Raw genomic sequence first — 223,238 nt, 5'->3', positions numbered from 1 at the left:
GCTCGATGCCGACCACGTCCTTGCTGTCGGTACCATAGTCGGCCAGCGGCAGCTGCCCCGGATGGGTGGCCACGGTGAACGTACCAGGCGTGACAAAGCGATAGTCGGCCGGAATCAACGCCTGCGCCTTCGGATCGAGCGTGCCCTTCAGGATGGCGGTGTTCGCACCCGCCAGGCTGGTTGCGGCCACGGTGCCGGCATCCGGTGCCTGACGCACGCGCGAATAGACGATGCCGGCGATGCCGATGACCAGCACGCCCACGATCAACAGGGTGCTGCGTGAGGGGCGACGCGGTGCTGCAGGGCTCATGGTCTTCCTTCCGGGGTTACAGGGTCTTGGCCAGGAAATCGGCGGTGCGTTGCTGGCGCGGGCGCTCGAACAGCGCCTCGGGCGTGCCCTGCTCGATCACCCGGCCCTGGTCCATCATCACCACGTGGTCAGCCACGCGGCGGGCGAAGCTCAGTTCGTGGGTGACAATCACCAGCGTGGTGCCGGAGCTTGCCAGCTCCTCGATCACGCTGAGCACTTCGGCCACCAGCTCCGGGTCCAGTGCCGAGGTCGGTTCGTCGAACAGCAGCACCTTCGGTTGCAGGGCCAGCGCACGAGCAATCGCGATGCGCTGCTGCTGGCCGCCGGACAGCTGGCGCGGGAAGGCATCGGCCTTGTCGGCCAGGCCGACCCGTTCCAGCAGCGTGCGCGCCTGCTGCTCGGCCTGCGCACGCGGCACGCCGCGCACCGCGATCGGCGCCTCGATGATGTTCTCCAGTGCGGTCAGGTGCGGGAACAGGTTGAAGCCCTGGAACACCATGCCCACTTCCGCACGACGGCGGCGGATCTCGCGTTCGGGCAGCTCGTACAGGGTGTCGCCATCGCGGCGGTAGCCGATCAGCTGCCCGCCGACGGTCACGTAACCGCTGTCGGCACGTTCCAGGTGGTTGATCAGCCGCAGCAACGTGGACTTGCCAGCGCCGGACGGGCCGATCAGCACCGTCACGCTGCCAGCGCGCAGGTCCAGGTTCACGTCTTCCAGCACCGGCTGGTCGCCGAACACCTTGCCTACGCCATGCAGCGACACCGATGCCCCCTCGCCCGCTTCAACCTGCGCGGCGATGCGCGGGCGATTGACCACGCGCGGTGCAGCCTCACCTGTGGCGCGCCTCGGTGACGAGACACGCGATACCGAACGCTCGCGCTGCAGTTGGCCGCGCGCAAAGCGCTGCTCCACGCGCCGCTGCAGCAGCGACAGCACGGTCAGGATCACCAGGTACCAGACCGTGGCCACCATCAGCAGCGGCACCACTTCCAGGTTGCGCCGGTAGATCACCTGCACGGTGTAGAACAGCTCCGGCAGCGCCAGCACGTAGACCACCGAGGTGCTCTTTGCCAGGCCGATCACATCGTTGAACGCGGCCGGCAGGATCGAACGCATCGCCTGCGGCAGGATGATGCGGCGCACCTGGCGACCACGCGGCAGGCCAAGCGCGGCCGCAGCCTCGTACTGGCCGTGGTCGACCGACAGAATGCCGCCACGGATCACCTCGGCCGAGAACGCGGCCTGGTTCAAGGTGAGACCCAGCACTGCGGCGGTGAACACACCGATCAGCTGCGTGGTCGGGTACGAGAACAGGCTGATGCCGGTAAACGGCACGCCCAGCTCGATGGTGCTGTACAGGTAGCCCAGGTTGTTCAGCAGCAGCAACAGGACCAGCAGCGGGATCGAACGGAACAGCCACACATAGCCCCACGACACCGCCGACAGCAGCGGCGAGCCGGACACGCGGGCCAGCGCCAGCAGGGTGCCCAGCGCGAAACCGAGGCCGGTACCGAGTGCGGTCAGCAGCAGCGTACGGCCCAGGCCTTCCAGCACCGGACGTGCGAAGAACCACTCCGCAAAGGTGCCCCAGCCCCAACGCGGATTGCCCAACACTGATTGCAGCCCGATCAGGATCAGCGCCAACGCCAGAAGGGTTCCGACCACCTGTAGTGGATGCCGGGCCGGCACGATCTTCAACGCCGGGGTTGGCGCCGGGCGTGTGGCAATGCCATCCAGCGCGGTCGAAGGCGTGCTCATGCGTGGGCTCCGTGCAGCACGGTCTGTGATGGCACAACGGCGGGTGCCGATACGCCCAGGTGCTTCTCGAACGGCAAGTGGGCGATGGATTCCGGATCGGCCTCCAGATCGAACAACGCGGTGTAGCCGTGGCTGAGGTACAGGCCGACGGCTTCAGGCTGGCGGAAGCCGGTGGTCAGGAACACCCGTCGGTAACCCTGGCGCGCCGCCTGGTCCTCCAGTTCCTGCAGTACACGCCGCGCGATGCCCTGGCGGCGCAGGCCGGGCAGCGTCCAGATGCGCTTGAACTCGGCGGTGTCCGGATCGCGGTGCGGCATGAAGGCACCGCCGGAGATCGCCACACCATCGCGCAGCAGCAGCACGAACGCACCAACCGGTGCCGCGAACGCCTGTGCCGGGTAGCGCTGCAGTTCCTCGCGGGCGCTGCCGCCGATGCGTCGACGCACGTCGGCGTAGCGGCTGTCGTACTCCTGCTCCAGGCCATCGAACAGCGGCCGCGCCAGTGGATCATCCACCGAGGTGTAGAGGAAGCGTTCGTTGCTGCTCATGCCACGTCCTTCACCAGATAGTCTTCAGCCAGCCGCGCCCACAGGCTGGCAGCGGGCGCGATGGCGGCGTCGTTGAATACATAGCGCGGGCTGTGCAGCGGTGCGCTGTCGCCGTTGCCGACGAACACGAAGCTGCCGGGCCGCGCCTGCAGCAGGAAGGCGAAATCCTCGCTGGCCGTGCGTGGCGCGAATTCGGGCACCACGTGTTCGCTGCCGAAGCCCTGCACGGCCACCTCACGGATGTAGGCGGTCTGCACAGGGTGGTTGATCACGCTCGGGAAGCCACGCGGGAACTCGATCTCCGCGCGCGCGCCGAACGCGGCGGCGGTCTGCTCGGCAATCTCGGTAACCCTTCGCCGCAGCGTGTCGCGCACTTCCGGCAGGTAGGCGCGCACGGTCAGCTTCAGCTCGACGACGTCCGGGATCACATTGGCGGCCTGCCCGCCGTGGATCGAACCGACGGTGACCACGCCCATCTGCCGTGGATCCACATTGCGCGAGACAACGCTTTGCAGCGCCGTGACGATATGCGCTGCCGCCAGGATCGGGTCGACACTGCCCTGAGGCTCGGCGCCATGACCGCCCTTGCCGATCACCTTCAGCCGCGCCCAGTCCACCGACGCCATCGCCGGACCATCGACGAAGCCGAAGTGCCCCACCGGCACGCCCGGCCAGTTGTGCAGCCCATAGATCGCATCCACCGGGAAGCGTTCGAACAGGCCGTCGGCAATCATCTTCGAGGCCCCCGAACCGGTTTCCTCGGCCGGCTGGAACACCAGCTGCAGGGTGCCGTCGATGCGGCCGTGATGGGCCAGGTAGTGCGCCGCGGACAGCAGGATGGCGGTATGCCCATCGTGGCCGCAGGCATGCATCAGCCCCTCGTTCTGGCTGGCGTAGGCCAGGCCGGAATCCTCATGGATCGGCAGTGCATCGATGTCGGCACGCAGGCCGAGGCGTCGGCTGCCCTGCCCGCGCTGTAGCGTGCCGACCACGCCGGTGCCACCGAGACCGGTGGTGACCTCATAGCCCCACTGCTGCAGCAGCTCGGCCACGCGTGCGCTGGTGCGGTGTTCCTCGAAGGCCAGCTCCGGGTACCGGTGCAGGTCATGGCGGATCGCGATGGCCGCCTCGGCGCGTGCCGCGATTTCCGGCAGCACGCCAGTCGTTGGGGAATTCCGCTGGGCATGGCCCGGTGCTGCCGCGCTTTCTCCGCTCATCGCCTTACCCTGCCTTCCGCGCCGGCTCGGCGTCGATCGAATGACGGCTGGTCTTGTACGGCAGGCCCAGATGCGCGCGCAGGGTCTGCCCTTCCAGTTCACGCTGGTGGTAGCCGCGTGCCTGCAGGATCGGCAGCACCTGGGTCACGAAATCGTCCAGCCCTTCGCGCTGTGCCGCGAAACCAAGGATGAAGCCGTCGCTGGCACCGGCGTCGAACCAACGGATCAGCTCGTCGGCCACATGTTCCGGCGTACCGATGAAATTCGGTCGCGGGCTCACCGCTTCCAACGCCACCTGGCGCAGGCTCAGGCCCTTCTCACGTGCATCCTGCTTGATGCGGTCGGTGGTGGAACGGAACGAGTTGCTGCCGATTCCGCCAAGCTCCGGGAAGGGTGCGTCCGGGTCGTACTGGCTGAAATCATGGTGATCGAAGAAGCGGCCGAGATAGGCCAGCGCATCCTCCAGCGTGGCCAGTGCAGCGATCGCCTGGTACTTGGCTTCAGCCTCCTCGGCAGTGCGGCCGACGATGGGGCCGATACCCGGGAAGATCTTCACGTCATTGCCGCTGCGGCCGTGCGCGATCGCCGAGTTCTTCACCTTCTGGGTGAACGCGCGGGTCTCTTCCAGCGACGGCGAATGGGTGAACACCGCATCGGCGTACTTGCCGGCCAACGCAATGCCGTCATCAGACGAACCCGCCTGGAAGATCACTGGCTGTCCTTGTGGCGAACGCTGGATGTTGAGCGGCCCTTCCACCTGGAAGAAGCGGCCCTTGTGGTCGAGCCGGCGGAACTTCTCCGGCGCGAAAAACGTGCCGCTGTCGCGCTCGCGCACGAAGGCATCGTCATCCCACGAATCCCACAGCCCCTGCACCACCTCCAGATATTCGTCAGCGATCTGGTAGCGCAGCGCATGCTCCGGGTGCGGCCGGCCATAGTTGCGGCCTGAACCTTCCAACGGCGAGGTCACCACGTTCCAGCCGGCACGGCCGCCGCTGAGCAGGTCCAGCGAGGCGAACTGCCGGGCCACGGTGAACGGGTCGCTGTAGGAGGTCGACAGCGTGCCGGCCAGGCCGATCTTCTTCGTCGCCGTGGCCAGCGCCGACAGCAGCGAGATCGGCTCGAAGCGGTTGAGGAAGTGCGGGATCGACTTCTCGTTGATGTACAGGCCGTCGGCCACGAACCCAAAGGCGATGCCGTTGTCCTCGGCGGTGCGCGCAATGTCGATGTAGAACTGCAGGTTGACGCTGGCATCGGTCGGGTTGGACGGGTGCTTCCAGGCATGCATGTGGCTGCCAGGGCCCTGCAGCATGATGCCGAACGGAATGTGGCGCGGGGTCGTGCTCATGGGAATCGCTCCTGCAGGTCAGGCCACCGCCGCGCGCGGCGCGGGCGACAGCAGTTCAAGGGATGTCAGGCGTGCGTCGAGATCGGCCACCGGCGCGTCGAGGATGAACTCGCCCACGCCGAAGCGCCGGTGCAGCGCATCCAGTTCGTCACGCACGTGCTGCGCATCACCGGACAACACGCTGGGGCGCGTTTCCTCGATACGAAAGTCAGCCACGCCTACCTGGCGCGCGTACTCGGCAGCCGCATCGGGACTGGGCAGATTCACCGTCTGGCCGGGGCCGAGGTGCAGCTTGTAGACGCGCAGCGCACCGATATGACGTGCTGCGGCTTCGGCAGTTGGTGCGGCGAACGCCACCGTGGCCAGCAGTGGCGGCTGCGTAGAAACGGTGCGGTAGGCATCGAAGGCGGCCTCGATATGCTTCGGGTCACCATCGAAGTGCGCGGCGTAGACGAAGCGCCAGCCCAGCTCGGCCGCCTGCTGCGCGCTCTGCGGGCTGGCCCCGAGCAGGAAGCGCTCTGGTGCCTGCTGCGGAACCGGCCGAGCCTGTGCCTCGGTGTCGGCGCCGGACAGATAGCCTTCCAGGTCACGCAGTTGCTGGTCGAAGTCGGCGAACGCCGGACGCCCGGCCGCCAGCGCGGCGGTCGAAGCCGGCAGGCCACCGGGGGCCTTGCCCACGCCCAGATCGACACGCCCCGGCGCCAGCGCCGACAGCAGGTTGAAGTTCTCCGCCACCTTGTACGGCGCGTAGTGGCGCAGCATCACCCCGCCACTGCCGATGCGGATGCGCCGGGTCTGCGCCAGCACCCACGCAGCCAGCACTTCCGGTGCGGGGCTGGCCAGCGTCGGTGCAGCGTGGTGCTCGGCAAACCAGTAGCGGTGGTAGCCCAGCTGTTCGGCGCGCTGCGCCAGCTGCAGGCTGTTGCGCAGCGCCTGCTCCGGCGAGGCACCTTCGGCCACCGGACTCTTGTCCAGCACACTGATCTGATAGCTCATGGTCGTGTCCTCGCTCAGGGGTGGGCCACGGGAATGCCGAGCAACCCGTTCAGCGCGGCCAGGATCGGCTCTGCACCGGAGATGTACTGGCGGTCCTGGTGCGCGCCACTGGCCAGTTCGCTGCGCACGCCCTGCGGCAACACCAGCTTGGGTAGTGACTGGTCCTGCTCACCGATCTCGGCGATCACCTCGCGGCGCGGCCGCGCGAAGCCGATGCGGCGCACGTCCAGCTGCGCGTCCAAGCCGTCGATGCTCGACAGCGCGCCCTCCAGCAACAGACTGTGCCGGCAGAAAAAGCGCTGGCCGGGAATCTGGCCGTCCTCGAACTCACGGTCGAGCAGGAACAGGATGGGTTTGCTTGCTGCGTCGAAAGTCACAGGGGTCGTCCTCATCGGGGCCGGCAATGCGATGCCGCTTCGATATCGATGCTAGAGATGCCGGCAGCCGCAGCAGCGACGGCTGGCGACAATCGGCGGTCAGATCCGGCCACGCAGATGCGGCGTAGCCATAAGCAAAGCGCCGTCGGTTATGGCGTCAGGCAATACGTCGCAGCGGCGCCGCTACTGCCAGCGCCTGCGCAGCCAGATGGGCGGCCGCACGCTCGGTCGCCAGCGCGATGCGTGCCTGCAGGGCCGCGCTGCTGATGTGCTCGCCTTCGAAGTCGGCGGACGTGGCATACACCCCGATCGGCAGCGTGTGCGCCTGCAGGAAACTGAACAACGGCCGCAGCTGGTGATCGATCACCAGCGCATGTCGCTCGCTGCCGCCGGTGGCTGCCAGCAGTACCGGCGTATCCACCAGCGCCTCCAGCCCGATGAAGTCGACCAGGTGCTTGAACAAGCCAGGATACGAGCCGCGATACACCGGCGCGGCTACCACCAGCAGCTCCGCCGCCTCGATGGTCTGCAGTGCCTGTTCCACCGCCGGCTCCACCTCACCGCGCGACAGCGACTGACCCAGCGCGCGCGCGATCGGCGCCAGCTCCACCAGTTCAACGCTGGCGTGCACCCGCTGCTGCAGCGAGTCCAGCAGATGCCGGACCAGCAACAACGTGCGCGACGTCGCCGAGCTGGTCGGCGACCCCACCAATGCAACCACCCTCAATGCAGAAGACATGAACTGCTCCCGTGTAGAGCCGAGCCATGCTCGGCTGCCCTTCGCTTTTGTAGAGTCGAGCCATGCTCGACTGCTTCCCACCTCAGAACCGGTAACTGACCCGGCCAAACCAATACGCACCCACATTGCTCAGCACATCGCCGCTGTCCCAGGTGGTCTCGATGCTCGCCACATCGGTGGCACTGCGCGCGTACTCCGGCACCTTGCGGGTGCGCTTGTCGAACACGTTGTTGATGCCCAGCGCCGCACTCCAGCCCGCGCCCAGCTCCACGCCACCGGACAGGTTGGTCACCAGCACCGGCGGCTGCCTGTACTCCACGCCGTTGTTCAGGCGCTTGATCGGGCCGTAGTAGGTGAAGTCCAGATTCGAGCGCCAGCGCCCGTTCTGCCAGCCCAGCCCCGCCACCTGCGTGTAGCTGGGCGTGCGGAAGCGCAGCGCATACTCGCTGGATCTGGTCAGCAGGTTGATGTTCGGCAGGCCCTGCAGCGCCGTCGGAATGTCGCTGACCTTCTGGATCGTGGTACGGCCGACGTTGGCCGCGTAACTCCAGCGCAGCTTGCCCCACGCGGTTTCCTGGTTCGCCTCCAGGGTCAGCTCCACACCGCGTGTACGGGTATTGCCCACGTTGGTGAAGTAGCTGGCGTAGAACGCATCACCCGGCAGGATGCTGATGCCGGCCGAACCCAGCAGTGCGTCGATGGTGTTCTTCTGCGCCGCGCTCAGCACCGTGCCGCTGTTGTCGGTGACGCGCGCCGGATCCTGCGCGTTGTAGCCGATCTGGCTGGACTGGCCGAGCTGGCCGCGGATGTCGATCTGATAGGCATCCACCGCCAGATGGAACGCCGGGCTCGGGTCCCAGGTCACGCCCAGGCTGTAGTTGGTGGCCTTTTCCGGCTTCAGCGGTGTGGCACCCAACGCAATCGCCGCGGGCGAAGACACCTGCGCCACCAGCGTGGTCCCGCACGGGCAACTGCCGGTGGCCTGGTAGAACTGCGCGCCCAGGCTGGGCGCGTGGAAGCCATTGCTGACCGTGGCACGCACACCCAGCGCGTCGGTGAAGTCGAAGCGCGTGGTCAGGCGGCCGGTGGAGACACTGCCGAAGTCGGAGTGATCTTCCCAACGCGCGGCTGCATCCAGATACCAGCGCGAGGTGATGTTGGTGGCCGCACCCACGTACACCGCCTTGCTGTTGCGGGTAGCCTTCACCGCATCGGCGGTGGAATAGCCGACGAAGGCTGCAGCGCCGAAGCCGGTATACGACTCCCATTGCCCTGCGCCGCGCTCGTACTGCTCGTGCTGATACTCGGCGCCCGCGCTCACCTCCAGCGGCGAAGCAAACGCCGCCACCTCGAAGCCGCGGCGCAGGTCCAGGTTGGCGATGCCCTGCTGGTAGTCCAGCTTGCCGTCATAGAAGTCGGTGGGTGAACCGGGATATGGCAGCGAGTAGTTCACCGAGTTGCGCGTATAGGTGCGCACGGTGCTGCGGTTGCCGGTCAGGCTGGCGTCATAGTCCCAACCCGCGATCTGGCCTTTTACCCCAGCCGTACCGGTGTACTGCTTTTCCTTGGTTTCCAGCACCGGCAGGAAGCCGTCAGGAAACACGCTCAGCACGCCGGGAGCCCTGTAAGTGGTGAAGATGGTCGCCGGCAGACGGAAATTCTGGATCGCCTGCGCGGTGCGATCACTGGCCGTAGCATTGGCGTAGAACTGCGCGCTCTCGCCCAGGCCATGGCCCACGTTCACCGCGAAGGCCTTCAGCGCATACGAAGGCGAGCTGAGGATGGTGTTGGCCTCGGCATCGCGGTTGGCCTCGGCCGGATTCGGCGACGCGCCGGCCGGCAGTCGATTGTTCGGCCGCAGCGCCACCAGATTGCCGCTGCCATCCACTGCCGGATAACTCAGGTAGCCATCGATGTAGTGGCGGGTACGGATCGCATGATGCTGGCGGGTGGTCTCGCCAGACAGGTTGACGAAGCCATCCTGGCCCCACGGCAGGCCGACGTTGGCGCGCACGCTGGTTCGCGAACCATCACCATCGGTGCTCTGCCCGCTCTCCACCGACACATCACCACCGTGCGCCTGCGACTTCAGGATCACGTTGACCACGCCGGTGATCGCGTCCGAGCCGTAGATGGCGGAGGCACCATCACGCAGCACTTCCACATGGTCGATGGCCGAGACCGGAATCAACGCCAGGTCCGCCCACGCATGGCCGGGGAAGCCGCCCCCATTGGCACCGCTCACATAGGCGCTGGCGTTGCGGCGCTTGCCGTTGACCAGCACCAGGGTGTAACCCGGCGACAGATTGCGTAGCTGATAGCCGCGGATCAGGCTCTCCTGATCGCTCTGGTAACCGCCGATCTGGCTCAGCGACGGCAGGCTGCGCTGCAGGGCTTCCAGCAGATTGCCCTGACCGGTGGCGGCGAGGTCTTCAGCGGAAATCACATCGATGGGCGTGGAGCTGTTCTTCACCGTGCGCGTGCTGGTGCGAGAGCCGGTGACCACCACCGCATCCAGCGTGGAGGCTGCCACATTGGCGGTGGCTGCAGTAGTGGCAGGGTCTGCATCGGCTTCCGCTGCGTGGCTGGGTGATGCAGCAAGGACGGCCGCGATCAGGACGGCAAGAGTGCTCAAGGCTGGGGCGTAGGCGGCAGGCATGGGGGCTCGTGGGGGTGGGCCGGAAACACGCTTCCATTCAAGGGCCTGTTCACCCACGGCGACAGGCGGGATCGCGTCACCCAACCGTCATATCCGGCCACCCACATGACCGCTGGTAATGACGTTAGGCGGCCTGCACCGGCGCACTGCTCTCTGTAGAGCCGAGCCATGCTCGGCTCAATGCCAGACGAAGCCCATTCAATTGAGCCACAAAGAACAGCCGAGCATGGCTCGGCTCTACATGCTCCGCAGGCATCACCTCATGCCCTCGCACCACTCTGCGCCACGCACCGCCACCCGTAGCATCAAGCCATGCCCAGCCCACCCGCCGATCCCACCGCGCCACTCGTCGCCATCGTCGCCTGCCACGGCCAGGGGCTGTTCGAGTTCGGCTGTGCGGTCGGCCTGTTCGCACCGATACGGCCTGAACTGGGCGTGGCCTGGTACCGCACCCAGCTGTGCGCCGGGGAGCCCGGCGCACTGCGCATGCTCGGCAGCACCCAGATGCAGCTGCCCTACGATCTCAGCAGCGTCGATGACGCCGACATCATCGTCATCCCCGGTTGGCGCGAACCCAGCGAGCGTCCGCCGCAGGCACTGCTCGATGCACTGATCCGCGCCCATGCACGCGGCGCACGCATCGCGTCGATCTGCTCCGGTGCGTTCGTGCTGGCCTGGGCCGGGCTGCTCGATGGCCGCGAGGCCACCACCCACTGGCGCCTCACCGAAGCGCTCGCGCGCGAGTTCCCACGCATCGACGTACGCGAGGATGTGCTGTACGTGGACACCGGCAGCATCATCACCTCGGCCGGCTCGGCCACCGGCATGGACATGATGCTGCACATGGTGCGCAAGGATTACGGCGCGCGCGTGGCTAATCTGGTGGCCGAGCGATTGGTGCTGGCACCTTGGCGTGATGCCGGGCGCAGCCAGCGCGTCAGCCGGGCCATCCCCAACGGCGAGCCCACGCGGTTGGCGAAGCTGATGGAGTGGATGCGCCGTAACCTGCGCGAGCCGCACTCGCTAGGCAGCCTCGCCGAGCAGGCCGCGCTCAGCCAGCGCACCCTGCAGCGGCAGTTCCTGGAAGCCACCGGCCTGTCGCCCATCGATTGGCTGATCCGCGAGCGCGTGACCTTCGCGCGTGAGCTGCTGGAAACCACCGACCGGCCACTGCAGTGGATTGCCGAGCAGGCCGGCTTTGGTTCACAGGAGTCGTTCCGTCGGCACTTCCGTGGCCAGGTCGATGCCAGCCCCACCGAGTACCGCAGCCAGCATCGCAACGGCATCAGTGCGGACCGCCTGGTCGGCTGCTGAGCCCCGGCCCCCCTGTCCCCGCTCCCGGCCTTTCCACGCAGGCACCTGCGCTGCAAGATAGGGGCATGCCCCGCACTGCCGACGGACCGGTGATGACCGACAGCCCCTACAGGACCTACCGCGTCGGAATCGGCGTATCGCTGCTGTTGGCGGCACTGATCGCCACGCTCTCGTTGATTGCCGTGGCCACCCCCAACCTGGGTTGGGGCGTCGTGGCGCTGGCCACCATCGCGATCTGGGTCGCCGTCCCGTTGCTGCTGGTGCTCGTGCTGGCCTGGCTGCGCTACATGGTGCGCCAGCGCGGGCAGGTACCGGGCCGCATACACCTGCTGATGTTCGTGCCAACCGCCGCCGCCATGCTCATCATTCCACTGTGGCACGTCCTGCAAGGCAGTGTGGACAGCCTGGCCGGCGGCTCACGTGCGTCCATCGCCGAGCTGCACGTCAACCTCAGCGGGCAACCCCTTTGGCTGGACACCTCGCCGTATGCATCCACCGGTTCTGGCGCTGGCCCGGACCTGCCCATGCAGGACGACCTGCCCGAGCGGTTCATGGCCTTCCACCGCTACCCCAACCCGCAGTCCGATGCAGACAGGGGGTTCCCATATGAAGATGCGCGCCTGAAGCCCTCCGTCGACCACTACCGCTACACCACACCGTCTGGAGATCGCGCCGTCACCGATGTGCCGCTGGTCCGTCGGCCGTACCCCGAGCTTGCGTCATTCAATGCGGCCTGGCGACGCGCGGGTACACCCGAGCTCGTGCATATCTACTACCACTACAGCGATCACGTAGAGGTCGCGCCCGCACTCGCACGCCTCAGTGGCTTCACCACCGATGATCTGGAGCGTAGCCGCTTCGAAGGCCTGACGCTGTTCAAGATCCACAACTACAGCAGTGCGCCCATCCTTCGGGTGGAAATCAATGGCCTCACACTGGACATCGGCGACGGGGCCATCGCGAACATCCCGGAAGCGCCCCGGGATTGCACGGCCTACGGCTACCCGGTCAGCCCCGCGCTGTTGCCGCTCAACCTGCCCCTGCAGGTACGCTGGCAGACTGCAGACGCGCCGACGCGGTGGCACAGCGCGCGCGTGCAGGTGCCCGCGTTCCGGCAGCCGCAGCCACTGCACGGGCAGTCCACATTGCAGCGCGTCCTGCTGTACATGCTGCCCGATGACGCGCTGGCCGCCGAACGCTACGCCGAAGTGTTTGACGGCGATTCGCGGCGCGGCATCAAGGCCACTGGCCTGCCAGCCAGCGCTGCCACCTACGCGGTGTGTGGCAGCGCGAGGGCGACCTATGGCGAACGAGCGGGTACCGTGCTGGCAGACTGATCCGCGGTGTTGCCGGCGCGTTCCCCTCCACGCTGACGCACGCTCAGTCCTCCTGCACCAGCTTGAACTCGCGCAGCAGGCCACCAATCTGGGTCTTGTCCAGCTTGTTCATCAGCAGGTTGCGCAGGAACGCAGGCCCGGGAATATCCAGCGCCTTGCCATCGCGCAGGCGACCGGTCGCCGCCAACAGCGAGCGCACGTCATAGGTGGAATTGAACACCTCGGGCACACCGCGCTCGATACCTAACAGCGTGTACACCGCTTCCATCGGTGTACGCACCGAATACTCGGTGGTGAAGATACAGTCGCGCTGCTTCGATTCGGCGAACTGTCCGATGAAGGCGAAGTTCACCGCACCCTCCGGCACCACGTCCGGCCGATCACCGGCCTGGCGTGGCATGAAGAACGCGGTGATGTACGGCATCATCACCGGCACTGTCTTCGCGCCGGTCGCGGCCAATTCGTCGATCTCCTCCACCGGCACGCCCAGGTGGTACAGCCACTCGCGGGTGATCTCTTCGCCGGTGCAGTCCTGCATCGGCTTCTTCACGTAGTCTCCAGGCGTATCCACGAACAGCGAATACACCCAGACCACGATCTGATCCTTGGGCTGGTTCTTGAAATGCGGCTGGCGGTTCACCGTCCAGCTCATCAACCAGCGCGAGTCACGCACACTGACGATGCCGCCGGTCACTACCTTGCCACTGAACGGGTCGCGCTTGGCGATCTTCTGGATGTAGGCCGGAATGCGTGCATCCAGCGTGGTCACCGTCGCCGATTCCCACTTGGTCTGCGGGATATGCGCGCCGAACACGTCCGGGTGGCCAAAGGCCTCGTCCTTCGCGGCAATGCGGCGCCACAGGTCCCAGGCAGGCGCCGGCCCCTCATTCAATCGCGCAGCCGTGTGGTGGTCGCCGTTGTCCGAGTTCTCGGTCAACGAACCGATCGTCATGAACACAAGGTCATCCGCGCTCAGATCCACGCCACCGGCCACGCCCTCGCGCGTCCAGTGGATGCGCGTGGCCTGCTTGCGGCCGGCCGCCAGATCGAAGTCGACGTCGGTCACCTCGGTGCCGTACTGGAACACCACGCCCTGGTCCTGCAGCCACTTCACCAGCGGCAGCACCAGCGATTCGTACTGGTTGTACTTGGTGAACTTCAGCGCCGAGAAATCCGGCAGGCCGCCGATGTGGTGGATGAAGCGGTGCAGGTACAGCTTCATCTCCAGCGCCGAATGCCATTCCTCGAAGGCGAACATGGTGCGCCAGTACAGCCAGAAGTTGCTGTCCAGGAAGTCGCGACCCAGCACCTCGTCGATGCGCTTGTTCTCCATCTCCTGCCGGGTGGACAGGAACAGCGCGATGATGTCCTTCTGCGCCTGCTCGGTCAGGGTGAACAGGCCGTCGGTGTGCGCATCTTCGCCGCGATTGATCGTGGCACGCTGCAGCGAATAGTTCGGATCATCCTTGTTCAACCAGTAGAACTCGTCCAACACACTGGCATCCTCGATCTCCAGCGACGGAATCGAGCGGAACAGATCCCACAGGCACTCGAAGTGGTCTTCCATCTCGCGGCCGCCGCGGATCACGAAGCCCTTTTCAGGCACCTTCAGGCCATCCAGCGCGCCGCCGGGAATCTGCTGCTGCTCGAGAATGGTGATGCGCTCACCGGCCATGCGGCCGTCGCGCACCAGGAACGCGGCGCCGGCCAGCGAGGCCAGGCCCGAACCGACGAACCATGCGCGCTTGTCATCGACACCGGCGGGCTTGCGCGGGCGCGCAAAGGCTTCGTAGTTGCCACTGCTGTAGTACATGCGTTGCTCCTTCCTGGAGGGGGTCATCAGGAACCCGCAGTGGAATGACACAGCCATTCCATGCAGGTCATGCCCCTACTCTAGCGCCGAACCGATGTACCGTTTCCTGCACGCACGCTGCGACCGAATGACGCAGCCACGTCAGAGCTCTCGCCCCAGCAGCATGCCCGGCCAGCCATCCACATTGAACGGCGCGATGCGCGTGTAGCCGCAGGTCTCATAGAAGCGCACCAGATCACCGTTGCCACCGCCGTAGCAGTCCACACGCAGATGGTCGAGCCCGGCAGCGCGCGCCTGCTCATCGGCAAAGGCCATCAGGCGCCGGCCGATGCCACGCACGCGCGCATCACGCGATGCCACCAGTACCCGTACATACAGTTCCGGGCCGGTGGGCGCAGGCACATAGGGCATCGACTCGCCCAGCGCCAGGAACGCGCGCACGTCACCCTGCTCGTTCTGCGCCACCCATGCACCCGGCAGCGCGCACGCATCGGTCACCTGGGTGATCCGGCGCGGCATCGTGGACCATGGCTCACTGCCCCATTGCTGCAGGTTGCCGATGGACACGAACCATTCGATGACTTCGTCGAAGAGCGCCAGCACCGCAGGGGCATCGTCTACGTTGGCGCGGCGGATGTTCAAGATTTCCTTTCCAGCTTCAGTCATGTGCGCATTCCTTTCAACGCTTCAATCAATTGCGACGAGGATGCCGGCCAGCGGCCGGCACTACCAGGGCTGGAAGTCCGTGAGCCGGATTTGACATGCAGGCATTTACCTGCCTATAGTCCACCCAAGGACGGCGCCTGTCCGCCCACCGCGAGGAACCTGCAATGGTCGATATCGCACACAGGGTCGGCATCAAGGCCCATGCAAGCCAAGTGTACGAGGCCTTGGCAACCCCCGAAGGCGTCGCCGCCTGGTGGGCTGAAGACACCCATGGCGACCGCGTGGCCGGCGGGACGGTCAAGGTTCGCTTCACGAACAACGGCCAGGAAATCGGCGCCATGGAAATGAAACTTGAGCAGCTTGTTCCAGGCGAGCTCGTGCTTTGGTGGTTCCTCGCCGGCCCTGCTGAATGGATCGGCACCCACGCGCGCTTCGTGCTGAAACAGGAAGGTGACTACTGCATCGTCCTGTTCACCCATGAAGGCTGGAAGGAACGCGTCGAGTTCACCTCGCACTGCAGTACCAAGTGGGCGGTTTTCCTGCTCAGCCTCAAAGCGCTGGTGGAATCCGGCAAGGGCCAGCCCAACCCACACGACATCAGGATCGACAACTGGAATTGAAGACGCCCCGCATGAATGCAGACAAGGTGTTCAAGGCACTGGCCGACCCCACGCGCAGGACGCTGCTGGACCTGCTCTGCGAAGACAACGGGCAGACGCTCGGCCAGCTGTGCGAGCACCTGGACATGGCCCGGCAATCGGTCACCCAGCACCTGGGCCTGCTGGAAGACGCCAACCTGATCAGCACCGTGCGCCGTGGCCGCGAGAAGCTGCACTTCATCAACCCAGTGCCGCTGCACGAAGTCTACGAGCGCTGGGTACGCAAGTTCGAGCACCAGCGCCTGAGCCTGCTGCATGACCTGAAACGAGAACTGGAAGGAGAATGACGATGTCCGCAGAGTCCACCCGCTTCATCCACGTGATCTACATCGCCTCCACGCCGCAGAAGGTGTTCGAGGCCATCACCCGCCCCGAGATCGCCAGCCGCTACTGGGGCCACGAGAACGTCTCGGACTGGAAGCCCGGCTCGCGCTGGCAGCATGTGCGCGCCAACGAAACGCGCTCGGTCGAACTGGTGGGCGAAGTGGTGGAAAGCACCCCACCCTCGCGACTGGTCATCACCTGGGCCGCCGCCTCGCAGGCGGAGAACCCGGATGCCTACAGCCGCGTCACCTTCGACATCGTGCCCTACCAGGACATGGTGCGGCTGACCGTCACCCACGACGAACTGGAACCGGGCAGCGGCATGGATACCGGCATCCGCCAGGGCTGGCCGATCGTGCTGTCGAGCCTGAAGTCGTTGTTGGAGACCGGCAAGGGATTGGATGTGTTTGCCAAGCCGCAGTAAACGGCTGCGCCGGGACGACGCCGCAGGCGCCTTGGCCGCTGCGGCGTCGGCAACGCGGCCGATGCCGGTCCGCTAGCGGGCCGTCCAACCCCCATCCACCGGCAACGCCGTGCCGGTGATCTGCGCCGCCGCGTCCGAAGCCAGGAACACCACCACCTCGCCCAGCTGCTCGGGCGTCACGAACTGCAACGACGGCTGTTTTTCAGCCAGCAGCGCACGCGCAGCGGTCTCCTGATCCGTGCCTTCGCGCTCGGCCAACGCGGTGATCTGCTGCTCGACCAGCGCCGTCCGCACCCACCCCGGGCAGATCGCATTGGCGGTGATGCCGGTGCCCGCGTTCTCCAGCGCTGTCACCTTGGTGAAGCCGACCACGCCATGCTTGGCCGCCACATAGGCCGACTTGTTCACTGAGCCGACCAGTCCGTGCACCGATGCGATGTTGATGATGCGGCCGGCGCCCTGCTGCTTCATGTGGGGCAAAGCCGCCGCCGTCGCATGGAACACCGCCGAGAGATTCAGCGCGAGGATCGCATCCCACTTCTCGACCGGAAACTCCTCGATCGACGCGGTGTGCTGGATGCCGGCATTGTTCACCAGGATGTCGATGCGCCCCATCGTCGCCACGGCGTGGGCGATCAGTCCGCGCACTGCCTCGCCACGGGAAAGGTCCGCGCCATCGTGCGCTACCCGCACGCCGAACTCGGCTTCCAGTTTGGTGCGGATGCGTTCGATTTCCGCCGCATCGCCGAAGCCGTTCAGCACGATATCGGCGCCTTGCCGCGCCAGCGCGGTGGCGGTGCCAAGGCCGATACCACTGGTGGAGCCGGTAACCACCGCAACCTTTCCACTGAACATGGGCGAGCTTCCATTGGGCGTAGGTGGCGAGTGTAGCTTCACCGGCGCGCCCCTTTAAGCGAAGCTACCTTGGTCAATCAACGGTTAGAACGCGTTAGGTACCCGCCGAGGGAAGTGTCCAGCGTTCATTCAAAACGGACGGTACACCTCAGAGGGGGCACAGTCGTGGCCTCCTAGCGATACTGTCCGACTCCGACATAGGGCAATGCATCCATGCTTTGCCCGGCGGATCGAAATCGAACAGGTCCGAAAATAGCTTCTGCGGCCGTTCTACTCCCCCCACCGCCAACCGGGCGGGGCGCCTTTCATCCAGCAGATAAGGACGAGGACCAACACTACGGCCCACGTGTAGAGCTGAAACGCGATGGGCTCGCGAAATGGAGAGAACAGAAACGGACCTGCCAGCAGCAGGCCGAATGCGACTGCGTACACAAGCCAGCCCTGCCACGCGCACGGCATCCCCCAACCCCATCCGTACTTTTTCCTGGTAAACCAGTACTTCCTGCTGATCATTGCAATCTTCCTCGATGGCCGCCGGTCTCACGTACCTGATCCAAGCATGCTTTGAGCTGTTCGTGAAGACGTCGGTCCAGAATCAAGTCAGTATCCCCTCTGGCTGTGACGAGAACAGAGCTACGGTCCCTGCGCAGCACGAAGACGTTGCGACCGCTGTGCATGCGGAACTTGCCAAGCTCAACGCCACCGGTGCTCGTTCCAAGTTGCCGGTGAGGCAGCGTGATCCTTGAAGCATCTATGCCGAGAGGAAGCGCGTAGGCGTGAATCAGGGATACGTCCAGCGTCGATCGGCACATCATCAGGAACTACTCCGCAGAGATTGACCGCATGCCTTAAACGTAAATCGTCTCGACAATTGCCTCAAATGCGTCTTCGTCACAGGTGACAAGGCCCACGCTTCGCATCGCGCGCAGAAACGAGCGGGCCTCGTTCTATGTTGCGGGCTTTGCGTGTTCATCGCAGATCATACTTGCACTGCCACGCATGAGAATGCTTCAGTATCAGATAGCGCGCAACAAACGCCCATTTCTCATCGATCACATTGGCCGAACAGGAGCTGCGCGCTGTGATGCCATTGCAGTGACACTGTTCATACCGAACTTCAAACACGTTCTAGAAGAGAACGCTCGCTCGATCAACGGTCGCGAGCAGGTTGGCCTTCCGCACCGCCTCCAGAAAGAGCAGGAAGTCGCGGTTGAACAGCGACAGGTTGTTGGTGAACGTCACGCACTTTCTGCCCGATGCTTTGCTGAAGCACACCTGCCAGACATAGCGACCGTAGATGACATCGGACGTTCGCGTGACTGAGGTGATCTGCGAGAGCGGAACGGCCGTAGGCACCGGGCCACGCCGCAGGTAGAAGGACTCCGCATCAAAGAAGTAGTGCTCCCGATCCTCTTTTCCATCCACCATCACCAGGGTCATGGACTTACCAGAAATCCGGCGAGGGGGATCCAAACGCAGCCCTGATCCCAATGCAGAACGCGCGGTCGCCGACATTCGCCGAAGGGTGAACCAGAGGATCACCAACGGAAGTGCCGCGAGGACAATGAAGCCTACGGTCTTCAAAACAGTTTCCAGCGTGCTGGGCACACAGATCTCCAGGATGAACTTTCAGGCGATGCCCAAGTAGATCCACGCCACGCGTGGATGCTCTCCCTCAACGCCCCATCACTTCCAATGATCCGGCCCCAAAAACGGCAGGCTCAACACAAACACCGGAACCGCCACTGGAATCAACGCCGCGCCGAGCACCTTGCCCGCCGCCGAACCCACACCCGGCTTGTCCTCCCTTTCCGGCAGGATCCGCTGCGCCCGCGCATTGATCGGCTGTGCCAGCTTCCCCTTCTCCGCCAGCGCAGCGGCATCCGGCAACTTCACCCGCTCGCCGTCGCCCTCGAACAGCGCGCTGTAGTAGCTGCCGCCCTTCTTTGAAAGATTGCAGGCGCGATCAAACGCCAGCGCATAACGGCTCCGATCCTGCGGCAGGTAGTAGCGCGCACGCTCATCCACATACTTCGCCTCGCGCGGGAGCACCTCAATCCGCTCCAGCTTGAACTGCGCAGCCTGTTCCGGCGTCACCTGCTCCGACCGCAGCAGCAGCGCATAGCTGCCGTGCACCTTGGCCTTGTTAGCCGGGTCGCGCCAGTCTTCATGGAAATACATTTGCGCGCAGGCCACCGCCTCGCGCAGCGGGCTGTCCATCAGCGCGCGGTACTCGCGGAACGGTGCAGCATTGAAGCGCATCGGTTCTTCAAAGCGCGGCAGCAGGTACAACTGGCCGTCGTCGGCCACGAACGCACCCGTGATCTCGCGGCTTGAGGTGTGCTCCTCCGGGCCACTGGCACAGCCAGACAGCAGGCCAAGGCACAGGGCGGAGAGAATGAAAAGAGACGTTCGCATGTCGTGCTCGAGAGCTTCCTTGGGAAAACGGCCCCGCCCTGAAGGACGAGGCCAGCCCATCATGGTGCCATGGCAGCGCATGCGATGCAGAATCGCCCTACTTCAACCGCTCCACCAACCGCTGCCCCACCTCCAGCGCCGACGCCGGGTTCTGCCCGGTAATCAGCTCGCGGTCCACCACCACATGCCCCGTCCACGGCGTGGCATTGCTGCTGAACTTGGCCCCCGCCCGCTGCAACGCGGTCTGCGGGTAGAACTTCATCTCACCGCCGCCCAGCAGCGGCTTGGCCTGCTCTTCTTCCTGGTTGCTGATCACCGTCATCTGGTAGCCGCTGTAGATCCACTTCGGCGTGGTCGGCATCGCACCTGCTTCCAGCTTCGCCACGAACCCCGCCGCATCCGGCAGCGTGGACAGCAGCGCGATCGGCCCGTGGCAGACCAGCGCGGTGGTCTTGTTGCGCTGGTGGAAGTCGGCCAGCAAGCGGCCCAGCGCCGGGCTCTTCAGCAGGTCCTGCATCGGCGCGTGGCCACCGGGAATGTAGACCGCATCGAAACGCGCGTAGCCCTGCTGCTCGATGCGCGCCAGGCTCACCACCGGCGAGGCCGTCGGCGAGGTCAGCGCCAGTTTCTCCAGCAGCTCCTTGTGCAGCGCCAACTGCGCCGCATCGTTGCCGAAGTACGCCGGCGTCACCGAGGACGCATCCACCGTCGGCGCCCGCCCCTGCGGCGTGGCGAAGGTCACTTCGTGGCCCGCGTCCAGCAGCAGCTTGACCGGCTGCATCAGCTCGTTGAGATAGAAGCCGGTGGGCAGCACCTTGCCGTCCTTCAGGTCCAGGTGGTTTTCGTCGGACAGCACCACCAGCACGTTGGCGGCATGCGCGCCGCTGGCGGCCAGGGTCAGGGCGAGCGCTGCGGCCAGCCGGGTCATCAGGTTCATGGGGTCGCTCCTATCGGGGAATGGCGGCCACTTTATTCATCGCCCCAGCGACGATAAATTGCCCCCATCGCAAAACATCTGTTCCCCGGAGAGCCAAATGAGCCGCAAGTTCGACTACCTGGGCGATGTGGAGGTGTTCCTGGCGGTGGTCGAGCACGGCTCGTTCACGGCCGGCGCGGTGGCGCTGTCCACCACACCCTCGGTGCTGAGCCGCGCGGTCACCCGCCTTGAAGCGCGGCTGGGCCGGCAGCTGCTGCAGCGGACCACCCGCCGCGTGGGACTGACCGACGCCGGGCGGCTCTATCTGGAACAGGTGCGCACCGCCTTCGGGCTGCTGGACGACGCCGAGCGCGACGTACTGGCCCAGGACGGTGCGCTGGCCGGCCGCGTGCGCCTGAGCGTGCCCACCACCTATGGCCACTACCGGCTGCCGCCCGTGCTGGCGCGCTTTGCGCAGCAGTACCCACAGGTGCAGGTGGAACTGAACATCACCAACCGCAACGTGGACCTGGTGGCCGAAGGCTTCGACCTGGCCATCCGCCTGGGCCAGCTGCCGGACAGCGGGCTGGTGGGGCGAAAGCTGGAAGACGCCCCACTGCTGCTGGTGGCCGCGCCGGACTACCTGCAACGCCGCGGCACGCCGCAGACGCTGGACGACCTGCAGCAGCACCTGTGCCTGCCCTTTGTGATGCCGCGCACCGGGCGGTTGGCGCCGTGGGTGTTTCGGGAAGACGGGCGGGATGTGGATTGGCTGCCGCGTTCGTCCATCGAGACCTCCGACGATGTGCTGGGCGTGGTGTCGCTGGCCGAACAGGGCATTGGGATTTGCCAGAGCTATGCGTTCATCGTGCGCGAACGGTTGCAGCGTGGGCAGCTGGTGGAAGTGCTGCCGCAGCTGCGCGGGCGGTCGAGGCCGTTCTCGGTGATCTATGCGCCCCATCGGCGGCAGTCGGCGGCGGCACGGGCGATGATTGAGTTGTTGGTGGGGAATGCGGCTGAGGATGGCGCTGGTTGAAGCCGCTAGGCTCGCTGGCGGTGTCGGGTTTGAACCGTTTTTCGTGGTGTGCGGCTGATCGGGCGCCATTGCCCGCCGTGCTGAACTAAGAACTGTTGCAAAGAAGGCCGTCGCGCTATGCGCTTGTGGCGTGGGCGATTGCGCCACTTTGATTCGGAATCAACAGAGCAGCTGCGCGAATGCGTCTGCTGGCGTCGCGTGCTGCACGAATGGAGCGTGCAACAATAGTTCTTCGCTCTCGGATTCCGCGATTCCTTCGCGAATTTCTATTGGCATTCGAAGCTGCTGCGTAAACACCATGGCGCGCCACCGACAACGGGTGGCAGCGGGCGTCCAAACCCGAGACAGATAGTTGTTTACGCTTGCCCGTCGGCACCGTCCTTAACCGGTGCCGGCGGGCAATCCGTCGGCCTTTATGGCGGGCGGTGCGTGGGGGTCTTCGGACCCGCCGGTTATTGACAACTGTCTGTCCCGGTTTGGAACCCGCACCGTCCGCCACCTCTTCGCGGTGGCGCTGTTAAGCACAGCCTCGGAAGCCGACGCCATGAACGAATCCGACACCTTCTCCTCGTACACCGTTGTTGAGCCCATCAACGACGACACTGCCCTTCCCGACCTGAACTCCCTGCTCGGCATCCTCAAGCGCATGCGCGGCTGCGAAGGGGCGGATGGGCATCCTTGGCCAGAAACCGATGTGTCACCCGGCCGCCGTGTGAGCCTTGCCAGGAGCGAGCGCGCGATGGTGGGGGCACTCACGGTGCTGGAATTGCTGCACGCGGCAGACCGCTGCCGTGTGGCAGCGGAGCCGGAGCGGCATCTGGATGAGGGGGTGGTGGATGGGTTGTTTCTGGCTTGCCGGGGGTTGGTTGAGTGGGGTTGTCATGAGGTTAGGCCGGAGTGACGAACTCACAGCCCACCAGCAACCCCGCAGCACTCCAAGCCTCATCCCTCTACTTGACCTAATTGCCCCCAGACTATCGCCGTCCAGGCTCTTCCCTCTCTTGGGAATTGCCTTCGATCGTCTCTTCTGGCCGCGGCCCGTTGACAGAGGAGACAAAGCACACCGCGCAATGTTCTGCCTTCACTACCGACACGAACCAAAAGGGGTTGACAAACACCAATATCGAAACATACTGGCGATTACAAATCATCAGGATGGAACATTTATATGAGTGATCCGACAAGCCCTAGCGCCGCTTCACCTGATCTGTCCGACTCACGCTTGGAAGTAGTGGCCGGCCTCATGCTTGAAGTCCTCGCGAAGGCTGCAGAAGCTACCGGCACTGAGTTGGACTGCGCCTGGACCCGTGCCGTTCTCTCTTGGGGCTGGATCAAGAACGCGCTACTTCTCTTGGCCGGCTCTCGCACCCACGACTGGTTAACTATTCGCCATACCGGCAACGATCTGATCGTGGGTGTGGGCTCTGTGCCTGTGCGCTTCTTCATCATCGCAGATCACAGCAAGCCGTCGAAACGACGAATCTTGAGTCCGACCGAAGCGGAAGCAATCCAGTTGTCCGAGATGAGCCAGAGTTCATTCGCCGGCGAAGGCTTCTCCGTATCCGGGATGCCCACGCTGTGGCGCTTCATCGTGGAGCGCGCCAAGTCCGAAGATGATGAGAGCAAGGTCTTTTTCGTGGGCTATGACGGCTATGGGAACATCCTAGCCAAGTGGCAGTTCACCGAATCGGTTCGTGCTTTCCATTCCACCGATGCCGACATCCCTCGTGCTGCCGAGCTGGCTCCCATTGACTTGGATGCCATCTACGACTCGATGGAAGACCAGCTGGACACCGAGCAAGCCTCGGCCAACTATGAACTGATCCCAGAAGTACCTGCTCGAACGAACTTGAATGAACGCCCTGTTTCCTAATCGCCAGCAACTTGTGTTCAATGGCGCTCAGTTGCGCATTGCCCGCCACTTCTGGGGAATGACGTTACAGGAGATCGCAGACGCGATCTCCACCACCCGGCAGTTCGTCTCTCAGTTGGAAACTGGAAAGGCCAAGCCAGGCCGATCCGATGCCATCATCCAAGCCTTAGCCAACGTCGTTGAAGTACATCCAGATTTCTTGTTTCGCAGCGAGCGCGAGCAAGTCCACGAGGAACAAGCCCACTTTCGCAAGCTAGCCGCAACCAAAGCAAGTACGCGCCAAATGGTGCTGGCCAGAGGAAGCATTTTTGGCCAAGTCGTTGACTTTATTGCCAAGCGAGTTCGGCTTCCAGAGGTGAACATCCCCGATCATTTGGACTGCACGAGCGCCGAGCAGATCGAGCGTGCGGCCGAACTCACGCGTATGCACTGGGGGCTCGGGCTCGGTCCGATTTCTCACATGGTTCGGGTGGTCGAGCGCGCGGGGATCATTGTTGCATTCTTCAATGAAGCCTCCGCGCAGGTGGATGCTCTTTCGATTGCCTCGAAGCGGCCGATCATCGTTCGAAACGATGCGAAGAAGAGCCCCTTCAGGCAGCGATTTGACATTGCTCATGAGCTCGGTCATTTGGTTCTCCATGAGGGGCAGGTGACTGGTGACCGAAAGACTGAATCGGAGGCAAATCGCTTTGCGTCCGCGTTCCTCCTGCCCAGAACCACCTTTGCAAAAGCCTTTCCCAGGAGGGGAACACGCTTGGACTGGGCTGGCATTCGGCAACTGAAGCTGGCCTTTGGCGCAAGCAAGGCTGCGATCCTCTACCGGGCCCGTTCCTTAGATCTTATCGACGAAGATCAATATCGCAGCGCAATAATCACCTTGAAAAACCGAGGCGAAGCGATTGAAGAGGCGGAGGACGGCTTGGTCGCGAATGAACTCAGTGAGCTTATCCCTAAATCCCTAGAAGTACTGCGAAATGCCCACGGGATTGGTTTTTCGGATCTAGCCCAAGCTCTATCGATATCTCCCGATTTCCTCAAACAGATCGTCCCCCGTCCCGATGAAGAGATGGAGTCAAAGAGCTTTCCGTTCAAGCTCGTTCATTGATCCCTACAGCCGCCTTCCGAGCTAACATGGTAGGCTGTATGCCTCCGCAGGCATATCAGAAATCGCTCTGGCTGCTCGTCGAATTTCCACGACGCCAAACGAAATCAGCCACCGACATACAGCAGCTTTCCTCCATACCATTACAGGTATCTCACATTCTACTTTCCTCGACCAACGAGAGGACGATGTGAATGCGCCCCTCTTGACCGCACCGCACCGCGTCTAGACTGGTCCAACCTCGAAATTGGACCAGCCAATCCCGCAATTTTAGCAGCGTCCAAAAAATAGATTTAGTTAGCCAAGGTCCGCTTTACATTGAGTTAATCACGCCGAGTGCGCGCCCCTTCCAGCACCTTATGGGGCGCAAAACTAAACAGAAACCTTTCTGAAAGTTATCGAGAGACGCCGCCCTCGACGGATACCATGCTCCTTAATTCTCTGGGGTATTTCGTGCTGCCAGGAATTTCGAGATTCTCCGGCTAGAACCACAGCACTACAACGCAGAAGCGGCTGAATGAACTTAAGAGACTCGGAATTAATTTTCCGCGTAAATATCATGTCCCACGTCTCAAGCAGACTAACCGTGACAATAGGCCCTCTGAAGCAGCCTTTACAGTCAATGTGTTTCGATATTCCTTGATTGCCATAATAATTATTAACAATCACTTGATCCGGGGACTCTGTCAAAACTCCATACGCCAGCAAGCGCTCAGCCAATTCGGACGCCCAATCTGGGAGGGGCCCGAGAAAATTCTCAGGCCTGATCTGCCGAGCCTTATAATCGTAACGCCAACCATAGTGCTGAACCTGCCGCTTCATTGTTCGATCCCACTCGAGGGAGTCGATTATCGAGACTAATCGAGATTCTTCTTCATCAGTTATGAAATTTGGCAGCAAACTAAGCCCCTGCGGGCTTCTGCCCCCTTGACTTCAATACCCCCGACAGCTCGCACGCCACCAGCGTCGGACACCTTTCTAATAGAAGTGGTGGACCCTTGATCTACTTGGCTGCCTCGTTCGATATCAGGCATATGATCCACCGCAAGTATTCGCCTTGGACGCGCAAGACGCCGAGATATACTAGCGGTAGCTAACCACACCCTAAATCTATTAGTGTTAAGGCTAGCGGCAAGAGAAACACCCTGCCCAAAAACAAACTCAACTCGTCCGCGAGCGTTCAAAACTCGCCCATCCTCTTCTACATCAAGAACCCCGTCACCCACGACTTGAATACTTTTATTCTCGACCGACACTGAATGATCAAGTGATTCAGGGCATTCTTCGAGCGCAATTTGTTGCGCTACAGCTTGAAGCGTTGAATTATCTAAATCTGCCCTGTACCAACTTCCTCTTGTACCTAGGCGGTGCTCCGCCCACGTCATTCCATCTGCTGTCATTGAAATTAAGTCAGCATCCACATTCCAAGTCAGCTTTTTGGGCGTGACCGAGGCCCAACGCTCCGACCCGATTTCGCAGGCATTCTGCCAAGTCTTCAACGCGAGCAACTTTCTGCACTCTGGGCTTCCACGAAAATGTATTGGCAAAGAACGATAGCCCTGTATGTAGCCCGCAAGTGTCATTCCAGTCCACCAGACACCTGGTGGAATTGCGGGCCAATCCTCGCGCCAACCAAGGAATCGCTCAGGCGTCGGTCGGAGTAGAACCAATTGAAGGGTCAGCGCAAGAAAGTCATCATGCGCCCCTAGCTCCATAACTGTCCCTCGGTCGTCAAGCAGTGCCTTCGCACCTTCTGACAGCTTCTCAAGCCGAGAAGGATTTTCCCCCAAAAGAAGTGCGTGCTTGCAAATTTCGTCCAGAATGTTCTTTGCACGCCAATCTTTCAGCCGCTCGGGGTCTCCAAACCGCGCGACAATGGCGCGCCACAGCGCAGGAAGTTCACTTTGCTCTTGCCCGCGAGACCAAATCGCAGCTTCCCACCAAGGTACCCCCAGTTCTTTAATGGACTTGGGTCGTGCGCTGCCCACATCGACCAGGTCGCAGAACAATTCAATCCACGGATCAATCGCCGGGACAGCAAATGCGGCCATCGCCGCAGCACCTCGCAACGCGTTCCAGTTCCGGGGGGGGGGGCAGGACTTCATGGAAGGAACCTCACCCGGCGGAGCGCTTTGGGAGAATACACAGACGTTGAATGGCTGAATGGGTACCTCCATGTCAACGAAACTGTGAGCAAGAGCCAAGAGCTTCGCTTTAACAGCCTCTGAATTCACACAGAAGTGATCCACCGCGAATGCTGGCATCGGCCCATGCCACGACACGAACTCATCCTCGGGCAACAGGTCCTCCAGTCCGATATCCAGCCAGGTGCCGTTCCGCCAGACCATGACCTGCTGGTCAGACAGCAACTGCGTACTGAACCAAATGGCCACATCTGTTGAGCAGGCAGCTCTCGAGCCACATGGCTGCCGGACGCCTAGCACCAAGTGTCCCGAAGAAGGCTCGACCCATTCGCTGCTAAGGAAATACAGAAATTCTGCCTGATCAAGTACCAGCCCGAGCAGCCCCCCACCTTCAGCTCGAAGCCGGTCAGGCTCCCGGGTGGTTGCATCAAGAAGATTCAATTGGTCAGCGGTCATCGGACTAGGACTGGGGCAGGAGGAAGGTCGCCCAATTGTGCCATTGATAGTTGGTTCGGACCGTTGATCAAGATCAACATGTCTCGTGCACGCGCGCAAAGCATGTATAGGCGCCTCCGCTGTACAGGTTGATGCGCTGGCAATGACCGCTCAAGATCTTGCAGGTAAACGGTGTCAAACTCCAGCCCAATTGCAGACTCTCCAGAAATTATGGTTATTCCCTGCTCTCTCATCCGAATAGCGTCTTCGGCTCTAGGGGCGGCATCACTCGTGTAACGCTCAACTCGAGCAGAAGGCAGCTTTTCCGACAGCAATCTATAAATAGCTTCGACATCATCCTTTCTGTAAAGTATGACGCCAAACGCTCCACCACGGTTCATGAACCTAACGGATATTTGGTGGACTAGACTGATCCAGTTTTGTACGTCGATGAGCCTAGGCCGTTCGTTCGAGCGCCCGCGCTGGGCGGGAGCCGGTGGCAAATTTCGGTCGCGATGGAAATACTCAGCCAATTCTGCAATTTCGCGCGTATTGCGATGATTGAAGGTTAAAGGATGCACCTCTGTAAAACCCGCATCCACAAGATCAGAGATATGGCACCCGCCCACGTCAGTTGACTGATTCTCGTCCGCAAATACCGAAACAGCTACGGCTACAAACCGCCGGGCCCATACAAAGAAGCCCTTAGGCAAATTTTGCCCTTCATCCACAATCAGATGATCTACAACTGGCAAAACGCCAACCTCATCATACTTGCGAATAATTTCATTCCAGTCCGGGCAATAAGGAGCGACCTGTGGAAGGCAACCTCCAATATTTTCGCTGTAATGATTCCAGACAAAGGCGTGCATTGTCACACTGTTAACTGGCGCATTTCCGAGATCTTGTGATATCTGCGTCGATAGAGCAGCAAGCAACCTGTTCCTGGTGATGACCGTAACACGCCGCTCATAACCAGGCCCCGCAAGAACATTAGCCTTCCAAAGCGCAACGGATGTCTTTCCCGATCCCGGCGGCCCAACCACCAAAATCGAACAATCAGGGTCCGCCATAAAAGCAAGCCGCTGCTCCTCGTAAAGATCATTAAAGCTTGGCAACCTCATCGTGCGACATCCCCTAACGCGATCTTCATTGGCCCGCGCGTGAATAGCGCGTAGTGAATATGGCGATTTTTGTTTCCACCCTCAAGCATTTCGGTATCCACCACCTCGCACTTGAAGCCAGCATCTCGCATTCGAGTGTCAAACTCAGGAAATGATGCCCTACGGGCGGCGAACCCAGAATTTGTGTATAGCACCGCAACGGGGCCCGGTCCTATACGATTGCAAGCCTCGACGATCTGGCGCACGACAGTTGGAATATCGAGCGAATCGCTTGCCAAAAGATAAGACAAGACCACAACCGTCCAACCGAATCTTGCATTTCCGAAGTCAATGGCTTCTATTGAATCAGTGAATTGCACACTGACACCAGCACTCAATCCACCTTCCTCGCGCGCTAAAATTGCAAGATCCCCACCCAGAGCGCACATTTCCCGAGAGGTGTCGACTCCGAAATATCTAAAGTCGACATCGCCCCCTAGAACATTGGCAATTGCGAGACCCGCAGTAAAGGGACCGCAGCCAATATCGAGAATTGTCGCCCTATTTAGCTGCTCCGGAAAATTCAATAGATTCTGAAATGCGTGAATCAGCTCTAGAACGTGTCCCTTCTGATTGAAAAGCGCGTAAAGCAAAACTCGATCTTTGGCTGAAAAATTGCCGATGGGATCGTCAAATTGAGCCTGCCCACCAGCAATTGCCACTTTGAATATCCAATCGCTCGACATTCCAAGGCAAGTACCAGGCACCCCAGTATTTCTCGGGTCATTGTTAATCGGGTCAACGATGCGAGCTTTGCGCACTCGCTCATACCATGAGCAAACTGTAATCAAGAGGCCTTCCCTACCCTAAGTGACTGTAAAATACTAACACCAACTATCGGCCTGACCCGATCATTCTTAACCCTCCTAAAAAGAAGGGCGCCTCTCGGCGCCCTCGTTCTCTCAACTCACTCCCACTCTATTGTAAACAAGACATTTTTATCTTTTATATTCAATGGCTTATTTTCCTGCTAATTGGTAATACCATGAAAAATACCATGCTCAGAAAAGGCTTAACAATATTTTGAAAAATTGCCTACTGAGCGCTGCCGCACAGCTCCATAGGCCGCTTTCCTGGCTTTGCTTCCAGATGTATGCTCTTCTGCTCCTGCAGCTAATGGATCACCGCAAACAGGTTACTCGCCTGGGGATTCCCTTTCGACCCGAGCATCCGTATGAGACTCATGCTCGATTATTATTATTATAGAAGCCCCCATGAATAAATCGCTCATCATTTTCGGCATCGTCAACATAACCTCGGACAGTTTCTCCGATGGAGGCCGGTATCTGGCGCCAGACGCAGCCATTGCGCAGGCGCGTAAGCTGATGGCCGAGGGGGCAGATGTGATCGACCTCGGTCCGGCATCCAGCAATCCCGACGCCGCGCCTGTTTCGTCCGACACAGAAATCGCGCGTATCGCGCCGGTGCTGGACGCGCTCAAGGCAGATGGCATTCCCGTCTCGCTCGACAGTTATCAACCCGCGACGCAAGCCTATGCCTTGTCGCGTGGTGTGGCCTATCTCAATGATATTCGCGGTTTTCCAGACGCTGCGTTCTATCCGCAATTGGCGAAATCATCTGCCAAACTCGTCGTTATGCATTCGGTGCAAGACGGGCAGGCAGATCGGCGCGAGGCACCCGCTGGCGACATCATGGATCACATTGCGGCGTTCTTTGACGCGCGCATCGCGGCGCTGACGGGTGCCGGTATCAAACGCAACCGCCTTGTCCTTGATCCCGGCATGGGGTTTTTTCTGGGGGCTGCTCCCGAAACCTCGCTCTCGGTGCTGGCGCGGTTCGATGAATTGCGGCTGCGCTTCGATTTGCCGGTGCTTCTGTCTGTTTCGCGCAAATCCTTTCTGCGCGCGCTCACAGGCCGTGGTCCGGGGGATGTCGGGGCCGCGACACTCGCTGCAGAGCTTGCCGCCGCCGCAGGTGGAGCTGACTTCATCCGCACACACGAGCCGCGCCCCTTGCGCGACGGGCTGGCGGTATTGGCGGCGCTGAAAGAAACCGCAAGAATTCGTTAACTGCACATTCGGGATATTTCTCTATATTCGCGGTTCAGCAGGCATGTCCCCTTTGAGGGCGACCCGACGACAGGATAATCGACCTTATGGTGCGCAAATATTTCGGCACAGACGGTATTCGTGGCAAAGCCAACGAAGGCGCGATGACGGCGGAAACCGCCTTGCGCGTCGGCATGGCGGCTGGCCGTGTCTTTCGTCGCGGTGACCACCGCCATCGTGTCGTGATCGGCAAGGATACGCGCCTGTCGGGCTATATGCTTGAACCCGCGCTCACAGCCGGTTTCACCTCGATGGGCATGGACGTATTCCTTTTTGGCCCGCTGCCGACAACGTATAGGAAGAATAAACGCCCTTTTCACCCAAGTCCAACAGCTTTGGACCGCAGTTGACTCTTTCGACACCCCTGCGATGCAACCCAATCCGGCTGACGGGGAGCCAGCAACGCTGAAAATTTACCCTCCTCTTTCCCACTAGCGGCTCCTTTTCCGACAACCAGCACGGCGGATCCCTGCCGCGGCGCTGTGAACGCAGCATTTTGATTGGTATCGTTGGCCTTCAGGCTCGTCAGTCAAACAGACCCAGGAGCAGCTCAGCCGGTGGCGCCCGGCTTTCGGGTAACGCCCTGGTCCCGCTGGTTTCGGCTTTGTGCTTCAGGTGATCAAGGATCTGCTTGATCACTATAGGGTCTTCAATGCAGGCGATGACTTTCATGGCGCCGCCGCAGCCGCTGCAGGTCTCGATGTCGATATTGAAAACACGCTTGAGCCGTTGCGCCCATGTCATCGACGCTCGCCGTTGTGCTGGTGTTGCCGGTTCATCAGCCACCCTGACCTTGTTGCCCCTGCCCCGTTTTGCCGGCGTGACCAACGCCCGGTGCCGACTGTTGGGTGCGAACACCCCGTGGAAGCGGGTTAGGTTGACTCTGGGCTTCGGTACCAGGGCGGCCAGCCTTGCAATGAAATCCAATGGTTCGAAAATGACGTGCGTGGTGCCGTCCCGGTACGGCGTCTTGAGCTGGTAGCGCACGTTGCCGCCTCGTGTTAACGACAGCCGCTTCTCGGATACCGCCGGGCGGCTGATGTACCGGCACAGCCGTTCGAGCTTCTTGCGTTCATCGGCCCTGGCCGCCACGCCGGCGTGCAGGCTGGACCCGGCTACCTTGCCAATCCCGTCACCGAACGGATCACCACTGGTCGGCAGAGTTTGCAAAGTGAACACCTTTCGCCCCGCCTGTGAACCGACAGCGATACGGTAAGTGATCGAGTGCCCCAGCAGGGGTGTCATCGGGTCGTCATCCACCGCATCCGAGGCCAGATAGCTGTTTTCGACATCCCGTTCCAGCAGGCCTTGCCGTTCCAGATAGCGACCCACCCGGTGGGCGATGGTGTGCGTCAGCTGGGTGAGCTCTGGGCTGGTCGGCGCCTTGACCCAGCGGAAACGCGCTGAGCCGTGGGATTGCTCGACATACACACCGTCGAGAAACAGCATGTGGAAGTGAACATTCAGATTGAGCGCCGATCCAAAACGCTGGATCAGGGTGACCGCGCCCGTCTTGGCCACTTGGTGGGTATGGCCCGCTTTCTTGACCAGGTGCGTGGCAATGACGCGGTAAACGATGCCCAGCACCCACCCCATGATCTCGGGCCGGCTGGCAAACAGGAAACGCAGCTGAAACGGGAAGCTCAACACCCACTGACGCATGGGTTGTTCAGGCAGTACTTCATCAACCAGCAAGGCGGCACTTTCGGCCATCCGCCGCGCCCCACAGCTCGGGCAGAAACCGCGACGCTTACAGCTGAAAGCGACCAGGTGCTCGGCGTGGCAAGACTCGCAGCGAACCCGTAGAAAGCCATGCTCCAGCCGCCCGCATTGGAGAAATTCTTCAAATTCCCGTTGCACATAGCCCGGCAATTCCTTTCCCTGCTCTGCCATAAGCGCAGCGAATGCCGGGTAATACTCGTCAACGATCTGATAGAGAAGGGTTTGCTCGGGTCGGTGGCTCTGGTAACGACCAGTATCCCGATCCCGGCTGGCCGTCCTGGCCGCCACATGAGGCATGTTCCGCGTCCTTGCAATACTGTGTTTACATACAGTCTATCGCTTAGCGGAAAGTTCTTTTACCCTCAGCCGAAATGCCTGCCGTTGCTAGACATTGCCAGCCAGTGCCCGTCACTCCGCGGTCTTCACTGCGTGATCGAGTTGATCGACACCCGCCGTGACACGCTCCATGAAGTGCCTGCCTGCGTCTGTTAGCCGAACGCCCCGCGCATGGCGCTCAAATAGCAGGACACCAAGGTTATCCTCCAGCGCTTTCACACGCGCGCTGACGCTCGACTGGCTGATACCAAGTGCCTTGGCCGCATGCCGAAAATTCAGATGCTCGGCGACGGCGATGAACTGAACAAGGGAAATGAGCGGTATCCTGCCAGACAGGATACCGACATTCACGAGGTTTCGATGGTTAGTGCGCCGCATCGGAGCGGGCCTGCTACCAGTCGTCGGTTAGACGACTGGCGACTTCTCGGTGGCAGCCCCACGGAGCCGAAGGAGCACCAGCCCCAACGAAACCAGTACCGCCATCGCCGTGGCGTAACAGATCACGGGCCACGCTGTGTCACCGTTTAAAAGTGCCACCGCCAATGTCCCGACAATGCTGACTATCAGGCTTTGAACGCAGAAGTAGAACGCGACCGCTGATCCCGCGATGTCGTCGAACTCTGCCAAAGCGCCGTTCGCGGTAACGGACACCGTGAAGACAATACCGACCGCGACAACCCACATCGGTAGGATGAAGGTGAGGAATGACGGCGAGCCGTAAAGTTCGCCGATCCCCAACAGGACCGCTCCGCAAACAAGCAACGCCATCCCACGCGCCACGCATCCTGCGATGCCCCATCTGGCGACAAAGGACTTCGCGAAACGGGTTGTCACGATCATTACAAGCGCGACAGTGGCGAAGGCAAAGCTGAATCCGATCTCGGAATATTCCGCTTGGCCTATGAGCACACGGGGAGCCGTCGAGAAGAAGACGAAGAAGGTGCCCATACCGGCGCTAAAGCCGACAGTGTAAACCCAAAAAGCCGGACTCGCGAAGATCGGCAAGACAGATCGGCGCGTCTTGACTTGATCCAGAGGGCGGGTTTCGTGCCACCTGAAACCCGCATTTAGGAGTGCGAGCATCGCCAGTATAGCCAAAGTAATGAATATCGCCTGCCATCCCAAGAACTCGCCGATCAATGCTCCGGCGATAGGGCCGAGCGCAGGCACGAACGCCAGCATCGAACTGAAAAGGCCGTAGATGACGACACCCTCAGGACGGTTGGCATAAACGTCGCGAACCGTCGCGAACGTCGCCACCAGCATGGCCGACGCGCCCACTGCTTGAAGTAGACGGAAAGCGACAAAGGCCGGTGCAGTTGAAGACCAAGCTGCTCCCAGAGACGCAATGACGAAAGCCGTTGCGCCCGCAAGTAGAATTGGCCGTCGCCCGATTCTGTCTGAGAGCGGACCAAAAATCACCTGGCCCACGCCGAGCATCACCATATAGAGGCTCAACGTGAGTTGGATCATAGCGGGCGTCGTGTTCAGGATGCCGGGCATCGCTGGAACGACAGGGAGATAAATATCCATCGCCAGTGAAGCGAGGATGTCGAAAGGAGCCATCAGCAGCAGTGCTGCCGGCAGCGTATAGGCCCACGCGGGGCGTGTGGTGGTCATGACGAATCAACCCTCGATTAAGGAATACCGGGCGACGTCTGCTCGTCAGCAATCAGATGAGACTAGCCTTACAGAGCGCCGCAACAACAATACTGGTTGTTGCGGCTTACTTGTCTGCTGACTTGGAATTTCCCATCTGATTACTCCACGCTTACGAATATGAATTGCTACATTTTATCCGATTATCTTTTGCTTCGCAATGCGGCATGGGCGCACTCAGCGTTCCAGCCCCCTCTGCCGCCCTAACTGCCACGACACCGACCCGCCCTGCACGATGCCCATAACCTCGCGGCCGAGTTGGCGGTCGATGATCGGCCGCCACGGGACAAGGGTGAACTCATGGGATTTCTCGACCACGGCGAACTTGCCGCTCGATAGATGCACGGTTCCGGTAAACTTGCCGCTGACGCTCTCGCCGTCCGTGGCGGCGCGGAACGGCAGGCCCTTACTCAAAGCCATATCCGATCCGACGCCGGCTACCTCGCGCTCCCGCAGGATGGCGAGAAGGTTGCGCCGGTAGAAGACGCGGCTGTCCCGGCTGCGGGTGGCGTCGCCCTGTTCGATATGGTGCTCGCGGCGCTGGTCCATGGCTTCGCGGACTTGTTGCCCGAAGCCGGTTGGCGCAAGGTCGGCCGTCTCGCCGTGGATCAGCCGCCGGTCCAGCCAGGTCGCGCCGTCCGATCCGATCTGTTTGTTCAGATCGACCGGGGAAAGGACGCGAACGCTGGCCTGACTGTCTCGGCCGGCGTCATGGGCGGCGGCACGGCTGACCAGATCATCGGGGATGCGCCATTGGTCGGCGTCGATCCGCTCGACGATACCGGCCCGGCGTAGCGCCTCCAGCCGGCGCACATGGGCATCGACATAGCCCTCATAGTCGCCGCCTGGAACGCGGCACGTATAGGAAGAATAAACGCCCTTTTCACCCAAGTCCAACAGCTTTGGACCGCAGTTGACTCTTTCGACACCCCTGCGATGCAACCCAATCCGGCTGACGGGGAGCCAGCAACGCTGAAAATTTACCCTCCTCTTTCCCACTAGCGGCTCCTTTTCCGACAACCAGCACGGCGGATCCCTGCCGCGGCGCTGTGAACGCAGCATTTTGATTGGTATCGTTGGCCTTCAGGCTCGTCAGTCAAACAGACCCAGGAGCAGCTCAGCCGGTGGCGCCCGGCTTTCGGGTAACGCCCTGGTCCCGCTGGTTTCGGCTTTGTGCTTCAGGTGATCAAGGATCTGCTTGATCACTATAGGGTCTTCAATGCAGGCGATGACTTTCATGGCGCCGCCGCAGCCGCTGCAGGTCTCGATGTCGATATTGAAAACACGCTTGAGCCGTTGCGCCCATGTCATCGACGCTCGCCGTTGTGCTGGTGTTGCCGGTTCATCAGCCACCCTGACCTTGTTGCCCCTGCCCCGTTTTGCCGGCGTGACCAACGCCCGGTGCCGACTGTTGGGTGCGAACACCCCGTGGAAGCGGGTTAGGTTGACTCTGGGCTTCGGTACCAGGGCGGCCAGCCTTGCAATGAAATCCAATGGTTCGAAAATGACGTGCGTGGTGCCGTCCCGGTACGGCGTCTTGAGCTGGTAGCGCACGTTGCCGCCTCGTGTTAACGACAGCCGCTTCTCGGATACCGCCGGACGGCTGATGTACCGGCACAGCCGTTCGAGCTTCTTGCGTTCATCGGCCCTGGCCGCCACGCCGGCGTGCAGGCTGGACCCGGCTACCTTGCCAATCCCGTCACCGGGGTCGTTTGCGGGAGGGGGCGGAATCCTACGCTAAGGCTTTGGCCAGCGATATTCTCCGGTGAGATTGATGTGTTCCCATCCGAGCGGCGAAACATGGGCCAAGAGATCGGGCGATAGCAGCTTTCCATCGCGTTTCTGGTTTGCAACGACCTCGCCGAGCTTCATGGTGTTCCAGAAGATGATGATGGCGGCGAGCAGATTCATGCCGGCGATGCGGTAATGCTGGCCTTCGGCGGAACGGTCGCGGATTTCACCGCGGCGGTGGAAGCTGATTGCCCGCTTCAGCGCATGATGAGCTTCGCCTTTGTTGAGCCCGATCTGGGCACGCCGTTGGAGTTCGGCATCCAGAATCCAGTCGATCATGAACAGGGTGCGCTCGACGCGACCGACTTCCCGCAGGGCTGTCGCGAGCTCGTTCTGCCGCGGATAGGAGGCGAGTTTCCGCAGAATCTGGCTTGGCGCGACGGTCCCGGCAGCAATGGTGGCGGCGATGCGCAGGATGTCGGGCCAATTGCGCTCGATCATGGCTTGGTTGACCTTTCCGCCGATCAACGCTCGCAGGTGCGCCGGGGCGGCCGACGGATTGAACGCGTAGAGCCGTTTGGATGGCAGGTCGCGGATGCGCGGAGCGAACCGGTAGCCGAGAATGGCACATGCGGCAAAGACGTGATCGGTGAAGCCGCCCGTGTCGGTGAACTGCTCGCGGATATGGCGTCCAGCATCGTTCATCAGCAGGCCATCGAGGATGTAAGGCGCTTCGCTTGCCGTTGCAGGAATCACCTGGGTTGCGAACGGCGCATATTGGTCGGAGACGTGGCTATAGGCTTTCAGGCCCGGGGTATTGCCATATTTCGCGTTGACCAGGTTCATGGCCTCACCTTGCTCTGTAGCGACGAAGAACTGTCCGTCGCTCGAAGCCGACGTGCCCATGCCCCAGAACCGGGCCATGGGTAACGCTGCCTGTGCCTCGACCACCATGGCCAGCGCCCGGTCATAGGCTTCGCCCTCGACATGCCACCGTCCAATGCGGATCAATTCCCAGAAGGTGTGGGTGTTTGTCGCATCCGCCATTTTGCGCAAGCCGAGGTTGATCCCTTCCGCCAAGATAACGTTCATTAGCCCGATCCGGTCAGCGCAGGGTGCTCCTGTGCGCAGATGGGTGAACGCTTCGGTGAAGCCGGTCGCCGCATCCACCTCCAGCAGGAGATCGGTGATGCGCGTGGGCGGGATCTGCTTGTAGAGATCGAGCACCAGATCTTCGGCGCCTGTCGGCGCGGCGGCTTCGAGTTTCTCGATATGCAGAACGCCGTTTTCAATCGACCCGCCCGGGATCGTGCCTGCGCGAGCGGCACGGCCAAGCTCGCGCAACCGCATGTCGAGGCGAGCTTGCCGGTCTGCCAGCCATTCCTCCGGCCGCAATGGCACAGCGAGACGACCGCCTTCCGCGATGGATTGTGCCGGAACGAGTGCGTGTTTCAGATCGCCATAGCGCCGGGACCTAGGGCGTGTCATCAATCAATACCCGAGTAGTTGAAAGTCACAGCCCCAGCGCCACGTAGAGGCCATGAGTAAAAGATACGCCCTCCTTGATGCCCAATGGGAGCGCATCAAAGACCTGTTGCCCGGTCAGGCAGGACAGCCCGGAGCCACGGCAAAAGACAACCGGCTGTTCATCGATGCAGTGCTCTACCACTACCGCGCAGGCATCCCCTGGCGAGATCTGCCTGCGCGCTTTGGCGATTTTCGCGTCGTGCACACCCGCCACTCGCGCTGGAGCCAAAGCGGCGTATGGCAGCGCGTGTTTGAGACTTTGGCGCAGGACGCGGACAACGAATACGCCATGATTGACGCCACCATCGTGCGCGCCCACCAGCACAGCGCTGGTGCAAAAGGGGGGATCTCGACAAGCAAGCCCTCGGACGAGGCCGGGGCGGGCTGAGCACCAAGATCCACGCCACGGTCGATGCGCTGGGCAACCCGACAGGCTTTCACCTCACGCCAGGGCAGGCGCATGACCTCCAAGGCGCCGATGTGCTGCTCAAGGACACACCAGCGCAGACTGTCATTGCCGACAAGGCCTACGATGCTCAGGCCCGGCTGATCGAGCCTTTATTGAACAAGGGCAAGGCAGTGGTAATTCCCTCGCGGGTAACGAACAGGCAGCCACGCGAATATGACCGTGAGCTCTACAAGGCGCGCCATCTGATCGAGAACTTCTTCGCACGCTTGAAGCAATACCGCGCCATTGCCACACGCTACGACAAGACTGCTCGCAACTTTCTCGGAGCCATCCATCTGGCGGCATCCATGGTGTGGTTGGCATGAGCCCTGGCAGCCCGGCTACACACCCGGGTATTGATTGATGACACGCCCTAGTAAGCCAGACATCTCCGGAGCGGAACGCATCGCGCAGATGGAACAGCACCGCGATCTCCCATAGGCGAGCGTCGCCAGCCCTCTGGGCCCGAAGGTGGCGATGCCATTTCGAGCTGGGCCGCAAGAAGCTGGTCATCGCGGCATCGTTCAAACCGGTACGAAGGGCCGTCACCGCTTCCAGAAGCGGCAGTGCAACGGGCGCAGCTCGCAGATCGAGCAGGCGCAACATGCGTGGAGCGTATCGGCGGAAGCGGTGATAACCGTCGAGCACATGATTGAGCGGATCGTCGGCCATGGTGGCGGTCAGCCTGGTTGCCATTGCAACAAGGGTTTTTAAGCCGTCCCACCCTGACCCACTCGCGATGACATCGCCCAGCGGCTGGCCATCATCCTGTGCATCGACCAGGGCGCCCCCGATCTCGGCGAAGGATTTCAGGGTGTCACGCACCACCCCCGCTTCGTCTGCGACCTTTGCATGGCAAATACGCTCCGAAGCACGGTAGAGACGGCCGACGATCCGGTCGTGGGTTTCGACCACTGCGTCGGCCAACATCGCCTGCCATTCCGAGACGCAAACAGCCAAGATCGCAAGCCGCCTGTCCTCCGGGAGATCGCGCATGCCGTCGGCATAATACCGTTCACCCTGCCTGCGCAGACGAGTCACCCGATGGGCAGGAACGCCGGCAAGCAGATCCTCGGGGAGATCGATGCGTTGCAGATATTCGAGCCGGTCGAGCAGCCGGTTGGCCGACGAAGAGTTCGAGCCAGGCTCGAACTGGCGCAGCCACACAAAACGGGTCACCCGATCATCAGCCGTCTCCTCGAGCAATGCCAGCAACTGTTCTCGGATCGACATAGGCAGCCGACTGGCGATCCTCGTCTCGATGCGTCGCTCGGCATCGACGAGAGCCGCGGCACAAAGCCGCTCGATCGTGGATGTCGCGGGAAGGACAGTGCGGGTGCGTCGGCACTCGGCTACGAAGCGACGGGCGATATCCTCGTTCGACACCGCCATCTCGGCTTCTCGGAACAACCATTCCTTCAGCTCGCTCGCACCACGTCCGGAGAAGGTGCGGAAGCCGTAGAGCCCCCGTAACTCGGCAAGATGCTCGTGCCGTGTTTCCTCGCGGGCAGCATAGTCTACGAGATCGTCGGCACCCAGGCCAAGCTGCGCTCCGATAAATTCGATGACCTCTGCAGGGATCAGTTCGCCTGGAGCCAGCACCCGGCCGGGATAGCGCAGGACACACAATTGCAGGGCGAAGCCGAACCTGTTGTGAGCGCGCCGACGCAGCCTGATATGCCCAAGGTCTTCATCACTCAGCGTATAGTGCTTGAGCAAATCCGTCTGTGAAGTCGGCAAGCGCAACAGCGCGTCTTTCTGCCGATCGGTTAGAGTGACGCGACGCGGCATACATGTTCCTTTTTCAAAATCTGATAGCGTTCAAGACGCTTTGTTTATGAAGCTGGTTGAGATACATTTCCAGAGGTCAATGCAATCGTGGCCGAAGCGCCGCCTCAAACCAACGTTTGTGATACATGCTGATCGGATATGCCCGCGTCTCCAAAGCCGATGGCTCGCAGTCTCTCGACCTGCAGCACGACGCCTTGCGCGCCGCAGGTGTCGAACGGGACAATATCTATGATGATCTTGCTTCCGGCGGTCGTGATGATCGCCCTGGCTTGACTGCCTGCCTCAAGTCATTGCGTGACGGCGATGTGCTGGTGGTCTGGAAGCTCGATCGCCTCGGACGATCGCTTGCCCATCTGGTCAACACGGTGAAGGAGCTGTCAGACCGCAAGATCGGCCTGCGGGTTCTGACTGGAAAGGGCGCTCAGATCGACACCACGACTGCGTCCGGTCGCATGGTGTTCGGAATCTTCGCCACCTTGGCCGAGTTCGAGCGGGATCTGATCCGAGAGCGCACCATGGCGGGTCTCGCCTCCGCGAGAGCGCGCGGTCGCAAGGGCGGACGAAAATTCGCGCTCACCAAAGCTCAGGTGCGTCTCGCGCAAGCCGCCATGGCCCAGCGCGATACTTCAGTTTCCGATCTCTGCAAGGAACTCGGCATCGAGCGCGTCACTCTCTACCGATATGTCGGTCCCAAAGGCGAGCTCAGAGACCATGGAAAGCATGTTCTCGGACTTACGTAGCAACTCGTTTCTTTTCGCAGGTTGAGCCACCTCCGCGCTTCATCAGAAAACTGAAGGAACCTCCATTGAATCGAACTAATATTTTTTTTGGTGAATCGCATTCTGACTGGTTGCCTGTCAGAGGCGGAGAATCTGGTGATTTTGTTTTTCGACGTGGTGACGGGCATGCCTTCGCGAAAATCGCACCTGCTTCCCGCCGCGGTGAGCTCGCTGGAGAGCGTGACCGCCTCATTTGGCTCAAAGGTCGAGGTGTGGCTTGCCCCGAGGTCATCAACTGGCAGGAGGAACAGGAGGGTGCATGCTTGGTGATAACGGCAATTCCGGGAGTACCGGCGGCTGATCTGTCTGGAGCGGATTTGCTCAAAGCGTGGCCGTCAATGGGGCAGCAACTTGGCGCTGTTCACAGCCTATCGGTTGATCAATGTCCGTTTGAGCGCAGGCTGTCGCGAATGTTCGGACGCGCCGTTGATGTGGTGTCCCGCAATGCCGTCAATCCCGACTTCTTACCGGACGAGGACAAGAGTACGCCGCAGCTCGATCTTTTGGCTCGTGTCGAACGAGAGCTACCGGTGCGGCTCGACCAAGAGCGCACCGATATGGTTGTTTGCCATGGTGATCCCTGCATGCCGAACTTCATGGTGGACCCTAAAACTCTTCAATGCACGGGTCTGATCGACCTTGGGCGGCTCGGAACAGCAGATCGCTATGCCGATTTGGCACTCATGATTGCTAACGCCGAAGAGAACTGGGCAGCGCCAGATGAAGCAGAGCGCGCCTTCGCTGTCCTATTCAATGTATTGGGGATCGAAGCCCCCGACCGCGAACGCCTTGCCTTCTATCTGCGATTGGACCCTCTGACTTGGGGTTGATGTTCATGCCGCCTGTTTTTCCTGCTCATTGGCACGTTTCGCAACCTGTTCTCATTGCGGACACCTTTTCCAGCCTCGTTTGGAAAGTTTCATTGCCAGACGGGACTCCTGCAATCGTCAAGGGATTGAAACCTATAGAAGACATTGCTGATGAACTGCGCGGGGCCGACTATCTGGTATGGCGCAATGGGAGGGGAGCAGTCCGGTTGCTCGGTCGTGAGAACAATCTGATGTTGCTCGAATATGCCGGGGAGCGAATGCTCTCTCACATCGTTGCCGAGCACGGCGACTACCAGGCGACCGAAATTGCAGCGGAACTAATGGCGAAGCTGTATGCCGCATCTGAGGAACCCCTGCCTTCTGCCCTTCTCCCGATCCGGGATCGCTTTGCAGCTTTGTTTCAGCGGGCGCGCGATGATCAAAACGCAGGTTGTCAAACTGACTACGTCCACGCGGCGATTATAGCCGATCAAATGATGAGCAATGCCTCGGAACTGCGTGGGCTACATGGCGATCTGCATCATGAAAACATCATGTTCTCCAGTCGCGGCTGGCTGGTGATAGATCCCGTCGGTCTGGTCGGTGAAGTGGGCTTTGGCGCCGCCAATATGTTCTACGATCCGGCTGACAGAGACGACCTTTGTCTCGATCCTAGACGCATTGCACAGATGGCGGACGCATTCTCTCGTGCGCTGGACGTCGATCCGCGTCGCCTGCTCGACCAGGCGTACGCTTATGGGTGCCTTTCCGCAGCTTGGAACGCGGATGGAGAAGAGGAGCAACGCGATCTAGCTATCGCGGCCGCGATCAAGCAGGTGCGACAGACGTCATACTAGATATCAAGCGACTTCTCCTATCCCCTGGGAACACATCAATCTTACCGGAGAATATCGTTGGCCAAAGCCTTAGCGTAGGATTTCGCCCTCTCCCGCAAACGACCCCTCACCGAACGGATCACCACTGGTCGGCAGAGTTTGCAAAGTGAACACCTTTCGCCCCGCCTGTGAACCGACAGCGATACGGTAAGTGATCGAGTGCCCCAGCAGGGGTGTCATCGGGTCGTCATCCACCGCATCCGAGGCCAGATAGCTGTTTTCGACATCCCGTTCCAGCAGGCCTTGCCGTTCCAGATAGCGACCCACCCGGTGGGCGATGGTGTGCGTCAGCTGGGTGAGCTCTGGGCTGGTCGGCGCCTTGACCCAGCGGAAACGCGCTGAGCCGTGGGATTGCTCGACATACACACCGTCGAGAAACAGCATGTGGAAGTGAACATTCAGATTGAGCGCCGATCCAAAACGCTGGATCAGGGTGACCGCGCCCGTCTTGGCCACTTGGTGGGTATGGCCCGCTTTCTTGACCAGGTGCGTGGCAATGACGCGGTAAACGATGCCCAGCACCCACCCCATGATCTCGGGCCGGCTGGCAAACAGGAAACGCAGCTGAAACGGGAAGCTCAACACCCACTGACGCATGGGTTGTTCAGGCAGTACTTCATCAACCAGCAAGGCGGCACTTTCGGCCATCCGCCGCGCCCCACAGCTCGGGCAGAAACCGCGACGCTTACAGCTGAAAGCGACCAGGTGCTCGGCGTGGCAAGACTCGCAGCGAACCCGTAGAAAGCCATGCTCCAGCCGCCCGCATTGGAGAAATTCTTCAAATTCCCGTTGCACATAGCCCGGCAATTCCTTTCCCTGCTCTGCCATAAGCGCAGCGAATGCCGGGTAATACTCGTCAACGATCTGATAGAGAAGGGTTTGCTCGGGTCGGTGGCTCTGGTAACGACCAGTATCCCGATCCCGGCTGGCCGTCCTGGCCGCCACATGAGGCATGTTCCGCGTCCTTGCAATACTGTGTTTACATACAGTCTATCGCTTAGCGGAAAGTTCTTTTACCCTCAGCCGAAATGCCTGCCGTTGCTAGACATTGCCAGCCAGTGCCCGTCACTCCCACTCGATTGTTAATGACAGAAAAACAACCGGTACTTTCATGCACTTATGATTTCTGCCGCATTAAATGCCATGAATAATGCCATGTTCGTCATTCTGCCTTGAATGCGCTGCGCTGCCGGCGTTCGACCTCTCCCTTCGATAGCTCGCTGGGCCAGGTCGCCAGCTCCGCATCGGTAAGGCCGGCCAGTACTTCGGGCAAGCGCATGGTAGCGAAGTGGCTTGGCGGTTCAAACTGGTATCCGGCAGCGATCAGCTCAGCCTCTACTTCCACAGTGATGAAAAACGGCTCGGTCCGGTTTTCGTGGTGCAGCTTTGTCATGCTCTTTTTCTCCTGGCGTTCATCCTGGCTAGCAGCCAGTGCGTTGGCTTCGCGACGGCGTCCTCAACTAAGGTCTTCTCAGAACGGCAAAAATCGTACGCTAAGGGCTGAAGATGCCCTTCAGCAACAGTGCAAGGCTGCGATCAACGGGCAGGAAACATTGCCCTGGTGCGCGTTGCACTCGCTCACCAGCTTCGACAGCACCTCTTCCATCCGCGTGAGGTCCGCCATGCGTGCGCGCACATCGGCCAGCCGGTGGGCAGCCAGTTCGGCCGCCTCGCTGCAATGGGTGCCATCCTCCAGTTTCAGGAGCTGGCCGACCTCATCCAGGCTGAAACCCAGGCGCTGGGCGGACTTCACGAACTTCACCCGCGCCACGTCCGCCAGACCATAGCGGCGGATGCTCCCGTAGGGCCGCTCCGGCTGGGGCAGTAGGCCCTTGAGCTGATAGAAGCGGATCGTCTCCACGTTCACCCCGGCGGCCTTGGCGAAGGCCCCGATGGTCAGATTCTCTTGAGCGTTCTCCATGGTGCTTGACTCCGTAGTTGACTACGGAAGTAACGTTACAGCATCAAGCGAAGTCCCGGAAGGAGAACCTTATGTCGGAACCCAAGAACGGCCGCGGCGCACTGGCGACCGGCGGCATCGCGGCCGTCCTCGCCTCGGCCTGTTGCCTCGGCCCCCTCGTCCTGGTCGCGCTCGGCTTCTCGGGCGCGTGGATCGGCAACCTGACCGTGCTGGAGCCGTACCGGCCGATCTTCATCGGCGCGGCACTCGTCGCGCTGTTCTTCGCCTGGCGCAGCATCTTCCGACCGGCCCATGCCTGCAAGCCGGGCGACGTCTGCGCCGTGCCCCAAGTGCGGACGGCCTACAAGGTGATTTTCTGGGTCGTGGCCGCCCTGGTTCTGGTTGCCCTCGCTTTCCCCTACATCCTGCCGCTGTTCTATTGAAAGGAGAATTGCCATGAAGAAACTCGCCACCCTGATCGCCCTGGCCGCCGCCCTGAGCACGCCCGCCTGGGCCGCCACCAAGACCGTTACCCTGTCGGTGCCCGGCATGACCTGCGCCGCGTGCCCGATCACAGTAAAGAAGGCACTCACCAAGGTGGACGGCGTGCAAAAGGCCGAGGTCAGTTACGAGAAGCGGGAAGCCGTCGTCACCTTCGACGACGCGAAGACCAATGCCGACGCCTTGACCAAGGCCACCGCAAACGCGGGCTACCCCTCCAGCGTCAAGCAGTGAGGGCACTGTCATGGCCGAAGCGATCACCCTTCACATCGAAGGCATGACCTGCACGTCGTGCGCCGAGCACGTCCAGCAGGCCCTGAAAAACGTGCCCGGCGTGCGCTCGGCCTCGGTGTCCTATGCGCAGCGGCAGGCCGAAATCGAGGCGGACGCGGGCGTGAACTTGCCCCCTCTGGTAGCCGCAGTGGCCGCGCTCGGCTACCGCGCACGGCTCGCCGACACGCCGAACAAGCCTACCGGCCTGTTGGATAAGGCGCTGGGCTGGCTCGGTGGCGACACGAAGCATGAAGGCGGCGAGCCGGCGCTGCACGTGGCCGTGATCGGCAGCGGCGGCGCGGCGATGGCGGCGGCCTTGAAGGCCGTCGAGCAAGGCGCGAAAGTCACGCTGATCGAGCGCGGTACTATCGGCGGCACCTGCGTCAACATCGGCTGCGTACCGTCCAAGATCATGATCCGTGCCGCCCACATTGCGCATCTGCGCCGTGAAAGTCCGTTCGACGATGGCATCGCGGCTACTGTGCCGGCGATTAACCGCAGCAAACTACTGGCCCAGCAGCAGGCGCGCGTCGATGAGCTGCGCCACGCCAAGTATGAAGGCATCCTGGATGGCAACCCGGCCATCACCGTTCTGCATGGTGAAGCGCGTTTCAAGGATGACCAAAGCCTTACCGTCCGTTTGAACGATGGCGGCGAGCGCGTCGTGGTGTTCGATCGCTGCCTGGTCGCCACTGGTGCCAGTCCGGCCATTCCGCCCATCACTGGTTTGAAAGGCACGCCGTACTGGACATCTACCGAGGCCCTAGTGAGTGACACCATTCCCGAACGCCTAGCCGTGATCGGATCGTCGGTGGTGGCGCTGGAACTGGCGCAAGCCTTCGCCCGGCTGGGCAGCCAGGTCACGATCCTGGCGCGCAGCACACTGTTCTTCCGCGAAGACCCGGCCATCGGTGAGGCCGTCACAGCCGCCTTTCGTGCCGAAGGAATCAAGGTTCTGGAACACACGCAAGCCAGCCAGGTCGCCTATGCGGACGGCGAATTCGTGCTGACCACAGGGCACGGCGAAGTGCGCGCCGACAAGTTGCTGGTCGCTACCGGCCGCACGCCGAACACGCGCAGCTTGGCGCTGGAAGCGGCGGGTGTCGCCGTCAATGCGCAGGGAGCCATCGTCATTGACAAGGGCATGCGCACCAGTACGCCACACATTTATGCCGCAGGAGACTGCACTGACCAGCCGCAATTCGTCTATGTGGCAGCGGCCGCCGGCACCCGTGCGGCCATCAACATGACCGGCGGAGACGCTACGCTCAATCTGACCGCGATGCCGGCGGTGGTGTTCACCGATCCGCAGGTCGCCACTGTGGGCTACAGCGAGGCGGAAGCGCACCACGACGGGATCGAGACCGACAGCCGCCTGCTAACACTGGATAACGTGCCGCGTGCGCTCGCCAACTTCGACACACGCGGCTTTATCAAGCTGGTAATCGAGGAAGGTAGCGGACGACTCATTGGGGTACAGGCAGTGGCCCCGGAAGCGGGCGAGCTGATCCAGACGGCGGTGCTCGCGATCCGTAACCGCATGACCGTACAGGAACTGGCTGACCAGTTGTTCCCCTACCTGACGATGGTCGAGGGGCTGAAGCTCGCGGCGCAGACCTTCACCAAGGATGTCAAACAATTGTCCTGCTGCGCAGGATGAAAGGAGATGGAACCATGAAGCTCGCCCCATATATTTTAGAACGTCTCACTTCGGTCAATCGTACCAATGGTACTGCGGATCTCTTGGTCCCGCTACTGCGGGAACTCGCCAAGGGGCGTCCGGTTTCACGAACGACACTTGCCGGGATTCTCGACTGGCCCGCTGAGCGAGTGGCCGCCGTACTCGAACAGGCCACCAGTACCGAATATGACAAAGATGGGAACATCATCGGCTACGGCCTCACCTTGCGCGAGACTTCGTATGTCTTTGAAATTGACGACCGCCGTCTGTATGCCTGGTGCGCGCTGGACACCTTGATATTTCCGGCGCTGATCGGCCGTACAGCTCGCGTCTCATCGCATTGCGCTGCAACCGGAGCACCCGTTTCACTCACGGTTTCACCCAGCGAGATACAGGCTGTCGAACCTGCCGGCATGGCGGTGTCCTTGGTATTGCCGCAGGAAGCAGCCGACGTTCGTCAGTCCTTCTGTTGCCATGTACATTTCTTTGCATCTGTCCCGACGGCGGAAGACTGGGCCTCCAAGCATCAAGGATTGGAAGGATTGGCGATCGTCAGTGTCCACGAGGCTTTCGGCTTGGGCCAGGAGTTTAATCGACATCTGTTGCAGACCATGTCATCTAGGACACCGTGATCGGATATCGACCCAATGTTCTACGGCACCGGCATCGGATTCGCAGCGCGCGGATTGAACTCGGCGAAACGGTATATGCATTGCCGTGAACCGACCAAAAGGAGGTGTTCGATGAACGCCTACACGGTGTCCCGGCTGGCCCTTGATGCCGGGGTGAGCGTGCATATCGTGCGCGACTACCTGCTGCGCGGATTGCTGCGGCCAGTCGCCTGCACCACGGGTGGCTACGGCCTGTTCGATGACGCCGCCTTGCAGCGACTGTGCTTCGTGCGGGCCGCCTTCGAGGCGGGGGTCGGCCTGGACGTGCTGACCCGGCTGTGCCGGGCGCTCGATGCGCCGGATGCGGGTGAAGCGGCGGTGTGGCTCACCGAGCTGCGCCAACTCGTCGAACGGCGACAGCGGGCGCTTGCGGGCCTGGAGGTGCAGTTGAGCGCGCTGCGTGCCGAGGTCGCCCGGCAGGAAGGGGCGTTGCCATGAACGGCCCCGAGCGCAAGCCCATTACCGGCTACCTGTGGGGCGGACTGGCTGTGCTGACCTGCCCCTGCCACCTGCCCATCCTCGCCGTCGTGCTGGCCGGTACGACCGCCGGCGCGTTCCTCGGCGAGCATTGGGTCATCGCGGCGCTCGGTTTGACCGGCTTGTTCCTGCTGTCCCTGTCGCGGGCGCTGCGGGCGTTCAGGGAAAGATCATGAGCACTGCCAGATTGACGGATGATTTCCTTGAGATTGCTCAGAAAGCCACTGCTAGCAAACAATACAGCAATCCCCGCACAAAGGAGTCATCATGGGCAGGAAGGAACCCGACGAAGCGATTGCAGATAGCCGCACCGGCCTGCGCGTAGACCTGACAATAGGGGATAAGAATGACCGAACCGAAGAGCCTTGAAAACTGGCTGTATGAGAAGGCAGGCCCCGCCTATGACGCCTTGAAGGCCGACCCGGCCCGCGCCGCCACGCCTGACCAGGTGCGTTACACCCTGGCCGAGCTGCTGGCCGAGGCCGAAGCCGCCGGCGGATATCCACTGCCGCCGGAACAACGCGAATGGGTAGATGCGCCGGCCGTTGGTCGCGAGTGGCCGGCCTGTGATGCCTTGGAAGCTGACCAGGTGCGCGCACGCCTACATGACGACGCGATGGTCGAAACGTTCCGCAAAGACCCGGCCTATGCCGTGGAACTGCTGAACAGCATCCTTGAGGATGGCGACAAGGGCGAGCTACTGATTGCACTTCGCCAGATGACGAAGGCTGCTGGCCGTGAAATGCTGACACCGTTTGACCCGGCCAAATGGCTGACCAGCACCGAGACCGTGGCCGCGTTCCTGGCCGAAGCCGAGGCCACCGGCGACCAGGCCTATGTCGAGCACGCCCGCGCAGTTGCAGCGCGGGCCAAAGTCATGCACGGCATCGAGTAGGGAGCTGGCCAGCATCGCCATTCCTGACGGTGCTGCAGCACCATGTGCGCGACTTGGTGCGCGGGGATCTCATCGCCGGAAATGACGATGCGAGATCCACGCCAAGGGGAAAAGCCAGAGCGGCCGTCATGGTCCGATCTGGCGATGCTCGAGCACGCCGGCGCACATCGCCGGCTATGACGATGCAGGCCCGGAAACGACAAGGGCGGCCACTGGCCGCCCTTGCTGTTCCTGGTGCGCGTGCCTACGCGGCACGGAGTGACTGCCGCACCGCCTCCAGGGCCTCGCGGAAGTCAGCAGGCGTCGCCCGGCCCGTCTCGGCCTGGTAGAAGACGACCATGAAGGCATTGGCGACGGCCTCGGCGAGCGGCCCTAGCTGCCGCGCTGCGTCCTGGTCGAGCCAGTCGAGCGCGGCGAGCTGCACGGCTGCATGATGAACGGCCTGCGTTGCATTGGTAGGATTCAGGGTTGCCATGATTCACCTCTCTAACAGGTGGGTTGTGGAAGTGTCGGCCGGCCCCACGCCGGCCGGCGCGCTTATCGGCTGCCGGTGCCGTAGAAGCCGGCGGCCTCGGCCAGCGGCGTGCTTCTCGCGCTGCTGCCGTAGCTGCTGGCGTTGCCGCCCGACCTGGCCGCCGGCTTGGTGGCCTCAATGACGGGCGAGGCGGGTCGATCAACAAAGGCCGCAACTTCTGCCGCGGGGTCTGCATCAGTCGATTGATCGTCGACCGGCTCAACCTCAACCGCCTGTGCCTGGCGCTGCTCGGTAGCGGCAAGGTCCAGGCAATCGAAAAATCCTCTCGGCGTCATCGTCATACCTCCTTGTCGCGGTTGGCGAACGTGGCCACTTCATCATCAGGATCAGCAGCAGCCGAATCGGCCCCTGCCAGGCTGTTGCCGCCGAAGCTGGGCACATCCTCGGCCGCCTGGTCTGTCTGGCTGCTCGCCCGGATCGCGGCGGCGATCTTTCCGCCAGTGGTGTCGGCGATGCGTTCGGCAGCGGCGTCGCGGATGCTGGCCGCCTTGGCCTTCGCAACGTCGCCAATGCCATGCGCCAGGTTCGCAGCCGTCGCCGCGAGAAGGCTGCCCGCACCTTGGCCGGCCTTCGAGCTGCCGGCGTCGCTGCTGGCCTTCGAGCTGGAACCGCTGCCCGAGCTGTCGGCGTGGCTGGTCTGCTGTGCCACCTTGCTCTGGCCGCTGCTGCCCGAACTGCTGGAGCTTCCCGAGTTATAGAAGCCGGCCGCCTGGCCGAGCGGCGTACTTGTGCCGGCACTGGAACCGCCGCCACCAAAGCCCGCCGCCTGCGCGAACGATCCAGCATCGGAATCACCGCCAGCACCACCACCAAACATGGGCATTCCGCCCGATTCGCCACCGGCGCTGGCCCCTGCTTTCTCGAACGCTGCTTTAATCGCCGACATGCCGCCGGCGGCCGAGGCTGCACCGCCCATCACGGCCGCGCCAGCCACGCTTGCCGCTCCGGCGGCCATGCTCGCCGCGCCCATAGCCGCACCGATGGCGGCACCTGCACCGAAGTTGCCGATGCCACCAGCGCCACCGATACCCGAGCCGGTGATGATGCCGGCGACAAGCGGGGGCACGCGATTGACCAGCATGAGCAACGCCACGCAGAAAACGAGCATCACGCCCAGCTCTTCAAAGTTCAGGGTGCCGGTGTTCATCCTGGCGTAGAAGCTGGAAAGCAGGTCGTTCCCGATGCCGACCAGGAGCACCATCGTCATGATCTGCACGGCCACGCCCAGCACGGTCTTGTAGTAGTTGATCGCCATGTCTGACGTCCAACGCGAGCCGCCGAAGCCAAGGAAGAAGATACCGGCGTACATCAGCAGCCAGCCTGACACGAGAAGCAGCAACATATTCACGGCGACAACGGCCAGCAGGATCAGGATGCCGACGCTCAAGGCCACACCGATGAAGCTATCCACGGGCGACCAGATCGACGAGTTCCTGAATGCCTGCTTCAAGATCATGAAGCCAATATCCACGATGCCCGAGGGTGTCACCGACGCCACCCCAGACGCCTGCTCACCAAGCCGGGCCAGTGACTGGATGATCGAGTTGGCGAAGGTCGGGCCATAGCGCAACAGCCAGAGGAAGAAGCCGAAGAACAGGATGAACCTGATGAACTCGGCGAAGAACTCGCCAATGTCGGCCTTGCGCAGCGCCATGAAGCCGAACGTGAAAACCAGCGAGATCGTGCCCAGCGTCCAGAACAGGAACATCGCGGCATTCATCACCACCGTCTGCCAGGACGTGGCCCGCGTGGCGAACTCCGTCACCACCTGGTCAAGCATCCCTTGGTTGGTGAGCTGGGCCGACGCGGCGGTGGAGTAAAGCGCGAGGGCGACGCCGATCAGCGCCGCCTTGTGCAGTGCTTTCATGGCTTCGCCTCCTTCTGGTCTTTCGGGTCGGCCAGTTCGAGCCAGTTCATGGGCTTCTCGGTCGGCGCGATGCCGCCGGCGGCCGGCGACCGGCGCGAGCACAGCCCGGCGAATTTCTCGCGCGTGGCCCTATCCTCGATCTTCGTGATCGCCTCAATCTGGCAATTGGTGTCATTGACCTCGGGCATGGGCGGGATGGCTGGCTTGTTGTCGCAACCAGCCACCAGCACCACCACGAGGCCGGCAAGCAGCATCGTATTCTTCATGGTGCAGGGCCTCCGTCAGCGGGTCAGTTCGAGCCAGTTTCTTGGGTTGGCCGTGCGCTCGATCCTGGATTCCCTGGAAGTCGCGCCGGCGGCCTGCTGTTGCGCCTCTACGTCGGCCTGCGCCTGCATCCTGGCGGTCGCGGCGTTCTGCTGTGCGATCAGCAGGCCACGGATTTGCAGGAGCTGGTTTGCCTGGTTGGCGGCGAGCTGGTTGGCGTAGCCGATGGCCTGCATCTGCCCGGTCGCGCCCTGCGCGGCGGACTGGAGCCGTTCGAGCTGGCGAGCATCGGCGGAAAGGTTGCGCTGCTGTTGCTCCAGGCCCTTGAAAAGCGCGTCGTTCGCCTTCTTCTGACTCTCGCTCGCCAGGCTGCGGTTTTGCTCCATCGCGGCGCGCTCGGCATCCGAGCACCCGGCGGCCGAGAAGCACGGCGAACCACGGTAGTAGGCCACATCCTGGAACTTGCCCAGGTACGCATCGACGCTGCCGAGCTGATTCCGGTAGTAGTTCAGCGTGTCGGTGGCGGCCATCAATCCGTTGATGGTGGACTGCGCCTGATCCCAGATATACGCGGCCGGGGCCATTGTGTTTTGCAGCATGTTTTCGTACTGCTGCAACTGGGTCTGGTACTGCTCGATCTGCTTGAGCGTCTGCGCCACCGACTCGATGGCCGTCATGACGTTTTGCACCAGGTTGCCGCCGTCGATGACGGGGATGCCTGCCTGCGCCGGGGTGATGATGATGCTGCCGGCCAGAGCGGCGGCGAGCGCGGTTTTAGCCGCTAAAAAACGGACGTGCTTCATGGTCGCAATCTCCATTCGATGAAAGAAAGGCAATGCCTTGACCAAGCTCGCGCTTGCCCACGGCAAGGTTTCATCGAAGAGCTACGCCACTAGCTAATCGGTATCGCCCTTGGCACTGAGGCCCGGGCTTCGGTGATTCTGTTCTCGGCCCTTACGGGGTGTCCCTGGCCTTATGCGTTCTCCCAAGAGTTGATAACGCCCAGGCTGGCGGCCTGGAAGGGGCTTGTGTCGCGTGCAGCACACGGTAATTTAGCTGCTAAAACTCTCAAGGTTCGGCCCTCGGCTGCACCACCGACTTCATGAGCCGGCTCATTTCGTCCTGGGTGGCCTCGATCCGACCCAGCAGGGCAAGGATCGTGGCATCGCCGAACCGGGCTGTGCGCGGATCGTCGGTCAGCCATAGCTTGAGCAATCCGCCCAGCCGGCCAAGGTCGCCATTCACTCGCACCAACTCGCGCACATAGTGATAGTCCATGACACCCCTGACCTGGTAGCCCTGGCCTACGTCGCGCAGGTAGCGCGCCATGCTGATTCCCGCCATCTTGGCGTTCGCCTCAATCAGTTCGCGTTCTTCTGGAAGGCAGTACACCTTGATCGGTGGGCTGCCCTTCCTGGTGATTCGATTCTCGTCGCCCATTTGTCCTCCAACCGGCGGTAGCCGGCAGCCTCGCAGAGCAGGATGCCCGTTGAGCGCCCCGCGCGAATAAGGGACAGTGAAGAAGGACAACCGGCTTGCCGGTGGGCCTACTTCACACATCCTGCCCGCCTTACGGCGTTGTTTTTGTCTCGTATGACTCATCGAATTTCGCGCTGTAACCGCACCATTGCTTCGCAACAGCGCGCCAGCAGCGAGAAAACCAACGGAAATTGCCAACGTCCGTGTGCTTGCAGCGATCCAAGAGGCCGGTAACAGCGTTTCAGCCATGCGCTTGCAGCGATTGAGCATGGGACTTTGCTCACTTCGTGCCCTGACCCGTGGAGCCAGGCGGCGCATTGGTGATGTGCTGGCGAACGTATTTCAGGAACGTCTCATAGCGGAAAGGGATTCGCCCAATCTCGCGCATGTGCTCCCAGATGATCTTGAGCGCGTAGCCGGCCTCCATCGCTTCCTTCACGTCCGCGCGCGCCGCCATGAAAGCGGCCAGGTAGTCCCTGCGCTTTATCTGCGAGGTCTGCTGCTGATGAGCGAGCCGTGCGGCCAGCTCGTCTGGATAGCTGCTTTCTGTCGTCGCCATGTCCGTAAACCTCCGTTATCAACTGAACTACTCCGAAGGTTACGGAGTGCCCGCCTACACAACATTCCAATAATTGGCCGAAACGGTTGACATGGAGCCGATGACACTGGCACGCGCATCGAAATAGGGATGGCAGCCCATTCGGCACGGAAGGTTGAACGCCAAGAGGGAGGCCGAGAGAATCCCCCGCCGCTCGGCCCCTCAAGTGTCAAAGAGTGGATCACATCGTCAGAGGCGGCGATGCGAGCTCGAGCGCCGGCGGCCGCCATCGTCGGAACTGACGATGGGGCCCTCGGTGCATCGTCGGATGTGGCGATGGTCGACCGTGGCCCGGACATGGCCAGCCTCGCCGGAAATGGCGATGCTGCAGCTCGACGTGTGCGCGAAAGAAGGGCCGGCCTCATGACGTGACCGGGAATGGATTTGAACTGTTGTATGTTGTAGCGCGCTACAACATACAACATACAACATACAACACCTGCCTATTGACACTTGAGGGGCGCAGCGTTTTAGCCGCTAAAAGAACCGCCCGGAGCTGCCCCCCCTTCTGGCGTACAACTCAACGGCCGAAGGCCGACCATCGGCAAGCGGCAAGGGCTTGGCGTCGCCCTAAAGGGCGGCGGCAAGCACCGCGCCTAGTGGATGATCTTGGAAGATCATGGATGGAATTTGCGAACTAGCCGCAAGCCCGCGCCGTTGCTGTGTTTTCCGGTTTGAGACGGGGAACGTTGCTACGGGTGAAGGGGAACATTGCTACGGAGTTTGGGGAACGTTACTACGGGCTTCGGCCTGCCAATTTCCCACTTCCCTGCCGCATACTCGCTGACCTTCCAGCCCACGGTGGCAAGCTCGGCCAGAGCCTTGCGGGCCTTCTGGCGGCGCTTCTTCATGGCCTCGGCGTTCGCCTCGTCCGGCCAGACGTAGCCAGAAAGGGTATCGAGTTCCACGCGCCCGGCTTTGCCGGGATCGATCCAGCCGCATAGCCGTTGGTGAATCAGGCGGGCCGGGTCGGTTTGTAGCGCCCGCACCTCGGCCATCTCGATGCGGGTATACGGGCGCCTCCCAAGAATCGCCTCCGCAATCTGGGGATTCAGCGCGACGAACAACCGCCCGTCCTCCTCATTGAAGGCGTAGCTCATCAGGTGAAAAGACCTTTGCCTGCTTCCCTTGCTGACTACCACCGTCACGTTTGCCATGCGCAGCAAGCTCGCCTTGATCGCCCTGATATTGTCGCCGCCATCGGTCAAGCCGATTTCGCCTAGCAGGCTGGTCATACTCTCTCTCACGACCAGCGCATCCTGCCCTACCGCGTCGAACTTCGGCTCAAGGAATAGACGGAGTTGCTTCGGCAAGTCCGCTGTTGGCTCTGGCGTCAGGATGATGCCCTTCGGTCCTCCAAGAGCCACAAGACCTTGCAGCAGCCGCATGTCATCAGCACCAAGAGGCTCGAAGCCGACGAACCGCGCTTGTTCATTTTCGGCGTAGTGATACGTCACATCGAGCTTGAGCCTCTTCCGTTCGCCGCGCTTGAGACTGCGGAACAAGCCGGGGACCAAGCAGTGCATTGGATCGTGCCTGGCATGGGTGAGGTCAAAAGCCATCGCCTCGCCTCCGACCATCACGTCTTTCCTCATTCCTGCTGGCCTCATACAGCTCCACCGGCACCAGCACGCCGCCGGCGTGCCGCATGTACCAGCGATCAAGCGGCGTGGCGTCGTAGTTCTGCTTGCTGACGCCGAAACGCACGAAGTAGCCGCGCCGCTCATCGCCGATGGGCTGCCGGTCATGGGCGCGGTCGCTGAGGCGCTTCGCCTCGTCCTCGGTCATGCGGGCGACGTAACCGCACCACCTGGCGTTGTCGATCAGCGCGGACGCGCCACGCGCGGCCTGCTGCTGGTCGGTCTGCCCTTCGCGGGCGCTGCCCTTGCTGACGTGGTGCAGGTAGAGCACGGATGCACCCGTGGTGGCAGCAACGTGCTCCAGTACGGCCACGAGGTGGGCCATGTTGCCGTTGCTGTTCTCATCGAGAGTGTGAATGCGGCTCAGGGTGTCCAGCACGATCAGCCGCGCCCCGGCACCGTCCTCAATAACGCGGCGCAAGTGGGCCTTTTTCATGATGTCCAGGCGCTTGCCCATGATCGGCTCAAGCGCGAGGTTCTCCGCGATGGCTTGACGAGCCGCGTGCCCGAGGTGCTGGCCGATGGCATGAATGCGCCGCACAAGCGCGGGCGGTGGGTCTTCCCCGGCCAGATAGACCACGCGCCCGGTGTGCGCGGGAGCAAGTCCCACGAGGTCGCCGCCGGCCACGCTGCATGCGATGCTCATGGCCGCTTCCAGCGCCCAGAAGCTCTTGCCAGTGGCCCCTGGGGCGACGAGCGCGCCGACGGTTCCCGCGAGGAAGCCCGGCCATATGAAGTCCAGCACCGGCGGTTCATGCTCGAACGCCGCCAGTACATCAATCGCCATGACTCAGTTCCCCGTTCCGTACAGGGACTCGTCGCTCAATGCCTCGGCGATCTGCGAGGTTCGGAAGTAGACCCGCCGGCCGATCTTCAACCGAGCCTTGTTGATCCGCTGCGTCCACTCGTTCGTCGCGCGCAGGCTGATCCGCAATCCATCAGGCGATCGATCCAGGACAGAGGCGAGCTGCGCCATGCTCAGCAGCGGGCCAAAGCGTTGCAGCAGCGTGTCTTCTATCGTCATTGCGTAAACCTCCGTTATCAACTGAATTGCAACGAAGGTTAGGCGCTATTGGGGGTTGCCTACATCTTATTAGTTGTCCAAAATGGTTGACATGAAGAACGATCCAACCATTGTCATCTGGGAAGGCTGCGATCCCACTGTCTCGGAAGCCATCGAGCAGTTTGAGGATCGCTGGCGGCCGTATTCCGCCTCCTCGCGGCGCTACCCCATCGTTGGGCTGATACAGGAACTCATTGACCCCGCCGTGGCTGCGTACACGGCGACGCTGCCACAACGCTACTTGGGCCATATCCCCGGAGCAGGGACAGGGGTGGGCCTCAGCGGGATCATTCGACTGGTTGGACTTGATGCGATGGTTCGCATGCAGCGGCAGTTGCTGCGCCAGTTCATCAAAACGGAGGATAGGCAGACGCCAAGAGATCGGCGGTTTGTTGCGACACTCGAATCGTTGATTGGGCTTGTATGGGACTGCGCCTGCAAACGGCCGGTGAAGTCGAAGGTGCGCGACACCCGACTGAATGGCGAACGCCTCCAGGGGTTCTGCCGGTTCTGCGGATCACTCGCCGAGCTGACCTCATTCGCCGGCGGGAGCGATGATCCGAAGGCGGACGATCCAGAGGAAAAGCTTCGACTAAGCAGCCTGTATTGCCTGGATCACCGGCCTAAATTGCCGAGCGGCGCATGGAACCCTGTCTACAGACAAGCAAGGCGATCCCTCGCGCAATTCGACCTCGAACTGGCGAGACTCAACCAGCAATGCGCGAAGCCGGCCACTGCCCAAGTGAAATCGGGCGATCAACTGGTTGACAGCTACTTCTTCCACTATGTCGCGGGCCAAACCTTACAGCCGGCGGACAAGGCAGAGCTGCGCAATCAAGCACGGCTGATGGTGGACTCGAAGCTATCGGATCGCAAAAAGCAGATGCTGATGCTCCAGTGGTCTGGACTCAATCAGTCGGAGATTGCGCGAAAGCTCGGCATCGAGCGCCAAGCGGTATCGAAGGCGCTGGCGGCGATCCCCGCAATGTTCCGCTTGAGTACAAAGCCGCGCTCACGGCGTCAACCTAATTGACCAACTAATAGGACGAAACAATCCGCATTGCCAGGCACCATCAGGCACATGTTCGCAAGTGACTGAAAGAGGCCAGGGGATGCAGGCAACGACAAGCAAGACGCTCATCAATCGGAAGAAGCTACTGGCGATGATCCCGCTGTCTGAGCGCACGATCTTCAACATGGAGCAGCGCGGGGAGTTTCCGCGCCGGATCGCACTCACCAGCCGAAACGTCGCCTGGGACTTGGCCGAGGTCGAGGAATGGATAGAGGCGCGGAAGTCGTCGGGCACTCAGGCCATGCGCCCTGGCTTCACTCCGTCTGCCGTGGCCGGCGGCTCTGCTGCCCCTTTTAGCGGCTAAAACGCTGCGCCCCTCAAGTGTCAATGAAACCCGAGGCCATGCCTCGATGCTCAGGCGGCGCTGCCTAACCTGCCTTCGTCTGGTTTACACCTTCGGCCGTCTCAGCGTCCATTCGTCGATCATGTCCGCCCAGTCCTGCAACATCGCCGTGCGCTGCTCGCGGTACTCGGCCTTGTTGTAGACGGCCCTGACGCCTCTCTGCTCGTGTGCCAGGCACTTCTCGATCCAGTCCGTGTTGTAGCCGGCTTCATGCAACAACGTGCTGGCCGTGCGCCGCAAGTCATGTGGCCCGAACTTGGCGAGCGACCGCCCCTCCTTCTGCGCCAGCCGATACGTCAGCGTCAGCACCTGGTTGAGCGTGGCGCTGCTCATGGGTAAATCCGAGTCATACCGCGACGGAAGCACGTAGTCCGATCCCCCTGCGAAGGTTTTCAGGGCAATGAAGATGTCCAGCGCCTGCCGGGACAGGAACACCAGGTGCGGATTGCGCCGCTTCATCCGCTCCTTCGGGATCGTCCAAAGCGCGTCGCTGAAATTGATCTCGCTCCATGTCGCGTTAGTCAGCTCGCTCTTGCGCACCATCGTCAACAGCAGCAGCTTGGCCGCCGCCCGAATGGATGGCGCTGTGCCGATGCGCTCCATGTACTGGTACATCAGGCCGATCTCGTCGGGCGTCAGCGCACGGTCGCGCGGCTCGAACTTGGCAATGGTCGTCGGGCGCACCAGCTCGGCCGGGTTCTCGACCTTCTGGCCGCGCTCGATGGCCCAGCGAAAGACCTGGAGCACCACCTCGCGGACATGCACGGCTGTCGCCGGCGCGCCGCGCTCGACGATGGCATCGGTCAGCGCGCGCAAGTCTTCGTGGGTGATCTCCACCAGCTTCTGATTGCCGAACTTCGGCTTCAGCTCGCGCTCGTAGACCGAGCGGCGCATGTCGCGGGTGGAGTCGGCCATCTGGTAGCCGCGCAGCCACTTTTCCGCCCAGGCCCCGAACGTCTCCGCGTCCTTGACGCGGGCCTTGTCCCGCGCCTTTTCCTTGGCCGGTGACTTCCCGGCCGCGACCATCTTCTTGGCCTCGCCCAACCGCTCGCGGGCTTCCGCCAAGGTGATGCCGCCGACACCGTAGCGGCCGAAGGTGATGGTCTCCTGCCTACCGTGGATCGAGTAGTTGTAGCGGAACGAGATCGCTCCGGCGGCCGTGACGGCTACATAGAGGCCGTCACGGTCATTCACCTTGTAGAGCTTGTCCTTCGGCTTGAGGTTGCGCAGCTTGGTATCGGTCAACATGGTTCTCGCCCTGATTCAGCTCAAATACCATGATCAGAAAACCGGCCCATCCTGGCGTAAAACAACAATTAAATCATCGTCTTACACAAATTCGATACCATGAACATCCGCAAGGTGGTTGCATGGTATTGGCGACTTCTCATGGCATAGAAGCATTCAATGCCATCCATCATGCCATGAAAAAACGGTGCTTGGCGATGCCAAATGTTGCCAGGCGGTGCTGAACGAAATCACAAAAAAGCCCGCAGTGACGCGGGCTTAGGTGTGTTTTAGTGCTACTAGATGCCAGCCAGTGCCAGACGCCGGATCACTCCCACTCAATAGTAGCCGGCGGCTTCCCCGAGATGTCGTAAACAACCCTCGACACCCCCCGCAACTCATTGATGATCCGGTTGCTCACCGTACCCAGGAACTCATACGGCAGATGCGCCCAATGGGCCGTCATGAAGTCAATCGTCTCCACCGCACGCAGCGCAATCACCCACTCATAAGCCCGCGCGTCACCCACCACGCCCACCGACTTCACCGGCAGGAACACGGCAAACGCCTGGCTGGTCTTGTCGTACAGATCGGCCTTGCGCAGTTCATCAATGAAGATGGCATCGGCCTTGGCCAGCAGCTCAGCGTACTCGCGCTTCACTTCGCCCAGGATGCGCACGCCCAGGCCCGGGCCCGGGAACGGGTGGCGGTAGACCATGGTACGCGGCAGGCCGAGCTCAACGCCCAGGCGACGCACTTCGTCCTTGAACAGCTCGCGTAGCGGCTCCACCAGGCCCAGCTTCATGTGCTCCGGCAGGCCGCCCACGTTGTGGTGGCTCTTGATCACATGCGCCTTGCCGGTCTTGCTGCCGGCCGACTCGATCACGTCCGGGTAGATGGTGCCCTGCGCCAGCCACTTGGCGTTCTTCAGCTTGTTCGATTCTTCGTCGAAGATCTCAACGAACAGGTTGCCGATGATCTTGCGCTTGGCTTCCGGGTCGCTCACGCCTTCCAGCGCGGCGAAGTAACGGTCGGCGGCGTTCACGCGCACCACCTTCACGCCCATGTGCTCGGCAAACATTGCCATCACTTGGTCGCCTTCCTGCCAGCGCAGCAGGCCGGTATCCACGAACACGCAGGTCAGCTTCTCACCGATGGCCTTGTGCAGCAGCGCGGCCACCACGGACGAATCGACGCCGCCGGACAGGCCCAGGATCACTTCGTCATCGCCCACCTGTTCGCGTACACGGGCGATCTGGTCGTCGATGATGTTGGCGGCGGTCCACAGGGTCTGGCAGCCGCACACGTCCACCACGAAGCGGCGCAGCAGCGCCTGGCCCTGCAGGGTGTGGGTCACTTCCGGGTGGAACTGCACGCCGTACCAGCGCTTTTCTTCGTTGGCCATGGCGGCCACCGGAATGCGGTCGGTGGTGGCGGTGATGGTGAAGCCCGGCGGCGCGACGGAGACGTGGTCGCCGTGGCTCATCCAGACATTCAGCTTCGGCTCGCCGCCGTGGTCGCTCAGGCCCTTGAACAGCGCATCCGGGTTGATCACGTTCACTTCGGCGTGGCCGAATTCGCGCTGGTCAGCGGCTTCGGTGGCACCGCCCAGCTGCGCGGCCAGGGTCTGCATGCCGTAGCAGATGCCGAAGATCGGCAGGCCGCTGTCGAACACTTCCTGCGGCGCGGCCGGCGCACCCGGCAGCGTGGTCGATTCCGGGCCACCGGACAGGATGATGCCCTTGGCGCCGAAGCCGGCGATCTCGGCCGGGTTGTGGTCCCACGCCCAGATTTCGCAGTAGACGCCCAGCTCGCGGATGCGGCGGGCGATCAGCTGCGTGTACTGCGCGCCGAAATCGAGGATGAGGATCTTGTCGTTATGGATGTTGGTCATGGTGCCGTTCCAGTGGTGTTTTTCGCAGCGCCCGGCGCTTCAAGGCTCTGCGTCAGCGTGGCGATGAACGCCTCGCGTTGTTGAATATGTGAGGGGTCTTCCTCGTCCCAGCGCAGCATCAGCAGGCCATGCGGTGCGTTGGGGTTGGCGCGGTCAGCGCGCGGCAGCTCGGCGATTTCCTGCACTTCGGTGCCGGGCACGATGCGCCGTTGCATGGCGTGCATCGGGTAACCGGAATCCACGGCATTGCCCCAGAAAGCGGACTGCGCGCTCATCCGTTTCGGCTCCAGCGGCCCCAGCTCGGCGGTGACCACGGGGTCTTCAAGCCTGTCACCCAGATCGGTAACGCACCGCAGGATGACCTGCAGCGGGCGCTCGCCGGTGCCTTTCAGCAGCCAGCGCTGCTCGCCAGCGGCCTGCACCTGCCAGCCCTTCGGCAGCGAGAACGCGTTCTGGCACGCCTGTACGTCCTGCAATTGCGAAACCGCCGCGCCCGGAGACCCGGAGCGCGGCGGCGGTTCGGACAACGAACAGCCTGCCATCAGCAGGCTGCCCGTAATCGCAAGAGCAGTTCGCAAGCGCATCAGGCGCGGTAGTTCGGCGGCTCTTTGGTGATGGTCACGTCGTGGACGTGGCTCTCACGCTGGCCGGCGCCGCTGATCTTCACGAACTTGGGCTTGCTGCGCATGTCTTCGATGGTGGCGCAGCCCACGTAGCCCATGGTGGCGCGCAGGCCGCCCATCAGCTGGTGGATGATGCCGCCCACCGGGCCGCGATACGGCACGCGGCCTTCGATGCCTTCCGGCACCAGCTTGTCGGCGGTGGCGGCGTCCTGGAAGTAGCGGTCCTTCGACCCCTTCTCCATGGCAGCCAGCGAACCCATGCCGCGGTAGCTCTTGTACGAACGGCCCTGGTACAGCTCGGTCTCGCCCGGCGATTCCTCGGTACCGGCCAGCAGGCCACCGACCATGATGGTCGAGGCACCGGCGGCCAGCGCCTTGCCGATGTCGCCCGAGTAGCGGATGCCACCGTCGGCGATCAGCGGGATGCGGTCCTGCAGCGCTTCGGCCACCAGGTCGATGGCGGTGACCTGCGGCACGCCGACGCCGGCGACAACGCGGGTGGTGCAGATCGAGCCCGGGCCGATGCCGACCTTGACGGCGTCCGCGCCGCTGTCCAGCAGCGCCAGTGCGGCTTCGCCGGTGCAGATGTTGCCACCGATGACCTGCACGTTCGGGAAGTTCTTCTTGACCCAGCTGACGCGGTCCAGCACGCCCTGCGAGTGGCCGTGCGCGGTATCGACCACGATCACGTCCACGCCGGCGGCGACCAGCGCTTCCACGCGGCGATCGGTATCGCCACCGACGCCGACGGCAGCGCCGACCAGCAGGCGGGTCGACAGATCCTTGGCAGCGTTCGGGAAGTCGGTGTTCTTCTGGATGTCCTTGACGGTGATCAGGCCACGCAGTTCGAACGAATCATTGACCACCAGCACCTTTTCGATGCGGTTGCGGTGCAGCAGCTGCAGCACTTCGTCGGACGCGGCGCCTTCCTTGACCGTGATCAGGCGATCCTTCTTGGTCATGATGTGGCGGACCGGATCGTCCAGCTCGGTTTCGAAGCGCATGTCGCGGTGGGTCACGATGCCGGCCAGCAGGCCGTCGCTGCCCACCACCGGCACGCCGGAAATGTTGTGCGCCTGGGTCAGGGCCAGCACGTCGCGGATGGTGGTTTCCGGGCCGACGGTGATCGGGTCGCGGATGACGCCGGCCTCGAACTTCTTGACCTTGGCCACTTCCGCGGCCTGCTGTTCCAGGCTGAGATTCTTGTGGATGATGCCCATGCCGCCGAGCTGGGCCATGGCGATGGCCAGGCGGGCTTCGGTGACGGTATCCATGGCTGCGGACAGGATCGGAAGCTTCAGCTTCAGGTCGCGAGTCAACCGCGTTTCGAGGTTGACGTCCTTGGGCAGGATGGTCGAATGGGCGGGGACGAGCGAGACGTCGTCGTAAGTGAGTGCTTCAGCCTGGATGCGCAGCATCGGCATACCCGAGATGTGGGGAAGCGCGACATTTTACCCTGTTTTCGCGCCCTGTGGCAGGGGGTAGATGCGACGCAGTGTCGCGCGGGCGGTGATTGGTTCAGGGGAGGCTGCAGCCTGCTCTCAGGGTCTGGAACCTACCCTCGGTGGGTGCGGACCGTTGGTCCGCCCTGGAACTGCCTTTGGTGGGTGCGGACCGTTGGTCCGCACTCTCTCTCAGACACCAGTGCCCCAGCAGGAGCCCCACCCCTCTGGCATTGTGCCGACCAACGGTCGGCACCCACCAACGGCAGATATCCCCAACAGCAGGTCAGCTCAGCGCTTCCGCCGCTTCCAGGGTGTTCTGCATCAAGGTGGCCACGGTCATCGGGCCCACGCCACCCGGCACCGGGGTGATCCAGCTGGCCCGCTGGGCAGCCGCCTCAAACCCGACATCACCCACCAACCGGCCGTCATCCAACCGGTTGATGCCGACATCGATCACCACCGCGCCCGGCTTCACCCATTCGCCCGGCACGATGCCCGGGCGGCCCACCGCCACTACCAGGATGTCGGCGTTGCGCACGGCCTGTTCCAGCACGTCCTTGGGGGTGAACTTGTGGCAGCTGGTCACGGTGCAGCCGGCAATCAGCAGTTCCAGGCCCATCGGGCGGCCGACATGGTTGCTCACGCCCACGATGGTGGCGTTGCGGCCGCGCACCGGCTGGTCGGTGTGGCCCAGCAGCGTGGTGATGCCGCGCGGGGTGCACGGGCGCAGGCCGAACTCGCGCAGGGCCAGGTGGCCGACGTTTTCCGGGTGGAAGCCGTCCACGTCCTTGCGAGGGTCGATGCGCTGGATCAGCCGGCGCGCGTCGGGAATGCCCGGCAGCGGCAGCTGGATCAGGATGCCGTTGATCTTCGGATCGGCATTGAGCTGGTCGATCAGGTCGAGCAGCTCGGCTTCGGTGGTACCGGCCGGCAGGTCGTAGTCATGCGCTTCGATGCCGACCTTCTCGGCGGCGCGGCGCTTGTTGCGCACGTACACGGTCGAGGCCGGGTCGCCACCGACCAGCACCACGGCCAGGCCCGGACGGCTGCCACCGGCCGCCACGCGGGCGTCAACGCGCACCTTCAGGCTGTCGAGCAGGTCCTCGGCGATGCGGCGGCCATCAAGGATGCGGGCAGGATGCTGGGGGGCGGAATCGGTCATCGGGAGCGGGCGTGGGGCGGCGGGGACGCTATTGTCCCCGATTCAGGCCCCCTCGCCCACCGCAGAATGGGGTCCTGATGGGGTCGGATCCCTTTGCCACAGGCAAAGGGCTCTGACCCCGGGGTGACGCGAATTGCCAACCCCCGGTAGTGCCGGCCGCTGGCCGGCAACCTCACGATGTCGGAAGGTTTCCGCATCTGCCGGCCAGCGGCCGGCACTACCGACGGGTGGTGCGCTGAGGTTGCCGGCCAGCGGCCGGCACTACCGGGGCTATTCTTCCTCTTCCGGCACATCCTGCGGGTTCAACGTCTTGCTCTCGCGCTTGGGCGCGGTGAACGGCGTCGGCGTCGGTACGCCCTGCGGGCTGTTGCCGTAGATCATCCGCGCGCCGGCATTCAAGCCACCGCCGGCAATCTCCAGCTCGAAACGCTCGGCGTCGCGGCGACGGATCTGCTCGGCAATCTCAATCGCGTCGTCTTCGTCCGCCCCCAGCTCCACCAGCGCGGCCTGGCCAAACAGCACCGCCGATTCAAACGTCTCGCGGATCTGGAAATCGACACCGGCATGGATCAGCCGCAGCGAATGCTCGCGGTCGAACGAACGCACCATCAGCTTGGCCTGCGGGAACTCATGCGCCACCAGTTCAACGATGCGATCAGCCGCTTCGGCCTTGTCCACGCACACCGCAATCGCACGGGCGGTCGCGGCGCCCGAGGCATGCAGCACATCCAGACGCGTGCCATCGCCGTAATAGATCTTGAAGCCGAAGCGCGCGGCGCTCTGGATCATCTCCACATCGTTGTCGATGATGGTCACGTCCACGTCGCGCGCCAGCAGCGACTGGCTGGCGACCTGGCCGAAGCGGCCGAAGCCGATCAGCAGCACGCTGCCGGACAGGCCGTCGGCCTCGTCCACGCCGTCCATGTTCACCGTCGGCTTCGGCGCGATGCGTTTGTAGACCAGCACCACCAGCGGGGTCAGCGCCATCGACAGCACCACCACGGCGGTGAAGTTGGCATTGATCTCCAGATCGATCACGCCGGCCGATGCGGCGGCGGAGAACAGCACAAAGGCGAACTCGCCACCCTGCGCCATCAGCACGCCACGATCCAGCGCCTGCGCGTGATCGCTGCCCATCACGCGCGCGACCACGTAGATGCACAGCGCCTTGGCCGCCATCAACGCCAGCACCAGGCCGAGGATCAGCTGCCAGTGCGCGGCCACCACGCTCAGGTCCAGCGCCATGCCCACGCTGAGGAAGAACAGGCCGAGCAGAATGCCGCGGAACGGTTCAATGTCCGCCTCGATCTGGTGGCGGAAGGTCGACTCGCTCAGCAGCACACCCGCGAGGAACGCGCCCATCGCCATCGACAGGCCGGACAGCTGCATCAGCAGCGCGGCGCCCAGCACCACCAGCAGCGCGGCGGCGGTCATCACCTCGCGCGCCTTCGATTCGGCCAGCACGCGGAACAGCGGGTTGAGCAGGAAGCGGCCGACCAGCACCAGGCCAACGATGGCACCGACGCCGATCGCCACCGACAGCCAGCGAGAACCCTCGCCGTCGGCACTGCCCGCGCTCGGGCCCATCCACGCCACCAGCGCCAGCAGCGGCACGATCAGCAGGTCTTCGAACAGCAGGATGGAGACGATCTTCTGCCCCGACGGCAGCGCGATGTCGCCGCGCTCGGCCAGCAGCTGCATCACCACCGCGGTGGAGGTGAGCACGAAGCCGGTGGCGCCGATGAAGGCCACCTGCCATGGCAGGCCGAACAGCTTGGCGATGCTGGTCAGCACCAGCGCACAGGTGACGATCTGCAGCGTGCCCAGCCCGAAGATTTCCTTTCGCAGGCTCCACAGGTGCGAGGGCCGCATCTCCAGGCCGATCACGAACAGGAACATCACCACGCCGAGCTCGGCGGTATGCAGGATGGCCTGCGGGTCGGAGAACCAGCCCAGCCCGAACGGTCCGATCGCCAGGCCAGCGGCGAAGTAGCCCAGCACCGAGCCCAGGCCGGCCCGGCGGAACAAAGGCACCATCACCACCGCCGCGCCCAACAGGGCCACGACCTTGACCAGCTCGCTGGTCGCTGCTTCTACCGCCATGCGGTGTTTTCCCCAAAATCCAGAATCGAGTTCAACAATAGAGCAATGCCGATGACGGCAATAGCACGCATGTTGCGCCGGATTGTCTTGGAGGTGGAACGATGCCGGGGACAGACCCCAACATCATCCCGAAATCATGTACCCGCTTCGTTGGGTGCCAACCATGCACCCGCTTCGGTAGGTGCCAACCTTGGTTGGCACAAGAGCGCCGATCAAGGTCGGCATCCACCAATGCACTCCCCGGCCGGGTTCACCCACCCCGGCAGAACGCGGCGTAATCGATATACCCCGGGAACGGCACGCCCGGCGCGCACACCGGGCAGTGCGGGTCCGGCCGGATGCCGGTCTCGCGGAAGCGCATGCCCAGCGCATCGAAGCGCAGCAGGCGCCCCACCAGCGGCTCGCCGATGCCAAGCAGCAGCTTCAGCACCTCGGTGGCCTGCAGCACACCGGCCAATCCCGGCAGCACACCCAGCACACCGGCCTCGGAACAGTTCGGCGCGAACTCCGGCGGCGGCGGCTCCGGGAACAGGCAGCGGTAGCACGGCGCCACGCCACGCTGGCGGCCAGCGTCAAACACGCTTACCTGGCCATCAAAGCGCTCGATGGCGGCATACACCAGCGGCTTGGCGTGCTTGATGCAGGCGTCGTTGAGCAGGTAGCGCAGCGGGAAGTTGTCCGACCCATCAAGCACCACGTCCACGCCCTCCAGCAGCGCATCCACGTTTTCGGAGGTGACCCGCTCCGGCACCGCCTCGACCTCGATCGACGGGTTCAGCGCCAGCAGCCGCTCACGCGCCGAATCGACCTTGAGCTGGCCGACGCTGGCTTCGGTATGCACGATCTGCCGATGCAGGTTGCTGCGCTCCACGCGGTCATGGTCGGCGAAGCGCAGGTGCCCTACCCCGGCGGCGGCCAGATAGAAGCCGGCCGGCGCGCCCAGCCCACCCGCGCCCAGCACCAGCACGCGCGACTGCTGCAGCGTGCGCTGGCCGGCCTCACCCACCTGGGGCAGCAGCAAGTGGCGTGAGTAGCGATCAAAGAAATCGCGGTCGGCGGCGCTGGCCAGCGGCTGCATCAGCGGCAGCGACTGCTCGCGCCAGGCCACGGTGCCGCCCGTCACGGACGCGACGTGGGTGTAGCCGGCCTCCTGCAGGAACTGCGCGGCATCGGCCGAGCGCTTGCCGCTCTGGCAGATCAACAGGATTTCCTGGTCGTGCCGCGGCAGATGCGCGGCCGGGTCGGCCTGCAGCTCGCCCTTGGCCACGCCGCGCGCACCCTCGGCCATCCCGCCGGCCCGTTCGTGCGCCTCGCGTACATCGATCAGCACCGCGCCATGGGCCAGGCGCTCGCGTGCCTGCGCGGGGGAAAGCTCTTGGATGCTCATGGCCGCATTATCGCGCAGACACCCTCGACGCGCCTTGCCCCGAACATGGCACCATGCGGGCGTTGCTCCCTGCATCCCGGAACCGCTGCATGCGCTCTGCCACCGAATTCTGGCGTGACCCGCGCATGCCCTTCGTCGAAAGCCGACGGGCGTGCGGCAGCCGCGCCTGCCATCGCCCGCACAGCCATGACACTTTCTCGATCGGCGCCGTGGACGCCGGCAGCAGTGTGTTCACCGGCGCGGCGGAAGGACCGCGCCTGCTGCAACCCGGCAATCTGGTCGGCGTACCCGCAGGCCGCGTGCATGCCTGCAACCCCCTGCCCGGCCAGGTCTGGAGCTACCAGATGTTGCACCTGGATGCGCGCTGGATGGCCGAAGTCCGCGCCGAGTATGACGGCCTGCCCGGACCCGACTGGCAGCAGGAACCCATCCGGATTTCCAGCCATCGCCTGCGCTACCAGCAGTACTGCCAGCTCAACCAGACGCTGTTCTCCGACGATGCGGTCAGCGTCAAGGAAGCAGCCCTGATCGCGTTCGTCGGCGATCTGGATGAACACGATGGTGTAGCCGTCGCTGGCCCGCCTGAAGATGCCGCATTGCAGCAGCGAGTGCAGCCGGTGATGGACGTTCTGCGCCAGCGGCTCGAACACACCCCGGCCCTGCAGGAACTGGCATCGCTGGCAGGCATGAGCCGCTACCAGCTGATCCGCGCCTTCCGACGTGCCACGGGCCTGACGCCACACGCCTGGCAGATCGACCAGCGCATCCAGGAGGCTCGCCGACGGTTGTGCGAAGGCCAGGCACTGGCCGTGGTCGCGCATGCATTGGGGTTCGCCGACCAGAGCCATTTCCAGCGGGTCTTCAAGGCCCACGCCGGTGCGACCCCGGGCCAGTACCGGCGCTGAGCCTGCAATAACGTTCAATACCATCGCGCGGCGCATCCCCACACTGGCGCCCCCGCCAGCCTCCGCCGGACCCGATGGAACAGTTCCTGGTCATCGCCACCGTACATTTTCTCGCCCTGCTCTCACCCGGCCCCGACTTCTTCCTTGTTGCGCGCACTGCGATCACTTCTGGCTGGCGCACCGCCAGTGGCGCCTGCGCAGGCATCGCCCTCGGAAATGGCGTCTTCATCGTGGCCGCTTTCACCGGAATGGCCATGCTGCGCGCAGGCAGCGCAGGGTTCATTGCGGTGCAGTTGGCGGGCTGCGGGTTCCTGCTGTACCTCGGCACGCTGTTCCTGCGCCATGCGGGCTCGACGACGCTGCAGGCATCTGACGCTGCCGCCGGATCGCGAGCGGACGGTGCCCACGGATGGTGGAAGGCGGCAGGGCTGGGCGCCCTGTCTGCGCTGCTGAACCCGAAGAATGCGCTGTTCTACGCAACGTTGGCGGCAATGCTCAACGGCCCGCAGGCCGGCGCCGCAACGAAGTTCTTCTATGGCGCGTGGATGTTCGGCATCGTCCTGCTTTGGGATCTGCTGGTAGCCGCGCTGGTCGGCCACCCGTGGGTGCTGCGTCGGTTCGCACGCGCCCTGCCCTGGCTGGAGCGGGCCGCAGGGCTTCTGATGATCGCACTGGCGCTATGGATCGTCGTGTCGCTGTGGGTGGGCTGATGCCGGCGATTCGCGCCTGTCGCAATAGCGTTCAATACCGCGCGTCCGCACCAGCCCACACTCGGCACTTTCTGTAGGTCGGTGGCAGGTTTACGTGCAGCAGTTCTTCATCGTCGCGGTGCTGTACGGCTTCGCCATGCTCCTGCCTGCTTCCAATCACGCGAAGATCCTGCGCACCGCAATGGGCGCGGGCGGGCACGCCGCCATGGCCGCGTCGTTCGGTATCGCCACCGGTACGGGCGTCATCTGCGCCACGGCTTTCGTTGCAGCGGCCATGCTGGGAAACCGCGGCCTGTGGACGCTGGCGATGCAGTGCACGGGCTGCCTCCTGCTGCTGCGCCTGGCGGGCATGTGCCTGCGCGATGCCGGGCTGACCCCCCTCTCTCCGCTTTCCCTGCAGATGCCCTGGGGCCTGAGGGCCCGCTCCCGTTGGCCGCACGCCGAGGCTGGATGCCTGTTGGCGCTCGCCAGCACCAGCAACTGGATGCTGCAGTTCGCGTTGGCTGCCCTGCTTACCGGCCTCGTTGCCGACACTGGCACCAAGGCCGCTTACGTGGCCGGCCTGAGCGGCGTCGCGCTGTCGCTCGGCCTGCTGATGGCGTGGCTCGGCAGCCATCCGCGCAGGGCACAGGGGTGTTGCCGATTGCTTCCATGGCTGGAGCATGCCGCGGGCCTGCTGATCGGGGCGGTGTCGGTGGCGTACCTGGCAGGTGCACTGGGTACGACCCTGGTCTGGGCAAGCATCACGGGGCAGGTGCAGCTGCCGGAATCGATCCCCGCCACAAGCCAGGTGCAACCGGCTTCAACATCGCGGCGCGGCCGGGGCATGCCATGCGCGTTGCCGCATTGCCGCGCTCGTCGCAGCAGTCCGCCATGATCGAGATCTGTAGATACACGGTAGTGCCGGCCGCTGGCCGGCAACCTCGTGAACACGCCAGGCATCATCGGGTTGCCGGCCAGCGGCCGGCACTACCACAAACAAGAAAGGCGGCCCTGCGGCCGCCTTTCTCTGCATCACTTGCCCTTGACGTGCTTCATCAAGCGCCGCTTGGCCTTGACCTGCCGCTCGGTGAGGACGTTCTTCTTGCCCTCGTACGGGTTGGTACCCTCGCGGAAGATGAAGCTCACGGGCGTGCCGATCAGCTTGAAGCGCTTGCGGAAGAAGTTCTCCAGGTAGCGCTTGTACGATTCCTGCAGTTCCTTCAGGCGCGTGCCATGCACGATGAAGGTCGGCGGGTTGGCGCCGGCCGGGTGCACGTAACGCAGCTTGGAGACATGGCCGCGGATGGTCGGCGGCGGGTTGGTCTCGTACGCCACTTCCAGCGCCTTGTTCACTTCGCTGGTGGTGAAGGTCTTGTTCGCCGATTCGTGCGCGCGGTGCACCGCACGGAACAGCTCACGCAGGCCCGAGCCATGCTTGGCCGAGATGCGCACGGACTCGGCCCACGGCACGAAGCCCAGCTTCAGCGACAGCATGGTTTCGGCCTGCTCGCGCTGGTACTCGGTCAGGCCATCCCACTTGTTGATGGCGATCACCAGCGCGCGGCCGGCGTCGAGCACGGCACCGAGCACGGTGGCGTCCTGGTCGGTCACGCCTTCGGTGGCGTCCAGCATCAGCACGGCCACCTGGCACTGCTCGATCGACTGCATGGTCTTGACCACCGAGAACTTCTCGACGACCTCGTCCACGCGCGAACGACGGCGCAGGCCGGCGGTGTCGATCAGGCGGTACTCGCGGCCATCACGCTCCAGGTCCACCGCGATCGAGTCGCGGGTGGTGCCCGGCACGTCGGAGGCGATCATGCGCTCCTCGCCGAGGATGCGGTTGACCAGGGTGGACTTGCCCACGTTCGGGCGGCCGACGAAGGCGATGCGGATGCGGTTCGGATCGTTGTCCAGCTCTTCGCCGCTGCCTTCTTCCGGCAGGCGCTGGACCACTTCGTCCAGCAGGTCGTCCAGACCCTGGCGGTGCGCAGCCGACACGGTCAACATCTCGCCGAAGCCGTAGCGGGCGAACTCCGAACGCACGGTGTCCTCGTCGGTGCCGTCGATCTTGTTGATCAGCAGCAGCGTCGGGCGCGACAGCTTGCGCAGCCAGGCCAGGATCTCGTCGTCCATCGCCGAGGTACCCTCACGGGCATCGACCACGAACAGGATCAGGTCGGCTTCCGCCGCAGCGGCACGGGCCTGGCGGGTGGTAGCCCCTGCCAGACCCTCTTCCTCTTCCGCGATACCGCCGGTGTCGACGACGAGGAAATGATTGTCCTCGTCCAGACGGCAGACACCGTAGTTGCGGTCGCGGGTGACGCCGGGCTGGTCATGGACCAGCGCGTCACGGGTGCGCGTAAGCGCATTGAAAATAGTCGACTTGCCGACATTCGGCCGTCCAACCAGGGCGACCAAAGGCAGCATCGCGATTACTCCAATTTTTAATTTGCCAACCGGAAGGCGGTCAGCTTGCCATCAACGTTCTGCACCAGCAGCACCCCGTCTACGACGATTGGCTGGGCCAGCAGGGCGTCACCGCCGCTCTTTGCCCGTGCCGCCATCGCACCATCGGAGGTCTGCAGCCAGTGCACGTATCCCTTGTAGTCGCCGACCACGACGTAGTCGCCGTGCAGTGCCGGGCCGGTCAGCGAGCGACGGGCCAGTGCGGTCTGCGACCACATCGCCGCACCGCTGGCCTTGTCCAGGCCGAACACGCCGCCCTTGTTGTCGGTGACGAACACATTGCCAGACGAGACCGCCACGCCACCGGCACCGCCATGGTCGCGCGCCCACAGCGGGCGACCGGTCGGGCCTTCGATGGCCATCGTCTGGTTCTTGAAGCTGCTCACGAACAGGGTGTTGCCATCCAGCACCGGCGCACCGTCGACATCGGCCATGCGCTCCAGCTCGGTACGGCCTTCACCGTTGCCCACATTCTGTTCCCACAGGGTGCGGCCATCCTGCTGAGCCAGGGCGGCAACCGCGCCCTCGTCCTTGCCGATGAACAGCACGCCCGGGCCGGTCACCACCGGCGCGTTGCCACGCACGGTCAGCGCCGGCAGCTCGCTCGGGTTGAACCACTTCTGGGTGCCGTTGCCGGCATCGAACGCGGTGATGCGGCCGTCATTGCTGCGCACGTAGACCGCGCCCTGGGCGATGGCCGGCGCGGCGATGACTTCACCCGGAACACGGGCGCGCCACTTCTCGCTGCCGTCGTTGATGTCCAGGGCGATGACCTGGCCATCGAGCGTGCCGATCACGACCAGGTTCTCACCGACCCCCGGGCCGCCGGACAGGCGCAGCTTGGCCTTCTTCTTTTCCTTCTTCGGCTCCCAGGTCCAGACCTTCTTGCCGGTCTGCAGGTCGATGGCGTGCACGCCACCGGTGAGTGCCGCAGCGAACACGTGGCCGTTGGCCACGGCCGGGCCCTGGCGCACGCCGATGCGGCGCTCGCCCTTGCCGAGGTTGACCGACCAGGCCTTGTTGACCTTCACGGTCGGCTCGAACTTGACCAGCTCAGCCGGTTCCTGTGCCTTCTTCGCGGCCGCGTCCTTGCCGGCGAACCAGCCCTTCACGGTGCTGCAGCCGGTCAGGGCCATGCCCATCAGGAGCACGGTGGCGACGCGGGTGATCATGACCTTCTGACTCATCAAACCGACTCCGCAGGGGCGGCAACGGTGCCGCCGGCGTCCATAACCTTGGTTTCCAGCAGGCGCCGCTGCGGCGCTGCCACGTCCAGCGACTTCAGCGCTTTCTCATACTGGCCTCGGGCGTCATCACGCTTGCCCTGCGCCATCAGCGCGTCGCCATGGATTTCCAGGCTGCTGCTGTCGGTGGCGCTGCCAAGCAGCTTGATCGCCTCGTCACTCTTGCCGGTGGCCACCAGCAGGCGGGCCACACGCTGGTCGACCACGCGCTGCAGGTCACCTTCGACCTTCACGCCGCGCAGGGTGGCCAGGGCTTCTTCGTTCTTGCCGGCGTCGACCTGGGCCTTGGCCAGCTGCAGCGCCGCGAGGTCGCCGTAGATGCTGGACGGGCCGGCTTCGAGCGCCTTGACCGCCTTGGAGGCGTCGTCGAGCTTGTTCTGCTGCAGGCCAACGAGCGCCTTCTGGTACTCGACATTGGCCGAGGCCAGCTTGCCGCCCTGATCCTTCTGGTACCACTGCCAGCCGGCAATGGCACCGATGGCGATGACTACGCCACCGAGGATGCTGGCGCCATTCTTCCGCAGCCAGCTGCGGACGCGTTCACTTTGTTCGTGCTCGTCGAGCAGATCGTCGATCGCCATGCGTACTCTCGCCCCGCCCATCGGGAGGGACCATTGGGATTAATCGAAGGTGGTGAAACCGCGCCTCAGTGCGAAACCGGGACTACGGAGCCTTCAGAGGATACCTGAAAGCGTGCCACGTTGGCTCGCTGGTAGGGGGTCAGATCGACGATAGCGCCGTTCTGCTGAACCTGGACCGCCGAGGCGTTGCCCAGGGTCACCCGGGTCACCTGGCCCGGCGTGAAGCTGCGGCTCTCGCCGGATTTGATCAGCGCCTTCTCGACGGTAGCGCCGTCCGGGCCGCCGATATCGACCCAGCTGTCGCCGCTGAACTGCATGTCCAGCGTGTTGGCGGCAGCCGCCGGTGCCGGGGCTGAACGTGGCACCGGGGCCAGCGAGGCTACGTATGGGGTGGCGGCCGGCTTGCTGGCCGGGGCGCTCGCCACGTCAGCCACGGCGGCCGGCTCGACGCCGGCGGCAGACGGGGTCACCGGCACAGCGGCCGGGATCGCGTCCAGCGAAGCGGTGTTCGGCGACGGCGTCGCACTGCCATCAAAATGACCACGGGTGGCGAACCACACCGGCACCGCCAGCACCGCGGTGATACCGACATACAGCACGCGACGGCCGAGATTCTCGGCAATGCGGCGCGCACGCGGGGTGTGGGTATGGCTGACCAGGGTGGGCGGAACCACCGGGCCGACCTGGGCCTGCTCCAGCAGCTGGCTCACATCCACGTCCAGCAGGCGCGCGTAGCTGCGCAGCTGGCCGCGCACGAACACTGGCGCGCCCAGCTTCTGCCATTGTTCCTCTTCCAGCGACTTGACCACCTGGACCGGCATGCGCAGGCGCGAGCCGACATCTTCGAGGGTCAGTCCGGCCGCCTCGCGGGCCTGGCGCAGGCGGCTGCCGCAGCCGGCCGCAGTCTCGAGAGCGCTCACAGTCTGGTCATCAATCACAATGCATCAACCCTGGAGTTAGGAGCCCGCTTCCTGCGGAAATTCCTGTCGAATGCGCTGAAGATAGCGGTCAGATGCCGCCCGATCACCCAGCCGCGCTTCGATTTGAGACGCAAGTTGTAACACGGAACGCGTTGCGGGTGCAGCCGCAATCCTACGTTCGGCGAAGGCCCGGGCCTCCATGAAGCGGTCCTGGCGGAAGCTGAGCTGGGCCATCGCCTCCAGCGCGACCGGGTTTCCCGGCAGCGTTGCCAGCGCCGCACGCAGGTCGCGCTCGGCACGTTCGAACTGGCCGGCGTCCAGCGCACAGCCCCCGGCATTGGCCTGGGACTCGGCCGGCGTGGCGTAGCCCGGCGCCTGCAGCGCACGATCGAACCAGACCAGCGACTCGGCCGGCCGGCCCTGCTGGCACAGCCACGCGCCGTAATTGTTGAGGATGTCCCCGCGCTGCGGCGCCTGCTCGGCAGCCCTGCGGAAGCTCTCGCCAGCCTGCTGGGTCCGGCCACGGCGCTCGTCGATGCCGGCCAGCAGCACCAGCGCATCGGGCGACTCGGGGGCCAGCTTCAGCGCCTCGCGCGCCTTGCGCTCGGCCGCATCGAGGTTGCCCACCTGCATGTCGCGGGCGGCCAGGGCCAGCAGGTCCTGCAGGCGCACCTGGCGCCGCACGCTGTCCGGATCACGGACCGAGTAGACCGGCGCCTCGCTGGGGCCCAGCTTGGCCTTGGGATGGGATTTGCAGCCGCCGACCGCAACGGCCAGCATGCCTGCGAACAGAACCAGCCAGAGGCGGTCAGGCCGCGGCATCGCTCCCCTTCCCCGCCTGCAGCGTCTTGTTGAACTCCGCCTGGCGGCGGGTGCGGTCCATCACCTGGCCCTTGAGCTGGCCACAGGCGGCGTCGATGTCGTCGCCACGGGTGCGCCGGACCATGGTCAGCACGTTGCTGTCGAGCAGGATCTTCTGGAAGGCACGGATGTGCGCTTCTTCCGAACGCTCGTAGCGGGTACCCGGGAACGGGTTGAAGGGAATCAGGTTGACCTTGCCCGAATCCTTGGCCTGCACCGCGTTGTCGAACTGCCGCATCAGGCGGGCCAGCTCGCGGGCATGCTCGGGCTTGTCGTTGATGCCCTTCATCAGGGTGTATTCGAAGGTGACCGATTCGCGGCGCTTGTTGGCGCGCAGGTAGCGTGCGCACGAGGCCATCAGCTCGGCGATCGGATACTTCTTGTTGAGCGGCACCAGGGTCTCGCGCAGCGCGTCGTTCGGCGCATGCAGCGACACCGCCAGCGACACGTCGCTTTCGGCAGACAGGCGGTCGATCTGCGGCACCAGGCCGGAGGTCGACAGGGTCACGCGCTTGTTGGCCAGGCCGTAGCCCAGGTCGTCGCGCATCACGCTCATGGCGCGCACGACGTTGTCGAAATTCATCAGCGGCTCGCCCATGCCCATCATCACCACGTTGGTGAGGCGGCGCATCTGGTGCGGCACGTTACCCAGGTGGCGGGCGGCAACCCAGACCTGGCCGATGATCTCGGCGGTGGTCAGGTTGCGGTTGAAGCCCTGGGTGGCGGTGGAGCAGAACGTGCAGTTCAGGCCGCAACCGACCTGCGAGGACACGCACAGCGTGCCGCGGGTCTTGTCCGGGATGTACACGGTCTCGATGGCGTTCTTGCCATCCACGCCCATCGCCAGCAGCCACTTGTGGGTGCCGTCGGCGGAGGGCTTGTCGAACACGATGTTGGGAACCAGCACCTCGGCATGGGCCTGCAGCTTGGCGCGCAGGACCTTGCCGAGGTCGGTCATTTCATCGAAATCGGTGACGTAGCGATGGTGGATCCACTTCATCACCTGATGGGCACGGAACTTCTTCTCGCCGAGAACCTCGACGAAAAACTTCTCCAGGCCCGCGCGATCGAGGTCGAGCAGGTTCTGCTTGCCAGCCGTGGGCGCCGACTTCGGCAGCGGCTGGATGGCGGGGGACTGTACGACCTCGTTCACGGCATTACTCTCAGCGCGAAACGACTTCGGTGGCGGCGAAGAAGTAGGCGATTTCAATCGCGGCATTCTCGACCGAGTCCGAGCCGTGGGCGGCGTTGGCATCGATGGATTCGGCGAAGTCGGCGCGGATGGTGCCCGCAGCGGCTTCCTTCGGGTTGGTGGCGCCCAGCAGGTCGCGGTGGGCCAGGACGGCGTTCTCGCCTTCCAGGGCCTGGATCATCACCGGGCCGGAGATCATGAACTCGACCAGCGCGTTGAAGAACGGACGCTCGCGGTGCACGGCGTAGAAGCCTTCGGCTTCACGGCGCGACAGCTGCTTGTACTTGGCGGCCACGACCTTCAGGCCGGCCTTCTCGAAGCGGGCGTAGATTTCGCCGATGACGTTCTTGGCAACGGCGTCCGGCTTGATGATCGAAAGGGTGCGCTCCAGCGCCATGGGATGTCTCCAATGGAATCGGGCCGCTGATGGCCCGAAGGGTAACATGAAAAAAACCCGCGTCGGGACGCGGGCTTAGCCTGATAAACGTAGGCGAATTGTAAAAGATAAAGCGGCAGGGTGGTAGTGCCGGCCGCTGGCCGGCAGGCTGGCGCCCCACGGGCTGCCTGCGGTTGCCGGCCAGCGGCCGGCACTACCCTTTGCGCCCATTCACCCACCTGAGTGAAATCTGACCGGTCCGGGCATTTTTGCTGCACTGCAAAATGCCATACGCTACCGTCTGGTCCTAGTATCAAACAATCGTTTGATTAAGGTCCGCCCGCCGATGGCCAAACCCGCCCACTTCTCGACCAAGGACCGGATCCTCGGCGCGGCCGAGGAGCTGTTCGCACAGCACGGCTTCGCCGGCACGTCGCTGCGCCAGGTGACCAGCCAGGCCGACGTCAACATCGCTGCGGTCAACTACCACTTCGGCTCCAAGGAAAACCTGGTCAACGAGGTGTTCCGCCGCCGCATGGACGAGATGACCGGCGCGCGCCTGGCGCAGCTCGAGCGCGCCCGCAGCGAACACCCCGGGCAGCTGCGCCCGGTGCTGGCCGCCTTCGTCGAGCCGGCACTGGCGCTGGCCCAGGACCGCCAGAACGGCGGCGCCTTCGTGCGCGTGATCGCCCGCGCCTACGCAGAGAAGAACGACAACCTGCGCAAGTTCCTGTCCGACCACTACGGTCACGTGCTGCGTGCGTTCGGCAAGGCGATTGCCGAATGCGCACCCGACCTGAGCAAGGAAGAGCTGTACTGGCGCCTGGATTTCCTGGCCGGCTCGCTCACCTATGCCATGGCCGACTTCGGGCTGATCAAGCGTCCCGCCGGTGTCACCGAAGCGGCGCATCGTGCCCATGCCGCCCACGAACTGATCCATTTCGCCGAAGCCGGGTTCCGCGCCGCCGCACGCGCCAGCGCCCTGCCCGCTTCCCCTTGATTCCACCCAGTAACTGCTGACCAACAAAGGCCCTACACCATGTCCAATTCCCTGCTAGTCCGCCGCGCCGCCGTGCTGGGTGCCGGCGTCATGGGTGCCCAGATCGCCGCCCACCTCACCAACGCTGGCGTCGACACCGTGCTGTTCGACCTGCCCGCCAAGGAAGGTCCGGCTGACGGCATCGTGCTGAAGGCGATCGCCAACCTGGGCAAGCTGAGCCCGGCGCCGCTGGCCAGCAAGTCGCTGGCCGAAGCCATCACCCCGGCCAACTACGAGTCCGGCCTGGAGCAGCTGAAGGACTGCGACCTGATCATCGAGGCCATCGCCGAGCGCATGGACTGGAAGCAGGACCTGTACAAGAAGATCGCGCCGTTCGTGGCCGACCACGCGGTGCTGGCCTCCAACACCTCGGGCCTGGGCATCAACAAGCTGGCCGACGTGCTGCCCGAGCAGCTGCGCCACCGCTTCTGCGGCGTGCACTTCTTCAACCCGCCGCGCTACATGCACCTGGCCGAGCTGATCCCGGCCACCACCACCGACGCCGCCGTGCTGGAAGGCCTGGAAGAATTCCTGGTCACCACCCTGGGCAAGGGCGTGGTGTACGCCAAGGACACCCCGAACTTCATCGGCAACCGCATCGGCGTGTTCTCGATCCTGTCCACCATCCACCACACCCAGCAGTTCGGCCTGGGCTTCGATGAAGTGGACGGCCTGACCGGCCCGCTGGTCGGCCGCCCGAAGTCGGCCACCTACCGCACCTCCGACGTGGTCGGCCTGGACACCATGGCCCACGTCATCAAGACCATGGGCGACACCCTGCCGAACGACCCGTGGCATGAATTCTTCAAGTCGCCGAAGTGGCTGGACGCGCTGATCTCCAAGGGCGCGCTGGGCCAGAAGACCGGCGCCGGCATCTTCCGCAAGGTCGGCAAGGACATTGTCGTCCTCGACCTGGAAAAGCAGGACTACCGCGCTGCTGATCGCACCGCCGCACCGGAAGTGGTCGAGATCCTGAAGATCAAGAACCCGGCGGAGAAGTTCGCCAAGCTGCGCGAGAGCCAGCACCCGCAGGCGCAGTTCCTGTGGGCGACCTTCCGCGACCTGTTCCACTACAGCGCCTACCACCTGGCCGACATCGCCGAGACCGCGCGCGACGTCGACCTCGCCATCCGCTGGGGCTACGGCTGGTCGCTGGGCCCGTTCGAAACCTGGCAGGCCGCCGGCTGGAAGCAGGTGGCGCAGTGGATTGCCGATGACATCGTCGCCGGCAAGAGCATGAGCAATGCCCCGCTGCCGGACTGGGTGTTCGATGGCCGCGACGGCGTGCACGCCGCCGAGGGCAGCTACAGCCCGTCGCGCAACGCCAAGCTGCCGCGCTCGTCGCTGCCGGTGTATCAGCGCCAGCGCTTCCCCGATCCGCTGCTGGGCGAGAAGTTTGCCCCGGGCGAGACCGTGTTCGAGAACGACGGCCTGCGCATGTGGCACGACGGCGACGGCATCGCCGTGGTCAGCTTCAAGACCAAGATGAACACCGTGTCCGACCAGGTGCTCGACGGCCTGCAGGAATGTGTCAGCCGCGCCGAGAAGGACTTCCAGGGCCTGGTGATCTGGCAGCAGAAGGAACCCTTCTCCGCCGGCGCCGACCTGGCCGGTGCGCTGGGCCTGCTGCAGGCCGGCAAGGTCGACCAGTTCGAAGAGATGGTCGCCAACTTCCAGCGCACCAGCCAGCGCATCAAGTACTCGCTGGTGCCGGTGGTGGCTGCCGTGCGTGGCCTGGCGCTGGGTGGTGGTTGCGAATTCCAGATGCACAGCGCCAAGACCGTGGCCTTCCTTGAAAGCTACATCGGCCTGGTCGAGGCCGGCGTCGGCCTGCTGCCGGCCGGTGGCGGCCTGAAGGAACTGGCCGTGCGCGCCTCGCAGGCCGCTGGCCCGGGCGGTGACGTGTTCGCCGAACTGAAGAAGACCTTCGAAACCGTGGCGATGGCCAAGGTGTCCAACTCGGCGGTCAACGCCAAGGAACTGGGCCTGCTGCGCAGCACCGACAAGGTGGTGTTCAACAGCTACGAGGCCCTGCACATCGCCAAGGCCGAAGCGCGCGCCCTGGCCGAAGCGGGCTACCGTCCGCCGCTGCCGGCACGCCGCATCCAGGTGGCCGGCGACGTGGGTATCGCCACCTTCAAGATGATGCTGGTCAACATGCTGGAAGGCCGTTTCATCAGCCCGTACGACTACGAGATCGCCGAGCGCATCGCCACCGTGCTGTGCGGTGGCAAGGTCGACCGCGGCACCCTGGTGGACGAAGAGTGGCTGCTGACCCTGGAGCGCAAGCACTTCGTCGAACTGGCCCAGCAGGAAAAGACCCAGGCCCGCATCGCGCACATGCTCAAGACCGGCAAGCCGCTGCGTAATTGATCGCCCCTCCCTGCTTTCGGTGGGTGCCGACCGTTGGTCGGCACTCCCTGATGTGGCAGTCGAGCATGGCTCGACTCTACAAAACCCATTCGAGAGATCACTGCAATGACCAAGCAAATCCAGGACGCCTACATCGTCGCCGCCACCCGTACCCCGGTTGGCAAGGCGCCCAAGGGCATGTTCCGCAACACCCGCCCCGACGACATGCTTGCGCACGTGCTGCGCAGCGTCGTCGCCCAGGCCCCGGGCGTGGACGTCAACCGCATCGATGACGCGATCATCGGCTGCGCGATGCCGGAAGCCGAGCAGGGCATGAACGTGGCGCGCATCGGCGTGCTGCTGGCCGGCCTGCCGAACACCATCGCCGCACAGACCGTGAACCGCTTCTGCTCGTCCGGCCTGCAGGCCGTGGCGCAGGCCGCCGACGCGATCCGCCTGGGCAATGCCGACCTGATGCTGGCCGGTGGTACCGAATCGATGTCGATGGTGCCGATGATGGGCAACAAGATCGCCATGGCGCCGAGCGTGTTCGACAACGACCACGTCGCCATCGCCTACGGCATGGGCATCACCGCCGAGAAGGTCGCCGAAGAGTGGAAGGTCTCGCGCGAAGACCAGGACGCCTTCGCCCTGGCCTCGCACCAGAAGGCCATGGCCGCGATCCAGAACGGCGAGTTCAAGGACGAAATCAGCCCGTACGAGATCGTCTCGCACCTGCCGGACCTGGCCGATGGCCAGCGCATCATCACCCGCAACAAGATCGCCGACACCGACGAAGGCCCGCGCCCGGATTCCTCGGCTGAAGGCCTGGCCAAGCTGCGCCCGGTGTTCCGCAACGGCCAGTTCGGCGGCACCGTCACTGCTGGCAACTCGTCGCAGATGAGCGATGGCGCTGGCGCCGTGCTGCTGGCTTCGGAACAGGCGATCAAGGACTACGGCCTGACCCCGCTGGCCCGTTTCGTCAGCTTCTCGGTAGCCGGCGTGCGCCCGGAAGTGATGGGCATCGGCCCGATCGCCGCGATCCCGAAGGCACTGAAGCAGGCCGGCCTGACCCAGGACCAGCTGGACTGGATTGAACTGAACGAAGCGTTCGCCGCGCAGTCGCTGGCGGTGATCCGCGATTGCGGCCTGGACCCGAACAAGGTCAACCCGCTGGGTGGCGCGATTGCCCTGGGCCACCCGCTGGGCGCGACCGGCGCGATCCGCACCGCAACCCTGCTGCACGGCCTGCGTCGTCGCCAGCAGAAGTACGGCATGGTGACGATGTGCATCGGCACCGGCATGGGCGCAGCGGGTATTTTCGAGGCGCTGTAAGGTTCAAAGCGTTGCCGGTCGGGATGTCGGCTTACTGCAGGGCCCGGGTGGGTGAGACTGCCCGGGACACGCCGTGAACCCGTCCCTGGGGGCTCGATGGCGCCATCCATGGCGCCAACGGTCCCGGTCAGCCTCACCCACCCGTGCCAGCCAGCATTCCACGCGGCGGAGGGGTGAGCAGAAGCAAAGTCTGGGGTCAGAGCCCTTTGCGCAGCAAAGGGCTCTGACCCCAACAAGCAAAAAAGGCAGCCACCGGCTGCCTTTTTGCTTTTGCTCTTGCCCTTGATTCCGCCCTTCCCGTCCGCGCCGCACGGAAACTGTCGAGAGGGGGTGGATGGCCCTCTCCAAAACCGTTGGCGCCATGGATGGCGCCATCGAGCACCATGGAAGGGCTTTGGCGTGTTTTGGAGAGGGCCATCCGCCCCCTCCCCCACGTATCAATCAAGGCGCAGCACGGAGCGCTTGATAGAATCCTTATTCCGCCAACATCGCCGTCAGTTTCTCCCGCGCCGGCCCTGCCAGCTTCGGGTTGTCCAGCGCGAAGCGGATCGTCGCCTCCACCAGCCCCAGGTGCGTGCCGCAGTCGAAGCGGGTGCCCTCGAAGCGGTAGGCATCGACCTCTTCGGTCTTCAGCAGCTGCGCGATCGCATCGGTCAGCTGGATCTCGCCACCGGCACCACTGCCGGTCTGTTCCAGCAACTCGAAAATCTTCGGGCTCAGCACATAACGGCCAACCACCGCCAGGTCGCTCGGTGCGTCCTCCGGCTTCGGCTTCTCCACGATCTGCGAAATGCGCCCCTTGCGGCCGTCGAACGCATCAGTGGCAACGATGCCGTAGCTGGCAGTTTTGTCGTGCGGCACGTCTTCAACGGCGATCACGCTGGCACCACTGGCCTCGTTGAGGTCGGCCATCTGCTTCAGTGCGCCGTCGCCGCGGTTCCAGATGAGGTCGTCCGGCAGCAGCACCGCGAACGGCTCGTCACCGATCACGGCCTTGGCGCACAGCACCGCATGGCCCAGGCCCAGTGCTTCGGCCTGGGTCACGAAGATCGCGCGCACGCCATTGGGCAGCACATGGCGGATCATCTCCAGCTGCTCCTGCTTGCCGGCTCGCTCGAGCTTCTGCTCCAGTTCGTAGGCCTTGTCGAAGTAGTCGGCCACGGCATGCTTGTAGCGGTTGGTGATGAACACCAGCGTGTCGCAACCGGCTTCAATCGCTTCATCGACCGCGTACTGGATCAGCGGACGATCAATGATCGGCAACATTTCCTTCGGAACCGTCTTGGTTGCCGGCAAAAAGCGCGTCCCGAGCCCTGCCACTGGAAAAACTGCCTTGCGAATTCGCTTGCTCATTGGTGCCTGTTGGCCTCACGTGCTGGAAAGGGCACGACTTTAGCGGATGAAATGTAAGCATCCTGTTCGATGGGAGAGAACTCCGGCATCGTCGCGAACAGGATCTCCTGGATGCTGGTCGTGTCATAACCAGCCACGGCATCGCGCAGGCGCGGGACATTGCCCAGCACCAGGTCACGCGAGAACGTACGTACACCGGCCTCGAGAATCTTCGGGTGCGCGGTGGAACGGTAGTCCTCGTCCGAATAGAACAGCGTCTCGTGCAGCTTCTCGCCCGGACGCAGCCCGGTGTAGATGATCGGAATGTCCTTGTACGGCTGCTTGCCCGCCAGGCGGATCATCTGCTCGGCCAGCACGCGGATCGGCACCGGCTCGCCCATGTCGAGCGTATAGATCGCACCATGCGATGCCGAAGCGGCCGCCTGCAGGATCAGCTGGCAGGCCTCCGGGATGGTCATGAAGTAGCGACTGACTTCCGGGTCGGTGACGGTCACCGGACCGCCACGCAGAATCTGTTCGCGGAACAGCGGCACCACGCTGCCGGCCGAGGCCAGCACGTTGCCGAAGCGCACCGTAACGAAACGGGTATGCGTGGACTTCTGGTCCAGGCTCTGGCAGATCATCTCCGCATAGCGCTTGCTGGCGCCCAGTGCATTGACCGGGTCGACCGCCTTGTCGGTGGAGATGAACACGAAATGCTCAACGCGCGCTTCCAGACAGGCGCGGGCCACGTTCTCGGTGGCCAGGATGTTGTTGCGCACCGCTTCGCGCAGCTGCCGCTCCAGCACCGGCACGTGCTTGTAGGCAGCCGCATGGAAGGCGGTGTCGACCGGATGCAGCGACAGGGCGTGGCGGATCACCGCCGGGTCACCGCAGTCGCCCAGCACCGCTTCGATCTCGACATCGGGGAAGCTTCGCCGCAGCTCGCCTTCGATGGTCAGCAGCAGCAGTTCGCTGATCTCGAGCAGGATGATGCGGCCGGCACCATGCCGTGCGCACTGGCGGCAGAGCTCGGAGCCGATCGAACCGCCGGCACCGGTGACCATCACCGTACGCCCGCCCAGCCAGCCACGGATCAGGTTCCAGTCCGGCATGATCGGCTTGCGGCCCAGCAGATCCTCGATCGCCACTTCCTTCAGCTGCCCCGGCAGCGACTGGCCCTGCAGGATGTCGCTGAGCTTGGGCACGGTGCGGAACGGCACACCGGTGCTTTCACAGATGGCGACGATCCGCTGCATGCCCGCCGCGTCCAGCGACGGAATGGCGATCACCAGCAGCTTGGCCGCCGTCTCCCGGACCACTGTCGGCGCATCGTCCAGGGTGCCGAGGATCGGCAGGCCCTGCAGCTTGGCGCCGCGCAGGTGCGGCGCGTCGTCCAGCAGGCCGACCGGCTCGAAATTACCGGAACGGCGCAGGTCACGGACCAGGGTCTCGGCGGCCTGGCCGGCACCCAGGATCAGCACGCGGCGCGCGGACGAGTCCGACTGCAGTGCCTGATAGTCCTTCCAGGCCCGGTACAGCAGGCGCGGCGCGCCCAGCAGCGCCGACAGCGCGAACGGATAGATCACCAGCACCGACATCGGCACGCCGTCGAAGCGCTTCCACATCAGCACCAGCACGATGGCGACCATGCCGATGAAGCTGGCCTTGAAGATGTTCAGCAGGTCGCTGACGCTGGCGAACCGCCACAGGCCCCGATAGAGGCCCACGCGCCAGAACACCATGCCCTGCAGCAGCAGCACCAGCGTGGTGTCAACGTTCCAGAGAGGGAGCTCGGGGGCGTTGGCCAGGATCGAATACCGCCCCGCGTGGAGCAGCTGCCAGCATGCCCAGACCATGAACAGGTCGTGGCAGACGATGGCCGAACGCGGCATCAGGCCGAGGATTCTGTCCCGCCAGGGTGAAGCCATAAGTCAGGTATTTCCTTTTGGGTGGCGCAATCCATTGCGCAGGAGGAGCCAGAGGACGCTCAGCGCAATGAACCACGCGATCGCCACGGCAGCCTCCCACCTCGGCTGCAAATTGGAGCAGACATTAAGCACTGTAATACTGAACAGGCCCAAAGCAAAGTACATCCCTGTTACCTGGGCGTGACTGGCTCCTGCCTGCACCGCGCGCTGGTAGACGTGCTGGGTATGGGGTTCCATCCAGCGTTGTCCGGAAATGATGCGCGCCAGCAGTGTGAAGCCCGCGTCCACAAGGAACGGCGATGCCGACACCAGCAGCAGGATCCAGTGGATGTCGGTCTTGACGCTGGCCAGTGCCAGCACTGCCGCCACCGCGTAGCCCAGCGCGCCACTTCCGACATCGCCCATGAAGATCCGGGCCCGCGGGAAGTTGAACGGCAGGAAGCCCAGGCAGGCCAGGCCCAACGCGACCGCCGCCAGCGAGTACGGCCAGGGCAGCAGCGGCGCCAGCCCCAGCGCGACCACAATGGCCTGGCTGGCCGCGATGCCGTTGATCCCATCCATGAAATTCCAGATGTTGATCAGCGAGGCGGTGAACAGCAGGACCAGCACGGCCAGCAGCCAGCTGCCACCGTGGACCTTGACCAGCGCGGCCAGCAGCGCGGCGGCGATGAAGTGCACCATCAGGCGGCGCATGGCCGGCAGCGGCCGGTGGTCGTCCCACCAGCCGATACCCGCCACCAGCGCCAGGCCAAGGCTGGCGACCAGCAGGCTCGGACGCGCTTCGGGCCAGGCCCACATGGCAACACCGGCGGTCACCAGCAGGCTGATGACAATGGCGATGCCGCCGCCGCGGGGGGTCGCCACGCTATGGCTGCGCCGCTCGCCCGGCTGGTCAAACAGTTGCCGGCGCAGCGCGTAGCCCCGCGCTGCCCAGGTCAGTGCCGCACTCAGCAGGGCCAGGCCCAGCAGCGCGCCCATCACGAGCCACGGCATGGATCAGAGCACCGCGTAGTTCAGCAGCGGCTTGACCGTACCCCACTCCTTGCAGCTCGGGCACTGCCAGTGGTGGGTGCGCGCACCGAAACCACAACGGGTGCAGCGATAGGCCGGATTGCGCACCAGCAACTGGTCGGTGATGTGCTTGAGGTCGTGCAGGGTCGCCGTGGAATCGGCGCCTTCAGCCAGGGTCAGGTCGATCAGCGCGGACTCGCCACGCACCGACGGGCGATCCTTGAGCTGGCGGCCCAGGTAGGCACGGGCTGGCGCCACGCCCTCCTGCTCTTCCATCAGGCGGGTCAGCGCCAGCACCGGGGCGATACCGCGGTAGTGCTCGGTCATCTCCGACAGGAACGCGCGTGCGCCTGCCAGATCGCCGACCTTGCGGTAGTTCTGCATCAGCGCCGGCAGCAGCTCCGGCAGGTACTCCGGATCGTTGCGCGCGGCACGCTCGAAGGCGCGTACGGCCGCTTCCGGATTGCCGGCATCGGTTTCCAGGCGTCCTTCAATGATGCCGGCACGTACCGACATCGCATCGGCCTGGTAGGCCCGGGCAATCGCAGCCCTCGCCTCTTCCAGCTTGCCAGCACCGCGGAAGCGTTCGGCCAGTTCGCACTCGAACTGCCCGATCAGCTTGCCCATCGGCTCGCCGGTGACGTCCTCGAAACGGGTCGCGTTGTCGATCGCCTTTTCCCAATCGCGCTCGGCCTGGTAGATACCGATCAGGTGCTTGAGTGCCTGCGGAGCACGCTGGTCCAGCTGGGCCAGTTCGGTGAACACGGTCTCGGCGCGGTCCAGCAGGCCGGACTTCATGTAGTCCTCGCCCAGCGCCAGCAGCGCCTGCACGCGTTGCGCATCGCTGAGGTCGTGGCGGTTGACCAGGCCCTGGTGCAGGCGGATGGCGCGGTCGACTTCGCCGCGGCGGCGGAACAGGTGGCCCAGCGCGACCTGGGTCTCGAAGGTTTCCTTGTCCAGCTCGGCGATGTGCAGGAACAGCTCGATGGCCTTGTCCGGCTGCTCGTTGAGCAGGTAGTTCAGGCCACGGAAGTAGGTGCTGGACAGGCGGCTGACCTGGCTGTCACCGTGGCGTTGACCACCACGCCGTCCGATCACCCACCCGGCCAGTGCGGCCAGCGGAACGAACAGGAAGAACCAGAACCACTCGGTGACGAAATCCATCTTCGATCAGCGTCCATCAAAAGATTGGGGGGAAGCAACCGGCGCCGGCGTGGCGACAGCGGACTTGTTGGCGCGGCGCAACTGGCTGTAGAGCGGAATGACCACGCTCACCAGCACCAGGCCGGCACCGACGATGACACCCACCAGCAGCGCGGCGATCAGGGCCACGCCCACCGAGGTATGCAGTTGGGTAAACAGCAGGTTGATCGACATCGCGGTCATGTTGACCGCACCGATGATCAACCCAAGGATCAGAACCGCCAGCAGGACCAGCAGACGAAAAACCTTCATGCGACAGCTCCAGTGGCAGGAGTCCGTAGCTTATCCGACTCGCGGCTGGATTCGCACGCGGTGGCGCGACGGGAGGCTCAGGCCGGATCGGCGTCCAGCGGCAGCACGCTGCTGACCCGCTCACGCAGTTCCTTGCCCGGCTTGAAATGAGGGACGTGCTTGCCCGGCAGGGCAACCGATTCGCCGGTCTTCGGGTTGCGACCCAGGCGCGGCGGACGATAGTGCAGCGAGAAGCTGCCAAAACCACGGATTTCGATGCGATCCCCGGCGGACAGCGATCCGCCCATCATTTCCAGCAACGACTTCACCGCCAGATCGACATCATCGGCCTTCAGGTGCGCCTGGCGGCGCGCAAGGATTTCGATCAGTTCGGATTTGGTCATTACCGGCTCACATCAGGGGTATCTCAGCCTGAAACGGCCCGGGCAATGCCCGGGCCGTCCAGGAAACAACGAACAGCGTAAGGCCGATTACTCGGACTTGTTGCCGTTCAGCTGTGCACGCAGCAGCGCGCCCAGCTGGGTGGTGCCGCTGGAAGCCGAAGAGGACTGGTATTCCTCCAGCACTTCGCGCATTTCAGCGTCGTCCTTGGCCTTGATCGACAGCTGCAGGGTACGGCCCTTGCGGTCCATGCCCACGAACTTGGCTTCGACCTTGTCGCCGACCTTCAGGTGCTGGGTGGCGTCGTCAACGCGCTCGTTGGCGATGTCGCGTGCCGAGACGTAACCTTCGATGCCGTCAGCCAGCTCGATGATCGCGCCCTTGGCGTCGACTTCCTTCACCACGCCTTCGACCTTGGAGCCCTTCGGATTGGCTGCCATGTACTGGCCGAACGGATCCTGCTCCAGCTGCTTCACGCCCAGGGAGATGCGCTCGCGCTCCGGATCGACAGCCAGGACGACGGCGTCCAGGGTATCGCCCTTCTTGAAGTTGCGAACGACGTCTTCGCCGGTGGTGTTCCAGCTGATGTCGGACAGGTGGACCAGGCCGTCGATGCCGCCGTCCAGGCCGATGAAGATGCCGAAGTCGGTGATCGACTTGATCTGGCCCGACACCTTGTCACCCTTCTTGTGGGTGGCAGCGAAGGTTTCCCACGGATTGGCGGCAACCTGCTTCATGCCCAGCGAGATACGGCGACGCTCTTCATCGACGTCCAGCACCATCACTTCGACTTCATCACCAACCTGGACAACCTTGGACGGGTTGACGTTCTTGTTGGTCCAATCCATCTCGGAGACGTGCACCAGGCCTTCGACGCCCGGCTCGATCTCAACGAACGCACCGTAATCGGTGACGTTGGAGACCTTGCCGAAGACGCGGCTGTTGGCCGGGTAACGACGGCCGATGTTGTCCCACGGATCCTCGCCCAGCTGCTTCAGGCCCAGCGAAACGCGGTTGCGCTCGCGGTCGAACTTCAGCACGCGGACGTCCAGCTCGTCGCCGACGTTCACGACTTCCGACGGGTGACGCACGCGCTTCCACGCCATGTCGGTGATGTGCAGCAGGCCGTCGATACCGCCCAGGTCCACGAACGCGCCGTAATCGGTCAGGTTCTTGACGACACCCTTCAGGATCGCGCCTTCCTGCAGCTTGTCCATCAGCTGCTCGCGCTCTTCCGAGTGCTCGCTTTCGACGACAGCGCGGCGCGAGACCACGACGTTGTTACGCTTGCGGTCCAGCTTGATGAGCTTGAACTCGAGTTCCTTGCCTTCCAGGTAGGCCGGATCGCGCACCGGGCGCACATCGACCAGGGAACCCGGCAGGAAGGCGCGGACATCCTTGATGTCCACGGTGAAACCACCCTTGACCTTGCCGCTGATGCGGCCGGTGATGGTTTCGTTCTTTTCCAACGCTTCTTCCAGCTCGTCCCACACCATCGCGCGCTTGGCCTTCTCGCGCGACAGGACGGTTTCGCCGAAGCCGTTCTCGATCGAGTCGAGGGCGACCTTGACGATGTCGCCTTCGGCGACGTCGATTTCGCCAGCGTCGTTACGGAACTGTTCGATCGGCACGATGCCTTCGGACTTCAGGCCAGCGTTGATCACCACGACGTCGCCGCGGACTTCAACAACGGTACCGCTGACGATGGCGCCCGGCTTCAGCTTGGCCAGATTGGCCTGGCTGGCTTCAAACAGTTCGGCAAATGATTCGGTCATTAGATTTACTCTGTTGGACACATGGGTCGGTGGCGTCCCCTTCAGGGGAATGGCGACCGCCCGCCTGTTGGTCGACCCCGGAAACGCAGGTCGTGTGTAGTAGGAAAACCGCCACGCATCATTGCGCGACGGAGCTGGTACAGCACTGCTATGCGCGACCACCACCGATGCTGCTGGCAGTGCTCCCGCGCGAACGGATCAGGCAGCCGGAACCGGAAGCAGATCCATCACTCTGGCAACGACATCTGCGATGCCGATGCCTGTGGTGTCGATGAGGACAGCATCGTCTGCCGGCTTCAGGGGCGCCACGGTACGCTGAGCATCACGGGCGTCGCGGGCCATGATCTCGCGCAGGAGGTCATCAAAGTTAACAGAAACCCCCTTGTCTTTCAACTGCTTATGCCGGCGCTCGGCGCGCTCCTCGGCACTGGCGGTCAGGAAGACCTTGTAGGAGGCGTCCGGGAAGATCACCGTGCCCATGTCACGGCCGTCGGCGACCAGGCCCGGCAGCTCCCTGAATGCGCGCTGGCGCTCCTTCAGGGCGGCACGGACCTCCGGGATGGCCGCAATGGCCGAGGCCAGTGCGCCCGTGGTCTCCAGGCGCAGCTCGTCGGTGGCATCGGTCCCGTTCACCATGACCCGCATGGCTTCACCCTGCTCGACAAACTGAACGTGGGTATCAAAGGTGCAGCGGACCAGCGCCGAGGCATCGGAGGTATCGATGTCGGCCCAGCTCGCGGCCACGCCCACCGCCCGGTACAGCGCGCCCGAATCCAGGTAATGCCAGCCCATCCGGCGCGCGATGATGCGGCTGATGGTACCCTTGCCAGCCCCTGAAGGGCCGTCGATGGTCAGGACGGGAGCGAGTGGATTCATGGGGTTCCCAGAGCGTGTGAAGGGGTCATTCTAGCCCCTGTCAGACGCCCCCAATGGGATCTTTTGTGCAACCACTTGAAACCACGAGGAAAAGCCCGGTAGAATGGCGGGCTTGAACGAGCGTCAACTGCCGATTGTCTTTCGCATATCGCGGCCACGCTCCACCCGAACAACTACTGTTTACGCCGAGGTATGCCATGAAAGTCCTGTCCTCCCTGAAGTCGGCGAAGGCCCGTCACCGTGACTGCAAGGTCGTGCGTCGTCGTGGCAAGATCTTCGTCATCTGCAAGTCGAACCCGCGTTTCAAGGCGCGTCAGCGCTAAGCCCAACAGCCTTCGCGGCTGCGGCTGGCCCTACGCGGGGCCGACCCGATGCAAAAAGCCGCCTTCGGGCGGTTTTTTGTTTATGCGGCTTTTTCCTGCCGTTTTTGCTGTAATCGCCTTTCTTGACCACTGGGGAGTAGATCGAGATGAAGCGTTACCTGTCCGCCCTGGCCGTGATGGCCACCCTGGCCACCGCCACGCCGGCGCTGGCCGATACCCTGCTTGTCGACCGTGCCCGCGAGAAGCCGGCCGGTGCCCTGCCCGTGCGCGGCCAGAGCATGCAGCAGGTACAGGCGCAGTTCGGCGCGCCGAGCGAGCAGCTGCAGCCGCGTGGCGGGCAGAAGCGGCAATGGCCGACCATCAACCGCTGGGTGTACCCGCAGTTCACCGTCTACTTCGAGAAGCAGAAGGTGATCGACGTGGTGGCCAACCAGGCGGACCCGAACGAAATCGGCCCGAAACCGCCGATCCGTTGATCCCTTTACCCGCCCTGGGCGGGCCTGTGTAGCGAGACCATGAACCAGACCCTTCGTTTTCCTGCCGAGTGGGAAGCCCAGAGCGGCGTCCTGATTGCCTGGCCCACCGCCGACACCGACTGGGCCGACCGCCTGGGCCAGGTGGAAGAGACCTACATCGCGCTGGTCGCGGCCATCACCCGCTTCCAGCCGGTGCTGATCTGCGTGGCCGACGACGATGTGGAGACCTATGCCGAGATGCGGCTGCGCTCCAACCGCATCGACATGGACAAGGTCCACTTCACCACGGCCGCCTACGACGATACCTGGTTGCGCGACTCCGGCCCGATCACCCTGCGCCGTGCCGACGGCGGCTTCCAGCTGCTGGATTTCCGCTTCACCGGCTGGGGCGGCAAGTTCGACGCCACCCTGGATGACCAGCTGGTGGGCGTGCTTGACCAGGCCGGCGTGTTCAACGACGCACCGGTGCGCAGCATTCCGTTCGCGCTGGAAGGCGGCGGCATCGAGACCGACGGCGAAGGCACCCTGCTGACCACCTGGAAGTGCCTGCACGAGCGCCACCCGGACCGCGACCGCGCCAGCCTGACTGCCGACCTGGCCGACTGGCTGCAGCAGGACCGCGTGCTGTGGCTGGACCACGGCTATCTGGAAGGCGACGACACCGACGCGCACATCGATACCCTCGCCCGCTTCGCCTCGGCTGACAGCATCGTCTACCAGGCCTGCGACGACGAGAGCGACTCGCACTACGCCGAACTGCAGGCGATGGGCAATGAGCTGGCCGCGCTGCGCACCAAGGACGGCCAGCCGTATCGCCTGTTCCCGCTGCCGTGGGCACAGCCGGTGATCGACGAAGGCCGCCGCCTGGCTGCGTCGTACGCCAACTACCTGATCGTCAATGGCGCGGTGCTGATGCCGGCCTATGGCGATCCGGCCGATGACCTGGCCCGCGACGTGCTGGCACAGGCGCACCCGGGCCGGGAGATCGTGCAGGTGCCCTGCCGCTCGCTGATCTGGCAGAACGGCAGCCTGCACTGCATCACCATGCAGCTGCCGGCCGGGTTGTTGAAGGCCTGAGGATGGGTAGTGCCGGCCGCTGGCCGGCAACCATGCAATGCCTGATGGATTGACGGGGTTGCCGGCCAGCGGCCGGCACTACCAGCACCCATTCAGCGCGCGACACGCCGTCGCCGCCCATCCGCGCTAACATGCTGGTTTTCCCCCGCAGGAACGCCCCGCATGAACTCGCGCAGCCCCCTTACCGTCGCCCTGATCCAGGAGCGCAACCACGGTGATGCCGCCGCCAACCTGGCGGTGATCGAAGCACGCGTGGCCGAGGCGGCTGCGCAGGGTGCCAAGCTGGTGCTGCTGCAGGAACTGCATAACGGCCCGTACTTCTGCCAGCACGAATCGGTGGACGAGTTCGACCTGGCCGAGCCGATCCCGGGCCCGAGCACCGAGCGCCTGGGCGCGCTGGCGAAGAAGCATGGCGTGGTGCTGGTCGGCTCGCTGTTCGAGCGCCGTGCTGCCGGCCTGTACCACAACACCGCCGTGGTGTTCGAGAAGGACGGTACGCTGCTCGGCAAGTACCGCAAGATGCATATCCCGGACGACCCGGGCTTCTACGAGAAGTTCTACTTCACCCCGGGCGACATCGGTTTCAAGCCGATCGATACCTCGGTGGGTCGCCTCGGCGTGCTGGTGTGCTGGGACCAGTGGTACCCGGAAGCGGCGCGCCTGATGGCGCTGGCCGGTGCCGAACTGCTGCTCTACCCGACCGCGATCGGCTGGGACCCGGACGACGTGCAGGACGAAAAGACCCGCCAGCGCGACGCCTGGGTGCTGAGCCACCGTGGCCACGCCGTGGCCAACGGCCTGCCGGTGCTGAGCTGCAACCGCGTCGGCCACGAGGCCTCGCCGCTGGGCGCCTCCGGCATCCAGTTCTGGGGCAACAGCCACGTGCTGGGCCCGCAGGGCGAGTTCCTGGCCGAAGCCGGCACCGATGCCACGGTTCTGCTGTGCGATGTCGACCTGCAGCGCAGCGAGCATGTGCGCCGCATCTGGCCGTTCCTGCGCGACCGCCGCATCGATGCCTACGGCGACCTGCTCAAGCGCTACATCGACTGAGCCGGAGCCCGCGCATGGCCGTCCTCATCCGTGATGCCGGCCCGGCCGACATCGCCGCGATCACCGCGATCTACGCGGTGGAAGTGACCGACTTCGTCAACACTTACGAGTACGACATCCCGGACGCGTCCGAGATGCTGCGCCGCATGCGCGACATCATCGACCGCGGCTTCCCCTACCTGGTCGCCGAGATTGACGGCCAGGTGGCCGGCTATGCCTACGCCAACACCTACCGCACCCGCGTTGCCTACCAGTGGACCGTGGAAAACTCGGTCTACGTCGATGCCGCGTTCCAGGGCAAGGGCGTTGGCACCGGCCTGCTCCAGGCCCTCATCGACGCCTGCGTGGCGCGTGGCTACCGGCAGATGGTGGCGGTGATCGGCGAACCGACCAATACCGCTTCAATCAAGCTGCACGAACGCTTCGGCTTCGAGCTGGTCGGCGTGTTCCGTGGCCTCGGCCGCAAGCATGGCCGCTGGCTGGATACCGTGCAGATGCAGCGCGCGCTCGGCGATGGCGCCGACACTGCACCTTCCAATGAATGAACCCATGACCGAAACCCTTCCCGAGACCGGCGACGACCTCTTCGCCGGCCAGCCGGTACGCGTTGTTGAACGCGACGGCGTGCGCTACACCCTGCTGGGCACCGCCCATGTCTCACGCGCCAGCGTCGAGGCGGTGGAGAAAGCCATCGACAGCGGCCGCTTCGATGCCGTTGCCGTTGAACTGGACCCGCAGCGCCTGCAGGCGCTGAGCGATCCGGACACGCTGGCCAAGCTCGACCTGGTCGAGGTGATCCGCAAGGGCCGCGTCGCCCTGTTCGCCGCCAACCTGGCGTTGTCCGCCTATCAGCGGCGCCTGGCCGAACAGCTCGACATCGAGCCGGGCGCCGAACTGAAGCGCGCGGTGGAACTGGCGCGCGCGCGCAACCTGCCGGTACACCTGATCGACCGTGAAGTCGGCCTGACCTTCCGCCGTGCCTCGCAGCGGCTGGGCTTCTTCGGCAAGCTGAAGCTGGTTGCCGGGCTTGGCGCCGGTCTGTTCTCATCCGAGGAAGTGGGCGAAAACGAGATCGAGAAGCTCAAGCAGGGCGACATGCTGGAGTCGAGCTTCGGCGAGTTCGCCAGCGAGAGCCCGGCGCTGTACGAGACCATCATCGGCGAGCGCGACCGCTACATGGCCACGCGCCTGCGCGAGGAACACGACCCACAGCAGCGTGAAGTGCTGGCGGTGGTGGGTGCCGGTCACCTGGCCGGGCTGGCACGCTATCTGGAAACCGACACCGAGGCGCCGGCACCGCTGCGCGCCGAGCTGGAAGCAGTACCGAAGAAGCGCAACATTCCGTGGTTCACGCTGGGCATCCTGGCGATCGTGGCGACCGGCATCGGCGTAGGCTTCTACCGCGGCGGTCTGGGTGTGGGCACCGAACTGCTGGCAACCTGGGCTATGTATACCGGCGGCCTGGCGGGTCTGGGCTGCCTGCTGGCCGGCGGCCATCCGCTGAGCATCCTCACCGCGATCGCGGTGGCGCCGTTCAAGCCGTTCCGCCTGAGCATCCCGACCGGCGCATTCTCGGCCCTGGTGGAAGCGCGCCTGCGCAAGCCGGCGTATGAGGACTTCCTGAAGCTGCGCGACGATGCGCAGAGCCTGAAGGGCTGGTATCGCAACCGCGTCACCCGCGTGGTGCTGACCTTCATGCTGACCAACATCGGCAGCATGCTGGGCCTGTGGCTGACCACGTTCAAGGTGTGGGGCAAGGTCGCCGGTTGATTGCAACGCCCCGCCGGGCATGGCCCGGCGCTACCGGCCGCACGGCGTCTGCGCGCGCGACCGGCAGGTGCCAACCTTGGTTGGCACGCTTTACGCCGACCGCAAAGATCGGCCAAGCATGCTCTGCGCAGAACATCAAAAAAAAGGGGGGAGGCCGCCCCACTACGACCGGCCTCCCCCACACCACAACACGTTGGCGCCCATTACAGCCGGGCAGCGCCCGGCTCTACCATATCCAGACCGCGGGCGCGGCGGATCAAGCGTGTCACCGCACTGCGCAGGTCATCCAGCACTGCATAGATCGTCGGCAGGAACAGCAGGCTGACCACGGTCGAGAACGCCAGGCCGCCGGCAATCGCGCGCGCCATCGGTGCGTACTCCGGGCCGTTGCCGAACATCTGCGTACTGGTCAGCGAGATCGGCACCATCGCCAGGATCGCCGTGCCCATGGTCATCATGATTGGCCGCAATCGCTCGCGTGAGCCCTCCACCAGCGCCTGGGTGCGTCCCATGCCGCCGCGCCGCAGGTTGTTGATGTGCTCGATCATCACGATGCCGTTGTTCACCACCACACCCATCAGCACCAGGATGCCGATGAAGGACATGATCCCGAACGAGGTACCGGTGATCCAGAACAGCCAGAACACGCCGAAGATCGAGAACAGCACGCCACTCATGATCGCCGCCGGGAACAGCAGCGACTCGAACACCGCCGCCATCACCACGTAGATCATCACCAGCGCGATCAGCAGGTTGAACACCATCTGCTGCATCGCTTCGTCGTCGTTGCCGTAATCGCCGCCATCGAAGGTGAAGCCATAACCGGCCGGGAAGTTCATCGGCTTGAGCACCGACTCCATCGCCTTGCGACCATCCGGCGCGGTGACCTTCTCGGCCAGGTTGGCCTTGATGGTCAGCGTGGTCTGGCGGTTGGTGCGACCGATCTGGGTGGCTGACGAACCGACATCGACAGTGACCAGGCTCAGCAGCGGCACGCTGCGGCCATCGCCGGTACGCACACTGAAGCCGGCCAGGTCTTCCGGGCTGCTCTGCTCGGCGCCAGCGAAGCGCACCCATACCGGCACCTCGTTGTCGCCGCGGCGGAACTCGCGCATCGGTGCACCGCGCAGGGCCAGGCCGACGAAGTTGGCTACCTGCTCGGCATTGAAGCCGAATGCGGCGGCGCGCTCGCGGTCGACGCGCACCTTCAGTTCGCCGCCCTTCTCGCCGTTGTCGATGCGCACATCGCGCAGCTCGGCGCGCTGGGCCAGCAGCGGTACCACTTCCTGGCCGATCTCCTGCAGCATCGAACTGGAGTCGCCCACCAGCTGCACCTGCACGCCCTGGTTGCCGCCACCGCCGCCATCACCGCCCTGGTTGCCGACGAAGTAGTCGGTGCGGGCCGACTTCGGCAGGCCCTTGCGCAGCTCTTCCTGCAGCGCCTTGATGTCCTTGGCGTACTTTTCGTCCAGGGTGACCACGGTGGAGCTGCCTTCCTGCTCGCTGTACCAGGAATACACCTGCTTCACGTGCAGGCGCTCGCGGTTGGCGTCGATCCAGTTCTCCACCCGCGCCACTTCCTCGGACATCTGCCGGTAGGTGTAGGCGCCCTTCCACATGTAGCCGATGAAGATGTCCTTGCCGCCGTCACCACCGAACATGTCGACCTTGGTCAGCTTCATCGGCACCAGGCTGACCAGCACCACCAGCACGATGCCGAGCAGGCTCCAGCCACGATGGTGCAGCGACCAGTCCAGCAGTGTCGCGTAGCGCCGCTGCAGGCGCGCGATCACGCCGGTCTGCGAGTGCACCAGCTTCGGCGTGGCCATGCGCGCGGACAACATCGGGATCAGGCTGACCGCGACCAGCCACGAGGCCAGCAGCGAGACCGAGATGGTGATCGCGATCTGCGCCATGAAGATGCTGATGTTGTTGGTCTCGCCGAACAGGTTCGGCACGAACACGATGCAGTGGCACAGCGTACCGGCACTGAGCGCGATGGCCACGTTGCGGGTGCCGATGATCGAGGCCAGGCGCGGCTGCCCCGGCATGCGCTCGCGCTCCTGGTAGATGCTCTCCACCACCACCACGGCGTTGTCGACCAGCATGCCCACCGCCAGCAGCAGGCCCATCATGGTCAGGATGTTCAGCGTCACCCCGACGAAGTACATGAAGCCCAGGGTGATGGTGAAACAGATCGGAATGGCCAGGGTCACCATCAGCGTGGACGGCCAATGGCGCAGGAAGAAGAACAGCACCGTGATCGACAGGATCAGGCCGACCGCACCGGCCTCGGCCAGTTCCAGCAGCGAGGAGGTCACCGCCTTGCCCTGGTTGTCGATCACCTTGATCTGCACGTCGCGCATCGACGCTTCGGCACGGATCGATTCAACCTCGGCCAGTGCCGCGCGCGACACCTCCACCAGATTGGCACTGCGCTCCTTGAAGATGTCCAGGCCGACCGCCGGGTTGCCGTCCAGGCGGCGCCCGTAGTTCATCCGCGCCGGCTTCAGGCGCACATCGGCGATATCGCCCAGGCGCAGGCCCTTGGCGTTGATCACCAGATCGCGCATTTCCTGCAGGTCGGTGATCTCACCCACCGGCTGCACGCGCACGCGCTGGCCGTTGTCGTCGATCTGCCCGGCCGAGATCGAGAAATTCAGCGTGCGCAGGCGCTCGCTCAGCTCGTTGATGCTCAGCCCGTGCGCGTTGAGCCGGTTCGGATCGATGGCGATCTCCACCTCGTTCGGCGGCGCGCCGGTGATGTCGACACGGGCCACGCCGGGAATGCGCTCGATGCGCCGCTTGAACTCGCGGTCGAGCATGTCATAGGCAGTGGTCAGATCGGTGGTGCTGGCCAGGCGCACCTTCAGCACCGGCTGGTCGCTGCTGGACCACTTGAACACGTTGTAGCGCTGCAGGTCGTCGGGCAGGTCGCTGCGGATCGCGTCGATGCGCTCGCGTGCATCGGAGGCGGCGATGGCGATGTCGCGGTCCCAGTCGCTGAACTCGATGAAGATCAGCGCCGCTTCGGAGGTGGCCGACGAGCGCATGCGCTTGATGCCGGTCATCGTCGCCAGCGATTCCTCGACCGGGCGGATGATGGTCCGTTCCACTTCCTCCGGGGTGGAGCCGGTGTACGGAATCTGCACGAACAGGAACGGCGCGGAGATGTCCGGCAGCGCCTCCAGCGGCAACCGGAACGAAGCGATCAGGCCGATCACCACCAGCGACACGAAACACATGATGGTGGTGACCGGGCGGCGGATGGAGAACTCGGCCACACTCATGCCGGTTCCTCCGTACCCGCCGCGCTGGCCGCCGCACCCGGCTCGATCTCACTGGCGTGCTTGCGGCCGCGCTCGCGGTAATAGGCATCACCGCGGCGATCCATCAGGTCATACACCACCGGGATCACCAGCAGGGTCAGCAGGGTCGACACCAGCAGGCCACCGATCACGGTGATCGCCATCGGCGCGCGCACTTCGGCGCCCTCGCCCATCGCCACCGCCAGCGGCAGGAAGCCGAACAGCGTGCACAGCGTGGTCATGATGATCGGCCGCAGGCGCGAGCGCGCGCCTTCCACCAGTGCCTCGTGCTTGGCTACGCCGGCCTCGCGCAGCTGGTTGACCTTGTCGATCAGGATGATCGCGTTCTTGGTGACCAGGCCGACCAGCAGGATCAGGCCGATGAACACCACCACCGAGATGGGCTTGCCGGTCAGCATCAGCGCCAGGATCGCACCGACCAGCGCCAGCGGGATGGTGAACAGGATCACGAACGGGTGCAGCAGCGATTCGAACTGCGAAGCCATCACCAGGTAGACCAGGAAGATCGCCAAGCCGAAGGCGAAGATCAACGACTTCGCCGCCTGCGCCAGCTCCTCGCCCTGGCCACCGATGTGCAGGCCGACGCCCGCACCCAGCGGCTGCTCGGCGACCATCTGCTGCACTTCGCGCATGGCCGCGCCGAGGTCGATGTCGCGCAGGTTGGCCGACACCACCGCCACCCGGGTCTGGTCGGCACGGTGGATCTCACTGGGGCCAGTGGTGGCGACCACTTCGGCCACCGCGTCCAGCGTGACCGGACGGGTGCTGCCCGGGTTGACGATCAGCCGGCGGATGCTCTCCACGCTGGCGCGGTCGCCCTCCTGCGCACGCACCAGCACGTCGATCTTGCGGTCACGGAAGCTGTAGCGGGTGGCGACATCGCCGCGCACCTTCTTCACCACCACGTCGGCGATCTGGCGCGTGGTCAGGCCCAGCGCACCGGCACGCTCCTGGTCGAAGCGGATCTGGATTTCCGGGAAGCCCTCTTCCACCGTCGACTTCACATCGGCGTAGTGCGCATTGCCGCGCAGCATCGCCGCCAGGCGCTGGCCGGCCACTTCCAGGGTTGCCATGTCCTGCCCGCGCAACTCGATTTCCAGCGGCGTGGAGAAGCTGAACAACGCCGGCCGCGCGAAATCGACCTGTGCACCCGGATGCTGACCCATGGTGTCACGCAGGCGCTCGGTGATCTCCGCTTCGGTACGCGCGTTGCCGCCGCCTTCCATCACCACGGTCAACTTGCCGATGTTCTCGCCGCTCTCGGTGGGGCTGGCATCCAGGCGGGTGCCGCTGCCGCTGACACCGTACAGCGACGCCACGCCCTCGCCCTTGCCGTGCGCCAGCTGCAGCTCGCGTACCAGTGCATCAGTCTGCTTCAGCGGCGTGCCGGCCGGCAGCTTCACCGTCATCTCGAAACGGTCCTGCGCCAGCTGCGGAATCAGGTCGGCACCGAGCATCGGCACCAGCGCCATGGTCGCCACGAAGATGATCGAGGCGACACCCAGCACCTTGCCCGGATGCGCCAGTGCGCTCGGCAGCAGGCGCAGGTAGCCACGCTCGGCACCGGCGTACGGCTTCATCGCCAGATCGCTGGCCTTGCGCATCACCGGGCCGACCACCGCCACCACGCCACGCCACGCCCGCACGACCAGCCAGGCCAGCGCGTAGAAGCTCCAGCGCGCGGTCGCCACGGCACCACGACGGCCCAGTGCCACCGGCTTCTGCCAGCGGTTCTGCGGTTGCCACGGTTCGTTCGGCGCTTCTTCCGGGAACGCCAGCGGCGGCCGTCCCTTCAGCGAGCTCAGCATCGGGATCAGGGTCATCGACACCAGCAGCGAGATCGCGATGGCGATCGCCACGGTCAACGCCTGGTCGCGGAACAGCTGGCCAGCGATGCCATCGACGAACACCAGCGGCAAGAACACCGCGATGGTGGTCAGGGTGGAGGCGACCACCGCCATGCTCACTTCGCGGGTACCGACGATGGCGGCCTGCAGAATGCCCAGGCCACGCTCGCGGGCCTTGGCGATGCTCTCCAGCACCACGATCGAGTCATCCACCACCAGGCCGGTGGCCAGTGCCAGACCGCCCAGCGACATCACGTTCAAGCTCAGGCCGAGCTGGCCCATGAAGAAGAACGTGGCGATGATCGAGACCGGCAGCGACAGGCTGATCACGAACGTGCTCCAGCCATCACGCAGGAACAGGAAGATGATCAGGATCGCCAGCAGGCCACCGATCACCGCATCCTTCTTGACGTCGGCGATGGCGTGCTCGATGAAGCGCGACTGGTCCTCGATGGTGGTCATCTCGACGTCGGACGGGAACGTGCCCTTGATCTGCTCCAGGCGCTTGCGCAGCGCTTCGGCGGTGGACACGGTATTGGCGTCGCCTTCCTTGTAGATCGCCAGTTCGACCGATTCCTTGCCGCCCAGGCGGATCACCGCTTCGCGCTCCTTGTAGCCCTGGCGCACGGTGGCCACGTCCTTCAGGCGCACCGGCACACCGTTGGCGACCACGCTGGAACCACCGCCGGACGATGCGCTCTGCGCCGCCGATGCCGCCGCGATGGCTGCCGCCGAACCGGTCGACGCGGCGATGTTGAACATCTGCTGCAACGCCGAGTCGGCCGCGCTGCCGTTCGACGCCTGGGTGGTGACCAGCAGGTTGCGGATCTCTTCCAGATCGGCGAACTGGTTGACGGTACGCACCAGGAAGCGCTGCGAACCCTCCTCCAGGCGGCCGCCGGAGATGTTGATGTTCTCGTCCTTCAGGCGCTTGATGACGGTGTCGATCGGCAGGTTCAGCTGGGCCAGCTTCTGCTGGTCGATGTCGACCTGGATCTCGTCCTCGAGGCCGCCACCGACCTTGACCGCCGCCACGCCGCTGACCGGCTCCAGCTTCTTCTTCAGGTCTTCATCGGCATAGCGGCGCAGGCCGGTCAGCTCGCGGACCGCATCGGCATCGCTGGTCGGCGCCACCTTGTTCGACAGCACCAGGCGCATGATCGGTTCGGTGGACGGATTGAAGCGCAGCAGCACCGGGGCCTTGGCCTCCAGTGGCAGGTTCAGCGCTTCCATCTTGTCGCGCACCTCCAGGCTGGCCTGGTCCATGTTGGTGCCCCAGGCGAACTCCAGCACTACATCGCTCTGGCCGGTGCGCGAGACCGACTTCAGCTTGCGCAGGTTCTTGACCACGCCGACCGCTTCTTCAACCGGCTGGGTGATCAGGGTTTCGATTTCGGTCGGCGCCGAACCGGTGTACTCGGTGCGCACGGTCAGCGTCGGGTAGCTCAGGTCGGGCAGCAGGTTGACCTTGAGGTTGCCCAGCGCGATCAGGCCAAACAGCAACAGGGTGACCGTGCACATGGCGATGGTCACGCGGCGGCGGGTGGCGAATTCCACCAGGCCGCCGCGCATGCTGGCGGCGGCGCCATCGCTCGCCGGCGAGGCACCGTGGTCGTGGCCCGGGGCGGTCATTGCGTGCTCCCGGCCTTGTCTGCCGGCTTGGCGGCCGCTGCGACCGTCTTCGGCTTTGCCTTCGGATCGGCGATCACCTGCACTGCGGTGCCGTCGCGCAGGGCGACCTTGCCGGCGGTGACCACCTGATCACCGGCCGCCAGGCCATCACGGATCTCCACCCACGGGCCCTCGGCGTAACCCAGCTTGACCGGAACGCGTGCGACCTTGCCTTCGCGCACCCGGAACACCGCCGGCTCACCATCGTCGAGCAGCGCCAGGCGCGGCACCACCAGCGCATCGGCACGCTGGTCGTAATCGATGCGGATGCGACCGAACATGCCGGGCTGCAACGCGTGCGCGGCGCCATCGAAGGCACTGACCACGCGAAACGTACCACTGCCCGAATCCACCACCGGTGCGATGCGATCGACCGTGCCGGTGAAGCTCTGGCCCGGCAGCGCATCGGCGGCCAGCGTCACCGGCTGGCCGGCGCGCAGGGTGGCCAGCTCGCGCTCGGGCACGTTGAGGGTGGCTTCCAGCCGCGAGTTGTCGACGATGCGGAAGATCGGCGTGTTGATCTGCACGAAGTTGCCGGTCTTGATCGAGCGCGACGCGATCACGCCGGAGATCGGCGCCACCACCGTGGTGTAGGACAGTTCCAGCGTGGCCAGGCGGTACTGCGCGCGTACGTTTTCCAGGTCGTAACGCAGCTGGTCGACATCGGCGGCGCTGACCATCTGCTGGCCCACCAGTTTCTGCGCGCGCTGGTAGTTGTTTTCCAGCTTGCGCATCTGCGCTTCGCTCTGCACCACAGCCAGCCGAGCACGGTCCGGGTCCAGCCGCACCAGCGGCTGCCCGGCGGTCACCCGCTGGCCTTCCTCGACCAGCACCGCCAGCGCCACGCCGGAGGTCTTGGCGACCACCTGCGACTCGGCACGCGGCTCCAGCGCAGCGGTGCCGGTGTAGCTGGCGGCGACCGCGCGATGGCCCGCCACGGCCACCTCGACCGGAACCGCGTCGACCTTCTTCTCCTCCTTGGTCTCGGCGGCCTTGGCTTCGGAATTGGGCCCTGCGGCGCAACCGCCCAGCAGCAGGGAGGTGGAGATCAGCAGTGCGGCAGCGCAGATTCCGCTGCGGCGGCCGGACAGGAAGGTTGGGTGCGACATCGTCAGATCCCTGGAGGATGCGTGGACAGGTGTGGTAGCAAAGTAATGCACCACTTCACGGCAACACCATATCCCAAAGGTCATGGTGTCTTCGTGCCACTGGTCGGCCCGCCCCCCATTTCAGCTAGATGAAACCTGGGGCTATACTCGGGTCGTTCCGTACCCCACGCCGGAACGACCAGACCCGAATCCCCGGAAACGACACCATGCGCCCGCAGCCGCTCGCCGCTTGTCTCGCTCTGGCCGTCCTCCTGCCCCTTGGGGCCGCCGCACAGCCCGCTCCTGCTCCTGCTCCTGCCACACCCGCCCCGGCTCCGGCCCCCGCCGCTGCCGCGGCGCCTGCCGCCCCCACCGGCAACTTCGACAATGGCCGTGTCCTGGCCTACACCTGCCAAGGGTGCCATGGCATCACCGGCTACAAGAACGCCTACCCCAGTTACCGGGTGCCGAAGATCGGCGGCCAGACCCAGCAGTACCTGGCCCAGGCCCTGACCGAGTACCGCCAGGGCAAGCGCAGGCATCCGACGATGCAGGCGCAGTCGATGAGTTTCAGCGAACAGGAGATCGCCGATCTCTCTGTTTACCTGTCCACCGTCAAGTAAGGCCCGCCCATGTCGAAAGCCGCGCATCCGATGCGTCACGCCATCGCCCTGTCCGTTGCCCTGCTGCTGGCGGCCTGTTCACAGTCGCAGGTGGAAAACAGCGAGAAATCCGCCGCCGACCCGGGCCATGCCAGCGGCGAACACGGTTCTTCATCCTCCGCTGGCCTGCCGCCGGGCCGCGAGGCTGCCGGTGAAGCCCGCGCCAAGGTGAAGGGCAAGGCCACCAACCAGAGCTGCCTCGACTGCCACGGCGCCGATGGCAACGCGCCGATCGATGCGACCTATCCGAAGCTGGGTGGGCAGTACGGCGACTATCTGGCGCATGCGCTGCAGGCCTACCGTGCCGGTGACCGCCAGCATGCGCTGATGACGCCACAAGCGAAGGACCTGAGCGATCAGGACATCGCCGATCTGGCGGCGTATTTCGGCAGCCGACCGAGCCAGCTGCGGGATCTGCACGGGGTTAAATGACCGCGCTGCGCGGATCATGACTGCTGCAATCTGAGGCGTTCATGGGCGTTACTTTTCTTTGCGCGCAAAGAAAAGTAACCAAAAGAAACGCTCCGCCGTCCGCGAGCCGATGCTGCGCACCGGTACCCTGCGCTCCTCGGCCCACCGAGGGACGGCGCGGGAACTCGCTGCGCTCAGACACCCGCGCCTCTTCGCCCTCGCCGGACCTGCGGTGCTCGGCTCGCTTCAAGGCGGAATCAGATCAAAAGCCACAGCCGCCCGCCTGGCGAGACGGCCGTGGCAGACGCTCAGCCTTCCAGTTCTTCCCAGCGCGCGTACGCGGCATCCAGCTCGGCCTGCACCTTGGCCAGCTGCTGGGTATGCGCGGTCACTTCGGCGCTGCTGCGGGTGTAGAACGACGGGTCGTTCATCGCCGAGGTCAGCCCTTCGACATCGCCTTCCAGCTTCTCGATGGTCTTCGGCAGCTGCTCCAGCTCGCGCGCTTCCTTGTAGGCCAGCTTGCGCTTGGGCGCAGCCTGAGCAGCGGCCGTGGCGGCCGGTGCAGCGACCGCCGGCTTGGCTGCTGCCGGGGCCGCGGCAGGTGCAGCCACGCTGGCCGCATAGCGCTGCCAGTCGCTGTAGCCGCCGACGTACTCGCCGATCACGCCGTCGCCTTCCATCACCAGCGTGGAGGTCACCACGTTGTCGATGAAGTCACGGTCGTGGCTGACCAGCAGCAGCGTGCCGGTGTACTCGCCCAGCAGCTCTTCCAGCAGCTCCAGGGTTTCCACGTCCAGGTCGTTGGTCGGTTCGTCCATCACCAGCAGGTTGGACGGCTGCGCGAACAGCTTGGCCAGCAACAGGCGGTTGCGCTCGCCGCCGGACAGGCGGGTGATCGGCGCACGCGCACGTTCCGGGGTAAACATGAAGTCCTGCAGATAGGCATGCACATGCTTGCGCTTACCGTTGAACTCGAGGAAATCGCGGCCTTCGGCCACGTTCTCGATCGCGCTCCAGTCTTCGCGCAGCACCGCGCGGTACTGGTCGAAATACGCGATCTGCAGATTGGTGCCCGCGTTGACCTCGCCCTTGGCCGGCCGCAGTTCGCCCAGCAGCAGCTTCAGCAGCGTGGTCTTGCCGCTGCCGTTGGGACCGATCAGGCCGATGCGGTCGCCGCGCAGGATGGTGGTGCTGAAGTCACGGACCATGGTGCGCTCGCCGAAGCCGAACGAAATGTCCTTGACGTCGATGACCTTCTTGCCGGAGCTGACGCCCTGCGCGGCTTCCATCTTGACGTTGCCGCTGAGGTCGCGGCGCTGCGAGCGTTCGGTGCGCATCGCCTTCAGGCGACGTACGCGGCCTTCATCGCGGGTACGGCGGGCTTTGATGCCCTGCCGGATCCAGACTTCTTCCTGCGCCAGCAGCTTGTCGAAGCGGGCGTTTTCCTGCGCCTGCGCATTGAGGCGTTCCTCGCGGCGGCGCTCGTAGTTGGCCCAGTCGCCCGGCCAGCTGGTGACCTGGCCGCGGTCGATCTCGACGATGCGGGTGGCCAGCGCACGCAGGAAGCGACGGTCATGGGTGACGAATACCACGCTGCCGCTCCAGCCCTTCAGGAACGCTTCCAGCCAGTCGATGGCTTCGATGTCCAGGTGGTTGGTCGGTTCGTCCAGCAGCAACACATCCGGGCTGGACACCAGCGCGCGGGCCAGCAGCACGCGGCGCTTCATGCCACCGGACAAGCGGCCGAACTCGGCCTCGCCGTCCAGGTCGAGCTTGGTCAGGGTTTCGCTGACGCGCTGGTCCAGGCCCCAGCCGTTGGCGGCGTCGATCTTGGCCTGCACGTTGCCGAGCGCTTCGCCATCGAACACCTCGGCATGGCTGAGGTGGTGGAATTCGGCCAGCCACTGGCCCAGTTCGCCGAGGCCATCGGCGACGACGTCGAACACCGAGCCGGCGGCGCCATGCGGCACTTCCTGCTCCAGGCGGGTGACACGCACGCCCTGCTGCACGCGGACTTCGCCGTCATCGGGCTTGTGGTCGCCGGACAGCAGCTTGAGCAGGGTGGATTTGCCGGCGCCGTTGCGGCCGATCAGGGCGATGCGTTCGCCCGGCTCGATCGACAGCTCGGCCTTTTCCAGCAACAACGGGCCGCCGACGCTGAAGTCGACGTTCTGTAGGGTAATCAGAGGCATCCGGCCATTGTACCGGTTGGGGGCGTCGGCCGGGCTGCACCCGGCACCCGCAGAGGCAACGTCAACGGCCGAAGCAACAGCCATAGCCGGTTTCCTGTGGGATGGCGGGGTGGGTCCGGTTGCGGGGGACGCTGCAAGTACGTCCATGTAAGCTCGGTCGCGCCATCCATGGCGCTCACGCCCCCGCAACCGGACCCACCCCACCTTCGACAGTTTCCCGCTGCTGTTGGTGGGTGCCGACCGTTGGTCGGCACGGGGTCGGATCCCGTTGCTGCGCAACGGGCTCTGACCCCTTCGTGGAGTTCGCGCTGTGGAAGATGGATCCCGGCTACTGCACCTCCCCCAACAACGCCTGCAACCCCGGCAACCATTGCTTGCCGGGGTGGCGTACCAGCCACAGGGTGCGCTGCAGGGCGGGCAACGGGGTCTCAAGCACGCGCAGGCGGCCGAGGGCCAGTGGTTCTTCCAGCGCATGACGAGAAAGACAGGCCAGACCCAGCCCAGCGATGGCGGCCTGCTTGATCGCTTCGGTATTGCCCAGCTGCAGGGTCTGGGCGAAGCCGCGCAGGTGCGGCAGCAGCGCCTGTTCCACCGCTTCGCGGGTACCGGAGCCCGGCTCGCGCAGCAGCCAGCGTGCGCCGCGAAGTTCATCCAGCGACCAGCGTGCGGGGGCCTCGGCGGCCGCCACAATCACCAGCGGGTCCTGCTGCCAGGCCGTGACCTGCAGGCCGCGCTCGTGGCACGGGCCTTCGATAAGGCCGGCGTCCACGTCCAGTCGCTGCACGGCGGCGACCACGCCGGCACTGTTGTCGATGCGCAGGTCGACTTCCGCCTGCGGCGCCTGCCGCAGCAGTTCGGCAATGCGCGGCGGTAGCAGGTAATTGCCGATGGTGGTGCTGGCGGCCAGCACCAGCCGCAGTGGCGCGCCCTGCGACGGGTCACCGCCGGCGGCGAGCTGGCGCTCGAGGTCGGCGGCGTTGACCAGCAGCGTGCGCGCGGGTTCCAACAGGGCGCGGCCGTGGCCGTTCAGCGCCAGGCGGCGGCCGATGCGGTCGAACAGCGGCGTGCCGAAGTGCGCTTCCAGCTCCTGCAGGGCGGCGCTGCTGGCCGACTGCGAAAGCGCAATGGCCTGGCCGGCAGCAGTGGTGCTGCCATGGTCGGCGATGGCGACAAAGACCTGCAGCTGGCGCAAGGTCAGGCGCATGGGATTAACCCGCTTGATAGGTAGGTTTCACCCATATTATTCGTTTTACAGGTCAGCGACTCAGGCGCACGCTTGCCCCATCACTCCAGCCCTGCCCCTGCCATGAACGCCCCCGCTCTCTCCTCCTGGTCCCTACCCGCCCTGCGCCAACGCTGGCAGCCGCGCCTGCCCGGCCTGCTGCTGGTGGGCCTGATCGCGGCGGCGTCGCTGTATCTGGCCGAGCTGCCCTGGCTGCAGGCGCACGGCCTGAGTGCGCTGACCGTGGCCATCGTCGCCGGCATCGTGGTCGGCAATACGTTCTACCCGCGGCTGGCGCCGAGCAGCGCGGACGGCGTGGGCTTCTCCAAGCACTGGCTGCTGCGCGCCGGCATCGTGCTCTACGGCCTGCGCCTGACCTTCCAGGACATCGGCCATGTCGGCGTCACCGGCGTGCTGATGGACGTGCTGGTGGTCGCCAGCACCTTCGGACTGGCCTGCTGGCTGGGCGTGCGCGTGTTCAAGATGGAGCGCGAGGCAGCCATGCTGATCGGCGCTGGCAGCGCGATCTGCGGTGCGGCAGCGGTGATGGCCGCCGAGCCGGTGGTGCGTGGCCGCGCTGCGCATGTCACCGTCGCGGTCTCGACGGTGGTGGTGTTCGGCACGCTGGCGATGTTCCTGTACCCGGCGCTGTATGCACTGGTGCAGTCGCACGGCTGGCTGGCAATGGACGCGCAGCAGTACGGCCTGTTCACCGGTGCGACGGTGCATGAAGTGGCACAGGTGGTGGCCGCTGGCCGCGCGGTCAACGAAGCGGCGGCCGATACCGCAGTGATCACCAAGATGGTGCGGGTGATGCTGCTGGCACCGTTCCTGGTGGCGCTGTCGCTGTGGCTGGCGCGTGGCGGCAAGGCCAGCGCCGACGGCAGCAAAGCGCGCATCGTGGTGCCGTGGTTCGCTTTTGGTTTCGTGGCGGTGGCCGGGTTCAACTCGCTGCATCTGCTGCCGGCCGGCCTGCAGGCGGGGCTGGTGCAGCTGGATACCGTGCTGCTGGCGATGGCGATGGCCGCGCTGGGCCTGACCACCCACGTTTCGGCGCTGCGCCAGGCCGGCATGAAGCCGCTGCTGCTGGCGCTGATCCTGTTTGCCTGGCTGCTGTTCGGCGGGCTGGCGATCCACCAGGGTGTGCTGGCCGTGCTGGGCTGAGCGGCCTTCCCAGCTTGCCGACGACGTCCGCAGGTCGTACAAGAATGCCTGCCCTGCATTACATGGACGACATGAGCACCCATCACCTTCCAGACTTCCGCTACCATCCGGACCCGGTTGCGACGGGCAACGTGGGGCCCTCCACTACGGCCTGCAGGGTCTGCCAGCAGGCGCGTGGATATGTGTACCTGCGCGATGCCCTGCATGATGGGCACAGTGATTTTTCGGAACAGATCTGCCCTTGGTGCATTGCCGATGGCCGTGCAGCATCGGCGCTGGATGTCGCATTTGCCTGCAGTCTGGACATCGACGAAAGCGTGTCCGAAACCGCATTGGAGGAGCTGTCCCTGCGCACGCCTGGCTACGTCAGTTTTCAGGGGGAGAAATGGCTGGCGCATTGCAACGATATCTGCCGCTTCCTGGGCGACGCCACGATGGAACAGGTGAGTCAGGCCACTGCAGCGACCATCGCGGCCTGGTGCGCGGCCAATGACGCCGACGAATCACTTTGGTCGGAGCTGGTCGGCGACTACGCACCTGGTGGAGATATCGGCTTCTACACGTTCGAGTGCCTGCACTGTGGCCTGATTCAGTTCCATGTTGACGCGGCCTGAGCCTGCTCCGCATGTCCTACGTGGATCGTTAGACTTGAGGCATGCCCGCCTCCCCCGCCCTGCTGCCGGTCCCGTTGCGATTGCTGGATGATCGCTATGGGCCGGGCAATGTCGATGAAGCCGAAGACACGCTGATCGCGATCGTGCAGGCGGTGATGGGCAAGCAGGCAAGCTGCGCGTTCCATTTCGACACGCAGCACGCCAACCCGTGGTTCCACCAGCTGCTGCTGGAACCCCGGGTCGCCGGAAAGCCGGCCACCCAGGAGCAGCTGCAAGCGATGGCCGTACGGCTGGTGGCCCTCGGTTTGCACTGAAGGTTGGACAGTGTCATCCACGCATGGCGTGGATCTACTGGATCGCACACCCTGAGCGGGTGAAGAAGGCCGGGGGGCCCAGCCTTCCGGACGGGTACAATGCGCCATGACTGACTTCTCGACTCTGCCGCTGAGCCCGGCCCTGCAGCCCGGCCTGGACGCCCTCGGCTACACCACCCTCACCCCCGTGCAGGCGCAGAGCCTGCCGGCCATCCTGGATGGCCGCGATGTGATCGCACAGGCGCCGACCGGCAGCGGCAAGACCGCCGCCTTCGGCCTGGGCCTGCTGCAGGCCATCGACCCCAGCCTGATCCGTGTGCAGGCGCTGGTGCTGTGCCCGACCCGCGAACTGGCCGACCAGGTCGGCAAGCAGATCCGCAAGCTGGCCACCGGCATCCCCAACCTGAAGCTGCTGCTGCTGGTTGGCGGCGTGCCGCTGGGCCCGCAGCTGGCCTCGCTGGAAGGCCATGACCCGCACGTGGTGGTCGGCACTCCCGGCCGTGTGCAGGAGCTGGCACGCAAGCGCGCGCTGAATCTTGGCGCGGTGCGCACGCTGGTGCTGGACGAGGCCGACCGCATGCTCGACATGGGCTTCGAGGAGCCGATCCGCGAGATCGCCGGCCGCACCCACAAGGACCGCCAGAGCCTGCTGTTCTCCGCCACCTTCCCCGACAGCATCCGCGCCATGGCGCGTGACCTGCTGCGCGACGCAGTGGAAGTGACCGTGGAGGGTGCCGACCAGGCTCCGGCGATCCGCCACCTGTTCTGCGAGGTGGAACCGGCGCACCGCCAGAAGGCGCTGGCTGGCCTGCTGCTGAAGTACACGCCGGAATCGGCGGTGGTCTTCTGCAACACCCGCAAGGACGTGGACGAAGTGGCCAACTCACTGCAGCAGTTCGGCTTCTCTGCACTGGCCCTGCATGGCGACATGGAGCAGCGCGACCGCGAGGAAGTGTTGTTGCTGCTGGCCAACCGCAGCTGCAACGTACTGGTGGCCAGCGATGTGGCCGCACGCGGCCTGGACGTGGAAGAGCTGGCGGCGGTGATCAACTACGAGCTGCCGACCGACGTGGAGAGCTATCAGCACCGCGTGGGCCGTACTGGCCGTGCCGGTGCCAGCGGCCTGGCGATCAGCCTGGTGGCCGGCCGCGAGAAGACCCGCGCCGAAGCCATCGAAGCGCAGATGGGGCAGCCGCTGGACTGGCAGAAGACGCCGCTGGCAACCTCGCGCCCGGCCGAACTGCCGCAAGCCGCGATGCGCACGCTGCGCATCGACGGCGGCAAGACGGACAAGCTGCGCCCGGGCGACATCCTCGGCGCACTGACCGGCGACGCCGGGCTGTCGAGCAAGTTCATCGGGAAGATCGCGATCTTCCCGACCCGCTCCTATGTGGCGATCGCGCGTGAGCAGGCCAACAAGGCCGTGGCCAAGCTGGAAGCCGGCAAGATCAAGGGCCGTCGGTTCCGCGTGCGGATGATGTGATTGAAGCAACGTTGCCAACCACGGTTGGCAACGATCTGACCTGGTAGCGGCCAACCTTGGTTGGCCCATCCGTGGCGCCAGTCGCGAAAGGCGCTGCCAACCAAGGTTGGCAACTACCGGCTCCAAGCCATTCGCTCTGGTAGATGCCAACCTTGGTTGGCACCCACCCTTCGATCAGAACACCAGTTCGGTGTGCAGCGGCAGATCCGCTTCCCAGCGGGCGCGGCCGCCGAGGCCGTCGAGCTCGACCAATACGCCGGCACCGACCACGTCAACGCCCAGGCGGCGCACCAGCGACAGCGCGGCGACCAGCGTGCCGCCAGTGGCCAGCACGTCATCGATGATCGCCACGCGGGCGCCGGCCGGCAGCGCATCGGCGTGCACTTCGATGCAGTCGCTTCGGTATTCCAGCGTGTATTCCTCGCGCAGCACCTGGCCCGGCAGCTTGCCCGGCTTGCGCACCGGCACGAAGCCCACCCCCAGTTCCAGCGCCATCGCGGCGCCGAGGATGAAGCCACGCGATTCGATGCCGATCACCGCGTCCAGCTTCTGGTCACGCCAGCGGTCGGCCATCGCGGTGATGGCACCGCGGAAGTCCTCGCCGTGTGCGAGCAGCGGCATGATGTCCTTGAAGAGGATGCCGGGCTTGGGGAAGTCGGCGATGTCGCGCAGGCGGGAGGCCCACTGCGGAGCGACGATGGCGTCGGTCATGTCACGTTGGTTATCTGATGGCGGCATAGGGTACCTGTTCCGGGCGTCGCCTGCCTGTTGGGGGTATTCGGCCGGGCTGCGCCCGGCACCTGCAGAGGCTTCAAGCCAAGGCAACGGCAACGGCAACAGCAAGGGCAACAGCGAGTTTCCTGTGGGATGGCGGGGTGGGTCCGGTTGCGGGGGACGCTGCAAGTCCCCCTCCGGGGCCCGGCCCAGCCGCTGGCGGCTGTGCGTTCGGGCGCTTGCGAAGCAGTGCTTCGCAAGCAAAGCGCCCTCATCCATGTAAGCTCGGTCGCCGCTTGCTCGTGTGCGCTGTCCTGCGCACACGGCAAGACCGGGGTTGGGCCTCCTCCCCAACCCGCCCGAGGCATGCCTCGGGCCCATGCGGCTCACGCCCCCGCAACCGGACCCACCCCGCCTTCGACAGATTTCTGCGATCTGTCGGGCATTGCTTTCTGTAGATCCACGCCATGCGTGGATGAATCTTCATCGAAATCCAATATTTCGAAAATTGAACGAAGAGCATCCACGCATGGCGTGGATCTACCGTGTCGACCAAGGTCGACACCTACCCACAGCAGCGGGAATCTGTCGGAGGTGGGGCGGTGTGGGGCTGCAGGACCGTTGGCGCCATGGATGGCGCCATCGAGCCCCCATGGATGGGTTTACGGCGTGTCCTGCAGCCCCACACCGCCCCGCCAGACCACGGATTCCGCTTTTGCTCTGGCGTTTGACCTGGCCTCTGCGGGTGCAGGGCGCAGCCCTGCCGAAACCCACCCTCAGGAGCTGCAGGACAGCATCGAGCAGCCCGCGCGGTTGTCTGCCCACGCCGGGCGCTTGCCGGCGAAATGCTCCAGCCCGGCACGCTCGGTGTACGGATCACGCAGCACGTCCTGCAGTGCGTGAACGCCACCGAGGTCGCCCTGCTCTGCACGATCGATGGCTTCCTGCGCCAACCAGTTGCGCAGCACGTACAGCGGATTGGCCGCGGCCATCTTCGCCGTGCGCTCAGTGGCCGACAGCGGATCGGCCTGCAACCGTGCCGCGTAGTCCTGCAGCCACTGCTGCAACGGCGCCTGCACCGCCTGCTGGCGCGCCTCGTCGTAGTACACCGCGTCCAGCAGCGCCGCATCCGGTGTCGCCGGATCGAGGCGCATCAGCGCGCGCCAGGCCAGGGTCATGTCCATGCCACCGTCCTGCATCAACTGCTGCCAGCGCAGGTAGAGCTGCAGGTCGTCATCGTCGGCCGCGGCCAGGCCCAGCTTGGCTGCGGCATCGCGACGGGTGCAGGCCACGAAGGTGGACTGGTAGGCCGCCAGACCGGCCTGCAGCGGCGCCACATCGGCGAACAACGGCGACAACGCCTGGGCCAATCGGCTCAGGTTCCAGTACGCCACCTGCGGCTGGGTACCGAAGCGATAACGGCGGCCCTGCGCATCGGTGGTGTTCGGCGTCCAGTCCGGATCGAAATCCTCGACCCAGCCGTAAGGGCCGTAATCAAGTGTGAGGCCGAGCACGGACAGGTTGTCGGTGTTCATCACGCCATGCACGAAACCCACGCGCATCCAGTGCGCGATCATCTCGGCGGTTCGCACCGCGATCTGCGCGAACCAGTCGCCATACAGCGCCTCGCCCTGCCCTTCCAGTTCGGGGAAATCGCGGGCGATGCAGGCATCGACCAGCTGCTGCAGCAGGGCGGTTTCACCACGCGACGCAGGCAGCTCGAACGAACCAAAGCGCAGGAACGACGGCGATACCCGGCACACGATGGCACCCGGCTCCGCGCGCGGGTGGCCGTCGTAGAACATGTCACGCACCACGTCGTCGCCGGTACCGACCAGCGACAACGCGCGCGTGGTCGGCACCCCCAGATGGTGCATCGCTTCGCTGCACAGGAATTCGCGGATCGACGAGCGCAGCACTGCGCGCCCATCGGCGCCGCGCGAGTAAGGCGTGGGGCCGGCCCCCTTCAGCTGCAGCTCCCAGTGGCGGCCATCCGGCGCGACCAATTCACCCAGCGAGATCGCACGGCCGTCGCCGAGCTGGCCGGCCCAATGGCCGAACTGATGGCCACCGTAGTTGGCCGCCCAAGGCTGCATGCCTGCATACAGTGCGTTGCCACCGAATACACGGGCGAAGCCTTCGCTCTCGACCTCAGCGGTATTGAAGCCAAGCATTTCGGCCACGTCCGGCGCCCAGGCCAGCAGCGTGGGCGCCGTCACCGGGGTCGGCATCACTGGCGACCAGGCTGCGCCCAGCACTTCACGCCTGCGCGGGCCGGATTCGGGGTCGCCCGGCAGGGTATGCAGCAGGCGGTTGTCGAAACGGGGGCTGTCGGTATCCATGGTGCTGAAGATGGGGGCGACGGCCGCCCTCCTCAATTGCCGCTGAGCGCCTGCAGGTGGCCGCCGTGGGCCTCGGCACGCTGGTAGGCCGGGCGCTCACCGATACGCTTGAGGAAGCCACGCAGTGCCGGCTTGTCGTCGAGGCCACCACCGCGTGCGGCAGCGGCCTGGATCGGGAAGCTCATCTGGATGTCGGCCGCACTGAAGCGCTCGCCAGCAAACCACGGGCTTTCGGCCAGGCGGCGCTCCATCCAGTCCAGGTGCAGGCGCCGCTGCGGACCGATGAAGCCGCGCTCGGCCTTGTCGGCGATGCTGCGTGCGATCGGGCGCGCGAAGAACGGCATCGGTGCGCTGCGGATGCGACCGATCACCAGGGTCAGCAGCAGCGGCGGCATCGCCGAACCTTCGGCATAGTGCAGCCAGTAGCGGTAGGCGATGCGTTCAGCTCCGTCGGCCGGCATCGGTGACGGCGACAGCTGGCGCTGGGTGTCGTAACGGTCAGCGAGGTAGTCGAGGATCGCCCCGGACTCGGCCAGTACCAGTTCGCCATCCTGCAGCACCGGCGACTTGCCCAGCGGATGCACGTTGCGCAGTTCCGGCGGCGCCAGCAGCGTCTTCGGATCACGCGGATAACGGCGCAGTTCGTAGTCCAGCCCCAGCTCCTCCAGCATCCACAGCACGCGCAGGGAACGGGAGTTTTCCAGGTGGTGGACGATGCGCATGGACGGTTCCGCGATGGGAGGATGCATCTGATCTTAGCCCGCCCGGCTGCATGCCTTTTGTAGAGTCGGGCTTGCTCGACTGCTTTCCAGAGACAGTCGAGCAAGCTCGACTCTACAAAACAGCGGGCAATAAAAAACGCCGGAAGCTTTCGCTTCCGGCGTTCTGGCTACCAAACGGTAGCAGACGGATTAGACCGCCTGCACCTGGTCAGCCTGCATACCCTTCTGACCCTGGACGGCGATGAAGGTAACCTTCTGGCCTTCCTGCAGGGTCTTGAAGCCGGTGCCCTGGATGGCACGGAAGTGCACAAACAGGTCCGGGCCGCTTTCCGGGGTGATGAAGCCGAAGCCCTTGGCGTCGTTGAACCACTTGACGGTGCCGGTCTGACGATCAGACATTTGACTAACTCCTGAAACACATGTTGAAAAAATCGCAGCCACCGGGTATCGGGGCCGAGACTGAGTTGCAGGCGTTGGTAAAGCGGATCGATGAGCGGATCGTGAGATCAACTGCACCAGGCCACGATTCACGGTGACCCTAGCAAACACAGTGGGACGAACGATACGCGTGTTTTCTGCAAAAAGCGATAGCCCGGACGTTCATGGGCAGACCCCGCCCGCTAGACGTGACAAGGGCTGGCAGCCGATCGAGGCTAACCCCGAGTCCCCATTCAGGATTTTCCTACCCTACACTGGGTAAATGACTGAAGCTGAAACCCAAGCTGAACCCGCTCTCCCACGCATCTGGGTAGACGCGGACGCCTGCCCCACCGTCATTCGCGACATCCTGTTCCGGGCCGCTGAACGCGTTGGGATCGAGCTGACCCTGGTCGCCAACCAGTGGATCCGGACCCCGCCCTCGCGCTGGCTGCGCTCGATCCAGGTCCCCCAGGGCCTGGACGTGGCCGACAGCGCCATCGTCGAGCGGGTCGCCGCCGGTGACCTGGTGGTCACCCAGGACATCCCGCTGGCCGCGCTGGTGCTGGAGAAGAAGGCGGTGGCGCTGAACCCGCGTGGCCAGCTGTACACCCCGAACAACATGGCCGAGCGGCTGTCGATGCGCAATTTCATGGAAGAGCTGCGCGGCGCCGGGGTGCAGACCGGGGGCCCACCGCCGCTGGGCCCGCGCGACCGGCAGCTGTTCGCGGCCGAGCTGGACCGCTGGCTGGCGCGACGCCCGGTTCGCTGAACGACCCTACCCGCTCTGGCCGGGCAGTCACAGGCGACGCTGGCTGCTGAACCGCCTGGGCTCCCCACTCAATGGATCGTCGAAGGTCAGCCCCTGCGCCAGCAGCTGCAGGGGTGACTCGACCGTTTCATCCGGGCGCGGCCTCAGCTGCGGATACAGGTCATCGCCCTCGATGGGGGCGCCCAGCATCGCCATATGCACGCGCAGCTGGTGCTTGCGGCCGGTTTCCGGCCGCAACCGGTAGCGCCAGACCGGCCCCTCGGCCTCGATCAGCTCGATCCGGCTGCGGGCATTGGGCTCGCCCGGCACTTCGGCCATGCGGAAGAACGGCTCCCCCGGCACCAGACGACTGTCCCGCTGCAGCGGAAACTCCCGCCCCGGCAGCGCCGGTGCCAGCGCCTCGTAGGTCTTCCCGATGCGCCGCTCGCGGAACAGCCGCTGGTAGGCATCACGCGTGGCTGCCTGGGTGGAAAACAGCACCAGGCCGGCGGTCAGCCGGTCCAAGCGGTGCAACGGCGCCAGCTCGGTGTTGCCGGTGCGTGCGACCAGGCGCGACAGCAGGGTTTCGCGTACATACCCACCGGCCGGCGTCACCGGCAGGAAGTGCGGCTTGTCGGCCACCAGCAGGTGCGCATCCAGATGCAGGATGGTCTCGGCGAAGGGAATCACCGGCTCGTCGGCCACCTCGCGGAAGTACTGGATTTCAAGCCCCACCTGCCAAGGCATGTCCGGCGCCAGTGCCCTGCCCTGCGCATCCTGCACGCGGCCTCGGGCGAAGCGGTCCTGCCATTGCGCACGGTCGATGCGCGGGAAACGCGCGCACAGGCCATCGAGCAGGCTGGACCAGTGGCCGGGTGGCAGCTGCAGGCGGCTGGGCAAGGTCACGGCGTCCACTCCGGCCACGGGAAAGAGCGCAAGAGTGCCACCGTTGACGCTGCGCAGACAGACCGGCAACGGACACCCCTGGAGCAAACCTCTATCATTGTCGTCTTTAGTCCACGGACCCCCCATGGCCCTCACCGCCACCATCCGCAAGGCCGAACTGCAGATCAGCGACATGGATCGCGGCTACTACGCGACCCACAACCTGACCCTGGCCCAGCACCCGTCCGAGACCGACGATCGCCTGATGGTGCGCCTGCTCGCCTTCGCGCTGAACGCCGGCGACCGCCTGGAATTCGGCCGCGGCCTGAGCACCGATGACGAGCCGGATCTGTGGGAACACGACTACACCGGCGACATCCTGCAGTGGATCGACCTGGGCCATCCGGACGAATCGCGCATCCGCAAGGCCAGCAATCGCAGCCGCCAGGTGCAGGTGATCAACTACGGCGGCAACGCCTCGGAGATCTGGTGGGGCAAGCAGAGCAAGGGCCTGGCACGCTTCGACAATCTCTCGGTGGTTGATCTGGACGGTGAATTCGTCGAGCGCTGGGGCCAGCAGATCCAGCGCGCCATGCGCTGGAGCGTGCTGATCCAGGACGGTGAAGTGCAGCTGCTCAACGACCAGATCCAGCTCGACGTGATCCCGAACTGGCGCAAGCGCGCCAAGGCATGAGCACGATCCGTTGCGACGTGGTTGTCATCGGCGCCGGTGCGGCCGGGCTGATGACCGCAATCACGGCTGGCCAGCGCGGCCGCCAGGTGCAGGTGATCGACCATGCCAACAAGGTCGGCAAGAAGATCCTGATGTCCGGCGGTGGCCGCTGCAACTTCACCAACACCGGCACCACCCCGGCCAACTTCCTGTCGGCCAACCCGCACTTCTGCAAGTCGGCACTGGCGCGCTACACGCCCTGGCACTTCATCGAGCTGGTCAGCAAGCACGGCATCGCGTATCACGAAAAGGAGCTGGGCCAGTTGTTCTGCGATGTCTCGTCCAAGCAGATCGTGAAGATGCTGGTGGACGAATGCCAGGCGGCAGGCGTGCAGGTGCGTACCGACTGCAGCGTGCAGCGCATCGAGCATGGCAGCGATGGATTCCGCGTGCACACCACGCAGGGCCTGTTCCATTGCGCCTCGCTGGTGGTGGCCACCGGCGGCCTCTCCATTCCCAGCATGGGCGCCAGCGGCTTCGGCTATGAAGTGGCCCGACAGTTCGGCCACCAGGTGCTGCCGACCCGCGCCGGGCTGGTGCCGCTGACGCTCAGCGGCAAGCACCAGGAACGGCTGGCCGATCTCAGCGGCGTCGCTCTGCCCATCGAGGCGCGCTGCAACGGAAAGAGCTTCCAGAATTTCATGCTGCTGACCCATCGCGGCGTGAGTGGCCCGGCGATCCTGCAGATCTCCTCGTTCTGGCAACCCGGCGACGCGCTGAAGCTGGACCTGCTGCCCGGCCAGGATGCCGGCGAGTGGTTGCGCCAGATGAAGCGCGAACGTCCTGCCGCCGAGCTGCGCACGGTACTGGGCGAGGTACTGCCGAAGCGGCTGGCACAGCGGTTGTGCGAACACTGGCTGCCCGACCGGCCCGTGCGCCAGCTGGACGAGCCGGTGCTGCGCCAGGCCGCACAGCTGCTGGGCGCGTTCCCGCTGGTGGCCAGTGGCACCGAGGGCTACCGCACCGCCGAGGTCACCCTGGGCGGCGTGGATACCGCCGAGGTCTCGTCCTCGACGATGGAATCCAAGCGCGTGCCCGGCCTGCATTTCGTCGGCGAGGTGCTGGATGTGACCGGCTGGCTGGGCGGCTACAACTTCCAGTGGGCCTGGGCCAGCGGCCACGCAGCCGGTGGCGTGGTGTGAACCACATCGCCGTTCAATGCGTGCAAGGGGTGCGCGCATGGACGGTTCGCCGCGCATCGTGTATCTAGATTTGCAGATTGGGGAGCAGTGCATGCAGAACGCGAACGACATCACCATCCGCCTGCTGATCGTCGATGACAGCGGCGAGAATGCCGAAGCCATCGTCAGCACGCTGCGCAACAGCGGCATCGCGGTACGCCCGTGGCGTCCGCAGGATGCAGCCGAGCTGGCCCAGGTGCTGGCCAGCCAGGCCATCGACCTGGTGCTGGCTTCGCCCTCCCAGGGCATCCCGCTGCCACTGGTGGCCCAGCATATTGCTGCCAGCGGCAAGGACATTCCACTGGTACTGCTGGCCGAGCGCATCGACGAGGACGAACTGGTGCAGGCCAGCAGCCATGGCATCCGCGCCCTCGCCCTGCGCCAGCGCCCCGAGCACCTGCTCGCCGTGGTCCGCGACCAGTGGGTGGACCTGCAGGCACGCCGCGGCCTGCGCCGCATCGAGGCGCAGATGCGCGAGACCGAGCGCCGCTGCGATGCGTTGATCGCCTCCTCGCGCGACCCCATCGCCTACGTGCATGAAGGCATGCACATCCGCGCCAACGATGCCTATCTGGAGATGTTCGGTTACGAGCATTTCGACGACATCGAAGGCATCTCGCTGCTGGACATGGTCGCCGCCCAGCACGTGGAGGGCTTCAAGCAGCTTCTGAAGGGCCTCAGCCGTGGCGAGGCGCCGCCGCCGCAGTACCAGCTCGACGCACGCCACGAGGATGGCAGTGCGTTCCCGGCGACGATGGAGTTTGCCGCTGCCACCTACGAAGGCGAATCCTGCCTGCAGGTGGTGCTCCGCCGCCGCATGGAATTCGACCCCGAGCTGGCACGTGAGGTCGAGGACCTGCGCCAGCGCGACCAGGTCACCGGCCTGCTCAATCGCCCGACCTTCATGCTGCAGCTGGAAAGCGCGGTGGCCCAGGCCGGGCGCAGCGAAGGCCAGTTCGGCCTGCTGCTGATCGAGCCGGACCACTACGCGCGCCTGCTGCCGGACATTGGCCTGGCCTCGGCCGACACCCTGATCGGCGCGCTCGCCGCGCTGCTGGCCGAAGTCGTTGGCGAAGACGCGCAGCTGGCCCGCTTCGGCGAACACAATTTCGCCGTGCTGCAGGCCGGGCCGTACGCGCAGACCGTGGCACTTGCCGAGCGCATCCGCGAAGCCTACGCCGCGCACGTCTTCAGCATCGGCGCGCGTTCGGCCACGGTAACGGTCAGCATCGGTGGCGTGCAGGTGGGCGAGAAGATCGCCAGCATCGGCCAGGTGCTGGCACGCGCCAGCGAATGCACGCAGGCCGCCGCCGAACTGGGCAATACCTGCCGTATCTTCGACCCGGCCGCCGCCGACCGCGTGGAGGAAGAACGCGTGCTGCGCTGGGTCGCCCGTATCCGTGAAGCGCTGGCCGGTGACGGCTTCCAGCTGCACTACCAGCCGGTGCTGAACCTGCAGGGCGAGTCGCTGGAGCTGTATGAGGCCTACCTGCGCCTGGAGCACAACGGCGAACTGCTGAGTCCGACCGCGTTCCTCGGTATCGCGGAGGAGCACGGCCTGCTGGCCGACATCAACCGCTGGGTGGTGTCACGGGCCATCGCGGTGCTGGGCCAGCGTGCACGCGAAGGCCATGCCACGCAGATGCTGGTGAAAGTGACGCCGGAATCGTTCGACGACCCGCAGATGATCGCTACCCTGCGCCGCGAGCTGCAGGCTCAGGGTGTGCCCGGCGAACGGCTGTGGCTGCATGCGCCGGAAGCGAAGGTGTTCACTCACCTGCGCAGTGCACAGCAGTTCCTTGCCGAAGTTGCACCGCTGGGCTGCCGCATCGGCCTGGAACAGTTCGGCTCGGGGCTGGATTCCTTCCAGCTGCTGGCCCACTTCCAGCCACAGTTCCTCAAGCTGGACCGTGGCTTCACCAGCGACCTGGCAGCCACGCGCGAGAACATCGATCGCATCAGCCAGATCACCGCGCGCGCGCAGGAAGCCGGCATCCGCACCATCGCCGAGTTCGTCAGCGATGCCAATTCGATGACGTTGCTGTTCAGTGCCGGCGTGGACTATGTGCAGGGCGACTTCGTCGGCCCGGCGTTGCCGGAGATGGGCTTCGAGTTCGGGTGACCGATGGTAGTGCCGGCCGCTGGCCGGCAGCCTCAGGTACCCGGGGTTGCCGGCCAGCGGCCGGCACCACCCAAAGAGAAGGCCGGCTTTCGCCGGCCTTTTCATTGATCAGGTCATGTCGACCAGGTTTTCAATCTTCACGTCCGGATTGACGTCAGCCTCGTAGTCGACACCCTCCACGCCAAAACCGAACAGGCGCAGGAAGTCGGCCTTGTAGCCGGCCAGATCGCTGATCTCGTACAGGTTCTCGTTGGTCACCTGCGGCCACAGCGCGACCACCTTGCCCTGCACGTCCGCAGCCATTTCCTTGTAATCGGCACGCAGGCGGCCTTCGTCATCGACCAGCGCGACGGTGTGGCCATCGCCATCGACCAGGTCGTGGCGCAGGCGATCGACCGCGACGCCATCGGCCTTGCCGCCGTAGAGAATGTCGTACAGCACGTCGAGCTGTTCGATGCAGCCCTCGTGGGTGCCCTTTTCCTTCATCACCTTGAACAACAGCGACAGGTACAGCGGCATGGTCGGAATGGCCGAGCTGGCCTGGGTGACCACGGCCTTCAGCACCGACACGCGGGCGTCGCCACCGATCTTGGCCAGCTTCTCGCGCAGGCCCAGCACCTTGGTGTCCAGGTCCTTCTTGGCCGCACCGATCGAGCCATTCCAGTAGATCGCCTGGGTGATCTCTTCGCCCACGTAGGTGAAGGCGGTGGTGGTGCAGCCATTGGCCAGCACGCCGGCGTCGGCCAGCGCATCAATCCACATCTGCCAGTCCTCGCCGCCCATCACCGCGACGGTGCCAGCGATTTCTTCCGGGGTGGCCGGCTGCAGATGGGTCTCGGTCAGCACTTCCTTGTCGGTATCCAGGCCACGCAGGGTGATCGGCTCGCCGATCGGCTTCAGCGTGGAGCTGATGATCTCTCCGGTCTTCGGGTGCTTGCGGCGCGGCGCGGCAAGGCTGTAGACGACCTGGTCGACCTGGCCGAGATCGGCCTTGATCATCTCGATGGTCCTGGCCTTCACTTCATCGGAGAAGGCATCGCCGTTGATGCTCTTCGCGTACAGGCCGGCTTCGTCGGCGTACTTGTGGAACGCGGCCGAGTTGTACCAGCCCGCGGTGCCCGGCTTGGTTTCACTACCCGGGCGTTCGAAGAAGATGCCCAGGGTGGCGGCGCCACTGCCGAAGGCGGCAGTGATGCGCGCAGCCAGGCCGTAGCCGGTGGAGGCGCCGATCACCAGCACGCGCTTGGGACCATTCTGGATCGGCGGACGTGCGCGGATGTAGTCGATCTGCTGCTTGACCGCGGCTTCGCAGCCGGTCGGGTGGGTTGTGACGCAGATGAAGCCGCGGACGCGCGGTTTGATGACCATGGATACCTCGGGTTGGCAGATGCGGCGCACGGGGCGCTCAGCAGGAATACGGGCGCGCGCCTGCGCGCGCGAACCGCAGGATCGTAGTGCGCGGGGGAAGATTGCACAACCGACGGCGGCGTAGGGTGGGGTTTGTTCTGCAGGGTTGCACCCTGCACCCGCTGGAAGCCAGAGCAACGTCAACATCAAAAGCTGGGCTCCTGTGGGTTGGCGGGGTGGGTCCGGTTGCGGGGGACGCCGTAAATCCTTCCATGGAGGCTTGGCCGCGGCATCCATGCCGCGGACACCCCCGCAACCGGACCCACCCCGCCTTCTACAGATTTCCGCGATCTGTTGGACATGTCGCCGCTGCTGTTGGTGGGTGCCGACCGTTGGTCGGCACGGTTGAATTCATTCAATATCTGACAGATGTGTCGACCAAGGTCGACACCTACCAACAGCCGCGCGGAACTGGTCTGGGGCAGAGCCCCCTGAGTCAGGGGGCGGCCGCGAAGCGGCGGGGGTCTGGGAGCTGGTAAGTGGGGCCCACGGTTCGCGCAGCGAAGCGTGGGAGCGACAGCGCGCATGCGATGACGCGTACCAGCCCTGCACACAAAAAACCCCGCTTGCGCGGGGTTCTCTGTGTGTTGCGTGCAGCGGGTGCTTACGGGCGACGGGCCAGGGCCTCGATGTCCTTCGCCTTCGGCAGCAGGTCCTGCTTGCTGACGCGCAGGAAACCGATCGTCAGCATCGGCACCGCCACCAGGATCGAGGACAGCACCACGATCACCGCACCGATCATGTGCGTCTCGGCCAGGCCTTCCATCGAGCTGCCGCCGTACATGTACAGGGCCAGCGCCGACAGGAAGAACATCACCGCGGTGATCACCGTACGCGACAGCGTCTGGTTGATCGAACGGTTCAGCACTTCCATCGAGTCCACGCGCAGGCTGCGGAAGTTCTCGCGGACGCGGTCGAAGACCACGATCAGATCGTTGATCGCAAAGCCCATCACCGACAGCAGGCCGGCCAGCACGGTCAGGTCGAACTCACGGCCCAGCAGGGACACGTAAGCGACCGTCACGATCAGATCGAACATCGCCACGATGCTGGCGGTGACCGCGAACTTCCATTCGAAGCGCACCGCGATGTAGATCAGGAAGCCGGCCAGCATGAAGATCGTGGCGTACAGGCCATTCATCGCCAGGTCCTTGCCGATCTGCGGGCCCACGAACTCGTTGCGGAGCACGGTGGCCTGGTTGTCGGCGGTGGACAGGGCCTTCACCACGGCGGCGGCGGTGGCCTTGTCCTCGTGCGCGGCGTCACCGGTACCGGCAGCGTGCTCACCGTGCGGGGCCAGGCGGATCAGCAGATCGGTGTTGCCACCGACGCTCTGCACCTGGGCACCCTCAAAGCCGCTCTGCTCGAGCTTGGTGCGGACCTGCTCGACGTCCACGGCCTTGTCGAAGCGGGCTTCGATCAGGGTGCCGCCGGTGAAGTCCAGGGCGTAGTTGAAGCCCTTGACGCCGATGATGGCGACCGAGGCCAGGAACACGATGACCGTGACGACCATCGCGACATGGCGCCAGCGCATGAAGTCGATCTTGGTGTCGTTCGGGAGGATGTGCAGCGGAAACAGTTTCATGTGCGTGTCGTCCCGTCAGATGGCCACGTTCTGGAGCTTCTTGCGGCGGCCGTAGATCAGCGTCGCCAGCGCACGCGACACGGTGATCGCGGTGAACATGGAGGCGAAAATACCGATGATCATGGTCAGCGCGAAGCCCTTCAGCGGACCGGTACCGAATGCGAACAGCGCCACACCGACGATCAGGCCGGTCAGGTTGGCGTCGAGGATGGTGCCGGAAGCACGCTCGTAACCGGTCACGATCGCGGTCTTGCCCGGCACGCCGGCACGCAGTTCTTCACGGATACGCTCGTTGATCAGCACGTTGGCGTCCACCGACAGGCCGACCGACAACGCCAGACCGGCGAAGCCCGGCAGGGTCATGGTCGCGCCGAACAGCGACATCACCGCCACCACGATCAGCAGGTTGAACAGCATCGCGATCGAGGTGATCACGCCGAACATGCGGTAGTAGACGCTGAAGAACACCAGGGTGAACAGGAATGCGAACACCACCGCGCGCATACCGTTCTTGACGTTCTCGGCACCCAGGCTCGGGCCCACCACGCGCTCTTCGACGAAGTCCATCGGCGCGGCCAGCGAGCCGGACTTCAGCAGCTTGGCCAGGTCCTCGGCTTCCTTCTTCTGCAGGCCGGTGGTCTGGAAGTTCTTGCCGAACACGCCGTTGATGTTGGCCACCGAGATCACTTCCTCGTTGACCTTGAAGCCACGCACTTCCTGGCCGTCGACGACGGTCACGGTCGGCACGCGCTCGGTGTAGACCACCGCCATCGGCTTGTTCACGTTGGCGCTGGTGAAGTCGAACATGCGCTGGCCGCCGACATTGTTCAGCGTCACGCTGACCGCCGGAGAGCCGCTGTTCGAATCGGTCACCGCCTGCGCGCCGACCATCTGGTCACCGGTGACGATCACGCGCTTGTTCAGCAGGACCGGACCACCGCCATCACGACGCTGGTAGACCTTCGCTTCCGGCGGAATGCGCCCGGAGTTGATGGCGTCCTGTGCATTACCGTCCACCACGGCCCGGTATTCCAGGGTAGCGGTGGCACCGATCATGCGCTTGGCTTCGGCGGTGTCCTGCACGCCCGGCAGCTGCACCACCACGCGGTCGGCACCCTGGCGCTGGATGATCGGCTCGGCCACACCGAGCTGGTTCACGCGGTTGCGCAGGGTGTTGATGTTCTGCTCGATGGCGCCGTTGGCGATCTGGGTGATCTCGGTTTCCGGCACGGTCACCGTGATGCGATTGCCGCTGACGTCGTAGCCGAGGGTCGGCTGCGCCTTCACCAGGGCGGTGCGGGCACGCTGCGCGGCGTCGTCACCGGCGGACGGGCTCAGGTTCGCCACGATGCTGTTGTCAGCCCGGCGTTCCACCGACTGGTAAGCGATGCGGGCGTCGCGCAGGGTGCTGCGCACGTCTTCGGTGTAGGCGTCCAGGCGCTTGTCCAGGGCGGCCTTCTGGTCGACCTGCAGCACGAAGTGCACACCGCCCTGCAGGTCCAGGCCCAGCACCATCGGGCGACCGCCGAGGTTGGCCAGCCAGTCCGGCACGGTCGAGGCCAGGTTCAGGGCCACGGTGTACTTTTCGCCGACCGTGTCACGCAGGGCGTCGCTGGCAGCGGACTGCGCCTTCAGGTCCGGCAGGCGGACGATCAGGCTTTCCCCTTCCTTCTCGGCACCGACGGTGGCGACACCGGCCTTCTTCAGGTCGGCCAGCACACGGTCACGCAGCGCATCGTCGATCTGGCCGCCACGGTTGGCGGTGATCTGGAGGGCCGGGTCCTTCTGGTAGATGTTGGGCAGCGCGTACAGCGCGCTGAGCGCCAGTACGATCAGGATGACGACGTACTTCCAGCGTGGAAATTCGAGCATTGCTTGGGTCCCGCGCGGCGCCATCCCCGGCGCCGCGGTTGTGCATCGGAAAGGGAGTGGCTTACTGGGCCGACTTCAGGGTACCGGCCGGCAGCACGTTGCCGACAGCGCCCTTCTGCACGCGGATGCGCACGTTGTCCGCCACTTCAATGGTGATGAAGTTGTCGCCGATGTCGGTGACGATGCCGGCGATGCCGCCGTTGGTCAGCACTTCGTCGCCACGCTTGATCTTCTCCAGCATGGCCTTGTGCTCCTTCTGCCGCTTCATCTGCGGGCGGATCATCAGGAAGTACATGATGGCGATCAGGATGACCGGGAACAGCAGCGTGGTCAGGCCCATGCCCTGCGGTTGGCCGCCGGCGGCCTGGGCGTGGGCGGCGGGAATCAGGAAGGCAAGCAGGTTCATTGTTGGTCCTTTGGTTGGGCGGCGCTTCGGCCCTTTCACGGGCACGAGGTGTCGACCGCGGATCTGGGTCAGCCTTGAAGTATGCCACGGCCCCGGGCGTTCGTCCTTGGGCCGTTTGGCAGGGGGTGTTCGGGTTACAAGGGCGGTGCTGCCGCCCCGCGTGCCGCGTAGAAAGACTCACGGAAGGCCAGGAAGGTTCCCGCCTCGATGGCCGCACGGATGTCGGCCATGAGCTTTTCGTAATAGAACAGGTTGTGCAGGGTGCCCAGCATCGGCGCCAGCATCTCGTTGCAGCGGTCCAGGTGGCGCAGGTACGAACGCGTGTAACCGCCGGTGCAGGCCACGCAGCCGCAGCCGGGCTCGATCGGATCCATGTCGCGCGCGTACTGGGAATTGCGGATGCGGACGGTGCCGAACGAGGTGAAATAGTGGCCGTTGCGGGCGTTGCGGGTGGGCATCACGCAGTCGAACATGTCCACGCCACGTGCGACACCCTCGACCAGGTCCTCCGGCCGGCCCACACCCATCAGATAGCGCGGACGGTCGCCCGGCAGTTCCGGGTCCAGGTGGTCGAGCATGGCGTTGCGCTCGTGCTCCGGTTCGCCCACGGCCAGGCCGCCGATGGCGTAACCGTCGAAGCCGATCGCCTGCAGGGCCTCGGCCGAGCGGCTGCGCAGGTCGGTGTGCACGCCGCCCTGGACGATGCCGAACAGGGCCGCGTCGTTGCCGAGCTCGTCATGCGCGTTGCGGCTGCGCTGGGCCCAGCGCAGGCTCAGCTCCATCGAGCGGCGCGCCACATCCTCGGTAGCCGGGTACGGGGTGCACTCGTCGAAGATCATCACCACGTCCGAATCGAGCACTTTCTGGATCTTCATGCTCTCTTCCGGGCCCAGGAACACACGGGCACCGTCGGTGGGCGAGGCAAAGGTCACGCCCTGCTCGGTGATCTTGCGGCGGTGGGCCAGCGAGAACACCTGGAAGCCGCCGGAGTCGGTCAGGATCGGGCCATCCCAGCGGCAGAAGCCGTGCAGGCCGCCGTGGTCGGCGATGATGTCCAGGCCCGGGCGCAGGTACAGGTGGAACGTGTTGCCGAGGATGATCTCGGCGCCCAGCGCACGCACCTGGTCCGGCAGGATGCCCTTGACCGAGCCATAGGTCCCCACCGGCATGAAGGCCGGCGTTTCCACCGTGCCACGCGGGAAGGTCAGGCGGCCACGGCGGGCACGGCCGTCGCGGGTCTGGAGCTGGAACTGCAATCGGGACATGGAGCGGTCATTCGGGCAAATAGTCGCCCATTGTCTCCCAAAACCGGGTCGACCGCCCATTCAGGCCCGAACGGCACGGCAGTAGAGCCACGCCATGCGTGGCTTTCCTGGCCTCCAGGCACCGGCAAGTGCGCACCAACGGTGCGCACCCACCACAAGCAGGCAGAGGTCAGCGCCCTACCCCGCCTGTGGGAACAGCAGCATCGCGTCGCCGTAGCTGAAGAAGCGGTAGCGCTGCTCGATCGCGTGCTGGTAGGCCTCGAATACGCGCTCCTTGCCGGCAAACGCGGAAATCATCATCAGCAACGTGCTTTCCGGCAGGTGAAAATTGGTCACCATCGCGTCGACGCTGCGGATGCGGTAGCCCGGGGTGATGAAGATCTGGGTCTCGCCGGCAAACGGCAGCAGCTCACCGTCACGCATCGCGCTTTCCAGCGCGCGCACCACGGTGGTGCCGACGCCGATCACGCGGCCGCCGGCGGCACGCGTGCGCCGTACCTGCTGCACCAGCTCGGCACCGACATTCAGCCACTCGCGGTGCATCACGTGGTCCTTCAGGTCATCGGCACGCACCGGCTGGAAGGTGCCCGCCCCCACGTGCAGGGTGACGTGGCCAAAGTCCACACCCTTGTCCTTCAATGCGGCCAGCAGCTGTTCGTCGAAATGCAGGCCGGCGGTCGGTGCCGCCACCGCGCCCACTTCACGCGCGAACACGGTCTGGTAGCGCTCGCGGTCGTCCATGCCCGGCTCGCGCTGGATATAAGGCGGCAGCGGCAGGCGGCCGGCATGCAGCAGCCACTGTTCCAGCGATTCCGGCACATGGAACTGCAGCACGTAGAACTCGCCATCGCGGCCCAGCACCTCGGCTTCGCCACCGGCATCCAGCGCGATGCGGCTGCCGGCCTTGGGCGACTTGCTGGCGCCCACCTGCGCGCGGGCCTGCTGGCCACCCAGCAGGCGCTCGATCAGGATCTCCACGCGGCCGCCACTGGCCTTCTGCCCGAACAGGCGCGCCGGGATCACCCGGGTGTCGTTGAACACCAGCAGGTCGCCCGGCTGCAGCAGCGACGGCAGGTCGCGCACCTGCAGGTCGGTGAAGGCATCGGGCGCCGGAGGCACCAGCAGCAGGCGGCTTGCGGAACGTTCGGCCAGGGGCGCCTGCGCGATCAGTTCAGCCGGCAGGTCGTAGTTGAAATCGGACTTCTTCAAGGCAGTGGGCGGCAACAGGTCGACAATGGCGCGCATTGTACGTCCAGCGTCTGCGAGCCGGCGTGCTTCGCGGCGAACGTCGCGCAAAATGCTGCTATGCAGCAGGTTTCTGCGGGGTTATCGCGCAAAAAAACAAGTGCTAGCATCGAGTCGGAAGTCCGCTGCACGAGCCTGCCCCAAGCGCGCGTGATGACGCGCGTTTTGCTTTTGAAGACCCGTGCGACCCATTGTTTCAGGAGATCTGCAATGAGCTTCATCGAACGCCTCGCCCCCCTGCGCAACCAGCCCGGCACCCGCCTCACCTCCGGCCTGGACGACGCCACCCTGACCGCCCTGTCCGCCAACCACCCGCAGCTGATCGCCGCGGTGGACGCCGCCGCCGAGGAATTCGCGCACGTGCAGGCCGACCTGGGGCCGCTGCTGGCGCAGGACGAACAGGCGCAGATCGACGCGATGCAGGACGGTTTCGTCAATTTCTATGCCGATGACGCGGTGACCCCGTATGTGGCACTGGCTGCACGCGGCCCGTGGGTGGTCACCCTGAAGGGCGCCGTGCTGTACGACGCCGGCGGCTACGGCATGCTCGGCTTCGGGCACACCCCGGACGCCGTGCTGGAGGCGATGGCCCGCCCGCAGGTGATGGCCAACATCATGACCCCCAGCCTGTCGCAGCAGCGCTTCATCACCGCCCTGCGCGCCGAGATCGGCCACCGCCGTGGCGGCTGCCCGTTCGCGCGCTTCATGTGCCTGAATTCCGGCTCCGAGGCGGTTGGCCTGGCCGCCCGCATCGCCGACGTCAACGCCAAGCTGCAGACCGACCCCGGCGCGCGCCACGCCGGCGCCACGATCAAGCGCGTGGTGGTCAAGGGCAGCTTCCATGGCCGTACCGACCGCCCTGCCCTGTATTCCGATTCCAGCCGCAAGAGCTACATGCAGCACCTGGCCAGCTACCGCGGCGAGGATTCGGTGATCACCGTGGCGCCGTACGACGAAGCCGGCCTGCGCAAGGTGTTCGAGGATGCCGCACGCAACCAGTGGTTCATCGAGGCGGTGTTCCTGGAACCGGTGATGGGCGAAGGCGACCCGGGCCGCTCGGTGCCGCCGTCGTTCTATGCCGTTGCCCGCGAACTGACCCGTGCCCATGGCAGCCTGCTGCTGCTCGACTCGATCCAGGCCGGCCTGCGTGCGCATGGCGTGCTCTCGGTGGTCGATTACCCGGGCTTCGAAGGCCTGGACCCGCCGGACATGGAGACCTACTCCAAGGCACTCAACGCCGCGCAGTACCCGCTGTCGGTGCTGGCGGTGACCGAGCATGCCGCGCAGCTGTACCGCAAGGGCATCTATGGCAACACGATGACCAGCAACCCGCGTGCACTGGACGTGGCCTGCGCCACCCTGGCCCAGCTGACCCCGCAGGTGCGCGCCAACATCGCCGAGCGTGGTGCCGAGGCCGTGCGCAAGCTTGAACAGCTGAAGAACGAGCTGGGCGGACTGATCACCAAGGTGCAGGGCACCGGCCTGCTGTTCTCCTGCGAACTGGCGCCGCAGTTCAAGTGTTACGGCGCCAACTCCACCGAGGAATGGCTGCGCCAGCACGGCATCAACGTGATTCACGGTGGCGAGAACTCGCTGCGCTTCACTCCGCACTTCGGCATGGACAGCGAAGAGCTGGACCTGCTGGTGGGGATGGTCGGCCGCGCGCTGCGTGAAGGCCCTCGCCGCGAGCAGGCAGCGGCGGCGTAAGTCTCGTTCTTTGTAGAGTCGAGCTTGCTCGACTGCACTTCGTTCAGGCGCCGCGACAGTCGAGCAAGCTCGACTCTACTGAACGAAGAACAGCCGAGCGTGGCTCGGCTCTACAGACGGCAACCGCGAAGGTCCATACTCCATAGACACCCCGTCCCTGACCGCCCTGCGGTCGGCGACGGGGCGTTTTCGTTTCCGGCCAAGAGACAGGAAGATCCATGAAATCGATCTGTGTGTACTGTGGTTCCAACGCTGGCAGCAAGCCGGCCTATACCGAACGCGCCATTGCCCTGGGTGATCGCATCGCCCGTGACGGCCTGCGCCTGGTGTACGGCGGCGGCAATGTCGGCCTGATGGGAACCGTGGCCAATGCCGTGCTCGCCGCCGGCGGCGAAGTGACCGGCGTGATCCCGCGCCAGCTGGCCGACTGGGAAGTGGCCCACCGCGGCCTGACCGAACTGGAAATTGTCGGTTCGATGCATGAGCGCAAGTCGCGCATGTTCGACCTCGCCGATGGCTTCGTCACGCTGCCCGGCGGCTTCGGCACCATGGAAGAGATCTTCGAGATGCTGACCTGGCGCCAGCTTGGCATCGGCAACAAGCCGTGCGCCTTCCTCGACGTGGAAGGTTTCTACGCCCCGCTGATCGGCATGATCGACCGCATGGTGGAAGAGCGTTTCCTGCACCCGGACCAGCGCCAGGACCTGTGGTACGGCTCGGATATCGAAGAGATGCTGGAGTGGATGAAGAACTACAAGCCAGCGCAGGCCTCGAAGTGGATCGACGAAAAGCGTCGCGCCGCCCTGCGCTGATGCTTTCCTGCGCGGCGGCTCAGACCGCCGCGCAGCTCCACGGTGCGGGCCGCCCCAGCAGATAGCCCTGGCCGTAGTCGCAACCCAGTTCGCGCAGGGTCTGCCGCTGCGCCTCGGTTTCGATGCCCTCACCGATGGTCTCGATGCCCAGCGTACGCGCCAACGACAGCACGCCCTCGACCAGCGCCCGCGTGCTCTGCACTTCCGGCCCATGCAGGCCGGCGATGAAGCTCTGGTCGATCTTCAGCGTACTGATCGGGAAACGGTGCAGGTAGGACAGCGCCGAGAAGCCGGTACCGAAATCGTCCAGCTGCACCTGGATGCCGCGCTCGCGCAGGCCCTGCAGGATGCGCAGCGTGTGCGGGCCATCGTCCAGCAGCGCCACCTCGGTGATCTCCAGGCGCAGCCGACGCGGATCGGCACCACATGCATCCAGCAGGCCGAACAGGCGGCCGCTGAACCCGGCGGAGCGGAAATGGCGCGGTGACACGTTCACCGATACATAGCTGTGCCCGCCCTCGGCCAGGCCGGCAATCACCTGTTCGTAGATCAGCCAGTCGACCTGCTCGATCAGGCCGCTTTCCTCGCCCAGCTCCAGGAACGCCCCCGGCAGCAGAAGGCCGCGGCGCTCATGCTGCCAGCGCAGCAGCGCCTCGTGGCCCACCACCTCGCCATCGGACAGGCGCACGATCGGCTGGTAGAACGGCACGAAATCGCGGTTGTTGATCGCACGACGCAGGTCGGCTTCCAGATCGAGGCTGCGCATGGCCTGCTCGCGCATGTCTTCGTCGAAGATCGCACAGCGGTCATGGCCCTGCGCCTTGGCCCGGTACATTGCCGCGTCGGCATCACGCAGCAGCTCTTCGCCGGTGCGGTAGCGGGGGTTCCACAGCGCGATGCCCAGGCTGCCGGACGGGAACAGTTCGCGCCCGGCGATCCACATCGACTCCTGCAGCGCCAGCAGCAGGCGCTGGCCAAAGTCCAAGGCCTGGGCCAGGCCCTGCGGGCATTGCAGCAGCACCGCGAACTCGTCACCGCCCAGCCTGGCCACCACGTCCTCGGTGCCGGCCATCGATACGATGCGCTTGGCCACTTCCACCAGCATGCGATCGCCGGCGGCATGGCCGATGCTGTCGTTGACCAGCTTGAAGCGGTCCAGATCGAGGAACAGCACGGCGAACACCGGGCCGCCCTCACGCTTGGCCAGGGCCAGCGCATCCTGCAGGCGGTCCAGCAGATGCAGGCGGTTGGGCAGCCCGGTCAGCGCATCGTGCATGGCCTGGTGGGTCAGGCGCTGTTCGGCACGCAGGCGCTCGCCGATCTGGCCGAGCAGCTTTTCGTTGACCTCGGCCAGTTCGCGCGTGCGCTCCTCCACGCGCTTCTCCAGCTCGGCATGCGCCGAGCGCAGCCGTTGCTGGTCGCGCTGACGGGCCAGGCCGGTACCGATGTTCTGCGCAACGAAGGTCAGCAGGCGCTGGTCATGCACGCTGAAAATGCTGTTCTCGCTGTAGCTCTGCACCACGATCGCGCCGACCACTTCGTCGTCGCGCAGCAGCGGTACGCCCAGCCAGCAGTGCGAACGCGCACCGGATTCACGCACTTCGCCACTGGCCAGCAGCGCATCGATCTGCGCGCGTGACGCCAACAGTGGCCGCCGGTTGCGCACGACATACTCGGTCAGGCCCCGGCTGAACGGTCGCGGCGCGCGGCTGGCGTTGTGCTCGTCCACCGAATAGACGAAGTCCAGGCCGTTGCCGGCCGGGTTGACCAGGGCGATGTAGAAATTGCGAGCGTCGAGCAGGCGCCCGACCACCCCATGCACCTGTCCGTAGAACTGCGCCAGGCTGTCGGCCGACATCGCCATCTCGGCGATGTTGTACAGGGCGGTCTGCAGCTGTTCGGCGCGTCGACGCTCGGCCACCTCGTCCTGCAGGCTGTGATTGGCGCGCTGCAGTTCCTGGGTGCGCCGCGCCACCTGCTGCTCCAGCCGCACCTGCGCCTGGCGCCGGTCCATCGCGGTCTGCACGTGCTGCGCAACGAAGCCCAGCAATGCGCGCTCGGCCTCGCCATAGCGGGCCGCCTGCTCATAGCTCTGGACCACGATGGCACCGCATACGCGGCCATCGCGCAGCATCGGCACGCCCAGCCAATCCAGGCTTTCGGGCCCGCGTTGCGGGTCGTGCTCCTGCTCCATCACCTGCGCCAGCAGTTCGCGCGAGGGACCACTGAGCGGCTTGCCATGACGCAGCAACGCCACGGTCAGGCTGCGCGGCATCTCGCTGGCGTCATGGCTCTGCGTGGGATCGGCGACGAAATCATCGACCTGATCGGCGAAGTACAGGAAACGGATCTGGTCGCGCACATCGTCGTATTCCACGATGTAGCAGTTCTCGGCATACATCAGCGTGCCCAGCACACCATGCACGTGGCGCAGCATCTCAGGCATTTCCAGGTCGGCACCGGCCAGATCTGCAATCTGGAACAAGGCCTGCTGCAACCGCTCGGCCTCTTCCAGCGCCTTGATCTGGCCGGCCTGGCGGCCGCGCTGCAGCGCCAGCTCCATCGCCTGCCGGGCAACCCCCCACCATGCCGGCGAAGGCACCGCGCCTTCCACCGACAACAGCAGGCGCGCCCCATCATGTTCCCAGCCGTGCTGGCCGTCGCCCACGCCTGGCGCTGCCGCATCACCTCCGGCAGCCGCCCTCGGCCAGGCCCCCTGGCCACGGCCAAGCTGCGGGTCATCCCAGCCGACGCGGACCACGGCCGTTTCCGGCAGAAGCGCATGCAACGCGCGCACCAGCGCCGCGCTCAGCACGGCCTCGTGTGGTGGCTCTTCCGCCGGTTCAGCATGCGTGGACAAATGACAATCTCTTGGCGCCGTCAGTGCGTCGCCTCCCCTGAGCCGCCGAGCATAGCGCGCCACCCGGGGGGCAATGGAAGCCCGTAAACCCCGAATCGTGCGCCCGTACGTTTTTCCTGCTGACCGTAGCCCCTTCCGAGCCATGACCCTCGCCCTGCCCGCCCTCGCCACCGGCTATGCGCCATCGCCTGCAGGCCTTACCCTGTACGCCGTGGAAGCCAGCGCACTGCCAACCGATGAAGCCTTGATGCTGGCCTGGGCCGGTGGCGACCTGCGCGCGTTTGAAAGCCTGTATGCGCGCCATCGCAAGCGCCTGTTCGGCTTCCTGCTGCGGCAACTGCGCGACAACGCGCTGGCCGAGGAGATCTTCCAGGACGTCTGGCAGCGGGTGATCAGCGCCCGTGCGGGGTGGCAACCGGACGCGGCGTTCAGCACCTGGCTGTTCCGCATCGCCCACAACCGCCTGAACGACCATTGGCGCGCCGCCCGCCACCGGCCGGCTGCCCCGGCCGATGCCGACCTGCGCCTGGCCGCGATCGAGGATGGACAGACCCCGGAAGGCGAGCTTTCCGAATTCGAACAACGTCGCCGCATCCAGCTGGCGATGGAACAACTGCCGCCCGAGCAGCGCGAAGTGCTGCAACTGCGGCTGGATCAGGAACTGAGCCTGGAGGAGATCGGCCAGATCACCGGCGTAGGCCGGGAAACCGTGAAATCGCGGCTGCGCTATGCGATGGACAAGCTGCGTGCGGGATTGAACGCATGAACCGAGACGAACCGCTGACGCCGGAAGAACGCGAGCTGGCCCGGCTGCTCGGCCGTCGCGCCGAACAGGCACCGCCCGCCGCACTGGACGCCGCCATCCTGGCCGCGGCCCGCGCTGCCGTGAACGCTCCGGCTGCCGATGCGGTCGCCTCTCCCGAAGCACCACGTACGCAGCGCACACGCCCGCGTTGGCCGGCGGTGTTCGGCATCGCCGCTTCGATGGTGTTCGCCATCGGCATCGCCTGGCAGCTGCGTCCGGAACCGCCACCGGTTCCGGCGGGCGAGGCCGCTGTTGCGGCGGCACCGGCTGCGGCAGAAGACGTCGCGGCTGCCCATCAGGCCGCTGAGCGCAGTGCAGCCGACAGCGCGGTGGCGACTGCGGAACCGGCCGCTGCGCCCGCAGCACCCGAGGCAGCCCCGGTTGCCGCTGCCCCGGCACCGGCCATCGCGCGCGCAAGCAAGCCTGCGCCGGCCGAGACCGCTGAAGCGCCGGCCCAGGCTGCACGATCGATGGCTGCGGATGCGGCCGCCGATACCTCCTTTGCAGCCCTGCCGCCCGCTCCGGCCGCAGCGCCGGCAGCAGCCCCCCTGCGCCTCCGGCTCCCACCGCCTACTCGGCACCCGCGCCGCTGATGGCGCCGGTTGTCGCCAGTGGTTCGCTGAAGGCGCGCTCGGCAGGCACGCCAGAGTCCAACAGCGTGCAGGCCGAACAGGCCCCGGCATTGGACCGGGTAGAAATCACCTCGATGAAGCGCGAGGCTCCCAGCCGTTCTGCACCTGGCATCATGCGCCGCGGCAGCGATGCGGGCCTGAGCGCGGATGCCGTGCAGGCCGAGGTGGACGCTGACGCACGACTGCCGCGCCGGCAGTGGCTGCAGAAGATCCGTACACGACGCGACGACGGCCAGCGCGATCTGGCCCGTGCCAGCCTGGAGCGCTACATGCAGCAGTACCCGGAAGCACGCCTGCCGCGCGACCTGCGCCCGCTGCTGGACGACTGAAGCGGACGGGAATACCCGGCAACCCCGTAGAATGACGGGAATGCTCGATACCCTCGCCCAGCCGGTCAGCCACACGCTGGAAGTCAAACACAGCCGTTTCATCGCCCATGCTGCGCCGATCGATGGCGCTGCAGCGGCCATGGCGTTCCTGCAGCAGGTCGCGGTGGCCGATGCCACCCATAACTGCTGGGCTTACCGGCACGGGCAGGACTATCGCTCAAGCGACGATGGCGAGCCGGCCGGCACGGCTGGACGTCCGATTCTGGCGGCGATCGACGGCCAGGGTTTCGACCGGGTGATGGTGGTAGTGACGCGCTGGTTCGGCGGTATCAAGCTCGGTGCCGGTGGCCTTGTGCGCGCCTACGGCGGCGCCGCCGCCGAGTGCCTGCGCACCGCCCCGCGCCTGCCGCTGGTGGCGATGGCCCGGCTGCAGCTGCTGGCCGGCTTCGAGGACCTGGGTACCCTGCATGCCACCCTGCCCGCCTTCGGTGCCGAAAAGCGCGATGAACAGTTCGATGCCAATGGCGTGTGCCTGCGGATCGAATTGCCTGCCGATCAGGTCGACGCATTGAAAATCCGCCTGCGCGACGCCACCCGTGACCGTATCCGCATAGAAGACGACGACCAGGATGACTGACAAGGACGACGCCCCCGCTTCGACCCCGCCGCTGCGGCGCCTCGGCAGCCTGCGCACGCTGTGGCCGTTCGTGCGCCGCCACAGCGGCCTGTTCACCGCCTGGCTGCTGGCCCTGGCGGTGTCTTCTGCAGCCACGCTGAGCCTGCCTCCGGCGGTGAAGCAGATGATCGATCACGGTTTCAGCAGCGGCGGCCAGATCAACCGTGCCTTCGCCCTGCTGATGCTGGTGGCGGTCGTCATGGCGTTGGGCACGGCCGCGCGCTTCTACTTCGTATCGTTGCTGGGTGAAAAGGTCGTGGCCGACCTGCGCAGCCAGCTGTATGCCCACCTGATCCAGCTGGGCGCCGGCTTCCACGACCGCAGCCGCAGCGGAGAGCTGGTCTCGCGCCTGACCGCGGACACCGAACTGCTGCGCAGCGTGGTCGGCTCGACCATGTCCGTGGCGCTGCGCAGCACGGTCACCGTCATCGGCAGCCTGGCCATGCTGTTCGTCACCAGCCCACGGCTGGCCGCATGGTCGCTGCTCGGCATTCCGCTGGCGGTGCTGCCGATCATCATCGGCGCGCGCAAGCTGCGCACGGTCGCACGCAACAGCCAGGACCGCATCGCCGATGCCAACAGCCTGGCCAGTGAAACCCTGGGTGCGGTACGCACGGTGCAGGCACATGCACGCGAGCCGTACGAGCGCGGGCGCTTCGACAAGGCACTCGGTGATGCCATCGGCGCCGCCCGTCGCCGCATCGGCGCACAGTCGCTGGTCACCGCCAGCGCCATCCTGCTGGTGTTCGGCGCCATCGTCGGTGTGTTGTGGCTGGGCGCGCACGACGTCATCGACGGCCGCCTCAGCGCCGGTACGCTGGGCCAGTTCGTGCTGTATGCATTGATCGGTGGCGGCTCGGTGGGCGCGCTGGCCGAAGTGTGGAACGAACTGCAGCGCGCGGCCGGCGGCATGGGCCGCATCGGCGAACTGCTGCAGGAAGACATCGAGATCCGCGCGCCGGCACAGCCGCACGCGCTGCCGCAGCCGCTGCGTGGCGAGATCCGGTTCGACGACGTGGTGTTCCACTACCCGCAGCGACCGGACCAGGCCGCACTGGACCACTTCAACCTGCACGTCCGCCCCGGCGAGACCGTGGCGCTGGTGGGTCCGTCGGGGGCGGGCAAGAGCACGGTGCTTTCGATGCTGCTGCGCTTCCATGATCCAGCCAGCGGCCGCATCGACGTGGACGGCATCGACGTGCGCCAGGTCGACCCGGCCGAGCTGCGTGCGCAGCTGGCGCTGGTGCCGCAGCAGCCGACTCTGTTCGCTGCCAGTGCGCGCGACAACATCCGCTATGGCCGCCTGCAGGCCAGCGACGCCGAAGTCGAGGCTGCCGCGCGTGCCGCCGAGGCCGATGGCTTCCTGCGCGCGTTGCCGCAGGGCTATGACAGTGAGCTGGGCGAGCGCGGTGCCCGCCTGTCCGGTGGCCAGCAGCAGCGTGTGGCGATTGCCCGTGCGCTGCTGAAGGATGCGCCGATCCTGCTGCTGGACGAAGCGACCAGCGCGCTGGACGCGCAGAGCGAGCACAGCGTGCAGCAAGCGCTGGAGCGGCTGATGGCGGGCCGCACCACACTGGTCATTGCCCACCGCCTGGCCACCGTGCTCAAGGCCGACCGCATCGTGGTGATGGACCAGGGCCGCATCGTCGCCGAGGGCACGCACGCACAGCTGCTGGCCGAAGGTGGACTGTACGCTGAACTTGCGCGCCTGCAGTTCATCGATTGATGACGTCCGGCTAACATCGGCGCGGCCAAGCTGGCCGCGCAACAACCGCATCCGCTGAAGGAGGTGCACGATGTCGTTCCGTCAGTTCCCCGCCGTCGACAGCAACGGCGAAAGCCACATCATCATCGAGTTCAAGCCCGAGGCGAATGGCAGCGGGCATCACTCTGAAGCCACGCCACGCTACGAACTGGATGACGGGCGGCCGCTGGTGCGCGATGGCCGCGAGTTCACCACCAGTGGCGGCGAGCTGCGGCTGACGATCTGAGGTTCGCCGGGCATGGCCCCGGCGCTACCGGATTTCGCATCGCCCCGCTCTGGCGGGTGTCGACCTTGATCGACCCGCTTTCTTGACTCTGGTAGGTGTCGACCTTGGTCGACACGCCTTTTGCCCAAAGCGGTCGAGCATGGCTCGACTCTACAAAAGGCGTGATCATTTTTTGGCCAGGTATCTTGACAGCCTTGGCTGGCAAGGCCTGAGCAAGGTTATCCACACGTTTGCTCAGGAACCATCCACACCGCCTGTGGATGAATTCAGCCCAGTACCCGCCCGATGCCGCTGGCGTCCACGTCGGCTGCGGCCCGGGTGATCGCCGCAGCATCGCTGCCGGCCACGAACCCGATGCGGAAATGCACTTCGCCACCAGGCGTGCGCGAGGAATGGATCGAAGCCAGGCTGATGCGATGCTGCTCGAACACGTTCAGCAGCTCACGCAGTGAGCCTGGCCGGTCCTCCGGCAGGTGCACCGACAACGCGTTGCGCTCGGTCAGGTCAGCCAGCAGATAACCCACGCGTTCAAAGGTGTAGTTGCCGTCCGCCAGCGCCTGCTCGCCGAAGGCACTGCGGTTGGCCGACAGCAGCTGCTCGCGGAATTCACCACGCGCACGGTCGTCGCCCTGCCCGACCTGCGCCTGCAGGGCCTGCAGCTGGCCGACCAGCCGTTCCAGCATCGGCGCCACGTACGGGTTACCGAACTGGATGTCTTCGTAGATCGCCGGGTTGAGCGACAGGATGCGCGAGATGATCGCCGTGTCCAACTCGAACGATGCCGAGCGGTACGGCATCATCGCGGCCAGATCGCCCAGCTGCGGCTGGTACTGGCGCAGCACGCCGGCCTGGGCCAGGTGGGTGGCATGCACCATCGCCTGTACCAGCGCCATCATCTGATCGTGGTGCTGCGGCGCGGCCCGCACGCACTCGGCCTGCAGCGCAGTGCACAGCGTATCGACCCATGGCTGCCAGTGCTGCAGCCGCGCTTCGCAGACCACCATCACCCGGCCCTTCAGGGTCGGCGCCTTGGGTGGCGCGGTCATCGGGTGCAGGCCGACCACTTCGGCTTGAGAGGCCAGCATCGCCTGCACCGGCGCATCCTTCACCGAGGTCACGTCCAGCCACAGCCGGTCCTGCTCACGGCCGGCCGACTGCCGCACGTACTCGGCAATCAGAGCCGGCGTATGCCGGATCGGTGCCGAGAACACCAGCACGTCGGCCTGCGCCAGCAGCTGTTCCGGCGTATGCGAGTCCGGATCGGCCGGATCGTGGCCGATCACCTGCAGCTGCATGTGCTGCTGGAAGAAGCGGCTCAGCCAGCGCCCATAGGCGCCGGCACTGCCGACGATGCCGACCGTGCGCGGCGTGCGTTCGAGCAAGCTGCTCATGCCACGCGTTCGGCGCGGAAGCGCGTGCCTTCGGCCAGTGCGGCAGGCGCCGCCGCGATCACGTCGAACTCTTCGAAGCCATTGTCCAGAGTCGCCTCCAGCGCCGCATGGGTACCGGCAATCGCACGCGAAATCGCCTGCTGCATCGATTCACCTCGCAACAGGAACGACACCACCAGCGACATCAGCACGTCACCGGTGCCGGCCACGTCCACCGGCAGCAGCGGCGAAGTCCAGCGCCAGGTTTCCTCGCGACCGACCGCCAGGGTCACCAGCTCACCCGGGTTACCGCCCACGCTGTGCGCGATCACCCAGTGCGGGCCACGGTCCAGCAGCGTGCGCGCGGCGGCGATGGCATCAGCCTCGGCCAGTGCCGGCATACCGGTCAGACGATTCAGTTCGAAGGCGTTCGGGGTCACCAGCCAGGCATGCGGCAGCAGTCGCTCGGCGAAGATCGCTTCCAGGCCCGGTTCCACGTAGGGGCCGGTGTGGGTGTCACCAATCACCGGATCCAGGCAGTAACGCAGCTGCGGACAGACCGGCAGGATGTTGTCCAGCCAGTCGGCGAAGGCGGCACCGTTGGCGGTGCTGCCGAAGTAGCCGGAAACCAGCATTTTCGCCCGCTGCGGCAGGCCGCGCTCGTGGGTGCCCAGCAGCAGGTCGGCGAACCAGTCGGCGGGCAGCACCCGACCGCGCGTGGTGTCGTAGAACGGCGCATTGCTCAGCAACACGGTCGGAATTTCCGCGACGCGCACACCGAGCGCACGCATCGGCGGTACGGCGGCGCTGTTGCCGGCGTGGCCGTAGACAAGTTGCGACTGGACCGAGATGACATCGATCGGCGACGGACCATCCGGCCGCTGGCGGCGGCCGTGGACCAGGTGGTTATCAAGGGATTCGCTCATGGCCGCATTCTACGCCCAAGGGGGTTTCGGCAGGGCTTGCAGCCCTGCACCTGCTCAATGCAACGGCAACCGCAACGGCCGAAGCCAAAGCGGCATTCCGTGGGGTGGCGGGGCGGTGTCGGAGTGCGGGGACGCCGCAAGTACGTCCTTGCAGGCTTGGCAGCGGCATCCATGCCGCTGACACCCCGCAATCCGACACCGCCCCACCTTCGACAGGTTCACGCGGCTGTTGGTAACTGCGCCTGTTGTTCCGCGCGGCTGTTGGTAGGTGTCGACCTTGGTCGACAGATCTGTCAGATATCGAACGAATTCATCCGTGTCGACCAAGGTCGACACCCACCAGAGCAGTACCCCGTTCCGACAGACCGCGGGAATCTGTCGAAGGCGGGGTGGGTCCGGTTGAGGGGGCGTGAGCGCCATGGATGGCGCGACCGAGGCTACAGGGACGTATTTACGCCGTCCCCCTCAACCGGACCCACCCCGCGAACCCACGGAAAGCCAGCTTTTGAATTTGACGTTGCCGTTGCCGTTGCCGTTGCCTTGGCTTCGGCAGGTGCAGGGCTGCAAGCCCTGCAAACCCAAACCCCTCAGTGAGCAGCAGGCCGCGACGGTGGCAGCCACGCCGCCACGATGCCCAGCAGCGGCAGGAACGCGGTCAACTGGTAGACGTATTCGATGCTGGTCTTGTCCGCCAGCAGGCCCAGCACAGCCGCCCCAAGCCCGCCCATGCCGAAGGCGAAGCCGAAGAACAGGCCGGACACCATGCCGATGCGGTGCGGCATCATTTCCTGCGCGTACACCACGATCGCCGAGAACGCCGAGGACAGCACGAAGCCGATCAGCACCGCCAGCACGGTCGTCCACAGCAGATCAGCATGCGGCAGCATCAGCGCGAACGGGGCCACGCCCAGGATCGAGGTCCAGATGATCGGCTTGCGGCCGATGCGGTCACCCAGCGGGCCACCAAGGAAGCCGCCAGCGGCGGACGCCACCAGGAACGCGAACAGATGCAGCTGGGCCTGCGCCACCGGAATGCCGAAATGGTGGATCAGGTAGAAGGTGAAGTAGCTGCCGATGCTGGCCATGTAGAAGTACTTGCTGAAGATCAGCACCAGCAGGATCGCCAGTACCTTGGCCACGGTGCGCGGCGGATGCCGCGGCGCCATCGCAGCCGTGCTGACCGGTCGTGGCGTGCCCAGATGCAACGCGTACCAGCGGCCGACATAGGTCAGCAGAGCGATGCCGATCAGAGCGGCGCCGGCAAACCACGATGCGGCGTGCTGGCCATACGGCACGATCACTGCGGCAGCGATCAACGGGCCCAGCGCTGTTCCGAAATTGCCACCCACCTGGAACACCGACTGCGCGAAGCCGTGACGGCCGCCCGAGGCCAGTCGCGCGATGCGCGAGGCTTCCGGATGGAAGATGGCCGAGCCAATACCGACCATCGCCGCCGCCATCAGCACCACCGCGTAGTTCGGTGCGAAGCCGAGCAGCAGCATGCCGCACAGGGTCGAGGCCATGCCGATCGGCAGCGAGTACGGGGCTGGGCGACGGTCGGTGGCCATGCCGATCAACGGCTGGAAGATCGAGGCGGTGAGCTGGTAGGTCAGCGTGATCAGGCCGATCTGGGTGAAGCTGAGGTTGAAGCCGCCCTTGATCACCGGATAGATGGCCAGGATCAGCGACTGCATCATGTCGTTGACGACATGCGAGGTGGAGATGGCGGCCAGCACGCCGGGAGCCACCGGGCGTGAGGTCGTTGCGGGAGAAGCCAGGGTCGACATGGACACAGTCAGGTTGGGGGCGAGCCACGCATGCTACGGTGGCCCCCCACTCCCTTCTGCCGCGTTCGGGTCATGGCATATCGCAAAAAGGACACTCCCTGCCCGATCCGCGAGACCGCGCCGTGGAACGAAGTGCCGGTACATCGCCCGGTGACCAGCCGCGCCCGCCACTACCCGCCCGGCACCCACATCGCGCCACACCGGCATCGCCGTCACCAACTGGTCTTCGCCATGTCCGGTCTGATGGTGGTGCGCGCGGACGGCGGCCGCTGGGTGGTGCCCTCGACCCGCGCGATCTGGGTGCCGGCCGGCATGGCCCATGCGGTGGACTGCATCGCTGAGGTGCATATGCGCAGCCTGTATGTGGAACCGGACTTCGCGCCGCAGCTGCCGGACGAGGCGTTCGCGGTACAGGTAGCGCCGTTGCTGCGCGAGCTGCTGCTCGCCGCCAGCCTGATCGAGACCGCGCATGTGGATGACAGCCGCGACGGCCGCGTGGTGCGCCTGCTGCTGGACGAGCTGCACCGCATGGACGTGCTGCCGCTACACCTGCCCTCGCCCTCCGACCCGCGCCTGCAGCGGATCTGCCAGCACATCCAGAAACATCCCGGCGACGACGCCACCCTGCAGGACTGGGCGCAGGCGCTGCAGGTGGACGTGAAAACCATCCAGCGCCATTTCGCCAGCGAACTGGGCATGACCTTCGGGCAGTGGCGGCAGCAGGCGCGGCTGTTGGCCGCCCTGGAGCGACTGGCGGTCGGCGACAAGGTCATCGATGTCGCGCTGGCGATGGGCTACGACAGCCCGAGTGCATTCACCAGCATGTTCAAGCGGCAGCTGGGGCAGACGCCGGCGGCGTTCTTCCGCTGATCCTTTGAACGGCATCCACGCATGGCCTGGATCTACTGCACCACAAACGACAACGCCGGGCATGGCCCGGCGCTATCGTTCATCGCTTCCGTCGAAAAACTCAGGACGTCATCCGGTCCCAGAAGCCCTTCACGCCATCCATGAAGGTGGCCGACTTCGGCGAATGCTTGCGTGCTTCCTCGCCGACGAAGGTGGCCTCGAACTGCTCCAGCAGCTTGCGCTGCTCGTTGGTGAGGTTGACCGGGGTCTCCACCACCACGCGGCAGTACAGGTCGCCTTCGCTGCGGCTGCGCACCGAACGCACGCCCTTGCCGCGCAGGCGGAACAGCTTGCCGGTCTGGGTCTCGGCCGGAATGCGGATCTCCGCTTCGCCGCCCAAGGTGGCCACCCGCACGGTATCGCCCAGTGCCGCCTGCGAGATGCGGATCGGCACTTCGCAGTGCAGGTCGTCGCCATCGCGCTGGAAGATCGCATGCTCGCGCACGCGCACTTCCACGTACAGGTCGCCCGGCGGCGTACCGGCCGGACCGGCTTCGCCTTCGCCCTGCAGGCGGATGCGGTCGCCGGTATCGACACCGGCCGGCACCTTCACCGACAGCACCTTGTCTTCCTCGACACGGCCATTGCCATGGCAGGTCTTGCAGGGCTTGGCGATGATCTGGCCGCGGCCGCCGCAGTTGTGGCAGGCCTGCTGCATGGCGAAGATGCCGCGTTGGATGCGCACCTGGCCACGGCCATGGCACACGTTGCAGGTCTCGACCTTGCCGTCTTCGGAGCCACTGCCATCGCAGTCGCCGCACTCGGCCAGGGTCGGGATCTCGATCCGGCGCTCGACGCCGCGCACGGCCTCTTCCAGGTCCAGTTCCATCACGTAGCCGATGTCGGCGCCGCGACGGGCCTGGCGCGGACCACCGCCACCACCGCCAAAGATGTTGCCGAAGATATCGCCGAAGATATCGTTCATGTCCGGGCCGCCCGGACCGCCACCGCCCATGCCGTGCTCGAACGCGGCGTGGCCATGGCTGTCGTACATGCGGCGCTTGTTGCCGTCGGACAGCACTTCGTAGGCTTCCTTGCACTCCTTGAAGGAGGCTTCGGCCGCCGCATCACCCGGGTTGCGGTCCGGGTGGAACTTCATCGCGCAGCGACGGTAGGCCTTCTTCAGCTCTTCGTCGTTGGCGGTGCGGGCAACGCCCAGCACTTCGTAGTAATCGCGCTTGCTCATATCGTGAATCGGGTTCCGGAAAGTCGGGATTCGTCAAAGCGGAAGAGCGGAACCAGGTCCGCTCTTGCGTCGGGCGCCCCGACACACCGGTGGGCGGTCAGGACCCTGATGCGACAACGGGACGCTGATGGCCAGCGTCCCGTGTCGGTCCGGATCAGGACTTCTTGTCGTCCTTGACTTCGGTGAACTCGGCGTCCACCACGTCATCCTGCGGCTTGCCCGCATTGCCGGCGTCGGCACCCGGGGCGGCACCGCCCTGGTCGGCCGAAGCGGCGGCGAACAGCGACTGGCCGGCTTCTTCCAGTGCCTTCGACTTGGCTTCGATCTGTGCCTTGTCGTCACCCTTCATCGCGGTTTCCAGGTCGGCCAGCGCCGCCTCGACCTTGCCGATGACATCGCCGCCGACCTTGCTGCCGTGCTCGGTGATGGCGCTGCGGGTGCCATGGATCAGGGCGTCGGCCTGGTTGCGGGCCTGCACCAGCTCCTGGAACTTCTTGTCTTCTTCGCGGTTGGCTTCCGCGTCGGCGACCATGCGCGCGATCTCTTCCTCGGACAGGCCCGAACCGGCCTTGATCTCGACCTTCTGTTCCTTGTTGGTCTTCTTGTCCTTGGCCGACACGTGCAGGATGCCGTTGGCGTCGATGTCGAAGGACACTTCCACCTGCGGCAGGCCACGCGGGGCCGGCTCGATGCCGGACAGGTCGAACTTGGCCAGCGACTTGTTGAAGCGGGCCTGTTCGCGCTCACCCTGCAGCACGTGCACGGTCACGGCCGACTGGTTGTCCTCGGCGGTGGAGAACACCTGCGAAGCCTTGGTCGGGATGGTGGTGTTCTTCTCGATGATCTTGGTGAACACGCCGCCCATGGTTTCGATACCCAGCGACAGCGGGGTCACGTCCAGCAGCAGCACGTCCTTGACGTCGCCGCCCAGCACGCCGCCCTGGATCGCAGCACCCAGTGCCACGGCTTCGTCCGGGTTGACGTCCTTGCGCGGTTCCTTGCCGAAGAACTCGGTCACCGCCTGCTGCACCTTCGGCATGCGGGTCTGGCCACCGACCAGGATCACTTCGCTGATGTCGCTCGAACGCAGGCCGGCATCGTTCAGGGCGACGCGGCACGGCTCGATCGACTTCTTGATCAGGTCTTCCACCAGCGCTTCCAGCTTGGCGCGGGTCAGCTTGATGTTCAGGTGCTTCGGACCCGAGGCGTCAGCGGTGACGTACGGCAGGTTCACTTCGGTCTGCTGGGCGCTGGACAGCTCGATCTTGGCGCGCTCGGCGGCGTCCTTCAGGCGCTGCAGGGCCAGCGGATCCTTGCGCAGGTCGATGCCCTGGTCCTTGTTGAACTCTTCAACCAGGTACTCGATGACGCGGTTGTCGAAGTCTTCGCCACCCAGGAAGGTGTCGCCGTTGGTGGCCAGCACTTCGAACTGCTTCTCACCGTCGACGTTGGCGATCTCGATCACCGAGACGTCGAAGGTGCCGCCGCCCAGGTCGTACACCACGATCTTGCGATCCTTGTTGTCACCCTTGTCCAGGCCATAGGCCAGCGCAGCCGCAGTCGGCTCGTTGATGATGCGCTTGACGTCCAGGCCGGCGATGCGACCGGCGTCCTTGGTCGCCTGGCGCTGGCTGTCGTTGAAGTAGGCCGGCACGGTGATGACCGCTTCGGTGACCTTCTCACCGAGGAAGTCCTCGGCGGTCTTCTTCATCTTCTCCAGCACCTTGGCCGAGATTTCCTGCGGGGCCATCTTCTTGCCGTCGCTGGTCGACACCCAGGCGTCGCCATTGTCATGGGCCAGGATGCCGTAGGGGACGTGGGCGATGTCCTTCTGCACTTCGGCGTCGGTGAACTTGCGGCCGATCAGGCGCTTCACCGCGTAGAAGGTGTTCTTCGGGTTGGTCACGGCCTGGCGCTTGGCCGAGGCGCCGACCAGGACTTCGCCGTCCTTGGTGTAGGCGACGATCGACGGGGTGGTGCGATCGCCTTCCGAATTCTCGATGACGCGGGCCTTGCCGCCGTCCATGATCGCCACGCACGAGTTGGTGGTGCCGAGGTCGATACCAATGATCTTGCCCATGGGGGAGACTCCTGAGGATGCTTGTTGGGGTCAGTCCGGCCGTTCGGCCGGTGGATGAATACGATGTGGGGGAGGCTCGTGGAACATTCAAGCCACCTCCCGAACGCTGTGTTCAGCGCCTGGAAAACCTTGCCAGGCATGGCCTGGCACGACCGCGACCGGGCATGGCCCGGCCCGGCCGATCAATCGGCGGCCACCACCACCAGCGCCGGCCGCAGCAGGCGCTCGTTGAGCAGGTAGCCCTTCTGGAACACGGTCACCACGCTGCCCGGGGCGGCGCCCGGGGTCGGCACCTGGCTGATCGCCTGGTGGTGTTCCGGGTTGAACGGCTGGCCGATCGGGTCCAGCAGGACCAGGCCGTTGTCGGCAGCGACCTTCAGCAGCTGCTTGTAGGTCAGCTCCAGGCCTTCGCGCAGCGGATGCGGGTCGTCGCCGGCGGCCTTCAGGCCGGCATCCAGGCTGTCGAATACCGGCAGCAGCTCGCCAAGCAGCTTCTCGTTGGCGAACTTGCGGGCCTGCTCGATGTCACGGGCAACACGCTTGCGCTGGTTCTCGAGGTCGGCGCGCTCACGCAGCGCATCGGCCTTGATCTGCTCGACTTCGGCGCGCAGGCGCTCCACTTCGTCGTTGACGCCGGCGGCGGCGGCCGCATCGGCGGCAGTCTGCTGGGATTCGATATCTGGATGTTCGTGGTTCATGTCTGGGTCCCTGGCGGTCAATCTCCGCCTCCACCCACCCTAGTGTGGGCGGGATGCTGCGTTTCAAGCGTCGGATGTTCCGGGAGTGCGCCCGGCCGGTGAAAAGGCCGCGCCGAGCACATCGGCAGTGGCCTGGACCAGCGGAATCATGCGGTCGTAGGCCATCCGCTTGGGGCCGATCACGCCCAGCACGCCCAGTACCTGGCCATTGGCGGTGTACGGGGCGGTGACCAGCGAGACCCCCTGCAGCGGCATCATCCCGGTCTCTTCGCCGATGAAGATGCGCACGCCTGGGGCCTGGATGGTCCGCTCCAGCAGCTGCAGGATCTCGCGCTTGCTGGAGAACAGCTCGAACAGCTCGCGCAGGCGCTCCAGGTCGGACAGGTCCTGCACCCCCATCAGGCGGGTCTGGCCGGCCACCAGCATGTCGTCGGCAGCCGGCTGCAGGGCCTGCTCGGCCAGTTCGATGCTGTGCGCCAGCAGCTGCTCCAGCTCGGAACGGGCATCGCGCAGCTCCAACAGCAGGCGGGTGCGGATCTCGGCCATCGGCAGGCCGGCGAAATGCGCATTGAGGTAGTTGGCCACCTGCTCCAGCTGACCCGGCGCGAACTCCTGCCGGGTCTCGATGACGCGGTTCTGCACCTCGTTGTCGGCAAACACCAGGATCGCCAGCACCCGGCGCCCGTCCAGCGCCACGAAATCGATCTGGCGGAAGGCGAACTGCTCGCGTCGCGGCGCGCTGACCACGCCGACGAAGTGGCTCATCGCCGACAGCAGCTCCGAGGCGCTGCCGAGCAGGGCCTGGGTGCTGCCGCCGCCAGCCAGTTCCTGGCGCAACCGGGCCAGCTCGCCTTCGCCCGGCGGCTGCATCTGCAGCAGGCTGTCGACGAACACGCGGTAGCCATGCGCGGTCGGGACACGCCCGGCCGAGGTGTGCGGCGAGGCCAGCAGCCCCAGGTCTTCCAGGTCACCCAGGATGTTGCGGATGGTGGCCGGACTGACCTCCAGCCCGGCCACGCGCGCCAGCGTCTGCGAGCCGACCGGCTCGCCGTCCTGGATGTAACGCGCAATCAGCGTGCGCAGCAGATGGCGCGCACGCGGGGCAAGCTGGTCGGGAGAACCGTGCATGGAATCAACCTGTGAGACACGGACACTAGATAATGGCGGCGCATCACCTTGGCAAGTCATTGGACCTCCCTCGCCCGCGTGCTAGCGTTGCGCGGCTGCTGATACCCCCTTACCCATGCTCAGACATCTTTCGATCAAGGATTTTGCCGTCGTCCGCGCCACCGAACTGGAGTTCGGGCCAGGCATGACCGTGGTTTCAGGCGAGACCGGCGCCGGCAAGTCGCTGATGGTCGACGCGCTGGGCTTCCTGTCCGGCCTGCGCGCCGACAGTGGCGTGGTCCGCCACGGCGCTGCGCGCGCCGAACTTTCCGCCGAGTTCGCGCTGGACCAGCTGCAGGCCGCGCGCCAATGGCTGGCCGACAACGAGCTGGACGACGAGGAACAATGCCAGCTGCGCCGTGTGATCCGTGCCGATGGCGGTTCGCGGGCGTGGATCAATGGCCGTCCGGTGACCCTGGCCCAGCTGGGCGACCTGGCCTCGCTGCTGGTGGAGATCCACGGCCAGCACGAACAGCAGGCCCTGCTGACGCGCCCGTCGCAGCTGGCCCTGCTGGATGCCTATGCCGGCAACGAGAACGAGCGCCGCCAGGTGCGCCGCGCCGCCGCGGCCTGGCAGGCGCTGGTCGATGAATCGCTGGCGCTGTCGCAACAGGGCGACGTCAGTGACCGGATCGGCTTCCTGGAGCACCAGCTGCGCGAACTGGACCGCGAAGATCTGGAACCGGAGTCGATCGTCGCACTCGGTGCCAGCCACCGCCGCCAGGCCCACGCCAGCGCCCTGCTGAGCGCCTGCCAGGCGGCCAGCAACCAGCTCAATGGCGACGACGGCAGTTCCGCGCTGGACCTGCTGCAGCAGGTGCGCCACGAGCTGTCGCGCCTGATCGAACACGACCCGCGCCTGGGCGAGGTGGACGGCCTGATCGAGAACGCCTCGATCCAGCTGCACGAAGCCCTGTCGCTGCTGGACCGGGTGCATGACGACCTCGACGCCGACCCGGAGCAGTTCGAGGAGAACGAGCGTCGCCTCGGCCGCCTGCACGACCTGGCCCGCAAGCACCGCGTGCCGATGGACGAGCTCGGCGCGCAGCGCGAGCGCATGCATGCCGAAGTGGAACAGCTGCGCGGCGCCGACGAACGCCTGCAGCGCCTGGCCGGCGAAATCGACAAGGCCGCTGCGGCCTGGCGCGTACAGGCCGAGGTGCTGACCGCCAGCCGTCGCAGCGCCGCTGCCGAACTGTCGGCCACCACCACCGGCATCATCGCCGAGCTCGGCATGGGCGGCGGCCAGTTCCTGATCGAGCTGGAACCGCAGGACGCCGGCAAGCCCGACCCGCAGGGTGCCGAGCGCGTGGAGTTCCTGGTCGCCGCCAACGCCGGCCAGCCACCGCGCGCCCTTCGCAAGGTGGCCTCGGGCGGTGAACTGTCGCGCATTTCGCTGGCCATCGAAGTGGCCGCGCTGGACCTGGATGCGGTGCCTACCATGGTGTTCGACGAAGTCGACTCCGGCATCGGTGGCGCGGTGGCGGACATCGTCGGCCAGAAGCTGCGCGCCCTTGGGGAGAAGCGCCAGGTGCTGTGCGTGACCCACCTGCCGCAGGTCGCCTCCAAGGGCCACGCGCATTACCGGGTCAGCAAGGCGCCGGTGGAAGGCATGACCCAGAGCGCGGTGGAAAAGCTGGACAGCAAGGCGCGCGAGGAAGAGCTGGCGCGCATGCTGGGCGGCGTGGAAGTGAGCAAGGAAGCGCGCGCCGCCGCCCGCAAGCTGCTGCAGGTCTGAGGCCTGTTCGCGGTTATCCACGCATGGCGTGGATCTACAACGCGCGAGGTAGTGCCGGCCGCTGGCCGGCAACCCAACACAGGTGAACGAAGATCATGAGGTTGCCGGCCAGCGGCCGGCACTACCCCTGTGGCCGCGCCAGATCCACCGTTTCCACCAGAAAATCAAGGAACGCGCGCACCCGCAGCGGCAGGTAGCCACCCTGCCCCAGGAACACCGCGTGCACCTCTTCCAGGTCACCGGGATTGGCCTCTTCCAGCACCGGCAGCAGGCGTCCGGCGGCGATGTCCTCCTGCACCTGGTAGGTCGCCAGCCGCGCCATGCCCAACCCGCCCAGCACCAGCTGCCGCAGCGCGTTGCCGTTGCTGGCGCGGGCATTGCCACTGGGCAGCACCATCCGCTCGCGTCCGTCCTGCAGCAGCGGCCAGCCCTGCATCGCACGCGCATGGCCGATGTCCAGACGGTTGTGCGACATCAGCTCCTCAGCGTTGCGCGGCAGTCCATGCCGCTGCGCGTAGGCTGGCGCGGCCACGATCATCATCCGCGTCGCACCGAGCCGTCGCGCCACCAGGCTGGAACTCTTCAGCGGGCCTGCCCGCACCGCCACGTCAGTGCGCTGCTCAAGCAGGTCGATCACCTCGTCGTTGAGGGTCAGGTCCACGCCCACCTGCGGGTTGCGTTCGAGGAACACCGGCAGCAGCGGCAACAGGAAATGCTGGCCGAACGGCACGTTGGAATTGACCCGCAGGCGTCCGCGCGGCTCGGCATGGGCGCTGGCGCAGCGCTCGGCCTCCTCCAGGTCGGCCAGCACGCGCAGGCCGCGCTCGTAGAACGCGCAGCCTTCCGGGGTCAGCTGCAGCTGGCGGGTGGAGCGCTGCAGCAGGCGCGTACCCAGCCGTTGCTCCAGCCGGGCCACCAGCTTGCTGACTGCCGACGGCGTCATATCCAGTGTACGCGCGGCGGCGGAAAAGCCACCGGTCTCGATCACCCGCACGAACACTTCCAGTTCGCCGGATCGGTTGATGTCGGGTCGCGCCATGGCGATGAATCCAGTTCACAGATGATTATCCATGCGCAGTCTAGTTCACAGATCGACGGAGAATCACCATGGCCCTCCCTCCTCCCGGGATTGCCCGATGAACCGCCTCAGCCAGCTCACCGCGACCGCCTTGATCGCCCTCTCCAGCGCAGCCAGTGCCGCCCCGGCCCCGCACTGGGTCGCCAGCTGGCAGGCCAGTCCGCAACCGGTCTGGGGCGCCGATTTCCTGTTCCCGACCCTGGTTCCGGCCACGCTGCAGGACCAGACCTTCCGCCAGACCGCGCGCATCAGCCTGGGCGGGCCCCGGCTGCGGGTGCGGCTGAGCAATGCCTACGGCACCCAGCCGCTGCGGATCGGGGCGGCCAGCGTGGCCGCACACGCGGGTGCCGCCCCGCAGCCGCTCAGTTTCGACGGCCAGCCCGGCGTATCGATCGAGCCCGGTCAGGAACGGCTGAGCGATCCACTAGCGGTGGCCACGGATGACCGCCAGGCGTTGCAGATCAGTGTCTTCGTGCCCGGGCCGACGCCCGTGCAGACGTTCCACTGGGAGGGTCGGCAGACCAGTTGGATTGCGCCCGGCGACCAGAGCCAGACCCAGGCTCTGAGCGGGGCCAGCAGCACCACTGCCCGCCTGTTCCTGGCCGGCATCGAGGTCGAGGCCGCTGCCAGCGCACGCAGCGTGGTGGTGATCGGCGACTCGATTACCGATGGCGCCACCGCCAGCCTCGATCAGGACCAGCGCTGGACCGACCATCTGGCGGCGCGTCTGGCACCGCGGGGCGTTGCCGTGGTCAACGCCGGTATTTCCGGGGGGCGGCTGCTGCGCGATGGCATGGGCGAATCCGCCCTGGCCCGCTTCCGGCGTGACGTGCTGGATCAACCAGGCGTGGTCAGCGTAGTCGTGCTGATCGGCATCAATGACATCAGCTGGCCCGGCACCGCCTTCGCCCGGAACCAGGCCCGGCCCACGCTGGCCGAACTGCAGGCGGGGTATCGCACCCTGGCCGAGCAGGCCCATCGGCGGGGTCTACGCATCCTCGGCGCCACCCTGACGCCGTTCGCCGGCGCCCTGCCCGGCACGCCGCTGGACGACTACTACCAGCCGGACAAGGAGGCCCTGCGCCAACAGCTCAATGCCTGGCTGCGCAGCGACAACCCGTTTGACGCGGTGATCGACCTGGACGCCGCGCTGCGCGACCCGGCCGATCCGTCACGGATGGCTGCCGCCTACGACTCCGGCGACCACCTGCATCCGGGCGATGCGGGTAACCTGGCCATGGCCGAGGCGGTGGATCTGGAGGTGTTGATGGGGCCCCTCACACATGGCGTGGATCTGCCGTAAGCAACGAAAAACCCCGGGCAAGCCCGGGGTTTCGTCGCATCCAGCTGGCTGGAACGGCTTACTTGCGCTTCTTGCGCACGTACAGCACCAGCGAATGCTCTTCCAGCTCATAGCCGTGGTCGGCCGCGATCTTGCGCTGCAGCTCCTCGATCTCGTGGCTTTCGAACTCGATGATCTTGCCGCTGTCCACGTCGACCATGTGGTCGTGGTGGCCGCCACGGTCCAGCTCGTAGACGGCCTGGCCGCCTTCGAAATTGTGCTTGAGCACGAGGCCGGCGGCCTCGAACTGGGTCAGCACCCGGTAGACCGTCGCCAGGCCGATCTCGTCGCCATGCTCGAGCAGCTGGCGGTAGATGTCTTCGGCGGTCATGTGGTGCTGGGCATTGCGCTGTTCAAGCAGCGCCAGGATCCGCATCCGTGGATGGGTCACCTTCAGGCCGACTTTTCGCAGGTCGTGGGTTTCCATAGGTCTCCGTTCATTGGCGATTTAGCGCCAGCTGCCTCGGATTGGGTCGCGGTGGCACGCCGGGAGTGTATCATCGGTTTGATTTCCCCAACCGCCAGTCCCGATGCGCAATCTCCTGTTGGTCGCCGCCGTCGCCCTGTCCACCACCGGGTGCGGCATCATCTACAAGCAACCCATCTATCAGGGCAACCTGATCCGGGAAGATGCCGTGGCCAAGCTGCAGGTCGGGCAGAGCAAGCAGCAGGTCACTGCGCTGCTGGGCACCCCGTCCATTCCGGACCCGTTCCACGCCCAGCGCTGGGACTACACCTCCAGCCAGCGCGTGAACCGCCTGGGCCGTACCGAGGTGAAGAACTTCACCGTGTTCTTCGACAATGACAACGTGACCCGCTGGGAAGGCGATTACTTCCCGGGTAACGACAAGGCCCTGGCCCAGCAGACCGTGCGCCAGTTCGGCCGCAATCTGCCGAAGGACAAGAAGAAGAAGGGTCGCTGACGCCCCCAGCCCGTCCACGCGGACGGGTTGCGGGAATCAACCGCCGAGCGCGCGACGCCGGCGGTTGTCCTTGGGGTCGGCCAGCAGCGGGCGTAGCAGCTCGATGCGGTCGCCATCCAGCAGCACCTGCTGCGGGCGCGCCAGCAGCCCATGCACGGCCGCCGCCGGGCAGTCGGCACTGCCTTCCAGCGCAGCAGCGGCAATGGCCTCGGCCACGGTCGCGCCCTCGTCCAGCTGCAACCGGCGCGAAAGCACCCGCTGCGGCCAGGCCAGCACCACCTCGACCTCGATCATCGTTCAGGCCTCGTCGGCGACGCGGACGAAGTCGTTGACCATGCGATCGGCCAGCCCCTGGAAGCCGATCGCCAATGCCGGGCCAAGCAGCCGCGAGCTGGGCTCGAACTCCAGGGTCAGGGTCACCTTGCAGGCATCCTCGGCCAGCACATGGAATTCCCAGCGGCCGTGCAGTTGCTTGAACGGACCGTCACGCAGCTGCATGTCGATGCTGTGCGGTCGCTGCAGGGTGTTTTCGGTCTGGAACCAGGTACTGAACGAGCCCAGGCCCAGGTCCAGGCGCGCGACCAGCCGGTCCTCGCCCTGCTCCAGGATCTGGGCAGCCGAGCACCAGCGGAAGCGGCGCGGATAAGCCTGGACATCATTGACCAGGTCGAACATGCGTGCGGCCGAATGTTCGACCAGGGCGCTGCGGCGGATAGTTGGCATGAATACAGGACGTTTCGGCAATCGACCGGGCGGGCCCGAATCGGAGACAATACGGATATGAGCAAGAACAGCGGCAAGGATAAAGCAAAGAACGCGACGGCCAACAAAACCATCGCGTTGAACAAGCGTGCCCGCCACGAGTACCACATCGAAGACCGCTTCGAAGCCGGCCTGGCCCTGCAGGGCTGGGAGGTGAAATCGATCCGTGCTGGCCGCGGCAACATCGTCGACGCCTACGCCTATGTGAAGGATGGTGAGATCTTCCTGATCGGCGCGCAGATCACTCCGTTGATCCAGGCCTCGACCCATGTCGTGGCCAACGACCGGCGCGATCGCAAGCTGCTGCTGCACCGGAGCGAGATCGACAAGCTGGTCGGCAAGGTCGAGCGCGATGGCTACACGATCGTGCCCACCGCGATGTACTGGAGCAAGAACAAGATCAAGCTCGAAGTCGCGCTGGCCAAGGGCAAGCAGACCCACGACAAGCGCGATGCCGCCAAGGACCGCGACTGGGCGATCGAGAAGCAGCGCGTGATGCGTCGCGGCAACCGCGACGCGTAAGGCCGTTGCACATGACCATGTAGAGCCGAGCCATGCTCGGCTGCCTTGGCTTTCTGTAGAGCCGAGCCATGCTCGGCTGCCTTGGCCTTCTGTAGAGCCGAGCCATGCTCGGCTGCCTTGGCCTTCTGTAGAGCCGAGCCATGCTCGGCTTCGGTAAGAAAAGCAGTCGAGCATGGCTCGACTCTACAAAAGGCAGGTCACCCCGCCAGCATGCCCTGCCTGCGCATCCGCGGCGACAGCGCCGCGTGCATCACCGCCAGGTGCATCACTACCGCCAGCTCCGGTGCGTAACGGTCATCGCCCAAGCGCCACTGTTGGGCCAGGTTCGCGGCATCAGCCGGCAGCAACGCCAGCAACTGGGCGTCGTCCAGTGCATCGGCCGCGCCCTGCAGCTGGCGCGCCATCTGTCGCGACTGCCACACATGCACGCCGATGCTGAGACTGGCCAGCGACATCAGCACCACGGCCAGCCCGTGCTCGAACCACTGCGACAGCACTTCCGGCCCCCACAGCAGGGCGGCCAGCACTGCCAGGCCCGGCAGGCGCCACCCCAGCCAATGGATGCGGCCGCGCTGCGACCAGTGCACCACCACCGCGCTGGCGACCAGTGCCGCAGCTGCCGTGGCCGGCAACTCCGTCACCCAGGTGGCCGCCAGCAGCACCGCCAGCACCGCCCAGACCCAGCCCGGCGGCAACGCACGCCGCTGGTAGTCGGCACCGACCGGCCCGATCAGCTGCCGCAGGCTGCGTTGTTGGCTTGCATCGGTCACCCATGGTCTCCGTGTCTGTCCTGGCTCGGATGGTCATCGCCAGTGTGTCGCAAATTCGTGCCCACGAAGTTAGCAATCCGCTATGACAGACGCTCTACAACAAGTTGCGGATTGACAGGACCCGCGGCTCGCCCGCAGCGCTCACCCCGCCGACAGATCCTTGCTGAGGAACACCCTGCATGTGCCGACCGGATCGCATGGCACCCGGCCGAACACGACCCATCCATGCTTCACATAGAAGTCGGGCGCCTGGAAGCTGAGGGTGTACAGCACGCCGGAACGGCAACCGCGACGCCGCGCTTCATCCTCTGCGGCCTTCAGCACAAGCGACCCCAGCCCGTTGCCGCGATGGGCCGCTGGCAGATGGAACAGATCCACGAACCACAGGCCCAGTGAGGTTCGCCCGGTAAGGCCCCCTACCACCTCGCCACTGGCCGGATCGGTGACCAGCACCGCCAGTGTGCGCCGATCGGCGTAACCCGCAGCGTCAACATTGAACTGATCCAAGCCAGTGCCAATCACCTCCAGCGCTTCGTCGCTGGGTTCATCTGTTACTGCAACGTCAAGCGTCATGGCGTCCTTCCACTGGCTCCACTTCAGGAATCTGGATGCTATCAAGCCTGATCGCACCTACGCCGGCCCGCTTCAGCGTTTGGCGCTATTGCGGCCCGTCTTGAGCACAGACCGATGCCACTGCCTTCAACAACGGATCGGCCTGCAGCCCTGGTGCAAGACCTGTCGCCGGAAACGCTGCCGCGAGGGCCTTCGCCGCCCGATCTGCGTGTGGCTGGATGTACCAGGACGATTCAGCCGACAGCATGCCACCGCGCACCTCTTGCCCGATCCGACACTGTCCCCACTTGCCGGGGCTGACGGAAATGGCCATGAGGCCCCCCGTGGAGTGGTACCGGAAATTCGAGCACGGCGTCCCAAGGGATCGCAACGTGCCAATCAGCTGGGAGACGGACGCTCACCCGCGTGACTGTTCAGGAAGATTGCCGTAAGATCCGTCTCGTTGGGCAGGGTCAGTGTCAGCTTTTATGACGGCATTGGCCCCAAAGCCTTGCAATGCTTGAAGAAGCCGGGGGTGCATTGGTTTCGACGGGGGTTGTGAAGTCGCCTGGCGCATGCCGAGGGGGTAGCTTTCCTCGTAAATCCAGCTGCAAAACTCTAGTTGCCAACGACGACAACTACGCTCCGGTCGCTCTCGCAGCCTAAAAACTGCGGTGCGTGACCTTCTGCCGACTTAGGCGGAGCCTCGAAACTGCTTGTGTCCATGCTCGCAGCGTAGAGTCATTATCATGGAATCGCGCTGGGCGGCTGCCTGTCAGTCCGGCACTAGAACACAACAGGCTGGTTCCCGGGTGCGCTTTGCACACCGTGCTGCTCGGGGATGAGATTCAACGGTGAGCTAAGCATGTAGTGCTGGGGATGGAGTGCCTTCGGACGGCGGTTCAATTCCGCCCACCTCCACCAACGAACGGTTCGTCAAGGACCGGAGAAGCCCGGAAATTCCACCAACGTGGGTTTCCGGGCTTTTTTATTGGCTGCTCTACGCCGCTGCGAAGTTCGACGCCGCGGCGCAATCGCGGTCCGATGCCGTCAAGCAATGTCGGCAACCGCCATCTTCTCTCGCTTTCGACATCACTAAACCACTTCAGAAATTTCCCACCCTCTCCTTGGGGGGGATGTGTCCGCGAAGCCGTTCGTCCTTGGTCGCCATCAAAAGGAGACCACGGGACACCTGCACCCTTCACATCCAAGCCGAGCCCGAAGGGCACGGCCTGTTCGACACATCTTCCACAAAGGAACTGTATCCATGCGTACGTCGCTTCGGGTTTCCCTTGCCAGCGCCATCACCCTGGTCCTGGCCAGCGCCCCCGCCTTCGCCCAACCCACCGAACGGGTATGGACGCGAGGCATGGCCAGCAACGAGCAGTACAGCAGTTTCATCGTCAAGTACCGGGACGGCAGCAGCAAGCGCGTCTCCGCCACCACCGCGCAGGATGCGCTGAAGAAGCGCCTCGGCGTCCAGCAGCGCAGCAAGCGTTCGATCGGCAACGCACCGCCAGCAGCCGCGTCCGTAACCCATCAACGCCGCATGGGCGGCGGGGCCGACGTGGTCACCACGGACAAGCCACTGGACCTCCCGGAAGCGCAGATCCTGATGCAGCGCATCGCCGACGATCCGGACGTCGAGTATGTGCAGCCGAACTACATGATGAGCGCATTCGCCACACCGAACGACCCACGCTACGGCGAGCAGTGGCACTACAGCAATCCGACAAGTGGCGCGCGCCTGCCCGGCGCGTGGGATCGCTCCACTGGCCAGGGCGTGGTGGTGGCTGTGGTCGATTCGGGCTACCTCAACAACAACGACCTGCAGGCCAACCTGCTGCCGGGCTACGACATGATCTCGTCGACCCGTCCGTTCAGTGATTGGCAATGCATCATCGGCGGAATGAATCCCGGCTGTGGCGGCTCCGACGATGGCGATGGACGCGACGCCGATGCCTTCGATGCCTCGGGCATCGCACACGGCACCCACGTCGCTGGAACGGTCGCTGCGGTGACCAACAACCAGATCGGCGTGGCCGGCGTGGCCTACAACGCGAAGGTCGTGCCGGTACGCGTACTCGGCAACCAGGGCAATGGCGGTTCCGCCGACATCATCGATGGCATGCTCTGGAGTGCCGGTATCAACGTGCCCAACGTCCCGGCCAATGCGAACCCGGCCGAAGTCATCAATCTCAGCCTGGGCGGCCGCCGCGCCTGCTCGCCGGCCGAGCAGGATGCAATCGACGACATCACCGCGCAGGGCACGATCGTGGTGGTCGCCGCCGGCAACAGCAATCTGGATGTGTCCGAGTTTGCTCCGGCGAACTGCAAGGGCGTGATCGCGGTGGCTGCCAACGATCAGGGCGGGCGACGCGCGTTCTACTCCAACTATGGCGCAGGCATCCATATCACCGCACCCGGTGGTGAAACCTGGTCCTGCCGCGCGTCCGTCGGCGAGTTCCTGCCGCTGGCCACGCCGCCTAGCCAGGCCAACTGCGCCCCGACCCGTCAGCATCCGGCGCAGGGCATCCTGTCCACGGTGGGTAACAACGCCTTCGACTTCATGTCCGGCACTTCGATGGCGGCGCCTCACGTCGCTGGCATCGTCGCGCTGATGCAAGCGGTGGCGCCGGTGCCAAAGACCACCGACCAGGTCAAGGACATCCTGCGTCGCACTGCGCACCCGATCGCTGCAGCGAACTGCCCGGGTGGCTGCGGGCCAGGCATCATTGACGCGGCCGAAGCCGTGAAGGCAGCCAGCAACTGATGGCATGGCGCAGCGGCCCGGCAAGGTCGCTGCGCCCTCTTCCGTTGCTCAGTTCACGTCCGCCGGCAAGCGGCATCGCTTCACCAGCAGCATGCCCAGCATCGGCGCCAGCGCGAAGGTGGCAAACAGCCACCGGGCCGCGCGCGCGGTTCCCGCGGCCCCGCCCGGCTCGATCAGTCCCGCTGCATTGGCGACCATCCCGGCAAGCGCAGCCCCGGCCGCGGTGGCAAACAGCTGGACGGTGGTGATCGACGCACCGGCGCGCTCCTGTTCCTCCGGCGGTGCAGAGGTCAGAACGCGTGTCAGCAGGTGGGGCCAAGCCAGGCCCACGCCAATCCCGATGACGGCCAGCGCCACGCAGATCGGCATCATCTGCAACCACGTACCGCTGCCGGCAGCCGGCACCCACAGCACCAGCCCGATCATGCCCAGCCATCCCAGCGCCGGGCCGATCATCAACGCCCGGTCAACGCGGCGCCCGCTGAAGCCGGAGCCGACCAACGACCCGAGCGTCCAACCGGCCGCCATCAACGCCGCGAGATAGCCCGCAGCAAGCGGTGATTGCTGATGCAGCACCTGCAGGAACAGTGGCACGAAGACCTCGCCGCTGGTGATCATCACCACCAGCAGCGACATCAGCCCATACAACGCGGCCAGCCGCGAGTGGAGCCGGAGAGCGCCGGAAGGAAGCAGCGTCTGCTTCGCTCGGGACTCGATCCTCACCAGCACCACTGCGAGGAACACGGCCATCACGATGCCAACGAAATTGTTGACTGCGCTCGAGGATGTACTGCCAAGGGAGACGCTGATGACGGCCAGGGTCAGCAGCAGGATCTGCAGCCACGGGACCGAAGACCTGGCCGCAGCTGAAGACGATGCCTCCCTCTGCGGAAGGACATTCGACGCCAGCAGCGCGAACAACACGGCAACCGCGGTGACCGACCAGAATGCGGCCCGCCATACGCCCCATTCGGCGAAGACGCCGCCCACAGCAGGCCCGATCAACGTCGCCACGCCCCACATCCCCGAAACCAGGGCCATCGCGCGGGGCCAGAGCGGCTCTTCGAACGCGAGCCGGATCATGGCGTAGGCCAGTGCGAACAGGAAGCCGCCGCCGACACCCTGCACCAGCCGCCCCACCAGCATCATCGGCATCGAGGTCGCGAGCGCGCAGATCACGGCACCGGCTGCGAAGATGAGCGTCGCCAGTGCATAGCTTCCACGAGGCCCGGCACGTTCAAGCAGCTTGATCGACAGTGCCGACCCCAGGATGGACGCGACCACGAAGAGCGTGGTGTTCCATGCGTAGAGATCCAGGCCACCGATGTCCTCCACCACGGTTGGCAACATGGTGGTGGCGATGTAGACGTTGACCGCATGCAGTGCGACCCCGCCCGCCAGGGCAAGTGAGCGCACTGCATTGCGGCCGGACAGGAGATCGCCCCAGCGGGTGCCGGGGACGGCGATGCCTTGCTGTTCCATTTTCGTTCAAACCTATGATTCATGACCTGCAGCCCAGGGTTCACATGCAGGAAAAAGGGAACTGCCTTATAAAACCTCATGTATTGATGAGGTCAAGGAACCCCGGCCATGAAGATCGATGTCAGCGTTCCGCTTTCCGTGGGCGAAGTCGCGCGTCGCAGCGGGGTCAGCATTGCCACCGTCCACTTCTATGAAGCCAAGGGACTGATCCATGGCTGGCGCAACAACGGCAACCAGCGCCGCTACCGCCGCGACGTGCTGCGGCGCATTGCCGTGATCAAGGTCGCACAGCGGGCAGGCGTTCCCTTGGCCACGATCAAGATCGCGCTGGATGATCTTCCAGCCGAACGGGCGCCCAGTTCGAAGGACTGGGCAAGGCTGTCCAGCAACTGGCGCGACATGCTGAACGCGCGCATCCGCAGCCTGGTCCAGCTGCGCGACCAGCTCGACGGCTGCATCGGCTGTGGTTGCCTGTCACTGAAGGACTGTCCGTTGCGAAACCCTGGCGACCAGTTGTCACAACGCGGCGACGGCGCCGTCTTGCTTGAATCGGACGACGGCGACCGGGGCGTGCCATGATCCGTTGCTGCACGCAGCACTGACTGGAACATCGCACAATGAGGCGGCATCCTCCGTCCGCGTTGCTGCCCACTACCTACAGAAGGACCTGCGATGAGAACCGTGATCATCACCTCTGCCCTGCTCCTGGCTGCTTGTGCCGCGGCCCCGGCTGCGCACGCGGCTGCACCCGCCATCGCGCCGCCCGGCACCGCAACACTCGAAGCCCTGCTGGCCTGCAAGGCAGGCTCGACCTTCAGCGAAGCCGAGGCCATCGATGCCCTGCAGGCAGCCGGCCTGGCCAGGAAGCCTGGCGGCACGTTCGAGCCGGAAACCACGCCGGTCACCCTGTTCGGCGGTACCGTCACCCATGCCGACGTGAATGTCGCCGAGGGCGAGAAGAGCATCTTCGTCTACTTGAACGGTGTCGACCCCAAGCGCCTGGCCAAGACCTGGTCGGTGACCACGGTCAACGAATACGCCAACACCGAAGCACCGTCCTACGTGAAGCGCATCGACAAGCACCACACCCTGCACGTGATTGCCGGTGATGATTACGAAGGCTATTCCGCTGCCGTGAAATGCCAGATCACACCGTGACGGCCTGACCCGCGCTAGAGCCAGCGCCGTACCCGCTGGCGGAAGGCTGCGTATGCCTCGGGAAAGCGGGCCGACAGTGCCCGCTCTTCCGGCATGATCTGCCATCGGTTGATGTACAGCACGAACAGTGGCACGGCCAGTAGTGCGGTCAGATTCTGCAGGTACAGCATGGCACCTGCCAGGACAGTGGCCTGGCCCAGGTACATCGGGTTGCGCGTGTAGCGGTACACGCCGTGCGTGACCAGCACGCTCGACGTCGCTGGCCGCAGGGGGTTGACCGTGGTGCCCACGCGCCGGAAGGCCAGCTTCGGCAGCAGGTTCAATACCACGCCGAAGGCCATCACCAGACCCGCAAGCAACTCCGGCACGGGTAGCTGCAGCGCCGCGCCCGGCTGCCATCGGCTGCCCATATAGCCGATGGCGGCGCACAACAGCATCACAAGAGGCGGAGGAACACGGGTCTCAAGCCATCGCATCGCAGCCCCGCATTCATCCTGTTCACCCCAGTGTCACACGGGAATGCCTGAATCGCCCGGTTGGCGGCATTTCCGCGCTCCAAACCGACCGCCCGGTATCTTCCGCTTTGACATGCCGACCGCTAGAGTGGCGCCACCGCGCAGGAGGATCGTATGGCAACCACGGGCTTGGGCTTCATCGGCCGCACGACCCTCATCATCACCGTGCTGCTCACCCTGGGCGGCTGTGCGACGTTGCGCCAGTTCGGGCCGTCGGTGCAGGTGGCCTCGGTCACCCCCGGCCAATACATCGCCCTGAAACGCGGCGACATCCTGACCACCGGCAAGCTCAGTTCGGCCACCATGGAGACGCTGCGCGTCGCCGGCCTCGACGAAGGCGTCTGCGCCAAGCCAGGCCTGCCCTGCATCGAGGCCATGGAAGGCAGCATCGTGGTGCGCGAGGAGGACAAGCGCTCAAGCCTGGCCGAGCTGTGGCTGCAGTATGCGATGACCTTGCCCGCGCCCAAGCGCGAGTACTCCACGTCAGGCCGCGCCAAGAGCGCGATCACCGAACTGGATGCGGACTTCCAGCCGCGCCTGGACGCGTGGATGCAGGTCGCGCGGCAGGCCTACGCCTACCTGTTCTTCACCGAGCGCACGGCCAACCAGCGCGGTTTCGAAGACCGCCAGACCCAGGTGCGCGACTACTACAACCTGGCCGTGCAGGAAGCCTCGGTACAGTTGTACAACGCCTATGCCACCGGGCGCGTGCATGGTGAAGCCAGCCACTTCCAGCTGGGCCGCTGGACGTTCGTGCTGGCGCCGTCGGGCCAAGCATCACCGCTGGATACGCGTACGCCCACCGAACTGGTACCGGCAGCCTCGCTGTCGTTCACCGGTACGCTGCGCAGCGTGCATCGCCGCGATGGCTTCGGTGCCGAACTGGTGGCCGTGATGGATGATCCAGCCGCCACTACGGCCACCACGCCGCCGGCCACCACAGCCGCCGCGCAGGCCACCACGCCCGTCACGCAGAGCTGGAGCGAGATGCCGTCGCCATCGATGACGGTGCTGCTGCGCTTCTCCGGAAAGAACCTGTGGGAAGTACTGCACGACGACGAGCCGGAACTGGAGATCCACGATCCCTACCAGGTCACGGAAGTCACCCTGCATGGGCAGCAGGTGCCATTGGCCGCGAACTTCACCGCAGGCTACGCACTGTGGCTGGCGCGCTCCAATTTCAGCCACCAATCGCTGCGTTCGCTGTTCGGTGGCAAGGGCGGCATCGACACGCCGCATCTATACATGATGCAGCCCTACGACCCGAACCGCCGCGTGCTGCTGATGATCCATGGCCTGGCCAGCAGCCCGGAAGCCTGGGTCAACGTCGCCAACGAGCTGATGCGCGACGACGAGATCCGCCAGGACTTCCAGGTCTGGCAGTTCTACTACCCGACCAACATGCCCATCGCGATGAGCCACGATGCGATGCGCCACACGCTGGATGAGGTGTTCAAGCACTTCGACCCCAGCGGCAAGGCGCAGGCCTCTCATGACATGGTGCTGGTCGGGCACAGCATGGGTGGGGTGATCTCACGGCTGATGGTGTCTTCTTCCGGCGACCACCTGGTAGAGACCCTGCTGGCGACCGCACAGATGACGCCTGCGCAGCAGGAGCTGCTGCGCACCAAGGGCGCGCCGGTGCTGACCTTCCTGCCGGAACCGGAAGTATCTCGCGTGGTATTCATTGCCACGCCGCACCGCGGTACCGATGTGGCGAGCACCCGCCTCGGCCGCTGGATCGGCCGCCTGGTACGGCTGCCACTGACCGTCCTGGAGGACGTGGCCACCATCGCCAACGACGGCAAGATCGATCGCAACGACGGCAAGCACGGCTACCAGATGAACAGCATCCAGAACCTGGACAAGGACGATCCCTTCGTGCGCGCCGTGGCCGACCTGCCGATGGCACCGAAGGTGCGTTACCACTCGATCATCGCGCGCGCCAAGGCAGATGGTCCGCTGGAAAAGACCGACGACGGGCTGGTGCCCTACTGGAGCTCGCACCTTCCGCACGCGGATTCGGAGAAGGTGATCGTGTCCGGGCACAGCGTGCAGGAAGCCACGCCGGCCATCGTCGAACTGCGGCGGATCCTGCATGAAGACATGCAACAGCACGGTGCCGTGGTGAAATAGCAGGGGGCGAATGAGGGGAAAACCCTCATCGCCTGTACGCATCCGCCCTTCTATGCTGGCTCCACTACCCCACTGGAGGTCCGCATGAACACGCAAGAGCCCAGCCGCCACCCCAGCCCCGATCCGGCCGAGCGCGACGCCTTCTTCCCGTCGCCGTACTCGCTGTCACAGTTCACATCGGCGAAGAGCGACCTGTCCGGCGCCGACTATCCCGACGCGCGCCGCGATGGCCGCTGGAAGGTGCTGATGATCGCTGCGGACGAACGCTATCTGCCCACCGCCAACGGCCACCTGTTCTCCACCGGCAACCATCCGGTGGAAACCCTGCTGCCGATGTACCACCTGGACAAGGCCGGCTTCGACATCGATGTGGCCACGCTGTCCGGCAACGCCGCCAAGTTCGAGTGGTGGGCGTTCCCGCATGAGGACAAGGAGATCGGCGGACTGTACGACCGCTACGAAGCCCGCTTCCGCCAGCCACTGCCGTTGGATGAGGTGGTGGCAGGCCTCGATGCCGCGTCGGACTATGCAGCCGTGTTCATTCCCGGTGGCCACGGCGCCCTCATCGGACTGCCGCAGAGTCGCGCGGTAAAGGCGGCCCTGCACTGGGCGATGGCCGAGCAGCGTCACATCATCACCCTCTGCCACGGCCCGGCCGCATTGCTGGCCGCAGGCGTTGACGAGGCCGACGGTGGTTCGCTGTTCCGCGGCTACCGCATCTGTGCCTTCCCCGATGCGATGGACCGGCAGACGCCGGAGATCGGCTACATGCCCGGGCAGCTGCCGTGGTTCTTCGGTGAGCGCCTGGCGCAGCAGGGCGTGCAGATCGTCAACGACGGCATCGATGGCAGCGTGCTGCAGGACCGCCTGTTGCTGACCGGCGACAGCCCGCTGGCCGGCAATTCGCTGGGCAAGCTGGCCGCGCGCACGCTGCTCGACGCATTGGCCGGGCGCTGACTGGCGTGAGCGATCTGGTGCAGGCGTTGCTGGAACTGGAACGCGCCCGCTCACTGAGTGCGGTGGGCGCGGTACTACGCGGCATCTCTGCACCGCTGGGCTACGACCGCGTGCTGGTGTTCGCCACAGGCACGGGGTTGGAACGCGGTACCCAGCGCGTGTACTGGATCGAGGGCGACTGGTTCGGCGACGGCAGCACTACCGACCTCGCGCGCTACCTGCACGCCTGTCCGGTCAATCACCACGTGCTGGACAGTGACGCGCCGTTCTTCTGGAGCAAGCGCCAGGGCGTTCGCGGCGAACGCTATCAGGTGGTAAAGCAGCCACGTGGTGAAGGCCTGCACGGTCTGCAGGTGCCGGTGTTCGGCACCACAGGGCTGGAAGGCGCGATCAGTTTTGCCGGGACAGCGATCGATGCATCGGCCAGCGCGCGACTGCTGCTGGATGCTGCTGCAGCTGCAGCATTCCGTGCCGCACGCCGGCTTTCCGAGACGCCCACCGAGCTTTCCGGAAGTGCGTTGAGCACGCGCGAACGCGAGGTGCTGCGCTGGGTCGCCGCCGGCCGTCGCCAAGCGGAAATCGCGGCCACGCTGGGACTTTCCGCCCGTACGGTGGAGAATCATCTGCGACGCGCGCGCCAGCGCCTGGGCGTGGCAACCACCGCGCAGGCGGTGCGTGCTGCCAGTCGGCGCGGCGAGATCGAGGACTGATCCGGGCAAGACACTTCCGGCGCTCTGGTTCGCGTGTTACACACGCCATGCGCATGTGCGCGATTGCAGAAAGCAAGGACGATGCTTATGAAACTGCAACTGGCCGCGATGGCCGCGTTGGTGATGGCAACGGCAACCCTGGCTCCGGTGGCGGACGCCAATGCCGGGGGACCGAAAGAAAATGTTTCGTGCGTGCCGGTGAAAGTGGACCACAACCGGGTCCACCAGCACTGCACGGAAACCTACACCGATGAGTTCGGCAACGTGTACGAAGCCGAGTACTGGATCGACGAGTACGGCAACCCTTACCTGCGCGACTGAGCTGGCAGGGGACTGCGCCGGGCCGCCCGCCGGGCCGGCGCGCATGCAGCAGCTGCCGCTCGGGTGCATGCTCTACCCGGGGGTAGTTGCACGACACCGCGCAGATGCGCGATTGCAGACACAAGGATGATGCCCATGAAACTGCACCTGGCCTCGATGGCCGCACTGGCCGTGGCCTTCGCTGGAATGATGTCGAGCGGCAACGCCAATGCCGGGGTTACCAGCCCACCCGGCAGCGTGACGCGCTGCGAACCATTTGAAGTGGAGCGCTACCGCATCCACCAGCATTGCATCGTGACCATGCCCGATGCGGACGGCGAGATTTTCCTCACCGAGTACTGGATCGACGAATACGGCAACCCGTATCTGATGTAATCCTCATCGACAAGGAGTGTGGGAATGAGACTGCATAAAGGCGTATCGGTGTGTTCGCTTGCCACCGTGCTGGCCGTGCTGATGCTGGCCCCCGTCGCCACCACAACGGCTGCCGAGGTCATCGAGGTCCAGGAAGAGTGTGTGCCCTTCCGCATCGCTGGCAACGTGTTCCACCAGCGCTGCACGTCGTACGTGGTCTACGACGACGGCACCCGCGAAGTCACCAGTCATTACAACCGTGACGAGAACGGGATGATCTACGACCCCTGATCGCGCCCGCGCGATCCGCCGGGCGGGACCTTCACCGCCCGCCCGGCATCTTCCATCCGCCCATCCCGGCATATCGCCGACCCCACCGTCCATGGCATGCTTCATGAAACCGCTTTCATGGAATGGAGGGATTCCACGATGTTGTCGCGTTTCCGTCGCCCTGCGCTGTATGCGCTGCTGGCGCTAGCTCTGCCTGCCGTCGCCTGGGCTGCTGCGCCGGCGCCACTGAAAGTGATGTCGTTCAATGTCCGTACCCCGGCCGATACCGAACCGGGCAAGCGCTGGCCGGACCGTCGCGATGCCATGGTCAAGGTCATCCTCGATGCACACCCGGCCGTGATCGGCACGCAGGAGCTGGTGAAGGAACAGGCCGACTTCCTGTCCGGGCATCTGCCCGGCTACCGCTGGTTCGGTGAAGGCCGCCGCGGTGGCAGCGGCGATGAACACATGGGCGTGTTCTACGACAGCAAGGTGCTGGCCATCGAGGAATCCGGCAACTTCTGGTTATCCGATACGCCCGAAGTACCCGGCAGCATCAGCTGGGGCAACCTGTACCCGCGCATGGTCACCTGGGCCCTGTTCCGGCGCCTGGACGATGGCCGCCGTTTCTACTTCATGAATACCCACCTGCCCTATCGCGACGAGGACGAACCGCGCCGGGTGAAGGGTGCCGAGCTGATCGGCAAGCGCCTGCAAGCCCTGCCTGCCGACCTGCCGGTGGTCCTGACCGGTGACTTCAACAGCGAGCCCGGCGGTGACACCTACAAGGCATTCACCCGCCTGCTGCAGGACACACGCACGCAGGTGAAGGCACCGCAGGGACCACGCCTGACCTTCCACGACTTCACCGGCAAGGCCACCGTACAGCTGGACTGGGTGCTGGTGCGCGGCTTCCATGCCCGCAGTTTCCTCACCGATGACCGCCGCATCGACGGCGTGCTGCCGTCGGATCACTTCCCGCTGGTGGTCGAGCTGGACTGGCCGAAGCACTGAATCTCCGCGGCCGCCGTGGCTACCGCGGCGGCTGCCGCGACAACAGCCGGTACAACGCCAGGTGCTGGTTGCGCGCTTGGCAGATGCGGGCGCCGACAGCAAGGAACACGGCAACGCCGATCAGGCCCAGCCCCAGCATCGGATCAGGCAGTCGCAGGAAACCGATCGCAGCGGCCATCGTCGCCAGCACCAGCAGCACAACGACCGCCACCGAAAGGCCCGCGCCGGGTGGCCCCGGGTCGCCAAACAGCATGCGCTGGGTATCCCGCCTGTCATCACTCATCGTATGTGCTCCCTGGAATCTGCCCCACTAGTTACACGGCGGACACGGCTTCCGGCAGAGTCAGAAACGTCACGACTGTGACAACGTCCACAGCACACGCCGCGCTACCCTGCCCCCGTTCCCGAACTGTGGAGAAAGGCATGGCACACCAGAGTCGCCTGGCCGGTTTCATCATCGATTGCGAGGGCATTCCCGCCGACGAAGGCGCCCGCTTCTGGTCCGCCGCGCTCGGCCTGCAGGCGCAGCCCGCCTATGCCGAAGACGGCGCCGAGTACGCCGACCTGCAGGGCGCGCCCGCAGGCCTGAACGTGGAGGTGCAACGCGTCAATCACCCTTCACGGGTGCACCTGGACATCGAGAGTGACGACATCGACGCCGAGGCCGACCGCCTGGAGAAGCTCGGCGCGCGGCGGATAGGCTTCGTCAAACGCTGGTGGGTGATGGAAGCACCGACCGGCCATCGCTTCTGCATCGTGCGCATGCGCGAGCGCGAGGTACCGGCCAATCGCTGGCCCTGAAAGAAGAAAGGGACGGAAGCCACTGCTTCCGTCCCCTGCGGTTACTGCACCTGCGCCACACTCGCCGGCTGCGGTGATTGACCCCAACCACCCAGCGCCTTGTACACCCCCACCACACTGACGTTGACCTCGGACTCGGCCGCGGCCAACGCATCATCGGCTGCCAGCTGCGTACGCTGCGCATCCAGCAGGGTCAGGAAGTCCTCCGAGCCCTCGCGATAGCGGATCTGCGCCAGCGACTCGGCACGGCGTGCCGCCTGCGCCTGCTCGACCACGATCGCCAGCCGCGCCTGCTGCTTGGAATAGCGGGTCAGCGCGTTCTCGGTGTCTTCCAGTGCCAGCAGCACCGTCTGCTCATACTGTGCTGCCACGCCTTCGGCCTCGGCCTTGCTGGCACGCAGGCGTGCACGTACGGTGCCGAAATCGAAGGCCGCCCAGCTCAGCGACGGCGTCAGCGACCAGGCCTTGTTGTTGCCATTGACCAGGCCACTGGCATCGCCACCGAGGAAGCCGACGAATCCGGACAGCGACAGCCGCGGGAACAGATCCGCCGTGGCCACGCCCACCCGCGCGGTAGCGGCGGCAAGACGACGCTCGGCCACGCGCACGTCGGCGCGTTGGCGCAGCAGCTCGCGGGTATCGCCCAGCGGCAGCGCCTTGGCGAATGCCGGCACTTCGTGCGGCGCAAGCATGGCGGTCAGCGTTTCCGGACGCTGGCCCAGCAGAACCGCCAGACGGTTGCGCGATTGCGTTTCGGCCACTTCCAGCAGCGGAATGTCGGCCTCGATCGCCTTCAACCGGGCACGACTGCTCTGCACGTCCAGCTCGCTGCCGGCGCCCAGCTCCCAGCGTGCCTCGGTCAGCTTCTGCGTCTCGCGCAGATTGACCAGGGTGTGCTGGGCCACGGCGATGCGCTTCTGCGTGCCGCGCAGCTCGAAGTAGTTGCGTGCCACTTCGGCGGCGATCAGTACCTGTGCGTCGGCCAGGTTGGCCTGCTCGGCATCGAGGTCGGCACGCGCGGCTTCTGCAGCACGGCGCTTGCGGCCGAACAGATCCAGCTCCCAGCCCGCATCGAAGCCGAGCTGGTAGCTTTCACTGAACACCCGCTGCCCACCCAGCTGCGGATCGGGTTGCTTGCGGCGATCGTAGCTGCCGCCTGCGGTGACATGCGGTGCCTGGTCGAAGCGGCTTTCGACGAACACCGCACGGGCCTGGCTGACGCGGGCCACGGCCACGCGCAGGTCCAGGTTGTCCGACAGTGCGCCGTGCACCAGCTCTTCCAGCACCGGATCATCGAACTGCGCCCACCAGCTGGCCACCGGCGAGGTGGTGCTGAACACCGGTTGCTGCGCACCCTGCAGCACCACCGGTTCCTGCACCGGCGCCTTGTAGTTCGGGCCGACGCTGACACAGCCAGCCAGCACCAGGCTGGAGACGGCCATCGCCAACGTGCGGATCACCATGGCAGCACCTCGCCCAGGTAAGTGAAGCTGCCGTTCGGGCCTTCATGGCCGATCAGTGCCATCTGCACGCTGGAACGCGCGCCTTCGCTGATCTCAATCTCGCCGTGGCCGCCGTTCATATCGGTTTTCACGTAACCCGGATGCACGGTATTGACCTTGATCTGGGTGCTGCGCAGTTCATGCGCCAGTGCCAGCGTCCAGCTGTTCACCGCTGCCTTGGAGGCGTTGTACGCGGGGATCTTGAAATCGTAGATGCCCGAGGTCGGATCAGCGTGCAGGGTCTGCGAGCCGAGCATGCTCGAAACGTTGACGATGCGCCCGGACTTGGCCTGCCTGACCAGTGGCAGGAAGGCCTGGGTCACCGCAACCAGTGCGTACACGTTGGTGTCGAAAGTGCGCTTCCAGGTATCAAGCGACTGTTCGGACGGCGCTTGCGCCGGGTTCTCGATCATGATGCCGGCGTTGTTGACCAGGATGTCCAGGCGCCCATGGCGCTGGCGTACCTGCTCGACCGCTTCGGCGATGCTGGCGGCATCGGTCACGTCCAGCTGGATGGCTTCCACCGGCAGGCCCTCGGCCTGCAGCTTCAGCGCCTGCTCTACGGCGGTCTCGCGCTTGCGGCCGGCCAGCAGCGTATGCACGCCGGCCTGGGCCAGCTGGCGCACGGTCTCGGCGCCGATGCCGCGGGTGGCGCCGGTGACCAGCGCGATCTTGTTCTGATGAGAGTTCATGGATTCTTGCCTCGTGAGGGGGAAGCCGCCGCCGGCCAGCGACCGGCGGCGACGGGGTTCCATGTCAGTGGTGGATGGTCGGCTCGCCGTGCTGCACCAGCTGGCCACCACCGTTGCGGGTGACGAACTTGCGCAGGGCCACGTAGAACACCGGGGTGAGGAACAGGCCGAACAGGGTCACGCCCAGCATGCCGGCGAACACGGTGATACCGGTCACCGAGCGCACCTCGGCACCTGCACCGTGCGACAGCACCAGCGGTACGGTGCCGGCGATGAACGCGATGGAGGTCATCACGATCGGGCGCAGGCGCAGGCGGCAGGCTTCCAGCGCAGCTTCAACGATACCCTTGCCGCCCATCTCCAGCTCTCTGGCAAATTCGACGATCAGGATCGCGTTCTTGCACGCCAGGCCCATCAGCACCACCAGGCCGACCTGCACGAACACGTTGTTGTCACCACCGGTCAGCCATACGCCAAACAGCGCGGACAGCAGGGTCATCGGCACGATCAGGATCACCGCCAGCGGCAGCGACCAGCTCTCGTACAGTGCGGCCAGCACCAGGAAGGCCAGCATGATCGCCACCGGGAACACGATGAAGGCGGCCTTGCCCTGGGTTGCCTGCTGGTAGCTCAGGTCGGTCCATTCGGTGGTCATGCCCACCGGCAGCACCTTGCCGGCGATCTCGGTCAGCTTGTTCATCGCCTCGGCCGAAGACAGCAGGCGCGGGTCGGCTTCACCGGCAAGATCCGCCGCCGGATAGCCATTGAAGCGCAGCACCGGGTCCGGGCCGAAGGTCTGCTTGATGGTGACCATCGAACCGATCGGCACCATCTCGCCGCGGTCATTGCGGGTACGCAGCTTGCCGATGTCCTCGACCGTTTCGCGGTACGGACCGTCCGCCTGCGCGATGACCTGCCAGGTACGGCCGAACTGGTTGAAGTCGTTGACGTAGGCCGAGCCGAGGTAGGTCTGCAGCGTGTCGAACAGTTCGGTGAGCTGCACGCCCTGTGCCTTGGCCTTGACGCGGTCGACCTCGGCATCCAGCTGCGGCACATTGGCCTGGTAGCTGGAAATCGGGAAGGCCATGCCCGGCGTCTGCGCAACGGTGCCCTGCATTGCCTGTACAGCATTCTGCAGCGCGCCGTAACCCAGGTTGCCACGGTCCTCGATGAACATCTGGTAGCCGTTGCCGTTGCCCAGGCCGAGGATCGGCGGCGGCATCATCGAGAAGGCGAAGCCTTCCTGCAGACCGGCGATCTTCTGGTTGATCTCGGCGTTGATCTGCGCGGCGGTACGGCCATGGCGCTCGGCGAACGGCTTGAGCGGAATGAACGCCACACCGGTGTTCGGCGTGTTGGTGAACTGCAGCGCGTTCAAACCCGGGAACGAGATGGTGTGGGCCACGCCATCGGTTTCCTGGGCGATCTTGGCGACCTTGCGCAGCATTTCATCGGTACGCGCGATCGACGAACCTTCCGGCAGCTTCACACCGGCAATCAGGTACAGCTTGTCCTGGGTCGGGATGAAGCCCGGCGGCACCAGCTTGAAGATCACACCGGTACCGACCAGCAGGATCGCGTAGACCACGAACACCGCACCACGACGGCCGAGGATGCGGGCCACGCCACGCTCGTACTTCTCCGAACTGGACTTGAAGAAGCGGTTGAACGGACGGAACACCCAGCCGAACAGGCGGTCGATCAAGCGGCTCGGGCCGTCCTTCGGCGCACCATGGGCCTTGAGCAGGCGCGCAGCCAGGGCCGGCGACAGGGTCAGCGAGTTGATCGCCGAGATCACCGTGGAGATGGCGATGGTGACCGCGAACTGCTTGTAGAACTGGCCGGTGACACCCGACAGGAAGGCCATCGGCACGAACACGGCACACAGCACCAGCGCGATCGCGATGATCGGGCCGGACACCTCACGCATGGCCTGGTGGGCCGCGGCGGTGGGCGACAGGCCTTCCTCGATGTTGCGCTCGACGTTCTCCACCACCACGATCGCGTCATCGACCACGATGCCGATCGCCAACACCAGGCCGAACAGGCTCAGCGTGTTGATCGAGAAGCCCAGCAGGTACAGCGCGGCGAAAGTACCGACCACCGACACCGGCACCGCGATCAGCGGAATGATCGACGCACGCCAGGTCTGCAGGAACAGGATCACCACCAGCACCACCAGCGCGATCGCTTCCAGCAGCGTGGAGACCACGGCCTTGATCGAGTCGCGCACGAAGATGGTGGTGTCATACACGGCTTCGTACTTCACGTCGGCCGGCATGGTCTTCTGCATCTCGTCCATCGTCGAGATGACCTGGTCACGGATCTCCAGTGCATTGGCACCCGGCGACTGGAAGATACCGATACCCACCGCGTTCTTGCCGTCCAGCTGCGAACGCAGGGTGTAGTCACCGGCACCCAGTTCCAGGCGGGCCACATCGGCCAGGCGCACGATCTCGCCATCAACACCGCTCTTGAGCACGATGTCGCCGAATTCCTTTTCAGTCTTCAGGCGGCCCTGGGCATTGATCAGGGTCAGGAACTGGCTGTTCGGCAGCGGTTCGGCGCCGAGCTGGCCGGCCGAGACCTGCACGTTCTGCTCACGCATGGCGCGCACTACGTCACTGGCGGTCAGGCCGCGCGAGGCGACCTTGTCCGGGTCCAGCCAGGCGCGCATGGCGTAGTCACCACCACCGAAGATCTGCGCGTCACCCACGCCCGGAATACGCGCCAGCGCATCCTTGACGTGCAGACGGGCGTAGTTGCGCAGGTACAGGGTGTCGTACTTGCCGTTCGGCGAGGTCAGGTGCACCACCATCAGGAAGGTCGGTGACTGCTTCTGCGTGGTCACGCCCTGCCGGCGCACGTCCTCGGGCAGGCGCGCCTGCGCCTGCGCCACGCGGTTCTGCACCTTCACCGCCGCCGCATCCGGGTCGGTGCCCGGGCGGAAGGTGACGGTCATCTGCAGCACACCGTCCGAGCCGGCGACCGACTTCAGGTACATCATGCCTTCGACGCCGTTGATCGCCTCTTCAAGCGGCGTGGCGACGGTCTCGGCAATGACCTTGGGGTTGGCGCCCGGATACACCGTGCGCACGACCACCGACGGCGGCACCACTTCCGGGTACTCGCTGATCGGCAGGATTGGAATCGTGATCAGGCCTGCGGCGAAGATCACGATCGACAGCACCGCCGCGAAGATCGGCCTGTCGATGAAGAAACGGGAAAAGTCCATGGAGGAATTCCTGGGAAAGGCGTTCGGCGGGCAACAGCCTCCCCGCCCCTCGCCGAGATGACGAAGGCAGGGAAGGCTGCTGCTGGCGCCGGCAGCTAAGCGGGGACGCGGATCAGGAGACGGCGGATCAGTGGTTCAGCGCGGCGGTGGCATCGCGGCCCGGTGCCGGCGGCGCAGCCTGCGGCTGCATCGCCACGGCCTTGGCCTGCACCGGCATGCCCGGCATGAAGACCTTCTGCACGCCGTCGATGATCACCTTGTCGCCGGCGGCCAGGCCGTGCTCGACAATACGCAGGCCGTCGGCGGTGCGGCCGAGCTGGATGTCACGGCGCTGGGCCTTGCCATCCTTGTCGACCACGTACACGTACTTGCGATCCTGGTCGGTCAGAACAGCCTTCTCGTCGATCAGCAGGGCCTGGAACTGGCCGCTGCCGAGCAACTGCACGCGGGCGAACAGGCCCGGCGTGAACTGGCGATCGGCGTTGTCCAGCAGCGCGCGGACGCGGATGGTGCCGGTGCTGCGTGCCACCTGGTTGTCGAGGAAGTCGACCTTGCCCGAATGCGGGTAACCCTCTTCGCCGGACAGGCCGACCTTCACCGGCAGATCGCTGTCACGCTCGCTCGGGCGTTCACCCTTGCGTGCCATCTGTGCATAGCGAAGGAAAGTGCTTTCATCGGCATCGAAGTAGACGAACACGGTGTCCAGCGAGACCAGCGTGGTCAGCACGCTGGCGCTGTCGCCGGCGGTGACCAGGTTGCCGGCGGTGACCATCGCGCGGCCGGCACGGCCGTCGATCGGCGCACGCACCTTGGTGAACTCCAGGTTGAGGCGGGCCGCATCCAGCGCCGCCTGCGCCGCCTGTACGGCGGCACCGGACTGGTCAGCCGCAGCGCGACGCTGCTCGGCCGTCTCGGTGGAAATGGCCTGCTGCTCGGACAAGCGCTTGGCACGCTCGGATTCACTGCGGGCCAGCGTGGCCTGGGTGCGGGCGCGGGCCAGTTCGGCAGCGGCGCGATCGTACTCGGCCTGGTAACTGCGCGCGTCGATGGTGAAGAGCACTTCGCCCTTCTTCACTTCCTGGCCTTCGACGTAGTTGACCTTGTCGATGTAGCCGGACACGCGCGGGCGCAGTTCAACGCTCTGTACCGCTTCGACGCGGCCGCTGAACTCGTCCCACTGGCTGACCTGCTTGACCAGCACCGGTGCAGCACTGACCTGCGGCGGCGGCGGTGCACCGGCTTCTTCGGCGTGGCCGCCGCTGCAGGCCGCCAGCACGGCTGCGGCGAGGATCGACACGCCGACCATCGCGATGCGATGGCCGAAACGATGTGGGGTGGAATTGGGGGAAGTCATGGCATGCATCCGTACGGAGGGGTGGTACAGCTAGATGAGAACGTGTTGCAAAAACAGGCGGCGTATCCTGCGACCTCAACCATGGTCGAGGTCAAGCGACGCCTGCGGTATCGCGCCACAGGGGAGGAACGTCCAGGTGCAGCAGGCCGCGCGGCAGTTCGGCATCACTGCTGTCGCAGCGGACGATGGCGCGGTTGTCGCGGCAGCCGTCGAGCAGGGAGACCACGCGACGGCCGACCAGCAGTGAGCTGGGCCACTCGATGCAGGCATTGGCCGCGTTGGCCGGCGTACACACCGGGCTGCAGACTTCCAGCATCTGCGCGCGCACGCCCAATGCCTGGGCTTCCTGGTGCACCACCTGCGCGTACATACGCAGCGCCGCAGTGGTGATCGAGGTTTCGCCGTAGCCCGCCCATGGCTTGGCATTGGCCGGGCTGCCGATCATCACGTAGCGGCGCGCATGCACGTTGTCCTGCAGCAGCGGCAGCAGATGACGCACTGCGTGCACGTGCGGCATCAGATCGGCCTGCATCGCGCCCAGCAGTTCATCGCCGTTGCGGTCAGTCACCCGGCCGCGACGGTAAGGGCCGCCCATTGCGGCGATCACTGCCGCCAGCGGACGCGGGCGATGCGCGATGCGTTCGGCCAGTACGCGCGCCGAGCCGTCATCGCTGAGCGAACCCAGCAGCGTCTCCAGGCCCGGCTCATCGGCGAACTGCTCATGCAGCGCCGCCAGCCGGCCCGGGTCGCGACCGACCACCAGCACCGGGCTGCCGGCTTCCAGCAGTGCGCCAACCACGCCTTGGCCGACGGCACCGGTGCCGCCGAGGACCAGGACTTCGGGCGTCAGCATCCCATTCACGGGACATTTCCTCCCAAATCCGGGATAGTCCCGATTCGACGCAGCCGGTCGCCCTTGTGCGGGGCCAGGCGGATGGCACCGCCACGCTGCTGACGCATCGGCGCGGTAAACTCACGGAAGTCCTTGTGTACCAAGGAACTCGGGCGGACTTCAACGGTCATTGCCAGGTCCAGGGTGCTCTGGCCGGCGTTCCGGAGACGGGCAAGAATGTTGCGCAGGCTCATGGCGGACGGGCTCCAAATAACGAATGGCGCCACGATAGACCTCAAACCTTTACTTGATTAGTCCTGATTAAGGGGAATAATCATCCCGCTCCCGGTCCAATCGTTCTGTCACGATTGTCCCATCCCCGACGTCCAGGATCCCAGACCATGTCCCACGATCTCAACGAGACGCTGATCTTCGTCAAAGTGGTCGAGCAAGGCAGTTTCATTGCCGCTGCCAAATCGCTCGGCCTGCCCAAGACCACGGTCAGCCGCAAAGTGCAGGAGCTGGAAACGCGCCTCGGTGCGCGCCTGCTGCACCGGACCACCCGCCGCCTCGGCCTGACCGAAGCGGGTTCGATCTACCACGAACATTGCCAGCGCATCGCGCGCGAGCTGGAAGAAGCCGAGAGCGCGGTGAGCCAGCTGCAGTCCGGTCCGCGCGGCTGGCTGCGCTTCACCGTGCCTTACTCGATCGGCATCACCTGGATTGCACCGCTGCTGGGCCAGTTCCATGCGCAGTACCCGGAGATCCGGCTGGACATGCATATGGGCAATGAGAAGCTGGACCTGATTGCAGGTGAGGCGGACCTGGCCCTGCGCGTGGGTGCCCTGCCCGATTCCAACCTGGTGGCACGCAAGCTGGGCAGCCTGCGCACGCAGGTGTTCGCCAGCCCGGCCTACATCGAACGCTATGGTGAGCCGCTGCACCCGGAAGAGCTGCAGTTCCATCGCATCCTGGCGATGCGCAAGCCGTACCACACCGGCAACTCGCCGCGCTTCACCTGGCAGCTGGGCGAGAACGGCGGCGAGCTGCGTGACTTCCCGGTCACCCCGCTGATGACCGCCAACGACATGTCTGCGTTGAATGGTGCATTGGTGTGCGGCGAAGGCCTGCTGCTGACCGGCGATGTGATGGCCAAGCCGTTCGTCGAGTCGGGCATGGTGCGCCGTGTGCTGGCCGGCTGGACCGGGCCGGAAGTGGACTTCAACGCCGTGTTCGCCGGTGGCCGCCTGGTCTCGCCGAAGGTGCGTGCATTCGTCGACTTCCTGGTCGAGAAGCTCAACTTCGACGCCAATTACATGCTGGCGCAGTGCCCGGGCGCGAAGCTGGCGCAGCAGCAGAAGGAAAAGGAAGATGCGGCGCTGGAAAGCAGCGGCAAGCGGATCCTGGAGAAGGTGGCCGCTTCGGCCGCATGACCGGAAGCATCCACGCATGGCGTGGATCTACCGGCATTCCGTAGAGTCGAGCTTGCTCGACTGCTCTTGCGCTTCAGTCGAGCAAGCTCGACTCTACGGGCGCTATCGGCGTGCCGAGCAACGCTCGGCACGCACAAAAATGCCGCCTGCAAGGGCGGCATTTTCGTTCCGGCCGATAGCCGGACCGGCTCAAGCAATAACGCGTAGCGTTATTGCTTGAGCGGAATCACGCGGATCTCGACGCGGCGGTTCTTGGCGCGGCCGGCATCGGTGCTGTTGTCGGCAATCGGGTACGACTTGCCGGCGCCCAGGGTTTCGATGCGCACGCTCTGCACGCCCTGGCCGATCAGGTACTGCGCGACCGAGTCGGCACGTTCTTTCGACAGGCGGTTGTTGACCGCGTCACTGCCGATGCTGTCGGTGTGGCCGACCACTTCGATCATGGTCTGGTTGTAGTCACGCAGGGTGCCTGCCACGCCATTGAGCGAGCCGTAGAACTGCGGCTTCAGGGTCGCCTTGCCGAAGTCGAAGGTGATGCCGTCCGGCAGGTTCAGCATGATGTTGTCGCCCTGGCGCTGCACATCAATGCCGGTGTTGGCAGTGCGCTCGCGCAGTGCGCGTTCCTGGCGATCCTGGTACTGGCCTACCGCAGCGCCGCTGAGCGCGCCGATACCGGCGCCGATCAGCGCATGCTGGCGACGCTCCGTGGCGCTGTCACCGGTCAGCAGGCCGGCGGCTACGCCGATGGCGGTGCCGATCAGCGCGTTGCGGCCGGTGCGGTTCTGCTGCTCGGTCGGGTTGCCGTACTGGTCACTCTGTACGTAGGAGCCGCCGGTGGCGCAGGCCGACAGGACGGCCGCACTCATCAGGGCCAGTGCGACGTTGCGGGTGGTGTTGCGGATCATGAGGTTCTCCTTGGTTTCCGGTCGGCCGGCGGCCTGCGGGCGCAAAGAGAATAAACAGCCCGATGCGATGCCGGAATGATGATCGGGCACACCGACAGGGCCTCGTTCAGCTAACTGACCAGATCGATCAGGTCGCCCTTTACCCCGCCCCCGACTGGCGGTAAGCCGCCAATGCGGCGTCGCGGCCCGCGGCCAGGTCCACCAGCGGCGTACGCGGATAGCCCGGGGCATGCGCGGCCAGCAGCAGCGGATGCTGCCACGGCGCGAAGCGCGCCTTCACCGGCAGCGCGGCCAGTTCGGGCACCCAGCGGCTGATGTAGCGGGCCTGGGGGTCGAACTTCTCGGCCTGGGTGACCGGGTTGAACACGCGGAAGTAAGGCGCGGCATCGGCACCGGTCCCGGCCACCCACTGCCAGCCCATCGTGTTGTTGGCCAGGTCGGCATCGATCAGGGTGTCCCAGAACCAGCGCGCGCCATGCAGCCAGTGCGCGCGCAGGTGCTTGCACAGATAGCTGGCCACGATCATCCGCACCCGGTTGTGCATGTAACCGGTGTGCCACAGCTCGCGCAGGCCTGCATCGACGATCGGCACGCCGGTGTTGCCTCGCTGCCAGTCGTGCAGCTGCGCGGCACCCGGTGTGGCCCACGGGAAACGGTCAAAGCGCGGGTTGAGGTTGTCGGTCGGCGTCTTCGGGAAGTGATGCAACAGGTGGTAGGCGAAGTCACGCCAGCCCAGCTGGCGCAGATAGCCGTCGACGTCGGCGTCGGTGCCGGCACTACGCAGCCCTTCCAGCGCATGGGCAATGCGCCACGGTGCGATCTCGCCGAAATGCAGGTGCGGCGACATCCGCGAGGTGCCCACGCGATCTGGCAGGTCACGCTGCTCGCGGTAGCCGCGCAGCGCACCGTCCTCGAACACGGACAGCGCTTCCAGCGCACCGGCTTCACCCGGCTGCCAGTGCTCCCAGAAGCCGGTATCCCAGTCCAGCGTCGGTGCCAACTGGAGATCATCCAATGCCAGGCTGTCGACCGCGTGCGTCGCCAATGCTTCCGGTGCGGCCTGCAGCGCGGGCAGGCGCCAATGACTGAGTACATTGCGCCAGTACGGCGTGAATACCTTGTAGGGCTGGCCCTGCTGGGTGGCGATGTCCCACGGCTCGAACAGCAGGCTGCCATTGCAGCTCTGTGCGTCGATGCCCTGCTCGCGCAGCGTGCGCTTTATGGTGGCGTCGCGTGGCTGGGTGGCCGGTTCGTACTTGCGGTTCCAGTACACCGCCCCGGCGCTGGTCTGCTCGATCAGCAACTGCAGGGCCGGCAGGCTGTCACCGCTGCGCAGCACCAGCGACGAACCGCGCACGCGCAGGTCGGCGTCCAACGCGGCCAGTGAACGGTGGCGCCACGCATCGGAGGCGGCACCCGGCACCCACTCACCCTCTTCGTGGGGCGCATGGATGTAGATCGGCACCACGTCGTGACCGGCATCCAGCGCGGCCTGCAGGGCCGGATTGTCCTGCAGCCGCAGATCACGGCGGAACCATACCAACGCTACCGACACAGACACCGCCTTCGTTGTTGAAGGCGGACATGATAGCCAGCGGCGGTGAAGGCGCTGCACGCAGACGCCGTCTGCTAGGCTGCTGGGCCGCTCCTCGTTGGACCCCGCCATGGATGATCTGTACGCCTCATTCGCCCGCTTCGGGCTGCTGCGGGCCCAGCACGAAGGTGACTGGCAGGGACCGTTCCCGTTACCACCGGTGCTGGCGTGCTTCTACGCGCAGGTGGGACCGCTGGGTCATGAGATCAATGCGAAGGTGGGCAACTCCGGAATCACCATTCCGGGCCTCGATGTCTGGATACCGCCGCTGCGACGACGTATGGAGTCACCAGGCCGGCTATCGCTGGCATGGCATCAGCGGCGAGCCGATCGACAACTGGCCATCGAACTGGCTGGTGATTGCCGATCGCGGCGCCGATCCGTTCATCCTCGACCTGGATGACGGCCGTGTGCTGTTCAGTCACCACGGTGCGGGCCTGCTGGATGCCGGCGAGGTCACTACCGATGTGCCGACCTTGATGGCGGCTCTGGCTGCTGCAGGCACGGTGTACCTCGAGGCAGGCGATGACCTCTACAACGACGAAGACGATGGTGGCATCCGTCCTGAACACCAGGAGGCAGCCGTACAGGCGGTGGCCCGGGTACTGGGCGACCACCTGCAGGCCGAGTCGTTCATCGAGACGTTGCTGGACTGAATCCACGCATGGCGTGGATCTACTTCTCGAAGCGCTTCATCGCTTCGCTGATCAGTACCCGCGCCTCGGCGGCGTTGCCCCAACCGTTGAGCTGCACCGGGTTGCGACCGGCCGGCAGGTCCTTGTAAACCCGGAAGAACGCCTCGATGCGCTGACGCTCGACCTCCGGCAGATCCTTCAGGTCGCGGATGCTGGCGTAGGTCGGGTCGACCTTGTCGGTGGGCACGCCGATGATCTTCTCGTCGTGCTCGCCGCCATCGATCATCTTCAGGTAACCGATCGGCCGGAAGCGCACGATCACGCCCGGATGCAGCGGTTCACGGGTCAGCACCAGCGCGTCCAGCGGATCGTTGTCGCCGGCCAGGGTGCGCGGCATCGAGCCGTAGTTGGCCGGGTAGGCCACCGGCATCGACTGGAAGCGGTCCACATGGACCAGGCCGTCTTCCTTGATCTCGTACTTGGTGAAGCTGCCGGCCGGAATCTCCACCGCCAGATTCACCTCCTGTGGGGCCTGCTTCGGCTGGGCCACCAGGAACGGATGCAGTACGGTATCGGCAGCGGTCACCGCACTGGCCAGCAACAGCAGGGCGGCACCGATGGCGGCGAGCGGAAGGATGCGTCGGGGCGTGGTCATATGCCTCTTCTCACTCCCAGCAGCGGTCGGCACGACCCTTGGCGGTCTGCGCGCGCGGGCAGTCGCGTGGCGTGATGCGACCTTCGGTCAGCTCCGTGCGCTGCTTGCCACCCTTGGCATCACGGCGCAGTTCGAAGGCATCGTAGAGACGGCCGGTCACCGTGCGTGCTTCATAGCGCAGGTGCTGCGGATCGATGTTCAACACCTGGAACAACTGGGTGTCCTCGGCCACCGGATCCATCGTCCTGCGGGCTTCGTCGGAAAGGCGGTACTGCTTCGGCCCGGCCACGGTCACCACGTACTGCGGCGTCGCAGCCTGCCCCTCGCCACGACGGCCATAGGTGTGATCGTGGCCCTGCAGCACCAGGTCGACGTTGTGGCGGCGTACCACCGGCAACAGCACGTCACGCAGCGCAGCGTTCTCGCGGCCTTCGCGGGGTGAGTAGAACGGCTGGTGCAGCAGCACAATGGTCCACGGCTGCCGGTTGCCGGCCAGCACCTTGTCCAGCCACTGCGCCTGTGCCTTGGCGGTGCCGAGGTCGAGTGCCGAGGTGCCATCGACCACCGCCACGCGTACACCCTGCGCATCGAACCAGTAGCTGGTCTGCTGCGCGGCGGTGGCGCCGTTGCCCGGCAGCGCGAAGGTGACTGGCCAATGCTTGCCCAGCACGCGCCGCTCCTGCGGGGTGTCCTCGAATTCCTCGAAATACTCGTGGTTGCCGATCGCCGGGGCCACCAGCGTTTCCTGCGCCAGCCAGCCGGTGGCAGCAAACCACTCGCCCCATTCGCTGTCATCCATGTTGTCGCCGCCGCTGACCAGGTCACCGGCGAACAGGCTCATGCGCGCCTGAGGTGCGGCCTTCTGCGCGGCGCGCACTACACGGCTGACATGGCTGACGTTCTTGTTCTGGGTATCACCGAAGTACAGCAGGGTCAGCGGCTGGTCGGCCGCAGCCAGCGTGCGCAGCTGGTTCCAGGCGCTCCAACTGCCGTTGCCCTGCACACGGTAGACGTACTGGGTATCCGGCTGCAGGCCGCTGATGTCCGCGCGATGATGATGCGACAGCCCGTTCTCGGTCTGCAGCGCGCGGGTCGTTGCGCGCACCTGGCGGATGCCCTCGATGGCCGGCGAATCCCCGGCGAGAGCGATCTCGAGCAGCGGTGCCTGTACGCTGCCGTCAGTACGCCAGGCCACGGCGAAACCGTGGCTGGGATCGACCGCCGGCGAGGCGACGATGCGATCCGGCACCGGCGTCGCTGCGTAGTGGCGGCTGCCTGCTGGCACCTGGGTGTTGGGTTCGGCCGCTGCGAACGACAGCGACGGCAGTGCCAGCAGCAGGCCCAACGCCAGCGTGCGCATCACGCACTGCCGGCTCATGCGCCACACTCCAGCGGCAATGCCAACTGCTTGGCGATGCTCTCCCAGTCGAACGCCACCACGCCCTGGTCGTCATGCACTGCATACAGTGCACCGTGCGGGAAGCGCGCACTGGGTTGCTGCATCATCCAGATGCCGTCGGTGTTGGCCACGGTATTGCCCTGGAACGCGCCCACCGGCTTCAGCGTGTGCCGGTCGAACAGATGGAACACGCTGCGCTGCTTGCCCTGTTCGGTGGTGATCCACCAGCCGTCCTTGCCGCAGGTACGCAGGGTCACACCTTCGGCCTGCGCCTTGAACACGTCGCGACCGAATGTGGTGCCGGTGAAGCGTCCAGCAAGGGTGTAGACCTTGAACTCGCTGGCGTAGCTTTCATCCTCTTCGGCGATCAGCAGGCGATCATTCTCCGGGTCGCCCCAGATCGACTCGACCACGCGCAGCGCACCGGCTTCGCTGGTGTCACCGATGCTGGCCACCAGCTTCGCCTCGACCTTCGCACCGTCGCGGGTCACGTGGTACTGGCGCACGCGCTTGTCCAGCTCGGCCAGCGGCGGCAGGATGTCACGCCCCTGCGCATCCTCGCCGTTGTCCCAGGAGTCGGTAACGTAGACGCTGTAGCCATCGGCACGGCGGTCGACCCACAGCCCATACGGCTTGCGCAGGTCGTCCGCAGCGAACGTCGCCAGCGGCGCGAAGTCCGGCAGGCTCAGCACCTGCACGCGGTGATTGTCGCGCTCCACGATCCACAGCAGATCGTCGGTCACCGCGATGCCGTTTGGGCGGTCGAACTGCCCCGGTGCGGAGCCGCTGCTGCCAACGTCACGCAGGTGCTGGCCGGTGCTGCCATCGTAGACCACCAGCTTGTCGGTGGCCTTGGCGGTGGCGATCAGCCACAGCGCGCCGTCCGGCGCGCGCCAGGCCGCCGGCGAGTCGATGTTGTCGGCCGGGGTCATCGGTGACAGGAAGGCTTCGGCGATGGTGGTCACCGTTCGCGCGCCCCCGGCTTTCGCTGCCGTGGGGGCCGCGGCCGGATCGTTGCCGGTCGCCGGCGTGCAGCCGGCGGCCAGGGTCGCCGCGAGCGCGACCGCCAGGACGGTGATGCCACGCCCCATCACAGTGCCACCTTCAGGCCGAGCGCGTAGGTACGACCGTATTCTTCCATCTGCAGGGTGCGCGAGCGCGTGCCCTGGTACAGCTCAAGCGGCTTGTCCAGCAGGTTCTGTGCTTCGAAATACATGCTCACCCGCGGGGTGAACTTGTAGTCCAGCGAGAAATCGAGCTGGGTGTTCGGTGCAACGTAGATGTCGAACGCCCGGCCCTTGCCGATGCTGTCCAGGTACTCGCTGCGGTACACCGCCGCCAGCCGCGTACTGACACCATATTTTTCATAGCCGATGTGGGCGCTGTAGACATGCTTGGAGGCGCGCGGCAGTGTGAAATCCTCGCCTGCACGGTCCTTGATGCCGGCATCGAACTTGGTATCCAGCCAGGTGCCACTGGCACCGACCAGCAGGCCATCCAGGCCGTCCGGCAGGAAGGCCAGCTGCTGCTGCCAGTTGAATTCCGCGCCACGCACGGTGGCCTTGCGGCCATTGATCGGCTGGGTCACGTCAAAGCCGCCATAAGCGGGATCATTGGTCCGCACCGTTTGCACGATGTAGCCATCGATCGACTTGTGGAACAGGCCAAGTGAAACGATACCGGTGCTGCCGATGTACTTCTCCACCGACAGGTCGATGTTCTTCGACTCGTACGGATCCAGTTCCGGATTACCCAGGCGCACTTCCTCGTCGCCGCGGCTGTAGCCCACGCGCGGCGAGATGTCACCGAAGGACGGGCGCGATACGGTCTTGTTGGCCGAGGCGCGCAGCACCCAGTCATCGGCCGCGTCGTAGCGCAGGTGCAGGCCCGGCAGCACGTTGGTGTAGCTGCTGTTGGCCACCCTCGGGGTGACGGTGAAGCTGCGGCCGTTGGCGGCCACGTCCACCTGATTGCCGACCGCCTTGAACTGGGTGTTTTCCACGCGCACACCGCCGATGATGCGCAGCGCGCCCACGTCCCAGGTGCCCATCGCATAGCTGGCGAAGATGTCTTCGCTGGCCACGTAGTCCTCTTCCAGCGATGTCATCGCGTTGCCACCGGCATCCTGGGGACGGGCGCTGTACTGGCCGCCATTGGCCGCCCAGAAGGCACGCATCGCGGCCGAATCCATGCCGTCACCGAGGTTGCCGTGGCGGTGCTCCGGCGAGGAGGTGCTCCAGCTCGACAGCGCCACCTTCGGGCCGACACGCAGTTCGCGCTCGTCCACATTCACGTCGCGGTCGCGCCAGCGACCCAGCAGGCCGAATTTGATGCTGCTGCTGTCGCCGTCGAAGCGCACGTTGACCTGCGCGCTGTGTTCCTTGTCGTTGACCTGCTTGGGCGAGAGCACGAAGCGGTCGAACGCGTAGTTGCCGTTGTCCAGCCACTGCGGGTTGTCGAAGCTGTAGCTGGGCAGGCGGCTGCGCTGGTCGAGGGTGCCATTGAAGGCCTTGCCATCAAGCTTGAAACGAGCCTCCATCTCGTCGTTCACGCGCTCTTCGGTACGGGTGTAGCCGATCCGGTAATCGACCACGGCGTTGGTCAGCTTGTTCTCGCCACCGAGACTGGCCGCGAAGGTGTTTTCCTTCTTGGTGCGGTAGCGCATGCGCTTGTCGATGGAATCTTTCGGCATTCCATCCAGGCGGTACTGGTCGGTGCCGGTCTTGACCATCTTCGCGTCGTCGAAGTTGAAGATCACGCGCTGGCGGGTCTCCGCATCGTCGAACTGGCTGTACAGCGTGCGCAGGTAGTACTTGCTGTCTTCATTCGGGCGCCAGTCGAGGTTGAGGTTGGCACCGATGCGCTTGCGCTCGATCTCGTACTTGCGGTGCTGCAGGTTGATCGCGGTGACATCGCCGGGGACGGCATCGTCCTTGCCGTCATACTCCACTTCGGTGTTGTCCGACTCGAACCTGCGCTTCTGGTAGTTCACGCCCAGCGCCACACCGAAGGTGTCGTTGAACACCTCGCTGTAGTTGAAGGCGGCCTTGGGACTGGTCTCGCCGGACAACTGCTGGTGGCTGCCTTCGATCTTGCCACGCAGGCTGCGACCGTCGCGGTCGAAGGCCGAGGCCGATTCCACCAGCACGGCGCCGCCGATGGCATCACCGGGCATGTCCGGGGTCGGCGACTTGACCACGCGCAGGCGCTCGGTGGAGTCGGACGGGATCACGTCCAGCGGTGCGGCGCGGCTGGAATCCTCCGGCGTACCGATGGCGATGCCATCCACGCTGACGCTGTTGAGGTTGGCGTCCAGACCGCGGATGACCACGAAGCGCCCCTCGCCCTGGTCGCGGGTCACGCTGATGCCCGGCAGGCGCTGCAGCGACTCGGCCACGTTCTTGTCCGGGTACTGGCCCAGTGCATCGGAGGACACGGCGTCTTCGATCGCATCACTGCTGCGCTTGAGGTCAACCGCGCGGATCTGTGATTCGAGCTGGGCGCGCACTTCGATGCGGTCCAGGTCGACCGCATCAGCGGCCACGGCGCCGGTGGCGGCAACCGCCTGCTGCCCGGCCGCCTGCAGCGGGGCTGCGGCCCCCATCGCCAGGGTCAGCGTGATGGCAACGGCCAACGGAGTCTTGATATGCACTGGGAATCCCCATTCCTGTTAAGAATGGGTCTGCACGGTATGTCCGCAAGGTTGCATGGCCGTGACATGCGCCTGCACATTTCGAGTAACGCCGCTCCGGGCCAGGTTTGGGTTCGGCCCGCCGATCCGGCAAAATGGCGCCCTCTCTCCTTTTCCCCTTCCCGACCATGAAGATCGTCGAAGTGCGCCACCCGCTGGTGCAGCACAAGATCGGCCTGATGCGCAACGCTGCGCTCAGCACCAAGGATTTCCGCGAACTGGCCAACGAGCTGGGTACGCTGCTGGCCTACGAGGCCACCGCCGACCTGGACACCGAGCCGCACACCCTGCCCGGCTGGGCCGGCCCGGTCACCGTGCAGCGCATTGCGGGCGCCAAGATCACCGTGGTGCCGATCCTGCGCGCCGGCCTGGGCATGCTCAGCGGCGTGCTGTCGCTGATCCCGGCAGCACGCGTCAGCGTGGTCGGCCTGCAGCGCGATGAGGAAACCCTGCAGCCGGTGCCCTACTTCGAGCGCCTGACCGGGCGCCTGGAAGAGCGCGACGCGCTGATCCTGGACCCGATGCTGGCCACCGGCGGTACCCTGATCGCCACCATCGACATGCTCAAGCGTGCCGGCGCCCGCCGCATCAAGGGCATCTTCCTGGTGGCCGCGCCGGAAGGCATCGAGGCGGTCAAGGCCGTGCACCCGGACGTGGAGATCTACACCGCGGCCATCGATGCCCAGCTCAACGACAAGGGCTACATCCTGCCGGGCCTGGGCGATGCCGGTGACCGCATCTTCGGTACCCGCGTCGGCTGATCGGACGATCCGGGGTCAGAGCCCTTTCGCCACGAAAGGGATCTGCCCCCGACAGCGCAGGCCGCCGCGGCCGCGCTGCGATTCTTCACGTGCTCTTGGCGCCGGGAAGCGAATGCTCCGCGCACCCGCCACCCTTGGAGCTCCCGATGAAAGCCTCTTTCCTGCTGGCCGCCGTCCTGCTGGTCGGCCTGCCCCTGGCTGCCAATGCCACCACTCCGCAGCAGCAGCGCATGGCCGACTGCTCGGCCAAGAACAAGGGGCTGAAGGGCGATGCCTACAAGACTGCACAGAGTTCCTGCCTCAGCGGCCACGCCGCCGACGCCAAGCCGGTCAATACGCAGCAGGAACGCATGCGCAAGTGCAACGCTGACGCGGGCGCCAAAAAGCTGGCCGGTGATGCGCGCAAGACCTTCATGAGCAGCTGCCTGAAGGCCTCGTAGCAATCACGTCCGGGTAGAACGCCATCCACGCATGGCGTGGATCTACCCGCACACGAAGGCCGGGCATTGCCCGGCCTTTTCATCAACCGAGGGCGCGTGCCTTCAGCTCACCCTGCTCGTGCAGGGTCACGAAACGCCCCTTGTCATCCCTGCCAAGCTGCGCCAATGCCACCTGCGGGTCGTGGGTGAAGAACAGCCGCACGTTGCGCGCCAGCTTGTCTTCCAGGAACTGCCGCTTCTCGTCGATCAGCAGCTCGGCATTGCGGTCATAGCCCATGGTGATCGGCACGTGTACCCATGAGCGGCCCGGGATCAGGTCGGCACAGAACACCACGCCACCATGCGCACTTTCGCCTGCATGCGCGTGACCGACGATCTCGGCCAGCATCAGCCCCGGTGTATGCCCGTCGCTGTAGCTGAAGCGTACGCTGCGGCCGAGCGCCTTCGAGTACTCCCCGTCCACCACTTCCAGCCGGCCACTGGCCTGCAGCAGGCCCGGCAGTTCCGGAATGAAGCTGGCGCGATCGCGCGGGTGTGGCTGCACGGCGCGCTGCCAATGCTGTGCGCCGACCACATAGGTTGCGTTGGGGAACAGCAGCTCGGGCTCACGTCCTTCGCTCCATGCCGCCAGCAGGCCACCGGCATGATCGAAATGCAGGTGGCTGAGCACCACCACGTCGATATCCTCGTGCTCGAAGCCGGCTTCGCGCAGCGAATCGATCAGCACGTGCTGGCTTTCCTGCACACCGTAGCGTTCGCGCATGCGCGGATCGAAGAACGCCCCGATACCGGTTTCAAACAGCACCGTCTTGCCTTCCAGCGGGCTGGCAAGCAGCGCACGGCAGGCCAGCTCGATGCGATTGAGCTCGTCCGGTGCCGCCCATTTTTCCCACAACGCGCGCGGCGCGTTGCCGAACATCGCGCCGCCATCGAGGCGCTGCGAGTTTCCACGAATAGACCAGAGTTTCATGTGTCGATTATCGACGCCGGCTCGTTAAATAATCGCTAGAAGGGAAACAGAAAACCCCGCCGGCAAAGGCGGGGTTTCGATAATCAGCCGGATTGCCGGCCAGCAGCCGGCACCACCGGATCAGTGTGCCGGCACCACCTGGGCACTGCCGACCGGGTTGCGCGGGTCGCTGCCGCCGAACAGCTTGTTGGCCCTGCGGTCCCATTCCACGGTCTGCAGGTTGCCCCACACGTGGCTGGAACCGCGGCCACCCGCGGCGACATTGCCCGGCAGGTCGATCTTGTGCCCCATCGCCTGCAGCTGCTTCACCGTCGCCGCGTCGAACGCATCGTCCTCGGCTTCGATCAGGTCCGGCAGCCACTGGTGGTGGTAGCGCGGCAGTGCGGCAACCTGCTGCGCATCCAGGCCGTCGTCGTAGCCGAGGATGCCCAGCAGCACCATGGTGATGATGCGGCTGCCACCCGGGGTGCCCAGCACCACCACCTTGTCGGCGTTCTCCATGAAGGTCGGCGTCATCGAGCTGAGCATGCGCTTGCCCGGCTTCGGCGCATTGGCTTCATAGCCCATCACGCCGAACGCATTGGGCGTGCCCGGCTTCAGCGCGAAGTCGTCCATCTCGTTGTTCAGCAGCACGCCGGTGCCCTTGGGAATCAGCCCCGAGCCGTACAGCAGGTTGACGGTCTGGGTGGCGCCGACGCGGTTGCCGTCGCGGTCGATGATCGAGAAGTGCGTGGTCTCGTCGTCTTCCAGCGGCGTCGGATTGCCCGACAGCAGGTCGCTGGGCGTGGCCTTCTCCGGATGGATGGTCGCCCGCAGGCCCTGTGCGTAGTCCTTGCTGGTCAGCACCTTCTGCGGGATCTGCACGAAGTCCGGATCGCCGAGGAAGAAGGTGCGGTCACGGTAGGCGCGGCGCATCGATTCCACCACCAGGTGGGTGCGGTGCGCCGGGTCCATCTTCCTGATGTCCCAGCCTTCCAGGATCTGCAGCATGCTGGCCAGCGCGATGCCACCGGACGACGGCGGCGGTGCGGTGGTGATCTTCCAGCCGTTGTAGTTGAACACGATCGGCTCGCGCTGCTTCACGCGGTAACCGGCCAGCTCTTCGGCGGTCCACTTGCCGCCGGCCTGCTTCACGCCGGCCAGCAACAGCGTTCCGGTCTGGCCCTTGTAGAAGCCATCGAAGCCACCTGCGGCCAGGCGCTCCAGCGTCTGTGCCAGCTCCGGCTGCTTGAACAGGTCACCGCTGGCGATCGGCTTGCCGTTGCGCAGGTAGACCTCGCGCGTTCCGGGATAGCGCTCCATCACCTCACGGCGCGAGGCATAGCCCTTGGCCATGCGGTCATACACCGGGAAGCCTTCGCGCGCGATGCGGATGGCCGGCTGCAGCGAGGCCGCCAATGGCAGCTTGCCGTGCTTGGCCGACAGCTCGACCAGCGCTGCAGGCAGGCCCGGGATACCGGCCGACCAGGCGCCATTGACCGAGCGGTCACGGTCGAGGTTGCCCTGCTTGTCGAGGAACGCCTGCGGGGTTGCTGCAGCCGGCGCGGTCTCGCGCGCGTCCAGCATCACGTCCTTGCCGGTGGCCGCATCGTGCAGCAGAAAGAAGCCACCACCGCCCAGGCCGGAACTGATCGGCTCGACCACCGCCAGCGTGGACGATACCGCCACCGCGGCATCGAAGGCGTTGCCGCCCTGCGCCAGGATGTCGATGCCCGCCTGGGTGGCCAGCGCATGGCCGCTGGCAATGGCCGCGCCATCGGGGCGCTCGGCACGGGCCGGGCTGTCGGCCCAGGCAATCGGGCTCAGCAGCAGGCCGAGCAGCAACAGGGGGCGGACGATCAGCGTCTTCATTCGGATGGGGGCTCCGCGTAGAGTTCGGGGTGATCGTGCTGCAGCTGGCGCAGCTTGGCCAGCAGCTGGTCTTCCGTTTCCACGATCTCCGGGTCCGGGTCGATGCACTCGACCGGGCAGACGACCACGCACTGTGGCTCGTCGAAATGACCCACGCATTCGGTGCAGCGCGCAGGGTCGATCACGTAGATGGTTTCACCCATCGCAATGGCCCGGTTCGGGCAGGCCGGCTCGCATACGTCGCAGTTGACGCAGAGCTCGTTGATTTTCAGCGACACGGCGATACTCCTCGCCCGCGCCCTGGGACAAAGGACCGGCCAGCGCGGGCGCGCGGGCCGGTCAGGTCATCAGCGGCGCCCTTGCAGGACGCCGCCCGGGCCATGCCGGAGCATGGCCGCCATGGCTCGGTATTACTTGGCTTCGACGAAAATGTACTCGGCACCGGTCGGCTGGATCGCAGCCTGTACGCGGGCGTTGTCGGCCGACTGGCCGATGAAGACGACGCGCACGCCCTTCATCGAATCCGGCGACACGTCCTTGAACACGGCCTGGATCATGTCAGCCATCTTGCCCGAGGCCGACGAACCGAAGGCCAGCATGTTGCCCGGCTGCACGCCACGGGCCACGGCCTGGGTCGCGCTCTCGGTCTGGCGCTCGTACTTGGCCTGGAAGTCCGGGTCCGATTCCGGCGAGAGGTAGTACAGGAACGGGCTGTTGGTGATGTTGCCCATGTTCTGGATCGCCACTTCCTGCAGGTACTTCTTCCAGCCTGCATCGTCGTCCTTGGACGGAGCGACCAGGGCCTGCTTGGCCTCGTCGACCGGAGCGGCCTCTTCCTTCTTGCAGGCGGTGAAGGCCAGGGCCAACGAAGCGATCAGCATCGCGCGCATGGTGGTGTTCATGGGTTTCCTCCCGGAATGGTGCGTGGTGTTGTACGTAATGGGGTGCGGGTACAGCGGGGCTTACGACTGTGCCGCCTTCGCTTCGCGGACCTTGCGCAGGGCTTCGAGCACCGCGGCCGGCACGAAGCCGGACACGTCGCCGCCCAGGCGCGCGATCTCGCGGACCAGCGAGGACGAAATGAAGCTGTGCTGCTCGGCCGGGGTCAGGAACAGGGTCTCGACCTCGGGGATCAGGTGCCGGTTCATGCTGGCCATCTGGAACTCGTACTCGAAGTCGGACACCGCGCGCAGGCCGCGCAGCAGCACCCCGCCCTGGACCGAACGTACGAAATGCGCCAGCAGGGTATCGAAGCCGATGACCTCGACGTTGCTGTGATGGGCCAGCGCGCCACGCGCCAGCTGCACGCGCTGCTCCAGCGGCAGCGCCGGGCCCTTGGACGGGCTCTGCGCCACGCCGACCACGACCTTTTCGAACAGCGGCGCGGCACGGCTCACCAGGTCGATGTGACCGTTGGTGATCGGATCGAACGTGCCGGGGTAGACGGCAATGCGGCGGTTGGCCACGGTCATGGGCGGATGCAGATGTTCAGATGAGGTCAAAGTGTAGCAGTGGCGCGGCGGTACAGGGCAAAGCGCACCTCGCGGGTGCCACCCTCGCGGTGCAGCAGCCAGTCCGGTGGCAGCACCGGCACGTGGCCGGCCGGCGATTCCAGGTACAGCCAGGCATCGGCGGCCAGGTGCCGCGGCAGCTGGGCCAGCACGTCCTGCCACAGGCCATCGGCGAACGGTGGGTCGATGAAGACCAGATCGGCCTGTTGCGCGGGCGCGCCCTGCAGCCAGCGCAGGGCATCGGCCTGCACGACGCTGATCCGGTCGCTGGCCTGCAGCTTGGTCACCGCTGCGGTCAGATTGCGCCCCAGCTGCGCATCGCGCTCGACCAGGGTGGCGTGGGCGGCACCACGCGAGACCGCCTCCAGCCCCAGCGCGCCACTGCCCGCGAACAGGTCCAGCACGCGGGCCCCACCCAGCTTGGGCATCAGCCAGTTGAACAGGGTTTCGCGCACGCGGTCGCTGCTGGGGCGAAGCCCCGGTAGGGTCGGCACCGGCAGGCGGGTATTGCGCCAGCGTCCGCCGATGATACGGACCTGGCCGTCATTGCCGCCACGGCCGCTCATCGGCGCCCCCGGCGGGAGGTATTCGAGAATTTCAGCATGAGCGGGATTGTAGTCGTCCGGGCTTTGCCCGGCACCCGCAGAAGCCACAGCAACGGCCGAAGCAACAGCAACAGCGGGCATTCCCTGGGATGGCGGGGTGGGTCCGGTCGAGGGGGACGCTGCAAGTACGTCCATGTAAGCTCGGTCGCCGCATCCATGCGGCTCACGCCCCCTCAACCGGACCCACCCCGCCTTCGACAGTTTGCTGCGATCTGTCGGAACTCTTCTTGGAGTCAGATCCGTTTTCCTGCGGAAAACGGATCTGACTCCATTTGATGTATCGATATCTGACAGATGTGTCGACCAAGGTCGACACCTACCAACAGCCGCGTGAACCTGTCAGAGGCGGGGCACTGTGGGTTCGCGGGGTGTGAGCCGCATGGATGCGGCGACCAAGGCTACATGGACGTACTTGCGCCGCCCCCGCGAACCCACAGTGCCCCGCCATCCCACGGGATGCCGCTCTGGCCCTGGCTTTGGCAGTTGCAGTTGCACTGAGCGGGTGCCGGGCGCAGCCCGGCCGACCAACCCCTTGATTTCGGGACAATCAGCCATACCCCTTGGCGAGGCCGCACGCGCTGGCGCGGCATTGCACACGGAGCCTTATCGATGACCGAGACCACCCAGACCGAAACCCTTGGCTTCCAGACCGAAGTCAAGCAGCTGCTGCAACTGATGATCCACTCGCTGTACTCCAACAAGGAGATCTTCCTCCGCGAGCTGGTCTCCAACGCCGCCGACGCCGCCGACAAGCTGCGCTTCGAGGCCCTGACCCAGCCGGCCCTGCTGGAAGGCGACAGCGAACTGCGCGTGCGCGTCAGCTTCGACCCCACCGCCCACACCATCACCATCGAAGACAACGGTATCGGCATGAGCCGCGCCGAAGCCATCGCCCACCTCGGCACGATTGCAAAGTCCGGCACCGGCGATTTCCTGCGCCAGCTGTCCGGCGACCAGAAGAAGGATTCGCAGCTGATCGGCCAGTTCGGCGTCGGCTTCTACAGTGCCTTCATCGTCGCCGACGAAGTGGAAGTGACCTCGCGCCGCGCTGGCCTGGCTGCAGGGGAAGGCGTGCGCTGGACCTCGCGCGGCGAAGGCGATTTCGAAGTCGCCACGGTCGACAAGGCCGAGCGCGGCACCCGCATCGTGCTGCACCTGAAGGAAGGCGAGCACGACTTCGCCGATGGCTGGCGCCTGCGCAGCATTCTCAAGAAGTATTCGGACCACATCGGCCTGCCGATCCAGATGCCCAAGGAGGGCGAAGACGGCGCTGCCGGCGAGTGGGAGACCGTCAACCGCGCCAGCGCGCTGTGGACCCGCCCGCGCACTGAGATCAGCGACGCCGAGTACACCGAGTTCTACAAGCACGTGGCACACGACCACAGCGATCCGCTGGCATGGAGCCACAACAAGGTCGAGGGCAAGCTGGAGTACACCTCGCTGCTGTATGTGCCCGGCCGCGCACCGTTCGACCTGTATCACCGCGATGCACCCAAGGGCCTGAAGCTGTACGTGCAGCGCGTGTTCGTGATGGACCAGGCCGAGCAGTTCCTGCCGCTGTACCTGCGCTTCATCAAGGGTGTGGTCGACTCCAACGACCTGTCGCTGAACGTCTCGCGCGAGATCCTGCAGTCCGGTCCGGTCATCGATTCGATGAAGGCCGCGCTGACCAAGCGCTCGCTGGACATGCTGGAAAAGCTGGCCGCCGACAAGCCGGAGCAGTACGCCACGTTCTGGAAGGAATTCGGCCAGGTGCTGAAGGAAGGCCCGGCCGAGGACTACAACAACCGCGAGAAGGTGGCCGGCCTGCTCCGCTTCGCTTCCACCCGTGGCGACGGCGATGCGCAGAGCGTGTCGCTGGCCGATTACCTCGACCGCATGACCGAAGGCCAGGACAAGATCTATTACCTGACCGGCGAGAGCTACAGCCAGGTACGCAACAGCCCGCACCTGGAAGTGTTCCGCAAGAAGGGCGTGGAAGTGCTGCTGCTGACCGACCGCATCGACGAGTGGCTGATGGGCTACCTGACCGATTTCGACGGCAAGGGCTTCGTCGACATCGCCCGTGGTGACCTCAACCTGGGCGCGCTGGAAAGCGAAGCCGACAAGCAGGAACAGGAAGCGGCGGCCAAGGACAAGCAGGGCCTGGTCGAGCGCCTGAAGATGGTGCTGGGTGATGACGTGGCCGAAGTGCGCGTCTCGCACCGCCTGACCGATTCGCCGGCGGTACTGGCCATCGGCGAACAGGACCTGGGCCTGCAGATGCGCCAGATCCTGGAGGCCAGCGGCCAGAAGGTACCGGACAGCAGGCCGGTGCTGGAGATCAACCCGGGCCACCCGCTGATCGCCAAGCTCGACGCCGAAGCCGATGGCGCGCGTTTCGACGACCTCGGCCGGGTGCTGTTCGACCAGGCTGCGTTGGCCGCCGGTGACAGCCTGAAGGATCCGGGTGCCTATGTGGCGCGCCTGAACAAGCTGCTGCTGGAGCTGTCGGCCTGATCGACAGGGTGGTCGCCGGGCATAGCCCGGCGAAGCTCTGGTAGGTGCCAACCTTGGTTGGCATTCCTGCTCTGGTAGGTGCCAACCTTGGTTGGCGCCCCAAAAGCGTGCCAACCAAGGTTGGCACCTACCAGGGCGGGTCGAGCGTGCCAACCAAGGTTGGCACCTACCAGGCTGGGTCGAAGCGTGCCGACCAAGGTTGGCACCCACCAGGGGCGGCGGTTGGCACCTGCCAAAACGGTGTTGCTCAGGCGTCCCGATCCAGCAGCGAACCCAGCATCTGGTCCTGGCGGCGGATCACCGCAGCATTGGCAGCAAAGGCCACTACCTCGGCTTTCGCGGCCAGAAGATCACCCAGCGGCGCGCCGGCATCGGCGCCGGTGGGCGTCACCAAAGCCTGCACCCCACCCTGCTCGGTGGTATTGCGCTGCGACTGCAGGCGCTGGGCATCCGGGGTCGCCAGGTTGGCCACGTTGTGCGCGGCCACCTGCACGCCCTGCTGGGCCGCACGCATCCCGCTGAGGGCGATTCCCATCACGTTGCCCATGGCGGTCTCCGGGCCGCACGACGCAGCCCTCCGGACCGGTTAACGGCCGGTGGGCCGCAACCTTGAGTCCACATCGGCCCGACAGGCCCGAGTGGTAGCATATCCCTCTGATTTCAGCGCCTTTTGCCAATGCTCAGTTTTTTCCGCCGCAAGAAGCCCCAGGATGCCCCCGCAACGGAGGCGCCCAAGACCCAGCACTACTCGGCTGAAGAGCTGGCGGCGGCATTCCCGTCGGCCGCGCCGGTCGAGGACAAGGAGCCGGCGCCGGTAGCAGTACCGGCCGAGCCTGCACCGGTCGAGCCCCCCCAGCAACCGCCGTTCCGGTCGCTGTCGAGCCCACCCCGGTTATTCCAGCCCCAGCCGCACCGGTTCCGGCAGCTCCTGCGCCGACGGCTCAGATCGACGTCGCCCCCATCGCGACCCCGGCCATCGAACCGACACCCGCACCACTGCCTGAGCCCACCCCGGCACCGGCACCGGTCACCGACGACCTGCCTGCGGCCGCCTCGATCGACGCCGTTCCGGCGCCGGCTGGCAAGCCCGGCTGGCGCGAACGCCTGCGCAACAGCGTCATCGCGCGCAGCTTTGGTGGCCTGTTCTCGCGCAACCCCAAGCTTGACGACGACCTGCTGGACGAGCTGGAAACCGCACTGATCACCGCCGACGTCGGCGTGGGCGCCACCACCGACCTGGTCGAGGGCCTGCGCAAGCGCATGAAGTCGCGCGAATTCGCCGACGCCAATGCGCTGCTGGCCGCGCTGCGCGCGGAGCTGATCGCGATCCTGCAGCCGGTGGCCAAGCCGCTGGTGATCGACCGCAACGCCAAGCCCTTCGTGGTGCTCACCGTTGGCGTCAACGGCGTCGGCAAGACCACCACCATCGGCAAGCTGGCCAAGCGCTTCAAGGACGATGGCCACAGCCTGATGCTGGCCGCCGGTGACACCTTCCGCGCCGCCGCCGTGGCACAGCTGCAGGCCTGGGGCGAGCGCAACGGCGTGGCCGTGGTCGCGCAGGGGCAGAACGCCGATGCCGCTTCGGTGGCATTCGACGCGCTCCAGGCCGGCAAGGCCCGTGGCACCTCGGTGCTGATCGCCGACACCGCCGGCCGCCTGCACACCCAGTCCGGCCTGATGAACGAGCTGGGCAAGATCCGCCGCGTGCTCGGCAAGATCGACCCCACCGCACCCCACGAAGTGCTGATGGTGATCGACGGCACCACCGGCCAGAACGCGCTGTCGCAGCTGCGCCAGTTCAATGCCGCCGTGAACGTGACCGGCCTGGTGGTGACCAAGCTGGACGGCACTGCCAAGGGCGGCGTGGTGTTCGCGCTGGCCCGCGAGTTCGGCATTCCGATCCGCTTCGCCGGCATCGGCGAGCGCCCGGAAGACCTGCGCGTGTTCGACCCGGAAGCTTTCGTCGACGCCCTGCTGCCCGAAGCGCTGGGCGCCTGATACACCGTGCAGCCACGCATGGCGTGGCTCTACTGCAATCCAGTAGAGCCACCCCACGGGCGGCTCCTCTCTGGAACACCGATGCCCCGCCAGCCGCACGCCAGCGCCGGAACCACGCAGACCGATGGCTTCGTCGCCCACCTGCTGCATTGGTTCGACGACCACGGCCGCCACGACCTGCCCTGGCAGCACCCGCGCAGTCCCTACCGGGTCTGGCTGTCGGAAATCATGCTGCAGCAAACCCAGGTGGCCACGGTCATCCCGTATTTCCAGCGGTTCCTGCAGCACTTCCCGACCCTGCCCGACCTTGCCGCCGCCAGCAACGACGCGGTGATGGCGCAGTGGGCCGGGCTCGGCTACTACGCCCGCGCACGCAACCTGCATGCCGCTGCGAAGCGCTGCGTGGAACTGCACGACGGCGACCTGCCGCGTGATTTCGACGCATTGCATGCCCTGCCCGGCATCGGCCGCAGCACCGCCGGTGCGATCCTCAGCCAGGCCTGGAACGACCCGTTCGCGATCCTCGATGGCAACGTCAAGCGGGTGCTCAGCCGTTACCACGGCATCGATGGCTTCCCCGGGCTGCCGGCCATCGAGAAGCAGCTGTGGGCGATCGCCGAGGCGCATGTGGCGCAGGTGCCGGCCGGGCGCATGGCCGACTACACGCAGGCGCAGATGGACCTGGGCGCGACGGTGTGCAGCCGTGCCAAACCGGCCTGCGTGATCTGCCCGTTGCAGGATGACTGCGTGGCACGGCGCGAAGGCCGCACCGCTGAACTACCCACGCCCAAGCCCAGCAAGACCCTGCCCGAGCGCGAGGCCGTTGCGCTGCTGCTGCGCGACGCCCAGCAGCGTGTGCTGCTGCAGAAGCGGCCGGACACCGGCATCTGGGCGCAGCTGTGGACGCTGCCGCAGGCCGATGCCGGCAGCGTGCTGCAGGACTGGTTCGACGTGCACGTCGACGGCTCGCTGGAAGAGGCCGAAGAGCTGCCAGTGCTGCAGCACACCTTCAGCCACTACAAGCTGCATCTGCAGGTATTGTCGCGGCAGGTACACGGCCTGCGCGTGGAAGAACCCACGCTGCGCTGGGTCGCCAGCGACGAACTGCACGCGCTGGGCCTGCCGGCACCGATCCGCAAACTGCTCGACGGCGCAACGATCAAGACGCCGAAACGAAATTCCAAGAAACCCCGCAACCACGAGTGAATGCCATGTCCCGAACCGTCTTCTGCCAGTACGAACAACGCGATGCCGAGGGCCTGGACTTCGTGCCCTACCCCGGCGAACTGGGCCAGCGCATCTTCAACAACATCGGCAAGCAGGCCTGGGCTGCGTGGCTGGCGCACCAGACCATGCTGATCAACGAGAACCGCCTGTCGCCACGCACGCCGGAGCATCGCGCGTTCCTTGAAGGCGAACTGGTCAAGTTCCTGTTCGAGAAGGACGCGGAAAAGCCGGCCGGCTTCACCCCGGAAGCCTGACACACAGGTAGTGCCGGCCGCTGGCCGGCAACCTGGCATCTGCGCGATGCCGGCCAGCGGCCGGCACTACCACGCTATTTCGTGCTTTCCTCGCGCTCCTGCACCTGCGCTTGGCGCAGCTCCTGCTCGGAGGCGCGCAGCGCCTTCACGTCCAGCTTGCGGATGCTGTCGATGAAGCACGGCATGCGCGGGCCACCGGCAGGGTCGCGCACCAGCACCTTGTCGAATCGCGCCGAAACACGGTTCATCTGGCTGGTCAGGCCGATGGCGGTGGCATACGGCAGGTCCTGGCAGGGACCCCTCAATTCCAGCAGATAGGCCTCGCTGGGACGCGTCCACACCGCCAACGCGCTGTCACCCAGTTCGGTCCAGCCGTTGAGGCTGCCGAAGAACTGCATGTCGTTCTGCGGCGCGCCGGCATGGGCACGGTACAGGTCAAGTTTCTCGGCAGAGCTGAGCCGGCCGGTGGTCGCGCAGGCGGCCAGCGCCAGGCAGAGTCCGGCCATCAGGATCGGGGTCTTCATGGCGATCTCCTCGGGGTACTGTCGCCATCATGCGCCTGCGCAGACAACGCCGGCGCGAAAGCCAGCACCCCATTCAGCAGCCGGTCGGCGGTCGCCCCAAGCAGGCCCAAGGCTCCGGATTCCGGTAGTCGCCAACCGTGGTTGGCGCTTGCCCTGCAAGAGCAGCCGACCAAGGTCGGCTTCCACCAAAGCGGGCCCGGCGCCTCAGACGTCGGCGTGGGCCAGCGCGTGCAGGCGCCCCTCGCGCAGCTCCAGCACCCGGTCCAGGCGCCGTGCCAGGCTGCGGTCGTGGGTGACCAGCACCAGGCTGGTATGCCGCGCACGATTCAGTTCCAGCATCAGCTCGAACACCGTCGCCGCGGTGCGGTCATCGAGGTTGCCGGTCGGCTCGTCGCCGAGCACGCAGGCCGGATGATTGACCAGCGCACGCGCCACTGCGGCACGCTGGCGTTCGCCACCGGACAGTTCGCCGGGCTTGTGGTCCAGGCGATGGCCAAGGCCGACCGCTTCCAGCAGCGTGGTGGCCCGGCTGCTCGCCTCGGCCACTGCAGTACCGGCCAGCAGCACCGGCATCATCACGTTTTCCAGCGCGGTGAACTCAGGCAGCAGGTGGTGGAACTGATAGACGAAGCCCAGCGCCTGGTTGCGCAGCAGGCCGCGCGCGGTATCGGACAGCGCTGACATGCGCTGGCCGGTCACATAGACCTCGCCGGCGGTCGGAATGTCCAGGCCACCCAGCAGGTGCAGCAGCGTACTCTTGCCGGCGCCGGAGGCACCGATGATCGCCACCGTTTCGCCGGCGGTCACGGTCAGGTCCAGGCCATCGAACACCGGGGTCTGCATGCGCCCTTCGGCGTAGGTCTTGCCCAGTGCTTCGGCGCGGATCACTTCATCGCCGCGGTTGAAGACCTTATTCATAACGCAGGGCCTCCGCCGGCTGGGTGCGTGCTGCCCGCCAGGCGGGATACAGGGTGGCCAGGAAGCTCATCAGCAGCGCGACCACGGTGATCGCCACCACGTCGCCGGTCTGCATGTCGGTCGGCAGGCCGGTGATGTAGTACACATCCTCCGGCATCAGCTTGACGTTGAACACGCTCTCGATGACACCGAGGATGCGCTCCAGGTTGAGTGTGAGGGTGATGCCACCGATCAGGCCGGCCAGCGTGCCGAAGATGCCGATCAGCGAACCCTGCACCATGAACACCTGCATCACCCCGCCCGGCGTCAGGCCGAGCGTGCGCAGGATGGCGATGTCGGCCTGCTTGTCAGTGACCAGCATCACCTGCGAGGACACCAGGTTGAACGCGCCCATGGCGATGATCAGCGACAGCAGGATGCCCATCACCACCTTCTCCATGCGCAGCGAGTGGTAGAGGTTGGCGTTCTGCTGGGTCCAGTCACTCACGCGGTACGCACCACCGAGGTTCTGCGCGAGGTCCACGCCCACTTCCAGCGAACGGTCCATGTCGTGCAGTTTCAGGCGCACGCCGGTGGCGCCGTCGCTGCGCAGCACGCGCTCCAGGTCCTGCATGTTGGCAAAGCCAACGCCGCGATCGACCTCGTTGTAGCCGGCCTCGAAGATGCCGCTGACAGTGAAGCGTTTCATCCGTGGCACCGCACCGGCAGGCGTGCCCTGCACTTCGGCGAAGGTCACCAGCACCTGGTCGCCGACATCAACGCCCAGCCAGATCGCCAGTTCCTTGCCCAGAAGCAGGTTGAAGCTGCCCGGCGTGAGGCTGCCATAGCTGCCCTTGGTGACCTTCTTGTCGATCACCGATACCTTCGGCTCCAGCGCCGGATCGATGCCCTGGATGATCGCGCCCTGCACGCGCGGGCCGCTGATCATCGACTGGATCTCGATGTACGGCGCAGCACCGGCCACGCGCGGGTCCTTGCTGGCCACGTCGACTACGCGCATCCAGTCCGGCATCGGCTCGCCGTCGCGGCTGATGGTGGTGTGCGCGGTCATCTGCAGCAGGCGGCTGCGGATTTCCTTCTGGAAACCGCTCATCACCGCCAAGGTGGTGATCAGCACCGTGACGCCGAGCGCGATGCCCAGGATCGATGCCATCGAGATGAAGGAGATGAAGCCGTTGCGGCGCTTGGCGCGCAGGTAGCGCAGGCCAATGGCCACGGGAATGGGTTTGAACATGCAGGCACGCCGGTCAATTCAGCTTATGGTGCCATCGACCGGGGCCTACGGGAAACGCCACGTGCGGCCACGGCCAGTCGCAGTTCACGTCGCTGCCCGGAATCGAGCACATCCGGCCAGAACAGCAGGCGCCGGCGGCGCCGATCCTCACGCCAGAGCAACAACAGCCATGGACCACGCACGACCAGCTGGGATGTATCGGCGTCCTGCCCGGCCACCTGCAGCGGCTCGGGCGGTGCTGGCAGAAGCACCTGCACGCGCGGCCTGCGCTGTCGCCAGGCCAGTTCGGCCAACCCGATGACCCAGGCCAGCACCACCGCGGGCATCAGCAGGCGCGGCGGCAACTCCGTCGCGCGCAGCAGCCACGGCGCAGCCAGCAGCACCGCCAACTGGGCGGCGGCCTGCAGCCGCGAGGGGCGCCACTCAAGGCTTGAGGGCGAGGATCTTCTGCATGAGGGGGATCGCGTGCGCATGTGGACAGGCCTCATAGCCCATGAACCAGCGCCACAACTTATCGTCCTCGCAGTCGAGCAGGAACAGGAAAACCTCGCGCTCTTCGGTCGGCGCAGTGCTCCATTCGTGGTCCAGGTAGCGACCGAACAGCTGGTCCAGCTCACGCATGCCGCGGCGGCAACGCCAGCGCAGCTTCTTCAGCAGAACGTCTTCTTCCATCATGTTTCTCCAGATACAGCAAAGCCACGCATGGCGTGGCTCTACTGGGGTGGCACAGCCACGCGTGGCGTGGCTCTACCGGGTACAGCCAGGCCTGATCAGGCGCGGCGTTCCATCATCAGCTTCTTGATCTCGGCGATCGCCAGCGCCGGGTTCAGGCCCTTCGGGCAGGTCCGGGCGCAGTTCATGATGGTGTGGCAGCGGTACAGCTTGAACGGATCTTCCAGATCGTCCAGGCGTGCACCGGTGTCCTCATCGCGCGAGTCGATGATCCAGCGGTAGGCCTGCAGCAGGATCGCCGGGCCCAGGTAACGCTCGCCGTTCCACCAGTAGCTCGGGCAGCTGGTCGAGCAGCAGGCGCACAGGATGCACTCGTACAGGCCGTCCAGCTTCTTGCGGTCTTCCGGCGACTGCAGGCGCTCACGATCCGGCGGTGCCGGAGTCTGGGTGCGGATCCACGGCTTGATCGAGGCGTACTGCGCGTAGAAGTGGGTCAGGTCCGGAACCAGATCCTTGACCACGTTCATGTGCGGCAACGGGTAGATCGGCACTTCCTTCTTGCCGCAGTCCGAGATGGCTCGGGTGCAGGCCAGGGTGTTGGTGCCGTCGATGTTCATCGCGCACGAACCACAGATACCTTCGCGACAGGAGCGGCGGAAGGTCAGGGTCGGGTCGATCTCGTTCTTGATCTTGATCAGGGCGTCCAGGACCATCGGGCCACAGGCGTCCAGATCGACTTCATAGGTATCGGTGCGCGGGTTGCTGTCGTCGTCCGGACTCCAGCGGTAGATCTTGAAGGTGCGCACGTTCTTGCCGCCGTTCTTGACGGGGAAGTGCTTGCCCTTCGTGATCTTGGAATTCTTGGGGAGTGAAAACTCGGCCATGGCTGCTCTCGTTGGCTCAGGCGGCCCGCGCCCGTGGGCGCGGATTGCATGGTAGGCGGGGTCGGATCAGTACACGCGCGGCTTCGGCGGCACCACGGACACGTCGTCGGTCAACGTGTACATGTGCACCGGACGGTAGTCGAAGCTGCACTTGCCCTTCTCGTCGACGCTGACCAGGGTGTGCTTCTGCCAGTTGACGTCGTCGCGGTCCGGATAGTCCTCGTGCGCATGCGCGCCGCGGCTTTCCTTGCGCTGTTCGGCCGAGTTGATCGTCGCCACCGCGTTGAGCAGCAGGTTGTTCAGCTCGTAGGTCTCGATCAGGTCCGAGTTCCAGACCAGCGAACGGTCGGAGACCTTCACGTCCTGGAACGAGTCGAAGATCTTGTCCATCTTCTCGCAGCCTTCCTTCAGCGTCTGGCTGGTGCGGAAGACCGCCGCGTCGGCCTGCATGGTGCGCTGCATGCGATCGCGGATGACCGAGGTCGGAGTATCGCCGTTGGCGTGGCGCAGCTTGTCCAGCAGGCCCAGCGCCTTGTCGCAGGCATCGGCCGCCAGCGGCTTGTGCGACGCGCCCGGCTTGATGGTCTCGGCGCAACGGTTGGCCACTGCACGACCGAACACCACCAGGTCCAGCAGGGAGTTCGAGCCCAGGCGGTTGGCGCCGTGCACGGACACGCAGGCCGCTTCACCGATGGCGTACAGGCCCGGCACCACCGCATCCGGGTTGTCGCCGACCTTGCGCACGACTTCGCCGTGGTAGTTGGTCGGGATGCCACCCATGTTGTAGTGCACGGTCGGGATCACCGGGATCGGCTGCTTGTGCACGTCGACGCCGGCGAAGATGCGGGCGCTCTCGGCGATGCCCGGCAGCTTCTCGTCGATCACGCCCGGGCCGAGGTGGGTCAGGTCGAGCAGGATGTGGTCCTTGTGCTCGCCGACGCCGCGGCCTTCGCGGATCTCGATGGTCATCGAACGGCTGACCACGTCGCGCGAGGCCAGATCCTTGTAGTGCGGTGCGTAACGCTGCATGAAGCGCTCGCCGCTGCTGTTGCGCAGGATGCCGCCTTCACCGCGGACACCCTCGGTGATCAGGCAGCCGGCGCCGTAGATGCCGGTCGGGTGGAACTGCACGAACTCCATGTCCTGCATGGCGATGCCGGCACGCATGGCCAGGCCGCCACCGTCGCCGGTGCAGGTGTGCGCCGAGGTGGCGCTGAAGTAGGCACGGCCGTAGCCGCCGGTGGCCAGCACCACGCCCTGGGCGCGGAACAGGTGCAGGGTGCCGTCGGACATGTCCAGGGCCAGCACACCGCGGCAGGCGCCTTCGTCATCGAAGATCAGGTCGAGTGCGAAGTACTCGATCATGAAGCGCGCGTCGTGCTTCAGCGACTGCTGGTACAGGGTGTGCAGCATCGCGTGGCCGGTACGGTCGGCCGCCGCGCAGGTACGCTGCGCCGCCGGGCCTTCGCCGTACTTGGTGGTCATGCCACCGAACGGACGCTGGTAGATCTTGCCTTCGGCGGTGCGCGAGAACGGCACGCCGTAGTGCTCGAGCTCGATGATGGCCGGGATGGCCTCACGGCACATGTATTCGATGGCGTCCTGGTCGCCCAGCCAGTCCGACCCCTTGATGGTGTCGAAGAAGTGGTAGCGCCAGTCGTCCTCGCCCATGTTGGCGAGTGCGGCCGAGATACCGCCCTGGGCGGCAACGGTGTGCGAACGGGTCGGGAAGACCTTGGTCAGGCACACGGTCTGCAGGCCCTTGGCGGCCAGGCCGAACGTGGCGCGCAGGCCGGCGCCGCCGGCGCCGACCACGACCATGTCGTACTTGTGTTCGGTGATCTTGTAAGCGGACATCTAATCTGGATTCCTGTGTTGGTGCCTGGGCTCAGGCAACGCCGAGGGCGATGCGGCCCACCGCAAACACACTGACGATCATGCCGAGCACGGCGACGAACTTCACCGCGGTCTGCAGCACCAGGGCCAGCAGCGATTCGTGGATGTAATCTTCCAGCACGACCTGCATGCCGAGCTGCGCGTGCCAGAACATGGCGATCAGCAGGCCGATCAGCGGCACCGCGTTCCACGGCTTGGCCACGGCGGCGGCGGCGGTCGCGTAGTCCGAGCCCAGCAGGCCCAGCACGAAGACCAGGAACCAGATGCCCAGCACCACCAGCGCGGCGGCGGTCAGGCGCTGGTGCACGAAGTGCTCGGTGCCGGTCTTGGCCGAGCCCAGGCCGCGCACGTTCTTCAGCGGGGTACGGAACTTGCTCACGCAGCACCTCCGAACATCACATAGGCCCACACCAGCAGGGTGATCACCAGGCTGCCGATGACCGACAGCCAGCTGCTGCGGATGAAAGCGGGGATGCTGAAGCCGATGGCGAAGTCCTGCACCACATGGCGGATGCCATTGCACAGGTGATAGGCGAACGACCATGTCCACGCGAACAGGAACACGCGGCCATACCAGGCCCCGGCGTGGCCGGTGAAGCAGTTCCAGGACTCGGGCCCCATCATCAGGGCCAGCAGGCCGGCGGCGATGATGAGGGCACCAACAGACAGAAAGACGCCAGTGGCTCGATGCAGGATCGAGGTGGCCATCTGAATCTGCCAGCGATACACCTGAAGGTGCGGGGAAAGTGGGCGTTGTCTGGTCGCCATTCGCTGGGCTCGTTGTCTCGGCTGGGCGGCACACGGCCGCGTTGGCTCAATGCTGATCAGAAATCGATGCAGCGTCCGTTTTTCTCCCAATCGCCATACCGCACCGGATCAAGTCCGCCGCGGCCGCCGAATTCCTCTGCTTTTTCCTGTTCCACGGGCACGGGTGCCGCGGGGACCAGCGGGGCTTCAGATTCGTCGTCGGGAGTGGGGGTTGTTTGGCCTATCATGTTCGGTCTCGCAACGCACAAATTTTAGACCTCGTTCACGTGCCTGACAACCTGCCCCCTGCTTTCGTCGGATATCCGCGCCTGCCCGGCCACCAGCTGCTGAGCCTGCAAGGCCCGGATGCGGCTGTCTTTGCCCACGCCCAGTTCAGCAGCGATGTCACTGCCCTGCCCCTGCTGCACTGGCAGTGGAGCGCCTGGCTGAGCGCCAAGGGCCGCACCCTGGCGGTGTTCCAGCTGCTTCGGCTGGCCGACGATCACGTGATGCTGGTGCTGGCCGACAGCGATGCCGATGCGATTGCGTCGCAACTGCAGCGCTTCGTGTTCCGCCGCAAGGTGAAGGTGCAGGTGCGCAGCGATCTGGCCGTGGCCGGCGCGTTCACTGCGCCCGAAGCCGCCAGCGGCGCTGCGATTGTGCAGACCGCAGGTGACGGCTGGGAGCTGGACCTGGGCAGCGACGCCCTGCCGCGGACCCTGCGCATTGGCAGCGCCGATGCCTTCGCCGCCGGCAATGAAGCCGATGAGGCCGCTTTCGCACTGGCCTGGCGCCAGGCAGACCTGCGCTACGGCCTGCCCCGGCTGCAAGAAAGCCAGCGCGAAGTGTGGACCCCGCAGCAGCTGGGGTTGGACCGCCTGAACGGTTACAGCGTGAAGAAGGGCTGCTATCCCGGCCAGGAAATCGTCGCCCGCACCCACTTCCTCGGCAAAGCCAAGCGCGCGGTGCAGCTGCTGCAGACCGCGGCGCCGGCGCAGGCCGGCGATGGCGTGCAGCAGGACGGCGCAGCGCTGGGCACGATCGCCAGCGTGGCTGGTGACCTGGCGTTGGCGGTGCTCCCACTGGAGGCCGGCGACACCGAGCTACAGGTAGGCGGCGCCGCCGCGCAGCGCGTGCCGCTGCTGGATGGGTTGGCACGCTGAATCTGAAGGGCTCTCATCCACGCATGGCGTGGATCTAGTGACCGACCCGGTGGGTGCGGACCGTTGGTCCGCACGCCTGAAATGGTAGTGCCGGCCGCTGGCCGGCAACCATGCAGGGTTGAGGTTGCCGGCCAGCGGCCGGCACTACCCCTTACAGGCGCGCGCCGGTTTCCGGATTGAAGAAGTGCAGGCCCTGCGGGTGGATCGCCACGCGGATCTGCTCGCCCACCGCCGGCAGCGACTGCGGCGCCACGCGCATGGTCAGCGCGTGCTGGCCACTGCTCAGGTTGACGAAGATCTCGTTGCCGACCGGTTCGATGCCTTCAATGCGTGCGGCAAATGCATGCGCATCATCGGCACTGGCCGGCTGCAGGTGTTCCGGACGCACGCCCACCGCGATCGGCTTCTGCAGCCATGCCGGATCGATCGTGGCCTGGCCCAGCGGTGCGCGCCATTCGCCGTCGACCACGGTCACGCCGCCGGCATCGCCCTGCAGCGTGCCACGCAGCACGTTCATCGCCGGGCTGCCGAGGAAACCGGCCACGAACAGGTTGGCCGGGCGGTCGTACAGCGCCATCGGCGTATCGATCTGCTGGATGATGCCGTCCTTCAACACCACGATGCGCTGACCCAGGGTCATTGCTTCGACCTGGTCGTGCGTCACGTAGATCATGGTGGTGCCCAGCTTGCGGTGCAGCTGCGCGATCTCGGTGCGCACGCTGTGGCGCAGCTTGGCATCGAGGTTGGACAGCGGTTCGTCGAGCAGGAACACCGCCGGCTCGCGCACCAGTGCGCGACCCAGCGCAACACGCTGGCGCTGGCCACCGGACATCGCCTTGGGCAGCTTGTCCATCATCTCGGTCAGGCCCAGGGTCTGCGCTGCTTCGGCGATGCGCTTGTCGATGGTCGCCTTGTCATGCCCGCGCAGCTTCAGGCCGAAGGCCAGGTTCTCGGCCACGGTCATGTGCGGGTACAGCGCGTAGCTCTGGAACACCATGGCGATGTCGCGGTCCTTCGGCGCCACGTCGTTGACCACGCGATCACCGATGGTCAGCGTGCCGCCGCTGATCTCCTCCAGGCCAGCCACCATCCGCAGCAGGGTCGACTTGCCACAGCCGGACGGACCGACCAGCACCATCAGCTCGCCATCGGCGACCTCGAAGCTGGCGTCCTTCACCGCGACCTGGCCGTTGTCATAGACCTTGCGCACACCCTGCAACTGCACTTTTGCCATATCACCTATCCGGTCCGCCCGAAGCCGGGCTGTCTTTTGGGACTGCCTCGGCCCTCCCGATGGCAGTGATGATTGCGCGCCTGCCGCATGACGGCGAGCACTGCAATCGAATACAGTTGCCCATTCTGCCATGTAAACGTTTTCACGTGGCACTATCCGATGATCGGTGCGCACCGATCTGCGTCGGCGGTTGAACGAAGGTTCCGCCGAGGCAGTGGTTTCGAATGGAACGGTCTTCCGCTACCCCGGAGATCGCACCTGACGAACCTCGGACAGGCAGTTGCGCGGATGTCCCCCGAACCCAGCCATGAAGCGATTGACAACGATGTCACCCGGATCTGAAACTCGAGCGATGCACGACACCCTCTTCCTGTTCGGTGCCACAGGTGATCTGGCCCAGCGCTACCTGTTCCCTTCGCTGCTTCGCCTGCTTGGCGACGGCCTGCTGCCGGAGGACTTCCGCATCCGTGCGCTGGCCCTGTCCGGGCATGACACCGAAGCCTTCCATGACATCCTGCGGCCGCGCCTGCAGCAGGCCATGCCGATGGCCACGCAGGACGACATCAGCGCCCTGCTGCGCCGCATCGACTATCGTTCGGTGGACCTGCGCGACGTCGACTCGGTTGCCGCCGCGGTCTCCGACCTGGTGCACCGCAAGTGCGTCAGCTACCTGGCCATTCCGCCGGGCCTGTACATCTCTACCTGCGAAGGCCTGGCCAAGGGTGGCGCCCTCGCCGCACCGGCACGCCTGATGCTGGAGAAGCCGATCGGCAGCGACAGCGAGAGCGCCGAGGAAATCATCAGCACCATCGGCCAGTGGATCGATGAGGACCGCGTGTTCCGCCTCGACCATTACCTGGGCAAGGCAGCGGTGCAGAACCTGATCGCGCTGCGCTTCGGCAACACGCTGCTGGAAGCGGTGTGGAACCGCAACTACATCGAATCGGTGCACATCCTGGTGGCCGAAAGCGAAGGCGTGGATGGCCGCGATGCCTATTACGCCCGCTCCGGCGCGCTGCGCGACATGGTGCAGAGCCACATCCTGCAGCTGCTGTGCATGGTGGCGATGGAACCGCCGGCCTCGCTGGAAGCCGATCGCATCCGCGACGAGAAGGTCAAGGTGCTGCGCGCCCTGCGCCCGCTCGACGCCAGGCACGCCGCGCGTGACAGCATCCGTGGCCGCTACACCGCTGGCACCATCAATGGCCAGCCCGCGCAGGCCTACCAGCCGCCGGAAGGCAGCGACGTGGAGACCTTCGCCGGGGTCACCGCGCATATCGACAACTGGCGCTGGAGCGGCGTGCCGTTCCACCTGGTCACCGGCAAGCGCCTGCCCGAACGCACCACCCGCGTGGTGGTCACGCTGAAGCCGGTCACCCACTGGCTGTTCGAGCGCCCGCAGCGCGCGCAGGCCGCACCGAACCGCCTGGTGTTCCAGCTGCAGCCGCAGGAAAACATCGAACTGGGCCTGATGAGCAGCCTGGCCGGCCCGGAATGGGGCGCGCTGGAGCTGCATCCGCTGGAACTGGAACTGTCGGTGCCGACTGGCCTGCACCGCCGCATCGCCTACGAACGCCTGTTCCTGGATGCCTTCAACGGCAACCACACGCTGTTCGTGCGCGATGACGAAGTGCGCGCCGCCTGGGCGTGGATCGACAGCGTCGCCGACGCCTGGAAGGATGCCAAGCTGCCGCTGGAACCCTACCCCGCCGGCCAGTGGGGCCCGGCCAACGCGGGCGAGTTCCTGCCGCAGGGCGTGGACGCGCCGGACAGCGGAGCGTCGGCATGAGTGCCAGCTCGCAGCCGGTGCTGGTCGCCGACATCGGCGGTACCAACGCCCGCTTCGCCCTGGCCGACACCTCGCAGGACGCACCGCTGCAGAAGGACAGCATCCGCGAGTACGCGGTGGCGGAGTTCCCGTCGCTGGGTGATGCCGCGCGCCACCATCTGGAACAGATCGGCGCCACGGCCAGCCGCGGCGTGTTCGCGGTCGCTGGTCGCGTCGACGGTGACGAAGCGCGCATCACCAACCACCCGTGGGTGATCTCGCGCAGCCGCACCGCCGCCATGCTCGGCTTCAACGAGCTGCACCTGATCAACGACTTCGCCGCACAGGCGATGGCGATTTCGCTGCTGCAGCCCGATGACGTGGTCCAGGTCGGCGGTGCCGCCTGGGTGCCGGGCAAACCCGGCCAGCCGCGCAACTACGCGGTGATCGGGCCGGGTACGGGCCTGGGTGTCGGTGGCCTGATCCTGCGCCACGGCCGCTGCTACCCGCTGGAAACCGAAGGCGGCCATGTCAGCTTCCCGCCGGGAACCCCGGAGGAGATCCGCATCCTGGAGATCCTGTCCGAGCAGTTCGGCCGCGTCTCCAACGAGCGCCTGATCTGCGGCCCTGGCCTGGTCAACATCCATCGCGCCGTATGCGAGATGGCCGGCATCGATCCGGGCCAACTGCAGCCGGTGGACGTGACCGCCCGCGCCCTGCACGGTGACCCGCAGGCGATGCGCACCGTCGATGTGTTCTGCGCCGTGTTCGGCGCCATCGCAGGCGACCTGGTGCTGACCCAGGGCGCGTGGGACGGCGTGTTCCTGACCGGCGGGCTGACCCCGAAGATGCTCGATTCGCTGCAGCACTCCGGGTTCCGCCAGCGCTTCGAACACAAGGGCCGCTTCTCCTCGATCATGGCGCGGGTGCCCTCGTTGGCCGTGATGCACCCCCACGCCGGACTGCTGGGCGCCGCCGCCTATGCCGCCGACGCCGAACGTGACGCACCTGGAGTTGCCGCATGAGCCCCACCACCTTCCACGACGACCGCATCGAGTTCATCCAGCACGGCGATGCCGATGGCTGGATCGAGGCGGTGGCCGCCGAGATGGCGCAGACCCTCAACCACGACATCAACGAAGTGGGCCGCGCCCGCATCCTGTTGTCTGGCGGCACCACGCCGGCACCGGTGTACCAGGCGCTGGCCGAACTGGACGTGCACTGGGACCGCGTGGAAGTGAGCCTGGCCGATGAGCGCTGGCTGTCGCCGCAGGATCGCGACAGCAATGCCTGGCTGGTGCGCGAGAATCTGCTCAAGCGCGCCGAGGGTGCCCACTTCGATCCGCTGGTGCGGATCGGCAAGCCGCTGCCGGAATGCGTGTACACCGCCAACCTGCAGGCGCAGCACAGCCAGCCGCCGAGCCTGGTGGCACTGGGCATGGGCAACGACGGCCACACCGCCTCGCTGTTCCCCGGCTCGAAGGACCTGGCCCGCGCACTGGAAAGCACCCTGCCCTATGCCGCGCTGGACGCCACCGGCTGCCCGGGTGCCAACCAGTGGCCGCTGCGCATCACCCTGACCCCGCATGGCCTGCGCCAGTGCCGCCAGCGCCTGCTGCTGCTGCGCGGCAAGCAGAAGCTGCAGGTACTGCGCCAGGCGCTGGACAGCAATGACGCCCAGCAGTACCCCATCCTCAATGCGATCAACCTGGAAGGCGCGCGCCTGCGCGTCCACTGGGCTGATTGATGTCGGCGGCGGCGCCGTGCCGCCGCTTGCCTCTCGCCACCACGAACGCCGGTAGCCAATGAGCCTCCATCCGCAACTGCAAGCCATCACTGAGCGTGTCATCCGCCGCAGCGCCGCCTCGCGCGCCGCCTACCTGGCCGCGATCGACGCCTCCCTGCGTGAAGGCCCGTTCCGCAGCCGCCTGAGCTGCGGCAACCTCGCCCACGGGTTCGCCGCCTGCGGCGGCACCGACAAGAGCCGCCTACGTGGCGGCGTGACGCCGAACCTCGGCATCATCACCGCCTACAACGACATGCTGTCGGCGCACCAGCCGTTCGAGACCTATCCCGAGCAGATCCGCGAGATCGCCCGCGAGCTGGGCGCCACCGCACAGGTGGCCGGCGGCGTGCCGGCGATGTGCGACGGCGTCACCCAGGGCCGCGGCGGCATGGAACTGTCGTTGTTCTCGCGCGATGTGATCGCGCAGGCCACCGCGATCGGGCTCAGCCACGACATGTTCGACACCACTGTCTACCTCGGTGTGTGCGACAAGATCGTGCCGGGCCTGCTGATCGGTGCGCTGGCCTTCGGCCATCTGCCGGCGGTGTTCGTGCCGGCCGGCCCGATGACCCCGGGCATCCCGAACAAGCAGAAGGCCGAAGTGCGCGAGCGCTATGCCGCTGGCGAAGCCACCCGCGAAGAACTGCTGGAAGCGGAGTCCGCGTCGTACCACGGCGCCGGCACCTGCACCTTCTACGGCACTGCCAATTCCAACCAGGTACTGCTGGAAGCGATGGGCGTGCAGCTGCCGGGCGCATCGTTCGTCAATCCAGGCACGCCGTTGCGCGACGCCCTGACCCGTGAAGCCACCGAGCGCGCGCTCGACATCACGGCACTCGGCGACGACTTCCGCCCGTTGGGCCGGATCATCGACGAGCGCGCGATCATCAATGCGGTCATTGCGCTGATGGCGACCGGCGGCTCGACCAACCACACCATCCACTGGATCGCGGTGGCGCGTGCGGCCGGCATCGTGCTGACCTGGGACGACTTCGACGAGCTGTCACAGCTGATTCCGCTGCTGGCCCGCGTCTACCCGAACGGCGAAGCCGATGTAAACCGCTTCGCCGCAGCAGGCGGCCCGGCGTTCGTGTTCGGCGAACTGATCAAGGCCGGCCTGATGCATGGCGACCTGGTCAGCGTGGCGCGTGGCGGCATGACCGACTATGCGCGCGAGCCGCAGCTGCGCGACGGCCAGCTGGTCTACCTGCCGGGCCTGGAACGCAGCGCCGACGAAGAGGTGGTGCGTGGCGTCGACAATCCGTTCGAACACCAGGGTGGCCTGCGCCTGCTGCGCGGCAACCTCGGCAAGTCGCTGATCAAACTGTCGGCGGTGAAGCTGCAATACCGCACGATCGAAGCACCGGCGGTGGTGGTCGATGCGCCGCAGGTGTTGAACAAGCTGCATGCCGGCGGCCTGTTGCCCGAGCATTTCGTGGCGGTGGTGCGTTACCAGGGCCCGCGTGCGAACGGCATGCCGGAACTGCATTCGCTGGCGCCGCTGCTGGGCCTGCTTCAGAACCAGGGCCGGCGCGTGGCGCTGGTCACCGACGGCCGCCTGTCCGGCGCCTCGGGCAAGATCCCTGCGGCGATCCATGTGACGCCGGAAGCGGCGCGGGGTGGTCCGCTGGCCAAGGTTCGCGAGGGCGACATGATCCGCCTCGATGGCGAGGCCGGCACGCTGGAAGTGCTGGTGGACGCAGCCGAATGGGCTGCACGTCCGCTGGCGCCGAACACCGCGCCTGCCGCGCATGATCTGGGCCGCAACCTGTTCGCGATCAACCGTCGCGTGGTGGGTCCGGCCGACCAGGGTGCGATTTCGATTTCGTGCGGGCCGGCGGCGGCTGATGGTGGGCCGTGGGAGTACGACGCGGAGTATGAGCTGGGGCACGATGCCGCGGCGGCGGCGGCGCCGCATGAGGCGAAAGACGCCTGAAGCGAAAAGCCGCGGCAGGCTTCCCGGCTTGGGCAGTAGAGCGCCCTGGCCGGGACACGCCGTAAACCCATCCATGGGGGCTCGATCGCGGCATCCATGCCGCTCACGGTCCCGGCCAGGGCGCTCTACTGCCCTTGGACAATTCCCGGCGCGTCATTTGCGCTGCGGCCACTGAATCAAGAAGAGCAAAGGCAAGGGCAAAAGCATGGGTATCGAACAACATCAGGTGAAGGCGGCGGAGCTGTTGCATGCGGCGGGCATCCTGCCGGTGGTGACGATTCATACGCTGGACCAGGCGCGTGCGGTCAGCGCGGCGCTGCTGGAAGGTGGTTTGCCGGCGATCGAGCTGACGCTGCGTACGCCGGTGGCGATGGAAGCGCTGGCGATGCTCAAGCGTGAGCTCCCGGACGTGGTGGTGGGCGCCGGTACGGTGCTGACCGTGGAGCAGATGCAGCAGTCGATCGATGCGGGCGCGGACTTCCTGGTGACCCCGGGTACGCCGCCGGCGCTGGCCGATGCACTGGCCGCTGCGCCGCTGCCGGTGGTGCCGGGTGCGGCAACCCCGACCGAGCTGCTGTCGCTGTATGCGCGCGGCTTCCGCGTGTGCAAGCTGTTCCCGGCCACGGCCGTGGGCGGGCTGGCGATGATCAAGGGCCTGGCCGGCCCGGTTGCCGACCTCAAGCTGTGCCCGACCGGCGGCATCACCGAAAACACCGCCGCCGAGTACCTCGAGCAGAAGAACGTGGTCTGCATCGGCGGTTCGTGGATGGTGCCGGGCAACTGGATCGCCAACGGCGAATGGGACAAGGTGCGCGCCAGCGCCGCCGACGCCGCGAAGATCATCAAGCGCGTGCGCGGCCACTGAGCCCGACAAAGGTGTAGAGCCGAGCCCACGCTCGGCTCCGGCATCATCAAGGGTCAAAGCCCTTTCCCACCGGGAAAGGGATCCGACCCCGGGCGACGAGCGCGCACAGCGCGCGACCCGCTCCTGCTCTTCCTTCTTCATTCCGCGGTGGACGCGCACGGAACCTGTCCGTGGCCCTGCGGAGGGATTGCGCAGGGGCGTAAGCGCCATGGATGGCGCGCCCGAGCCTCCAGGGATGGATTCACGGCGTCCCCTGCGCAATCCCTCCGCAGGGCCAACCCCACGAATCCTGCCGCACACCGCGAGGGGCTCAGCCGTTGGCCGAAACCCTTACAGCGGCCGTGCCGGATCCACCAGCCCGTACTGGCTGGCCATCCGCGCCAACGCGATGTTGTCGTGGATCCCCATCTTCTCGAACAACCGCGCCTTGTGCGTGTTCACCGTCTTCGCACTCAGGCTCAACCGCCGCGCGATGTCTTCCTGGCGCAGGCCCTGGGTCAGCAGCAGTGCCACTTCCAGCTCGCGCGGTGACAGGCTGTCGAACGGCGAACCGTTGCCTTCCACCGTCGACAGCGCCAGGTTCTGCGCGATGCTGGTGCCCAGGTAACGGCGGCCACCGGCCACGTCACGCACCGCGCGCAACAGCTCCTGCGCATCGCAGCCCTTGCCGATGTAACCGGCGGCGCCAGCCTCGAGCAGCCGCTTCGGCAACGGGCCGTCTTCCAGCACCGACACGATCACCACGCGGGTGTTGCGGTGGCTGCGCACGATGCGCTCGGTCACTTCCATGCCGCTCACACCCGGCAGGTGCAGGTCACACAGCACCACATCGGGCAGCAGCTGGCGGACGTCACGCAGCGCGTCTTCGCCGGTCTCGGCTTCGCCCACCACCTCGATGTCGGTTTCCCCCGACAGAATCATCTTCATCCCGGTGCGGACCAGCGCGTGGTCATCCACCAGGTAGACTCGAATCGTCATTCACGTACCTCTTCGAATGCGGCCATTGCAGGTCAAGCTAGGCAGGGTGCCGATACCCCTGCAAGCGCGTTCGGAATGCGACCCCGGCAATCTGCCTTGCGCATCACACTACCGCGCGTTGTGCTTGCCCCCTGTCTTGCAGAACCTGCTGCAACGAAACAACTGATCTATCACGTAGACGTCCCTCAAGGGCCATCCACGTCAATCCCCCTGTGATGATGCTTCGCTGGCCTTCGCTGGCGGCGGGCCGTGACGTCGCCATGGGTGCCGGCGACTGAACATGACCAGATAGCACCCTACCACCCAAACCAGCGCGGCACACCATCCGGCCAGGATATCGGAGGGGTAATGCACCCCCAGGTAGACCCGGGACACGCTGACCAGCAGGCTGAATGCCGGTGCCAGCAGCAGCACCGGCCAGCGCCAGCGGGTGTTCCAGGCCAGCAGCACCAGGGTCACTGCCAGGGTCATCGAGCCCATCGCATGGCCGCTGGGGAAGCTGAACGTCGATTCCGGCGCGATCGATTCCCACAGGCTGGGGCGCTGGCGCTGGAAGAAGTGCTTGCTGCCCATGTTCAGCAGCGCCGAGCCGACGAAGCTGACCGCCACGAAGGTCGCCTCGCGCCAACGCCGGTAGCCCAGCAGCACGCCGATGATCAGCACGTCGGCCGGGATCAGGAACCAATCGTAGCCCAGTCTGGAAATGAGCACGAAGAAGCGGTCCAGCAGCGGCGAATGCAGGCCATGCATCTGCCACAGCAGCGGCGCATCGAAATGGAACGATTCAAACTCGTGCACCTCGTCAGCCAGAGCGACGAAGCCGGCCAGCGGCAGCAGCACGCCACCGAACAACAGGACCAGGCGCCAGGCATTGCGCGCCATCCAGTGGCGGAAGCCGGAGGCGGACTCCGGTGCAGCAAGGATCGCAGGCTTATCCGGCGCTTCGGACATACTTGTGTTCGACGTAATCGTCGATCAGGGCGACGAATTCCTGGGCGATGTTCTCGCCACGCAGGGTCACCTTCTTTTCGCCATCGACGAACACCGGCGCTGCAGGCGTTTCACCCGTGCCGGGCAGCGAGATGCCGATATTGGCATGGCGCGACTCACCCGGTCCGTTGACGATGCAGCCCATCACCGCCAGGGTCATGTTCTCCGCACCCGGGTGGTGGATCTTCCACAGCGGCATCTTCTCGCGCACGTGGTTCTGTACCACCTTGGCCAGCTCCTGGAAGAACTCGGAGGTGGTGCGGCCGCAGCCCGGGCAGGCCGTGACCAGCGGCGTGAAGGCGCGCTGGCCGGTGGTCTGCAGCAGCTCCTGGGCGACGATCACTTCCTGCGTACGCGACTGGCCCGGTTCCGGGGTCAGCGAGATGCGGATGGTGTCACCGATGCCCTCCTGCAGCAGCACGCTCAGCGCCGCGGACGAGGCGACGATGCCCTTGCTGCCGATACCGGCCTCGGTCAGGCCCAGGTGCAGGGCGAAATCCGAGCGCTGGGCCAGGTCGCGGTACACCGCGATCAGCTCCTGCACGCCACTGACCTTGGCCGACAGCACGATGCGGTCGCGCGGCAGGCCGAGCTCCACCGCCTGCTCTGCCGAATCCAGCGCCGAGCGGATCAGCGCCTCGCGCAGCACGCGGCCGGCGTCCCACGGCTGCTCACGCAGGTTGTTCTCGTCCATCAGCCTTGCCGCCAGGGCCTGGTCCAGCGAGCCCCAGTTGGCGCCGATGCGCACCGGCTTGTTGTAGCGGATCGCGAACTCGATCAACTGGGCGAACTGCAGGTCCTTCTTCTTGCCGAAGCCGACGTTGCCCGGGTTGATGCGGTACTTGGCCAGCGCTTCGGCACAGGCCGGTTCGGCGGTCAGCAGCTGATGGCCGTTGTAATGGAAGTCACCGATCAGCGGCACGTCGATGCCCATCATCGCCAGTTTGTCGACAATGCGCGGGATCGCCGCAGCCGCTTCCACGGTATTGACGGTCAGCCGCACCATTTCCGAACCCGCACGCCACAACTCGGCCACCTGCTTCACGCTGGAGGCCACGTCGGAGGTATCGGTGTTGGTCATCGACTGCACCACGACCGGCTTGCCTCCGCCTACGGTGACCCCGCCGATCTGGACGGCATGGGTCTGGCGGCGGGGCCAGGCAGTGGCATCGGAAGGGGGCGTCGGGCGGGTAACGGCGTCGTGCATGGGCGCATTCTACCGCCCGCCTCCGCATTCCGGGTGACTCGCATTCAGCCGGCGGCACGGCTGCGGCCGATTGTCGCAGGCACGGTCACGCGTGAACGCATACGATGAGCGTGAATGACCGGTCCCGACGCCCCGTTTCTCCGAACCCTGTGCAGCCTGCGCTGGCTTGCCGTAGGTGGCCAGGCCGCCACCATCCTGGTTGCCACCTGGGTGCTGGGCCTGCCGTTGCCGCAACTGCCATTGTGGGCGGGCGTGGCCGTGCTGACCCTGTTCAACATCTACACCCAGCTGCGCCCGGAGGCGGCCGACACCGCGCCACTGACCGCATTCGGCCACATTCTGGTGGACGTGATCATCCTGACCTGGATGGTGGGCTGGAGTGGCGGCATGGCCAACCCGTTCAGTTCGCTGTTCCTGATCCTGATCGCGCTCGCCGCGTTCGCCCTGCCCCTGCGCTGGGCACTGGCGGTGGCGCTGGCCTGCCTGCTCGGCTACGCCGCCAGCGGCATCTTCGGTCAGTCACTGCCGGATGGCTATTTCCGCGCCCAGGACCTCAACCGCTGGGGCGTGGTCGCCAATTTCCTGATTTCCGCAGCGGTCGTGCTGACCTTCTCCACCCGCCTGGCACTGGCGCTGCGCCAGCGCGAACTGGAACTGTCGGCCCTGCGCGAACGCTTCGCCCGCAACGAGGGCATCGTCGCCCTGGCCACCCATGCCGCCTCGGTGGCGCATGAACTGAACACGCCGCTGGCGACCATGACCCTGCTCGCCGATGACGTCGCCGAGCGCAGCGAAGAGCCCGAAGTACGCGAAGACATGGAAACCCTGCGCGAGCTGCTGGTGCAGTGCCGCGAGCGCGTGCTGGCGCTGGCCGCGCCGGCCTCGGCCGATGCACCGGGTCGCAGCCACTCCAGCGCCCAGCAGGTACTGGAACAGTGGCGCCTGGTGCGGCCGACCATCGACCTGCATCGCAATGACGATGCGCCGCTGCGGCTGCCACTCGACCCGGGCGTGGGCCATCTGCTGATGGTCCTGCTCAACAATGCCGCCGATGCCGGCGAGCAGGCCGGCCGGCCGCGCGTGGACCTGGACCTGCGCATCGAAGGCGACGACCTGATCGGCGAAGTCCGCGACTACGGCCACGGCTTCGACGCCCGTGCCGCGGTGCTGCCGGGCAAGCTGTTCGGCAGCAGCAAAAGCGAGGGCATGGGCGTCGGCCTGGCCCTGTCCCATGCCACCATCGAACGCCTCGACGGCGAGATGTGGATGCGCCCGGCCCAGGGGGCCGGCAGCCGCGTCGGCTTCCGCCTGCCGCTGACCCCACGTGAGGACACCCCATGAGCCTTCATCACTCCACCCTGGGCCTGCTGGTCGACGACGACGAGCTGTACCTGCGCACCCTGCAGCGCAGCCTGGCCCGCAAGGGGCTTGAAACACAGACCGCACAGGATGCCGCCAGTGCGCTGGCGCTGGCCCGCCAGCATCCGCCGGCGTTCGCGCTGATCGACCTGAAGCTGGGCAGCGATTCCGGCCTGGCACTGATCCAGCCGCTGCGTGCCCTGCGCGCGGACATGCGCATCCTGCTGGTGACCGGCTACGCGAGCATCGCCACCGCCGTGGAGGCGATCAAGCTTGGTGCCGACGACTACCTGCCGAAGCCGGCCACGGTGCCGATGATCCTGCGCGCGCTCGGCGAGGAAGACGACGGCCCGGCCGACGATGGTGAAATGGAAGTGCCTGATGCGATGACGCCGATCAGCCGCCTGCAGTGGGAACACATCCAGCAGGCAATGCACGAGACCGGCGGCAACGTGTCCGCAGCCGCCCGCCTGCTCGGCATGCACCGGCGTTCGCTGCAGCGCAAGCTGGCCAAGCGGCCAAGCCCGGAACGCGATCCCAGCCGTTGATCGCCGGACCCGTCCGGCTCAGACCTCGGCCAGCACTGCTCGGTCCTGCGCGACGCCGACGCATCGACCCGCGCCGCTACCGTCTCCTGCAGCAGCGGCGACGGCAGCGTGCAGGCCGGATGCATGCGCAGGAAGCCATAGATCGTACCTGCCAGACCGATCATCAGGCCCGGAGTAAAGGCCGCGCGGGTCAACCCGCCGACCATGCCCTGGTGCTCCTCGATCGAAGAAACGATCTCGATGGCGGCCTCGTCCTGTGGATACGGACACCCCCTCCGGATCCAGCGCAGCCGCCAGCACCAGCAACTCCCGGGTGGACACATCGCCATGGCACAGGGTGTGGCTGAACCCCCATTTGCCGCGCGCGTCGGCCACAGCCCGCCGCATGTCACGCAACTGCGCGGGATCGCCGGTGCGGGCGTACAGATCCGCCGCCGCCAGACCGATGCCAACACTGCCATGGCACCAGGTCGGGAAATTCTTCTGCCCGTCCTCCAGGTGGATATCGCGCCAGCGCCCGGTATGCGACTCGAACAGCGCCGCCTGGAACGCAAAGGCTCCTTCGGCCAGCTGCCGCCAGGCGGCCCGCTCAGGCACGCTGCCGGCATCCGAACGCGCCAGCCGTGCCAGCGCCCAGCCCATGCCCATCGCGCCGTGGCCAAAGCCACCGATCGGCTCGCGGAACTGTGGCGTCGGCCAGCGTGCGCCGTCGGCATCGACGATCGCTGCTTCCTGCATGCGGCGCCCGGCTGCAGCCGCCAACTCCAGCCAGCGCGATCTGCCGGTGGCCTCGGCCAGCGCCAGCAACGGCAGGATCATGCCGGACACGCCATCAATCAGTTCGAACTTCGTCGCCTCCTGGAATCCGCGACGCTCTGCGGCTTCTGCGCAGCGCTCCGCCAGCGCCAGCAGTGCCGGTCGCTGCAACAGGTCGTTCAATGCCAGCAATGTCCAGATCTGCGAACCGGTTCCGACGAATCCACCATCGATCTCGGCGGGATGCCGCTCACACATGGTCTGGAACACCGCGAGGGCGCCATCGATGGCTGGGGCCAGCCCCACTACCGGGTCGGCACGCCCCTGCTCCACTTCCCGGCGGTAGGCCGCCAGTGCGAACGCAATACCTCCCAGCCCGAAATACAGGTCGGGCTGCACCGGCTGGACGGTCCACCCGGTACGGGTCACCTCGGGTGTGATCCAGGTCATCGAACCGTCTTCGCCGTGCACCGCCAGCCGCAGCAGGCTCTCCACCGCGCGCGCGGCCAGCGTGCGACGGCGTGCATCCAGGTCGTCCGCACGCGGATGCTGTGCTGCATAGCTGTGGCCGGATCTGGCCTCGGCGCGGGCCAGCGCATGCTGGTTCAGGTCGGTGGCTACCAGCGTGCTGCGGATGGTCACGTCTTCCAGGTCGATGCGCATCGCACGCCAGTTGTCGGTGATGGAGCGGATGCGGGCCGCGTCCAGCTGCGATGCGAAGATCGGAATGTCACCGTGGCGCAGGTCGTCCACTTCGCCGCGCACGGTCTCCAGGTCCGATGGCGCGGCCGGTGACACCGCCGCATTGCGCACCAGCAGGTCGATCGCGCGTTCAACCGCCTGGGCTTCGTTGTGCAGCGATGCCGGATGCCAGAGCATTCGCCCGAGCTCGGCGTAGGCCATGGTCGGCCGCCGCACATCGCGCACCTGGCAGCCCTCGAAAGCCGCCAGGAGTGGCATCAGTTCATCCTTCGCATCGAGCGCGCGCAGGCGCCCACTGGCGTCGATGAAGCCCTCGCTGATGTGATCCCAGTACAACGACACATCGGGCTGCGCGCTGGGATGATTCTGCGCAACGGAGACCTCGGCCTCAACCATGCCCAAGCGGGCCGGTTCCGTCCCGTCCTCGACAATCACCGGCACCTGTACCCGCGGCTGCTCGCCCGGCAGTGCGCCGGCTGCGGACAGATCCACGCCTTCCATGCCTAGGCCGGCAGTACGGAACGGCACGATTCCGGTACGCAGCACTGAATTACGCATCAGCTTGACGGCGGTGTCGTACGCATCGCCAAGCCCTGATGGCTCGATGTCGATTACCCGGGAGAACACGCTTTCGGCGTCGACCACCACCGGCACCGGCCCGACCGCGATCAGATTCTCCAGATGGATGTCGGTGCCACCGACCAGGCGCAGGATTGCCAACCAATGGCCAAGACCGCGGTAGTAGGCACGCAGTTCAAGGTCATCGGCACAGTAGCGGTGCGCGGCGAAGGCGGCCCAGCCGTGGCTGCCACGATCAATCACCTTCGGCACGCATACGCGGTCAGGGCCGTCACCGAAGACCGTGGACAACAGGCCATCAAGCGTCGCATCGATGCGCAATGAGCGTGGCTTGTACATCACCGTGCCGCCATCGAACTGCAGCCGTGCCACAGTCCGGCCGCCACCATGCAGGTCACCGCGTCCCAATGCAACGGCATGCAGCGTGCCCGCCGGCGCACCCAGCAACTCTGCCAGCGCCGCACGATCGCTGCCGATGCGAACAGCGAGCTCCACCACAGCCGCACATTGTCCTTCGAGCATGCGCGTCAGGCGCGGCAGCAGCACCGGATAGCGTCGCTGCAGATGCGTGCGGAAGCCCTCGCTGGTGGCCAGGGCAACGAATTCGTCCAGCACCCCAGCGCTGTCAAGCGGGCCGATGTCACCGCTGCGCGCAGCGGCGTGCAGTTCCAGCAGCAGCACGCGGTTGAGCTTGAGCTGGGCATGCTCACGCAGTGCCGCATCGCCCCGTGCATGCAGCAGATCGCGCTCGCCAGGCTGCAGAGCAATGGCGGGATCATGCAGGCCGGCAACCAGCGCAGCACGCGCCTGGGCAAGGAAATGTTCGGTGATGCACGCAAACGCGGCCGCAGCCGGAGAAGCGGTCATTACGCCCCCTGCGAGATATCGAGAGTCTATTCCAGTCGCCGGCACGCAGCTGCATGCCTCTGCGTGCCGGCTCGGGTTACATCAGCAACACAGGCAGTGGTTGATCACCGATACCGTGGTGGTGCACTCGTTGGTGCCCCCGGTGATCATGGTGTCCGAAGCTCCGGTGAGGGCCGCTTCGGTGGCTGCCGCACCGTAGATGAACAGCGAACCCGCAGGGTTGGCACACCCATCCACATCGTCCGAGCCATTGAGCCAGCCGGACACAACATCGTCGTTCAGATCCATTCGCAATCTCCTGTCATTCACAACATGAGGCGTTGAGGACATGGATCGATTCCACGTCCCTTCGGATACGGCCAGTCCCTGGCATCGACATCATGCTGCGAGCGATACTGGATGACAGGTACAGCCGCCCGTGCACACTGCATCCGCGTGTGAAGTGCGTCAAGCTGCGCTGCGGCAGGACGCACGAATACGCTGCACGTGCGGTACGGAAGTGACGTGGAATGAGTGGCCGCGCCGCCATTCCTGCGCGACCGGATCGAAGGCAACCGGAGAGGCATCGGATGGCCGGCCGGCGCCGGCACATCCGCAGGCCGGGTCAGCCCTTCAACTGCGCCAGGATCTCGCGGGTCATCGGATCGGCAATCGCCACATCCTCACCCTGCAGCGCCGGCAACAGGCCACTGGCCAATTGCTTGCCAAGCTCGACACCGAACTGGTCGAAGGCATTGATGTTCCAGATCACCGACTGCACGTACACGGCGTGTTCGTACATGGCGATCAGCGCACCCAGCGCCTGCGGGGTCAGCGCGTCGAGCAGGATCAGCGTGCTCGGGCGGCCGCCCGGGTAATCACGGTGCGGGTCGTCGCTGCTCTGGCCATTGGCCAGTGCTTCGGTCTGCGCCAGCAGATTGGCCAGCAGGGCCTGATGATTGATCGTGTAGGGATCATCGTTGTGCACGCAGCCGATGAAATCTGCCGGAACGATGCTGGTGCCCTGATGCAGTGCCTGGAAGAAGCTGTGCTGCACATCGGTGCCCGCGCCGCCCCACCACACCGGCACGGTGTCGGTGGTGACCGGCTGGCCGTCACGC

The 223,238-nt window shown here is 65.3% G+C and carries 209 protein-coding genes, 1 other RNA gene and 6 pseudogenes (2 of these 216 cut by a window edge); 86 read left to right on the top strand and 130 right to left on the bottom strand.

Features of this window, described 5'->3' with window-relative positions:
- From ACZK33_RS10350 to ACZK33_RS10310, 9 genes are all read right to left on the bottom strand, one after another.
- A protein-coding gene (locus tag ACZK33_RS10350) for an ABC transporter substrate-binding protein (RefSeq protein WP_049399084.1) crosses the window boundary here: on the bottom strand, positions 1 to 310 show its 5' end (the start). It extends 665 nt beyond the left edge of the window; 310 of the gene's 975 nt are visible here — the first part of the coding sequence; the start codon lies at positions 308 to 310; its stop codon lies off the left edge, out of view.
- Positions 311 to 326: 16 nt separating this feature from the next.
- On the bottom strand, positions 327 to 2,072 hold the full coding sequence (locus ACZK33_RS10345; protein ID WP_149909128.1) for an amino acid ABC transporter permease/ATP-binding protein: 1,746 nt from the start codon (positions 2,070 to 2,072) through the stop codon (positions 327 to 329).
- The gene (locus tag ACZK33_RS10340; RefSeq protein WP_049399083.1) at positions 2,069 to 2,620 is read right to left on the bottom strand and encodes a GNAT family N-acetyltransferase; all 552 of its coding nucleotides are present in this window, start codon (positions 2,618 to 2,620) and stop codon (positions 2,069 to 2,071) included. Before ACZK33_RS10340 ends, ACZK33_RS10345 begins: the two co-directional genes overlap by 4 nt.
- On the bottom strand, positions 2,617 to 3,837 hold the full coding sequence (locus ACZK33_RS10335) for a M20 aminoacylase family protein (protein ID WP_423174705.1): 1,221 nt from the start codon (positions 3,835 to 3,837) through the stop codon (positions 2,617 to 2,619). Before ACZK33_RS10335 ends, ACZK33_RS10340 begins: the two co-directional genes overlap by 4 nt.
- Positions 3,838 to 3,841: 4 nt before the next feature.
- Entirely contained in the window at positions 3,842 to 5,185 is a 1,344-nt protein-coding gene (locus ACZK33_RS10330; protein ID WP_423174704.1) for an LLM class flavin-dependent oxidoreductase, read from the bottom strand.
- 18 nt (positions 5,186 to 5,203) lie between these two features.
- On the bottom strand, positions 5,204 to 6,181 hold the full coding sequence (locus tag ACZK33_RS10325) for an MsnO8 family LLM class oxidoreductase (RefSeq protein ID WP_049399089.1): 978 nt from the start codon (positions 6,179 to 6,181) through the stop codon (positions 5,204 to 5,206).
- A 14-nt stretch (positions 6,182 to 6,195) separates the two neighbouring features.
- Positions 6,196 to 6,573 (bottom strand): DUF3088 family protein, encoded by a 378-nt coding sequence (locus ACZK33_RS10320; protein WP_219626372.1) that lies wholly within the window; start codon positions 6,571 to 6,573, stop codon positions 6,196 to 6,198.
- A 142-nt stretch (positions 6,574 to 6,715) separates the two neighbouring features.
- Positions 6,716 to 7,297, bottom strand: coding sequence for an FMN reductase (msuE, locus tag ACZK33_RS10315; RefSeq protein ID WP_423174703.1), 582 nt, complete (start codon positions 7,295 to 7,297; stop codon positions 6,716 to 6,718).
- 82 nt (positions 7,298 to 7,379) lie between these two features.
- Positions 7,380 to 9,956, bottom strand: coding sequence for a TonB-dependent receptor plug domain-containing protein (locus ACZK33_RS10310; protein WP_423174702.1), 2,577 nt, complete (start codon positions 9,954 to 9,956; stop codon positions 7,380 to 7,382).
- A gap of 312 nt (positions 9,957 to 10,268) precedes the next feature.
- On the opposite strand from ACZK33_RS10310, the gene ftrA reads away from it, so the two are divergent.
- A complete protein-coding gene (gene ftrA / locus ACZK33_RS10305; RefSeq protein WP_423174701.1) occupies positions 10,269 to 11,270 on the top strand; it encodes a transcriptional regulator FtrA in 1,002 nt (333 codons plus the stop codon).
- Positions 11,271 to 11,335: 65 nt separating this feature from the next.
- Positions 11,336 to 12,607 (top strand): hypothetical protein, encoded by a 1,272-nt coding sequence (locus ACZK33_RS10300; RefSeq protein WP_423174700.1) that lies wholly within the window; start codon positions 11,336 to 11,338, stop codon positions 12,605 to 12,607.
- 43 nt (positions 12,608 to 12,650) lie between these two features.
- Here ACZK33_RS10300 and ACZK33_RS10295 read toward each other — a convergent pair whose 3' ends face one another.
- Together ACZK33_RS10295 and ACZK33_RS10290 are read right to left on the bottom strand one after the other, a co-directional pair.
- Positions 12,651 to 14,420 carry an oleate hydratase gene (locus tag ACZK33_RS10295; RefSeq protein WP_423174699.1) on the bottom strand — a complete coding sequence of 590 codons (1,770 nt, stop codon included), beginning with the start codon at positions 14,418 to 14,420 and terminating at the stop codon, positions 12,651 to 12,653.
- Positions 14,421 to 14,561: 141 nt separating this feature from the next.
- Complete coding sequence (locus ACZK33_RS10290; RefSeq protein ID WP_478454964.1) at positions 14,562 to 15,086, bottom strand: N-acetyltransferase family protein; 525 nt, start codon at positions 15,084 to 15,086, stop codon at positions 14,562 to 14,564.
- A gap of 164 nt (positions 15,087 to 15,250) precedes the next feature.
- Between ACZK33_RS10290 and ACZK33_RS10285 the strand changes: the two genes are divergently transcribed.
- From ACZK33_RS10285 to ACZK33_RS10275, 3 genes are read left to right on the top strand one after another with little or no spacing between them, the layout of a single operon-like run.
- Positions 15,251 to 15,706 (top strand): SRPBCC family protein, encoded by a 456-nt coding sequence (locus ACZK33_RS10285; RefSeq protein ID WP_423174697.1) that lies wholly within the window; start codon positions 15,251 to 15,253, stop codon positions 15,704 to 15,706.
- Positions 15,707 to 15,717: 11 nt separating this feature from the next.
- Positions 15,718 to 16,032 carry an ArsR/SmtB family transcription factor gene (locus ACZK33_RS10280; protein ID WP_423174696.1) on the top strand — a complete coding sequence of 105 codons (315 nt, stop codon included), beginning with the start codon at positions 15,718 to 15,720 and terminating at the stop codon, positions 16,030 to 16,032.
- Between the two features lie 2 nt (positions 16,033 to 16,034).
- Positions 16,035 to 16,493, top strand: a complete 459-nt coding sequence (locus ACZK33_RS10275) for an SRPBCC family protein (protein WP_032129304.1) — start codon at positions 16,035 to 16,037, stop codon at positions 16,491 to 16,493.
- A 72-nt stretch (positions 16,494 to 16,565) separates the two neighbouring features.
- Here the strand turns inward: ACZK33_RS10275 and ACZK33_RS10270 are convergent, their stop codons facing one another.
- The 4 genes from ACZK33_RS10270 to ACZK33_RS10255 form a co-directional block, all read right to left on the bottom strand.
- Positions 16,566 to 17,348, bottom strand: a complete 783-nt coding sequence (locus tag ACZK33_RS10270) for a 3-hydroxybutyrate dehydrogenase (RefSeq protein ID WP_478454961.1) — start codon at positions 17,346 to 17,348, stop codon at positions 16,566 to 16,568.
- Between the two features lie 1,128 nt (positions 17,349 to 18,476).
- Complete coding sequence (locus ACZK33_RS10265) at positions 18,477 to 18,956, bottom strand: hypothetical protein (protein ID WP_478454959.1); 480 nt, start codon at positions 18,954 to 18,956, stop codon at positions 18,477 to 18,479.
- A gap of 78 nt (positions 18,957 to 19,034) precedes the next feature.
- On the bottom strand, positions 19,035 to 19,766 hold the full coding sequence (locus tag ACZK33_RS10260) for a hypothetical protein (RefSeq protein ID WP_423174745.1): 732 nt from the start codon (positions 19,764 to 19,766) through the stop codon (positions 19,035 to 19,037).
- 97 nt (positions 19,767 to 19,863) lie between these two features.
- Positions 19,864 to 20,703 carry a type 1 glutamine amidotransferase domain-containing protein gene (locus ACZK33_RS10255; protein WP_423174694.1) on the bottom strand — a complete coding sequence of 280 codons (840 nt, stop codon included), beginning with the start codon at positions 20,701 to 20,703 and terminating at the stop codon, positions 19,864 to 19,866.
- A 97-nt stretch (positions 20,704 to 20,800) separates the two neighbouring features.
- Between ACZK33_RS10255 and ACZK33_RS10250 the strand changes: the two genes are divergently transcribed.
- The 4 genes from ACZK33_RS10250 to ACZK33_RS10235 all read left to right on the top strand — a co-directional run bounded on the left by ACZK33_RS10250 (position 20,801) and on the right by ACZK33_RS10235 (position 24,696).
- A complete protein-coding gene (locus ACZK33_RS10250; protein ID WP_423174693.1) occupies positions 20,801 to 21,718 on the top strand; it encodes a LysR family transcriptional regulator in 918 nt (305 codons plus the stop codon).
- A 544-nt stretch (positions 21,719 to 22,262) separates the two neighbouring features.
- Positions 22,263 to 22,619, top strand: coding sequence for a hypothetical protein (locus ACZK33_RS10245; RefSeq protein WP_423174692.1), 357 nt, complete (start codon positions 22,263 to 22,265; stop codon positions 22,617 to 22,619).
- Positions 22,620 to 22,886: 267 nt separating this feature from the next.
- Positions 22,887 to 23,591: a hypothetical protein gene (locus ACZK33_RS10240; RefSeq protein WP_423174691.1), complete on the top strand. Its 705-nt coding sequence runs from the start codon at positions 22,887 to 22,889 to the stop codon at positions 23,589 to 23,591.
- Positions 23,572 to 24,696: a helix-turn-helix domain-containing protein gene (locus ACZK33_RS10235; protein ID WP_423174690.1), complete on the top strand. Its 1,125-nt coding sequence runs from the start codon at positions 23,572 to 23,574 to the stop codon at positions 24,694 to 24,696. Before ACZK33_RS10240 ends, ACZK33_RS10235 begins: the two co-directional genes overlap by 20 nt.
- A gap of 369 nt (positions 24,697 to 25,065) precedes the next feature.
- Here the strand turns inward: ACZK33_RS10235 and ACZK33_RS10230 are convergent, their stop codons facing one another.
- Genes ACZK33_RS10230 through ACZK33_RS10215 form a run of 4 tightly spaced genes read right to left on the bottom strand, consistent with a single transcriptional unit; the run spans position 25,066 to position 29,196 of the window.
- Positions 25,066 to 25,515 (bottom strand): alpha-ketoglutarate-dependent dioxygenase AlkB, encoded by a 450-nt coding sequence (locus tag ACZK33_RS10230; RefSeq protein ID WP_478454956.1) that lies wholly within the window; start codon positions 25,513 to 25,515, stop codon positions 25,066 to 25,068.
- Positions 25,516 to 25,574: 59 nt separating this feature from the next.
- Entirely contained in the window at positions 25,575 to 27,293 is a 1,719-nt protein-coding gene (locus ACZK33_RS10225; RefSeq protein WP_478454954.1) for a hypothetical protein, read from the bottom strand.
- A complete protein-coding gene (locus tag ACZK33_RS10220; RefSeq protein WP_423174688.1) occupies positions 27,290 to 28,396 on the bottom strand; it encodes a hypothetical protein in 1,107 nt (368 codons plus the stop codon). The genes ACZK33_RS10225 and ACZK33_RS10220 overlap by 4 nt, the downstream gene beginning before the upstream one ends.
- Positions 28,393 to 29,196, bottom strand: a complete 804-nt coding sequence (locus ACZK33_RS10215) for a class I SAM-dependent methyltransferase (RefSeq protein ID WP_423174687.1) — start codon at positions 29,194 to 29,196, stop codon at positions 28,393 to 28,395. The genes ACZK33_RS10220 and ACZK33_RS10215 overlap by 4 nt, the downstream gene beginning before the upstream one ends.
- 453 nt (positions 29,197 to 29,649) lie before the next feature.
- On the opposite strand from ACZK33_RS10215, the gene sul2 reads away from it, so the two are divergent.
- Together sul2 and ACZK33_RS10205 are read left to right on the top strand one after the other, a co-directional pair.
- Positions 29,650 to 30,465: a sulfonamide-resistant dihydropteroate synthase Sul2 gene (gene sul2, locus ACZK33_RS10210; RefSeq protein WP_001043260.1), complete on the top strand. Its 816-nt coding sequence runs from the start codon at positions 29,650 to 29,652 to the stop codon at positions 30,463 to 30,465.
- Between the two features lie 86 nt (positions 30,466 to 30,551).
- Positions 30,552 to 30,854, top strand: a complete 303-nt coding sequence (locus tag ACZK33_RS10205) for a phosphoglucosamine mutase (protein ID WP_000251875.1) — start codon at positions 30,552 to 30,554, stop codon at positions 30,852 to 30,854.
- Between the two features lie 175 nt (positions 30,855 to 31,029).
- On the opposite strand, the gene ACZK33_RS10200 is transcribed toward ACZK33_RS10205, so the two are convergent.
- The 6 genes and pseudogenes from ACZK33_RS10200 to ACZK33_RS10175 all read right to left on the bottom strand — a co-directional run.
- Positions 31,030 to 32,523, bottom strand: a complete 1,494-nt coding sequence (locus tag ACZK33_RS10200) for an IS91-like element ISCR2 family transposase (RefSeq protein WP_001120888.1) — start codon at positions 32,521 to 32,523, stop codon at positions 31,030 to 31,032.
- Between the two features lie 111 nt (positions 32,524 to 32,634).
- A complete protein-coding gene (locus tag ACZK33_RS10195; protein ID WP_001100557.1) occupies positions 32,635 to 32,913 on the bottom strand; it encodes a LysR family transcriptional regulator in 279 nt (92 codons plus the stop codon).
- A gap of 54 nt (positions 32,914 to 32,967) precedes the next feature.
- Entirely contained in the window at positions 32,968 to 34,182 is a 1,215-nt protein-coding gene (floR, locus tag ACZK33_RS10190) for a chloramphenicol/florfenicol efflux MFS transporter FloR (protein WP_000214119.1), read from the bottom strand.
- A 216-nt stretch (positions 34,183 to 34,398) separates the two neighbouring features.
- The gene (locus tag ACZK33_RS10185; protein ID WP_001447541.1) at positions 34,399 to 35,283 is read right to left on the bottom strand and encodes a DUF3363 domain-containing protein; all 885 of its coding nucleotides are present in this window, start codon (positions 35,281 to 35,283) and stop codon (positions 34,399 to 34,401) included.
- A 30-nt stretch (positions 35,284 to 35,313) separates the two neighbouring features.
- Positions 35,314 to 35,928 (bottom strand): annotated as a pseudogene (locus ACZK33_RS10180) (IS91-like element ISCR2 family transposase); the annotation flags it as partial.
- Positions 35,929 to 35,958: 30 nt separating this feature from the next.
- A pseudogene (locus ACZK33_RS10175) lies at positions 35,959 to 37,425 on the bottom strand (Tn3 family transposase); the annotation flags it as partial.
- A gap of 67 nt (positions 37,426 to 37,492) precedes the next feature.
- On the opposite strand from ACZK33_RS10175, the gene ACZK33_RS10170 reads away from it, so the two are divergent.
- Positions 37,493 to 38,253, top strand: a protein-coding gene (locus tag ACZK33_RS10170) for an IS5 family transposase (protein WP_478454786.1) whose coding sequence is annotated in 2 segments (ribosomal slippage) — positions 37,493 to 37,835 and positions 37,835 to 38,253 — 762 coding nt in all. Because the reading frame shifts where the segments join, the coding sequence is not laid out codon by codon here.
- Positions 38,254 to 39,271: 1,018 nt separating this feature from the next.
- Here the strand turns inward: ACZK33_RS10170 and ACZK33_RS10165 are convergent.
- Positions 39,272 to 39,718: pseudogene (locus ACZK33_RS10165) on the bottom strand (DUF4158 domain-containing protein); the annotation flags it as partial.
- A 125-nt stretch (positions 39,719 to 39,843) separates the two neighbouring features.
- Here ACZK33_RS10165 and ACZK33_RS10160 point away from each other — a divergent pair.
- The 3 genes from ACZK33_RS10160 (at position 39,844) to ACZK33_RS10150 (ending at position 42,163) form a co-directional block, all read left to right on the top strand.
- Entirely contained in the window at positions 39,844 to 40,458 is a 615-nt protein-coding gene (locus ACZK33_RS10160; RefSeq protein WP_000904906.1) for a recombinase family protein, read from the top strand.
- 65 nt (positions 40,459 to 40,523) lie between these two features.
- A complete protein-coding gene (gene aph(3'')-Ib, locus ACZK33_RS10155; RefSeq protein ID WP_001082319.1) occupies positions 40,524 to 41,327 on the top strand; it encodes an aminoglycoside O-phosphotransferase APH(3'')-Ib in 804 nt (267 codons plus the stop codon).
- The gene (locus tag ACZK33_RS10150) at positions 41,327 to 42,163 is read left to right on the top strand and encodes an aminoglycoside O-phosphotransferase APH(6)-Id (RefSeq protein WP_000480968.1); all 837 of its coding nucleotides are present in this window, start codon (positions 41,327 to 41,329) and stop codon (positions 42,161 to 42,163) included. The genes aph(3'')-Ib and ACZK33_RS10150 overlap by 1 nt, the downstream gene beginning before the upstream one ends.
- 87 nt (positions 42,164 to 42,250) lie before the next feature.
- On the opposite strand, the pseudogene ACZK33_RS10145 reads toward ACZK33_RS10150, so the two are convergent.
- The 3 genes and pseudogenes from ACZK33_RS10145 to merR all read right to left on the bottom strand — a co-directional run.
- Positions 42,251 to 43,156: pseudogene (locus tag ACZK33_RS10145) on the bottom strand (IS91-like element ISCR2 family transposase); the annotation flags it as partial.
- Between the two features lie 208 nt (positions 43,157 to 43,364).
- Positions 43,365 to 43,595 (bottom strand): hypothetical protein, encoded by a 231-nt coding sequence (locus ACZK33_RS10140; protein ID WP_022579738.1) that lies wholly within the window; start codon positions 43,593 to 43,595, stop codon positions 43,365 to 43,367.
- 120 nt (positions 43,596 to 43,715) lie between these two features.
- Positions 43,716 to 44,123 (bottom strand): Hg(II)-responsive transcriptional regulator, encoded by a 408-nt coding sequence (gene merR / locus ACZK33_RS10135; RefSeq protein WP_022579739.1) that lies wholly within the window; start codon positions 44,121 to 44,123, stop codon positions 43,716 to 43,718.
- 71 nt (positions 44,124 to 44,194) lie between these two features.
- Here merR and merT point away from each other — a divergent pair, with 71 nt between their 5' ends.
- The 7 genes from merT (at position 44,195) to ACZK33_RS10100 (ending at position 48,600) form a co-directional block, all read left to right on the top strand.
- Positions 44,195 to 44,545 (top strand): mercuric ion transporter MerT, encoded by a 351-nt coding sequence (merT, locus tag ACZK33_RS10130; protein WP_022579740.1) that lies wholly within the window; start codon positions 44,195 to 44,197, stop codon positions 44,543 to 44,545.
- Between the two features lie 13 nt (positions 44,546 to 44,558).
- Positions 44,559 to 44,837, top strand: coding sequence for a mercury resistance system periplasmic binding protein MerP (gene merP / locus ACZK33_RS10125; protein ID WP_022579741.1), 279 nt, complete (start codon positions 44,559 to 44,561; stop codon positions 44,835 to 44,837).
- A gap of 10 nt (positions 44,838 to 44,847) precedes the next feature.
- Positions 44,848 to 46,536 (top strand): mercury(II) reductase, encoded by a 1,689-nt coding sequence (gene merA / locus ACZK33_RS10120; RefSeq protein WP_031294484.1) that lies wholly within the window; start codon positions 44,848 to 44,850, stop codon positions 46,534 to 46,536.
- 14 nt (positions 46,537 to 46,550) lie between these two features.
- Positions 46,551 to 47,189 (top strand): organomercurial lyase MerB, encoded by a 639-nt coding sequence (merB, locus tag ACZK33_RS10115; RefSeq protein WP_000761850.1) that lies wholly within the window; start codon positions 46,551 to 46,553, stop codon positions 47,187 to 47,189.
- A gap of 111 nt (positions 47,190 to 47,300) precedes the next feature.
- Entirely contained in the window at positions 47,301 to 47,666 is a 366-nt protein-coding gene (gene merD / locus ACZK33_RS10110) for a mercury resistance co-regulator MerD (RefSeq protein ID WP_022579743.1), read from the top strand.
- A complete protein-coding gene (gene merE, locus ACZK33_RS10105; protein WP_022579744.1) occupies positions 47,663 to 47,881 on the top strand; it encodes a broad-spectrum mercury transporter MerE in 219 nt (72 codons plus the stop codon). Before merD ends, merE begins: the two co-directional genes overlap by 4 nt.
- A 413-nt stretch (positions 47,882 to 48,294) precedes the next feature.
- Positions 48,295 to 48,600, top strand: coding sequence for a transcriptional regulator (locus ACZK33_RS10100; protein WP_223276974.1), 306 nt, complete (start codon positions 48,295 to 48,297; stop codon positions 48,598 to 48,600).
- Positions 48,601 to 48,844: 244 nt separating this feature from the next.
- On the opposite strand, the gene ACZK33_RS10095 is transcribed toward ACZK33_RS10100, so the two are convergent.
- The 10 genes from ACZK33_RS10095 to ACZK33_RS10050 form a co-directional block, all read right to left on the bottom strand.
- Entirely contained in the window at positions 48,845 to 49,075 is a 231-nt protein-coding gene (locus tag ACZK33_RS10095) for a type I toxin-antitoxin system ptaRNA1 family toxin (RefSeq protein WP_000212713.1), read from the bottom strand.
- Positions 49,076 to 49,137: 62 nt separating this feature from the next.
- A complete protein-coding gene (locus ACZK33_RS10090; protein WP_031294481.1) occupies positions 49,138 to 49,416 on the bottom strand; it encodes a hypothetical protein in 279 nt (92 codons plus the stop codon).
- Positions 49,413 to 51,002: a P-type conjugative transfer protein TrbL gene (trbL, locus tag ACZK33_RS10085; RefSeq protein WP_022579747.1), complete on the bottom strand. Its 1,590-nt coding sequence runs from the start codon at positions 51,000 to 51,002 to the stop codon at positions 49,413 to 49,415. Before trbL ends, ACZK33_RS10090 begins: the two co-directional genes overlap by 4 nt.
- The gene (trbK, locus tag ACZK33_RS10080; protein WP_022579748.1) at positions 50,999 to 51,268 is read right to left on the bottom strand and encodes an entry exclusion lipoprotein TrbK; all 270 of its coding nucleotides are present in this window, start codon (positions 51,266 to 51,268) and stop codon (positions 50,999 to 51,001) included. Before trbK ends, trbL begins: the two co-directional genes overlap by 4 nt.
- A gap of 15 nt (positions 51,269 to 51,283) precedes the next feature.
- Positions 51,284 to 52,084, bottom strand: coding sequence for a P-type conjugative transfer protein TrbJ (trbJ, locus tag ACZK33_RS10075; RefSeq protein WP_428999623.1), 801 nt, complete (start codon positions 52,082 to 52,084; stop codon positions 51,284 to 51,286).
- 250 nt (positions 52,085 to 52,334) lie between these two features.
- The gene (gene traJ, locus ACZK33_RS10070) at positions 52,335 to 52,706 is read right to left on the bottom strand and encodes a conjugal transfer transcriptional regulator TraJ (RefSeq protein ID WP_022579750.1); all 372 of its coding nucleotides are present in this window, start codon (positions 52,704 to 52,706) and stop codon (positions 52,335 to 52,337) included.
- 319 nt (positions 52,707 to 53,025) lie between these two features.
- Positions 53,026 to 53,304, bottom strand: coding sequence for a TraK family protein (locus ACZK33_RS10065; RefSeq protein WP_022579751.1), 279 nt, complete (start codon positions 53,302 to 53,304; stop codon positions 53,026 to 53,028).
- 731 nt (positions 53,305 to 54,035) lie between these two features.
- Positions 54,036 to 54,905, bottom strand: a complete 870-nt coding sequence (repC, locus tag ACZK33_RS10060) for a replication protein C, IncQ-type (protein WP_031754834.1) — start codon at positions 54,903 to 54,905, stop codon at positions 54,036 to 54,038.
- The gene (locus tag ACZK33_RS10055) at positions 54,895 to 55,770 is read right to left on the bottom strand and encodes a helicase RepA family protein (RefSeq protein ID WP_022579753.1); all 876 of its coding nucleotides are present in this window, start codon (positions 55,768 to 55,770) and stop codon (positions 54,895 to 54,897) included. Before ACZK33_RS10055 ends, repC begins: the two co-directional genes overlap by 11 nt.
- 3 nt (positions 55,771 to 55,773) lie before the next feature.
- Entirely contained in the window at positions 55,774 to 56,007 is a 234-nt protein-coding gene (locus ACZK33_RS10050; protein WP_022579754.1) for a hypothetical protein, read from the bottom strand.
- A gap of 82 nt (positions 56,008 to 56,089) precedes the next feature.
- Here ACZK33_RS10050 and ACZK33_RS10045 point away from each other — a divergent pair, with 82 nt between their 5' ends.
- Complete coding sequence (locus tag ACZK33_RS10045) at positions 56,090 to 57,079, top strand: hypothetical protein (RefSeq protein ID WP_024008120.1); 990 nt, start codon at positions 56,090 to 56,092, stop codon at positions 57,077 to 57,079.
- 79 nt (positions 57,080 to 57,158) lie between these two features.
- Positions 57,159 to 57,422, top strand: a complete 264-nt coding sequence (locus ACZK33_RS10040) for a helix-turn-helix transcriptional regulator (protein WP_022579756.1) — start codon at positions 57,159 to 57,161, stop codon at positions 57,420 to 57,422.
- A gap of 84 nt (positions 57,423 to 57,506) precedes the next feature.
- Here the strand turns inward: ACZK33_RS10040 and ACZK33_RS10035 are convergent, their stop codons facing one another.
- From ACZK33_RS10035 to moeB, 7 genes are all read right to left on the bottom strand, one after another.
- Positions 57,507 to 58,709, bottom strand: coding sequence for a tyrosine-type recombinase/integrase (locus ACZK33_RS10035; protein ID WP_022579757.1), 1,203 nt, complete (start codon positions 58,707 to 58,709; stop codon positions 57,507 to 57,509).
- A 307-nt stretch (positions 58,710 to 59,016) separates the two neighbouring features.
- Positions 59,017 to 60,582: a glutamine-hydrolyzing GMP synthase gene (gene guaA / locus ACZK33_RS10030; RefSeq protein WP_012479957.1), complete on the bottom strand. Its 1,566-nt coding sequence runs from the start codon at positions 60,580 to 60,582 to the stop codon at positions 59,017 to 59,019.
- Positions 60,579 to 61,058: a hypothetical protein gene (locus ACZK33_RS10025; protein ID WP_315974081.1), complete on the bottom strand. Its 480-nt coding sequence runs from the start codon at positions 61,056 to 61,058 to the stop codon at positions 60,579 to 60,581. The genes guaA and ACZK33_RS10025 overlap by 4 nt, the downstream gene beginning before the upstream one ends.
- A 107-nt stretch (positions 61,059 to 61,165) precedes the next feature.
- Positions 61,166 to 62,623, bottom strand: coding sequence for an IMP dehydrogenase (gene guaB, locus ACZK33_RS10020; protein WP_005409308.1), 1,458 nt, complete (start codon positions 62,621 to 62,623; stop codon positions 61,166 to 61,168).
- Positions 62,624 to 62,933: 310 nt separating this feature from the next.
- Positions 62,934 to 63,812, bottom strand: a complete 879-nt coding sequence (folD, locus tag ACZK33_RS10015; RefSeq protein WP_049402332.1) for a bifunctional methylenetetrahydrofolate dehydrogenase/methenyltetrahydrofolate cyclohydrolase FolD — start codon at positions 63,810 to 63,812, stop codon at positions 62,934 to 62,936.
- Between the two features lie 270 nt (positions 63,813 to 64,082).
- Positions 64,083 to 65,915: a monovalent cation:proton antiporter-2 (CPA2) family protein gene (locus ACZK33_RS10010; protein WP_423175525.1), complete on the bottom strand. Its 1,833-nt coding sequence runs from the start codon at positions 65,913 to 65,915 to the stop codon at positions 64,083 to 64,085.
- 250 nt (positions 65,916 to 66,165) lie between these two features.
- Positions 66,166 to 67,302: a molybdopterin-synthase adenylyltransferase MoeB gene (gene moeB, locus ACZK33_RS10005; RefSeq protein WP_423175523.1), complete on the bottom strand. Its 1,137-nt coding sequence runs from the start codon at positions 67,300 to 67,302 to the stop codon at positions 66,166 to 66,168.
- A gap of 89 nt (positions 67,303 to 67,391) precedes the next feature.
- Between moeB and ACZK33_RS10000 the strand changes: the two genes are divergently transcribed.
- The 3 genes from ACZK33_RS10000 (at position 67,392) to ACZK33_RS09990 (ending at position 69,794) form a co-directional block, all read left to right on the top strand.
- Positions 67,392 to 68,207: a helix-turn-helix domain-containing protein gene (locus ACZK33_RS10000; RefSeq protein WP_423175521.1), complete on the top strand. Its 816-nt coding sequence runs from the start codon at positions 67,392 to 67,394 to the stop codon at positions 68,205 to 68,207.
- A 74-nt stretch (positions 68,208 to 68,281) separates the two neighbouring features.
- Positions 68,282 to 68,917 (top strand): LysE family translocator, encoded by a 636-nt coding sequence (locus ACZK33_RS09995; protein WP_329810502.1) that lies wholly within the window; start codon positions 68,282 to 68,284, stop codon positions 68,915 to 68,917.
- A gap of 94 nt (positions 68,918 to 69,011) precedes the next feature.
- Positions 69,012 to 69,794, top strand: a complete 783-nt coding sequence (locus ACZK33_RS09990; RefSeq protein WP_423175520.1) for a lysine transporter LysE — start codon at positions 69,012 to 69,014, stop codon at positions 69,792 to 69,794.
- Between the two features lie 137 nt (positions 69,795 to 69,931).
- Here the strand turns inward: ACZK33_RS09990 and der are convergent, their stop codons facing one another.
- From der to ndk, 7 genes are all read right to left on the bottom strand, one after another.
- The gene (gene der, locus ACZK33_RS09985; RefSeq protein WP_049453247.1) at positions 69,932 to 71,329 is read right to left on the bottom strand and encodes a ribosome biogenesis GTPase Der; all 1,398 of its coding nucleotides are present in this window, start codon (positions 71,327 to 71,329) and stop codon (positions 69,932 to 69,934) included.
- 17 nt (positions 71,330 to 71,346) lie between these two features.
- Complete coding sequence (gene bamB / locus ACZK33_RS09980; protein ID WP_032130494.1) at positions 71,347 to 72,555, bottom strand: outer membrane protein assembly factor BamB; 1,209 nt, start codon at positions 72,553 to 72,555, stop codon at positions 71,347 to 71,349.
- Positions 72,555 to 73,193, bottom strand: a complete 639-nt coding sequence (locus tag ACZK33_RS09975; RefSeq protein WP_032130493.1) for a YfgM family protein — start codon at positions 73,191 to 73,193, stop codon at positions 72,555 to 72,557. The genes bamB and ACZK33_RS09975 overlap by 1 nt, the downstream gene beginning before the upstream one ends.
- 65 nt (positions 73,194 to 73,258) lie before the next feature.
- The gene (locus ACZK33_RS09970; protein WP_032130492.1) at positions 73,259 to 74,131 is read right to left on the bottom strand and encodes a RodZ domain-containing protein; all 873 of its coding nucleotides are present in this window, start codon (positions 74,129 to 74,131) and stop codon (positions 73,259 to 73,261) included.
- Between the two features lie 18 nt (positions 74,132 to 74,149).
- A complete protein-coding gene (pilW, locus tag ACZK33_RS09965) occupies positions 74,150 to 74,935 on the bottom strand; it encodes a type IV pilus biogenesis/stability protein PilW (RefSeq protein ID WP_423175518.1) in 786 nt (261 codons plus the stop codon).
- Positions 74,922 to 76,127: a dual-specificity RNA methyltransferase RlmN gene (gene rlmN / locus ACZK33_RS09960; protein WP_005409296.1), complete on the bottom strand. Its 1,206-nt coding sequence runs from the start codon at positions 76,125 to 76,127 to the stop codon at positions 74,922 to 74,924. Before rlmN ends, pilW begins: the two co-directional genes overlap by 14 nt.
- Positions 76,128 to 76,137: 10 nt before the next feature.
- Positions 76,138 to 76,563, bottom strand: a complete 426-nt coding sequence (gene ndk, locus ACZK33_RS09955) for a nucleoside-diphosphate kinase (protein WP_008265389.1) — start codon at positions 76,561 to 76,563, stop codon at positions 76,138 to 76,140.
- Between the two features lie 325 nt (positions 76,564 to 76,888).
- Between ndk and ACZK33_RS09950 the strand changes: the two genes are divergently transcribed.
- The 3 genes from ACZK33_RS09950 to ACZK33_RS09940 all read left to right on the top strand — a co-directional run bounded on the left by ACZK33_RS09950 (position 76,889) and on the right by ACZK33_RS09940 (position 81,268).
- On the top strand, positions 76,889 to 77,542 hold the full coding sequence (locus ACZK33_RS09950; RefSeq protein WP_006431024.1) for a TetR/AcrR family transcriptional regulator: 654 nt from the start codon (positions 76,889 to 76,891) through the stop codon (positions 77,540 to 77,542).
- Between the two features lie 39 nt (positions 77,543 to 77,581).
- A complete protein-coding gene (locus ACZK33_RS09945) occupies positions 77,582 to 79,954 on the top strand; it encodes a 3-hydroxyacyl-CoA dehydrogenase/enoyl-CoA hydratase family protein (protein WP_049399461.1) in 2,373 nt (790 codons plus the stop codon).
- Between the two features lie 105 nt (positions 79,955 to 80,059).
- A complete protein-coding gene (locus tag ACZK33_RS09940) occupies positions 80,060 to 81,268 on the top strand; it encodes an acetyl-CoA C-acyltransferase (protein WP_049399460.1) in 1,209 nt (402 codons plus the stop codon).
- A 474-nt stretch (positions 81,269 to 81,742) separates the two neighbouring features.
- Here the strand turns inward: ACZK33_RS09940 and galU are convergent, their stop codons facing one another.
- From galU to cmk, 8 genes are all read right to left on the bottom strand, one after another.
- The gene (galU, locus tag ACZK33_RS09935; protein WP_019336276.1) at positions 81,743 to 82,621 is read right to left on the bottom strand and encodes a UTP--glucose-1-phosphate uridylyltransferase GalU; all 879 of its coding nucleotides are present in this window, start codon (positions 82,619 to 82,621) and stop codon (positions 81,743 to 81,745) included.
- The gene (locus tag ACZK33_RS09930; RefSeq protein WP_032130079.1) at positions 82,618 to 84,531 is read right to left on the bottom strand and encodes a polysaccharide biosynthesis protein; all 1,914 of its coding nucleotides are present in this window, start codon (positions 84,529 to 84,531) and stop codon (positions 82,618 to 82,620) included. Before ACZK33_RS09930 ends, galU begins: the two co-directional genes overlap by 4 nt.
- 3 nt (positions 84,532 to 84,534) lie before the next feature.
- The gene (locus ACZK33_RS09925) at positions 84,535 to 85,524 is read right to left on the bottom strand and encodes an MraY family glycosyltransferase (RefSeq protein ID WP_049399455.1); all 990 of its coding nucleotides are present in this window, start codon (positions 85,522 to 85,524) and stop codon (positions 84,535 to 84,537) included.
- 3 nt (positions 85,525 to 85,527) lie between these two features.
- Positions 85,528 to 86,706: a lipopolysaccharide assembly protein LapB gene (lapB, locus tag ACZK33_RS09920; protein WP_005416232.1), complete on the bottom strand. Its 1,179-nt coding sequence runs from the start codon at positions 86,704 to 86,706 to the stop codon at positions 85,528 to 85,530.
- A 6-nt stretch (positions 86,707 to 86,712) separates the two neighbouring features.
- Complete coding sequence (locus ACZK33_RS09915) at positions 86,713 to 86,997, bottom strand: LapA family protein (RefSeq protein ID WP_010484569.1); 285 nt, start codon at positions 86,995 to 86,997, stop codon at positions 86,713 to 86,715.
- Between the two features lie 77 nt (positions 86,998 to 87,074).
- Entirely contained in the window at positions 87,075 to 87,380 is a 306-nt protein-coding gene (locus ACZK33_RS09910; RefSeq protein WP_005409286.1) for an integration host factor subunit beta, read from the bottom strand.
- 87 nt (positions 87,381 to 87,467) lie between these two features.
- Positions 87,468 to 89,153, bottom strand: a complete 1,686-nt coding sequence (gene rpsA, locus ACZK33_RS09905) for a 30S ribosomal protein S1 (protein ID WP_005416230.1) — start codon at positions 89,151 to 89,153, stop codon at positions 87,468 to 87,470.
- Between the two features lie 198 nt (positions 89,154 to 89,351).
- Positions 89,352 to 90,029: a (d)CMP kinase gene (gene cmk, locus ACZK33_RS09900; protein ID WP_032130077.1), complete on the bottom strand. Its 678-nt coding sequence runs from the start codon at positions 90,027 to 90,029 to the stop codon at positions 89,352 to 89,354.
- A 197-nt stretch (positions 90,030 to 90,226) separates the two neighbouring features.
- Here cmk and ykgO point away from each other — a divergent pair, with 197 nt between their 5' ends.
- The 6 genes from ykgO (at position 90,227) to ACZK33_RS09870 (ending at position 94,725) form a co-directional block, all read left to right on the top strand.
- A complete protein-coding gene (ykgO, locus tag ACZK33_RS09895; RefSeq protein WP_005409283.1) occupies positions 90,227 to 90,352 on the top strand; it encodes a type B 50S ribosomal protein L36 in 126 nt (41 codons plus the stop codon).
- Positions 90,353 to 90,528: 176 nt separating this feature from the next.
- Positions 90,529 to 90,828 carry a hypothetical protein gene (locus ACZK33_RS09890; protein WP_423175526.1) on the top strand — a complete coding sequence of 100 codons (300 nt, stop codon included), beginning with the start codon at positions 90,529 to 90,531 and terminating at the stop codon, positions 90,826 to 90,828.
- 39 nt (positions 90,829 to 90,867) lie between these two features.
- Positions 90,868 to 91,905 (top strand): agmatine deiminase family protein, encoded by a 1,038-nt coding sequence (locus ACZK33_RS09885; RefSeq protein ID WP_014036892.1) that lies wholly within the window; start codon positions 90,868 to 90,870, stop codon positions 91,903 to 91,905.
- Positions 91,906 to 92,067: 162 nt separating this feature from the next.
- Positions 92,068 to 92,955, top strand: a complete 888-nt coding sequence (locus ACZK33_RS09880; RefSeq protein ID WP_005409280.1) for a carbon-nitrogen hydrolase — start codon at positions 92,068 to 92,070, stop codon at positions 92,953 to 92,955.
- A gap of 14 nt (positions 92,956 to 92,969) precedes the next feature.
- Complete coding sequence (locus ACZK33_RS09875; protein WP_005409279.1) at positions 92,970 to 93,500, top strand: GNAT family N-acetyltransferase; 531 nt, start codon at positions 92,970 to 92,972, stop codon at positions 93,498 to 93,500.
- A gap of 4 nt (positions 93,501 to 93,504) precedes the next feature.
- Entirely contained in the window at positions 93,505 to 94,725 is a 1,221-nt protein-coding gene (locus tag ACZK33_RS09870; RefSeq protein ID WP_423175707.1) for a TraB/GumN family protein, read from the top strand.
- Positions 94,726 to 94,928: 203 nt separating this feature from the next.
- Here ACZK33_RS09870 and ACZK33_RS09865 read toward each other — a convergent pair whose 3' ends face one another.
- From ACZK33_RS09865 to ACZK33_RS09855, 3 genes are read right to left on the bottom strand one after another with little or no spacing between them, the layout of a single operon-like run.
- Positions 94,929 to 98,015: an efflux RND transporter permease subunit gene (locus ACZK33_RS09865; RefSeq protein ID WP_423175706.1), complete on the bottom strand. Its 3,087-nt coding sequence runs from the start codon at positions 98,013 to 98,015 to the stop codon at positions 94,929 to 94,931.
- Positions 98,012 to 101,533 (bottom strand): efflux RND transporter permease subunit, encoded by a 3,522-nt coding sequence (locus tag ACZK33_RS09860; protein WP_423175704.1) that lies wholly within the window; start codon positions 101,531 to 101,533, stop codon positions 98,012 to 98,014. The genes ACZK33_RS09865 and ACZK33_RS09860 overlap by 4 nt, the downstream gene beginning before the upstream one ends.
- Positions 101,530 to 102,681: an efflux RND transporter periplasmic adaptor subunit gene (locus tag ACZK33_RS09855; RefSeq protein WP_423175702.1), complete on the bottom strand. Its 1,152-nt coding sequence runs from the start codon at positions 102,679 to 102,681 to the stop codon at positions 101,530 to 101,532. Before ACZK33_RS09855 ends, ACZK33_RS09860 begins: the two co-directional genes overlap by 4 nt.
- Before the next feature lie 206 nt (positions 102,682 to 102,887).
- On the opposite strand from ACZK33_RS09855, the gene ACZK33_RS09850 reads away from it, so the two are divergent.
- Both ACZK33_RS09850 and ACZK33_RS09845 read left to right on the top strand, forming a co-directional pair.
- Positions 102,888 to 103,283 carry a c-type cytochrome gene (locus tag ACZK33_RS09850; RefSeq protein ID WP_423175701.1) on the top strand — a complete coding sequence of 132 codons (396 nt, stop codon included), beginning with the start codon at positions 102,888 to 102,890 and terminating at the stop codon, positions 103,281 to 103,283.
- 9 nt (positions 103,284 to 103,292) lie between these two features.
- Positions 103,293 to 103,754, top strand: coding sequence for a c-type cytochrome (locus tag ACZK33_RS09845; protein WP_423175699.1), 462 nt, complete (start codon positions 103,293 to 103,295; stop codon positions 103,752 to 103,754).
- A 287-nt stretch (positions 103,755 to 104,041) separates the two neighbouring features.
- Here ACZK33_RS09845 and ACZK33_RS09840 read toward each other — a convergent pair whose 3' ends face one another.
- Both ACZK33_RS09840 and ACZK33_RS09835 read right to left on the bottom strand, forming a co-directional pair.
- The gene (locus ACZK33_RS09840; protein WP_423175698.1) at positions 104,042 to 105,925 is read right to left on the bottom strand and encodes an ATP-binding cassette domain-containing protein; all 1,884 of its coding nucleotides are present in this window, start codon (positions 105,923 to 105,925) and stop codon (positions 104,042 to 104,044) included.
- A gap of 328 nt (positions 105,926 to 106,253) precedes the next feature.
- Positions 106,254 to 107,129: a LysR family transcriptional regulator gene (locus tag ACZK33_RS09835; protein ID WP_049423688.1), complete on the bottom strand. Its 876-nt coding sequence runs from the start codon at positions 107,127 to 107,129 to the stop codon at positions 106,254 to 106,256.
- A gap of 102 nt (positions 107,130 to 107,231) precedes the next feature.
- Here ACZK33_RS09835 and ACZK33_RS09830 point away from each other — a divergent pair, with 102 nt between their 5' ends.
- The 4 genes from ACZK33_RS09830 to dbpA all read left to right on the top strand — a co-directional run bounded on the left by ACZK33_RS09830 (position 107,232) and on the right by dbpA (position 110,722).
- Positions 107,232 to 108,311 (top strand): YeiH family protein, encoded by a 1,080-nt coding sequence (locus ACZK33_RS09830; RefSeq protein WP_423175696.1) that lies wholly within the window; start codon positions 107,232 to 107,234, stop codon positions 108,309 to 108,311.
- A gap of 44 nt (positions 108,312 to 108,355) precedes the next feature.
- Entirely contained in the window at positions 108,356 to 108,925 is a 570-nt protein-coding gene (locus tag ACZK33_RS09825) for a CbrC family protein (protein WP_423175694.1), read from the top strand.
- A gap of 41 nt (positions 108,926 to 108,966) precedes the next feature.
- Positions 108,967 to 109,239 carry a hypothetical protein gene (locus ACZK33_RS09820; RefSeq protein WP_423175693.1) on the top strand — a complete coding sequence of 91 codons (273 nt, stop codon included), beginning with the start codon at positions 108,967 to 108,969 and terminating at the stop codon, positions 109,237 to 109,239.
- A 106-nt stretch (positions 109,240 to 109,345) separates the two neighbouring features.
- A complete protein-coding gene (gene dbpA, locus ACZK33_RS09815) occupies positions 109,346 to 110,722 on the top strand; it encodes an ATP-dependent RNA helicase DbpA (RefSeq protein WP_049442802.1) in 1,377 nt (458 codons plus the stop codon).
- Between the two features lie 174 nt (positions 110,723 to 110,896).
- On the opposite strand, the gene ACZK33_RS09810 is transcribed toward dbpA, so the two are convergent.
- The 4 genes from ACZK33_RS09810 to ACZK33_RS09795 all read right to left on the bottom strand — a co-directional run bounded on the left by ACZK33_RS09810 (position 110,897) and on the right by ACZK33_RS09795 (position 114,899).
- The gene (locus tag ACZK33_RS09810) at positions 110,897 to 111,433 is read right to left on the bottom strand and encodes an adenine phosphoribosyltransferase (protein WP_032128313.1); all 537 of its coding nucleotides are present in this window, start codon (positions 111,431 to 111,433) and stop codon (positions 110,897 to 110,899) included.
- A 779-nt stretch (positions 111,434 to 112,212) separates the two neighbouring features.
- Complete coding sequence (locus tag ACZK33_RS09805; RefSeq protein WP_285303084.1) at positions 112,213 to 113,778, bottom strand: protein adenylyltransferase SelO; 1,566 nt, start codon at positions 113,776 to 113,778, stop codon at positions 112,213 to 112,215.
- Between the two features lie 32 nt (positions 113,779 to 113,810).
- Positions 113,811 to 114,500 carry a glutathione S-transferase family protein gene (locus ACZK33_RS09800; protein WP_049461212.1) on the bottom strand — a complete coding sequence of 230 codons (690 nt, stop codon included), beginning with the start codon at positions 114,498 to 114,500 and terminating at the stop codon, positions 113,811 to 113,813.
- A 189-nt stretch (positions 114,501 to 114,689) separates the two neighbouring features.
- Entirely contained in the window at positions 114,690 to 114,899 is a 210-nt protein-coding gene (locus tag ACZK33_RS09795) for a cold-shock protein (protein WP_004153307.1), read from the bottom strand.
- Between the two features lie 301 nt (positions 114,900 to 115,200).
- Between ACZK33_RS09795 and ACZK33_RS09790 the strand changes: the two genes are divergently transcribed.
- Complete coding sequence (locus ACZK33_RS09790; RefSeq protein WP_010484520.1) at positions 115,201 to 115,689, top strand: YaiI/YqxD family protein; 489 nt, start codon at positions 115,201 to 115,203, stop codon at positions 115,687 to 115,689.
- Positions 115,690 to 115,716: 27 nt separating this feature from the next.
- Here the strand turns inward: ACZK33_RS09790 and ACZK33_RS09785 are convergent, their stop codons facing one another.
- Positions 115,717 to 116,574, bottom strand: coding sequence for a pseudouridine synthase (locus ACZK33_RS09785; RefSeq protein WP_423175815.1), 858 nt, complete (start codon positions 116,572 to 116,574; stop codon positions 115,717 to 115,719).
- Between the two features lie 124 nt (positions 116,575 to 116,698).
- Here ACZK33_RS09785 and ACZK33_RS09780 point away from each other — a divergent pair, with 124 nt between their 5' ends.
- The 3 genes from ACZK33_RS09780 (at position 116,699) to ACZK33_RS09770 (ending at position 120,589) form a co-directional block, all read left to right on the top strand.
- Positions 116,699 to 117,247, top strand: a complete 549-nt coding sequence (locus ACZK33_RS09780) for a YaeQ family protein (RefSeq protein WP_049400101.1) — start codon at positions 116,699 to 116,701, stop codon at positions 117,245 to 117,247.
- Positions 117,244 to 118,428: a BaiN/RdsA family NAD(P)/FAD-dependent oxidoreductase gene (locus ACZK33_RS09775; protein ID WP_423175814.1), complete on the top strand. Its 1,185-nt coding sequence runs from the start codon at positions 117,244 to 117,246 to the stop codon at positions 118,426 to 118,428. The genes ACZK33_RS09780 and ACZK33_RS09775 overlap by 4 nt, the downstream gene beginning before the upstream one ends.
- A gap of 91 nt (positions 118,429 to 118,519) precedes the next feature.
- A complete protein-coding gene (locus ACZK33_RS09770) occupies positions 118,520 to 120,589 on the top strand; it encodes a GGDEF/EAL domain-containing response regulator (protein ID WP_121503054.1) in 2,070 nt (689 codons plus the stop codon).
- 108 nt (positions 120,590 to 120,697) lie between these two features.
- Here the strand turns inward: ACZK33_RS09770 and fabV are convergent, their stop codons facing one another.
- The 6 genes from fabV to queA all read right to left on the bottom strand — a co-directional run bounded on the left by fabV (position 120,698) and on the right by queA (position 128,369).
- Positions 120,698 to 121,957: an enoyl-ACP reductase FabV gene (gene fabV, locus ACZK33_RS09765; RefSeq protein ID WP_071228982.1), complete on the bottom strand. Its 1,260-nt coding sequence runs from the start codon at positions 121,955 to 121,957 to the stop codon at positions 120,698 to 120,700.
- Positions 121,958 to 122,600: 643 nt separating this feature from the next.
- Entirely contained in the window at positions 122,601 to 123,581 is a 981-nt protein-coding gene (gene secF / locus ACZK33_RS09760; protein WP_201118791.1) for a protein translocase subunit SecF, read from the bottom strand.
- Positions 123,582 to 123,596: 15 nt separating this feature from the next.
- Complete coding sequence (secD, locus tag ACZK33_RS09755) at positions 123,597 to 125,453, bottom strand: protein translocase subunit SecD (protein WP_197615252.1); 1,857 nt, start codon at positions 125,451 to 125,453, stop codon at positions 123,597 to 123,599.
- Positions 125,454 to 125,514: 61 nt separating this feature from the next.
- Entirely contained in the window at positions 125,515 to 125,859 is a 345-nt protein-coding gene (gene yajC / locus ACZK33_RS09750; protein ID WP_005409257.1) for a preprotein translocase subunit YajC, read from the bottom strand.
- A 134-nt stretch (positions 125,860 to 125,993) separates the two neighbouring features.
- Positions 125,994 to 127,124, bottom strand: coding sequence for a tRNA guanosine(34) transglycosylase Tgt (gene tgt / locus ACZK33_RS09745; RefSeq protein WP_277778590.1), 1,131 nt, complete (start codon positions 127,122 to 127,124; stop codon positions 125,994 to 125,996).
- A gap of 177 nt (positions 127,125 to 127,301) precedes the next feature.
- Positions 127,302 to 128,369 carry a tRNA preQ1(34) S-adenosylmethionine ribosyltransferase-isomerase QueA gene (queA, locus tag ACZK33_RS09740; protein WP_423174845.1) on the bottom strand — a complete coding sequence of 356 codons (1,068 nt, stop codon included), beginning with the start codon at positions 128,367 to 128,369 and terminating at the stop codon, positions 127,302 to 127,304.
- Positions 128,370 to 128,579: 210 nt separating this feature from the next.
- Here queA and ACZK33_RS09735 point away from each other — a divergent pair, with 210 nt between their 5' ends.
- Positions 128,580 to 130,076, top strand: a complete 1,497-nt coding sequence (locus ACZK33_RS09735) for an aminotransferase class III-fold pyridoxal phosphate-dependent enzyme (protein WP_478454422.1) — start codon at positions 128,580 to 128,582, stop codon at positions 130,074 to 130,076.
- Between the two features lie 218 nt (positions 130,077 to 130,294).
- Positions 130,295 to 130,888 carry an LOG family protein gene (locus ACZK33_RS09730; protein WP_317217758.1) on the top strand — a complete coding sequence of 198 codons (594 nt, stop codon included), beginning with the start codon at positions 130,295 to 130,297 and terminating at the stop codon, positions 130,886 to 130,888.
- 19 nt (positions 130,889 to 130,907) lie between these two features.
- On the opposite strand, the gene ACZK33_RS09725 is transcribed toward ACZK33_RS09730, so the two are convergent.
- Positions 130,908 to 133,748 carry a bifunctional diguanylate cyclase/phosphodiesterase gene (locus tag ACZK33_RS09725; RefSeq protein WP_423174843.1) on the bottom strand — a complete coding sequence of 947 codons (2,841 nt, stop codon included), beginning with the start codon at positions 133,746 to 133,748 and terminating at the stop codon, positions 130,908 to 130,910.
- A 247-nt stretch (positions 133,749 to 133,995) separates the two neighbouring features.
- On the opposite strand from ACZK33_RS09725, the gene ACZK33_RS09720 reads away from it, so the two are divergent.
- The 5 genes and pseudogenes from ACZK33_RS09720 (at position 133,996) to ACZK33_RS09700 (ending at position 138,181) form a co-directional block, all read left to right on the top strand.
- The gene (locus ACZK33_RS09720) at positions 133,996 to 134,514 is read left to right on the top strand and encodes an RNA polymerase sigma factor (RefSeq protein WP_229301232.1); all 519 of its coding nucleotides are present in this window, start codon (positions 133,996 to 133,998) and stop codon (positions 134,512 to 134,514) included.
- Positions 134,511 to 135,514: pseudogene (locus ACZK33_RS09715) on the top strand (hypothetical protein). The gene ACZK33_RS09720 and the pseudogene ACZK33_RS09715 overlap by 4 nt, the downstream one beginning before the upstream one ends.
- Positions 135,515 to 135,554: 40 nt before the next feature.
- Positions 135,555 to 136,151 carry an IMPACT family protein gene (locus ACZK33_RS09710; protein WP_049400110.1) on the top strand — a complete coding sequence of 199 codons (597 nt, stop codon included), beginning with the start codon at positions 135,555 to 135,557 and terminating at the stop codon, positions 136,149 to 136,151.
- Positions 136,144 to 137,916 carry an ABC transporter transmembrane domain-containing protein gene (locus ACZK33_RS09705; RefSeq protein ID WP_423174841.1) on the top strand — a complete coding sequence of 591 codons (1,773 nt, stop codon included), beginning with the start codon at positions 136,144 to 136,146 and terminating at the stop codon, positions 137,914 to 137,916. Before ACZK33_RS09710 ends, ACZK33_RS09705 begins: the two co-directional genes overlap by 8 nt.
- Before the next feature lie 70 nt (positions 137,917 to 137,986).
- Positions 137,987 to 138,181, top strand: a complete 195-nt coding sequence (locus tag ACZK33_RS09700) for a hypothetical protein (RefSeq protein WP_005409247.1) — start codon at positions 137,987 to 137,989, stop codon at positions 138,179 to 138,181.
- Positions 138,182 to 138,447: 266 nt separating this feature from the next.
- Here the strand turns inward: ACZK33_RS09700 and ACZK33_RS09695 are convergent, their stop codons facing one another.
- The 3 genes from ACZK33_RS09695 to ACZK33_RS09685 all read right to left on the bottom strand — a co-directional run bounded on the left by ACZK33_RS09695 (position 138,448) and on the right by ACZK33_RS09685 (position 142,264).
- Positions 138,448 to 139,572 carry a prephenate dehydrogenase gene (locus tag ACZK33_RS09695; protein WP_423174840.1) on the bottom strand — a complete coding sequence of 375 codons (1,125 nt, stop codon included), beginning with the start codon at positions 139,570 to 139,572 and terminating at the stop codon, positions 138,448 to 138,450.
- Positions 139,569 to 140,477 carry a pyridoxal kinase gene (gene pdxY / locus ACZK33_RS09690; protein WP_032128295.1) on the bottom strand — a complete coding sequence of 303 codons (909 nt, stop codon included), beginning with the start codon at positions 140,475 to 140,477 and terminating at the stop codon, positions 139,569 to 139,571. Before pdxY ends, ACZK33_RS09695 begins: the two co-directional genes overlap by 4 nt.
- Positions 140,478 to 141,064: 587 nt before the next feature.
- A complete protein-coding gene (locus tag ACZK33_RS09685) occupies positions 141,065 to 142,264 on the bottom strand; it encodes an MFS transporter (protein ID WP_164162773.1) in 1,200 nt (399 codons plus the stop codon).
- Between the two features lie 72 nt (positions 142,265 to 142,336).
- On the opposite strand from ACZK33_RS09685, the gene ACZK33_RS09680 reads away from it, so the two are divergent.
- Positions 142,337 to 143,134: an AraC family transcriptional regulator gene (locus ACZK33_RS09680; protein ID WP_423174839.1), complete on the top strand. Its 798-nt coding sequence runs from the start codon at positions 142,337 to 142,339 to the stop codon at positions 143,132 to 143,134.
- Positions 143,135 to 143,234: 100 nt separating this feature from the next.
- On the opposite strand, the gene dnaJ is transcribed toward ACZK33_RS09680, so the two are convergent.
- From dnaJ to hrcA, 4 genes are all read right to left on the bottom strand, one after another.
- On the bottom strand, positions 143,235 to 144,359 hold the full coding sequence (dnaJ, locus tag ACZK33_RS09675) for a molecular chaperone DnaJ (RefSeq protein ID WP_032128292.1): 1,125 nt from the start codon (positions 144,357 to 144,359) through the stop codon (positions 143,235 to 143,237).
- Between the two features lie 154 nt (positions 144,360 to 144,513).
- Positions 144,514 to 146,439: a molecular chaperone DnaK gene (gene dnaK / locus ACZK33_RS09670; RefSeq protein WP_032128291.1), complete on the bottom strand. Its 1,926-nt coding sequence runs from the start codon at positions 146,437 to 146,439 to the stop codon at positions 144,514 to 144,516.
- A 182-nt stretch (positions 146,440 to 146,621) separates the two neighbouring features.
- Positions 146,622 to 147,137, bottom strand: coding sequence for a nucleotide exchange factor GrpE (gene grpE, locus ACZK33_RS09665; protein WP_032128290.1), 516 nt, complete (start codon positions 147,135 to 147,137; stop codon positions 146,622 to 146,624).
- A gap of 63 nt (positions 147,138 to 147,200) precedes the next feature.
- Positions 147,201 to 148,265, bottom strand: a complete 1,065-nt coding sequence (hrcA, locus tag ACZK33_RS09660; protein ID WP_010484463.1) for a heat-inducible transcriptional repressor HrcA — start codon at positions 148,263 to 148,265, stop codon at positions 147,201 to 147,203.
- 115 nt (positions 148,266 to 148,380) lie between these two features.
- On the opposite strand from hrcA, the gene recN reads away from it, so the two are divergent.
- On the top strand, positions 148,381 to 150,042 hold the full coding sequence (gene recN, locus ACZK33_RS09655) for a DNA repair protein RecN (RefSeq protein WP_032128288.1): 1,662 nt from the start codon (positions 148,381 to 148,383) through the stop codon (positions 150,040 to 150,042).
- A gap of 121 nt (positions 150,043 to 150,163) precedes the next feature.
- On the opposite strand, the gene ACZK33_RS09650 is transcribed toward recN, so the two are convergent.
- Positions 150,164 to 151,081, bottom strand: a complete 918-nt coding sequence (locus ACZK33_RS09650) for a LysR family transcriptional regulator (RefSeq protein ID WP_423174838.1) — start codon at positions 151,079 to 151,081, stop codon at positions 150,164 to 150,166.
- A gap of 97 nt (positions 151,082 to 151,178) precedes the next feature.
- Here ACZK33_RS09650 and ACZK33_RS09645 point away from each other — a divergent pair, with 97 nt between their 5' ends.
- Positions 151,179 to 152,423 (top strand): SGNH/GDSL hydrolase family protein, encoded by a 1,245-nt coding sequence (locus ACZK33_RS09645; RefSeq protein WP_121503041.1) that lies wholly within the window; start codon positions 151,179 to 151,181, stop codon positions 152,421 to 152,423.
- A gap of 58 nt (positions 152,424 to 152,481) precedes the next feature.
- Here ACZK33_RS09645 and fur read toward each other — a convergent pair whose 3' ends face one another.
- Positions 152,482 to 152,889 (bottom strand): ferric iron uptake transcriptional regulator, encoded by a 408-nt coding sequence (gene fur / locus ACZK33_RS09640; RefSeq protein ID WP_005409235.1) that lies wholly within the window; start codon positions 152,887 to 152,889, stop codon positions 152,482 to 152,484.
- Positions 152,890 to 152,992: 103 nt separating this feature from the next.
- Between fur and ACZK33_RS09635 the strand changes: the two genes are divergently transcribed.
- Positions 152,993 to 153,385 carry an outer membrane protein assembly factor BamE gene (locus ACZK33_RS09635; protein ID WP_010484453.1) on the top strand — a complete coding sequence of 131 codons (393 nt, stop codon included), beginning with the start codon at positions 152,993 to 152,995 and terminating at the stop codon, positions 153,383 to 153,385.
- A 36-nt stretch (positions 153,386 to 153,421) separates the two neighbouring features.
- Here ACZK33_RS09635 and ACZK33_RS09630 read toward each other — a convergent pair whose 3' ends face one another.
- Both ACZK33_RS09630 and ACZK33_RS09625 read right to left on the bottom strand, forming a co-directional pair.
- Positions 153,422 to 153,679 carry an RnfH family protein gene (locus tag ACZK33_RS09630; protein WP_423174837.1) on the bottom strand — a complete coding sequence of 86 codons (258 nt, stop codon included), beginning with the start codon at positions 153,677 to 153,679 and terminating at the stop codon, positions 153,422 to 153,424.
- 3 nt (positions 153,680 to 153,682) lie between these two features.
- Complete coding sequence (locus tag ACZK33_RS09625) at positions 153,683 to 154,108, bottom strand: type II toxin-antitoxin system RatA family toxin (protein WP_012510750.1); 426 nt, start codon at positions 154,106 to 154,108, stop codon at positions 153,683 to 153,685.
- A gap of 57 nt (positions 154,109 to 154,165) precedes the next feature.
- Between ACZK33_RS09625 and smpB the strand changes: the two genes are divergently transcribed.
- Positions 154,166 to 154,669: an SsrA-binding protein SmpB gene (smpB, locus tag ACZK33_RS09620; protein ID WP_164080847.1), complete on the top strand. Its 504-nt coding sequence runs from the start codon at positions 154,166 to 154,168 to the stop codon at positions 154,667 to 154,669.
- A 197-nt stretch (positions 154,670 to 154,866) separates the two neighbouring features.
- Here the strand turns inward: smpB and ACZK33_RS09615 are convergent, their stop codons facing one another.
- Both ACZK33_RS09615 and ACZK33_RS09610 read right to left on the bottom strand, forming a co-directional pair.
- Positions 154,867 to 155,439: a hypothetical protein gene (locus tag ACZK33_RS09615; RefSeq protein ID WP_032128284.1), complete on the bottom strand. Its 573-nt coding sequence runs from the start codon at positions 155,437 to 155,439 to the stop codon at positions 154,867 to 154,869.
- Positions 155,440 to 155,580: 141 nt separating this feature from the next.
- Positions 155,581 to 156,012: a GNAT family N-acetyltransferase gene (locus ACZK33_RS09610; RefSeq protein ID WP_423174836.1), complete on the bottom strand. Its 432-nt coding sequence runs from the start codon at positions 156,010 to 156,012 to the stop codon at positions 155,581 to 155,583.
- Between the two features lie 510 nt (positions 156,013 to 156,522).
- Here ACZK33_RS09610 and ssrA point away from each other — a divergent pair.
- Positions 156,523 to 156,915, top strand: a transfer-messenger RNA (tmRNA) gene (gene ssrA / locus ACZK33_RS09605).
- Between the two features lie 343 nt (positions 156,916 to 157,258).
- On the top strand, positions 157,259 to 158,764 hold the full coding sequence (locus ACZK33_RS09600) for a S8 family serine peptidase (RefSeq protein ID WP_223224726.1): 1,506 nt from the start codon (positions 157,259 to 157,261) through the stop codon (positions 158,762 to 158,764).
- A 48-nt stretch (positions 158,765 to 158,812) separates the two neighbouring features.
- On the opposite strand, the gene ACZK33_RS09595 is transcribed toward ACZK33_RS09600, so the two are convergent.
- A complete protein-coding gene (locus tag ACZK33_RS09595; RefSeq protein WP_423174835.1) occupies positions 158,813 to 160,246 on the bottom strand; it encodes an MFS transporter in 1,434 nt (477 codons plus the stop codon).
- Between the two features lie 108 nt (positions 160,247 to 160,354).
- Between ACZK33_RS09595 and soxR the strand changes: the two genes are divergently transcribed.
- Together soxR and ACZK33_RS09585 are read left to right on the top strand one after the other, a co-directional pair.
- A complete protein-coding gene (soxR, locus tag ACZK33_RS09590) occupies positions 160,355 to 160,825 on the top strand; it encodes a redox-sensitive transcriptional activator SoxR (RefSeq protein WP_423174834.1) in 471 nt (156 codons plus the stop codon).
- Between the two features lie 93 nt (positions 160,826 to 160,918).
- Entirely contained in the window at positions 160,919 to 161,404 is a 486-nt protein-coding gene (locus ACZK33_RS09585; protein ID WP_423174833.1) for a hypothetical protein, read from the top strand.
- 14 nt (positions 161,405 to 161,418) lie between these two features.
- Here the strand turns inward: ACZK33_RS09585 and ACZK33_RS09580 are convergent, their stop codons facing one another.
- The gene (locus tag ACZK33_RS09580) at positions 161,419 to 161,880 is read right to left on the bottom strand and encodes a methyltransferase family protein (RefSeq protein WP_132809834.1); all 462 of its coding nucleotides are present in this window, start codon (positions 161,878 to 161,880) and stop codon (positions 161,419 to 161,421) included.
- A 153-nt stretch (positions 161,881 to 162,033) separates the two neighbouring features.
- On the opposite strand from ACZK33_RS09580, the gene ACZK33_RS09575 reads away from it, so the two are divergent.
- The 7 genes from ACZK33_RS09575 (at position 162,034) to ACZK33_RS09545 (ending at position 167,681) form a co-directional block, all read left to right on the top strand.
- Entirely contained in the window at positions 162,034 to 164,055 is a 2,022-nt protein-coding gene (locus ACZK33_RS09575) for an esterase/lipase family protein (RefSeq protein WP_049462604.1), read from the top strand.
- 84 nt (positions 164,056 to 164,139) lie between these two features.
- Positions 164,140 to 165,012, top strand: coding sequence for a glyoxalase III HchA (gene hchA, locus ACZK33_RS09570; RefSeq protein WP_423174832.1), 873 nt, complete (start codon positions 164,140 to 164,142; stop codon positions 165,010 to 165,012).
- Between the two features lie 5 nt (positions 165,013 to 165,017).
- Positions 165,018 to 165,722: a PA1136 family autoinducer-binding transcriptional regulator gene (locus ACZK33_RS09565; RefSeq protein ID WP_423174831.1), complete on the top strand. Its 705-nt coding sequence runs from the start codon at positions 165,018 to 165,020 to the stop codon at positions 165,720 to 165,722.
- Positions 165,723 to 165,809: 87 nt separating this feature from the next.
- Positions 165,810 to 166,043 (top strand): hypothetical protein, encoded by a 234-nt coding sequence (locus ACZK33_RS09560; protein WP_032128272.1) that lies wholly within the window; start codon positions 165,810 to 165,812, stop codon positions 166,041 to 166,043.
- A 135-nt stretch (positions 166,044 to 166,178) separates the two neighbouring features.
- Positions 166,179 to 166,418, top strand: coding sequence for a hypothetical protein (locus ACZK33_RS09555; protein ID WP_317217777.1), 240 nt, complete (start codon positions 166,179 to 166,181; stop codon positions 166,416 to 166,418).
- A 24-nt stretch (positions 166,419 to 166,442) separates the two neighbouring features.
- Positions 166,443 to 166,688, top strand: a complete 246-nt coding sequence (locus ACZK33_RS09550; protein ID WP_121503703.1) for a hypothetical protein — start codon at positions 166,443 to 166,445, stop codon at positions 166,686 to 166,688.
- 138 nt (positions 166,689 to 166,826) lie between these two features.
- Positions 166,827 to 167,681, top strand: coding sequence for an endonuclease/exonuclease/phosphatase family protein (locus ACZK33_RS09545; RefSeq protein ID WP_423174830.1), 855 nt, complete (start codon positions 166,827 to 166,829; stop codon positions 167,679 to 167,681).
- 19 nt (positions 167,682 to 167,700) lie between these two features.
- On the opposite strand, the gene ACZK33_RS09540 is transcribed toward ACZK33_RS09545, so the two are convergent.
- Entirely contained in the window at positions 167,701 to 167,964 is a 264-nt protein-coding gene (locus tag ACZK33_RS09540; protein ID WP_049423576.1) for a hypothetical protein, read from the bottom strand.
- Between the two features lie 140 nt (positions 167,965 to 168,104).
- Here ACZK33_RS09540 and ACZK33_RS09535 point away from each other — a divergent pair, with 140 nt between their 5' ends.
- Positions 168,105 to 168,482, top strand: coding sequence for a VOC family protein (locus ACZK33_RS09535; protein WP_154263208.1), 378 nt, complete (start codon positions 168,105 to 168,107; stop codon positions 168,480 to 168,482).
- Positions 168,483 to 168,523: 41 nt separating this feature from the next.
- On the opposite strand, the gene ACZK33_RS09530 is transcribed toward ACZK33_RS09535, so the two are convergent.
- The 6 genes from ACZK33_RS09530 to ACZK33_RS09505 form a co-directional block, all read right to left on the bottom strand.
- Positions 168,524 to 169,945 (bottom strand): efflux transporter outer membrane subunit, encoded by a 1,422-nt coding sequence (locus ACZK33_RS09530; protein WP_032128266.1) that lies wholly within the window; start codon positions 169,943 to 169,945, stop codon positions 168,524 to 168,526.
- Positions 169,939 to 170,676 carry an SDR family oxidoreductase gene (locus ACZK33_RS09525; protein ID WP_012510730.1) on the bottom strand — a complete coding sequence of 246 codons (738 nt, stop codon included), beginning with the start codon at positions 170,674 to 170,676 and terminating at the stop codon, positions 169,939 to 169,941. The genes ACZK33_RS09530 and ACZK33_RS09525 overlap by 7 nt, the downstream gene beginning before the upstream one ends.
- A 64-nt stretch (positions 170,677 to 170,740) precedes the next feature.
- Positions 170,741 to 173,911 carry an efflux RND transporter permease subunit gene (locus tag ACZK33_RS09520; protein ID WP_032128264.1) on the bottom strand — a complete coding sequence of 1,057 codons (3,171 nt, stop codon included), beginning with the start codon at positions 173,909 to 173,911 and terminating at the stop codon, positions 170,741 to 170,743.
- A gap of 127 nt (positions 173,912 to 174,038) precedes the next feature.
- Positions 174,039 to 175,265, bottom strand: a complete 1,227-nt coding sequence (locus ACZK33_RS09515; protein ID WP_032128263.1) for an efflux RND transporter periplasmic adaptor subunit — start codon at positions 175,263 to 175,265, stop codon at positions 174,039 to 174,041.
- A 91-nt stretch (positions 175,266 to 175,356) separates the two neighbouring features.
- Positions 175,357 to 176,127, bottom strand: coding sequence for an SDR family NAD(P)-dependent oxidoreductase (locus tag ACZK33_RS09510; RefSeq protein WP_049423570.1), 771 nt, complete (start codon positions 176,125 to 176,127; stop codon positions 175,357 to 175,359).
- Positions 176,124 to 176,351 (bottom strand): hypothetical protein, encoded by a 228-nt coding sequence (locus ACZK33_RS09505; RefSeq protein ID WP_032128321.1) that lies wholly within the window; start codon positions 176,349 to 176,351, stop codon positions 176,124 to 176,126. Before ACZK33_RS09505 ends, ACZK33_RS09510 begins: the two co-directional genes overlap by 4 nt.
- Positions 176,352 to 176,498: 147 nt before the next feature.
- Here ACZK33_RS09505 and ACZK33_RS09500 point away from each other — a divergent pair, with 147 nt between their 5' ends.
- Positions 176,499 to 177,530, top strand: coding sequence for a LysR family transcriptional regulator (locus ACZK33_RS09500; RefSeq protein WP_005409107.1), 1,032 nt, complete (start codon positions 176,499 to 176,501; stop codon positions 177,528 to 177,530).
- A 209-nt stretch (positions 177,531 to 177,739) separates the two neighbouring features.
- Here the strand turns inward: ACZK33_RS09500 and ACZK33_RS09495 are convergent, their stop codons facing one another.
- Both ACZK33_RS09495 and ACZK33_RS09490 read right to left on the bottom strand, forming a co-directional pair.
- Positions 177,740 to 178,435 (bottom strand): YiaD family glycine zipper/OmpA-like lipoprotein, encoded by a 696-nt coding sequence (locus tag ACZK33_RS09495; protein ID WP_008267948.1) that lies wholly within the window; start codon positions 178,433 to 178,435, stop codon positions 177,740 to 177,742.
- 139 nt (positions 178,436 to 178,574) lie between these two features.
- Positions 178,575 to 179,990, bottom strand: coding sequence for a cryptochrome/photolyase family protein (locus ACZK33_RS09490; protein ID WP_478454412.1), 1,416 nt, complete (start codon positions 179,988 to 179,990; stop codon positions 178,575 to 178,577).
- 290 nt (positions 179,991 to 180,280) lie between these two features.
- Between ACZK33_RS09490 and ACZK33_RS09485 the strand changes: the two genes are divergently transcribed.
- Positions 180,281 to 180,685, top strand: coding sequence for a hypothetical protein (locus ACZK33_RS09485; protein WP_478454410.1), 405 nt, complete (start codon positions 180,281 to 180,283; stop codon positions 180,683 to 180,685).
- A 19-nt stretch (positions 180,686 to 180,704) separates the two neighbouring features.
- On the opposite strand, the gene ACZK33_RS09480 is transcribed toward ACZK33_RS09485, so the two are convergent.
- The 4 genes from ACZK33_RS09480 to ACZK33_RS09465 are packed head-to-tail and all read right to left on the bottom strand — an operon-like array spanning position 180,705 to position 186,322.
- A complete protein-coding gene (locus ACZK33_RS09480) occupies positions 180,705 to 181,319 on the bottom strand; it encodes an inorganic diphosphatase (protein ID WP_134951207.1) in 615 nt (204 codons plus the stop codon).
- 10 nt (positions 181,320 to 181,329) lie between these two features.
- A complete protein-coding gene (locus tag ACZK33_RS09475; protein ID WP_239669990.1) occupies positions 181,330 to 182,679 on the bottom strand; it encodes a purple acid phosphatase family protein in 1,350 nt (449 codons plus the stop codon).
- Between the two features lie 14 nt (positions 182,680 to 182,693).
- Positions 182,694 to 183,809 (bottom strand): NHL repeat-containing protein, encoded by a 1,116-nt coding sequence (locus ACZK33_RS09470; protein WP_032130273.1) that lies wholly within the window; start codon positions 183,807 to 183,809, stop codon positions 182,694 to 182,696.
- Positions 183,809 to 186,322, bottom strand: coding sequence for a TonB-dependent receptor (locus ACZK33_RS09465; protein WP_423175748.1), 2,514 nt, complete (start codon positions 186,320 to 186,322; stop codon positions 183,809 to 183,811). The genes ACZK33_RS09470 and ACZK33_RS09465 overlap by 1 nt, the downstream gene beginning before the upstream one ends.
- Positions 186,323 to 186,537: 215 nt before the next feature.
- Here ACZK33_RS09465 and upp point away from each other — a divergent pair, with 215 nt between their 5' ends.
- A complete protein-coding gene (upp, locus tag ACZK33_RS09460; RefSeq protein ID WP_005409099.1) occupies positions 186,538 to 187,170 on the top strand; it encodes a uracil phosphoribosyltransferase in 633 nt (210 codons plus the stop codon).
- Between the two features lie 146 nt (positions 187,171 to 187,316).
- Positions 187,317 to 187,610 (top strand): PsiF family protein, encoded by a 294-nt coding sequence (locus ACZK33_RS09455; RefSeq protein WP_107432886.1) that lies wholly within the window; start codon positions 187,317 to 187,319, stop codon positions 187,608 to 187,610.
- Between the two features lie 82 nt (positions 187,611 to 187,692).
- Here ACZK33_RS09455 and ACZK33_RS09450 read toward each other — a convergent pair whose 3' ends face one another.
- The 6 genes from ACZK33_RS09450 to rsmD all read right to left on the bottom strand — a co-directional run bounded on the left by ACZK33_RS09450 (position 187,693) and on the right by rsmD (position 192,508).
- Positions 187,693 to 188,580, bottom strand: a complete 888-nt coding sequence (locus ACZK33_RS09450; protein WP_019338337.1) for an MBL fold metallo-hydrolase — start codon at positions 188,578 to 188,580, stop codon at positions 187,693 to 187,695.
- 120 nt (positions 188,581 to 188,700) lie between these two features.
- Entirely contained in the window at positions 188,701 to 190,431 is a 1,731-nt protein-coding gene (ggt, locus tag ACZK33_RS09445; RefSeq protein WP_423175743.1) for a gamma-glutamyltransferase, read from the bottom strand.
- Positions 190,428 to 190,709: a YfhL family 4Fe-4S dicluster ferredoxin gene (locus ACZK33_RS09440; protein WP_423175742.1), complete on the bottom strand. Its 282-nt coding sequence runs from the start codon at positions 190,707 to 190,709 to the stop codon at positions 190,428 to 190,430. The genes ggt and ACZK33_RS09440 overlap by 4 nt, the downstream gene beginning before the upstream one ends.
- A 132-nt stretch (positions 190,710 to 190,841) precedes the next feature.
- Positions 190,842 to 191,333 carry a hypothetical protein gene (locus ACZK33_RS09435; protein ID WP_004153167.1) on the bottom strand — a complete coding sequence of 164 codons (492 nt, stop codon included), beginning with the start codon at positions 191,331 to 191,333 and terminating at the stop codon, positions 190,842 to 190,844.
- A gap of 60 nt (positions 191,334 to 191,393) precedes the next feature.
- Positions 191,394 to 191,903 carry a pantetheine-phosphate adenylyltransferase gene (gene coaD / locus ACZK33_RS09430; RefSeq protein ID WP_049463242.1) on the bottom strand — a complete coding sequence of 170 codons (510 nt, stop codon included), beginning with the start codon at positions 191,901 to 191,903 and terminating at the stop codon, positions 191,394 to 191,396.
- A 26-nt stretch (positions 191,904 to 191,929) separates the two neighbouring features.
- Entirely contained in the window at positions 191,930 to 192,508 is a 579-nt protein-coding gene (gene rsmD / locus ACZK33_RS09425; protein ID WP_182267606.1) for a 16S rRNA (guanine(966)-N(2))-methyltransferase RsmD, read from the bottom strand.
- Between the two features lie 648 nt (positions 192,509 to 193,156).
- Here rsmD and htpG point away from each other — a divergent pair.
- A complete protein-coding gene (gene htpG / locus ACZK33_RS09420; RefSeq protein WP_423175364.1) occupies positions 193,157 to 195,046 on the top strand; it encodes a molecular chaperone HtpG in 1,890 nt (629 codons plus the stop codon).
- Between the two features lie 247 nt (positions 195,047 to 195,293).
- On the opposite strand, the gene ACZK33_RS09415 is transcribed toward htpG, so the two are convergent.
- Positions 195,294 to 195,593, bottom strand: a complete 300-nt coding sequence (locus ACZK33_RS09415) for a hypothetical protein (protein ID WP_423175363.1) — start codon at positions 195,591 to 195,593, stop codon at positions 195,294 to 195,296.
- Between the two features lie 129 nt (positions 195,594 to 195,722).
- Here ACZK33_RS09415 and ftsY point away from each other — a divergent pair.
- From ftsY to ACZK33_RS09400, 3 genes and pseudogenes are all read left to right on the top strand, one after another.
- Positions 195,723 to 197,044, top strand: a pseudogene (gene ftsY, locus ACZK33_RS09410) (signal recognition particle-docking protein FtsY).
- An 81-nt stretch (positions 197,045 to 197,125) separates the two neighbouring features.
- Entirely contained in the window at positions 197,126 to 198,250 is a 1,125-nt protein-coding gene (gene mutY / locus ACZK33_RS09405; protein ID WP_423175361.1) for an A/G-specific adenine glycosylase, read from the top strand.
- Between the two features lie 5 nt (positions 198,251 to 198,255).
- Positions 198,256 to 198,525: an oxidative damage protection protein gene (locus tag ACZK33_RS09400; RefSeq protein ID WP_004153160.1), complete on the top strand. Its 270-nt coding sequence runs from the start codon at positions 198,256 to 198,258 to the stop codon at positions 198,523 to 198,525.
- A gap of 74 nt (positions 198,526 to 198,599) precedes the next feature.
- Here ACZK33_RS09400 and ACZK33_RS09395 read toward each other — a convergent pair whose 3' ends face one another.
- From ACZK33_RS09395 to ACZK33_RS09350, 10 genes are all read right to left on the bottom strand, one after another.
- The gene (locus ACZK33_RS09395; protein WP_049460626.1) at positions 198,600 to 199,049 is read right to left on the bottom strand and encodes a DUF6491 family protein; all 450 of its coding nucleotides are present in this window, start codon (positions 199,047 to 199,049) and stop codon (positions 198,600 to 198,602) included.
- Positions 199,050 to 199,253: 204 nt separating this feature from the next.
- Positions 199,254 to 199,967, bottom strand: a complete 714-nt coding sequence (gene lolD, locus ACZK33_RS09390) for a lipoprotein-releasing ABC transporter ATP-binding protein LolD (protein ID WP_005409083.1) — start codon at positions 199,965 to 199,967, stop codon at positions 199,254 to 199,256.
- Positions 199,960 to 201,201, bottom strand: a complete 1,242-nt coding sequence (locus ACZK33_RS09385) for a lipoprotein-releasing ABC transporter permease subunit (protein WP_423175360.1) — start codon at positions 201,199 to 201,201, stop codon at positions 199,960 to 199,962. The genes lolD and ACZK33_RS09385 overlap by 8 nt, the downstream gene beginning before the upstream one ends.
- A gap of 23 nt (positions 201,202 to 201,224) precedes the next feature.
- Positions 201,225 to 201,674: a hypothetical protein gene (locus ACZK33_RS09380; protein WP_423175359.1), complete on the bottom strand. Its 450-nt coding sequence runs from the start codon at positions 201,672 to 201,674 to the stop codon at positions 201,225 to 201,227.
- Positions 201,625 to 201,873 (bottom strand): FAD assembly factor SdhE, encoded by a 249-nt coding sequence (locus tag ACZK33_RS09375; RefSeq protein WP_005409080.1) that lies wholly within the window; start codon positions 201,871 to 201,873, stop codon positions 201,625 to 201,627. Before ACZK33_RS09375 ends, ACZK33_RS09380 begins: the two co-directional genes overlap by 50 nt.
- Before the next feature lie 98 nt (positions 201,874 to 201,971).
- Positions 201,972 to 202,757 carry a succinate dehydrogenase iron-sulfur subunit gene (locus ACZK33_RS09370; protein ID WP_005409079.1) on the bottom strand — a complete coding sequence of 262 codons (786 nt, stop codon included), beginning with the start codon at positions 202,755 to 202,757 and terminating at the stop codon, positions 201,972 to 201,974.
- A 66-nt stretch (positions 202,758 to 202,823) separates the two neighbouring features.
- Positions 202,824 to 204,614, bottom strand: a complete 1,791-nt coding sequence (gene sdhA / locus ACZK33_RS09365) for a succinate dehydrogenase flavoprotein subunit (RefSeq protein ID WP_478454405.1) — start codon at positions 204,612 to 204,614, stop codon at positions 202,824 to 202,826.
- A gap of 31 nt (positions 204,615 to 204,645) precedes the next feature.
- Complete coding sequence (gene sdhD / locus ACZK33_RS09360) at positions 204,646 to 205,032, bottom strand: succinate dehydrogenase, hydrophobic membrane anchor protein (protein WP_005409077.1); 387 nt, start codon at positions 205,030 to 205,032, stop codon at positions 204,646 to 204,648.
- A complete protein-coding gene (sdhC, locus tag ACZK33_RS09355; RefSeq protein ID WP_024958620.1) occupies positions 205,029 to 205,421 on the bottom strand; it encodes a succinate dehydrogenase, cytochrome b556 subunit in 393 nt (130 codons plus the stop codon). The genes sdhD and sdhC overlap by 4 nt, the downstream gene beginning before the upstream one ends.
- A 56-nt stretch (positions 205,422 to 205,477) precedes the next feature.
- Positions 205,478 to 205,648: a DUF1674 domain-containing protein gene (locus tag ACZK33_RS09350; protein ID WP_005409075.1), complete on the bottom strand. Its 171-nt coding sequence runs from the start codon at positions 205,646 to 205,648 to the stop codon at positions 205,478 to 205,480.
- Between the two features lie 39 nt (positions 205,649 to 205,687).
- On the opposite strand from ACZK33_RS09350, the gene ygfZ reads away from it, so the two are divergent.
- The gene (gene ygfZ, locus ACZK33_RS09345) at positions 205,688 to 206,563 is read left to right on the top strand and encodes a CAF17-like 4Fe-4S cluster assembly/insertion protein YgfZ (RefSeq protein ID WP_423175358.1); all 876 of its coding nucleotides are present in this window, start codon (positions 205,688 to 205,690) and stop codon (positions 206,561 to 206,563) included.
- 151 nt (positions 206,564 to 206,714) lie between these two features.
- Here the strand turns inward: ygfZ and ACZK33_RS09340 are convergent, their stop codons facing one another.
- Positions 206,715 to 207,797: an ABC transporter ATP-binding protein gene (locus ACZK33_RS09340; RefSeq protein ID WP_478454402.1), complete on the bottom strand. Its 1,083-nt coding sequence runs from the start codon at positions 207,795 to 207,797 to the stop codon at positions 206,715 to 206,717.
- 352 nt (positions 207,798 to 208,149) lie between these two features.
- Here ACZK33_RS09340 and zwf point away from each other — a divergent pair, with 352 nt between their 5' ends.
- The 5 genes from zwf (at position 208,150) to eda (ending at position 214,152) form a co-directional block, all read left to right on the top strand.
- A complete protein-coding gene (gene zwf, locus ACZK33_RS09335) occupies positions 208,150 to 209,586 on the top strand; it encodes a glucose-6-phosphate dehydrogenase (RefSeq protein ID WP_132809814.1) in 1,437 nt (478 codons plus the stop codon).
- On the top strand, positions 209,583 to 210,590 hold the full coding sequence (gene glk / locus ACZK33_RS09330) for a glucokinase (RefSeq protein WP_049400948.1): 1,008 nt from the start codon (positions 209,583 to 209,585) through the stop codon (positions 210,588 to 210,590). The genes zwf and glk overlap by 4 nt, the downstream gene beginning before the upstream one ends.
- Positions 210,587 to 211,312: a 6-phosphogluconolactonase gene (gene pgl, locus ACZK33_RS09325; RefSeq protein ID WP_012510707.1), complete on the top strand. Its 726-nt coding sequence runs from the start codon at positions 210,587 to 210,589 to the stop codon at positions 211,310 to 211,312. Before glk ends, pgl begins: the two co-directional genes overlap by 4 nt.
- Positions 211,313 to 211,370: 58 nt before the next feature.
- Positions 211,371 to 213,287: a phosphogluconate dehydratase gene (gene edd / locus ACZK33_RS09320; RefSeq protein WP_423175357.1), complete on the top strand. Its 1,917-nt coding sequence runs from the start codon at positions 211,371 to 211,373 to the stop codon at positions 213,285 to 213,287.
- 205 nt (positions 213,288 to 213,492) lie between these two features.
- On the top strand, positions 213,493 to 214,152 hold the full coding sequence (gene eda / locus ACZK33_RS09315; protein ID WP_049400946.1) for a bifunctional 4-hydroxy-2-oxoglutarate aldolase/2-dehydro-3-deoxy-phosphogluconate aldolase: 660 nt from the start codon (positions 213,493 to 213,495) through the stop codon (positions 214,150 to 214,152).
- Between the two features lie 330 nt (positions 214,153 to 214,482).
- Here the strand turns inward: eda and ACZK33_RS09310 are convergent, their stop codons facing one another.
- The 3 genes from ACZK33_RS09310 to ispG all read right to left on the bottom strand — a co-directional run bounded on the left by ACZK33_RS09310 (position 214,483) and on the right by ispG (position 217,327).
- A complete protein-coding gene (locus ACZK33_RS09310; RefSeq protein ID WP_109814981.1) occupies positions 214,483 to 215,130 on the bottom strand; it encodes a response regulator in 648 nt (215 codons plus the stop codon).
- Between the two features lie 201 nt (positions 215,131 to 215,331).
- Positions 215,332 to 216,081, bottom strand: coding sequence for a phosphatase PAP2 family protein (locus ACZK33_RS09305; protein ID WP_423175355.1), 750 nt, complete (start codon positions 216,079 to 216,081; stop codon positions 215,332 to 215,334).
- On the bottom strand, positions 216,062 to 217,327 hold the full coding sequence (ispG, locus tag ACZK33_RS09300) for a flavodoxin-dependent (E)-4-hydroxy-3-methylbut-2-enyl-diphosphate synthase (RefSeq protein WP_180838578.1): 1,266 nt from the start codon (positions 217,325 to 217,327) through the stop codon (positions 216,062 to 216,064). The genes ACZK33_RS09305 and ispG overlap by 20 nt, the downstream gene beginning before the upstream one ends.
- A gap of 114 nt (positions 217,328 to 217,441) precedes the next feature.
- Between ispG and ACZK33_RS09295 the strand changes: the two genes are divergently transcribed.
- Together ACZK33_RS09295 and ACZK33_RS09290 are read left to right on the top strand one after the other, a co-directional pair.
- Positions 217,442 to 218,668, top strand: coding sequence for an ATP-binding protein (locus ACZK33_RS09295; RefSeq protein WP_032128856.1), 1,227 nt, complete (start codon positions 217,442 to 217,444; stop codon positions 218,666 to 218,668).
- Entirely contained in the window at positions 218,665 to 219,234 is a 570-nt protein-coding gene (locus ACZK33_RS09290; protein WP_012510702.1) for a response regulator transcription factor, read from the top strand. The genes ACZK33_RS09295 and ACZK33_RS09290 overlap by 4 nt, the downstream gene beginning before the upstream one ends.
- Positions 219,235 to 219,252: 18 nt before the next feature.
- Here the strand turns inward: ACZK33_RS09290 and ACZK33_RS09285 are convergent, their stop codons facing one another.
- The 3 genes from ACZK33_RS09285 to pgi form a co-directional block, all read right to left on the bottom strand.
- Complete coding sequence (locus tag ACZK33_RS09285) at positions 219,253 to 222,138, bottom strand: type 2 lanthipeptide synthetase LanM family protein (protein ID WP_478454399.1); 2,886 nt, start codon at positions 222,136 to 222,138, stop codon at positions 219,253 to 219,255.
- A gap of 81 nt (positions 222,139 to 222,219) precedes the next feature.
- The gene (locus ACZK33_RS09280; RefSeq protein ID WP_010484314.1) at positions 222,220 to 222,426 is read right to left on the bottom strand and encodes a DUF6229 family protein; all 207 of its coding nucleotides are present in this window, start codon (positions 222,424 to 222,426) and stop codon (positions 222,220 to 222,222) included.
- A 316-nt stretch (positions 222,427 to 222,742) separates the two neighbouring features.
- On the bottom strand, positions 222,743 to 223,238 hold the end of the coding sequence (gene pgi, locus ACZK33_RS09275) for a glucose-6-phosphate isomerase (protein WP_071229272.1). 1,019 nt of this gene lie beyond the right edge of the window; 496 of the gene's 1,515 nt are visible here — the last part of the coding sequence; its start codon lies beyond the right edge, outside the window — the gene reads right to left on this strand; its stop codon occupies positions 222,743 to 222,745.

The organism is Stenotrophomonas sp. 86156_Sma, assembly GCF_056481625.1.
The sequence above is the reverse complement of the archived record's forward strand: the minus strand, read 5'-3'. Positions and strand labels throughout refer to the sequence as shown.

What these genes read in the sequence shown, in the direction of transcription:
- ACZK33_RS09875 (WP_005409279.1), top strand. Translation starts at nt 92,970, where the DNA reads ATGGCCGTCCTCATCCGTGATGCCGGCCCGGCCGACATCGCCGCGATC.
- edd (WP_423175357.1), top strand. Translation starts at nt 211,371, where the DNA reads ATGAGCCTCCATCCGCAACTGCAAGCCATCACTGAGCGTGTCATCCGC.
- ACZK33_RS09885 (WP_014036892.1), top strand. Translation starts at nt 90,868, where the DNA reads ATGAACCAGACCCTTCGTTTTCCTGCCGAGTGGGAAGCCCAGAGCGGC.
- sdhC (WP_024958620.1), bottom strand. Translation starts at nt 205,421, where the DNA reads ATGGCGACCAGACAACGCCCACTTTCCCCGCACCTTCAGGTGTATCGC.
- guaB (WP_005409308.1), bottom strand. Translation starts at nt 62,623, where the DNA reads ATGCTGCGCATCCAGGCTGAAGCACTCACTTACGACGACGTCTCGCTC.
- ykgO (WP_005409283.1), top strand. Translation starts at nt 90,227, where the DNA reads ATGAAAGTCCTGTCCTCCCTGAAGTCGGCGAAGGCCCGTCACCGTGAC.
- ACZK33_RS10185 (WP_001447541.1), bottom strand. Translation starts at nt 35,283, where the DNA reads ATGCTGCGTTCACAGCGCCGCGGCAGGGATCCGCCGTGCTGGTTGTCG.
- ACZK33_RS10200 (WP_001120888.1), bottom strand. Translation starts at nt 32,523, where the DNA reads ATGCCTCATGTGGCGGCCAGGACGGCCAGCCGGGATCGGGATACTGGT.
- sdhA (WP_478454405.1), bottom strand. Translation starts at nt 204,614, where the DNA reads ATGTCCGCTTACAAGATCACCGAACACAAGTACGACATGGTCGTGGTC.
- ACZK33_RS09530 (WP_032128266.1), bottom strand. Translation starts at nt 169,945, where the DNA reads ATGGTGATCCGCACGTTGGCGATGGCCGTCTCCAGCCTGGTGCTGGCT.
- ACZK33_RS10045 (WP_024008120.1), top strand. Translation starts at nt 56,090, where the DNA reads ATGGTTGACATGAAGAACGATCCAACCATTGTCATCTGGGAAGGCTGC.
- ACZK33_RS09730 (WP_317217758.1), top strand. Translation starts at nt 130,295, where the DNA reads ATGAAATCGATCTGTGTGTACTGTGGTTCCAACGCTGGCAGCAAGCCG.
- ACZK33_RS09930 (WP_032130079.1), bottom strand. Translation starts at nt 84,531, where the DNA reads ATGGCTTCACCCTGGCGGGACAGAATCCTCGGCCTGATGCCGCGTTCG.
- ACZK33_RS10205 (WP_000251875.1), top strand. Translation starts at nt 30,552, where the DNA reads ATGGTGCGCAAATATTTCGGCACAGACGGTATTCGTGGCAAAGCCAAC.
- ACZK33_RS09545 (WP_423174830.1), top strand. Translation starts at nt 166,827, where the DNA reads ATGTTGTCGCGTTTCCGTCGCCCTGCGCTGTATGCGCTGCTGGCGCTA.
- ACZK33_RS10240 (WP_423174691.1), top strand. Translation starts at nt 22,887, where the DNA reads ATGAGTGATCCGACAAGCCCTAGCGCCGCTTCACCTGATCTGTCCGAC.
- ACZK33_RS09830 (WP_423175696.1), top strand. Translation starts at nt 107,232, where the DNA reads ATGAACGCCCCCGCTCTCTCCTCCTGGTCCCTACCCGCCCTGCGCCAA.
- ACZK33_RS10285 (WP_423174697.1), top strand. Translation starts at nt 15,251, where the DNA reads ATGGTCGATATCGCACACAGGGTCGGCATCAAGGCCCATGCAAGCCAA.
- ACZK33_RS10220 (WP_423174688.1), bottom strand. Translation starts at nt 28,396, where the DNA reads ATGAGGTTGCCAAGCTTTAATGATCTTTACGAGGAGCAGCGGCTTGCT.
- ACZK33_RS09560 (WP_032128272.1), top strand. Translation starts at nt 165,810, where the DNA reads ATGAAACTGCAACTGGCCGCGATGGCCGCGTTGGTGATGGCAACGGCA.
- ACZK33_RS10280 (WP_423174696.1), top strand. Translation starts at nt 15,718, where the DNA reads ATGAATGCAGACAAGGTGTTCAAGGCACTGGCCGACCCCACGCGCAGG.
- ACZK33_RS09370 (WP_005409079.1), bottom strand. Translation starts at nt 202,757, where the DNA reads ATGGCCGAGTTTTCACTCCCCAAGAATTCCAAGATCACGAAGGGCAAG.
- pilW (WP_423175518.1), bottom strand. Translation starts at nt 74,935, where the DNA reads ATGCCGCGGCCTGACCGCCTCTGGCTGGTTCTGTTCGCAGGCATGCTG.
- ACZK33_RS09650 (WP_423174838.1), bottom strand. Translation starts at nt 151,081, where the DNA reads ATGGCGCGACCCGACATCAACCGATCCGGCGAACTGGAAGTGTTCGTG.
- ACZK33_RS09780 (WP_049400101.1), top strand. Translation starts at nt 116,699, where the DNA reads ATGGCCCTCACCGCCACCATCCGCAAGGCCGAACTGCAGATCAGCGAC.
- ACZK33_RS09710 (WP_049400110.1), top strand. Translation starts at nt 135,555, where the DNA reads ATGCTCGATACCCTCGCCCAGCCGGTCAGCCACACGCTGGAAGTCAAA.
- ACZK33_RS09890 (WP_423175526.1), top strand. Translation starts at nt 90,529, where the DNA reads ATGGCCACCCTGGCCACCGCCACGCCGGCGCTGGCCGATACCCTGCTT.
- merB (WP_000761850.1), top strand. Translation starts at nt 46,551, where the DNA reads ATGAAGCTCGCCCCATATATTTTAGAACGTCTCACTTCGGTCAATCGT.
- merR (WP_022579739.1), bottom strand. Translation starts at nt 44,123, where the DNA reads ATGGAGAACGCTCAAGAGAATCTGACCATCGGGGCCTTCGCCAAGGCC.
- ACZK33_RS09495 (WP_008267948.1), bottom strand. Translation starts at nt 178,435, where the DNA reads ATGATCCGCAACACCACCCGCAACGTCGCACTGGCCCTGATGAGTGCG.
- grpE (WP_032128290.1), bottom strand. Translation starts at nt 147,137, where the DNA reads ATGAACCACGAACATCCAGATATCGAATCCCAGCAGACTGCCGCCGAT.
- ACZK33_RS09790 (WP_010484520.1), top strand. Translation starts at nt 115,201, where the DNA reads ATGACTGAAGCTGAAACCCAAGCTGAACCCGCTCTCCCACGCATCTGG.
- ACZK33_RS09485 (WP_478454410.1), top strand. Translation starts at nt 180,281, where the DNA reads ATGTCTGGATACCGCCGCTGCGACGACGTATGGAGTCACCAGGCCGGC.
- ACZK33_RS09350 (WP_005409075.1), bottom strand. Translation starts at nt 205,648, where the DNA reads ATGATAGGCCAAACAACCCCCACTCCCGACGACGAATCTGAAGCCCCG.
- hrcA (WP_010484463.1), bottom strand. Translation starts at nt 148,265, where the DNA reads ATGCACGGTTCTCCCGACCAGCTTGCCCCGCGTGCGCGCCATCTGCTG.
- ACZK33_RS10160 (WP_000904906.1), top strand. Translation starts at nt 39,844, where the DNA reads ATGCTGATCGGATATGCCCGCGTCTCCAAAGCCGATGGCTCGCAGTCT.
- merA (WP_031294484.1), top strand. Translation starts at nt 44,848, where the DNA reads ATGGCCGAAGCGATCACCCTTCACATCGAAGGCATGACCTGCACGTCG.
- queA (WP_423174845.1), bottom strand. Translation starts at nt 128,369, where the DNA reads ATGCGCGCCATTGTCGACCTGTTGCCGCCCACTGCCTTGAAGAAGTCC.
- ACZK33_RS09975 (WP_032130493.1), bottom strand. Translation starts at nt 73,193, where the DNA reads ATGGCGATCGACGATCTGCTCGACGAGCACGAACAAAGTGAACGCGTC.
- ACZK33_RS09680 (WP_423174839.1), top strand. Translation starts at nt 142,337, where the DNA reads ATGGCATATCGCAAAAAGGACACTCCCTGCCCGATCCGCGAGACCGCG.
- ACZK33_RS09540 (WP_049423576.1), bottom strand. Translation starts at nt 167,964, where the DNA reads ATGAGTGATGACAGGCGGGATACCCAGCGCATGCTGTTTGGCGACCCG.
- ACZK33_RS09820 (WP_423175693.1), top strand. Translation starts at nt 108,967, where the DNA reads ATGCCCGCCTCCCCCGCCCTGCTGCCGGTCCCGTTGCGATTGCTGGAT.
- ACZK33_RS09910 (WP_005409286.1), bottom strand. Translation starts at nt 87,380, where the DNA reads ATGACCAAATCCGAACTGATCGAAATCCTTGCGCGCCGCCAGGCGCAC.
- ACZK33_RS10335 (WP_423174705.1), bottom strand. Translation starts at nt 3,837, where the DNA reads ATGAGCGGAGAAAGCGCGGCAGCACCGGGCCATGCCCAGCGGAATTCC.
- ACZK33_RS09525 (WP_012510730.1), bottom strand. Translation starts at nt 170,676, where the DNA reads ATGAACTCTCATCAGAACAAGATCGCGCTGGTCACCGGCGCCACCCGC.
- merD (WP_022579743.1), top strand. Translation starts at nt 47,301, where the DNA reads ATGAACGCCTACACGGTGTCCCGGCTGGCCCTTGATGCCGGGGTGAGC.
- mutY (WP_423175361.1), top strand. Translation starts at nt 197,126, where the DNA reads ATGCCCCGCCAGCCGCACGCCAGCGCCGGAACCACGCAGACCGATGGC.
- ACZK33_RS10230 (WP_478454956.1), bottom strand. Translation starts at nt 25,515, where the DNA reads ATGAAGCGGCAGGTTCAGCACTATGGTTGGCGTTACGATTATAAGGCT.
- ACZK33_RS09995 (WP_329810502.1), top strand. Translation starts at nt 68,282, where the DNA reads ATGGAACAGTTCCTGGTCATCGCCACCGTACATTTTCTCGCCCTGCTC.
- ACZK33_RS09800 (WP_049461212.1), bottom strand. Translation starts at nt 114,500, where the DNA reads ATGCGCATCGTCCACCACCTGGAAAACTCCCGTTCCCTGCGCGTGCTG.
- rpsA (WP_005416230.1), bottom strand. Translation starts at nt 89,153, where the DNA reads ATGACCGAATCATTTGCCGAACTGTTTGAAGCCAGCCAGGCCAATCTG.
- ACZK33_RS09295 (WP_032128856.1), top strand. Translation starts at nt 217,442, where the DNA reads ATGACCGGTCCCGACGCCCCGTTTCTCCGAACCCTGTGCAGCCTGCGC.
- zwf (WP_132809814.1), top strand. Translation starts at nt 208,150, where the DNA reads ATGCACGACACCCTCTTCCTGTTCGGTGCCACAGGTGATCTGGCCCAG.
- pdxY (WP_032128295.1), bottom strand. Translation starts at nt 140,477, where the DNA reads ATGAGCGAATCCCTTGATAACCACCTGGTCCACGGCCGCCGCCAGCGG.
- ACZK33_RS09310 (WP_109814981.1), bottom strand. Translation starts at nt 215,130, where the DNA reads ATGACGATTCGAGTCTACCTGGTGGATGACCACGCGCTGGTCCGCACC.
- trbK (WP_022579748.1), bottom strand. Translation starts at nt 51,268, where the DNA reads ATGAAGAATACGATGCTGCTTGCCGGCCTCGTGGTGGTGCTGGTGGCT.
- ACZK33_RS10330 (WP_423174704.1), bottom strand. Translation starts at nt 5,185, where the DNA reads ATGAGCACGACCCCGCGCCACATTCCGTTCGGCATCATGCTGCAGGGC.
- ACZK33_RS09340 (WP_478454402.1), bottom strand. Translation starts at nt 207,797, where the DNA reads ATGGCAAAAGTGCAGTTGCAGGGTGTGCGCAAGGTCTATGACAACGGC.
- ACZK33_RS09840 (WP_423175698.1), bottom strand. Translation starts at nt 105,925, where the DNA reads ATGCCTCTGATTACCCTACAGAACGTCGACTTCAGCGTCGGCGGCCCG.
- ACZK33_RS09805 (WP_285303084.1), bottom strand. Translation starts at nt 113,778, where the DNA reads ATGGATACCGACAGCCCCCGTTTCGACAACCGCCTGCTGCATACCCTG.
- ACZK33_RS10050 (WP_022579754.1), bottom strand. Translation starts at nt 56,007, where the DNA reads ATGACGATAGAAGACACGCTGCTGCAACGCTTTGGCCCGCTGCTGAGC.
- ACZK33_RS09520 (WP_032128264.1), bottom strand. Translation starts at nt 173,911, where the DNA reads ATGGACTTTTCCCGTTTCTTCATCGACAGGCCGATCTTCGCGGCGGTG.
- ACZK33_RS09940 (WP_049399460.1), top strand. Translation starts at nt 80,060, where the DNA reads ATGACCAAGCAAATCCAGGACGCCTACATCGTCGCCGCCACCCGTACC.
- ACZK33_RS09915 (WP_010484569.1), bottom strand. Translation starts at nt 86,997, where the DNA reads ATGAAGGTTTTTCGTCTGCTGGTCCTGCTGGCGGTTCTGATCCTTGGG.
- ACZK33_RS10040 (WP_022579756.1), top strand. Translation starts at nt 57,159, where the DNA reads ATGCAGGCAACGACAAGCAAGACGCTCATCAATCGGAAGAAGCTACTG.
- ACZK33_RS09700 (WP_005409247.1), top strand. Translation starts at nt 137,987, where the DNA reads ATGTCGTTCCGTCAGTTCCCCGCCGTCGACAGCAACGGCGAAAGCCAC.
- rsmD (WP_182267606.1), bottom strand. Translation starts at nt 192,508, where the DNA reads ATGAGCGGCCGTGGCGGCAATGACGGCCAGGTCCGTATCATCGGCGGA.
- ACZK33_RS10295 (WP_423174699.1), bottom strand. Translation starts at nt 14,420, where the DNA reads ATGTACTACAGCAGTGGCAACTACGAAGCCTTTGCGCGCCCGCGCAAG.
- ispG (WP_180838578.1), bottom strand. Translation starts at nt 217,327, where the DNA reads ATGCACGACGCCGTTACCCGCCCGACGCCCCCTTCCGATGCCACTGCC.
- ACZK33_RS09285 (WP_478454399.1), bottom strand. Translation starts at nt 222,138, where the DNA reads ATGACCGCTTCTCCGGCTGCGGCCGCGTTTGCGTGCATCACCGAACAT.
- bamB (WP_032130494.1), bottom strand. Translation starts at nt 72,555, where the DNA reads ATGAGTCAGAAGGTCATGATCACCCGCGTCGCCACCGTGCTCCTGATG.
- ACZK33_RS10055 (WP_022579753.1), bottom strand. Translation starts at nt 55,770, where the DNA reads ATGGCGATTGATGTACTGGCGGCGTTCGAGCATGAACCGCCGGTGCTG.
- ACZK33_RS09825 (WP_423175694.1), top strand. Translation starts at nt 108,356, where the DNA reads ATGCCTGCCCTGCATTACATGGACGACATGAGCACCCATCACCTTCCA.
- ACZK33_RS09835 (WP_049423688.1), bottom strand. Translation starts at nt 107,129, where the DNA reads ATGCGCCTGACCTTGCGCCAGCTGCAGGTCTTTGTCGCCATCGCCGAC.
- hchA (WP_423174832.1), top strand. Translation starts at nt 164,140, where the DNA reads ATGAACACGCAAGAGCCCAGCCGCCACCCCAGCCCCGATCCGGCCGAG.
- ACZK33_RS09695 (WP_423174840.1), bottom strand. Translation starts at nt 139,572, where the DNA reads ATGAGCAGCTTGCTCGAACGCACGCCGCGCACGGTCGGCATCGTCGGC.
- ACZK33_RS10235 (WP_423174690.1), top strand. Translation starts at nt 23,572, where the DNA reads ATGAACGCCCTGTTTCCTAATCGCCAGCAACTTGTGTTCAATGGCGCT.
- tgt (WP_277778590.1), bottom strand. Translation starts at nt 127,124, where the DNA reads ATGTCCCGATTGCAGTTCCAGCTCCAGACCCGCGACGGCCGTGCCCGC.
- ACZK33_RS09575 (WP_049462604.1), top strand. Translation starts at nt 162,034, where the DNA reads ATGGCAACCACGGGCTTGGGCTTCATCGGCCGCACGACCCTCATCATC.
- ACZK33_RS09290 (WP_012510702.1), top strand. Translation starts at nt 218,665, where the DNA reads ATGAGCCTTCATCACTCCACCCTGGGCCTGCTGGTCGACGACGACGAG.
- coaD (WP_049463242.1), bottom strand. Translation starts at nt 191,903, where the DNA reads ATGACCGTGGCCAACCGCCGCATTGCCGTCTACCCCGGCACGTTCGAT.
- upp (WP_005409099.1), top strand. Translation starts at nt 186,538, where the DNA reads ATGAAGATCGTCGAAGTGCGCCACCCGCTGGTGCAGCACAAGATCGGC.
- der (WP_049453247.1), bottom strand. Translation starts at nt 71,329, where the DNA reads ATGCTGCCTTTGGTCGCCCTGGTTGGACGGCCGAATGTCGGCAAGTCG.
- dbpA (WP_049442802.1), top strand. Translation starts at nt 109,346, where the DNA reads ATGACTGACTTCTCGACTCTGCCGCTGAGCCCGGCCCTGCAGCCCGGC.
- ACZK33_RS09705 (WP_423174841.1), top strand. Translation starts at nt 136,144, where the DNA reads ATGACTGACAAGGACGACGCCCCCGCTTCGACCCCGCCGCTGCGGCGC.
- ACZK33_RS09950 (WP_006431024.1), top strand. Translation starts at nt 76,889, where the DNA reads ATGGCCAAACCCGCCCACTTCTCGACCAAGGACCGGATCCTCGGCGCG.
- fur (WP_005409235.1), bottom strand. Translation starts at nt 152,889, where the DNA reads ATGGAAACCCACGACCTGCGAAAAGTCGGCCTGAAGGTGACCCATCCA.
- soxR (WP_423174834.1), top strand. Translation starts at nt 160,355, where the DNA reads ATGAAGATCGATGTCAGCGTTCCGCTTTCCGTGGGCGAAGTCGCGCGT.
- ACZK33_RS09505 (WP_032128321.1), bottom strand. Translation starts at nt 176,351, where the DNA reads ATGAGCCTGCGCAACATTCTTGCCCGTCTCCGGAACGCCGGCCAGAGC.
- ACZK33_RS10260 (WP_423174745.1), bottom strand. Translation starts at nt 19,766, where the DNA reads ATGCGAACGTCTCTTTTCATTCTCTCCGCCCTGTGCCTTGGCCTGCTG.
- ACZK33_RS09385 (WP_423175360.1), bottom strand. Translation starts at nt 201,201, where the DNA reads ATGTTCAAACCCATTCCCGTGGCCATTGGCCTGCGCTACCTGCGCGCC.
- merP (WP_022579741.1), top strand. Translation starts at nt 44,559, where the DNA reads ATGAAGAAACTCGCCACCCTGATCGCCCTGGCCGCCGCCCTGAGCACG.
- ACZK33_RS09305 (WP_423175355.1), bottom strand. Translation starts at nt 216,081, where the DNA reads ATGTCCGAAGCGCCGGATAAGCCTGCGATCCTTGCTGCACCGGAGTCC.
- ACZK33_RS10340 (WP_049399083.1), bottom strand. Translation starts at nt 2,620, where the DNA reads ATGAGCAGCAACGAACGCTTCCTCTACACCTCGGTGGATGATCCACTG.
- folD (WP_049402332.1), bottom strand. Translation starts at nt 63,812, where the DNA reads ATGACCGATTCCGCCCCCCAGCATCCTGCCCGCATCCTTGATGGCCGC.
- ACZK33_RS09860 (WP_423175704.1), bottom strand. Translation starts at nt 101,533, where the DNA reads ATGACCGCCCCGGGCCACGACCACGGTGCCTCGCCGGCGAGCGATGGC.
- ACZK33_RS09795 (WP_004153307.1), bottom strand. Translation starts at nt 114,899, where the DNA reads ATGTCTGATCGTCAGACCGGCACCGTCAAGTGGTTCAACGACGCCAAG.
- ACZK33_RS09635 (WP_010484453.1), top strand. Translation starts at nt 152,993, where the DNA reads ATGCGCAATCTCCTGTTGGTCGCCGCCGTCGCCCTGTCCACCACCGGG.
- ACZK33_RS09375 (WP_005409080.1), bottom strand. Translation starts at nt 201,873, where the DNA reads ATGGAAGAAGACGTTCTGCTGAAGAAGCTGCGCTGGCGTTGCCGCCGC.
- floR (WP_000214119.1), bottom strand. Translation starts at nt 34,182, where the DNA reads ATGACCACCACACGCCCCGCGTGGGCCTATACGCTGCCGGCAGCACTG.
- ACZK33_RS09845 (WP_423175699.1), top strand. Translation starts at nt 103,293, where the DNA reads ATGTCGAAAGCCGCGCATCCGATGCGTCACGCCATCGCCCTGTCCGTT.
- secD (WP_197615252.1), bottom strand. Translation starts at nt 125,453, where the DNA reads ATGCTCGAATTTCCACGCTGGAAGTACGTCGTCATCCTGATCGTACTG.
- ACZK33_RS09625 (WP_012510750.1), bottom strand. Translation starts at nt 154,108, where the DNA reads ATGCCAACTATCCGCCGCAGCGCCCTGGTCGAACATTCGGCCGCACGC.
- ACZK33_RS09735 (WP_478454422.1), top strand. Translation starts at nt 128,580, where the DNA reads ATGAGCTTCATCGAACGCCTCGCCCCCCTGCGCAACCAGCCCGGCACC.
- ACZK33_RS09455 (WP_107432886.1), top strand. Translation starts at nt 187,317, where the DNA reads ATGAAAGCCTCTTTCCTGCTGGCCGCCGTCCTGCTGGTCGGCCTGCCC.
- fabV (WP_071228982.1), bottom strand. Translation starts at nt 121,957, where the DNA reads ATGGTCATCAAACCGCGCGTCCGCGGCTTCATCTGCGTCACAACCCAC.
- ACZK33_RS10140 (WP_022579738.1), bottom strand. Translation starts at nt 43,595, where the DNA reads ATGACAAAGCTGCACCACGAAAACCGGACCGAGCCGTTTTTCATCACT.
- ACZK33_RS09450 (WP_019338337.1), bottom strand. Translation starts at nt 188,580, where the DNA reads ATGAAACTCTGGTCTATTCGTGGAAACTCGCAGCGCCTCGATGGCGGC.
- ACZK33_RS10225 (WP_478454954.1), bottom strand. Translation starts at nt 27,293, where the DNA reads ATGACCGCTGACCAATTGAATCTTCTTGATGCAACCACCCGGGAGCCT.
- ACZK33_RS09580 (WP_132809834.1), bottom strand. Translation starts at nt 161,880, where the DNA reads ATGCGATGGCTTGAGACCCGTGTTCCTCCGCCTCTTGTGATGCTGTTG.
- dnaK (WP_032128291.1), bottom strand. Translation starts at nt 146,439, where the DNA reads ATGGGCAAGATCATTGGTATCGACCTCGGCACCACCAACTCGTGCGTG.
- glk (WP_049400948.1), top strand. Translation starts at nt 209,583, where the DNA reads ATGAGTGCCAGCTCGCAGCCGGTGCTGGTCGCCGACATCGGCGGTACC.
- ACZK33_RS10325 (WP_049399089.1), bottom strand. Translation starts at nt 6,181, where the DNA reads ATGAGCTATCAGATCAGTGTGCTGGACAAGAGTCCGGTGGCCGAAGGT.
- ACZK33_RS09850 (WP_423175701.1), top strand. Translation starts at nt 102,888, where the DNA reads ATGCGCCCGCAGCCGCTCGCCGCTTGTCTCGCTCTGGCCGTCCTCCTG.
- ACZK33_RS10300 (WP_423174700.1), top strand. Translation starts at nt 11,336, where the DNA reads ATGCCCCGCACTGCCGACGGACCGGTGATGACCGACAGCCCCTACAGG.
- msuE (WP_423174703.1), bottom strand. Translation starts at nt 7,297, where the DNA reads ATGTCTTCTGCATTGAGGGTGGTTGCATTGGTGGGGTCGCCGACCAGC.
- recN (WP_032128288.1), top strand. Translation starts at nt 148,381, where the DNA reads ATGCTCAGACATCTTTCGATCAAGGATTTTGCCGTCGTCCGCGCCACC.
- ACZK33_RS09770 (WP_121503054.1), top strand. Translation starts at nt 118,520, where the DNA reads ATGCAGAACGCGAACGACATCACCATCCGCCTGCTGATCGTCGATGAC.
- ACZK33_RS09500 (WP_005409107.1), top strand. Translation starts at nt 176,499, where the DNA reads ATGTCCCACGATCTCAACGAGACGCTGATCTTCGTCAAAGTGGTCGAG.
- lapB (WP_005416232.1), bottom strand. Translation starts at nt 86,706, where the DNA reads ATGGATTTCGTCACCGAGTGGTTCTGGTTCTTCCTGTTCGTTCCGCTG.
- ACZK33_RS10275 (WP_032129304.1), top strand. Translation starts at nt 16,035, where the DNA reads ATGTCCGCAGAGTCCACCCGCTTCATCCACGTGATCTACATCGCCTCC.
- merT (WP_022579740.1), top strand. Translation starts at nt 44,195, where the DNA reads ATGTCGGAACCCAAGAACGGCCGCGGCGCACTGGCGACCGGCGGCATC.
- lolD (WP_005409083.1), bottom strand. Translation starts at nt 199,967, where the DNA reads ATGAATAAGGTCTTCAACCGCGGCGATGAAGTGATCCGCGCCGAAGCA.
- ACZK33_RS09585 (WP_423174833.1), top strand. Translation starts at nt 160,919, where the DNA reads ATGAGAACCGTGATCATCACCTCTGCCCTGCTCCTGGCTGCTTGTGCC.
- ACZK33_RS10150 (WP_000480968.1), top strand. Translation starts at nt 41,327, where the DNA reads ATGTTCATGCCGCCTGTTTTTCCTGCTCATTGGCACGTTTCGCAACCT.
- ACZK33_RS10320 (WP_219626372.1), bottom strand. Translation starts at nt 6,573, where the DNA reads ATGAGGACGACCCCTGTGACTTTCGACGCAGCAAGCAAACCCATCCTG.
- ACZK33_RS10035 (WP_022579757.1), bottom strand. Translation starts at nt 58,709, where the DNA reads ATGTTGACCGATACCAAGCTGCGCAACCTCAAGCCGAAGGACAAGCTC.
- traJ (WP_022579750.1), bottom strand. Translation starts at nt 52,706, where the DNA reads ATGGGCGACGAGAATCGAATCACCAGGAAGGGCAGCCCACCGATCAAG.
- dnaJ (WP_032128292.1), bottom strand. Translation starts at nt 144,359, where the DNA reads ATGAGCAAGCGCGATTACTACGAAGTGCTGGGCGTTGCCCGCACCGCC.
- ACZK33_RS10245 (WP_423174692.1), top strand. Translation starts at nt 22,263, where the DNA reads ATGAACGAATCCGACACCTTCTCCTCGTACACCGTTGTTGAGCCCATC.
- ACZK33_RS10310 (WP_423174702.1), bottom strand. Translation starts at nt 9,956, where the DNA reads ATGCCTGCCGCCTACGCCCCAGCCTTGAGCACTCTTGCCGTCCTGATC.
- ACZK33_RS09480 (WP_134951207.1), bottom strand. Translation starts at nt 181,319, where the DNA reads ATGACCACGCCCCGACGCATCCTTCCGCTCGCCGCCATCGGTGCCGCC.
- ACZK33_RS09610 (WP_423174836.1), bottom strand. Translation starts at nt 156,012, where the DNA reads ATGACGCTTGACGTTGCAGTAACAGATGAACCCAGCGACGAAGCGCTG.
- ACZK33_RS10000 (WP_423175521.1), top strand. Translation starts at nt 67,392, where the DNA reads ATGCGCTCTGCCACCGAATTCTGGCGTGACCCGCGCATGCCCTTCGTC.
- eda (WP_049400946.1), top strand. Translation starts at nt 213,493, where the DNA reads ATGGGTATCGAACAACATCAGGTGAAGGCGGCGGAGCTGTTGCATGCG.
- yajC (WP_005409257.1), bottom strand. Translation starts at nt 125,859, where the DNA reads ATGAACCTGCTTGCCTTCCTGATTCCCGCCGCCCACGCCCAGGCCGCC.
- guaA (WP_012479957.1), bottom strand. Translation starts at nt 60,582, where the DNA reads ATGACCAACATCCATAACGACAAGATCCTCATCCTCGATTTCGGCGCG.
- ACZK33_RS09600 (WP_223224726.1), top strand. Translation starts at nt 157,259, where the DNA reads ATGCGTACGTCGCTTCGGGTTTCCCTTGCCAGCGCCATCACCCTGGTC.
- ACZK33_RS09685 (WP_164162773.1), bottom strand. Translation starts at nt 142,264, where the DNA reads ATGTCGACCCTGGCTTCTCCCGCAACGACCTCACGCCCGGTGGCTCCC.
- htpG (WP_423175364.1), top strand. Translation starts at nt 193,157, where the DNA reads ATGACCGAGACCACCCAGACCGAAACCCTTGGCTTCCAGACCGAAGTC.
- pgl (WP_012510707.1), top strand. Translation starts at nt 210,587, where the DNA reads ATGAGCCCCACCACCTTCCACGACGACCGCATCGAGTTCATCCAGCAC.
- ACZK33_RS09475 (WP_239669990.1), bottom strand. Translation starts at nt 182,679, where the DNA reads ATGCGCACGCTGGCGTTGGGCCTGCTGCTGGCACTGCCGTCGCTGTCG.
- ACZK33_RS09630 (WP_423174837.1), bottom strand. Translation starts at nt 153,679, where the DNA reads ATGATCGAGGTCGAGGTGGTGCTGGCCTGGCCGCAGCGGGTGCTTTCG.
- ACZK33_RS10270 (WP_478454961.1), bottom strand. Translation starts at nt 17,348, where the DNA reads ATGTTCAGTGGAAAGGTTGCGGTGGTTACCGGCTCCACCAGTGGTATC.
- galU (WP_019336276.1), bottom strand. Translation starts at nt 82,621, where the DNA reads ATGAGCAAGCGAATTCGCAAGGCAGTTTTTCCAGTGGCAGGGCTCGGG.
- ACZK33_RS09395 (WP_049460626.1), bottom strand. Translation starts at nt 199,049, where the DNA reads ATGAAGACCCCGATCCTGATGGCCGGACTCTGCCTGGCGCTGGCCGCC.
- ACZK33_RS09880 (WP_005409280.1), top strand. Translation starts at nt 92,068, where the DNA reads ATGAACTCGCGCAGCCCCCTTACCGTCGCCCTGATCCAGGAGCGCAAC.
- ftrA (WP_423174701.1), top strand. Translation starts at nt 10,269, where the DNA reads ATGCCCAGCCCACCCGCCGATCCCACCGCGCCACTCGTCGCCATCGTC.
- ACZK33_RS10065 (WP_022579751.1), bottom strand. Translation starts at nt 53,304, where the DNA reads ATGGCGACGACAGAAAGCAGCTATCCAGACGAGCTGGCCGCACGGCTC.
- ACZK33_RS10090 (WP_031294481.1), bottom strand. Translation starts at nt 49,416, where the DNA reads ATGACGATGACGCCGAGAGGATTTTTCGATTGCCTGGACCTTGCCGCT.
- smpB (WP_164080847.1), top strand. Translation starts at nt 154,166, where the DNA reads ATGAGCAAGAACAGCGGCAAGGATAAAGCAAAGAACGCGACGGCCAAC.
- secF (WP_201118791.1), bottom strand. Translation starts at nt 123,581, where the DNA reads ATGAAACTGTTTCCGCTGCACATCCTCCCGAACGACACCAAGATCGAC.
- ACZK33_RS09435 (WP_004153167.1), bottom strand. Translation starts at nt 191,333, where the DNA reads ATGAACACCACCATGCGCGCGATGCTGATCGCTTCGTTGGCCCTGGCC.
- ACZK33_RS09465 (WP_423175748.1), bottom strand. Translation starts at nt 186,322, where the DNA reads ATGGGGGCCGCAGCCCCGCTGCAGGCGGCCGGGCAGCAGGCGGTTGCC.
- cmk (WP_032130077.1), bottom strand. Translation starts at nt 90,029, where the DNA reads ATGAATCCACTCGCTCCCGTCCTGACCATCGACGGCCCTTCAGGGGCT.
- ACZK33_RS09945 (WP_049399461.1), top strand. Translation starts at nt 77,582, where the DNA reads ATGTCCAATTCCCTGCTAGTCCGCCGCGCCGCCGTGCTGGGTGCCGGC.
- ndk (WP_008265389.1), bottom strand. Translation starts at nt 76,563, where the DNA reads ATGGCGCTGGAGCGCACCCTTTCGATCATCAAGCCGGACGCCGTTGCC.
- repC (WP_031754834.1), bottom strand. Translation starts at nt 54,905, where the DNA reads ATGGCTTTTGACCTCACCCATGCCAGGCACGATCCAATGCACTGCTTG.
- ACZK33_RS10290 (WP_478454964.1), bottom strand. Translation starts at nt 15,086, where the DNA reads ATGACTGAAGCTGGAAAGGAAATCTTGAACATCCGCCGCGCCAACGTA.
- ACZK33_RS10010 (WP_423175525.1), bottom strand. Translation starts at nt 65,915, where the DNA reads ATGGCGGTAGAAGCAGCGACCAGCGAGCTGGTCAAGGTCGTGGCCCTG.
- ACZK33_RS09870 (WP_423175707.1), top strand. Translation starts at nt 93,505, where the DNA reads ATGACCGAAACCCTTCCCGAGACCGGCGACGACCTCTTCGCCGGCCAG.
- ACZK33_RS10095 (WP_000212713.1), bottom strand. Translation starts at nt 49,075, where the DNA reads ATGGCAACCCTGAATCCTACCAATGCAACGCAGGCCGTTCATCATGCA.
- ACZK33_RS09470 (WP_032130273.1), bottom strand. Translation starts at nt 183,809, where the DNA reads ATGGGGCGTGGCATCACCGTCCTGGCGGTCGCGCTCGCGGCGACCCTG.
- ACZK33_RS09415 (WP_423175363.1), bottom strand. Translation starts at nt 195,593, where the DNA reads ATGGGCAACGTGATGGGAATCGCCCTCAGCGGGATGCGTGCGGCCCAG.
- ACZK33_RS10250 (WP_423174693.1), top strand. Translation starts at nt 20,801, where the DNA reads ATGAGCCGCAAGTTCGACTACCTGGGCGATGTGGAGGTGTTCCTGGCG.
- ACZK33_RS09380 (WP_423175359.1), bottom strand. Translation starts at nt 201,674, where the DNA reads ATGCGCACGCGATCCCCCTCATGCAGAAGATCCTCGCCCTCAAGCCTT.
- trbL (WP_022579747.1), bottom strand. Translation starts at nt 51,002, where the DNA reads ATGAAAGCACTGCACAAGGCGGCGCTGATCGGCGTCGCCCTCGCGCTT.
- ACZK33_RS09400 (WP_004153160.1), top strand. Translation starts at nt 198,256, where the DNA reads ATGTCCCGAACCGTCTTCTGCCAGTACGAACAACGCGATGCCGAGGGC.
- ACZK33_RS09810 (WP_032128313.1), bottom strand. Translation starts at nt 111,433, where the DNA reads ATGACCGACGCCATCGTCGCTCCGCAGTGGGCCTCCCGCCTGCGCGAC.
- ggt (WP_423175743.1), bottom strand. Translation starts at nt 190,431, where the DNA reads ATGAAGACGCTGATCGTCCGCCCCCTGTTGCTGCTCGGCCTGCTGCTG.
- merE (WP_022579744.1), top strand. Translation starts at nt 47,663, where the DNA reads ATGAACGGCCCCGAGCGCAAGCCCATTACCGGCTACCTGTGGGGCGGA.
- ACZK33_RS09280 (WP_010484314.1), bottom strand. Translation starts at nt 222,426, where the DNA reads ATGGATCTGAACGACGATGTTGTGTCCGGCTGGCTCAATGGCTCGGAC.
- trbJ (WP_428999623.1), bottom strand. Translation starts at nt 52,084, where the DNA reads ATGGAGATTGCGACCATGAAGCACGTCCGTTTTTTAGCGGCTAAAACC.
- ACZK33_RS09855 (WP_423175702.1), bottom strand. Translation starts at nt 102,681, where the DNA reads ATGTCGCACCCAACCTTCCTGTCCGGCCGCCGCAGCGGAATCTGCGCT.
- ACZK33_RS09645 (WP_121503041.1), top strand. Translation starts at nt 151,179, where the DNA reads ATGAACCGCCTCAGCCAGCTCACCGCGACCGCCTTGATCGCCCTCTCC.
- ACZK33_RS09555 (WP_317217777.1), top strand. Translation starts at nt 166,179, where the DNA reads ATGAAACTGCACCTGGCCTCGATGGCCGCACTGGCCGTGGCCTTCGCT.
- ACZK33_RS10255 (WP_423174694.1), bottom strand. Translation starts at nt 20,703, where the DNA reads ATGAACCTGATGACCCGGCTGGCCGCAGCGCTCGCCCTGACCCTGGCC.
- ACZK33_RS10345 (WP_149909128.1), bottom strand. Translation starts at nt 2,072, where the DNA reads ATGAGCACGCCTTCGACCGCGCTGGATGGCATTGCCACACGCCCGGCG.
- sul2 (WP_001043260.1), top strand. Translation starts at nt 29,650, where the DNA reads ATGAATAAATCGCTCATCATTTTCGGCATCGTCAACATAACCTCGGAC.
- ACZK33_RS09515 (WP_032128263.1), bottom strand. Translation starts at nt 175,265, where the DNA reads ATGACTTCCCCCAATTCCACCCCACATCGTTTCGGCCATCGCATCGCG.
- ACZK33_RS09925 (WP_049399455.1), bottom strand. Translation starts at nt 85,524, where the DNA reads ATGCCGTGGCTCGTGATGGGCGCGCTGCTGGGCCTGGCCCTGCTGAGT.
- ACZK33_RS09775 (WP_423175814.1), top strand. Translation starts at nt 117,244, where the DNA reads ATGAGCACGATCCGTTGCGACGTGGTTGTCATCGGCGCCGGTGCGGCC.
- ACZK33_RS09595 (WP_423174835.1), bottom strand. Translation starts at nt 160,246, where the DNA reads ATGGAACAGCAAGGCATCGCCGTCCCCGGCACCCGCTGGGGCGATCTC.
- ACZK33_RS09550 (WP_121503703.1), top strand. Translation starts at nt 166,443, where the DNA reads ATGAGACTGCATAAAGGCGTATCGGTGTGTTCGCTTGCCACCGTGCTG.
- ACZK33_RS09865 (WP_423175706.1), bottom strand. Translation starts at nt 98,015, where the DNA reads ATGAGTGTGGCCGAGTTCTCCATCCGCCGCCCGGTCACCACCATCATG.
- moeB (WP_423175523.1), bottom strand. Translation starts at nt 67,302, where the DNA reads ATGAGCATCCAAGAGCTTTCCCCCGCGCAGGCACGCGAGCGCCTGGCC.
- ACZK33_RS09720 (WP_229301232.1), top strand. Translation starts at nt 133,996, where the DNA reads ATGCTGGCCTGGGCCGGTGGCGACCTGCGCGCGTTTGAAAGCCTGTAT.
- ACZK33_RS09535 (WP_154263208.1), top strand. Translation starts at nt 168,105, where the DNA reads ATGGCACACCAGAGTCGCCTGGCCGGTTTCATCATCGATTGCGAGGGC.